This window comes from Antrihabitans stalagmiti (assembly GCF_016482825.1).
GTDB lineage: Bacteria > Actinomycetota > Actinomycetes > Mycobacteriales > Mycobacteriaceae > Antrihabitans > Antrihabitans stalagmiti.
In genome coordinates this window covers 688,657-919,342 of record NZ_JAEMNV010000002.1, presented here as the reverse complement: position 1 = coordinate 919,342, position 230,686 = coordinate 688,657, and the positions used below count along the sequence as shown (strand labels likewise).

Genomic DNA, 230,686 nt, shown 5'->3' with positions numbered 1-230,686 from the left:
AGGACGGTCTGGCCCAGAACAGTCAGTGGCGGTCGGCGGTCTGCCGGGTGCTCGCAGCAGCGCGCGGAACTCGGTCGGGCAACGCCGGACCCGTGCACTTCGACATCCCGCTGCGCGAACCGCTGGTCCCCGGTCGCCACCCGGACGAGTTGACGCCCGCAGGTCGGCCGAACGGTGCGGCGTGGACGACCACACAGAACGCGACCCTCGACGTACCGATCGACATCGACCTCTCGATCGACACCGTCGTCATCTCCGGCCACGGGTCGGGGCATCGGCCCGAACTTGCGGGCGTGCCGACCGTCGCCGAACCGACGGCACCTCTGCACGGTCCGCCGCTGCATCCGCTTGCGTTGCCGCTCCTGGAGCCACGCCAAGCCATCATCACCGGCCGCCCGACGCTGCATCGACCGGTGGCGAAGCTGCTCGCCAACCCGGCTGTCGCGGTCTTCGCGCTGACCACCGGTCCACGCTGGCCGGACGTCTCCGGCAACGTCGTCGGTACCGGAACGCGCGCGGTTGTCACCGGATCGCCACGTGCCGCCTGGCTGGCGCGCTGTCAGAAGCTGGCGTCGCACGCCGATGTTGCAGTCCGAGAACAACTTTCGCTGCACCCGAAACCGACGGGCCTGCACGTGGCCGCCGTCGTCACCGATGCGATGGAACCGGGCGACCAACTTCTCCTCGGTGCGTCGAATCCGGTTCGAGATGCAGCGCTCGTCAGCTACCCGAAGCCCGGCGTACGGGTGCTGTCGAATCGCGGCGTCGCAGGCATCGACGGCACGGTGTCGACCGCGGTCGGCGCGGCCCTCAAACACCCGGGGCGGACCGTCGCACTGATCGGCGACCTGACCTTCCTGCACGACGCAGCGGGGCTGCTGATGGGCATCGGCGAACCACGCCCGGACGACCTCACGATCGTCGTTGCCAACGACGACGGCGGCGGCATCTTCGAACTGCTCGAGCAGGGTGATCCGCAGTACGCGGGAGTGTTCGAGCGGGTCTTCGGCACGCCGCACGGAATGGACCTCGCCGCACTGTGCAGCGCGTACCGGGTCCCGCATCGGCTGGTCGACCCCGACCAATTGACCGAAGCGCTCGGCGTCGCCAACCACGGGGTACGGGTGCTCGAAGTGACCACCGAACGGTCGGGTCTGCGCGAACTGCACGCGGCGGTCAGGGCTCGGCTGTAGGTCGGCGAGCTAGGTCTGCTCTGCCAGCCACTTCTCGACGTACTTGCGCTGACCGTCGAACATGTTGCCCATCATCTGCTCGACGAGTCGCTCGATCGCGCCTCCGACGATACGAACCTTGACCTCGGCAGCACCTTTGGCGTGGATGACGGTGCCGTCGCCGTCGGCGTGCAGGACGAACGTTCCGTCGATTCCGCCCATGCCCTTGCTCGAGCGGCCCGAGAACGTGCCGTTCGCGCGCTGGCCGTCGAACGTGGTCCAGGTGTCGGTGTTGACCAACACCAAATCGCCTTTGACGACCTTCCTGACCAGGCCGGGCAACGCGTCGCCGCCCACTTTGTTCGTCATCGTCGCGCTGATCGTCCCGGGAGCATCGGAGCGTGTTTCGACGGAGCCGTGCTCGGAATCCTTGAAAACCCAGTGCCAGAATTCTGTGTTGGTGAGGACACCGTGAACGACGGCAGGCGGCGCGGCGTAGTTGATCTTCGCCTCGAACGTGCGTGACATGGACGACGACGCTACCCCCAGCGGTGCGCTGCAGTGGCGTTGCCAACGGTAATCTGCGTCGGTGACCACCTCGAGCCTCAACCTCCTGCGACGGGTCCGGCTCGGTGTGTACGTTGTCGCGATCGCCCTTTCCGTGCTTGCTGTCGTGCTCGTTCTCGCAGCGTGGCGCGACGATCACACGATCGAGTCCGATCGGGGAGTTGCGACCGCCGAAGTGTTGTCCGCAGGCAGGCTGCGCTCCGCGGTAGCCTTCGTGACACCGGACGGTGTGACGCACAACCCACGTCTTGGTGTCCTCTATCCCACCAACCTGACCGTCGGCCAGCGGATCGACGTCGAATACTCGAAGGCCGACCCCGACCTGGTTCGCGTCGCCGGTCGCAACGCGAGTGTGGCGATCATTCCGGCAGCGTCGGTCATTGTCGTCGTGTGGGTGATTGCGCTGCCGACGCTGTACTACCTGCGTCGCCGCGCCCGCCGATTCGAAGCGTTCTCCTGAACTTCGTCTCGCGGCAACGTCACGGTGGCTACCCTGCGCAATCGCTGCGACAGGATCGAACCATGCGGATAGCCATAGTCGCAGAATCGTTCCTGCCGAATATGAACGGTGTAACCAACTCGGTGCTCCGAGTGCTCGAGCACCTCAAAAGGCAAGGTCACCAGGGGTTCGTCGTCGCGCCGGACACCGTCCGGTCGCTGCCTCCCGCGCCGACTGACCACGATGGATTCCCCATCTACCGAGTGCCCGCGGTTATGGTCCCGAAGGTCAGTTCGCTTCCGGTCGGACTGCCGCAACCGGGTATGACGGCGGCCTTGCGGGCTTTCGACCCGGACGTAGTTCACCTCGCGTCGCCGTTCCTGCTCGGTGCGGGTGGGCTCGGCGCTGCTCTGCGCCTCGACGTCCCCGCGGTCGCTATCTATCAGACCGACGTCGCGGGCTTCGCCGAAAGCTACGGACTAGGACTGACCAGCCGCGCAGCATGGGGGTGGACCGCACGCATCCACCGGCGTGCTGCCCGCACACTCGCTCCCTCGACGGCCGCGGTCGATGCCCTCGAACAGCACCGCATCCCGCGTGTGCACCGCTGGGGTCGGGGGGTCGACATCGATCGCTTCAGCCCGACCGCACGCCGCGAGAGTCTGCGGGCGCAGTGGCTCGGCGCAGATCGGGACAAGTTGGTCGTCGGGTTCGTCGGCAGACTCGCGCCGGAGAAACACGTCGAACGACTGGCACCCCTTGCCCGTGATCCGCGCATCCAGCTTGTCGTCGTCGGCGACGGACCCGACCGTCCGTCGTTGGAACGGCTCTTGCCGGGAGCGGTGTTCATGGGACAGCTCGGTGGTGCCGAGCTGGCACAGGCCTATGCGAGTCTCGACGTCTTCGTCCATCCGGGCGAGCACGAAACGTTCTGCCAGGCCGTTCAGGAAGCGCTGTCCAGCGGCGTTCCTGTCATCGGACCCGACGCGGGTGGTCCGCGAGATCTCGTGTCGCACTGCCGAAACGGCTACTTGCTCCCCGTCGATCGGTTCACCGAACTGCTACCGAGCGCTGTGTCGGCACTCGCAGATCCCGATGGCCGCTCCAAATTCGGTGACGCTGCACGACGTTCGGTCCTGCACCGGACGTGGCCCGCGGTCTGCGGCGAACTGATCGAGCACTACCGCGACGTGATCGGCGGAACCGCGGCGCAGTGGTCCCACACCGCGTAGTCGCCAAGCTTTCGGCGAAAGGTAGCTTTGAGGCGTGGCAAAGACTCAGGGCTCCCGGGCATCGCTCGAGAAGGATCCGACCGACGTAGCGGCAATGTTCGACGGCGTCGCGAAGCGCTACGACCTCACCAATACGGTGATCTCGCTCGGGCAGGACAAGTTGTGGCGACGTGCGACGCGCAAGGCGATCGCGCCGAAGACCGGTGAGCGGGTCCTCGATCTGGCCGCAGGTACAGGCGTGTCGACGGTCGAGATCGGGAAGTCCGGAGCCTGGTGCGTCGCAACGGATTTCTCGAAAGGAATGTTGAAAGCCGGACTGTCGCGCAACGTTCCGATGGTCGCGGGTGACGCCATGCACCTGCCGTTCGCCGACTCCGTATTCGACGTCGCCACAATCTCTTTCGGGCTACGCAACGTGTCCGATTTCGACGCCGGACTACGCGAGCTCGCTCGGGTGACCAAGCCGGGTGGGCGTTTGGTGATCTGCGAGTTCTCCACACCGGTGTTCGCGCCGTTTCGGATCGCCTACCTCGAATATCTGATGAAAGCTCTGCCGCAGGTTGCCCGGCGTGTCAGCAGCAACCCCGATGCCTACGTCTACCTCGCCGAATCGATCCGAGCCTGGCCGGATCAGGCGAAGCTGGCAGAGCACATCCAGGATGCGGGCTGGGGCGAGGTGCGGTGGCGCAATCTCTCCGGCGGCATCGTCGCGCTGCATGCCGCGACGCTGCCGACGACGTAGGGCTAAGAGCTTTCGCCGTCGACGTACATCTGCCTGACCTCGACGTCGCCCTCCCACTCGGGCCAGTACTCCTTGTGCAGGTCGAGTAGCCAGCGGGCGTTGTCGAGAGCCTCCTCGTGCGAACTCAGGTTCTGGATCGCATAACCGCCGACGAGTTCTTTGGTCTCCGCATACGGTCCGTCCGTGATTTTGCCGTTCGTCAGCGTCAGCTTCGCGCCTCCGTCGCGAATGGTGCCCAACCCGCCGGCCTCGAGGATGACACCAGCCTTCATCTGCTCCTCGATAGCTGCGTTCATCGCGTCCTGCAGCGCCTGCGGCGGTTCGCCTTGCTCGCGTGCACTACGTATCCAGGTGAGGTATCGCATCGCATTTCTCCTCGAGGTGAAGTGTCGGCGAAAGCCCGATCTGCGGAAGGCAGATCGGGCCTTCTGGGGTGTAGGGGGTACTCAGCGTCCGATGATCGAGGCAACGATGGCGCGCACCCGGCCGTCACGCAGCCACAGTCCCAGCCAGACGAACACTCCCACGTAGGCGGCGGAGAGCACGGTGCTGAACAGCGGCTTCTCGTTCATCATGTTGTTCAGCATCACCGCGCCACCGAAGTAGCTCGTCAGAAAGACCGCACCGAGGATCGAGGTGCGCGGCACGACGTAGAGCGCGATGCAGGCGAGCAGGATGGCACCGATCACCGGAACCTGACCGGTCGGGATGCCGAGCGCGACACTGGCGTCCACGACTTCCTGGACCTGGGCGAGCTTGGACAGCGAGTCCAGCAGCAGAAGCGCGACCACGACGCCGCTGACGATGCGGCCTGCGAGGCGAGCCTTCGGCGACACCGTGTGTGCGGCGGCGGAAGCGGGGATGGCGGTTGCGATGGTGGCGGTCATGTCGATCTCCTTCGAGTGAACGTATCGGTGGTTTGGCTCCGGCTTTCGCCTGGCCTCACCAACACGTCGATCGACTCGACGCGATATCGACAGGGATCGCGAAAAACTTTCGGAACTGATTTTGCCGCGCCTTCGCCCGTACGGTCAGGCGAATTCGGCCGCGGTGTAGGTGTGGTCGCCAGGGACGTACTTGCGCTCGACGAGCACAAGCCAGTTGCCCGAGTTGTCGCGGATGATCGCCTCGACGCCGTAGGGCCGCTCCGCAGGCTCGGCGACCAACTCGACGCCCTTGGCCGCGAGTTCCTCACAGGTTTTACGGCAGTCCTTCGTGCTGAGCCCGAGGCCACCCGCCGAGCCGTTCGCGAGCGCGCGGCGGATCGTATCTGCCATCCCGTCGTCGAGCGGCGGCCCCGGAATCATCAGTGTCACTTCGAGTTCCGGATGGTCCGGATGGGCGACCGTCACCCACCGGAACCCTTCACCCATCGATACATCGGCGGTTTCGACGAAGCCGAGCTTGTCTGTATAGAACTTCTTGGACTCGTCCTGGTCGGTGACATAGACGGTGACGAGAGAGACGTTGGTAATCATGGGAACAACTTATTCCGAAGACTCCTCCGCAGGCTTCTCCGGAATTGCTGTCTTGGTCCGCGCGGTCGGTGGACCGCCTGCCCTGTCGCTGAGGCCGTGCATGAACACGAAACAGCCCGGGATGTGGGGGACACCTGCTCCTGCAAACTTCGCTTGATAGGCAGACGGCGACACCCCGACGAGCGCACGGAACTTGCTGCTGAACGATCCGAGACTGCTGTACCCGACGAGGTCGCACACCTCGGTGACCGTCAAGTTCGTCGCGCGCAGCAAGTCCTGGGCCCGCTCGATTCTGCGTTCGGCCAGATACAGCGCCGGAGTCTTGCCGTAGGTCGCCGCGAAGCACCGCAGAAAGTGGTATTTCGACACGCCCGCGGCACGGGCGAGTTCGTCGAGATCGAGTTGCTCGCTGTAGCGCCTGTCGGCGAGATCGCGTGCGCGTCGCAAGTGCACCAGCAGGTCGTGTGCGACGGGTTGTGCCGTCATCAGCTGAACGGTGGGCGGCGATCGATTCGAAGTGATGCGCGACCCGAAGCTCGCCACGCGCGCGCGGTCGCGTCGACGTCCTCGTCCGTCACCAGATTGCCCATCACGCGAATTGCGATGCGCATCAGCGCTTTCGAACGCAAGACTGGGGGTCCGCCAGCGCGGACCGCGCCGGGAACCGTCGCCAGACCGGCGAGTCGCCGCGCGATCGAAAAGGCCTTGCCGTAGCGCTGCCGCAGCAGCTCCGGCCAGATGTCGGTGAGGTCGGGTTCGTCGAGTAGGTCGACGATCAGCCTGCCACCTTCGAGCCCGTAGTCGATGCCCTCGCCGTTGAGTGGATTGACACATCCCGCCGCATCACCGATGAGCGCCCAGTTCTTGCCTGCGACGCCGGATACGGACCCACCCATCGGCAGCAGTGCAGAGGACACCGCGCGAATCGGTCCCTCGAATTGCCACTCCTCGCGACGCTTCTCGACATACAACTCGAGGAGCGGTTTGAGTGCGACGTTCGCGGGCCGCTTGACGGTCGCCAGCGATCCGACCCCGATGTTCACCTCGCCGGTCGCGAGCGGGAAAACCCAGCCGTAACCGGGTTGCAGGGCCCCGTCGCCGTCGCGTAACTCGAGGTGTGACGTGATCCACTGATCGTCACTGCGCCCTGAGGTGACGTAGGCGCGAGCCGCGACGCCGTACGCGGTCTCGCGGTGCCAGGTGCGGCCGAGTTTCTTACCTAGCGGCGAGCGAACACCGTCGGCGACGATCAGCGAACGGCACGTAATGGTCCGGGTACCCGATGCCGTGGTGAATGTCACTGCACGCACCGAATCGCCGTCGCGTTCGACGTCGACCGCTTTGGCGCCCTCCACCATTCTCGCACCGGATTCCACGGCCGTTCGGCGGAGCTTGTCGTCGAGTTCGGTTCTGGGAACGGCACTTCCGATGGTGGGCAGTGATCCGCCAGGCCATTCGAGTTCGACCTCACGGCCGAACCCCGCCAAACGCAGCCCACGGTTGGTCGCACGCTCGCGAACCCACTCACCGAGGCCGAGATGATCGAGCTCCGCAATCGCACGCGGCGTCAGTCCGTCACCGCACGTCTTGTCGCGCGGAAAGGTGGCCGCATCAGCAAGAACGACGTCACGGCCTGCAACCGCAGCCCACGCAGCAGCGGCCGAACCGGCAGGTCCTGCGCCGACGACGAGAACGTCGGTACCGATCGGAAACTCCTGCTGCTCCGAATCCACTACAGGCTCCACTTGGCTACATACGACGTCATGGTTCCATCTTGACAGCCCGAGCGGGTGGACGCGTTTTCAGCCGCCGTGAGGGGTGCTCAGCAGGCATCGAGCGGACCGACGTCAGCGCCAACCGCTAGGTTCAATACCGTGAACCTCGATGCGTCACCGACAGAAGGAACGAGCACCGGGATAGTGAGCGAAGAGAGCACGGTCGTCGCAGGGGTCGATCTGATCGACCCCACGCTGGCCGCGAAGGTCCGCGATGGCCTCGAGAGGGTCGAGAAGCTGCTCGTCAGCGAACTGTCCGACGGTGAGGATTTCCTGACCGAGGCAGCGCTGCACCTCGCCAAGGCAGGCGGCAAGAGGTTCCGGCCACTCTTCACGATCCTGACCGCCCAACTCGGACCCAAGCCGTACGACCCAGGGATCATTACGGCCGCGACGGTCGTCGAGTTGGTCCACCTCGCAACCCTGTATCACGACGACGTCATGGACGAAGCGACGATGCGACGGGGAGCGCCGAGCGCGAACGCTCGCTGGGGCAACAATGTCGCGATCCTCGCGGGCGACTACCTGTTCGCCCACGCTTCGCGACTGGTGTCCACACTCGGACCCGAAGCGGTCCGCATCATCGCCGAAACCTTCGCGGAACTGGTCACCGGCCAGATGCGCGAAACCATCGGCGTCAAAGAGATGCAGGATCCGGTCGAGCACTATCTGCGGGTCGTGTGGGAGAAGACCGGTTCGCTGATCGCGGCGTCCGGCAGATTCGGTGGCACCTTCTCCGGTGCGACGGCAGATCACGTCGCCCGTCTCGAACGACTCGGCGATGCCGTCGGAACCGCATTCCAGATTTCCGACGACATCATCGACATCGCATCCGTCTCCGAGCAGTCTGGCAAGACGCCCGGCACCGATCTGCGCGAAGGCGTCCACACATTGCCGGTGCTGTTCGCGCTGCGCGAAGAGGGCCCCGCGGGCGACCGGCTTCGGCAGCTGCTGTCCGGACCTGTCGATTCCGACGACGACGTCGCCGAAGCACTCACCCTGCTCCGCGGCTCTCAGGGCATGCAACTGGCCAAGGAGAAGCTGGCCGGCTATGCCGACCTCGCACGCGCCGAGCTTGCGCAACTGCCGCAGGGAATCGGGAACGAGGCGCTCAAGCGACTCGTGGATTACACGATCGAGCGCGTCGGCTGAGCCGCCGCGAGTAACGTCTCCTACGCGCCGGGAACTGTGTCACCCGGCGGCTTCGTTGGCTGTATGACGGTGACGAAGAAATGGGGCACGTGTGCACGGCTACGCAAACGGCTTGAAGACGTTCGGGCTGCTGGTCGGCATGTCCGCGTTGATCGTGTTTGCGGGCGCGATGTTCCGAAACAGCACAATTCTGATCATCGCGATCGTTCTCGCTGTCGCGATGAACGGATACGCGTACTTTGCCAGCGACAAACTTGCGCTGCGGGCGATGCATGCCCAACCCATCACCGAGGTCGAGGCGCCGGTGATCTACCGGATCGTGCGCGAACTGGCGACGACGGCTCACCAGCCGATGCCGCGGCTCTACATCAGCCCAACGAATGCGCCCAACGCCTTCGCAACCGGCCGCAGTCCACGGCACGCGGCCGTGTGCTGCACCAGCGGAATTCTGCAGATCCTCGACGAACGCGAACTACGCGCGGTGCTCGGCCACGAACTGTCCCATGTCTACAACCGCGACATTCTCATCTCGTCCGTAGCGGGGGCGATGGCGGCGGTGATCTCCGGCCTCGCCAACCTCGCAATCTTCGCCTCGATGTTCGGCGGCCGCGGCAACGGCGGCGGACCGAACATGCTCGGTGTGTTACTCGTCTCGCTGCTGGGCCCGATCGCCGCAACGGTCGTCAAACTCGCGGTCTCCAGGTCACGTGAGTACCAGGCAGACCAATCCGGCGCCGAGCTGACAGGTGATCCCCTCGCGCTCGCATCTGCGCTGCGGAAACTGGAACTGGGCGTCAGCGCGGCACCACTGCCGCCGGAGCCGCGACTGGCGGCACAGTCGCACATGATGATCGCCAACCCATTCCGCGGCGGCGAACGGATAGGGAAGATGTTCGCCACCCACCCCCCGATGGCAGACCGCATAGCCAGGCTGGAAGCGATGGCGCGGGGGGAGTAGGGGTGGCTGTGACCCTGGACCTCGCTGTGACACTGGACCTCGCCTGCGCTCGGTCGGGTTCGGCGCGCCCCTAGACGTCGTCTTCCCTCGTCGGCTCGCGCTTCGCGCATCGCTCCTCGGTCCAGACGACGCCGGCGCACCGAACGGCGTGTGGCCGCGCGATCGGATGGAGCGAATGTGGCACTGGTCCCGCGTGGCGGTGCGAATGTCGCATTGGCTCCGGGTTTGTGTGGAGTGGGGGTGGCGCTGACGCTGCTGGGTGGAGTGAGGGGCGCCCTGGGGCCGTGTGGTTGCGGGTTTGGTGGAGCGAATGTGGCACTGGTCCCGCTGGGCGGCACGGATGTCGCATTGGCTCCGGGTTTGTGTGGAGTGGGGGTGGCACCGACGCCGTACAGCAGCGTGAGGGGCGCCCCGACCCCACGTGAATGGTTGCGGGGCCGGCGCAGCCTGGACCGAGGAGCGATGCGCGAAGCGCGAGCCGACGAGGGAAGGCTGCGGCTATAGGCCCGGCAACCCCCGCCCGAGCGCAGGCGAGGGCCATCAACACTGCTACCGATAGTTCACAAACTGCAGGGCGATGCCGAAGTCTTCGTTGCGTAGCAGTGCTTGCACGGCTTGCAGGTCGTCGCGCTTCTTGCTGCTGACGCGGAGCTCTTCGCCTTGGATCTGGGCTTTCACGCCCTTGGGGCCTTCGTCGCGGATCTTCTTGGTGATCTTCTTCGCGTTCTCGGTGGTGATGCCCTGGACGAGGGTGCCGGTGATCTTGTAGATCTTGCCGGACTGGACCGGCTCGCCCGCGTCGAACGCTTTGAGCGAGATGTCGCGGCGGATCAGCTTCTCCTTGAAGACGTCGAGTGCGGCCTTGACGCGCTCTTCGGCTTCGGCGGTGAGGACGATTGCCTCTTCGCCGGACCAGTCGATGCCTGCGCCGGTGCCTCGGAAGTCGTAGCGCGTCGTCAGCTCTTTGGCTGCCTGGTGCAATGCGTTGTCGACCTCTTGACGATCGACTTTGCTGACGACGTCGAAGGATGAATCGGCCACTAAGTGCTCCTCGATGAGTTGTTTGGTACCGACGTTATCGTTGCGCGCACGGCGCTGGCCACCCGGTTTGGTGTTCGGGTGCGGGTTCGTTGTATTCTGCTCTGCGCGAGGAAGCAATACTTCGAACCTGGGTTCGAGAACGCTGAACGCGAATGGCAGATTGCCCGAGCGGCCAATGGGAGCGGACTGTAAATCCGTCGGCTTATGCCTACGTAGGTTCGAATCCTACATCTGCCACACCGAAGAAAATGCCCCGTGATCTGCCGCTGCGCAGGTTCGCGGGGCATTTTCGTTGGAGCGAATCCAGGCTGCAGTTGTGTGCGTCGCACCACCCCTGACCTAACGGTTTGGCGTGGGGCCGCCACACTGTGTAACCTCTTGAAGGCTTCAAGCGCACCGTGAATTGCTGGATAATTCTTGGTGTGGGCGTTGCCATGCCCCCTTAGCTCAGTCGGTAGAGCGTTTCCATGGTAAGGAAAAGGTCAACGGTTCGATTCCGTTAGGGGGCTCGCTGGATTGCGGTGCTGCATCGGTTAGGTGCAGTGTCAGATACCTGGCGGTGTAGCTCAGTCGGTAGAGCAAACGACTCATAATCGTTGTGTCGCCGGTTCAAGTCCGGCCATCGCTACAACATGAACGAAACCTGATCGAACCAGATCAGCCCTGATCGAACCAGATCAGAGACTTACTCGAAAGAAGGCGTCCCGTGGCCTCGACCGACGTTCGGCCCAAGATCACCTTGGCGTGCGTGGAATGCAAGCACCGTAACTACATCACCAAGAAGAACCGGCGTAACGATCCGGATCGTCTGGAACTGAAGAAGTTCTGCCCGAACTGCGGCACCCACAGGGCGCACCGCGAGTCTCGCTAACTCCCTTCGTTCCGGTAGACGGTTGCACGTGGGGATGCCGACACGCCGGACCCGCGCGACGCGGCGTCCAACGTAGATAGGTAGATTTCCCACGTGACAAACAATGTTGTTTCGGACACAGTCGAAGACGTTTACGCCCAGACCGAAGCAATGGTCGGGCACCACTACCGCGTCGACGACTACTACGAAGTAGGGCGCGAGAAGGTTCGTGAGTACGCCCGCGCCGTCCAGGATTACCACCCTGTGCACTGGGACGAGAACACCGCTCAGGAGTTCGGTTACGACGGCCTTCTTGCGCCGTTGACGTTCATCTCTCTGGTCGGAATTCTGGCGCAGAAGCGACTCTTCGACACGGTCGTGACCGGCTACGACGCAAGCCAGATCATGCAGACCGACCAGGTTCTCGAGTTCCACAAGCCCATCAAGGTCGGCGATCAGCTGACCTGTGAGGTGTACCTCGATTCGTTCCGTCGCGCGCCGCAGGGTGCAGGGATCATCGTGACCAAGAACATCGTCACCGATCAGAACGACGAACTCGTGCAGACCACCTACACGACGCTTGTCGGCCGCGCCGGTGAGGCGATCGACGAGAACCTCGAGCACGCGGTCAAGGACGTCATGATGCACGGCGTCGGCTCCGACGCTCCATCCCATCTCCCGAAGCCGAAGTTGGCGAAGGGCGAGCCCGCTTCCGCTGCTGCAGCGCCTGCAGATGCGCCGGCCAGCAAGCACGCACGCGATTTCGACACGGTGTCGGTCGCTGACGAGCTCCCGCCGCGCACTGTTCGGTTGACCCGCGGCGACCTCGTCAACTACGCCGGTGTTTCCGGTGACGCCAATCCCATTCACTGGAGCGACACGGTCACCAAGCTCGTCGACCTGGACAACGTCGTCGCACACGGAATGCTGACGATGGGCCTCGGCGCGGGATTCGTGACGTCGTGGCTCGGTGATCCCGGTGCGGTTCGTGAGTACAACGTGCGTTTCACAAGTCCGGTGTACGTGGATCCGCAGAAGGCGGCGGAGATCGAGTACACGGGCAAGGTGAAGTCCGTCGACGCGGAGTCGAAGACCGCCGTCGTCGCTATCACTGCCAAGTTCGAGGGCAGGCGAATTTTCGGCCGGGCGACGGCCACAGTCAAGCTGGCTTAGCCGCGATTTCGGTCGGGCGCGGGCAGTAACGTACACTAAGTTTTCTGGGTTTTCTCAGCGCTGCGCGCTGCCCTGTAGTGCTGGTTCAGGCTACCGAGGGTGGCGCGCATCGTATGTGAACCTAGAGCGGACAGGTCGAAAGTTCGGGTTCATCGCAGCGCGGTGAGGGCGAGCACATCGATCAGTCCGAAGGGGCGTAGCTCAACTGGCAGAGCAGCGGTCTCCAAAACCGCAGGTTGCAGGTTCAAGTCCTGTCGCCCCTGCCCTGGATGTCAGCGACTGAGAGGATCGACGGTGAGCGACGAGCGCGACACGCGCGACGGCGGCGACGCGGAGGACAAGGTCTCCGGTAATGCCGACCCGACTGCAGATGACGCGACCGAGCAGGCCGAAGCCTCGGTGAGTCGGCCGAGCGGCAAGCGGTCGAGTCGCAGGACACGAACAGCGGAATCTTCGGATTCGGCATCGTCGGCGGTGGCAACGGTCCGCAGGCCTCGGCCCGCTGGTGCGAGATCGTCCGCGACCGCGAGCAGGACCAAACAGGAGAACGTCTTCAAGCGGTTGCGCCGGTTCTTGCGCGAAGTGATTGCCGAACTGCGCAAGGTGATCTGGCCGAACCGCAAGCAGATGGTCACCTACACAAGTGTTGTTCTGGTGTTCGTGGTCTTCATGGTTGCCTACATCAGCGGATTGGACCTGGCGTTCATCAAGGGCGTCAGCTGGCTGTTCGGATAGACAGGAGCGGAGCCTGCGGGAGCGACCACCACAACTGCCGGCGCCCCACAGACCTACGTGACGACTAAGGAAGCGATTGCCAAGTGAGCACCCCGGAGAACGGCTCGACCCCGCAGGTTACCGACGAGGCCTCGGCCGATGAGCAGATCGTCCTCGACGAGGTGGCCTCCGATGACGCTGTCGCGGATGCGCCCGACGACGATGTGACGGCTGACGAGGTCGTTGTCGACGAGGTGACGGGTGAAGAGGTCGAAGCCGAACCCGAAGAGCCTGTCGATCCCGTTGCGGAGATGAAGGCGGCGCTCAAGCGAGCCCACGGTGATTGGTACGTCATTCACTCCTACGCCGGTTACGAGAACAAGGTGAAAGCAAACCTCGAGACCCGCGTTCAGAACCTCGACGTCGGCGACTACATCTTCCAGGTCGAAGTTCCGACCGAAGAGGTAACCGAGATCAAGAACGGCCAGCGTAAGCAGGTCAACCGCAAGGTGCTGCCCGGTTACATCCTGGTTCGTATGGAACTCAACGACGAATCGTGGGGCGCGGTGCGTAACACTCCCGGCGTAACCGGGTTCGTCGGAGCAACGTCACGACCGTCACCGCTGTCGATCGACGACGTCGTGAAGTTCCTGCTTCCGCAGGGAACTCAGAAGAAGGCCGCTGCCGGCACCGCCGGCGGGACGGAATCCACGTCCGCCGCGTCGACGAAGTCGGTCATCGAGGTCGATTTCGAGGTCGGCGAGTCCGTCACAGTCATGGACGGTCCGTTCGCGACCTTGCCTGCCAGCATCAGCGAGGTCAACGCCGAGCAGCAGAAGCTCAAGGTCCTCGTGTCGATCTTCGGCCGCGAGACGCCCGTCGAGCTCGGCTTCACCCAGGTCGCGAAGATCTGACCCGCGGAATAGTCGGCCACTCAAAAGACTTGCACTGCTAGCGCAAGAAACCCGAGCAATACACAAACAAGGAAACACGAGAGATGCCCCCCAAGAAGAAGAAGAAGCTCGCCGGGATCATCAAGCTTCAGATCCAGGCCGGTATGGCGAACCCAGCTCCTCCAGTGGGTCCCGCGCTCGGCCAGCACGGCGTCAACATCATGGAATTCTGCAAGGCGTACAACGCGGCGACCGAGTCGCAGCGTGGCAACGTCGTGCCTGTCGAGATCTCGGTGTACGAGGATCGGACCTTCGACTTCAAGTTGAAGACTCCGCCTGCTGCCCGCCTGCTGCTCAAGGCTGCCGGTGTGCAGAAGGGTTCCGGCGAACCGCACAAGACCAAGGTCGCCAAGGTGACCATGGATCAGGTTCGTGAGATCGCGAAGACGAAGCAGGAAGACCTGAACTCGAACGACATCGAAGCGGCCGCGAAGATCATTGCGGGCACAGCGCGTTCGATGGGTATCACGGTCGAGGGTTAAGAACTACAACGAACGTGTGGGAGAGCCGGCCAGGCTCGTAAACCACAACTGCCGAATACAAGAGCGTAAGGACAGAGAACATGGCAAAACGAAGTAAGGCGTATCTCGAAGCCGCCGCGAAGGTGGATCAGAGCGTTCTGTACAGCCCGCTGCAGGCAGCGAAGCTTGCGAAGGACACCGCGACGAAGAACACGGACGCAACCGTCGAGGTTGCCGTTCGACTCGGCGTGGATCCACGCAAGGCGGATCAGATGGTTCGCGGCACGGTCAACCTTCCCCACGGCACGGGCAAGACCGCTCGTGTGATCGTCTTCGCCGCAGGCGAGAAGGCTGTCGAGGCTGAGGCCGCTGGTGCGGACGCAGTCGGCGCCGAGGATCTGATCGAGCGGATCCAGGGTGGCTGGCTCGATTTCGACGCCGCTATCGCGACGCCGGATCAGATGGCCAAGGTCGGCCGTATCGCGCGTGTCCTCGGACCGCGTGGTTTGATGCCGAACCCGAAGACCGGCACGGTCACGATGGACGTCACGAAGGCTGTCAACGACATCAAGGGCGGCAAGATCAACTTCCGCGTCGACAAGCAGGCCAACCTGCACTTCGTCATCGGCAAGGCGTCGTTCGACGACGCTCAGCTGGTTGCGAACTACGGTGCGGCACTGGAGGAGATCCTCCGTGCGAAGCCGTCGTCGGCCAAGGGTCGCTACGTGAAGAAGGTTACTGTTTCGACCACCACCGGTCCGGGCATCCCGGTGGATCCGAACCGTACCCGCAACCTCCTCGAGGATGCCGAGTAGCAAGTCCTTCCACAGAATCGACGGCCGGTGCGCAGTGCGCACCGGCCGTTTCTGGTTTCGTGTGACTGCATTCGGCTTCGGGGCCTGAAGTAGGGTTTGCGTTCATGGGTCTGTTCGACGTGATTACGTTCCCCGTCCGTGTTGCTATCGCGTTCGGCGAGGCGAGCATCGGTGTTGCCAAATTGGTCGACCCCGATGGTCCACTTCGGATGGCGAATCAGGTGTCGACGATGACGGCCGCCGACCAACCGCTCGGCAAGGCGATGGCGCCGGGTGGGGTGCTCGATCGCTTGCTCGCCGAGGACGGCATCGTTGCGAGACTGTCGACGCCCGGCGGCCCGCTGGATCGGTTGATGGAACCCGGTGGCGCGGTGGATCGCGTCACGGCACCGGGTGGTCCATTGGAGCGTCTGCTGTCCGACGATGGTGCCCTGGAACGAGTTCTTGCCAAGGGTGGTGTGCTTGATCAGCTACTTGCGGAGCAGGGTTTGATCCAGCAACTCGTCGAAGACGGCGGCATCATCGAGCGCGTCACCGACTCTTTGGAACGTATCGCGAGGATCGGACCCGTGATCGAATCACTGGACCGTCCGATCAAGGCCGTCGACGAGTCGGCGCAGTTGCTGTCGGTCGCTGTCGAGCCGTTGCGCGATTTCGCGATGCGGATGCCGGGGATGAAGCGCAGACCTGCGCCGCGGACCGTCAGGAGCGAGCGCGACATCGCGGAGGCGGCCGACGTTGCCGAGATCATCGACGCAGACACCGTCGACTAGGCACGTTCGAAGTTTTCCACCAGCAGTCCGGTGATCCGCGGCAGCAGTTCTACGGGTAGGTCGTGGCCCATGCCGTCGATGATGTGCAGCGTCGCACCTTTGATCGCGCGAGCGACGGCCTTGCCTGCTGCAGGACGGATGAGTGGGTCCTTGGCACCGTGGATCACGACGGTCGGCTTGTCGATCTTCTTCGTAAAGCGAAGCAGGCTGCCGCTACCTGTAACCGCGCCGAACTGCCGGACGACGCCTGCCGGGTGGTAGCTGCGGTCGTAACTCTCACCTGCACGTTGGGCGGCGACCTCGGCGGACACCCGATACGCCGGGCTGCCGATTGCTTGTTGACCTCGCATGATCAGCTTGACGACGTCGTCTCGCGTCGGGTTCTTGCCGGGGCTCGACAGCAGTGCCTTGAGCGCAAGGGGCGCGGGAGGCGGTAGGAACGGTTGGTTCGTGCTGGAGAAGATGATGCCGAGGGTGCGAACGCGGTCCGGACTCTGTGCGGCGAGTACCTGTGCGATCATCCCGCCCATCGATGCGCCGACGACGTGGGCCGAGTCGATGCCGAGGTGGTCGAGCAGGCCTCGGGTGTCGGCGGCCATGTCGGTGAGGGTGTACGGCACCGCGCTTGGCCTGCCGATTTCGAAGAGCGCCATGCGAAGCAGCATCGAGCCGGATACCCGGGTTCCGTCCATCTTGGTCGAGAGGCCGATGTCGCGATTGTCGAAACGGATCACCCGGTAGCCTGCATCGACAAGAAGGTCGCAGAATTCGGTCGGCCACAGTGTGAGCTGTGCGCTGAAGCCCATGATGAGCAGCACCGGCGGTGCGTCGATATCGCCCATGTCCTCGTATGCGAGCGTCAGCCCGTTGGCCTCCGCTGTGCCGCGTCGAATGTCCTGCGTCATCGGTGACCCTCACAATCGTCGTCGGTCGTTCTCCGCCCGACTGTAGGCGTTTTGGCCGTTCACGCCTGGGTCGGGTACTCTAACGGACGGCCGTCGAGCATTTCGGCAGCCACCCAATCACGTTCTACCCAAGACCGTTGGTCACTGTGGCTTGTACAGCACAGTTGAAGGTCCGGAAAGCATTGTCCGGCGACCCACGCAGGAGATCGAGGTAGGGATTGCGACGCTTTTGCGTTGCGTCCTGATACGCCCCGTGTGCCCTGCACCGGGGCGTTTTGCATTCTCTCCTCCCTTCCTACTTTGCCTGACCGCCAACGGCTTTCGGTCGAACAGGGTCCAAGAAGTACTGACCGTCACGAGAGGAGGCGAAGTATGGCAAAGCCTGAGAAGGTCACCGCGGTAGCGGAGATCACGGAGCAGTTCAAAGGTTCCACCGCAGCGGTTGTCACGGAATACCGTGGTCTGTCCGTAGGAAAGATCACTGATCTGCGGCGTGCGCTCGGCGCGAACGCTACCTACTCCGTCGCCAAGAACACCCTGGTCAAGCGTGCCGCTGCTGAAGCGGGCGTGGAAGGCCTCGACGACTTGTTCGTCGGTCCGACCGCCATTGCATTCGTCAACGGCGAACCGGTCGACGCAGCGAAGGCGATCAAAGCCTTCGCAAAGGACAACAAGGCGCTGATCATCAAGGGCGGCTACATGGACGGCCGTGCGCTGTCCGTGGACGAGATCAACCGGATCGCGGACCTCGAGTCTCGCGAGATCCTGTTGGCGAAGCTTGCCGGCGCGATGAAGGGCAACTTGGTCAAGGCCGCAGTTCTGTTCAACGCTCCCGCATCGCAGGTGGCCCGCTTGGCCGTTGCGTTGCAGGAGAAGAGGCAAGCAGCAGAGGGTGCTCCGGCGGTTTCCGAAACCGCCGAAGCGACCGACGCTGCCGAAGTTGCTACCGAAAGCTGATCCGCACCCGCGCATCACGCATAACCACCACGCACGCTGCGCGTGCAATCCAGGTCGCGGGATCAGCGACTGGAACCAAAAGGAAGGACCGCCATCATGGCGAAGCTCACCACCGATGAGTTGCTCGACGCTTTCAAGGAACTGACCCTGCTCGAGCTCTCGGAGTTCGTCAAGGCATTCGAGGAGACCTTCGAGGTCACCGCCGCTGCTCCGGTTGCTGTTGCAGCCGCAGGCGGACCCCCGGCAGCCGCTGAGGCAGCCGAGGAGCAGGACGAGTTCGACGTCATCCTCGAGGGTGCCGGCGACAAGAAGATCCAGGTCATCAAGGTCGTTCGCGAGATCGTCTCCGGCCTGGGCCTCAAGGAAGCCAAGGACCTCGTCGAGAGCGCTCCGAAGGCCATCCTGGAGAAGGTTGCCAAGGACGCAGCCGAGGCTGCAAAGGCGAAGCTCGAAGGCGCCGGCGCCAAGGTGTCCGTCAAGTAGTTCGGCGAAACGCTCGTCGAGCGCCTACGCCAGGCGGGCGATCCCTTCGGGGGTCGCCCGCTTTCGTTTGTGTTGCGGGTTTGCAAGCACTGTCACCTGAGGCACACCCCTTGGGATACAGTGTCCGAACGCACAATGGCTCGGGTCAGGCTCGTGTCGATGGGTTGTGTCTGTTCGAATGTGGAGGTTGGCGTGGGCGTAGCAGTCAGGACCGAAGGCATCAGTAAGTCTTTCGGACGGCAAAATATCTGGCAGAACGTCACGCTGAACATCCCTCCGGGTGAGATCAGCCTGATGGTCGGCCCGTCGGGCACGGGTAAGTCCGTGTTCCTGAAGTCGCTGATCGGTCTGCTCAAGCCCGAAGAGGGCGAGATCTTCATCGGTGACACCAACATCACGACGTGCTCCAACAAGGAGCTGTACGAGATCCGCAAACTGTTCGGCGTCCTCTTCCAGGACGGTGCACTCTTCGGCTCGATGGACCTGTTCGACAACGTGGCGTTCCCGTTGCGCGAGCACACCAAGAAGTCCGAATCCGACATCCGCAAGGTCGTCATGGAGAAGTTGGACCTGGTCGGTCTGACCGGCGCCGAGGGCAAGCTGCCCGGCGAGATCTCCGGCGGTATGCGCAAGCGCGCCGGCCTGGCGCGTGCTCTGGTACTCGATCCGGAGATCATCCTGGTCGACGAGCCCGACTCGGGTCTCGATCCGGTGCGTACGACCTACATCAGCCAGTTGTTCCTCGACATCAACGCGCAGATCGACGCGACGTTCCTGATCGTGTCGCACAACATCAACCTCGCTCGTACGGTGCCGGACAACATCGGCATGCTGTTCCGTCGCAACCTGGTGATGTTCGGACCCCGCGAAGTGCTGTTGACCTCCGACGAGCCCGTCGTCAAGCAGTTCCTCAACGGTCGGATGATCGGTCCGATCGGTATGTCCGAGGAAAAGGACGAGGCGCAGATGGCGCAGGAGCAGGCTCTCGCCGATGCCGGTCACCATGCCGGTGGCGTGGAAGACGTCGAGGGCATCGTGCCGCAGATGGTCGCAACGCCGGGTATGCCGCACCGCAAGGCGATCGATCGCCGCCAGGCCCGAGTTCGCGAGATCATGCACACGCTGCCGCACGCCGCTCAGGTCGCGATCCAGAACGACCTCGACGCAACGCAGGACACGCAGCAGTACTCGACCTACGACAACGGCGATCAGTACGACAACGGCGATCAGCACGACAACAGCAACCAGGACACCCAGGTGCTGCCGACTTACAACGAGGGCGGCTACGAATCTTCGCCTTCCCTGCGCAAGCAATAGCGTTCGACTCGAGATCCGCCGAGGCCAGGTTTTCCTGAGCCTCGGCGGATTTTGCGTTCCAAAACGATGGAGCGGCGATGCATGGCGCATTTCCCCTGATCGGATTGCGTAAAACGCCGTAAGAAGCCTTGACGCGGGCGGGATGAGGCGTCACTCTAGTGGCGAGACATGCGAGAGATCGCGGGCCGAGCGGTGCTTCGCCAGAGCAGTGATTTGTATTACTGCTCGCTGGCAACCAGCGTCGTTACCGCACGGACGCCCAGCTCGGATGTTACTTTTGGTGCGCCGCTCGACATATGTCGAGATTCGGTGTAGTTTTGGACGTTGCGCTGGCTGCCTCCTGTCCACCCCTCAACTGCTTGGCTGAAAGTGTCACTCTCGGGTGCCGCTTACTTCATGTTGCGGGCGTATTTCCGTTCGGGCGTCATCCAGCTCCGTGCCCGATCAGTTTAGAAAACGCCCCGCAGAACAAGCAGATACGAGCGAAGGTCACGCGATTTGCGTGGCCCGCGTGAGGTGCTGGAAGGACGCATCTTGGCAGTCTCTAGCCAGACCAAGGCCAATGCCGGTATTCCCGGAGCCCCGCCTAGGGTTTCTTTTGCAAAGATTCGTGAGCCCCTGGAAGTTCCTGGGTTGCTCGACCTACAAACAGATTCGTTCGAATGGTTGGTCGGTTCGCCGGCTTGGCGTGAACGTGCAACCGCACGCGGCGACAACGCACTCGCAGGTGGTTTGGAGGAGATCCTCACCGAGCTGTCCCCGATCGAGGACTTCTCGGGATCCATGTCGTTGTCCTTCTCGGACCCACGCTTCGACGAGGTCAAGGCCTCGACCGATGAGTGCAAAGACAAGGACATGACCTACGCGGCGCCGTTGTTCGTCACCGCCGAATTCATCAACAACAACACTGGCGAGATCAAGAGCCAGACGGTCTTCATGGGAGATTTCCCGATGATGACCGACAAGGGCACGTTCATCATCAACGGCACCGAGCGCGTGGTAGTCAGCCAGCTCGTTCGTTCGCCGGGTGTGTACTTCGAGCACAACATCGACAAGACGACGGAAAAAGACCTCCACAGCGTGAAGGTCATTCCGGGTCGTGGCGCATGGCTCGAGTTCGACGTGGACAAGCGCGACACCGTTGGTGTCCGTATCGATCGCAAGCGTCGTCAGCCGGTCACCGTGCTGCTGAAGGCCCTTGGTTGGTCCACCGAGCAGATCACGGAGCGCTTCGGCTTCTCCGAGATCATGATGGCGACCCTCGAGAAGGACAACACGGCAGGTACCGACGAGGCCCTGCTCGACATCTACCGCAAGCTGCGTCCGGGCGAGCCGCCAACGAAGGAAAGCGCGCAGACTCTGCTGGAGAACCTGTTCTTCAAGGAGAAGCGCTACGACCTGGCTCGTGTCGGTCGCTACAAGATCAACAAGAAGCTCGGCATCCACACGGGCGAGCCGATCACGTCGTCGGTTCTCACCGAAGAAGACATCGTCGCCACCATCGAGTACCTGGTTCACCTGCATGCGGGCGATCAGTCGATGACGGCTCCCGGTGGCATCGAGGTTCCCGTCGAGGTCGACGACATCGATCACTTCGGTAATCGTCGTCTTCGTACGGTCGGCGAGCTGATCCAGAATCAGATCCGCGTCGGTCTGTCTCGTATGGAGCGTGTCGTTCGCGAGCGGATGACGACTCAGGACGTCGAGGCGATCACGCCGCAGACCCTGATCAACATCCGTCCCGTCGTCGCCGCGATCAAGGAGTTCTTCGGAACTTCGCAGCTGTCGCAGTTCATGGACCAGAACAACCCGTTGTCGGGTCTCACCCACAAGCGTCGCCTGTCGGCTCTTGGCCCCGGTGGTCTGTCTCGTGAGCGTGCCGGCCTCGAGGTTCGCGACGTGCACCACAGCCACTACGGCCGTATGTGCCCGATCGAGACCCCTGAAGGCCCGAACATCGGCCTGATCGGTTCGCTGTCGGTGTACGCACGGGTCAACCCGTTCGGCTTCATCGAGACGCCGTACCGCAAGGTCGTCGAGGGTCAGGTCACCGATCACGTCGACTACCTCACCGCCGACGAAGAGGACCGCCACGTCGTTGCTCAGGCGAACTCGCCGATCGACGCCGACGGTCACTTCACCGACGAGCGCATTCTCGTTCGTCGTAAGGGTGGCGAAGTCGAGTTCGTCCTGTCGACCAACGTCGACTACATGGACGTCTCGCCGCGACAGATGGTGTCCGTCGCAACCGCGATGATTCCGTTCCTCGAGCACGACGATGCAAACCGCGCCCTGATGGGTGCGAACATGCAGCGTCAGGCGGTTCCGCTCGTTCGTTCCGAGGCGCCGCTCGTCGGTACCGGCATGGAACTGCGCGCGGCGATCGACGCAGGCGACGTCATCATCACCGAGAAGAGCGGTGTGGTCGAAGAGGTTTCGGCCGACTACGTCACGGTGATGGCCGACGACGGCACTCGCAAGAGCTACCGGATGCGCAAGTTCGCCCGCTCCAACCAGGGCACCTGCGCGAACCAGCGGCCGATCGTGGACGAAGGTGCACGGGTCGAGAAGGGCCAGGTACTCGCCGACGGACCATGCACCGAAAACGGTGAAATGGCACTCGGTAAGAACCTGCTCGTGGCGATCATGCCGTGGGAAGGCCACAACTACGAGGACGCGATCATCCTGTCGCAGCGCCTCGTGGAAGAGGACGTTCTCACCTCGATCCACATCGAAGAGCACGAGATCGATGCTCGCGACACGAAGCTGGGCGCAGAGGAGATCACTCGGGACATCCCGAACGTCTCCGACGAGGTCCTCGCGGATCTCGACGATCGCGGCATCGTCCGCATCGGTGCCGAGGTTCGTGACGGCGACGTGCTGGTCGGCAAGGTCACGCCGAAGGGCGAGACGGAGCTGACACCGGAAGAGCGCCTGTTGCGCGCGATCTTCGGTGAGAAGGCCCGCGAGGTTCGTGACACGTCGCTCAAGGTTCCGCACGGCGAGTCCGGCAAGGTCATCGGCATCCGGGTGTTCTCCCGCGATGACGACGACGATCTGCCTCCCGGCGTCAACGAACTGGTCCGCGTCTACGTGGCACAGAAGCGCAAGATTCAGGACGGCGACAAGCTCGCCGGCCGACACGGCAACAAGGGCGTCATCGGCAAGATCCTCCCCGCTGAGGACATGCCGTTCCTGCCCGACGGAACCCCTGTCGACATCATCCTGAACACGCACGGTGTGCCGCGTCGTATGAACATCGGTCAGATCTTGGAGACCCACCTCGGGTGGATCGGCAAGACCGGCTGGAACATCCAGATCGCAAGTGACGGAACGCGTCCCGACTGGGCAGCAACTCTTCCCGAAGAGATGCTGGCTGCGGGTCCGGATTCCAACATCGCGACTCCGGTGTTCGACGGTGCGCAGGAGAAGGAACTCACAGGTCTGCTGGAGTCGACGCTGCCCAACCGTGACGGTGTGCAGATGGTCGGCGCCGACGGCAAGGCGACGTTGTTCGACGGACGTTCCGGCGAGCCGTTCCCGTACCCGGTTTCGGTCGGCTACATGTACATCATCAAGCTGCACCACTTGGTCGACGACAAGATCCACGCTCGTTCGACCGGGCCGTACTCGATGATCACGCAGCAGCCCCTCGGTGGTAAGGCCCAGTTCGGTGGCCAGCGCTTCGGTGAGATGGAGTGCTGGGCGATGCAGGCCTACGGCGCGGCTTACACGCTGCAGGAACTGCTGACCATCAAGTCGGACGACGTGGTCGGTCGAGTGAAGGTGTACGAGGCGATCGTCAAGGGCGAGAACATCCCTGAGCCTGGTATTCCGGAGTCGTTCAAGGTGCTCCTCAAGGAGCTGCAGTCGTTGTGCCTCAACGTGGAGGTGCTGTCCTCGGACGGTGCAGCCATCACGATGGCCGACGGCGACGACGAAGATCTCGAGCGTGCCGCAGCGAACCTGGGAATCAACCTTTCCAGGAACGAAGCTGCGACGGTCGACGACCTCGCGAACTAGGACGTGTGCCGATGTGGCATTCGCACCGCTTACCGGGACGAATGCCACATCGGTTCACCGCAACTTTGAGAATTTGCAGCAACTGAACCCGTACAGGGGAAAGGAAGTTACGTGCTAGACGTCAACTTCTTCGATGAACTCCGGATCGGCCTTGCTACCGCTGACGATATTCGTCAGTGGTCGTTCGGTGAGGTCAAGAAGCCGGAGACCATCAACTACCGCACGCTCAAGCCAGAGAAGGACGGCTTGTTCTGCGAGAAGATCTTCGGTCCCACAAGGGACTGGGAATGCTACTGCGGCAAGTACAAGCGCGTGCGCTTCAAGGGCATCATCTGTGAGCGCTGCGGCGTCGAGGTGACCCGTGCGAAGGTTCGCCGCGAACGGATGGGCCATATCGAGCTCGCCGCTCCGGTCACGCACATCTGGTACTTCAAGGGTGTGCCGTCGCGGTTGGGCTACCTGCTCGACCTCGCGCCGAAGGATCTGGAAAAGATCATCTACTTCGCCGCGTACGTCATCACGGCCGTCGACGACGAGCTGCGCCACAACGAGCTCTCCACTCTCGAAGCCGAGATGGAGGTCGAGAAGAAGGCTGTCGGCGATCAGCGCGATGCCGATCTGGAGGCTCGTGCGCAGAAGCTCGAAGCCGATCTCGCCGAACTCGAAGCAGAGGGCGCGAAGTCCGATGTTCGTCGCAAGGTGAAGGACGGCGGCGAGCGCGAAATGCGTCAGCTGCGCGACCGTTCACAGCGCGAGCTGGATCGTCTCGACGAGATCTGGAGCACCTTCGTCAAGCTGTCTCCGAAGCAGCTCATCGTCGACGAAGTTCTCTACCGTGAGCTGATCGACCGCTACGGCGAGTACTTCACCGGCGCGATGGGCGCGGAGTCCATCCAGAAGCTGATGCAGAACTTCGACATCCACGCCGAAGCGGAGATCCTCAGGGAGACCATCCGTAGCGGCAAGGGCCAGAAGAAGCTGCGTGCGCTCAAGCGTCTGAAGGTCGTTGCGGCCTTCCAGATGTCGGGCAACTCGCCGATGGGCATGGTTCTCGACGCTGTCCCGGTGATCCCGCCGGAGCTACGTCCGATGGTTCAGCTCGACGGTGGCCGTTTCGCGACGTCCGACCTCAACGATCTGTACCGCCGCGTGATCAACCGCAACAACCGCCTCAAGCGACTGATCGATCTCGGTGCTCCCGAGATCATCGTCAACAACGAGAAGCGGATGTTGCAGGAGTCCGTCGACGCACTGTTCGACAACGGTCGTCGTGGACGTCCGGTCACCGGTCCGGGTAACCGCCCGCTGAAGTCCCTGAGCGATCTGCTCAAGGGCAAGCAGGGTCGATTCCGTCAGAACCTGCTCGGTAAGCGCGTCGACTACTCGGGTCGTTCCGTGATCGTCGTCGGTCCTCAGCTGAAGCTGCACCAGTGTGGTCTGCCGAAGCTGATGGCACTCGAGCTGTTCAAGCCGTTCGTGATGAAGCGACTGGTCGATCTCAACCACGCGCAGAACATCAAGTCGGCAAAGCGCATGGTCGAGCGTCAGCGTTCGCAGGTGTGGGATGTCCTCGAAGAGGTCATCGCCGAGCACCCTGTGCTGCTGAACCGCGCACCTACGCTGCACCGCTTGGGTATTCAGGCATTCGAGCCACAGTTGGTCGAAGGCAAGGCAATTCAGCTGCACCCGCTCGTCTGTGAGGCGTTCAACGCCGACTTCGACGGTGACCAGATGGCCGTGCACCTTCCGCTGTCCGCCGAGGCTCAGGCCGAGGCGCGCATCCTGATGCTGTCGTCGAACAACATCCTCTCGCCGGCATCGGGTCGTCCGTTGGCCATGCCGCGTCTGGACATGGTGACGGGTCTGTACCACCTGACCCGTCTGCAGGACGACGCGGTCGGTTCGTACACCGCGGCAGGCACCGACCTGCCGGAGACGGGTGCGTACTCCTCGCCCGCCGAGGCACAGATGGCCGTCGATCGTGGCGCGCTGTCGGTTCGAGCGGCCATCAAGGTCCGCCTGACCCAGCAGCGTCCGTCCCGCGAAATCGAGGACAAGCTGTTCCCCGAGGGCTGGCGACGCGGCGACGCGTGGACGGCGGAAACGACGCTCGGACGTGTGCTCTTCAACGAGCTGCTTCCGGCCGACTACCCGTTCGTCAACGAGCAGATGCCGAAGAAGCGTCAGGCGACGATCATCAACGATCTCGCCGAGCGCTACCCGATGATCGTGGTTGCGCAGACCGTCGACAAGCTCAAGGACGCCGGTTTCTACTGGGCCACACGTTCGGGTGTCACGATCTCGATGTCCGACGTTCTGGTTCCGCCGGAGAAGCCGGCCATCATGGAGGCGTTCGAGGCGCAGGCCGATCAGATCGAGCGCAAGTACCAGCGTGGTGCTCTCAACCACACGGAGCGCAACAGCGCGTTGGTCAAGATCTGGACCGAGGCGACCGACGAGGTCGGTAAGGCCATGGAGGCGCACTACCCCGACGACAACCCGATCCCGATCATCGTGAAGTCCGGCGCTGCCGGCAACATGACTCAGGTTCGGTCGCTGGCGGGCATGAAGGGTCTGGTGACGAACCCGAAGGGTGAGTTCATCCCGCGTCCGATCAAGTCTTCCTTCAAGGAAGGCCTGACCGTTCTCGAGTACTTCATCAATACCCACGGTGCTCGTAAGGGTCTGGCCGACACCGCGCTTCGTACCGCGGACTCGGGTTACCTGACCCGTCGTCTGGTCGACGTGTCGCAGGACGTCATCGTGCGCGAGCACGACTGTGGCACCGAGCGTGGCATCACGACGCACATCGCCGAGAAGCAGGCCGACGGTTCACTGGTTCGCGACGCACATGTCGAGACCAGCACCTACGCCCGTACGTTGGCCGCGAATGCGGTCGACGCGGCAGGCAACGTTGTCGTCGAGCGTGGCGCCGATCTCGGCGATCCCGCGATCGACGCGCTCCTGGCAGCCGGTATCACCCAGGTGAAGGTGCGCTCCGTGCTCACCTGCACCACGGGCACGGGCGTCTGCGCAACGTGTTACGGCCGCTCGATGGCAACAGGCAAGCTCGTCGACATCGGCGAAGCGGTCGGCATCGTCGCCGCTCAGTCGATCGGTGAGCCCGGTACCCAGCTGACCATGCGTACCTTCCACCAGGGTGGTGTGGCCGGCGAGGACATCACGGGCGGTCTGCCTCGTGTGCAGGAGCTCTTCGAAGCTCGTGTGCCGAAGGGCAAGGCTCCGATTGCCGATGTGTCCGGACGGGTCCGCCTCGAGGACGACGATCGCTTCTACAAGATCACCATCATCCCGGATGACGGTGGCGAGGAAGTTGTCTACGACAAGCTCTCGAAGCGGCAACGTCTGCGTGTCTTCAAGCACGACGACGGCTCCGAGCGTCTGCTCTCGGACGGCGACCATGTCGAGGTCGGCCAGCAGTTGCTGGAAGGCTCGGCGGATCCGCACGAGGTCCTGCGTGTCATGGGACCCCGCCAGGTGCAGATCCACCTCGTCAACGAGGTCCAGGAGGTGTACCGGAGCCAGGGTGTGTCGATCCACGACAAGCACATCGAGGTGATCGTTCGCCAGATGCTGCGTCGCGTGACGATCATCGATTCGGGTGCCACCGAGTTCCTGCCTGGTTCGCTCACCGAGCGTGCCGAGTTCGAGGCGAGCAACCGTCGCGTCGTTGCCGAGGGTGCTGAGCCCGCGGCAGGTCGTCCGGTGCTGATGGGTATCACGAAGGCGTCGCTCGCGACGGATTCGTGGCTCTCGGCAGCGTCGTTCCAGGAGACCACTCGTGTGCTCACCGATGCGGCGATCAACTGCCGCAGCGACAAGCTGATCGGTCTGAAGGAAAACGTGATCATCGGCAAGCTGATTCCTGCCGGTACCGGTATCAACCGTTACCGCAACATCCAGGTTCAGCCGACCGAAGAGGCACGTGCGGCCGCGTACGCGGTGCCGTCCTACGACGACCAGTACTACTCGCCCGAGGGCTTCGGCTCCGGAACGGGTGCTGCGGTTCCGTTGGACGACTACGGCTTCAGCAACGATTTCCGCTAGGCGGCTTCGCCGCTTGTGAGTCTTTTTGGAGGTTAGGGCCTCCGAAAAGACTCACGAGCGAAGCCAAGCAAAAGCCCCCCAATCCCGAAGGGACTGGGGGGCTTTCGCCTTGGCTTGCCTACCTTTCGCTATCCAGCGACGCGAATTGTGCTGCTGCGTAACGTTCGCCCGCCACTGCGTCGGCAGGGACGGCCTTGTCGATCTCGGCGAGTTCGGTTGTCGAAAGTTCCACAGTGAGTGCGGCTTTCGACTCCTCCCAGCGAGCGCGCGAGCGTGCACCGAGGACAGGGACGATGTCCTCACCCTGAGCGAGGACCCACGCGATGGCTAGTTGCGCGACGCTGACGCCGTGGCGTTCGGCCAGTGCGGCCAAGGTCTCGACCAGTTTCAGGTTTCGGTCGAGATTGTCGCCCTGGAACCGGGGGCTATGTGCACGAAAGTCGTGTGCGCCGAACGTCTTTCCTGAACGCACTGCATCGCTCAGCAGTCCGCGCGACAGAACGCCGTATGCGGTGATGCCGATGCCGAGCTCGCGGGTTGTCACCAGGATTCGATTCTCGATGCTACGAGAAACGATCGAGTATTCGATCTGCAGATCCGCGATCGGTGCGGTCGCTGCGGCCCGGCGAATCGTCTCGGGCCCGACCTCCGAGAGTCCGATGTGCCTCACGTAGCCTGCGTCGACAAGTTCGGCGATCGCACCGACGGTGTCTTCGATCGGCACGGTCGGATCCAGGCGGGCTGGGCGGTAGATGTCGATGTGATCGACGCCCAACCGCTGCAGCGAGTAGGTGACGAAGTTCTTCGTCGCTTCGGGACGAGCGTCGAAACCGTTCCATGATCCATCCGGCCCACGCAGCGCGCCGAATTTGACGCTCAGCAGGTAGTCCTCGCGAGGTCGATCGGCGAGCGCTTTCCCGATCAGCGCTTCGTTGTGGCCGGATCCGTAGAAGTCGCCGGTGTCGACGAGGTTGGCGCCCGAGTCGAGGGCGGCGTGAATGGTTGCTGTCGATTCGGCGTCGTCGGCAGGTCCGTACGATCCGGACATTCCCATGGCGCCGAGTCCGATACGGCCGACGGTCGGACCGGTGTTCCCGAGTGGAACAGTGGCGATGGCTGCTTCGTTCGATGTCTGTGTGGTCGTCATGGTTCCACCATCGTCCGGTTCCGTCGCCGTCGGCAGAGACGGTCTATCGGGGGATCGGCGATCCCTGGCAGGGCTCGGGGGTCTGTAGGACAGTGGAATGATGGACAGACCCGAGCTAGCCGACTTCCTGCGTCGACGCCGCGAACAGTTGGTACCGTCCGACGTCGGTCTGCCGCCGGGTGTTCGACGCCGGACCCCTGGGTTGCGTCGCGACGAGGTTGCCTCGCTTGCCGGTATGTCGACCGACTACTACACCCGCCTCGAGCAGGCACGTGGACCGCACCCGTCGTTGCAGGTGCTCGGCGCGCTGGCCCGGGCGCTGCGTCTGACCGACGACGAGCGTGATCATCTGTACTTTCTGGTTGGATATTCGGCGCCGGTGCGGGGAGCTGGCGACAAGCACATCGGGCCGGGGATGTTGAACATTCTGGCGAAGCTGGACGACGTACCTGCCGCTGTGGTCTCGGATCTCAGCGAAATCCTCGTGCAGAACCCGATGCACGTTGTGCTTTTCGGCGACGCCAGGGCGTACGGAGGCCTCGAGCGCTACCACTTCTGGCGCTACTTCATGAACCCAGGGGGTCGCGGTATGCTTCCGCAAGAGGACTGGGATTACCTGAGCCGCAGGAACGTTGCGGATCTCCGTGCCACATCGGCGCGTCGTTCGGGCGACGAAGACGTCGTCGAATTGGTCGGCAGCTTGCGTTCGGCAAGTGCGGAATTCGAGAGTCTGTGGACCGAACACGAAGTCTCCGTACGTGTTTCCGACGTCAAGCGGATCCAGCACCGCGAGGTGGGACTCGTGGAAGTGATCTGCGAGAAGCTGCTGACACCCAACGCCGCGCAGCAGTTGCTGGTCTATTCACCTCGACCCGGCACCGATGCACGCGACAAGCTCGACCTTCTTCGTGTCGTCGGTACGCAGTCGATGAGCGTTACTCTGGAATGACTACCGACGGAGGAGCTCACCATGCCAGGTAAAGGTATCGACCGGAACCAGACGCGCTCCGCTCTGGAGACGATCAAGGACAGCCCGACCATCACCCTGATCGCTCTGTCCCCGGCGATCGTCTTGTTCGCACTCGTCTGGTGGATCGGTGGTCTGGGCTGGGCCGTCCTCGCGTTGATCGCGCTCGGCGTGCTCGGTGTCGTCGGAGTGAAATACCTCCGCTAGGCGGCGTGGGCTAGTTCCCGATGCGCTCACCCGTCACCGGGTGGAACAGGTGCACGACGCCGCCTTCGTTGACGCGCATGGTGACCGATTCGGCTAGCTTCGCCGGTGCGCGCCCGCCTGAGCGTGCGACGAAGGTGACGGGTTGACCGTCCAGTCCGGTGATCGGTGAACCCGAGTTGCGTGCGTAGACGTAGGACTCGCTACCCAGTTCCTCGACCAGTTCGACCGTCACGTCGAAACCTTCTCCGTCGCGGCGCAATTCGAGCTGCTCAGGTCGCAACCCGACGGTGACGGCGTCGAGTCCGCTGGAGGCAAGAAGATTCAGCGATTCGCGGGGGAGTTCCATTGTGCTGCCTGCGATGTCGACGCCACCGCTGACGATGCGAGCGTTGAACAGGTTCATCGCAGGCGAACCGATGAATCCTGCGACGAACGCGTTCGCAGGCCGATCGTAGAGTTCGGTCGGCGAGCTGAACTGCTGCAGCTTGCCGAACTTGAGCACTGCGACTCGGTCGCCCATCGTCATGGCTTCGACCTGGTCGTGGGTCACGTAGACGGTCGTCGTTCCGAGTCGCCGTTGCAGTGCGGCGATCTGAGTACGGGTCTGCACGCGCAGTTTGGCGTCGAGGTTGCTGAGCGGCTCGTCCATGCAGAAGACCTGTGGTTCGCGAACGATGGCGCGCCCCATGGCAACTCGCTGTCGCTGGCCGCCGGACAACTTGCCTGGCTTGCGGTCGAGGTATTCGGTGAGGTCGAGAACCTTTGCTGCTTCGGCGACGCGCCGCTTGCGTTCGTCGGCGTCGACGCCGCGCATCTTCAGCGCGAAGCCCATGTTCTCCCCGACGGTCTTGTTGGGGTAGAGCGCGTAGTTCTGGAACACCATCGCGATGTCGCGGTCTTTGGACGGAACGCCGACCATGTCCTTGCCGTTGATCGTGATGTTGCCGTCGTCGATCTCTTCGAGGCCTGCCAGCATCCGTAGTGCGGTGCTTTTGCCCGAGCCGGAAGGTCCGACCAGGACGACGAATTCGCCGTCTTCGATTTCGAGGTCGAGGGAGTCGACGGCGAGCTTGTCGGCGCCGGAGTAGATGCAGGACGCTTTCTGGTACGAGATCTCAGCCATGATGGTTGCTCCTAGTGTGCATACGAAAGATTTTGGGGGAGTGCGTTACTACCTGAATTGCCCTACTTGATGGCACCGAACGACAGGCCGCGAACCAGCTTGTTCTGGGCGAACCAGCCTGCGAGCACGACCGGCAGCGCGGTCAGTACGGCGGCCGCCGACAGTTGCGCCCAGTAGAGGCCCTGCCCGGTGATGAAGCCGACGAGGAACACCGGAATCGTCTGAGCCTGAACAGCTGTCAGGTTCACCGCGAAGAAGAATTCGTTCCAGGAGAAGATGACGCAGATCAGGGCCGTGGCGGCGATACCGGGGGACACCAGCGGCAGAATCACTTCGCGGACCGCGCGCCAGAGGCTGGCGCCGTCCATACTTGCTGCCTCGAGCAGTTCGCTGGGAACTTCGAGGAAGAACGATCGCATCATCCAGACGGCGATGGGCAGATTCATTGCCGTGTAGAGGATTACGAGTGTCCAGATGTTGTCGAGCATGCCGATGTCGCCGACGATCACGTACAGCGGGATGATGGCTGCGACAACGGGAAGCATCTTCGTGCTGATGAAGAAGAACAGTGCGTCCTTCGTGCCTTTGACCGGTCGCAGCGAGAGTGCGAATGCGGCCGGGACACCGAGCAGCAGCACCAGCAACGTCGAGATGCCTGTTGCGAAAGCCGAGTTCATCAGGGTCGTGCCGATGCCGCTGGACAGCACCGCGCGGAATTGCTCGAGCGTCGGGGTGAAGATGATCGACGGCGGATCGGTGTACGCGTCGCTCTCCTTCTTGAACGCGGTGAGCACCATCCAGAGGACCGGGAAGAAGAACCCGATTCCGACGATCCACGCGACGACAGACCAAATCGAGTCGCGACTCCACCGCCGCTTCTGCTTTGCCTTCTTGGCGATCGCCGCGGTGTTCGCGGCGGTGTCGGCAGCCGATTTGTTCAGGACGGTACTCATCAGGCTGCCTCCTCGGCTCCGGTGAAGCTCTTGAAGATCAGGCGCAGCGCCAACGTCGAGATGATGATGGTGGCAACGACTGTCACGACACCCATCGCTGCGGCCTGGCCGATGTCGAAGCCGAGGAAAGCGCGTTGGTAGATGTAGTACGGCAGGTTGGAGCTCGCGACGCCCGGTCCGCCCGACGTCATCATGTAGACGGCGTCGAAGGTGTTGACGAGGTACACAGCTCCGAGAACGGCGCCGAGTTCGATGAAGCGTCGCAGGTGCGGCAGCGTCAGTTCGCGGAAGAGGGCGAACGAACTGGCACCGTCGACGCGGGCCGCCTCCATGATGTCGCGTGGCATCGATTGCAGCCCTGCGAGAATCAGCAGCATCATAAACGGCGTCCACTGCCAGACGAGGTCGGCCATGACCGAGGCCAGCGGATACTTGCTGATCCAGTCGACCTGTCCGACGCCGAACGGCTTCAGGACGAAGTTGATCAGTCCGTAGACCGGATCGAGCATCGTCGTCTTCCAGATCAGCGCTGCCGCAACGGGTGTGACGAGGAAAGGCGTGATCAACAGCGTCCGCACGATGCCCCGACCGAAGAACTGGCGGTCGAGCAACAGGGCAAGCAGCAGACCCAGGATCACCGAGATGATGACCGTACCGACGATCATGATCACCGTGTTGAGGGCGACCTCACGAAATTGGCTATCCTTGAATACATCGACGTAGTTGTTGAGCCAGTTGAACTTTCGTGAACCTGGTCGGACGAGGTTCCAGGACTGGGTCGAATAGTAGAGCGTGACGAGAAACGGGATCTGCGTGATGACGACCATAAATATCAGCGCGGGCAGCAGTGGTCCACGCAGGCGCCACTTCTCGGCACGGGTGATGTGATCGCGCTTCGACCTCAGTTTCGGCGCGGGTTCGGCTTCGGGCGCGGTAGCGGCCGCCACTTCTGTTGTTGCCCTTGACATGGCTACTGCGCCTCCTGATAGGTCTTGCCGACGACCTCGGCATACTGCTGTGCTTGTTCGAGTGCGTCCTCGACGCTGATGCGTCCGGCTACGGCTGCACTGATCTGCTGACTGACCCGTGTTCCCAGATCTTGGAATTCAGGGATCGTGAGGAACTGGACTCCGGTGTAGGGCACGGGCTGCACGGTCGGACGTTCTGGATCCGCCTTTTCCATCGCCGAGAGAGTCGGCGGTCCGTATGCCGCAGCGGCTTCCTTGTACTCGGGAATCTCGTAGGTCGACAGCCGACTGCCTGGCGGTACTCGCTCCCAGCCGAGCTGTTCGCCGACGTTGCGCAGATACTCTTTGCTGGTCATCCACGCCACGAACTTCCAAGCCTCGTCGGGCCTTTCGCTCGTCTTGGGAATGCCGAGCGACCAGGAGTACAGCCAACCGTTGTCGCTCTTTGCCGCCGATGGTGCCGGCGCGTAGCCGATCTTCCCGACAACCTTGCTCGACGACGGGTCCTCGAGCACCGAGACCGCGGCGGTGGAGTCGTACCACATCGCGGTATTGCCCTGCGAGAGCTGAGTCGCGCATTCGCTGAAGCCGCTCGTCGCGGCGCCGGGCTGACCGTAGTCGCGCACCGTGTCCACGTAGAAGTTCACTGCGCGAACAACTTCCGGACTGGTCAGCTGTGCGTTCCAGTTCTCGTCGAACCAGCGTCCGCCGAAGGCGTTGATGACGGTGTCGAGCGGTGCGAGTACCTCGCCCCAGCCGGGCTTGCCGCGGAGGCAGATGCCGGAGAGGTTGCCTGGATCGTTCAACTTCGCGGCGTAACCGGCCACTTCCTCCCAGGTCGGCTCGGCGGGCATCGTCAGTCCGGCCTGTTCGAAAAGGTCCTTGCGGTACATCAGGAACGACGATTCACCGTAGAACGGGACCGAGTACATGCTGCCCTCGTACGACAGTGACTTCTTCAGGGATGGAATGAAGTCGTCTTCGTCGTAGCCGGGTGTCTGCTTCGCGTAGTCGGAAAGATTGGTGAGCCAACCGTTCTCGGCCCACTGCGGAGTTTCGTAGTTGCTGATCATCACGACGTCGAACTCACCGCCGCCGGTCGCGACGGACGCGGTGATCTTGGCGCGCGCTTCGTTCTCCGACAGGGACACGAACTTGAGCTTGATGCCTGGGTTGTCGCGCTCGAACTCGTCGGACAGCTTGATGGCGTCCTGCATCTGCGAGTTCGAGATGATCGCAACCGTGACCGTGTCACCGCCGCCGCCTGTGAAGGAACCGGCGCCTGCGCAGCCTGCAACGGTGATCGCGGTGATCATCGCGAGCGCTGTTGCGACCAACTTCGATCGGGGTTTCATGTTGCCGATTCCTCCTTTTGTTCCAAAAGCCACTGTGCGCAATTGATGTCGGTGACGAGGATCTTCGCCATGCCGCCGGCAAGCGCTCCGAAAATTGCCTCGTGCTTCAGTTCGCCTCCGGAAACGAGTAACGATGCGCGGCAGTCGCGGATCGCTTCGAGCGGTACCGAGACGGTGCGCGCGGGAAGTGGACCGTCGACGATGCTGCCGTCGAGGCGATAGAAGCGGCCGCCGATTTCCCCGACCGCGCCATGCGTGCGGAGTTCGTCGAGGATCGCGGTATCGATGTAGCTACCTTCGAAAAGTGTGGTCGAGGTCGACACCGGACCGACGCCGAACATCATCACCTCGGCTTTGCGGCCGAGACTCAGAGCGCGCCCCATGATCGAATCCTGTTCCAGCGCAGTCACTGTGGCTGGATCGGCGTAGAGGGGCGCATGGAGTCGGACGGGGGTCGCCTGCAACTGTGTCGCGCATCGTCCGAGCGTGTAGTCGACTCCGGTCTGATAGTCGATCGACGTCATCGAGCCGTCGAGTTGAACGACGTTGGCGCACTTCGTCGTTTTGGTGCGTAGCGCTTGAGCGACCGCGACTGTCTCCGGGCCCCAGGTGAATCCGAGGGTGTCGTCGGCTTGCAGGCGGCGGCCGAGGACTGCGGCCGCGGACCGGCCGAGCGGTTGGTAGCCGGTCACGGAACCGTCGGGCACATCGCCGATCACAACGGCCTCGGTGAGACCGAACAGGCGTTCCAGGTCTCGTTCGATGTCGGTGTGTACGGCTGACCGGAGATCGTCGGGGACGCTGATCTCGATCCGTACCAAACCTTGGGCTCGTGCCCGTGCGATGAGGCGACCGGCGGTCGGCCTCGAAACGCCGAGCTTCGCGGCGATGTCCGCCTGCGTCGCACCTTCGAGGTGATAGAGCGTCGCCGCTCGCAGGGCCAGTCGGACGTCGTCGGATGCGCCCGGGCGCACTGGATCCGTTGTCACACGCACTCCTCGTCGAGTTTCGCGTTCGCGGTGAGCAAATGCTCAGGTCGTGAACGCTTGCTCTCGTACGCTAACATCAGAATGTGACGTACACAACACTCTCTCCGCCGGAGTCGCCGCCGAGAACGATGCGTGCAAGCGTGCTGATGGCGCCCGGCGTCATCGAGCTTCAGGAGCGCCCGACGCCACGGCCCGCGCGTGACGAGGTACTGGTCAGAGTCAGTTCTGTGGGTGTCTGCGGATCCGACGCGCACTACTTCCGGCACGGCCGAATCGGCGAGTACGTCGTCGAATCGCCCCTGATACTCGGTCACGAGGCAGCAGGCAGGATCGTCGCGGTTGGTTCCGAGGTCGATGGCGAGCGGATCGGTCAGCGTGTCTCGATCGAGCCACAGCACCCCGATCCGACCTCCGAGGAGTCGCGGTCAGGCCGGTACAACCTGTGTCCACACATGAAGTTCTACGCAACCCCGCCGGTCGACGGTGCGCTGTGCGAGTTCGTCACGATTCAGTCGTCGTTTGCACATCGAATTCCGGACTCGATCAGCGACGACGCGGCGGCTCTGTTCGAACCCCTTTCGGTGGGAATCGCCGCTGTCCGTAAGGCGGGTGTCGTCGCAGGCGCGCACGTTTTGATTGCAGGGGCCGGGCCGGTCGGGTTGGTGACGCTGCAGGTAGTCAGAGCTTTCGGAGCGACGCGAGTTGTCGTTTCCGACCCCGATCCGAGTCGGCGAACGGCCGCGACACGGTTCGGCGCACACGAGGTCCTCGATCCGCTCACCGCTGATGTTCGCGCGCTGCGGGTCGACGCCTTCATCGACGCATCGGGTGCCCCGCGAGCCGTCGTCGACGGCATGCATGCCGTGCGTCCGGCTGGGACCGTCGTGCTCGTCGGAATGGGCGCCGACGAGCTGTCGATGCCGGTGTCGTTGCTGCAAACCCGAGAGTTGGTCCTCACCGGTGTGTTTCGATATGCCAACACCTGGCCGACGGCCCGTGAACTCGTGGAGGCGGGGTCCGTCGATCTGGACTCGATGGTCACGCACAGATTCACCCTCGATCAGGTCGCCGACGCGCTCGCCGCTGACCGGATCGAAGGCAGTATCAAAGCAGTCGTCGATGTAGCAGGGAGGTAGCAATGGCCGCGGTGGTCGATCGAAAGTCGGGTTCGGTGCGACTCGACGCAAAGTCGGTCGCGCAGTTCGCCGATTCGGTGTCGGTGCCGACCTACGACCGGTCCGAGATCACGGTCGGCATAGTGCATTTCGGCGTCGGTGGTTTCCATCGTGCACACCAGGCGATGTACGTCGATGCGCTGCTCGAACGCGGCGGCGCTCGGGACTGGGGCATCTGCGGGGTCGGTGTACTCCCGTCGGATCGAACTATGCGCGACGTGCTGGCCGCGCAGGACTGCCTCTACACGCTGGCGGTGACTGCTCCCGACGGTTCGTGGACGGCGCGCGTGATCGGGTCGATCGTCGAATACCTCTATGCTCCGGACGATCCGGAGAAGGTGATCGCGACGATGGCGAACGAGGCGACCCGCATCGTCTCCTTGACCATCACTGAAGGCGGCTACAACTTCTCGGCGACGACGGGCGAGTTCGACGCGGACAATCCGGCGATCGTTGCCGACCTGGTGCCGAATGCCGTCCCTGCAACAACTTTCGGCTACGTCATCGAGGCGCTCGCTCGCCGTCGGGCGCGCGGTCTCCCTCCGTTCACGATCATGTCCTGCGACAACATCGAGGGCAACGGCCACATCGCGCGGTCGACGTTCACGGCGTTCGCACGGCTGCGAGACCCCGATCTCGCAGACTGGATCGAGACCGAGGGCGCGTTTCCGAACTCGATGGTCGACCGCATCACGCCGGCGACGACGGCTGCGACGACCGCGGAAGTCGCAGAGCGGTATGGCATCGACGATGCCTGGCCGGTGGCTACCGAACCGTTCACCCAATGGGTGCTCGAAGACTCCTTCACACTGGGTCGCCCCGACTTCGACAGTGTCGGTGTGCAACTCGTCGACGATGTCGCGCCGTACGAGTTGATGAAACTCAGGTTGCTCAACGCCAGCCATCAGTCCATGTGCTACTTCGGCTATCTGAGTGGCTACCGACTTGTGCACGAGGTCGCCCAGGATCCGCTCTTCGCGCGATTCCTGTTGCGGTACATGGACAACGAGGCGACGCCGACATTGCGGCCCGTACCCGGCGTCGATCTCGACGAATACAAGCACACCCTGATCGAGCGCTTCTCCAATGCGTCCGTGCGCGACACCGTCGCCCGGCTGTGTGCCGAATCGTCCGACCGGATTCCGAAGTGGCTGCTGCCGGTCATCAGGCACCAGCTCGAGACCGGTGGCGAGATCACCTGCGCGGCAGCGGTTGTGGCAAGTTGGGCACGATATGCGGAGGGCGTGGACGAGCAAGGTGAACCGATCACCATCGTCGACCAATTGCGCGATCGACTGATGCCGCTCGCCGCATCGCAACACGAGGACCCCACGGCATTCCTCACCGATCGGGCGGTGTTCGGCGACCTGATCGATGAGCCAAGGTTCGTCGAGGCATATCTGGCCGGCCTCGACTCGCTGCACACAATCGGTGCGCGAGCGACGGTGGCACAGCTAGCCGAGTAGCGGCGAACCGTCGGTCAGCTCGCGGACCGACGAGTACCGATCCCTGATCTCGGGCGTCGCGACACCCTCGTACACGGTCGCCGTCGCGTGCGTCCAGCTCGGCGGTTCCGCGTCGCCGGACAGTGCCCACGCAGCTTGTCGCGCAGCGCCATCGGCGACGTATTCGCCCGGTTCTGGAACGGCGACGGGAACACCGAAAATCGTTGGCGCGAGTTCACAAATCGCTCGAGAGCGCGCGCCGCCGCCGACCAGCAGCACGCGGTCGGTCCGCACCCCCAGGTGCCGCAGTCGATCGATGCCGTCTGCCAGCCCGCACAACAGTCCTTCCACCGCGGCCCTGGCGAGATGGCCTGGAGTCGAATTATGTTGTCGTAGTCCGTGTATCGCGCCGGTTGCGGCAGGACGATTGGGGGTTCGCTCACCTTCGAGAAAAGGAACCAGCACCAAGCCTTCGCTCGCCGAGGACAACGCCAGCTCTGCCAAACGAGCATGGTCTACGCCGAGCAGCTTTGCCATCGCGTCGAGCACCGGCGCACCGTTGAGCGTGCACAGCAGTGGCAGTTGTCGTCCAGTTGCGTCGGCGAACGCGGCGACCTCACCCGAGGCATCGTTCGGTGTCACCGTCGAGACGGCGGACACCACACCGGACGTTCCGATCGATACGACGACGTCGCCGTCGCGGGCATCGAGGGCGAGAGCTGCCGCGGCGTTGTCGCCGGTCCCCGGCCCGAGTGCCGCGCCCTTCGACGACGCCCGGCCGACCACCTCCGACGGACCCGCGACCCGAGGTAGCAGTGGTTCGCGTCCGCGCAGAGCGAGACTCAGCAGATCGGTTCGGTAGGCGTTCGTCGCGGCCGAGAAGTAGCCGGTGCCGCTCGCGTCGCCGCGGTCGGTCGTCAACGTGTCCAGACCCGTAGCGCCCGAGAGCTGCCAGGTCAGCCAGTCGTGCGGCAGGCAGACCGCTGCGGTCCGGTCGGCGGCGTCGGGTTCGTTGTCGGCGAGCCAGCGCAGTTTGGCGGCCGTGATCGCGGCGACTGGAACCACCCCGACCGCGTCGGTCCAGGCCTGCGCGCCACCGAGGTCATCGATGAGGTCTGTTGCCGAGGAGGCCGAGCGGGTGTCGTTCCACAGCAGTGCGGGCCGGACGACGGAGCCCTCGGCGTCGAGGCAGATCATGCCGTGTTGTTGCGCTCCGACAGAGATGGCGTCGACGTCGTCGAGGCCGCCCGCGTCGGCGACAGCCTCGGCCATTGCGTCCGCCCAGTGCTGTGGGTCGACCTCGGTGCCGGGCGGGTGTTTGGCCCGTCCAGAGCGCACGAGGGCGCCGGTCTCGGCGTCGCGGACGACGACCTTGCACGACTGTGTGGACGAATCGATACCGGCGACGAGAGTCACCCCACGAGCGTAGGCGGCTCCGCCGCTCGTGAGTCTTTTCGGAGGTCAGAACCTGAAGAAAAGACTCACGAGGCGCGGAGCGCCCTATCTTGGAATATGAAACGCAACCAGCTCGGCGAGGCCGGTATCGAGCTGGTCCCACGGCAGATCGAATTCCAGGATCGCCAGCGCAGAGGTGGGGAACTTCTTGCTGACCTGCTCGGCGGGCGGCGAACTGCGATTCGAGGCCAGTTCCCATGTGGTGTACGGCATGCCGGGCGCATGGCCGAGGATCAGCAGCGTCGAAACAGCGTCGTCGACACCGTGCACAAGATCGATCAGTTGATGCGGCGATGCGCCGTAGATCGTCTCGTCGAAGCGGGTCGGGGCGTCTAGCTTGGTCGCGATCAACGTCTCCCGAGTGCGCAGCGATGTCGAGCACAGGATCCCGTCGACGGGCGGTTGATGCTCTCGCAACCAGTCGCCGGCAAGTGCGGCTTCGCGTTGCCCACGAGGTGCGAGGGGACGCTCGTGATCTCCGATCCCGGTCGGATATGCGGACTTGCCGTGCCGCATGAGGATCAGTACTCGCCGTGTCATACGAACACGGTATGCGCCCGATACTCGTGCGGCACACTTGAGGAGACAATGTTCAAACTATGGTCACCCTGACCTACTCGACGATTGATTGCACGACGAGGATCGACACATGGCCTACGTGATCACCCAGCGGTGCTGCAACGATGCGAGCTGCATCTCCGAATGCCCTGTCGACTGCATTCGGCCGACACCGGAGCAACGAGAATTCGACGGCACCGAGATGCTCTACATCGACCCCGACACGTGCATCGACTGCGGCGCCTGCGTCGACGCCTGCCCGGTCGACGCGATCTTCTCCGAAGACGAGTTGTCGGCGTCGCTAGCGCGATTCAAGGATGTCAACGCCGCCTGGTTCGAGCGGCATCCGCTGGAGCCGGACGTCTCGCCTCTCGTCATCCCGGTTCGTCCGCCGAAATCTCTCGGCACGCTGCGGGTCGCGGTTGTGGGTGCGGGTCCGGCTGCGTGTTACGCCGCCGAGAATCTACTGATGCGCGCCGACGTCGAGATCGAAATGCTCGAAAAGCTGCCGACCCCATGGGGTCTGGTTCGTGCTGGTGTCGCGCCGGACCATCCTGGCACCAAGGGTGTCAGCGCGATGTTCGAGTCGGCGTTCAAGCGCGAGACGTTTCAGTATCACCTCAACGTCGAGGTCGGCAAGCACATCAGCCACGACGAGTTGCTCGAGCATCATCACGCCGTGGTCTACGGCGTCGGCGCGTCCAGCGACCGGCGGCTCGACATCCCAGGTGAGGACCTGCAAGGTTGCCACGCCGCAACGGAATTCGTCGCCTGGTACAACGGCCATCCCGATTATGCCGACCACACCTTCGACCTGTCTGGCGAGCGTGCCGTCATCGTCGGCAATGGCAACGTCGCCCTCGATGTCGCTCGTGTCCTGACGCTCAGCGTCGACGACCTCGCCAAGACCGATATCGCCGACCATGCACTGGAAGCGTTACGGCACAGCAATATTCGTGAAGTTGTGTTGCTCGGCCGCCGTGGACCCGCGCAGGCCGCCTACACCTCGTCGGAGTTTCTCGCGCTCGCGTACCTGAAGGACATCGACATCGTGATCGACGAAAGCGATGTGGTGCTGGACGCGGCGAGCCAGGCGATCGTGGACGATCCCGAAACCGAACCGCCGATCAAGCTGAAGGTGCAACTTGCCGGCGAATATGCGAGCAAGCCCGTCGATCCAGGTCGCAAGCGAATTGTGTTCCGCTACCTGGTATCTCCCGTCGAAGTTCTCGGCACCGACCGAGTCGAGGGCATCCGCGTCGTCGAGAACGAACTCGACGCCGACCTCGCCGCTGTAGCGACGGACCGGACGGAGACGATCGATACTTCGCTCGTCATCCGATCGATCGGCTACAAAGGGCTGCCGATCGATTCGTTGCCGTTCGACGACCGCCGTGGTGTCGTGCCCAACGACAAAGGCAGGGTGCTCGGTGACGACGGAGCTCCGGTGCCCGGTGTCTACGTCACGGGCTGGATCAAGCGTGGCGCACGCGGGATCATCGGCTCCAACAAGACCGACGCCGAACAGACGGTCGCCCAGATCTTGGCCGACTTCGAGGCCGGCGCACTGGCGAAGCCGGCGAAAGATCGTGCGGCACTGCAGAAGCTGCTTTCGAGTCGGCAGTCGGACGTGGTCGACCGCGCCGGTTGGCGTGCCATCGATCAGGCAGAGCGGCAGCGAGGCAAGTCAGCCGGACGGCCGCGGGTCAAGTTCACCTCGGTTGCCGACATGATCGACGTCGCCAAAAAGGGCTGACGTCAGTCCGTGCTGTCCGTAAGGGGCGCGACCCGCGCGACAGCACGGACGTCGTTGTCGACGACGTACCAAAGTTTGAGTGTCGGCGTCCCGGTGCGCCCGTCGCCGCCTTCGAGGCGAGCCCGGATCGATACCGATTCACGCGGGAAGATCGGCGCGATGTACTCCAGCACGGCGCGATGCGGAACGGCGACCAGTTTCGGCAGGTCGAGCAGACGCTCTTCGATGGCGTGCCAGTACGCCGCGTTGTTGAGGTGATTGAACTGGTCGATGTCGGTCGCGCGTAGCCAGAACGCGGTGTCGCGCTCCGACTCCGGAGGAGGCGGTTCGGCGAGCCACGGCCGCCAGCGCAACCTGTGCTGGTCGGTTGTCTGAGCCAGATAGCCGAGGCCTTCGTCGCTGATGCGTGTGGGCAGACCGGTCTTCTCGCTGATGTTGATCCAGAAACCCTCGGACTCGATAAGGCCGCCGCCGGAACTGTTGATGCTGACCCGCATGTTCGTCCATCGGGTCGACATACCCGAGCACCATCGCCGCAGCTCGACGACGTCCGGCCAGACAACGGGTCGAAGCACGTCGACGACGGTGCGACGAACGACCCAGAACGGGTCCGTCGATGCGAAAAAGGTGGACTGCAGGTTCTCCCAGGCGATGTCTTGCAGGTATCGCGCCGCGCCATCGAGTCGGAGCCGGTTGTCGGGATCGACGTCGGCTGCGCGCACTGGCCATGACGAGGTGAATCCCAACCCGTCAGGCGGTGGCGGGGCTAGCGGCTGGTCGAGTGACACTGGTCGGCTCCTCGTGATCCGCGGTGTCGGTGCGTTGTCCCCATGAACTTTACGGGGCAATCGCGACATAGCATCGATCAGGACAACCTAGACACCGGTAACAGTCCGACCCCTGAATGGAGATCGAGTGCGCGCAATCCAGGTGACCAGCCTCACTGGGCCCGCAGGAATCGAGTTCGGTGAGGTGCCCGAGCCCGAGACGACCGGCATGGTGTCCATTCAGGTTCGCGCTGTCGGAGTGTGCTTTCCGGATCTGCTCATCAGTTACGGCAAGTATCAGATGCGGCCGGATCCGCCTTTCGTCCCCGGTTCGGAGATTGCGGGTGTGGTCACCGCGGCGCCCGAAGGCAGCGAGTTCGCCGTCGGCCAGCGTGTGCTTGCGACGCTGCCTTTCCTCGGCGGCTATGCGGAACGCGCGGCAGCGCCCGAGCAGTTGGTGCTCCCGCTGCCCGACGAGCTGTCGTTCGCCGAAGGCGCGTCGATGATCATCAACTATCAGACGATGGAATTCGCATATCTGCGACGGGCGAAGCTGGTCGCGGGGGAGACGGTTGTGGTGCTCGGCGCTGCGGGCGGAGTCGGCACCGCTGCAATCCAACTCGCGAAGGCGCACGGTGCGCGGGTGATCGCGGTCGTTCGTCGCGACAGTGCGGACGACTTCCTGCGCTCGCTCGGCGCGGACGAGGTGGTTCGATTGGCACCCGGCTGGGATGGGGTCGTTCGGGACCTCGCGGGCAAGGAAGGTGTGTCGGTCGTCGTCGATCCTGTCGGGGGCGATGCGTTCGACGACGCCGTGCGCGTGCTGAAGCCCGAAGGGCGGCTGGTGGTCATCGGTTTCGCGGGTGGCTCGATTCCGACCGTCAAGATCAATCGTGTGCTCTTCCGCAACATCAGCATCGTCGGAGCTGCCTGGGGCGAATTCTTGCGCCACGACCTCGGTGCGGTCAGAGAGGTGCACGATTCGCTGACTCGATTGGTGGCCGCCGGTTTGCGTCCCGTTGTTCAGGCGACGTACCCGCTCGCCGACGCTGCGCAGGCGCTGCTCGATCTCGAAGAGGGTCGAGTGCTCGGTAAGGCTGTGCTCGAGATCGACTGATCACGCCGCCTTCTCGAGCAGCTTGGTCGTGCCCTGCGCCGCCGCAACCAGGATCGGTTCCCTGCCGTCGTCGTCGGAGTAGATCTCGCAGTGACACAACGCCTGTCGGCGGGTTGCGCTGATCACCTCGGCTTCGGCGCGCAACGTCTTTCCGGCGGCCGGGCGAAGATAGGTGATAGTGAAACCGGCGGTCAGCACGTTCGGGCCGAGCACCGAACCGGCAGCGAACGTCAGTACGTTGTCCGCCGCGTAGGCGAGGACGCCGCCGTGCACGAGGCCGAATTGTTGGCGCAGTTCGTCTCGGATCGGGATCTGCAGGGTTGCTTTGCCCTCTCGAAAGACTGTGATCCTGCCGCCGACAAGCGAATTGAACGGCTGTCCGGCGAGTATCCGCCGCGCGTCGTCGATGGTGAGGGTCATCGGGTCTCCTTGGTGTCCTGTGCCTTGACGGCCTGCCATGCGGCCTCGGCGAGTACCTCGGCAACGTCGGTCGGATCTTGTTCGAGTTCACCGCCGAGCCACAGCCGCGAAAATTCCTGCGCAGGCCCGAGCCACAGTGCGTAGACGACGTTGAAGTCGAGCGCCTTGACGGCGCCGTAGCCGGCGTGGGTCCGCCACCAGCGCATCGTGTTTCGGAAGAACTCGAGGTTGGCAGCGTTGGACGCGATGCCGGGAGGCTTGGATCCCGCGAGCACAGTGGCACGCGACGGGTGCGTCGCGACCCAGGAAAGATGCAGCCTAACTGCGTCTTTGACGCCTTGCTCGGCGGTGTCGCTGTCACGAACAACGTTCCAGAAGTGCTCTTGGTAGTCACCGAGTGCGTGCTCCCAGACCTGGCGGTACAGCTGCGACTTGTCGGGAAAGTGGTGATACAGCGCGCCGACGCTGACTCCGACGTCGGCTCGGATGTCGGACAGCGTCGTGTCCAGGGCGCCGAACTCGGCAAAGCGACGCTCTGCGGCAAGAATCAACCGATCACGAACCTGCATAGACCGAATATAGTTCTGGTCTGGATTTCCGGCAACAGGAATCCGGTGGCGTGCACCTGCAGTCGGGATCGATACCCTTCGCACCAAAAAGTTCGAGAAGCGGTCCGAGAACTGCAGGAAGTGCAAGGCTGAGCCAAAGACCTGCAGACCGAAGGAGTATCGAGTGAACACCGCTGCGCCGACCCTGCCCGCACCGTTGATGAAGTGGAACGCATGGGGCGATCCGGCGCTGGCAAAGCCGTTGTCGGACAAGATCCTCAATCTGTTGACAAGTGTTTTCGGCGAGTTGCAGCACGTGGACACACCGGATGCGGCAGACGTTGTGCTGCGGCCGTCCGCGCTGACACCCGACGATGCGGCTGCTCTCAGCGCGGTGGTCGGAGCCGAGAACTTCAGTACCGCCGACGCGGATCGACTGCCTCGCGCAGGCGGTAAATCGACGTTCGATCTGCTTCGCCGCAAAAGTCGCGATGTGCAAGACGCGCCGGACGCGGTGGTTCTGCCCGCGACCGACGAGGAGGTCGCCGCTGTGCTCGCTGTCTGTGTCGAGCGGCGTATAGCGGTCGTACCGTTCGGCGGCGGAACCTCGGTGACGGGTGGTCTCGAACCGATCCGCGGCGACTTTGCCGCCGTGATTTCGCTCGATCTGCACCACTTCGATCAGTTGAGCAAACTCGATGAGGTGTCACGCGAGGCAACGCTCGGCGCGGGGCTGACCGGTCCTGCCGCTGAAGCACTGCTAGCAGCGCAGGGCTACGAACTCGGTCACTACCCGCAGAGCTTTCGTTTCGCCACGATCGGCGGGTTCGCGGCAACCCGCTCGTCGGGTCAGGATTCCGCCGGTTTCGGCCGCTTCGACGACATGATCCGCGGCCTTCGGGTCATCACCCCGGAAGGCGTGCTCGACCTCGGCCGCGCGCCGAAATCGGCCGCAGGCCCCGACCTGCGTGAGTTGTTCTCCGGCTCCGAAGGCACCTTCGGCATCATCACCTCGGTGCGGTTGCGAGTGCATCCGGTCCCCGCCGAAAAGCGGCACGAGTCGTGGCGCTTTCCCGACTTCGCGACCGGTGCTGCTGCGCTGCGCGCAGTGACACAGGACGGAACAGGGCCCACCGTGATCAGGCTGTCCGACGAGGTCGAGACCGGGCTGAACTTGGCGATGACCGACAAGATCGGCGGCGATCAGGTGTCCGGTGGCTGTATCGGCATGACCGTCTTCGAGGGCACCGCCGAGCAGGTGAACGGCAGACACGAGACAACCCGAGCGGCACTTCTGGCTGCGGGGGGCGAGTCGTTGGGCGACGAACCTGCGCTCGCGTGGGAGCACGGCAGGTTCGACGCCCCCTACCTCAGAGACGGGTTGCTTGCGAACGGCGCGCTGTGTGAAACGCTCGAGACCGCGACCGACTGGGGCAACCTGGATCGGCTCAAAGGTGCTGTGACACAGGCATTGCAAGCCACGTTGCAGGAAACAGGAACCGGATCGATTGTGATGTGCCACATTTCGCACATCTACCCGACGGGTGCCTCGTTGTACTTCACCGTGATCGGCGCGCAACGCGGTGATCCGATAGCGCAGTGGCAGCGGGCCAAAAACGCCGCGTGCGATGCAATCATGGCGAACGGCGGCACCATCACCCATCATCACGCTGTCGGCGCAGATCATCGACCGTGGATGGATCAGGAGGTCGGCGAACTCGGCGTGCGTGTACTGCGCGCGGTCAAGGCCGCCGTCGACCCGACCGGAATCCTCAACCCGGGGAAGCTGATTCCGTGACCAAGCGCGTTGCTCTGTTCTCCAATCCCAAGTCGGGTGCGGGCAAGAGTGGGGAGATAACGGCTCGCGCGGTCCGGCGGCTGCGTGAGCGCGGACTGCAGGTCGACGAGTACGTCGGCAGTGACCCCGACGACGCACGTCGCCTGGCAAGGGAAGTCCTCGAACGCGGTTCGGACATAGTCGCCGCTGTCGGCGGCGACGGGATGATTTCCCATACGCTGCAGCAGCTTTGCGGAACCGATGTGCCACTCGGCATCATCCCGGCCGGAACCGGCAACGACCATGCTCGTGCCTACGACATCCCGCGCGACGACCCGGAGGCCGCGGCGGACATCATCGCGGACGGCAACTCGACACGAGTCGACGTCGGGCTCGCCGTTCGTGCGGACGGGGCTACCCGCTATTTCGGTTCCATCGCCGCCGCCGGTTTCGATTCGCTGGTGACCGACCGCACCAACCGGATGTCGTGGCCACGAGGCCGAATGCGGTACAACGTTGCGCTTGTCGCCGAGTTGGCCAACTTGCGTCCGCTGCCGTTTCGGCTGACGCTCGACGACGGAACAGTGATCGAGCGGGACATCACATTGGTGGCGATCGGGAACACTCGCAGCTACGGCGGCGGAATGCTCGTCTGCCCGAACGCCGACCCGACCGACGGGTTGTTCGACGTCACCGTGATCGCGGCCGGCTCGCGACTGAGTCTGTTGAGATCGTTCCCGAAGGTGTTCAGCGGCAAGCACATCGAGTTGCCAGAGGTGGATACGTTCCGCACAACGTCGATCCGCGTCGAGTCTGCAGGGATCACGGCGTACGCCGATGGCGAACCCATCGGCCCGCTCCCCGTCGACATCAGCGTGCTTCCGCGCCATCTCAGCATCCTCACGCCGAGCAGAAAGAAAGCAGCGACATGACATCCGACCAGTCGGCGAAACTGGACGCCCGGCTACGGCGCAGGCACCTCGAAAAGCTCGCGGACCGCAGCACAGGTCACCAAGATGTCGACGTCTTGGTGATAGGTGGTGGCGTCACCGGTGTCGGTATCGCTCTCGACGCCGCAACGCGCGGGTTACGGACGGTTCTCGTCGACGCACACGATCTCGCCTTCGGCACCAGCAGATGGAGTTCGAAGCTCGTGCACGGCGGATTGCGCTATCTCGCGTCCGGTCGGCTCGGCGTAGCGCACGAAAGTGCTGTCGAGCGAGGCATTCTCATGACCCGCACCGCGCCGCACCTGATTCACGCGATGACGCAGGTAGTTCCGCTGATGCCGTCGATCACGCCGTCCCACCGATTGCTCGTCCGCACGGGTTTTCTTGCGGGGGACACACTTCGGGTGGTGGCCCGCACTCCCGGTTCGGTGCTGCCACGGTCGCGAAAGGTGAACGCGGCCAAGACGATCGAACTTGTCCCCGGCGTCCGCACCGATGGGCTGAAAGGTGGCCTGCTCGCCTTCGACGGGCAACTCGTCGACGACGCTCGGCTGGTCGTGACAATCGCACGAACCGCTGCCGAACACGGCGCGTCGATCCTCAATCATGTGCGCGCCGACGAGGTGACCGGGTCGTCGGCTCGACTCACCGACACCACAACGGGTGAAACCTTCACGCTCGCAGCAAAAGCGGTCATCAACGCGACCGGCGTGTGGGCCGCGGAGGTGGATTCCTCGATCAAGCTGCGCCCGAGCCGCGGCACCCACTTGGTCTTCGACGCGGAACTGTTCGGCAATCCGACCGGAGCGCTGACCGTTCCGGTGCCGGGTTCGATCAGTCGCTTCATCTTCGCGCTACCGCAGCAGCAGGGTCGGATCTACCTCGGCCTCACCGACGAGGATGCGCCCGGCCCGATACCCGACGAACCGGAGGCCGCTGACTCGGAAATCGATTTCCTCCTCGACACCGTGAACACCGCTCTGCAGGTCCCAGTGACCCGCAACGACATTCGCGGCACCTACTCCGGACTGCGACCGCTACTCGACAGCGGTGGCGGCGAAACCTCGGACGTATCGCGCAAACATGCCGTACTGGAATCACCGAACGGACTGATCACGATCGTCGGCGGCAAGCTGACCACGTACCGCCGGATGGCGCAGGATGCCGTCGACAAAGCGGTCGACGTACGTGGCCTGCAGGCATCGGATTGCAAGACGCACAACCTGCCCTTGATCGGCGCGCCCGGCCACGCGGCCAGCACAGCGACCGCCGGTCTGCCGGAATCTCTCGTCGCTCGTTTCGGCGGCGCGGCTCGGACCGTCCTCGATGCTGCGACCGTGGCCATGCCCCTCGAACCGATCGCCGACGGAGTCGACGTCACCAGGGCGGAGATCGAGTTCGCGATCACCAACGAGGGTGCGGTGGACGCCTCCGACGTGCTCGACCGCAGGACCAGAATCGGCTTGGTAGCGAGCGATGCGGATCGAGCGCGGCCTGCGGTGCAAGAGATTCTCGATGCCGTGTCCAACTAGCGACGAAGGAGGCTCGCGTGTAGTCGGTCAGGCAGCGACAGTGACGTCGAGTTCCTCGAGGAGTGCTCTGACTCGCCTCTCGATGTCGTCGCGAATCGGCCGGATGGCATCGACGTCGAGACCTGCTGGATCGGCGAGGACCCATTCCTCGTAGCGTCGCCCGGGAAATACCGGGCACGCATCCCCGCAGCCCATAGTGATGACCACGTCGGCGGCGCGGACGACCTCGTCGGTCCACGGCTTCGGGTACTCGTGGGAGATGTCGATTCCCCGCTCCGCCATGGCCGCAACGGCTTCCGGGTTCACGCTGATGCCCGGCTCGGAACCGCCCGACCATGCCACTGCATTGTCGCCGGCAAGATGTTCGAAGAAGCCCATGGCCATCTGCGACCGGCCCGCATTGTGGGTGCACAGGAACAGTACCGTCGGCAGGCCGTTGTCCGACTTTCCTTCGACCTTGGCCAACGCGCGGAGACGTTGCCGGGCGAAACGCTCGGCTAGCAATGGAAGAAAGTTGACTACTGTTGCGCGGCCAGCGAATTGATCGTACGACGAGTGCAGAAACCGCTCGATCGTCTCGACACCGAACATGTCGCCGAACTCGCCGAGCAGTTGAGTTGCCGCAGTTCTGAGTGCGAGTCGTTGATCGATGGATAGTTCGCGGACGGTGGAGACGTTCTGTGTCATGCGATTGCTCCGTTGCTTGTCGGGTCGAGTACTGGCACCAGGCGGCGTATTCGTTGGTCGAGGTCGTCGACGGTTCGGTCGAATGCTGCATGGAGGTTGGCGGGAACGGGGTCGGGGATGGACCAATGCATCCGCAGGGTGTCCGGGGGCAGATCTTCGTGTGCGTTGTCGCACACTGCGATGACGAGGTCGCCAGGGGAAAGAACGTCGTCGACTCGTCGCGGTTTGTGGGGCCGCATTCGGAGTCCACGGCGTTTCGCTGCGGCAACCGCATCGGGGTGAACTTGCGGAGCGGGGTCGATCCCGCCGGAAGCGGCGGGGATCTCGCTGTGTCGATTCCAGACGGCAACCGCCAGTTGCGATCTGGCGGAGTTCTGGGTGCACACGAAGACGACTCGGGCAGCGTGCCGGCTACCGGACGGGACCATCGCGTCGAGGGTGGCGGGAACCAGCTGTAGGTAGGTGCGACGTCGGTCGCCTTCGGATCGCCTGCGGCTCACGATGCCCGCTCGCTCGAGTACCCGGAGATGATGCGCAAGGAGGTTCGACGGCATCGACACCCGGGCCTGTAGCTCCGAGGGTGCGGCATCGGCGAGCAGCAATGCGTCGACGATGGCCAATCGTCCGACATCTGCCAGTGCGGCGTGAATCGACGCTCGCCTGGCCAAATCCGGGGTTGAGTCAGTAATCATTGACTCAATAATGACTGAGTTAATTCGGGTGGTCAAGCGCTGGGCCCAGTGCTGCGTTCGGTCGTGTTGTCAGTCCATATTGGTGGCGGTGAGCTGGCGTGCCAGCTGGTCCACGCGGGCAGCGATGTCGTCGCGGACGATGCGCATGCGTTCGATTCCGTCGATCCCACGCAGTGACGGTTCGTCGGTATCCCAGTTTTCTACTGCAGTGCCGGGAGGCGTGTCGACGGTTGCTTCGCGGCCTAGCGTGACGACGAGGTCGACCTCGTGAAGCAAGATCGGGTCGATGGGCTTCGGTCGCTCGTTTCCGATGTCGATCCCGACCTCGAGCAGAGATTGTGCCGAGAGTGCGTTGACGGCATCGCCTGGTTTCGTTCCGGCGGAGTGCACCTGCACCGATTCTCCGGCTGCCTTGCGCATCAAGCCGGCAGCCATCTGCGATTTTCCACCATTCTTGACACAGACGAACAACACAGACGGCTTGCTGGGGTCGGCGGGGTGCGGGTTCACGAGGCTGCGACGATGTCTAGTTGCGCGAGCAGTGCACGGACTCGACGTTCGATTTCGTCGCGGATCGGTCGAACCGCTTCGACGCCTTTGCCTGCGGGATCTGCCAGAGCCCAGTCCTGGTAGTCGACGCCTGGGAAGGCGGGGCAGACGTCGCCGCAGCCCATGGTGATGACGACGTCGGAGGTTTCGACGGTATCGAAGGTAAGGATCTTCGGTGACTGGTCGGAGATGTCGATCCCGACTTCGGCCATCGCTGCCACTGCCGCCGGGTTGACGGAGTCGGCAGGGGCACTGCCCGCGGAGCGGACTTCCACTGCGTCGCCGCCGAGCGCGGTGAGGAATCCGGCCGCCATTTGGGAGCGACCGGCGTTGTGGACACACACGAACAGCACGCTGTGGGTAGTTGATGTCATGGCTGAGGAGTCTCTTTCAGTTCTGAATCGGTGCGGTCGGGATGGTGGGGAACGACAACGTCGTCGGCGGTCGCGGCAGCGTCGGGGTAGAGGACGACGACCAAGCCGAGACCGATCAGTCCGCCGATCAGTTGGGCGCCGATGAATCCGGGCACCGATCCAGGTCCGATGCCGGCGAAGGTGTCGGAGAAGACGCGGCCGACGGTGACGGCGGGGTTGGCAAAGGAGGTGGAGCTGGTGAACCAGTAGGCGGCACCGATGTAGGCACCGACCGATGCGGCCGAGAGGCCGGCGCGGCCGGTTCGGGCGAGGGTGAAGATCAACGCGACAAGCCCTGCGGTGGCGACGATTTCGCCGACGATGTGCCCGGTGGTGATGCGGTCCTTAGTGGCAATTTGGAACGCCGAGAGGTCGAACATGACGTTCGCAAGGATGGCACCGACGATCGCACCCGAAATCTGCGCGGCGGCGTAGGCGCCGAGGTCGGTCACGCTCATCCCGGTGCCGTTCCGGCGGCCCAGCAACCAGTCTGCCGCGGAGACGACAGGATTGAAATGCGCTCCGGAGACGGGTCCGAACATCAGAATCAAGACGGCGAGGCCAAGCACGGTCGCGGTCGAGTTCTGTAAGAGCTGCAGCCCGATGTCGTTGGGGGACAGCTGTGCTGCGGCTATGCCGGATCCGACGACCACGGTCACGAGCAGCGCGGTGCCGACGAATTCGGCGAGCAGGCGTCGATGGAGCGGGATGGCGCTCACGTCGGGCTCACGGTCAACGTGTCGGTGCCGAACAGGAGTGAGAGCTGGCGCAGCCCATCCGGAACCACTCGGTAGTAGACCCAGGTGCCGCGGCGTTCGCTGTCGACCAATCCGGCTCGACGGAGCACCTTGAGGTGGTGGGAGATGGTGGGTTGGGTCAAGTCGATGCCGACCGAGAGGTCGCAGACACAAGCCTCCTGGGTGGCGGTGCTTGCGATCGCGCTGAGCAGCCGGAGTCGTGCGGGATCGGACAGCGCTTTGAGTTTCACCGCCAACTCCGCAGCAGCGGCGGGGCTCAACGGTTCGCGGACCGTGGCCGCGACCACGCATTCGGATGCATCGCTGGACGGCAAGTTCTGTTTCGACACGCGTCGATATTGACCGATGTCGAAGCAGGATGCAAACGAACAGAAAGCAAACGACATCGGCGTCGGGGGTGTTGGTGAACGCCGACCAGCTCTTGACACTTAGAGGTCGATCGGTTTCTATCTTTGTATGACCTACGACGTCGTCATCGAGCACGGCCGCGTTTTCGACGGCACACCGCAACCGTCAGCTGTCCGGAACATCGGCGTCCGCGGCGGCAGAGTCGTTGCTGTATCCGCGGACCAGTTGGATGTGACCGGCTGCCCACGCGTGATCGAAGCGCACGGCAAGTGGGTGCTGCCGGGGTTGATCGACATCCACACGCACTACGACATCGAGATCTTGCAGGAACCGAGCCTGTCGGAGTCGCTGCGCCACGGTGTCACGACGGTACTGCTCGGATCGTGTTCGCTCTCGACCGTGCACGTCGACGCCGAGGATGCAGGCGACATCTTCGGACGGGTCGAGGCCATCCCACGTCGACACGTGATCGAGGCGATCGAAGACAAGAAGACGTGGCGCAACGCAGCCGAATACGCTGCCGCGCTGGATGATTTGCCGCTCGGCCCGAATGTCGCGGCGTTCATCGGGCACTCGGACATGCGCGCTGCCGAGATGGGCTTGGATCGGGCGACGCGGAAGGAGACCACACCGAGCGCCGACGAACTCTCGCGGATGGAGTCGATGCTGACCGAGGCGCTCGATGCCGGCTTCGTCGGTATGTCAGCGCAGCAGTTGGTTTTCGACAAACTCGACGGGGAGACCTGCCGGTCCCGCACGCTGCCCTCGACCTATGCGAGGGCGCGGGAGCGTCGGCGGCTCAACGCCATTCTGCGATCCCGCGGCCGAGTGCTGCAGGCCGGACCGGACATCAAGTCGCCCAAGAGCATTGTCGCGATGGTCGCAAGCACGCTCGGCATCGTTCGCAAGCCTCTGAAGACGAGCCTGCTCTCGGCGGCAGACCTCAAAGCCAATCGCCTGCTGGCAAGAATTCTCGGTCCGATCGCGTGGCTGATGAACCGCCTCGGCGGAGACTTCCGCTGGCAACACCTCCCGGTGCCGTTCGAGGTGTACGCCGACGGTATCGATCTCGTCATCTTCGAGGAATTCGGTTCCGGCGCAGCGGCTTTGCATCTCGCCGATCAAGTAGAACGCAACGCCCTACTGCAGGACGAGACCTACCGGCGCACCTTCCGCAAGGACTACGACGCCAAGTTCGGTATGCGGGTCTGGCATCGCGATTTCTTCGACGCCGACATCGTGGACTGTCCCGAAGCCACGGTGATCGGAAAGACCTTCGGTCAGGTCGGCGCTGAGCGCGGGTTGCATCCCGTCGATGCATTTCTCGACCTGGTCGTCGAGCACGGCACGAAACTTCGTTGGCGCACAACGATTTCCAATGATCGGCCGGAGGTGCTGGACAGGCTCGCTCGCGATCCCGGGGTTCAACTCGGGTTCTCGGACGCGGGCGCGCATCTTCGCAACATGGCGTTCTACAACTTCGGGCTCCGGCTCCTGCGGCGCGTCCACGATGCGGAGCAGGCGGGCAGGCCGTTCCTCAGCGTGGAGCAGGCAGTGCACCGGCTCACCGGCGAACTCGCCGACTGGTATCGACTCGACGCAGGTCACCTGCGTGAGGGCGACCGCGCCGACATCGTCGTCGTCGACCCGGCACACCTCGACGACTCGCTCGACACCTACGCAGAGAGCCCGGTGGCATCGTTCGATAATCTGCCACGCATGGTCAATCGCAACGACGACACCGTCACGGCCGTACTCGTCAACGGCCAGTACGTGTTCGGAGCCGGGACACCGGCCGACGGACTCGGTCGCGAGCGCACGGGACGATTCCTGCGCGCCCGTGAGACGGCCAGGTGACGGCTTCGCCTCGACGCACCCAAGCGCAGCGCCGTAGCGAGACGATCGAGGCGCTGATCGACGCGACCATCGAGGCGATTGCCGAGGTCGGCTACCACCGGACCTCGCTCGGCGAAGTGTGTCAGCGCTCGGGCATTTCGAAGGGCGGCTTGTTCCGGCACTTCGCATCGCGGCTCGAACTTGTCGTCGCGGCGGCCGAAGAAGTCGGTCGCCGCCACTTCGCAGCGTTCGACGAGTTCCGTGCCGAGGGTGGGTCCGTCGACATCGTGGACCTACTTCTGTTCGCGCGCAAAGAATCTCGGGACCCGTCGAATTCGGTCTGGTTCGAACTGCTCGTCGCGGCACGTACGGATCCAGAACTTCGTGAACGACTCAATCCAGTCGCGGTCACGTTGTACGACAACATCGAGGCGCGCGCTGCCGCCGCATTCGCCGGCCGAGGTATTCCCTCGGATGTGATCCGGCTCTTCGCTACCTCCGCCTTGCACATGTTCGACGGTGAAGCGATTTTTCGGCACACCTATCCGCGACCGGAACTCGAAGCGGAACGGATAGCGGCGACAGCGTCGCTGTACGAGAGCCTTACGACTGCAGAAACGCGAGCAGATCCGCGTTGATCGTCTCTGCCTGTGTTGTCGGCATGCCGTGCGGAAAGTCCTTGTAGGTCTTGAGGGTTCCGTTCTGCAGCAACTTCGCCGACAACGGTCCCGACGCGGCGTAGGGCACGATCTGATCGTCTTCGCTGTGCATGACGAGGACCGGCACCGTGATCTTCTTCAAGTCTTCGGTGAAGTCGGTCTGGGAGAACGCGACGATGCCGTCGTAGTGGGCCTTTGCGCCGCCCATCATCCCTTGGCGCCACCAGTTCTGGATCACGGCCTCGGAGGACTCGACGCCGGGACGATTGAACCCGTAGAACGGTCCCGCGGGCAGATCGCGATAGAACTCCGAACGGTTCGCCGCAAGCTGTGCCTGCAAGCCGTCGAACACGTCCTTCGGCAGGCCACCGGGATTGGCATCGGTCTGCACCATCAACGGCGGCACCGCACACAGGATTGCGGCCTTGGCGACCCGACTTTCGCCGTGCCGTGCGAGATAGTGCACCACTTCACCACCGCCGGTGGAGTGACCGACGTGAATGGCGTTGTCCAGATCGAGGTGCGCTGTCAACGCGGCGAGGTCGTCGGCGTAGTGATCCATGTCGTGGCCGTCGGCGGTCTGCGTCGAGCGGCCGTGGCCGCGCCGGTCGTGGGCGATGACGCGGTAGCCGTGCTGCAGGAAGAACAGCATCTGTGCGTCCCAGTCGTCGGCCGACAGTGGCCAGCCGTGGCTGAACACGATGGGCTGACCGCTACCCCAGTCCTTGTAGAAGATCTCGGTGCCGTCGGTGGTGGTGATTGTTCCCATGTGTTCGCCTCTCTTCTAGGTGGTGGTGCCGGACGTGCGTATGTGATCGATGACGGTGCGCGCGGACAACGTTCGGGTGATCAGTGAACGCGCGACATCGGCAAGGGCGATGCGGTTGTCGCGGGCGTAGCGACGCAACAGCTCGAAGGCCTGATCGAGCTCGATGTCGCCTCGCGCGGCAAGAACACCCTTGGCCTGCTCGAGTAGGACGCGGTTGGCAAGGGTTTGCTGCAGGCCCGCACTGATGGATCCGGAGTCAGGGGCGACCTGGCCCGCGACGATGGCAATACTCGCGACGTCGGCCAAACCCTGCGCGAGCGAGAGGTCTTCGGCCGCCAACGATCCGACGTCGGTGCCGAACAGGCCGAGTGTGCCGAGCACGGTGTCGTGCATTCGCATGGGGACCGCGTGCACCGAAACGAAACCCGCACCGAGGGCGCCGTCGACGAACTGTGGCCATACCTCACGTCTGTCGGCGAGATCGGGTGCACTGACGGGCGATCCCAGTCGGTAGCAGTCGAGGCAGGGCCCCTGCTCGCGCTGTAACTGGAACAGTTCGAGGTTGCGAGTGGCTTCCGAGGACGCAGCGACGACATGCAGCACTCGACTGCCGTCGGCGAGGAGGAGTCCGGCCGATGCAACGTCGAGCAATCTGGCGCAGTCCGTGGTCAGGCTGCTGAGCACTTCGATCACATCGAAGCCGTCGACCATCGTGTTGGCCAACGAGACGAAAGCCGCGATCACGTCGCGTTCACGATCGGAGGTCATGATCCTTGCTCTCCGCTCGTAGGCCTACGCCATCGCGCGTCGTCGTCGAGAACGAGCCGACGCTCCACGATGTCCCACGCTACTTCGCTGGCTGTGCGACCGACAGCGAATGCGTAAGCACGTAGTCGTGCAAGAGCCTCGGTCGCATCGATGTCGAGTTGACCGATGAGCATCCCGGTGGCCTGGTAGACCTCGACCCGTTGCAGCGACGCCAACTCCGACCAACCGTCACTACCCTGGGCGACGCTCTCGGCTTCCCAGTCGACATCCGCATTCATCAAGTCCAGCAATGGAAGTGCGGCAAGGTCGGCAGCGAGTAGGCCACCGGCCAGGCTGTCCGGCGACAGCGGTCCGCGTTCGGTGCAGAACAGGTCGAGGACGCCGATGTTGGCCGCCGCGATCGTTGTCGGGAGAGCGAACACCGCGCGGACACCGTCCGCAACTGCCGCCGCGGTGAAGGCAGGCCAGCGCGGATCGTGCGGGTGTCCGAGCTCGGCGACGAGCACCGGACGACCGGTCGCGATCGCGTCGATGCACGGACCCTCACCGAAGGTGAATTGAAAGTCGTCCACGCGACGACTGGATTCGCCGCTGGACCCGAACGTTCCCCGACTTTCGCCGTCCAGAATGAGTGAGATGGCCGCGCCGTCGACGTGCAGAAGATCGACACACGCGATGCACAATCTGTCGGCCGCCAGTAATCCTGTTGCCCCGGACATTGCTGCCGCAAGCTCGCCCCTCATGCGGCTGTGAGCATCCATCAAAAGTCGATCCGGAAAAACCTGACGCCCATACTGTCGACTCTACGCACGTAGCAGCGGATTTCTATTTGGTTAGGCTTACCTTGCTAGGGTCGCGCGATGGGGTCCAACACCACACGCTCACGGGCAGGCTCGGCAATCCTGCTCCGAACCATCACTCGCAATGCTCGACGGTTGAGCATCGGCACGGCGCTCATCAGTTTGCATCAGGTGAGTGAGGCGTTGGTCCCAGTGGTCATCGGGATCATCGTCGACCGAGCCGTGGAGACGGGCGACGTGTCCATGCTTGCGATATGGCTTGGTGCACTTGCTCTTCTGTTCGCAGTCCTGTCGACCGTCTACCGTCTCGGTGCACGGCAATTGATGCTCTCCATCGCGACCGAGGCACATCGACTGCGAGTCGAGGTGGCGGCGAAGATTCTCGATCCCCTTGGTATTCGTACGGAGCTGAGGTCGGGAGACCTGCTGACCGTGTCGACCACCGATGCCGACAACGCGGCGTATCTGCTCGACTACGTGCCGCGGATCGTCGGTGCGATCACGGCTGCACTCGTCTGCGCAGTAACGCTGGTGGTCATCGACGCCCCGCTCGGGTTCGCCGTGCTCGTAGGCACGCCGGTCGTGTTGCTCGCACTGCAGTTGAGCGCTCCCGCGATCACTCGTCGGGTTGCCGACCAGCAGGCGATGGCGGGCCGGGCGACATCGGTTGCGACAGACCTGGTCTCGGGTTTGCGACCGTTGCGGGGTATCGGCGCCGAAGCTGCCGCGACGCAGCGCTATCGAGCCGTCAGCCAGCAATCGCTGCGGGCGACCTTGCGCGCCGCACGGACCCTGGGCAGTTACGCAGGCGTGTCGGCGGCACTGAGTTCGTTGCTAGCGGTGGCGATCGCAATCGCGGCCGGGTGGCTCGCCCTCGACGGTCGGATCAGCATCGGTGAACTGATCACCGTGATCGGTCTCGCGCAGTTCTTGATCGAGCCGTTCGGTCTGCTTGCCATCGTGCCGAGTTGGGTTGCCGAAGCGCGGGCATCGGCCGAGCGCATCGCCGACGTGACGACCGCCGAACCAATATTGGCGGACGGCGTTGCGTCGGTCGGTGCAGCGCCCTGCTCGCTCGAGTTGGTCGGGTTGACCTACGGTGCGCTCGACGGTGTGGATCTCACGGTCGCGGCCAGTGAGTTGGTCGGCGTCGTCACACCGGCACCGACTGCGGGCGACTCCCTCGTCGCGGTCCTGTCGGGCAGAGTTGCGCGTTCGGACTACGGCGGTGAAATCCTGCTCGGCGGAACGCCGTTGCACACGATCGAGCACGTGCAGGCGCGCAAGAACCTGTTGGTAGAACCACACGACACCGACTTGTTCGCGGGCACGGTCGGTTCGAACGTCACGGTCGGCGCAGGACCGAACGTCGACGAGCGCTTCGTCGACCGAGTCCTACACGCCTCTGCCGCAATACATGTCGTGACGGTGCATTCCGATGGAATGTCCACGGTGGTGGCCGAACGGGGCGCGAGCCTGTCGGGAGGCCAGCGGCAACGGGTCGCGTTGGCGAGGGCGCTGCTGACGCAGGCCCCGGTACTGGTGCTGCACGAGCCGACAACTGCGGTGGATGCCGTCACCGAACACGCCGTTGCAGAGGGTATTTCGTCGCTTCGGCACCGGGTGGGTGACGGGAAGGGTGGCGGCTTCACCACGATCCTGGTGACAAGCAGCCCAGCGTTGCTCGCCGTGACGGACCGCGTCGTTGTACTCGACTCGGACGGGGTCGTCGCCGAAGGAAAGCACGCCGACCTTGCAAGGTCCGACGAGCGTTACCGAAGGGCAGTGCTGCGATGACCGAGCTGTTACCGATCGCTGATTCGGCACGAACGTGGAACTGGTTGCGACGAGCCCTGATTCATCGCCCCCGGGATGTATCGTTCACGCTCGCTGTCGGACTCGTCGGTGCCGCGATGTCCGTAGTGCCGATCTACGTTCTCGGTGCACTCGTCGACCGTGTTGCCGACGGCGAACCGACATCGTCGATCGTCCCGATCGCGGTCGTCATCACGATCGCTGCCTTGCTCGGCGGCCTTGCCTCGGGATTCTCGTCCTACCTTGTTGCCAAGCTCGGCGAAGGTATCCTCGCCGAGTTGCGTGAGCTGACCGTGTTGCGGGCGTTGCGGCTTCCGACACCAGTGCTCGAACGAGTCGGCAAGGGCGACTTGCTTTCTCGTGTCGGAGCCGACGTTGCTGCGATCGGCAAGGCGGTCACCGATGTCGTACCGACGATGATCTCGTCGTTGCTTCTCGGCGTGCTCAGCATCGTCGCGATGCTCGGTCTGGATTGGCGCCTCGGTCTTGCTGGTTTGGTGTCGGTCCCGATGTACGCGGTGGCGCTGCGGTGGTACCTCCCGAAGTCCGCTCCTCGTTATGCCGAAGAGCGGCAAGCGATCGCGGCACGATCGCAGGTCCTTGTGGAGAGCATGGTCGGTATCCGAACAGTGCACGCTTACGGTTTGGAACGCCGTCATCTGCGGGCGGTCGACGAGGCGTCGGCACGTGCGCTCGATATCTCGGTCGACGTGTTCACCCTGTTCACTCGGTTCTCCGGCAGGGTCAACCGGGCCGAGTTCTTCGGCCTCACCGTGATTTTGGTTGTCGGCTTCGTGCTTGTCAGGAGCGGCGACGTGTCGGTCGGGCAGTCGGCTGCCGCCGCGCTGTTGTTCCACCGATTGTTCAATCCGATCGGCATGCTGCTGTTCACATTCGACGAGGTGCAAGATGCTGGAGCCAGCCTCGCCCGGCTGGTCGGTGTCGTGGAGATCGCGGACACGAAAGGCCCTGATTCGATAGGCGCAGTGCCGACCGAATCGCGACCTGCCGGTGCCGACCTCGACCTCCGCGAGATCGAGTACAGCTACGACGGCGGCGAGCCCGTTCTCCATGGTGTCAGCATTCATATTGCGGCAGGCTCGCGTGTTGCACTCGTTGGTTCTACGGGTGCGGGTAAGTCGACGCTGGCGGCCATCGCTGCGGGTGTTCTTGTCCCTGATCATGGTTCGGCGCTCGTCGGTGGCGTTGCACTGGCGGATATGACCGCCGAGCAGTTGCCCACACAGGTCGCGATCGTCAGTCAGGAAGTGCACGTATTTGCAGGGCCGCTGATCGAAGACATCCGGCTGGCTCGGCCGTCGGCAACCGCCGACGAGGTATCGGCCGCACTCGACTCTGTGGGTGCACTCGATTGGGTGCGGTCGTTGCCGAACGGACTGCAGACCGAAGTCGGTGAGGGAGCCGACGACCTGAGCGCCGCCAAGGCGCAGCAACTCGCACTCGCCCGGCTGGTACTTCTCGATCCGGCAGTTGCGGTACTCGACGAAGCGACCGCAGAGGCGGGCAGCCTGGGAGCGCGTTTCCTCGAGCAATCAGCTGCTGCCGCTACCAAGGGCAGGACGACACTCGTCGTCGCGCATCGTTTGACGCAGGCGGTCGCAGCGGACCGGGTGATCGTCCTCGAACATGGCCGAATCGTCGAGGAGGGTGCCCACGCCGACCTCGTCCAGGCCGACGGACGGTACGCCCAGCTCTGGAGTGCATGGCAGACAGGTGGAATCGAGCGGTAGCTTCCTGTCCGCGCCCCGATCAGGGCTTGCGCGGCACAGGGACGTCTTTGCGCGCTTTGATAGGACCGGTCGATGCCGGCGGGAGAAAGAGGTTGCCGCGCAGGCTACCGTTCGCGGTACGGACCGCAACCAAGCCCCAGGTGCCGAGTAGTCCCGCATAGGCGATGACGGCAGCCACGCGAAACGCGGGCAACTGGGTGTGAATAGCCAATTGTGTTGTGCCGGTGACGAAGGTACCGACCGGGAAGGTGAGGCTCCACCAGGTGAGGGCGAACGGCATACCCCGGCGGGCTGTGCGGATCGTCAGCGCGGTTGCAAGTCCGATCCATAGAACTGCGAAGCCCCACACCGGAACTCCGTACAGGATAGCAAAGACGTTCATCCCGTTCGCGAGTCGCGGTTCGACGGCAAGTGCCGCGTTGGTGCCGAGTAAACCTGCGGCCGTTATCGATTGACCGAGCGGACCGAGAACGATCCACAGCGTCGGCACCCGCGCCGTTCCGGAGGTGCCGAAGTGCGCGAGCCGACTCCAGACCATCGTGATGATGATGATCGATGCGAACAGTGACAGCCCGAACATCGCGTAGCAGCCGTAGAGCAGCGTCTGCCGACCGGTGCCCGGCGGTAGGTGCTGGATCAGCAGCGCGCCGGTTGCAGCAGAGACCATCGGCGGAACGATCGGCATCAGCCAACCGCCGAACGCCGCGTCCGGCTCGACGTTGTGCTGGGTGAACATCAAGTAGGGGATCGTCATTGCGGTGAACAGTCCGCCGACGGTGCCGCCGGTCCACAGGATCCAGTCGAGAGTGATCGCGGCGGTCTCGCCGATGACGTGCTTGCCGACCAGCAGTGCACCCGCACCGACGGTCAGCAGCGCCATCGGGGCCGCACCATAGAAATGTGCCATCTGGGGGTTGTAGGCGTGACTGCGTGCGACCGTCGGATGTCGCACCCAGTGTGCGGTGACAGCAACGATCAGCACGGCCAGCAGGACCGCGGCAAGCACCCACACGACCCGCGCGAAAACCTGCAGACCCGGAACATGTACTGGGAGTGTGGCGCCCGCCGTCGCAACGATGCCTGTACCCATCACGGATGCGAACCAGTTCGGACCGAGATGGCCGAGAACCTGCCCCGGTGCCGTCAGCGACGACAACAGCCAGGGCAGGTTCTTGGGGGCGGTTCCGGAAGGGACGTCGGTGCCTTTGTCAGCCATGACGATCTCGGAGACCTCTCGCTCGGTGCACACGAAATGCTTTCCGGCGAAACGGTACTCCTCGAAATCGTTTACACGGCCGCTTCGAGTTCGGCGAATTCCTCGTCGGTCAGTGTCAGCGCCGCGGCGTCGATGTTGTCGTCGAGGTGCGCGACCGAGGATGTGCCCGGTATCGGCAGCATGACGGGGGAGCGGCGCAGCAGCCACGCCAATGCCAGTTGCGACGGCGAGGCATTGTGCTTCTTCGCCAACGTGTCGAGCGGACCACCCGGCGCCGCAAGCTTTCCGGTCGCCAATGGGAACCACGGGATGAACGCGATCGAGTTCTGCTCGGCGTAGTTCAGCAGGTCTTCGGCATCGCGATGTGCCAGGTTGTACAGATTCTGGACGGAGGCGATGGTCGCGAATTCCGCTGCGGCCTTGACGTCTTCAACGCTGACCTCACTGAGGCCGATGTGCTTGATCTTGCCTTCCTGCTGCAACAATGCCAATTCTCCGACCTGGTCGGCCAACGGCACCTGCGCATCGATGCGGTGTAGCTGGAAGAGTGGAATCTGTTCGAGCCCAAGGTTTCTCAAGCTCAGTTCGGCCTGCTGACGCAGGTATTCAGGGCGACCGACCGGCTTCCAGATGCCGGGACCCGACCTGGTGAGTCCGGCTTTGGTCGCGATGACGACATCGTCCTGGTACGGGTGTAGCGCCTTGCGCAGCAATTGTTCGGCGACGACGGGTCCGTAGGAATCCGCTGTGTCGAAGAAGGTCACGCCGCGCTCGACCGCGCGCTGCAGAACTCTGACGGCTTCGTCCGGATCCTTGGGATCGCCCCAAACTCCTTCGCCCGTCAACTGCATGGTGCCGTATCCGAGTCGAACGACGGGGGTGTCTCCTCCGATTGAGAACGTTCCGGACTGTGTGGCGGTCAGTGTGCTCGCTGTCATGAGAGGCTCCTGGCTTTGGCAAACGTTAGCTTTGGCAACGTTGCTATAACCCAAACCGCGCTTCCCGTTATTCCGAGAAGCGTGGAATCGTTTCGGTCGACCGCCGGTTCTCCAGTCCGTCGAGGATAAGCTCCAGTCCGAACGCGAACTCGTCGCCGTACGCGTAACCGGGTTTCAGTACGTGCTCGACGGTGAGTTCGGCGAGGTGCGGGTAGTCGCCTGCAGTGAATCGACCCATGATCTGTTGCGCCAGTTCGACAGTCTCCTCTTCGGTGTCGAACGGCAAGGCGTGCTCCTGGAGCGCGAAGCCGCAGGTGTAGCTGTCCAGCACGGACAGGGCGTGGGCGGAGAGTGGTATCGAAAAGCCCTCGCCCCGTAGCTTTCCGAGCGTGGCGTCGTGATATCGCAGCGTTGCGGGACCCGGCGTGGATCTCGAATCCAGCAATGCGGTTGCCCACGGGTGCCGACCGAGGACCTCACGGGTGCTGACCGCGCGTCTGCGCATGGCCGAGCGCCAATCGTCCTCGGCGGTCGGTAGTTCGATCTCGCTGTAAACGCGGTCGATCATGCCGTCGAGGAGGTCGTCCTTGTTGGCGACGTGGTGGTACAGCGACATCGCCTCCACGCCGAGTTCGGTGCCGAGCTTGCGCATCGTGAGCGAGTCGAGCCCGGCAGCGTCGGCAAGGGCGGTGGCGGTTCGCAGTACGTCATCCCTCGTCAGGCGAGTTCGTGTCATCTGCACCCTTCCTATCGACAGGCTTTTCGATTGACAGACTTACGGCGTAAGTGTAGAACGGACGGCACACACTTACAACGTAAGGGACAAAGAACGTGGTTATGAAAGCGATAGTTCAAGACGAATACGGCGAGGCCGCAGCGGTCATGCGCAGCGACAAAATCGACGAGCCCGACGTGGGTGCCGCAGAGGTCCTCGTCGAGGTCGTCGTTGCAGGCGTCGATCGTGGGGCGTGGCACCTCACCGCGGGTCTGCCCTATCCGGTCCGCCTTGCGGGCTACGGCGTGCGTGCGCCGAAAGACCCCGTTCGCGGCCGCGAGTTCGCCGGCCGTGTTGCGGCGGTCGGTTCTGACGTGACCACCTTCGGAGTCGGTGACGAGGTCTACGGGGTTGGTGAAGGCTGCTTCGCCGAATACGCGCGGGCGGAGGTATCGAAGGTTGTGCCCAAGCCCAAACATCTCACCTTCGAGCAGGCGGCGGCGACGCCGATTTCGGCGCTGACGGCGTTGCAGGCGGTACGCGATCAGGCCAAGGTGCAAGCCGGTCAGAAGGTGCTGATCATCGGTGCATCAGGGGGCGTAGGAACGTTCGCGGTGCAGATCGCGAAGGCCTTCGGGGCTGTCGTCACCGCGGTGTGCAGCACGACGAAAGTTGATCTGGTTCGTTCGATCGGCGCCGATCACGTCATCGACTATTCGACCGAGGATATCGGCGCGAACAGGGTCCGCTACGACGCCGTCCTCGATATCGGCGGCGGTAGGTCGCTGACAGAGTTGCGTCGCCTGCTCGAACCGAAAGGCACGCTGGTGATCGTAGGAAGCGAAACCGGTGGGCGCTGGCTCGGTGGCATCGATCGCCAACTCCGCGCCGTGCTGCTGTCGCCGTTCGTCAGCCAGAAATTGACGATGTTCGTGTCGTCGGAAAATGCGGCAGATCTCGCGGCTGTCTCGGCGTTGATCGAGGCCGGCCAGGTTACGCCCGTTGTCGATCGCGTATTCCCGCTGAACGAAACGGCCGCGGCCATCACCTACATGAGGGATGGCCACGCCCGTGGAAAGGTCGTCGTCACCATCTGAAACAGGACGGTGTGCAACGACGACCGCGACTGTCGAGAACTACGAAGCCAGGGTGACCGGCGCTGCGATGACCGGCGCTGAGGCGGCCGGTACTGCCGAGATCATCGCGCTGTCCGGGATACCGAGCATGGCGAGCAGCAACCTGCATTCGCCGGCGTCTACGGACTGGCCTGCAACCAATCGCTGTGCCTGACGGAAGGTAACTGTCTCCGTCTCCGTGAAGGTCGGTTCGAGTTCTGACATGTCGAAAGCGGGCACGCGCTACCTCTTCGTCTAGTGGTGAACCTCTCGCACATACGCGAGCGAAACTGGTCCCAAGTGTCCAAGTGTACGCCGTGCGCGGAATTTCTGCTGGTAGCGGCGGTTTTGTGAGCACTGATGCGAAAATGGGTGACATGGCGTTCGTGGAACTAGCGCTGGCTGCGGGTGTGATCGTGCTCGCTTTTTCGGGCTGGGCACCGCGGGCTGTACGCACGCGGTGGACGGTCGGCGTGGGTGTCGTCGTCGTCGGTGCGGTGGTCGTCGTTGCGCGCGAGGGGGTGCGCTGGCAATTGATCCCGGTCCTCGTCGCCAGCGTCATCGGCCTTGCGGTCGGCGTCCTACGACTGCGGTCGGAGTCGCGAGTCGGGGCCGCGCTTGCCGCAGCGATAGCCATGTTGTTCGTCGGTATCGGTGGAGCCGCAATCTGGGCCTTTCCGACGTTCGAGCTACCGACGCCGACGGGACGCTCGGCAGTCGGGACCACCGTGTTTCAGCTGGAGGATCAGGCTCGCCGAGAAGTGCACGGATCCAATGCCTTTCGTACTGTCGTAGCGCAGCTTTGGTATCCGGCCGAACGCGACTCGGGCAACGGCCGTTCGTTGTACCTGGGACGAGACGAGCGCGAAGCAGACGTCGTTGCCGACGGCATCAGTGACATGTTCGGGGTGCCCGGGTTTGTGTTGAGCGGAATCGCGGACGGACGTACCCACGCAAGGTCCGACGCGGAACCAGAGGCTGGGAACGCGCGTTACCCCGTTGTGCTCTTCTCGCCGGGATCAGGTGGCGTGCGATCACAGAACACGGCTTGGGCAGAAGAACTCGCGAGCCACGGCTATGTCGTCGTCGGTCTCGACCATCCGTACGACTCGGCAGTTGTTGTCCTCGAAGACGGTGCTGTAATCCGCAGCGCTATACAAAGTTCGGGAGACGACGCCGAGGACGACCGTCTCGCTGCAGCGTGGACCGCAACGCGCGCAGCGGATTTCGCCTTTGCCCTGACGCAGTTGGAGCGAATCGACCGCGGTGAAATACCGTCCAGGCTGACTGGCCGACTCGCGACCGACAGAGCGGCAGCTACGGGTCACTCGCTCGGTGGCGCTGCAGCCATCCTTGCAGCGGAACAGGATCCGCGTTTCGACACGATCATCGACATCGACGGATTCCCCCGAGCAGTCGGTTCGCGGCCGTATCCGCAACCGCTTTTGGCGTTCGTGGCAGGACGGGGCTCCGACAACCCCCGCAACGACGAGGAGTACGACGCCGAGCTGACTCGCGTCCTGCGGTTGAGCGACTCCCTGAGCTACCGGCTGGTGGTCCCGGGCGCCGCGCATCTCAGCTTCACCGACGGACCGCTCTTCCTGCCGCCGATACCGTCGATCTTCGGTTCGCTGGACCGCGAGGGAGGTCCGAACCTCACCGCGGCTGCATCGCTTGCCTTCCTGGACGAGACGCTGCGCAACGGTCGTGCCGATCTCGAGGCAGCCCTGGAACCGCACGGTGAATTGACGACCTACCGCCGATAGGTGAGACGCTGTCGATCATGAACCGCATGGTCCGTGACTACGCCGCGGACGTCCTCCTGATGGTGCTTGCCGGCTTCACGGCTGCCATCGCGATGAGCGCACCGTCGCCGACGGAGGCGATATTTGCCGACTTTCCCCAGCCGACGAGCGTGACGTTGTTTGCGGTGACGACCACCGTCGTGGCGGTCTTCGTTCGCAAGCCTGCCCTCTCCAGTGGCCTGCTCGGGCTTGGTCTTGCGTTGATCGGTGTTGTGGCCCTTGCGGATCCGTGGGACTTCGATCCTTTTGTCACCGCACTCGGAGCAGGCTTGCTGTTGGGTGCGGCCGCCGGTCTGACGAACGGATCCGAGCGTCGTCTGCGGCAGCAGGGCCTTGCCGCCGGTGTTGTCGCGGGACTTTTGCTGACCGCGCCGATCGAGCACTTCCGCAGTTCAGCACCCCAGCGGTATGTGGAGTATTCGCCTGACGCAGTCGACCCGGCTGACATCTTCCTACTGTGCCTCGTTGCTCTGACTTCTGCGGCGCTGCTGGCGAGCCTGCAACGCCACAGGGCCGAGCCGAGCTCACCGGTCGGCGATCGCGCCCGTGAACTGACGATCGGAATCGCGATCGCAGTGGCAGGCTTGCTTCTCTACGAGTCGTTCTCCTCGGCTGTGATGGGTTTGAACGACGAGTCTTTCGGGTCGCACCGCTGGGTGTGGGGTCTGGCGGTGGTCCCGCTGCTTGTGCTGTTCGGACTGTGGCTGCCGGGTCACCGCGGGATGGTGTTGATCGCGATTCTCGCGTTCATCGCAGCGAATTCGAGTGGTGCACTGAGAGAAGCAGATTCGATCCTGAAGCTATCGCTGGTCGCCGCTCTCGTCGTAGCGGGCGTTGTCGTCGGGCGGCGCTGGCCGCGACCGCTTGCCGGGGTGTGCGCGTTAGCCGTAGTAGCGGCGACATCGGTCCTGAACCAGCCGCCATGGGACAACGTCAATGTCGTTGCTGTGCTGGTGATCCTGCCGTTCGCTGCCGCGTTCACGGTTGCGTCGTGCCTGCCATCGAGCGCGGCGGTTACGGGAACAGCGTTGGCCGCGCCGATCACGCTGTCAGTATCACTCGGCGCGGTGGGAATCGCGCCGTTGGTTGCCGAATTCGGTTGGACCGCTTACGCGCCGCTCACCAGCGGCAAGCCAGTCTGGTTCACCGATACGTGGCAGTGGATTTCCATGGGTGTGTCGGTCGGAACGATCGCACTGTGTGGACTCGCGCTCGCGGCGCTTATGCGTCGACCTTCCGAACAGCCTGCAGAACCGTGTCGCTGATGGTGATCGTGTTCCCCTCCGGATCGACTGCCTGACGTTTCGGCGCGCTCGTTTCGATGGACCACTGCCCGGGGTCGAGTACGTGCGCCATTTCTTCGGCGGTCGTGAACATGTCCGCGATGTTCGGCCGCTGCATCGTCGTCTCGAGATCGGCCGGGTGGTGGTTGACGATCAGCAGCGTCCCGCCGGGTTCTACTGCTGCGGCCAGCCGACGATGCAGTGTGGCCAGCATCGGCCGGGGCAGGTGCATGAACTGCGCGGAGATCAGGTCGTATCGATGCGGCGCCGGGTCCCAGTTCGCCACGTCGGCCTGCTGCCAGGTGATGCGACTCGCGATCGCAGCACCGCGTGCAGCGGCGTGTTCGGCAGCGCGCGCGAGCGCGACGGTGGACACATCGATAGCAGTGACGTTCCAGCCGCGGGTCGCGAGCCAGATCGCGTCGGCACCTTCACCACTGCCGACCTCCAATGCGGTTCCCGGCGTGAGTGATTCGACCTTCTCGACCAGTACGGGATTGGGGTTGCCGCTCCAGATCGACCCCGTCGCGTACCGGGCGTCCCAGAATTCCGCGGTGAAGTGCTGCGAGAAGTCTTCGGTGTGTGCGTGATCGTGCGTCATATTCCGACTGTGCAGCAGCTCGAGCCGACCTGGCAAGTATGTTTGCCATAACGGCAAAGCACGGTATTCGCTGTGGCGATCGGCGGTTGTGTGCGACGCTGAAAGCATGGCTGATTCGGATGGCACCCGCTGGTGGTTCTGCGTCGAGCATCAGGCACCGGAGCATGGCAACGTGTGCGGTTCGCGTAATCGGCTCGGCCCGTTTCCCGACGAAGCGACGGCAGCGCGGGCGCCGGAGATTGCGCGGGCGCGCACAGAGGCTGCCGATGCCTACGATGCGGATAGCTGACGCTCGTTCTTGGGCAGATTTCCATGGGAATCTCTGAAAGTCTGTGTTTTTGCCGGTAGCGCCCGTCCCTTTTGTGCGATGTGCTGATCGGCGTGTATCCGAAAAAACTGATCCGGACCTCGAGTGTTGCCGCACAACAGATCCGGGTGCTGCAGCGCGCCGGCATGATCGATCTGCGACGGCCGGTACGGACCGCCCGCTCGGCGCGTGCTGTGCGCACGGTCGGTCCGATCGCAGGCGGTGTGCGTACCTCGGCGCGACTGTGCCCCGACCGCGTCGCTTTGGTCACCTCTGACGGTTCGCTGACCTATCGAGAACTCGACAGGCACACCGATGCTGTTGCAGGGATGTGGCTGGAGCAGGGGATCGGTCCGGACGACACGCTCGCCGTTCTGTGTCGGGACAACCCGCGATTGGTGCAGACGATGGTCGCGGCAGCGAAAGTCGGTGCGCGCCTTGTGTTGATGAATACGGGCTTCAGTGCAACGCAGTTGCTGGACGTGGCGGAGCGGGAAGGCGCGACGGCCGTGATCGCGGACCCGGAGTTCGCGGAGACGATCGCGATCATGCCTGCCAAGATTGTGCGCCTCGACACGGCTGCAGACGCGGCCGATGCGCTCGTCACCGAACACAAAGCGCTTCCCGTACCGAAGTCGCAGGGTGGGTTCGTTCTCCTCACCGGCGGGACGACAGGTACTCCGAAGGGTGCTCCGCGTCGCGTGCAGTCGCCGTTGGCCGGCGCGCAGTTCCTCGATCGCGTCCCGCTGCGACGCGGTCAGACGCTAGTGCTGTGTGCTCCGCTGTTTCATGGGACGGCTCTGTCGCAGTTCATCCTTGCCCTCAATCTGGGCTCGACGATCGTCCTGCACGGCCGCTTCGACGCGGCACGTGCGCTACAGCAGATCGGTCACCATCGCGCGGACGCAGTTGTGCTCGTCCCGACGATGTTGCGCCGCATCCTCGACCTCGGGCCGGAGGCGCTTGCTGCCGTCGATACCTCCAGTCTCCGAATCGTTTTCACCGCGGGGGCGGCACTACCCTCCGCGCTGGGCGACCGCGCCATCGAGGTGTTCGGCCCGGTGATCTACAACTTCTACGGCTGCACCGAGACAGGAACGGCGACCATCGCAACACCGGAGGATTGGCAGGCCGCGCCGGGCACGGTAGGCAAGCCGCCGGTCGGAATCTCGGTGGCGCTCTACGATTCCGACGGAAACGCAGTCACCGCACCCGGTGCGGTCGGCACCGTCTACGTCGGCAATTCGATTGCATTCGCGGGCTACTCCGGCGGTGGAAACAAGAACATTCTCGACGGCTTGATGAGCACGGGCGACCTCGGCCACTTCGATTGCGAGGGGCGCTTGTTCATCGACGGCCGCGACGACGACATGATCGTCTCCGGCGGCGAGAACGTATTTCCGGGCGAGGTCGAGGATCTGCTCTACACCCACCCAGCGGTCACGGAGGCCGCTGTCACCGGTGTGCCGGACGACGAATTCGGGCAACGACTTGCGGCGTTCGTCGTCGCAGGCGGTGACATCGACGACACCGAGGTCCGCGCCTTCGTGAAGACGAACCTCGCCCGTTTCAAGGTGCCTCGCGACGTCATCTTCGTCGACGAACTACCACGTACTCCGACGGGCAAGATCGACCGTCGCGGGCTGGCGCGGCTGCAGAACGCACACGAGCCGCCACGCACCTAGTGCGTGACGGCTCGTGAGAGCTAGCTGACGGCTTGGATCAGACGTCGTGGATCAGACGGTCTTGGCAGGTGCCTTCTTGGCGATGGTTGCCTTGGCCTCGTCGACCTTGTCGGCGGCGAGTGCCGCGTACTTTGCGGCCTGCTCGCCAACGGTGCGGGTGCCCTCGGAAACCTTGCCGAGTGCCTCGGAGGTCAGCGAGAACGCGTCGCCGTACAGGTCTTCGGCGCGCTCGAGGCCACGCTCGACGACCGAACCGTTGCGGAGACGATCGACGGTGGCCTCGCCACGCTCTGCGAGATCGGTGTAGAGGTCGATCGTCGACTGACGGTAGTCGTCGGCGAACTTGCGCAGGTCTTCGATGGTGAGCTTCTCGCGGAGTTCTGCGAGGTCTGCCGGCAGCTTCTCGCGCAGCTCGGTCAGGTCGGCCGGGAGCTCGGAGCGGAGGCTGGCGATACGGTCACGGGCGTCGTCGATCACGCCGGACAGGTCCGGGTTCTCGGTGCGCTGACGGAGCTTCGACACGACGTCGGAGACGGTCTGCGCGGCAACATCGGTGACACCGACGGTCGCGTAGAGCGGCTTCGTGACTGCCGGGGTGATCTTCTCTTCGGTAGGCGCAGTCATCTGCGTTCTCCTCTTCTGTGGTGTTACGTGCATCTCGACGCCGTTGTCGGGGAGGTCCTTTCTTCGAGGTTAAGCGAGCGTGCTTGCAAATGCAAGCGCAGGTGCTAGCAACTTTCGAGCATGTGATCGGTTCCACGGTCGAGCCGTGTCCGCCGCCACATTCGAAGCGGTTCGTCGACGGTGTTTTGGTTTTCCGAACGAAATACTCAGTGGCAGAGCAGATATGGCTGACCAGCAAAGATGATCGCACCGTTGCCAGGCTCCCGACCGACCCGCGCGATGGCGAAAGTCGCACGAAACCTCGTGTTCACCCAGGGCAACATCCGGCAAGCAAAAGACTCTCGTCGAGGCGAAGTCGGCGCAATCAGCGCGAGCGCCGCAACGCTCGCAGTCCGGCCGACATAAACTCCGGCGTCGCGTCCGCGGCCCGTGCTGCGCCACTTCCGGAGTCGGAACCGAGCAGAGCGCGATGGGTGATGCCCTCGCCGATGATGCCGAGCTTGAAGTTCGCCAGCGCGAGGTAGAAGTTCCACGAGGCAAGGTCACGACCAGAGGTAGCGGCGTAGTGCTGGGCGAGGTCGTCGGCGCTCGGCAGGCGCGTGCTCGTCCATGCCGCAGACATCCCGAGCACCAGATCGAAGATGGGTTCGCGGTAGACGCACATCAGTGCAACATCGGACAGCGGATCGCCGAGAGTCGACATCTCCCAGTCGACAACCGCGCGGACGACGGCTGGGTTCTTCGTGTCGAGAATCGTGTTGTCGATGCGGAAATCGCCGTGGACGATCGAGGCCGCCGACGAGGTCGGCAGGGCTGCAGACAGGGCGGCGTGCAGCGTTTCGACGTCGGCGAGGTCTCTCGTCTTGACCCGCTCCCACTGGCCGGCCCACAGTGTCACCTGGCGCGCGAGGAAGCCTTCGGGTCGCCCGAAATCGCCGAGTCCAACGGCCTGATAGTCGACACCGTGCAGGTCGGCGAGAACGTCGACAAGCCCGTGCGCGCTCGCTGTGACCTCCTCGTCGGACAACCTCGCAAGCTCGTCCTGATCTCTGATCACCGACCCGTCAACGAACTCGACGACAGTGAAGGGTGCTCCGAGCGCGTCGCCGTCGGCGTCGAACGCAACGGTTTTGGCAACGGGGACTGCGGTGTTCTGCAGTCCGACGGTCACCTTGAACTCGCGTGCCATGTCGTGCGCCGACGGGGTGAGCCCGCTGGTGGGCGGGCGCCGAACGATCCACGTCGATGCGTCGTCGTACGCCTTGAACGTCAGGTTGGAACGTCCGCCGCTGATCAGTTCGACCCTGAGCTCACCGTCGACGTCGACGCCGGCATTCAGCAGGAACTTTCGTAGCGCAGCAATATCCATGCCCGGCAGCGTCATTCGGATTCCTTCGCCGCTCGTTTCGCCGCACCGACAACGCGCTTCGCGATCGCCCAGCGATGAACTTCCGAGGGTCCGTCGTAGACCCGGAACGGGCGCACCTCGCGAGACAACCGGGCGAGTGGCAGATCGTCGGAGACGCCGAGTCCACCGCACATCTGGATGCTGCGATCGACGATTCGGAAGATCGCCTCTGCCGCATACGTTTTCGCAATCGATGTCGAGTTGGACGCAGGGTCGCCCCGATCGAGTTCCCAGCACGCGCGCACCAGCAGTGCCCGCGATGCGGCAATGTCGATCTCGTTGTCGGCCACCATCTTCTGAATCATGCCGAGATCGCCGAGCTTCGATCCGAAACCTTCGCGTCGCGCAACGTGAGCGACCGCGATGTCGTGTCCGCGGCGTGCCGCGCCGAGCCAGCGCATCACGTGAGTCATCCGAGCCGGCCCGAGCCGAACCTGGGCGTATTCGAAGCCGCGATCGGGTTCACCGAGAACTGCGGAATCGGGGACGAAGAGCTTGTCGAACCGCACCTCGCAGTGACCGCCGATCATGGCTTTGTCGAGGGTCCCGATGTGCCGTCCGACGTGCAGGCCGTCGGAGTCGGCGGGCGCCAGGAACATCGTTGCCCCGCCGCGCTGGCCAGGTTCGCCGGACGTGCGAGCCATGATGATGAAGAAGCCCGCGCCGTCCGCTCCCGTGATGAAGTGCTTCTGTCCGTCGATCAGCCAGCCGCCATCGGACTTCGTTGCGCGCGTGGTCAATGCGGTTGGATCGGAGCCTGCGCCAGGTGCCGGTTCGGTCATTGCGAATGCCGATCGGACGTCGCCGTGGGCAAGGGGCGCGAGATACTGCTGCTTCTGTTCGGCGCTGGCTATGTGGGCGAGCATGTGTACGTTGCCTTCGTCGGGCGCCGCGATATTGAGCGCGACAGGTCCGAACAGCGAGTAGCCGGCCTCTTCGAACACCGGCGCACGATCGGACATGTTGAGGCCGAGCCCGCCGTATTCGATCGGAGCATGCGGTGCGAAGACGCCCGCGTCCTTCGCCGCGCTCTGCAGTTCGGTTCGCAACGTGTCGCCGCCCGCGGCTGAGATATCGCCGCCGTGCGCGTCCTCGATGGGAAGGACTACGTCGCGGACGAACGTCCGCGTCCGTTCGATCAGGTCCGTCACGTCCGAGGAATAGGTCAAGTCGATCGGCACGGAAGCTCCTGTTTCGAGTGGCTGAGCAGAACGATCGTTCGGTCCTCCCACTGTTGCATATGTCGTTGAGAATGGTCAACAGGCTTGCAATTGCACCGTGCGTGGTGTTCGCTGTGTTCAGATAAGCTGAACAAGGGAACGGAATGGGCGGTGTCGAATGTCGGTCAACGAGAGGGTGCGGGCCGCGCGAACCGAGGCCGGTTTGTCGATGCGTGAGGTCGCGCGTCGGGTCGGTGTCAGCGCGGCAACCATCAGCGCGATCGAGAACGGGCGGACAGGTGTTTCGGTCGACCGGTTGCGGGCGTTGGCCGATGCACTGGGGACGGATGCGACGCTCTTACTGGATCCACCTGTGCAACGCGCGCGAGTGCCGCAGCCAGGTGCTCTCGAAACACCGCCTGCGCAGGGCGATTGGCGCAGCTTTCCCGAGTTGACCATCGACCCGGTCCTTGCGGCTGCCGTCGCGTGTTTTGTCGAAACGGGATATCACGGCGCAACAATGCGCGGCCTTGCCGAGCGGGCAGGCATGAGTGTGCCTGGGGTGTATCACCATTACCGCGACAAGCAGGATCTTCTTGTTCGGCTTTTCGACATCACGATGGACGAATTGCATTGGCGGGTAACGGCTGCGCGGGACGAAGGGGAGACGAGCGTCGAGCGGATAGCGTCGATCGTCGAGGCGCTCGCGCTCTATCACACCCATCGTCGCGAGCTGGCATTCATCGGGGCAAGCGAGATGCGGTCGCTCGTCGGCGCCGATCGAATTCGAATTACCGAGTCGCGCAACGCCATACAGTACGTTCTCGACGAGCAGATCGACGCTGCGGTAGCCGAGGGGCACCTGCGGACAGCCCATGCGCGCAATGCCGGGCGAGCGATCGCAACGATGTGTACATCGCTGTGCCAATGGTTCCGAATGGACGGTCCATCGTCGCCCGAGGAAATTGCGACCGAGTACGCGAACTTCGCGCTCGACCTCTTGCAGCAAGCTGCTCGTGAGTCTTTTCGGAGGTCAGAACCTCCGAAAAGACTCACGAGGCGCGCAGTGCCCTAGTGTCCCCGAGCGGGCTCGCTGCGGAATCTGGAGCGACTGCCGTCGATGCGAAATGCCTTCCAGAACAGGCGAGAAACCGGATTCATCGCTCCCGCGTTGTGCGCGAGCATCCGCACGTCGCTGAACATGTCGCGCAGAATTTTCGACGACTCCGGGCTCTTCCAGAAGATGTCGTCCATAACCGAATCCGGTATGTCGAACTCCTGCTGGAAGCGGCGTGGCGGGACCATGATCTCGCCGACCAACCAGCGCATCGCTATCGGGAAGGCGAGGGACATGACGAAGCGACCGGCCGGGTTCATGCCGACGATGCGCCGCTGCAGGAACTGGTGCGCGAAAGATATGTGTCTGGCTTCTTCGGCTACGTGAATCTCCATCACCCGCAACGCGATTGGATGGATTCCGCTGGTGTCGCCACGCAGCATCGCCTTCTGGGTGTGATCGATGGGTTCTTCACCCGCGAGGATGCCGATGAAGAAGATTGCAGGCGATATCCCGGCTGCGAGCGGAATGATCGGCGAGATCGCACGCATCCACCATGAGACGCCAGGAACGTCGAGGCCGATGCGGTTGATCATCTCCTGGAACATCATCGTGTGGTTGCATTCTTCGGCGGTCTCGTGCACGCAGTACCGGAACTCCGGCGATCCGTTCGGCACCTTGAAGGAGTACTGCGTCATCCCGCGAATCAGGATGCTCTCGAACTGCAGACCCACCTTGTAGATGTTCGCGATTCGCCACCTGCCGATCTCGATCTGCCGCTCCTGCGGAAGCGAGCGATACCAGGAATGGCCGCCGACGATGTCGCTCGCCGGCAGTATCCAGCGGCGATCACCTGGAACGATGGCGTGTTCCGGTGCGTTCCAATCGATGTCGACGAACGGGTCGAAACGCCTGTGGACCGAGGCTTCGGACAGTCTCAGCAGTTGGTCGAAGTAGTCGTCATCGGAAGCCTTCTCAGCAATTTTCGACGTTGTGACAGACACGCGAACTCCTTCGGCGGTGCGGCTCTGCACCTCATAGTGACTGAGACAAGATGTACCAGACACTTGCGTGGGAGGAAAGGTCCCGTGCAACTCAGACCAGTGCGGCGATGGGCGTCGACGGTTCGATGACGATGTCTACAGCGCGCATGTTCACGTCGAGAAGGTGCCAGACCGAACGTTTCAGGAATTGGGCCAACTGCTCGGATGTGACGCCTGAGCTGGGGTTGTTCAACCAGCGGTTCACACTTGCATCGACAAGTCCGACCAATCCGAAGGCAAGCGGCTCGGCTATTTGGTAGGCCGACGGCTGTTTGCGCGCGACCGCAAGCAGCAGGCCGGTCAATTGCACCGCGATCGCTGTTTTGGCGCCGGTGACCACGCGGGAGCCGCTCGTCCGATGTTTGGGCGAGCCTTTTCCTAGAAATGCGTGCAGGCGGGGATAGGCCACGATCCAGTTGACGTAGGTGTCGACGGCCCGCGAGATGGATGCGTCGACGGCTCCCTCCGGCGCGAGGGTCGGAGCGAGGTCCCGCATCAGCATCTGGACGATGCGTGCGCGCAACTGCTCGTCGAGATCGTTGCGGTCCTTGAAGATTCGGTACACGACCGATCGGGGAAGGTCAGCGCGTCCCGCGATCTCGCTGACGCCGATGTCGGCCCCGAGTTCGTTGATCGCCCCGATCGCGGCGTCGAGGATCAGGTCGCGGCGTTCAGCTTTGTGGCTGTCCCAACGCGTCGAGCGCCCGTCGGTCGGCTCCGTTCCGACATCCGCTCCTGTGTTCGACATTCATCAGATGTTACTGGGGTATTGACTGTGACAAGCTGTCCCATATAGTTGAGCGCGACAGCGTGTCGCAGGTAAGTGTTCGAACGTCACATGGGAGTGAAGCGAATGTCCACAGCGGGCAACAGGGTTTTTGTCGTCGGCGTCGGTATGACGAAGTTCGAGAAGCCAGGGTCTCGCGAATGGGACTACCCCGACATGGCCCGCGAGGCCGGCACCAATGCGCTGCAGGATGCGGGCATCGACTACCGCCAGGTCGAGCAGGCCTACGTCGGCTACGTCTACGGGGAATCGACGTCGGGTCAGCGCGCGGTCTACGAACTTGGCATGACGGGCATCCCGATCATCAACGTCAACAACAACTGTTCGACGGGCTCGACCGCACTGTTCCTCGCAACCCAGGCCGTCAAGAGTGGCCAGGTCGACTGTGCGCTGGCCCTCGGCTTCGAGAAGATGCAAAAAGGCTCGCTCGGATCGACCTACGACGACCGTGAGCAGCCGATGATGCGCCACCTCCTCGCGCTTGCCGAACTGCAAGAGTTCGCAATGCCGCCCGCTCCCTACATGTTCGGCGCCGCAGGCAAGGAGCACATGGAGAAGTACGGCACCACGGCGGAGCAGTTCGCCAAGATCGGTGTGAAGAACCATCGCCATTCGATCAACAACCCGTACGCGCAGTTCCAGGACGAGTACACGCTCGACGAGATCCTCGGCGCCAAGCAGATCTACGGACCGCTGACCAAGCTGCAATGCTCGCCTACCTCCGACGGTTCAGGCGCCGCGATCATCGCTAGCGAGGCCTTCGTAGAGAAGCACGGGCTTGCACGGCAAGCGGTCGAAATCGTCGGCCAGGCAATGGTTACCGACCTGCAGACCACGTTCGACGACAAGAGCGCCATCACCCTCGTCGGTGCGGATATGACGCGGACCGCGGCGGCGAAGGTGTACGAGCAGGCGGGTATCACTGCGGCCGATGTGGACGTCATCGAACTGCACGACTGCTTCTCCGCCAACGAACTGTTGACCTACGAAGCCCTCGGCCTGTGCCCGGAGGGTGACGGCGGCAAGCTCGTCGACAGCGACGACACCACCTACGGTGGCCGCTGGGTCGTCAACCCGTCCGGCGGTCTCATCTCGAAGGGGCACCCCCTCGGCGCGACCGGTCTTGCGCAATGCAGCGAGCTGACCTGGCAGTTGCGTGGCACCGCTGACAAGCGTCAGGTCGACGGCGCAAAGGTTGCGCTGCAACACAATATCGGGCTCGGCGGAGCGGTCGTCGTGACCGCGTACCGCCCGGCCGAACGCTGACCCCAACAATCCGATTCCCCCGCGCAAACAAGGAGTTCTACCAATGGCATCCGTTTCCGTCTCCGCAAACCTTCCCGGCGCACCCGAAAAGACTTGGGACGCACTGTCCGACCTTGCTCGCTGGGAGGAGTGGCTCACCATTCACCAGGGCTGGCGCAGTGACCTCCCGACCGAAATCACGCTCGGCTCCAAGTTCACCGAGGTCGTTGCGGTGATGGGTATGGCGAACAAGATCGAGTGGACCGTAGCCGAGGTCGAGGTGCCGAAGCTCGTCAAGATCACCGGTACCGGAATGGCTGGTGTGACAATCGAATTCGTACTGTCCGTACAGTCCGATGGCGCCGGGTCGATCGCCACGGTCGACGCGAGCTTCACCGGCGCGATGATCGTCGGACCGATCGGCAAGGCGGTCGCGAAGAACGCGAAGGCAGATCTCGAGAAGTCGCTGGAGAAGTTCGCCGAATTGGTGGGCTGATCCAGTGAGCACTGCATCGACCGCAGCGACCGTAGAGTTCGACGACTCCGGCCTCGGCGAGTGGACCGAGGAAGAACGTTTCGAGGTCACTGCTGAGCGGATCGCCGAATATGCCGCCGCAACAAACGATCCCATCGAAGCTCACCGCAACGGTGAGGTCGCTCCGCCGGTGTTCGCGATCGTTCCCGTCTTCTTCTCTATGGCGCCGGCCGCATTGTCGGTCGCGCCTGTCGAGTTGCTGATGAAGCTCGTGCACGGCGAGCAGGACTTCCATTTCCATCGGCCGATCTATCCGGGCGACAACCTCGTCGTGCGGTCGAAGCCGATCGGTTTCGAGGGACGCGACAACGGCTCGACCGTCGTGGTCTACGTGGAAACCCGCACGGACAAAGGTGAACTGGTAAACGAGCAGTGGATGACGGCGTTCTTCCGCAAGGTCGATGCGGGCCGCAGTGTCGGTGAACCGGCTCCTGCTCATCGTTTCGACGATGCGCTACGGTCACAGGCTTCCGTCGCCCGAGTAGAGCAACACATCGACAAGGACCAGACGTTCCGGTACTCGCCTGCATCGGGCGATCCCATGCCGATTCATCTCGACGACGAGATCGCTCGGATGTCGGGGCTACCCGGCATCATCAATCACGGCTTGTGCACGATGGCCTTCGCCTCGTGGGCTGCGCTGACCGAACTTGCCGACGGCGACGTCACGCGGTTGCGGCGACTGGCGGTCCGCTTCGCGAAACCTGTTCTCCCCGAACAGGACATCGCAACGACGTTCTGGCAGGCGCGAGAATCCTCTGGACCTGACGCGACGTACGCATTCGAAACAACAGTCGGCGACGAAGTCGTCATCAAGGACGGCCTCGCCGTCATCGCAGACAAGTAGGAGTTGGACTCGATAATGGGAATTCTTGACGGCCGCGTGGCCATCGTCACCGGCGCCGGACGCGGCATCGGCCGTGAGCACGCACTGCTCTTTGCCCGTGAAGGGGCGGGCGTCGTTGTCAACGACCTCGGTGGCGCCAACGACGGCTCCGGATCCGATGTCGGCCCCGCGCAGCAGGTTGTCGACGAGATCATCGCGGCGGGCGGCAAAGCTGTCGCCAACACCGACAACGTCGCGACCTGGGATGGTGCGGAAGCGCTTGTCGCGCAGTCGATCAGCGAGTTCGGTCGCCTCGATGTGCTGGTCAACAACGCAGGCATTCTCCGCGACGCGTTCATTGCGGGAATCACCGAGAGCCAGTGGGACGCTGTGATCGCCGTCCACCTCAAAGGTCACGCCGCCACGCTGCATCATGCTGCCGCGTACTGGAAGGCGCAGAGTAAGGCGGGTGTCGCTATCGACGCTGCGGTCATCAATACCGCGTCGGCGTCAGGGACATTTATGCCCAATGCAGGGCAGGGCAACTACGGTGCCGCCAAGGCAGGCATCGCCGCGTTGACGCTTGTTCGCAGCCGACGAATTGGAGCGATACGGCGTGCGAGTCAACGCCATCGCCCCGATCGCACGGACCCGCCTCACCCTGGCAACGCCCGGGATGAGTGCACTCTTTGCCGCCGAGATTCCCGAAGGCGAGTTCGATCCCTTCGACCCGTCCAACATCTCGCCGCTCGTTGCCTACCTGGCCAGCACGGACTGCAAGCTGACCGGCAAGGTCTTCGCCGTCCAGGGTGGCGGCATCTCCGAGCTTGCCGGGTGGCACGACGTCAAGACCATCGAAACCGACGGTCCGTGGACCGTTTCCGAGATTGCCGACAAATTGGGCGCAGGAGCGTAACGATGGCCAAGAACACCTACGAGCTCGGGCTCGGGCTCACCGAAGAGCATCGGGCACTTGCTGATTCGGTCCGATCCTTCGCTGAACGGACGATCACAGCCGAGCACGTGCGTGCCGCTGTCGACGCACCTGTCGAGGATAAGTTCCCGCACTACTGGCACGGACTCCAAGCCCAGGATCTCCTCGGGCTGCACGTACCCGAAGGCAACGGCGGCCAGGGTGCCGGACTGATCACCCTCGCGGTAGCGCTCGAGGCTCTCGGTCGCACCATAGCTCCTGGACCTGTCGTTCCGACCGTGCTGGCCAGTGCGGTGCTGGCAGGAACCGACTCGAAGATCGGCATCGAGGTCCTTCCCGGCCTTGTCGACGGATCGGCCACTGGTGCAGTCGCTCTCGGACCTCCACTCGATGCGGTGCCCGACAATGCGGGCGGCTACCGGATCACCGGCGTCGCCGATGCCGTTCTCGGCGGCGAACATGCGGACGTCGTGCTTGTGCCTGCCACGATCGGCGACGACATCAGGTGGGTCGTCCTCGATCACGCCGACCTTCAGGTTCGTTCGCAGGACAGCATCGACGTCCTGCGGGGTTCGGCTCGAATCGAAGCGGCCGATGTTCACATCGGTGCCGACCGCGTTCTCGAGGCACTCGACGAGCGGCGGATCCGGTCGATCGCGGCTGTCGTCCTCGGGGCCGAGGCAATCGGACTGATGTCGTGGTGTGTGTCGACCGCCGCCGAATACGCCAAGACGCGTGTGCAATTCGGCCGTCCGATCGGTCAGTTCCAAGGTGTCAAACACAAGTGCGCGCAGATGGGCATCGCTCTCGAGCAAGCCCGTGCCGTGCTGTGGGATGCGGCGTCGGCTCTCGACAAGGACGAGAGCACAGCCGATTTCGCGGCGGAGATCGCCGCCGTGATCGTCGCCGACGCTGCCGTCGTATGTGCGCAGGATTGCATTCAGGTGCACGGCGGCATCGGATTCACGTGGGAACACGATGCCCATCTCTACTACCGGCGTGCGCTCGCCATCCGTGGTGCGCTCGGGTCGCGCGAGGTCAGGGCCAACCGCGTGGCCGAGCAGGCGCTTGCCGGCGTGCTCCGCGCATCCGAACTCGAACTCCCCGCGGAGGCCGAGACGATCAGAGCGCAGGTTCGTGAGGAGCTGGCACCCCTGATCGGATTGGATGAGGACGACCAGCTCATCGCACTCGGCGATGGCGGCTGGGTGCAGCCGCATCTGCCGAAGCCCTACGGACGCAGCGCAACTCCGCTCGAGCAGATCGTGATCGCACAGGAGATCAAGACCGCCGGCATCGCGATGCCGCAGTTGCTGATGGGCGGCTGGGCGGTTCAGGCTGTGGTTGCGCACGGCACCGAGAAGCAGAAGCAGGAGCTCGCAGTACCGACCCTGCGTGGTGATGTCGTGTGGTGCCAGCTGTTCAGCGAGCCGGGTGCGGGATCTGATCTCGCGTCCTTGACGACCAAAGCCGAGAAGGTCGACGGTGGCTGGAAGATCAACGGCCAGAAGATCTGGACGTCGGTTGCGCAGTTCTCCGAATGGGCGATGTTGATCGCGCGTACCGATCCGGCTCGCCCGAAACACGAAGGCATCACCTACTTCGTCCTCGACATGTCGACACCGGGCGTCACGGTCCGACCGCTTCGCGAGTTGACAGGTTCGGCACTCTTCAACGAAGTGTTCCTCGACGACGTCTTCATCCCGGACGAGCATGTTGTCGGTGAGGTGAACGCGGGCTGGCACGTGGCGCGGACAACGCTTGCGGGCGAGCGAGTTGCGTTGAGCCAGAAGATGGAAGCCTATGCGACCGACGCGGACCTGTTGCGGTTCGCGAAGGGGCGCACGCTGTCGCCGGTGAGTCACTACCGGATCGGCGAACTGATCGCGCAGAGTCACGCACTCGACGTCATCGGCGCTCGCGTTGTCCTGAAACAACTTTCAGGTAGCGACGTCAGTACAACGTCGAGTGTCGGGAAGTTGCTCGGTATGGCGCTCGGGCAGGCTATTTCGGAGTTCGTCGTCGACGAACTCGGACCTGCCGGCGTGGTCGCGGTCCCCGGTGAGCCGAGCGACAAGGCAATGGAGCAACTCCTCGCCGGTCGGGCGACCACCATCTACGGCGGAACGACCGAGGTGCAGCTCAACGTGATCGGCGAGCGCATGCTCGGCCTGCCGCGTGATGCGGCATGAGTGGCACCGGTCCGCTGCAGGGTCTGCGGGTGATCGAGATTGCCAGTCTCGCGCCTGCGCCCTTTGCCTGCATGATCTTGGCCGACCTCGGCGCTGAGGTGATCCGCGTCGAGCGAGCGGGTGACGGCGGTCAGGGTCTGCTGGCACCGTCCGGGGTACTCGACCGGGGCCGCCGCTCGATTGCCGTCGACATGAAGACCGATGCAGGACGCGAGATCGTCAGGAAACTGGCCGACACTGCGGACATCTTCGTCGAAGGCTTCCGGCCAGGTGTTGCCGAGCGAATCGGTATCGGTCCCGACGACCTGCAAGCCCGAAATCCGCGCCTGATCTACGGCCGGATGACCGGCTGGGGTCAGGACGGTCCGCTGGCAAGTACTGCCGGTCACGACATCAACTACATCGCCATCGCGGGTGCGCTCGAACCTATCGGGCACAAGGGCCAACGCCCCGTCCCGCCGTTGAATCTGTTGGGAGACTTCGGTGGTGGTGGCCTGATGCTCGCGATGGGTGTGCTCGCCGCATTGCACGAGCGGACGACGTCGGGTCTCGGGCAGGTCATCGACGCCTCGATGGTCGACGGGGCAGCGTTGCTGACGGCATTTGTGCACGGCATGCACGCGTCCGGTCTGTGGGACGAGGGACGTGGCGGCAACCTGCTGGATACCGGCGGCGCGTTCTACGACACCTACGAATGCTCGGATGGGCAGTATGTCGCCGTGGGGTGCGTCGAGCCACACTTCTACGCGGAGTTCCTCGGTCTGCTCGGCCTGAGCAACGACGACCTGCCGATGCAGTTCGACCTCGATCAGGCCGACGTTGCGAAGAAGCGGATCGGCGAGGTCTTCGCCACGAAAACACGCGACGAGTGGACCGACGTCTTCGCAGCATCGGATGCCTGTGTCTCGCCGGTTCTTTCGCCATGGGAGGCCCACGAGCATCCGCACAACCAGGCCCGCGGCACGTTCGTCGAGGTCGGTGGCATCCGGCAACCTGCGCCGGCACCGCGCTTCAGTAGAACGCCCGCGCCGGTACCGCAACCCGGCAGCGATGCTGGCTCCGATACCGAAACGGTGCTCGCCGAACTCGGCTATGAGGCAGCATCGATTGCACAGTTCCGATCGGAAGGATCGATCTGATGACGACAACCAAACGCTCCGCTTGGCTGGACGACGATCTCGAGGACCTGCGCGCGCTGGCGCGCTCGTTCTGTGAGAAGCAGATCAAGCCGAACATCGAGAAGTACATCGACCAGCATCATGTCGACCGCGACCTGTGGAACAAAGCCGGCGAGCTCGGTCTGCTCTGCATGTCGATTCCGGAGGAATTCGGTGGCGGGGGAGGCACTTTTGCGCACGAGGCGGTGCTCATCGAAGAGCAGGCGCGGATCGGTGACACGGCATGGGGACAGGCGGTGCACAGTGGCATCATCGCCCACTACCTCAACGCGTACGGCACCGACGAGCAGAAGCGGGAATGGTTGCCCAAGATGGCGAGCGGGGAGGTGGTCGGTGCGATCGCGATGACCGAGCCAGGCACCGGATCCGACCTGCAGGCCGTCAAGGCGAAGGCCGTACGCGAAGGCGACGAGTACGTCATCAACGGCTCGAAGACCTTCATCACCAACGGCGCCCAAGCGGATCTGATCATCGTCGTGGTCAAGACCGATACGTCCGAAGGGGCGAACGGTATCTCGCTGGTGTTGGTCGAAGCCGATCGTGACGGCTTCCGCCGTGGACGTGTGCTCGACAAGGTCGGGCAGAAGGGGCAGGACACGTCCGAACTCTTCTTCGAAGACGTCCGGGTGCCGACCTCGAACCTGCTGGGAACCCAAGAGGGCCAAGGCTTTTTCCAGCTGATGATGCAGCTGCCGCAGGAACGGCTGATCATCGCGGTCGGGTCGACCGCGGCGATGGAGAACGCACTCGAGTTCACGATCAAGTACACGAAGGAACGCCACGCGTTCGGCAAGCCGATCTTCAATTTCCAGAACACGAAGTTCAAGCTCGCCGAGGTCGCAACCGAAACCCGCATCGCCAGAGTGTTTCTCGACGATTGCATCGTCAAACACCTGCAGGGCCAGCTCGATATCCCGACCGTTGCAATGGCCAAGTGGTGGACGTCCGACCGGGCGATGGTCGCGCTCGACGAATGCCTGCAGTTGCACGGTGGGTACGGCTACATGACCGAGTACCCGATCGCCCGGATGTGGGCGGACAACCGTGTGCAGAAGATCTACGCAGGGACCAACGAGATCATGAAGGAAATCATCTCGCGGTCACTCTGAAAGCAGCGTGTCCAACGCCGCGATGGTCTCGGCGTTGGACACGTGCTTGATCGTGATCATCCCGACGGCCTCGGCGCCTGCGATCGCGATGTCGGCGTCGTCGACGAACACGACCTCAGCGGCTGTGACGCCCAGGCGGGTGCACGCGAGTTCGTAGACCTGCTTCTGTCACCTCGCCGACGTTGGCTTCGAAGATACCTACATCGCTGCCGCACTGGATGCGCAAAATGGGTGGTGTGAGTCAGTCGCCCGCCACCGATGCCGCGGTGACTCGAGCTCCCCGTGACGGCAGTGAACCTCTGCCGGCATTCACCGGGAGATGAGCCCGACGTAGTACCGGGTACCTTCGTCTTCCATGACCATCGACGCCGAGCTCGCCCCGCTGCCCGACACAGGCTACGTCTACAAGACGTCGTGGCGGCTCGGCACTCCGGATATGGACGAGGAGTACCGCCTGCGGGTCGACGGCGTCGCACGCTACATTCAGGAGGTCGGCGCCGAGCATCTCGACGATGCCGATGCGACCGACGATCAGCCGCACTGGATCGTGCAACGCACCGTGATCGACGTTCACGAACCGATCGTCTGGCCCGACGTCATCACGTTCCGGCGCTGGTGCGCGGGCTTGTCGACGCGGTGGTGCGCGATGCGCGTTCAGTTGGAGGGTGCGAACGGCGGGCGGATCGAAACCGAGGCGTTCTGGATCAACATGAACAAGGAAACAGGCGGCCCGGCCAGGCTCACTGACAGGTTCATGGCCATGATGGCGACAACCACCGACGAACACAGACTGCGCTGGAAGCCGTGGCTCACCGAGCCTGCAACCGACGAGGCAACACTCGATTTTCCGTTGCGCCGCACCGACGTCGACCATTTTCGACACGTGAACAACACCGTCTACTGGCACGGTGTCCACGAAGTGCTTGCAGACTCGGCGGCAATCATCGACGGTCCGTACCGCGCGATCGTTGAGTACAAGAAACCGATCACCCTCGGCGAAGACGTTCGCATTCACACCCGAACGTCCGACGATGCTGTCGACCTCTGGTTCGTCGTCGCGGGAGAGGTCCGCGCTGCGGCTCGCCTCACCCCGCGCTGAGTTATACCAAGGTGGTCGAACCTCTCATCCGCCGAACTACAGCGAGCGGAAGTCGCTTGCGCGGCTGTGCTTTCGCGACCACATCGGCCATGTCGTCGCGGTCGGTGATCTTGGCTCGGACGCGGTTCTGTTCTGCGCCGCGCTGCAGCTCGACACGATCGATAGCGTGCCAGCCTGCCCGGTCGACCAACTCGGGTCGACGCGCGCGCACCAACCGCTTCAATGCGGATGCGGGCAACGTCGGTTGCGCCAATAGGCCCGAATTGAAGTCGTCGACCAGCGCGTTGACCGTCTCTTGCGCGCACGACTTGTTGGTGCCGATGAACCCGCTCGGCCCGCGTTTGATCCAGCCTGCGACGTAGGCCCCCGTCGAGATCGGACCGTCGCTACCGTCGCGAACACGTCCGTCGGTGTTGGGGATGACGCCCTTCACGTCGTCGAACGGAACTCCCGCGATCGGAACGCCGCGGTAGCCGATCGACGTCAAAACCAGACCGGCCTCGACGGTGTCCGTCGCGTCGGTCGCGTGCGTCCGCACTGTGCCGTCCTTGCTCACGACCAGTGCGTTGCGGACGAACTCGACACCGACCACACGTTCGTCGCCGACGATCCGCGTCGGGGTGGACAAGTACCGCAACGTGATTCGCTTACGACCGGCACCCTGACTCGGAACCTCGCGCAACATCGCGAGCTTCTGGGTGACCGAATGTTCCAAGGTCCCATCGGACTCGCGGGCAACGGTGACCTCGTCGAGCGAAAGGTCGGAGTCCTCGAGGAGGACATCCACATCGGGAGCGGCGAGCAGACCGGAGAACTCGGGAACGGTGAACGCCGACTGGGCGGGTCCGCGGCGTCCGACGATCACAACTTCCTCGATACGACTGTGCCGCAACGCCTCCAGTGCGTGCTGTGCAATGTCTGTCGTTGCGAGGTGGTCTGGATCGGACGTCAGAATTCGAGCGACATCGAGCGCGACATTGCCGTTGCCGATGATGACGGCACGACGGTGCGACAGGTCGTAGGTCCTGTGCGCATGATCAGGGTGACCGTTGTACCAGGCGACGAAATCGGTCGCGGATCCGCAGCCGGCAAGATCGTCGCCCGGGATGTCGAGCCGCCGATCCGACGATGCACCGACGGCATAGAGGACTGCGTGATGATGCTCCAGCAGATCCTCGTGCGTCAGGTGCTTGCCGATCTCGACGTTGAGGTAGTACTCGAACCCGTCCTGGTCGGCGATGGTGTCGAACAAGCGGGTCACCTGCTTGGTCTTCTGATGATCAGGTGCGACACCCGCGCGAACGAGACCGTGCGGAGTCGGCAACCGATCGAAGACGTTGACCTGCACGTCGGGCTGCGTCAACAACTCGTCGGCCGCGTACATCGCTGCCGGACCCGAGCCGATGATCGCGACTCGCAGTGGTTCGCGGCTCTGGTCGACCGAGGCTGCTGCGATTACCGGAGCAAGCAGTGGCCGAGGCCGTGGCTCCTTGTAGAACTCAGCGTTGATCTGCAGGTAGTCCTGTTGGGCGTCAGCCAGTTTCGAGTGCGGCACGATGGCATCGACCGGGCAGGCGGACACGCAGGCGCCGCAGTCGACACATGCCGCCGGGTCGATGTGCAGCATCTCCGCTGTCAGAAAGTCGGGCTCGTCCGGCGTCGGATGGATGCAGTTGACGGGGCATGCGTATACGCACGACGCATCGCTACAACAGGATTGAGTGACGACGTGAGGCATATCGTCGGCCTTTCTACGCCGACGCGCGAACCGGCACGCGGCTCGGCTCGCTCCGGTAGCGCGACGGACGACCATCGATCTTGCAGATCTTCCAGATGGCACGCGAGACGGGGTTCATCAAGCCGATGTCCTCGGCGAGCATACGAACGTCGGCGAAATAGTCCTGCAGAGTCTGCCGCGAGGAAGGTGTGTCCCAGAACAGGTCCTTCTTGACCGACGCCGGAATGTCGAACGTCTTCCAGAACGACGGCGGCGGTACGGCGATGGAGTCGCACAGCACGCGCATGATGACCGGGAAGGCAAGAGATAGCCCGAAGCGGCCGACTGTGCTCATCTGCGGCACGTGATGACTCAGGAACTGGTGCGCGAACGAGATGTGTCGAGCTTCTTCGGCAACGTGAATCCGCATGACGCCGGCCATGATCGGATGAATTTCTTCGCCCGAACGCAGGATCGCCTTCTGAATGTGGTCGATCGGCTCTTCTCCGGCGAGGATGCCGACGAAAAAGATCTCGGGAAGAATCGTGCCCGCAATCGGAACGATCGGAGCGAGCCATTTGATGCCGGGACGAGCGCCCGGAACGTCGACGCCGATTCGGTTGACCATCTCCTGGAACATCAGGGTGTGGTTGCACTCTTCGATGACTTCGTGTGTGCAGTAGCGGAATTCGGCAGATCCGTTCGGCTGCTTGAAGACGTGCTGCATGAGCCCGCCGATGAGCACCGTCTCGAACTGCAGACCGACCTTCGCGACATTGGCTTGACGCCACATGCCGATTTCGATCTTCTTCTCGATCGGCAGGGCCTGGTACCAGGGGTGCGCGCCGAGTGGGTCGCCGTGCTCGGGAAGGATCCACCGTCGGTCGTTGGGGGTCACTGCGAATTCGGGAGAATCCCAATCGATGTCGACGTAAGGATCGAAGTGCTTGTGGACCGATCCTTCGGACAGTGCCTTCAAGGATTCCGCGTAGTTGTCGCCGCTCTGCTCTTCTGTCGGCGCTGCAATCGAGAGTGACATCAAAGCTCCTCATCGCCAATGCACGGCGCCTCGTTGCGCCGTGCGTAGGAAGTGCTGTCAAGGTGCTAGCTGACAGCATCGCTAAAGTTACTGTAACGGCTCGTCGCGGTTAAAGCTACGTCCCTGCGTCTGTTGCATGTTTCGTCCCGTCACATCCAGGGCATTCGGAGGTCTGCGCCACATTTTGGGTTCGATTGGGGATTCGCCGAAAGGATGCCACGGTTCGCCATGCTGACCGAGTTCACCGACCACTGGATCGCCTACTCGTCCATCGTTGTACTGGCCGCGCTTATCGGTTGGGTCACGAAGATCGTCGCCATCGAGATGATGTTCAAGCCGATCGATTTCAAAGGATTCAAGATAGGGCCGTTGCCCATCGGGTGGCAGGGCATCATTCCACTGCGTGCCGCGCACATGGCGAGCGTCGCGACCAACAAGATCGTCGGCGAACTCCTTACCCCTGCCGACGTGTGGGCCCGACTCGATCAGACGAAACTGCTCGCTGAGATACGCGAACCGCTGCTCACCTCGATGGACGCGATAACCCAAGAGGTCGCCTCGACGATGCAGCCGGAGATCTGGGCGAACACGCCTGGTTTCGTCAAGGACAAGTTGATCCAGCGCATGCGTGACCGCGGACCCGACGCCATGAAGCAGATCATGGACGACGTCGAGGCCAACGTCGAAGAGGTATTGGACCTCAAGTCGCTCGCGACCCGAACCCTCGTGTACGACAAGGAGATCCTGCAGCGTGTGTTCCGCCAGGCGGGCAAACGCGAATGGGCCTTCATCAGACGTTTCGGTCTCGTCGCAGGCTTCTTCATCGGACTACTGCAGCTGACCTTCTACCTGTGGCTGCGTTCGCCACTGATCAATCCGATCATGGGTGCAATCAACGGGTGGGCGACCGACGCATTCTGCATCAAGGTGTTGCTGTTCAGCCCGAAACGCCCGAAGAAGTATCTCGGCATCTTCACGTGGCAGGGACTCTTTCTGAAGTACCAGGACGAGGTCGCCGACGAGCTGTCGGCGTTGATCGCCGAGAAGGTCCTGACCCCGCACGCAATCCTGGAGTCCATGCTGAAAGGTCCGCTCTCGGATCGGTTCTACTTGATCATCCGGCGCCATGTCGGCCGCATGGTCGAGGAGGAACTCGGCGTCGCCGCGCCGGCCGTGCGCGCGGTCATAGGTGCCGACAACCTCGACAAGACAAAGACTTTGATGGCCGAGCGGGTGATGAACAGCCTGCCGAGGACGATGGAGAACGCGGAAGGCTACATCGAGGACACCTTGGATGTGGCGAACCTACTCGCGGAGCGGCTCAAGGAGCTGCCGCCGGAAGAATTCGAAGGTGTCCTGCGCCCCGCATTCCAGCAGGACGAATGGATTCTGATCGCGACGGGTGCGGTGCTCGGTGCCTTCGCCGGTGTCGCACAGGACGTCGTCATTCACCAGTTCGCGAAGTGAGGGAGGTAGCAGATGCCCGAGTCAACGTCCGGTCCCCACGAGCTGCAGCCGATTCCGATCGTCGCCGCCGCGCGGGGGTTGTTCGGCCGATTCGATCATGTGTCGCGACGCTTACGGACCGTGCCCATCGAAAGTCTCGGAGTTGTCGGCCGGATGGTTCCCGGTGGTGTGCTCCGCCGTCCGATCGTGTTGACCGAGGCGGTTCTTCGTCAGCTTCTGGGCATCGACGCCGAATCCGAGCCCGTCGAGTCCACGTTGTATCCGGGTGCGGCGGGACGTATCGACGAAGATTTCACCGCACCGCCCGACCCACGGACCTCCGTCCGGTCGATGGTGCACGAGATGCTCGATCGTTCCGTTCGACAAAGTCCTCGCCAGGCAGAGGAAGCCAACTTCAAACGATTGCTGATGCAACTCGTTCCCGACGAGGTCCGTATCGTCAACGCACTGTCCGACGGGCGAATCAGCCCGATCATCCACGTCGGTGTCGGGTCGCCCGGTTCGGTGGATCGCACCGTGTACAGGAATGCTTCGACGATCGGAACCGATGCCGGGGTCAGGCTGCCCGATGCGGTCAGTCAATACATCGAGCACCTCGAGTCACTGAACCTCGTCGAAATCGGTCCCGCGGAGGATGAGCTGCGTGAGCAGTACGAAATATTGGAGACCTACGACGAGATCGAGTCGGCCGACGAATTCGCCGCTGCCGAAGCCAAGGGAACGTTCGCCAAGAAGTTGAAGTTCAAGTCCGAAAAACATGTGCGACATACACTTCGGATCAGCGAACTCGGGGCGAAGCTGTGGGCTGCTGCCAACCCCGATACTTACGACTTCCAGGTCCCCGACCGACGAGGAAACCCGAAGAACAACGGAAATTAGACTTCGATGTCGAAACTAGTGTCCTGGCTCCGAGGTATCTCCTAGACGGGGCTCGACACGTGCCCCGCGACCGAAGGAGCGCACGACATGAAGTACCTGATGCTGGCCTACACCGACAAGGACGCGTGGAACGACGTCGACGTGACGAGCCCCGAGTTCATCGCGACCTGCAAATTCTACGAAGACCTCGGCAAGGAACTGACGGAGACCGGCGAGATGGTCTCGACGGAAGGACTCGCCGATCCGTCGCTCACCAGAACGGTCCGCAAGGGGGATGGTGGGCCGGTCGTCAGTGACGGTCCGTATGCCGAAGTCAAAGAGGTGCTGGCAAGTTTCGGCATCGTCGACTGCGCCAGCTACGACCGTGTACTGGAGATTGCAGGCCGCATCGCGGACGCGGTCGGGGACTCGATCGAAATTCGACCGATCATGTCTGGGCCGCCGGCCACCGAAATGTAGATCGGTCGTGACAAGAGCTTTCGAGGACCTGCTGCGCGAACTGGCGCCGCAGGTCCTCGGTGCACTCGTGCGGAGATACGGGCACTTCGACGTTGCCGAGGACGCTGTGCAGGAGGCGCTCATCGTAGCGGCACAGCAGTGGCCGCGGGACGGGACGCCGATCGACCCGCGGCCGTGGCTGATTCGGGTGGCGTCGCGCAAGATGATCGATCTGCTTCGCGCCGACCAGGCGCGACGCGACCGCGAGGATGCCGAGGCGCTGGCGGTGCCGGCAGGCCCGGCAACTGTGGAACAGATTGTCGATCAAGATGATTCGCTGATCCTGCTGTTCATGTGTTGCCACCCGGCGCTGACGCAGGCATCGCAGGTTGCGCTGACGCTTCGCGCTGTCGGCGGCTTGACGACGGTGGAGATCGCTCGCGCACTGCTGGTCCCCGACGCGACGATGGGCCAACGGATCAGTCGAGCGAAACAGACTGTGCGACGGTCGGGTGTGCCGTTCCGGATGCCTCCAGCTCAGGAGCGCGCCGAGCGTCTCGACGCGGTTCTGCAGGTCCTCTATCTGATTTTCAACGAGGGCTACTCGACGACGTCGGGCGCCGAACTGCTTCGGATCGAACTCTCCGGCGAAGCCATCAGACTCACGAGGATGCTGCACGCGACTTTGCCCGAGGACGGTGAGGTCGCAGGCCTGCTGGCGTTGATGTTGCTGACCGACGCTCGCAGACGGGCTCGTACGGATGTCAACGGTGCGCTTGTGCCTATGGGCGAGCAGAACCGTGACCTTTGGGACCGCGCGGCGATCGACGAGGGTGTCGCACTGGTGACAGCTGCGATGTCGCGTAAACCACTTGGCCCGTATCAACTTCAGGCCGCTATCGCTGCGGTACACGACGAGGCGCCGACTTCGGAGAGCACCGACTGGGTACAGATCCTGGGTCTGTACCTGTTGCTGGAACGTACGACGGACAACCCGATGGTCCGACTCAACCGTGCGGTTGCGGTCGCGATGGTCAGAGGGCCGCAGGAAGCGCTCGATCTGGTCGAGGAGATCGCGACCGACGAGCGCGTTGCCGATTCCCATCGCGTCGATGCGGTCCGCGCACACCTGTACGAGCTGGCAGGAGACCTCGAGGTGGCGGTCGAGCACTATCGTCGAGCGGCGCGAGGTACGACGAGCACACCCGAGCAGCGATACCTCAGGGCGCGCGCGACGCGACTCGGCGCGACTTAGGAGACGTGTGAACGAGTGGATTCTGCACGTCGACCTAGACCAGTTCCTGGCGGCAGTCGAGAAACGGCGACGACCCGAACTGCGCGACGTCCCCGTGATCGTCGGCGGCTCGGGCGATCCGACACAGTCACGTCAGGTCGTTACCTGCGCGTCGTACGAAGCTCGCGCTTTCGGGGTGCATGCGGGTATGCCGTTGCGTGCGGCGGTGCGCAAATGCCCGACCGCTGTCTTCCTCGCGCAGGATTCGCCCGCGTACGAAGCCGCGTCCGCGGAGATCGTCGACGTGCTGCGTACATTTCCGGTGCAGGTCGAGGTGTGGGGTTGGGACGAGTCGTTCCTAGGCGCGACGACGGCCGAACCCGAAGAGCTTGCACATGCGATTCGAAGCGCTCTGACGGACCGTGTCGGCCTGTCTTGTTCCGTCGGAATCGGCGACAACAAACTCACCGCCAAAATGGCGACCGGTTTCGCCAAACCGGCTGGGGTGTACAAACTTACCGCGGCAAACTGGATGACGACGATGGCCGACCGGCCGACCGACGCACTGTGGGGGATAGGCCGCCGAACTGCAGGCCGGCTGAGCGAACTCGGCATCGGAACGGTCGCCGAGTTGGCACACACGAACCCCGATGTCCTTGCTGAAGCGTTCGGTCCGACTACCGGTCCCTGGCTGTGGCTGATGGGCCGCGGTATCGGCGATACCCAGATCACCACAGTTCCGCGTGATCCCCGCTCGCTCAGCCGGTCCCACACCTTTGCCGAAGATCTCACCGATCCCGACCGCGTTCGAGCCGAGGTCGCCGCATTGGCCGAGTACGTCACCGCTCAGGTCGTCGAGTTGCAACGCAGTGTGGCGCGCGTCGCCGTAACCGTCCGGACGGCGTCGTTCTACACGCGGACGAAGATCATGAAGTTGCCTGCGCCGACCGTCGACGCGGCCGTCGTCGCGGCCGCAGCCCTCCAGGTTCTCGAGCGATTCGAGCTGACCCGTCCGGTCCGTCTGCTCGGTGTGCGCTGCGAACTGGTCGTCGAAGGCGTCGCCTGAGATATTCTCGCGCAATGGCGCTCGAAATCGGATCGGTCTTTGCTGGGTACCGAATACTGCGATTGCTCGGTGCCGGCGGTATGGGCACGGTGTACCTCGCGCGCCACCCTCGTCTGCCACGTAACGATGCTCTCAAGTTCTTGAGCGGCGAACTCGCGCAGACTGCGGAGTTCCGTGCGCGGTTCGAACGTGAGGCCGACATCGCCGGCGGGTTGAGCCACGCGAACATCGTCTCCGTCTACGACCGTGGCGTCACCGACAACCAACTGTGGATCGCGATGCAGTACATCGAGGGAACCGACGTCGCGGAACTTATCAAAGCCGGTCCGCAGGTACTGACGCCACAGCGGACGATCGCGATCATCTCCGATGCCGCACGTGGTCTCGATTACGCGCATCGTCATGGTCTGCTGCATCGCGATGTGAAGCCGGCCAACATTCTGGTTCGGTCGGCGCCGGAAGAACCGAGTGGCGAGCAGGCCCTGATCACCGATTTCGGCATCGCGCGAACGGTGAACGAAACCCAGCACTTCACGGTCAGCGGCGACATCGTTGCGACCTTGGCATACGCCCCGCCGGAGCAGCTCGAAGGCGGCGACATCGACCACCGCGCCGACGTCTATGCCCTCGGCTGCACCCTCTTTGAAATGCTGACCGGTTCCAAGCCGTTCCAGCGACCCAACATGCTGGCAATGATCAACGCGCACATGACCGCACCGCCGCCACGCGCGACCGAACGGATGCCTGCGCTGCCACCGGCAATCGATGCGGTCATCGCGCGAGCGCTCTCGAAAAACCCTGCCGGACGGTACAACTCGTGCCGCGAACTGGCCAACGACGCTGCACGCGCAATCGATCCCAGCTTCGTCACCGCGACCTCGCCGATGGTGCGTGCGCAACCGGTCCCGCCGCCGCCGGTGAATCCGACGAAACCGCCGCAGCGTTCGCGCCGCCCGTTGATCATCGGCGCCGCCGTAGCCGCGGCGCTCGCTGTTGTGACGACCGGTGTCGTTCTCGTAGCGATGAATTCGAAGTCGGACAACGGCGGAGGAGGCGGCAAGACCACGTCGGTCGTCGCGCAGCCGACGACCACCGCACCAACGAAGGCGAAGGATGCTCGATGCGACGAACTGTCGTCCGCACAGTGCACGTTGGTCAAGCGTCTGCCGACTGCGCTGGCGAGTTATAGCTGCATCTCGGTCGACGACATCGGTCTCGACGACGTGGATGCCGCGATTCAGTGTGAAGGGACCGGTACGGATCCGCTGGTGTTGATGGCCCAGATGAAAGACAGTGCAGCCGTCGACGCTGCGCTGGCGAAGGTGTACGGCATCTCCGAAACGACCTTCCCCGCAGCGACTTTCCCGACACCGACCTCACGGGTCGACTGGACGACGAGTTCCGGGCGCAAGGGCGGCGAGATCGTGTCGGGTCAGAACGGCAACACCAACAATCGATTCTTGAATTGGGGCTACATCGGTCAGGAGATCATCATGGAAGCGCAATCCCCGACGATGTCGAGCGAGGACCTGGTCACCTGGTGGGAAGACCACTCGACGTTGGCTGGTTGACCAGGTCCTCGTTCGCGCTACTCCTTGGTTCGAAGGACTCCGAAGATGCCGTCCTTCTCCTCGTCCGGTCCCGCCGTGAAGTACAGGGCGTTGGCGTCGCCGAGACTCTCGCCGTTGCCGAAGAGCAGCCCCCAGATACCTTCGATGGCAAGGATATTGCCGTCGGTGTCACGAACGTAGTCGACAAATTTGCCGGTGCTGTCGTCGAACGCGAGGATGCGGCCCGCGCCCGCGAAGTTGGCGACCAAGAGCTTGCCGCTCAACGGTCCAAAACCTTCCGGTGCAATCGCGACGCCCCACGGTGCATTGAGGCGGTCCTCGTCTTCGATGACGCGGACGAGCTTTCCGGATGCGTCGAATTCGGCGACCTTGCCTTTCGCAGGTAGGTCCTTCGCTTCGGCTTCCTGATCCTTGTCGAACGAATCCTCTTCGCCCGCATCGAATTTGCCTGATCCGGGAGCGTCCTCGGGCTCCATCGTCTTGGCGTAGGTCACGAATACGCGGTCGCCGATCGTGGTCACGTTGAACGGTGCGGGGTCGCCCGGCTTAGCCTTGCCGCCTTCGCCGGTGGCAAACGGGTTGGCATAACCCTGGGTCGGGACCAACTGCCAGTTCTTGTCGAACTGACGGATCTGCGGATCGTCACCGAAGTCAGCGGCCAGAAGCGTCTCGCCGTTGCCCGGTGCGATGGCGATTCCGAAGAATGCCATGCCCTGATCCTTGCCGTTGAACACCTCCTTGGCTGGACCGTTGCGTCGCACGATCTGGCCGTCCGGGGTCTGTTCGGTCCATGCGGAGATCGAGCCCGAGTCGGTCGCGAAGATGAAGCGCGCCGACCCGGTGAGTTGTTGCTGTACGCCGTCGACGTCGACGGGTTGATCGCGTACCGCGAACACGTCGGATGTGATGGGCGCCGGGTTGAAGATGACGCCGGTCGTCTTGCCGATGGTGGCGTCGGAGGAGTCGGAGTCGGCGTTCGGAACCGAGACCGTCGTCAGACCGTCCTGGTGGATGGGCCGCAGCGCTTCGTCCGGGCTCTTGCTGACATCGCCGACGAACTCGAACGAATACCCGCCTGCGCCGACCCAGAAGTGGCCGCCGGCACCCTTGGGCCGTATGGCGATGCCCCAGCCGTTGACGAGGTCGGGGAATACGTACTTGGCTTCGTACTTGTCGTTGTTCGCAGCAAAGTTGGTCTGGTTGTACAGATTTCCGGGCAGTGGCGACACCGTGGCCGGGGTGGACTCGTCGCTCGAGTTCGAGGTGTCGCTCGAACATCCTGTTGCCACCGCGAGGGTGACACCGACCGACATCGCCAGCGCCAATCCTGATCGCATCGTGATCGACACGTGTACCTCTTTCTCCAATAATCGCATAAGGTTAGGAGAGGCTAACGAAACTCGAACGATTGCGCCAGGCTTCGCTAAAATTCGGATCGACGCATCGAGGGAGGTAGGGGATGCCCGAAGACTCGCCGGTACCGACGGAGTATCCGCAGCGACTCGGCAAGACCGCTCGTCGCGAGCTCGCGCTCAGCGGCTACACCCGCTACGACCAGTTGACGACCATCACCCCAGCCGAGCTACTGAAGATCCACGGCGTGGGCCCGAAAGCGATCCGAATACTGACCGAGGAATTGGAGACGCGGTCGCTCTCGTTCGGCAGCTGACTGCTCAGTCGACGGCGGTGAGCGTTGGGCTGGAAAGGTATTCGCGGGGGAACAGCTCTTGGAGGGCGTCGACCTTCGGCTGGTCGTTGACGATGATGTAGCCGCTGTCGGGATTTTCGGCCAGGTAGTTCTGGTGGTAGGCCTCGGCCGGATAGAACGTGCCGAGCGCGCTGACCTTCGTCACGATCGGTGCGGGGAAGGTGCCTGCGTCGGTGAGTTGTTCGATGTAGGCGTCGGCAATGTCGGTCTGTTGCGGTGTGGTGCCGAATATCTCTGTGCGGTATTGCGTTCCGCGGTCGGGACCCTGGCGGTTCAGTGTGGTCGGATCAGCGACGACGGTGAAGAAGATCTGGAGCAGGGTTCCGTAACTCACGACGGTGGGGTCGAACGTGATCTCGACGGCTTCCGCATGTCCCGTCGTGCCGCCGGTGACGAGGTCGTAGTTCGCCGTGTCCTCTGCACCGCCCGTGTAACCGGACACGGCGTCGATAACACCCTTGACGTGTTGGTACACGCCCTGCACACCCCAGAAGCAGCCACCCGCGAAGACCGCAGTTTCGGTCCGTGCAGTTGTGGGCGCGACGTCGGTCGCCGGTGCGGGGACCGCCGTCGTCGGCGCAGCGATCGGAGCGGGCGAGGACTGTGCCGAGCAGGCCGTCGCCGCGGCACCCATCAGCAGCGCCGCGACCACTCGAAGAACGAGTGACCTCATGCCGCTTCGAATTTCATGGCGACACCGTTCATGCAATAGCGAAGGCCAGTCGGGGCGGGGCCGTCGTCGAAGACGTGGCCGAGGTGGCCGCCGCAGTTCGCGCAGTGGACTTCGGTCCGGACGCCGTAGGAGTTGTCGATCCGTTCACCGACCGCGTTCGCCAGCGGTTGGTAGAAACTCGGCCAGCCGGTACCGCTGTCGAATTTGGTTGCTGCGTCGAACAATTTCTGGCCGCAGCCGGCGCACGCGAACGTCCCAACGCGATGTTCGTCGTCCAGCGGGCTCGAGTACGGTCGCTCGGTCCCTTCCTGTCGCAAGACGACGTACTGCTCGGAGGTCAGGCGGTCACGCCACTGCGCGTCCGTCAAGGTCAGAGGGAAGGTCTCGGTGCTGTTCCTCGGCGCCGCGCCGGCCCGTGGCCCGGTGTCGTCGGACACGATGGCGGCAATCGCTATCCCGCCGACGGCCGCGGTGGCCAAGCCGATACCTGCGGTCGTAAGAAACTGGCGTCTGGTCGTTGCGTTCATCTCCACACAGTGTATTCGTCGCCGAGAAGCAGGCGGTTCTGTTCAACATCCACCCACCAGCGCGCACACCAAATCTCTCTTGATCTTCCAGACGCCGTCGTCGGCAACGAAATTTATCGAACCTTCGAGCTCGAATCCGTTGTCGCTGCGATTGACGCCCGTCGCGCTGATCAACCCGTTTCCAAGGTCGATGACAGAGGTGAACTCGACGGTCTGGGCGGACGACCCTGTCGCGAACTTCTGGGCCGCCTGGTAGTTGTCGTCGTCGTTGCCCTCGATCATCTTTACGCGGTCGGCAACGTCGACTCCGTAGTTCCTTGCAGCATTGACGAGAGCTGACAGCTGTTGCGGCGTAGGTAGCGACTGGGCCGACAGCTGTGGCGGAGCGGGCACGAACGATGTCGCCTCGACGAAGGCGCCACTATCGGGGGCCGGTGACCCGGTCTCGGTGCAGCCTGCAAGAGTCAGGCCAATGGCGCTGCACAGCAACAGCTTTCGTGCGGTGGTCATATTCTTCCGAACTCGCGCAGCCCTGCCACTGTGTCGGCCAGCGTCTCCTTCGAATCGCGGTACTCGACGCCGAGTTCTCGTTTGCTCGGCTCGTCGTCGGACGCAGGCATCTGGGTGTAGTACTGCATACCGGCTTCGGTGATCGGTGTGTCGAAGGGAAGGAACCGGTCGACGCTGTCGATCAGTTGCCCGAGGCCACGCAAGAGACTGTCGGGGACCGGCACAGCGCGAATCGTGCTACCAGTGACGTCGGTCAGCACGTCGGCGATTTCGCTGACGGTCAACCGAGGTCCGCCCGCCATGTAGCGTCGCGGACCTTTACCCGGCTCCAGCAATGCCGCATGCACGGCAGCGAGATCGCGTACGTCGACCACCGTCCAGGCCGCGCTTCGCCCCGGGATTACTCCCATCTTGCATGCTGCCACGACGCCGTCCGCGGCTTCGCCGAACTGGTCGCCTGCGGGCGGGCCGAGCACCATCCCCGGGTAGGTGATGTTGACAGGTGCGCCGTTCTCTTGCAGGTCGCGTGCGTACAACTCGACTGCGGCCTTCGACTTTCCGTACCCGTCTGCTCCGCCCGTCACCGGTAGGTCGGCGCTGAATGTCTCGAGGTCGGGGCTGAACAATGCCGCGATGCTCGAGACGTGCACGATCGGATCGAGGCCGAGTTCGACGGCCGTCCCCAACACGTTCCGCGCACCCTCCAGGTTGGCGGTCAGCATCGCCTCGGCTTGCGAGGGGTCCATCGCCACCAAGGCCGCGCAATGGACGACGGCGTCGCAGTCGGCCATCGCTGCTCGTACGGAGTCGCCGTCGGTGATATCTCCGATTGCGTAAGCACCGGGATCGAGGCCGAGCTTCGCGACGCTCGTACCGAGGCGCACCGGATTGCGAACCAGGAATCTTACTTCGTGGCCGGCATCGGCAATCGCCTTTGCACTCCAGCCGCCGACGAACCCAGTTGCCCCAGTTACGAGTACGCGCATGTGCAAAACGTACGCGTTCTAGGCCCGTGTCGGGTCCGGTTCTCGTTCCCACGGAGCTTTGCCGTCGCCGACTCGTTTGTAGACGATGGCGAGGTGTTCGCGGTAGCGGTCTCGGAGGTAGGGGTCGTGGTCGGCGAAGGTTGCGGTGGCGTCGGTACCGGCGAAGGTCTCCCACCAGGTGGGTTCGTAGAGCAGTTCGTTGGCTTCGTACGCGGTGAGTGGGTCGGCGTAGCTGGGTGTCGGGATCGTTTTCGTGGTTTCCGGTTCGGGTTGTGGTGCGCCGACGATGGCGTGGTTGGCCGGCAGCGTGATGTGCGGGGTGTGGGTGGGGCTGGTCCAGAGGATGGCGCCGCCGGCGAGGGCGGTGCAGGTCCAGAGTTGCCACGTTTTGATGTCGTGATGCCGCTTACACAGCGGTTGGAGGTTTTCGAAGATCGTCCACCCGCCCGCTGCGGGGTTCGGGTGATCGAACGGGACGCGGTGGTCGAGTTCGCATTTGCGCGCCGGCACGGTGCAATTCGGGAACACACACGTCGGGTAGGCGGCGCGGACCAACTCGGCGACTTCGGCGCGGGGTCGGTAGATCAACGCCCCGGGTGGAGGTTCGAGGTGTCCGCCGTGTCCGTCTGGATGGACTCCGCGGCGTAGGGATGCGTCGTCGGCGATGGCGGTGAGGATGTCCTCGATGACTGTTCCGGCACTGCGGACCCGTTGCAGGCAGGGCGGTGCCGTCGTTGTGGGGTGGGCGATGGCGCCGGGTCGGTGTTTTCGGCCGCGGCGGAGGTAGTGCAGGTACTCGACCTCTGTGGGTGGTGAATCCGGTTCGGGGTCAACAGGTTCGGGGTCAATGTTTGCGGAGTCGGGAGCGGTCTCGTCGTGGAAGTCTGATTCGTGGTCGACCGAATTTTCGTCGGTGGTCGGATCGGTTGTCTGCGGAGGTGCGGATTCTTCGGCTCGGCTCTCGCTGACTGCATCGTCGGTGCAGGTGCTCGAATCGTGTTCGGCTGCAGTGGTTCCCTGTCCGGCCGCTGCCACCGCGGCGGACCGTAGTTCGACGAGGATGGCTTGCCAGGTCGCGTCGGCGGCGAGAATGCGGGCCAGTTCCGGGTCGATCGGAGTCCCATCACCCAGGTGTGCGGGATCCGCGCTCAACCCCAGCAAGGTTTTCACGTCGATGACGATCTGCGCCAAATGCCCTCGCCGCGGCGCCAATTCGATGTCGCGGGTAGGGCAGTCGGTTGCCTTGCAGTCACACCGCAGCGACCGCTCACCATGCAGTAGCGCCATCAATCCGTCTGCTCGGCGAGCGTCGCTGTTTCGGGAGTCTTCGGGGCAGACGGTGTCGGCGATCTCGTCGAGCAATTGATCGGCTTCGACACCTTCCAGATCAGTGATGCAGGCGCTGAGCCACGACAACCCCGCAGTGCCTTTCCGCACATAGGCGGTGCGATCTGTCTTCGTCGACTGCTCTCGAGCGGCGGCGGCTTCTTTCGCGTCTGCTTCGATCCACAATCGCCAGATTTCGAGTCGTAGCGGTCCTGGGGTCAGGTGCTTGGCGGCGTAGCGGGCTTCGGATTCGATTTTCTCGATCGTTTTGCCGCTTGCTTCTTTGAGGACGGTGCAGACCACTTTGACTCGGGCGTAGTCGAGTTGGCCGTCGCAGAAGGAGTCGTAGAACAACGGGAAGCGTGAGTTCAGTTCGATTCCGACGTCGACCATGGTGTGCGCCGTAGTTGCCGAGCAGCCGAGGACTGCACCGATTTCGGCGTATACCGAGTTGCCGACCGCAATTTTCCCGCCCGCGGCGACCAGGTCCGACTCGGCCCGGATCCGAGACCACCAGATGTCGGTCGCGGCAAGTACTTTCGAACACGCCATTATGTTCTCGTTGTCGCGGTAGCGCTCCAAGAGCGCGAACTCTTGAGCGACGCTGATCTGTAGCGGGTAAGTCCGGACTTCCTCCGGACCTTCGGTGTCTGCACTTCCCCCTGAGTAGAACATACATTCGACACTATCGGACCCCACTGACAAGAAAGGCGGCTCCGCCGCTCGTGCGTCCTTCCGGAGCGCCCGACCTCCGAAAAGACTCACGAGCCGCTTGCGGCCTACTTCGATTCCGGCCGGTCGATCAAGCGGAGCCACGTCCCGTTGGACTGGCGTCGCACCACCTGGACTCGTCCACCGGTGTTGTCGGACGACGCTGTCGAGGTGAGCGCCAGATCGCCTGCACGTACGGTCGGTAGCGGCTCTTCGAAGGGGAAGGTCGGTCTTGCGGCGATCAATTTTTCGCAGACGGACTCAATAGCCGACCGCCCGACCGTTTCGCTTCCCGGCGGGAATGCCAGCACGGCTTCGGGCTCGTACAGCAGCGCCATTCCGGCTGCATCGCCAGCATTCGCGCGCTCGACGAACAGGCGGGTGAGATCTTCTGGTGTCGAGGCTGTTTCGCGGTCTTCGGACATTGTCGTGACCCGCTTTCTGTGTTTTCGATTGCTGTCATCCACCATCGTGCCGACCCCGGTAACTAGAAGTCCAACAGCTAGTTCTTCTCATAGCTAGAATCGCCAGTTATGGAACTGCGTCAACTCGAATACTTAGTGGCTGTCGCCGAGGAAGCGAACTTCACGAGAGCTGCCGACCGCGTGCACGTCGCGCAGCCCGGGATCAGCGCCCAGATTCGCAAGCTCGAGCGTGAACTCGGACAGAAACTGTTCGACCGATCCGGTCGCAGTGTTCGACTGACCGATGCGGGCAAAGCGGTGATGCCATACGCACGAGCGGCACTCGGCGCCGTTGCGGGCGCACACAGTGCGATCGAAGACCTGAGCGGTCTGGTCCGCGGACGCATCGCCGTCGGGGTCGTCGGTGCGGGACCTACGATCACGTTCGCCAACCACCTGACTGCCTTTCACGCCGAACACCCCGGAGTAGATATCGTTCTGGCGGAGGCAGATTCGGCCACGCTGCTGGACCGCCTCCGGTCGGGCGAACTCGACTTCGTCGTCGTCGGACTTACGAACGAGCCGACGCCCGACCTCACTATCCAGATCCTGAGCGAGGACCCGATTGTCGCGGCGGTCGGTCGCGACCACCCGCTTGCCGGTCGATCGTCGATACCGCAGAGCGCGATGCGCGACCTATCGCTCATCACGCTGCCGCGCGGCAACGGTGTTCGGTCGAGGATCGAAGACGTCTGTGCCAGAGCGGGTTTCGCACCACGAGTCGCGTTCGAGACGAGCAACATCGCGGTCCTCACGCGGCTCACCGAGGCGGGGGTCGGCGTCGCGATCGTGCCTGAACAGCTGGTTGCGATCATGTCGAGAGATTTGTTGGCGTTGCGCATTCGCCCAGAGATTCGTGCGCAGATCGCACTGGCCTGGCGTACGGAAGGTGCGATCAGTCCCGCAGCGGCTGCGTTCCTGCGTCGGATTCGATAGCGCTTGATACCTGTCCCGCGTCGGCTGCGGTCGGAGTGTGCCGACACGGGCAGCGTAGGGCCGCGCTAGGTTGGTCCGATGCGCGCAATTCAGGTGACCCGACTCGATGGCCCCGAAGCGATCGAGATCGGTGAGATCGATGAACCGAACGGTGACGGCAAGGTTGTCATCGACGTGCACGCGGCTGGTGTCGCCTTTCCCGACGCGCTCCAAACGCGCGGTCTGTACCAGTACAAGCCGCCGACCCCGTTCGTCCCTGGCAGTGAAATTGCCGGTGTCGTGCGATCGGCACCCGAAGGGTCGGGGTTCGCAGCGGGGGATCGTGTCGTCGGACTGACAGCGCTCGGTGGTGGCATGGCGGAAGTTGCCGCGCTGCAACCCGATCTGGTGTTCCCACTTCCCGACAACGTGTCGCTCACCGCAGGTGCCGGCCTGCTGTTCAACGACCTGACCGTGCACTTCGCCCTTCGCAAGCGAGGCCGGTTGGCCGACGGCGAGACCGTGCTCGTCCACGGCGCCGCCGGTGGCATCGGCACGTCCACGTTGCGAATGGCGTCGGTGTTGGGCGCCGGGAGAACGATTGCCGTCGTGAGTACCGAGGAGAAGGCTCAGATCGCGCGCGACGCAGGCGCGACCGACGTCGTCCTCACCGACGGCTGGCTCGCAGCCGTTCGCGAACTCACGCAGGGCCGTGGCGTCGATATCGTCCTCGACCCAGTCGGTGGCGACCGCTTCACCGACAGTCTGCGATCCCTGGCTCCGGCAGGACGCTTGCTCGTGGTCGGCTTCACCGCGGGCGACATCCCGACCGTCAAGGTGAATCGGCTGTTGCTCAACAACGTCGACGTAGTCGGGGTCGGCTGGGGTGCTTGGTTCATGAGCCATCCGAAGTATCTCGCCGAGCAGTGGGAGCAGGTGCAGCCTCTGCTCGCGTCGGGGAAATTGGTTGCACCCGAACCCGTCACCTACCCACTCGACCAAGCCGGCGCGGCCATCGCCTCGCTCGAAAACCGAACCGCGACGGGCAAGGTCGTCGTCACCGTTCGCTGACAGCGCCGCCGCACGGACATAGGCTTCGGCCATGTCCGACGTGCTGTCCAACCGCGTCCTCAATCGCACTCTGCTCGAGCGGCAACATCTGCTCGAACGCTCGCGGCTCGGTGTGGCCGAGATGCTGGAACACCTGATCGGTCTGCAGGCCCAGGACGTCCCGCCACCGTTCGTCGCCCTGTTCAGCAGGCTGGCCGACTTCGACCCGAACGTCGTTTCTGCGGGTCTCGATGATCGTTCGTTCGTGCGGATCACGTTGATGCGCGGAACTATTCACCTCGTCACGGCGGGGGACGCGCTGCGCATCGCCCCACACATTCAGCCACAGCTCGAGAAGTTGCCGTTTCGAAAGGGCTTTCACTTCGGAGCTACCGTCGGCATGGACCCCGACGACGTCCGTGCCCGTGGTGAACGACTACTCGGCGACCAACCGATCCCCGCTGCAGAACTACGCAAGCTCGCCGCTGCCGAGTGGCCAGACCGAGACGGTCAGGCGATGCTGCAGGTGCTGCTGTACCTGCTGCCTGTGCTGCAAACTCCGCCGCGCGGAAAGTGGAAACACAACAACCGTCCTGTCTGGTCGCGTACCGAATCCTGGCTCGGACGACCCTTGGACGGTTCCTACCCCGTCGACGACCTGATCGAGCGCTACCTCCGCGCATTCGGGCCTGCCACAACGATGGACATGCAGGCGTGGTCGAAGTTGGTCGGGCTCAAGGAGGTCGTAGACCGGCTCGGAAGCCGACTACGGACCTACACCGACGAGGCTGGCAGGACGCTCTACGACGTCGCAGACGGTCAGCTCGCGGATCCGGATCTGCCTGCACCCGTTCGCTATCTCGGCTGGTACGACAATGCGTTGCTCTCGCACAAGGATCGGACCCGGATCGTGCCGGAGGGTTCGTCGATCACCCTTGCCTCGATGTCATCGAACCGGTCGTCCGTGCTGCTCGACGGCTACCTCGCCGGTCTGTACGCCATCCGTACCGACGGCGACCGCGCAACGCTCGAACTTGCTACCGCGAACGGTGCGCTGTCGCGACGTGACGCCGACGCGGTCGAAGCCGAGGGGCTCGCGCTCCTCGAATTTCTAGAGCCGGACAAAACGCCCGCAGTCGAGTTCGTCGAGCGCCACTGAACTCGAATGAAACCCACCTGCGCGCGCGTCGGTACAGTTCGGGTGTGCGAACCAAGCTGGGTGCGGCCGCGGCAGTTGCGTGTGTGGTCATGTTGTCGGGATGCGGCGGCGACAACGGTGGCGACGACGCGCCCGCAGGCAGCCCGCCGACCCGTGTGGTTTCGGAACAGGGGCCGTTCTTCGGCGAATGTGGTTCCGTTACCGACGACGAGGTCAAGGACGCTTTCAAGATGCCGGGCTTCGGCACCGTCACCCGTAATTCGGTCGGCTGCGTCTGGGAGGTCAGCGGTCCAACGGGACCGAGCGTGAGCTTCTCCTGGTACCGCGGTAGCCCGATCGGTCGCGAAGCGGCAGGCTCCGATCGATTGGCGCGCCCGCCTATGCCGGTCGAGATTCGTGGCCACAAAGGCTTCATCGGCCAGGTTCCAGGACTGCTGTGCGAACTGGGTCTGCAGTACGGCGACGACTTCTTCCACTGGTCGGTGACATTCGGACTGTTCCCGCCGACGACGGACGAATGCGGAGTCGCTCGCCAGCTGGCCGAACTCACGGCATCGAGGGTGCAGGAATGAAATCTATGGGAACAGCGCGTGTCGTTCGAGTGGTCGGCGCGCTGGCCGTCGCGGCCGGTCTGCTGACGGGTTGCAGCCAGACGATCGACGGCACACCGCGCGGTGAACGGCAAGCCGATGTGGGGGAGGACGGCGACTTCCGCAACCTGCTGGAGGAATGCCAGAACGTCACAGATCAGCAGATTGCCGAAACCGTCGGCGGCAATTCGATCGATCAAGCCTTCTATGGTGCGATCTGCCGGTGGGATGTCGGCGGTCCGAGCGGGCCGGCGAAGGTGACGTTCAATTGGTACGAGACGGGTTCCCTCGAGGTCGAACGTAAGACGCTGGAACAGCTGAAGTACGTCCTCACCGAGGTCAAGGTGCAGGGCCGCAGGGCAATTCAGCAGCAGCGGCCCAACGATCCCGATTCGTGTGGTGTCACCGCGGGTGCGCCCGATACCGGCATCATCGGATGGTGGGTCAACTATCAGCCAGGTAACCATCCCGATCCGTGCACAGCTGCGATCAAGTTGGCGGAGCTGACTTTGAACCTGAGTCGCTGAGTCCGGTCCTGCACAACCCCCGAAACACGTACTCTGGACACAGGTTCATCCAGCACACGTTTGGCCGCTTTGACCTTCGGGCGCGCCGACGGGTATCGTGGATCGCTGTGCCCGGAGCATGCGGGCAGGTTTGTGTGCAAAGTTTAGGCCAGCGAGAGCGGCTGACTATCTAGTCGTGCCCCGGAACTGGCCTTGCAACTGCGCGCGACACACCCGACCTCGGGACAAGAGGCAGGGTCACCAGCTCGAAGACATGAAGTTCCACCACAGCGTTAACTAATTAGCGTTAACCAGAAACAGGAAAGCCGGTCTATGCCAACCATCAACCAGCTGGTCCGCAAGGGTCGCCACGACAAGGTCGCGAAGCTCAAGACCGCGGCCCTGAAGGGCAGCCCCCAGCGGCGCGGCGTGTGCACTCGCGTGTACACAACCACTCCGAAGAAGCCGAACTCCGCGCTTCGTAAGGTCGCGCGTGTTCGCCTCACGAGCTCGGTTGAGGTCACGGCCTACATCCCCGGCGAAGGCCACAACCTGCAGGAGCACTCGATGGTGCTCGTTCGCGGCGGTCGTGTGAAGGACCTTCCGGGTGTGCGTTACAAGATCATTCGTGGCTCGCTCGACACGCAGGGCGTGAAGAGCCGCAAGCAGGCTCGCAGCAAGTACGGCGCCAAGAAGGAGAAGAGCTGATATGCCACGCAAGGGCCCCGCACCCAAGCGTCCGCTGATCAACGACCCGGTTTACGGGTCCCCGTTGGTCACGCAGCTGGTCAACAAGATCCTGCTCGACGGTAAGAAGTCGACTGCAGAGCGCATCGTGTACGGCGCGCTCGAGCAGGCCCGCGAAAAGAGTGGCACCGATCCGGTCGTCACCCTCAAGCGCGCACTCGACAACGTCAAGCCGGCCCTCGAGGTGAAGAGCCGCCGTGTCGGTGGCGCCACCTACCAGGTGCCGATCGAGGTCCGTCCGGGCCGCGCCAACACGTTGGCGCTGCGCTGGCTGGTCACGTTCTCTCGCGCTCGTCGTGAGAAGACGATGGTCGAGCGTCTTGCCAACGAGCTGCTCGACGCAAGCAACGGTTTGGGCGCTTCGGTGAAGCGTCGTGAAGACACGCACAAGATGGCCGACGCGAACAAGGCGTTCGCCCACTACCGCTGGTGACGACTGCGCTGGACGCTCTGCTCGGCAGTGCGTCCGGCGTACACGGTCCGATCCGGAACAAGAACTACTAGTTAAGCGGGGAAGAAGCCTGTGGCACAGGACGTGCTCACCGACCTGAACAAGGTCCGCAACATCGGCATCATGGCCCACATCGATGCGGGTAAGACCACCACAACCGAACGCATCCTCTTCTACACCGGTATCAGCTACAAGATCGGTGAAGTTCACGATGGCGCAGCCACGATGGACTGGATGGAGCAGGAGCAGGAACGCGGCATCACGATCACGTCGGCTGCCACGACTTGCTTCTGGAACGACAACCAGATCAACATCATCGACACCCCGGGTCACGTCGACTTCACGGTCGAGGTCGAGCGCTCACTGCGCGTCCTCGACGGTGCCGTTGCCGTGTTCGACGGCAAAGAAGGTGTCGAGCCGCAGTCGGAGCAGGTCTGGCGTCAGGCAGACAAGTACGACGTTCCCCGCATCTGTTTCGTCAACAAGATGGACAAGCTGGGCGCCGACTTCTACTTCACGGTGCAGACCATCAAGGAGCGCCTCGGCGCAAAGCCGTTGGTCATCCAGCTGCCGATCGGCGCAGAGGACAGCTTCGAAGGCATCGTCGACCTGGTCGAGATGAACGCGAAGGTCTGGCGCGGCGAGACCAAGCTCGGTGAAAAGTACGAGGTCGTCCCGATTCCCGACGATCTCGCCGAGCTGGCCGAGCAGTACCGCACGGAGCTGCTCGAAACCGTCGCCGAGTCCGACGAGGCGCTGCTCGAGAAGCACTTCGGTGGCGAAGAGCTGACGATCGACGAGGTCAAGGCTGCGATTCGCAAGCTGACCGTCAACTCCGAGCTCTACCCGGTGCTGTGTGGTTCGGCGTTCAAGAACAAGGGCGTTCAGCCCATGCTCGACGCCGTCATCGACTACCTGCCGTCGCCGTTGGACGTCGAGGCCACCACCGGCCACGCCCCCAACAACGAAGAAGAGGTCCTCACTCGCAAGCCCGACGCCACCGAGCCTTTCGCAGGCTTGGCGTTCAAGGTTGCGACGCACCCCTTCTTCGGCAAGCTGACCTACGTCCGCGTGTACTCCGGCAAGGTCGACTCCGGTGCCCAGGTCATCAACTCGACCAAGGGCAAGAAGGAGCGTCTGGGCAAGCTGTTCCAGATGCACTCCAACAAGGAGAACCCGGTGTCGACGGCCAGCGCCGGACACATCTACGCGGTCATCGGCCTCAAGGACACGACGACCGGCGACACGCTCAGCGATCCGCAGAACCAGATCGTTCTCGAGTCGATGACGTTCCCGGACCCGGTCATCAACGTCTCCATCGAGCCGAAGACCAAGTCCGACCAGGAGAAGTTGGGTACGGCCATCCAGAAGCTGGCCGAAGAAGACCCGACCTTCTCGGTCAAGCTCGACGAGGAGACCGGCCAGACCGTCATCGGCGGCATGGGCGAGCTCCACCTCGACATCCTCGTCGACCGCATGCGTCGCGAGTTCAAGGTCGAGGCCAACGTCGGCAAGCCGCAGGTGGCCTACCGCGAGACGATCACCAAGTTGGTCGAGAAGCACTCGTACACCCACAAGAAGCAAACGGGTGGTTCGGGTCAGTTCGCCAAGGTGATCATCAACGTCGAGCCGTTCCACGGCGAAGACGGTTCGCACTACGAGTTCGAGAACAAGGTCACCGGTGGCCGCGTTCCGAAGGAGTACATCGGATCCGTCGATGCCGGCGCACAGGACGCCATGCAGTACGGCGTACTTGCGGGCTACCCGCTGGTGGACGTCAAGGTCACCTTGACCGACGGTGCGTACCACGACGTCGACTCTTCCGAAATGGCCTTCAAGATCGCCGGCTCCGCCGCGTTCAAGGAAGCTGCTCGTAAGGCCGGTCCGGTGATCCTCGAACCGATGATGTCGGTGGAGGTCACCACGCCCGAGGCATACATGGGCGACGTGATCGGCGACCTCAACTCCCGCCGTGGCCAGATTCAGGCCATGGAGGAACGCAGCGGTGCACGTGTCGTGAAGGCACTGGTTCCGCTGTCTGAAATGTTCGGCTACATCGGAGACCTTCGGTCGAAGACTCAGGGCCGGGCGAACTACTCGATGGTGTTCGATTCCTACGCAGAGGTTCCGTCGAACGTCTCGAAGGAAATCATCGCGAAGGCGACAGGCGAGTAAAAGCCTGGAGCCGAAGGCGACGGGTGAGTGAGCGCAAGCGAACGAACCAATCGGGCACAACAGAGTAGTCCGATGCCTTGCACGACCGATTTATCAACCGCAATGCTGCAAACTGCAAGCACTGACAAGTCCAGGAGGACACCAAGTGGCGAAGGCGAAGTTCGAGCGGACAAAGCCGCACGTCAACATCGGGACCATCGGTCACGTTGACCACGGCAAGACGACGCTGACAGCGGCAATCACCAAGGTTCTGCACGACAAGTACCCCACTCTCAACGAGAGCTTCGCCTTCGATCAGATCGACAAGGCTCCCGAAGAGAAGGCTCGTGGTATCACGATCAACATCTCGCACGTCGAGTACCAGACGGAGAAGCGTCACTACGCTCACGTCGATGCTCCCGGTCACGCCGACTACATCAAGAACATGATCACCGGCGCGGCTCAGATGGACGGCGCGATCCTGGTTGTGGCCGCCACCGACGGCCCGATGCCCCAGACGCGTGAGCACGTGCTGCTCGCCCGTCAGGTCGGCGTTCCGTACATCCTCGTCGCGCTGAACAAGGCCGACATGGTTGACGACGACGAGATCATCGAGCTTGTCGAGATGGAGGTTCGCGAACTTCTTGCTGCGCAGGAATTCGACGAGGACGCTCCGGTCATCAAGGTCTCTGCACTCAAGGCGCTCGAGGGCGACGAGAAGTGGGCCGAGAGCATTGTCGAGCTCATGCAGGCCGTCGACGACTCGGTTCCGGACCCCGTCCGTGAGACCGAGAAGGCGTTCCTCATGCCCGTCGAGGACGTTTTCACGATCACAGGTCGCGGCACCGTCGTCACCGGCCGTATCGAGCGTGGCTCGGTCAACGTGAACGAGGAAGTCGAGATCGTCGGTATCAAGGAGAAGTCGACCAAGACGACTGTCACCGGTATCGAGATGTTCCGCAAGCTGCTCGACTCGGGCCAGGCAGGCGACAACGTCGGTCTGCTCGTTCGTGGCATCAAGCGCGAAGATGTCGAGCGTGGACAGGTTGTCGTCAAGCCCGGCACCACGACTCCGCACAAGGAGTTCGAAGGCCAGGCGTACATCCTGAACAAGGAAGAAGGCGGCCGTCACACGCCGTTCTTCAACAACTACCGTCCGCAGTTCTACTTCCGTACGACTGACGTCACGGGCGTTGTGACCCTGCCCGAGGGCACCGAGATGGTTATGCCCGGTGACAACACCGAGATGACCGTCAAGCTGATCCAGCCGGTCGCCATGGACGAGGGCCTGCGCTTCGCAATTCGTGAGGGTGGCCGCACCGTCGGTGCCGGTCGCGTCACGAAGATCATCGCGTAGTTTCACTCTCCACCAGTTCTGCCAGGCAGCGCCGGTTCCCTTCGGGGAACTGGCGCTGTTTGCTGTTCGCGACACCCGATAACGTGGTCGGTCAGACCTCGTCGTTGCGAAGGAGCGGATTGTGGGTAGAACGGCATTGGTGACCGGCGGAACCGGCGGCTTGGGCAGCGCTGTGACCGCGAAGTTGCTCGACGACGGCTGGCGGGTTGTCGTTCCATGGATCGCCGAACGCGAGATCGAACGCCTCGACAAACACCCGTCGCTGGAGCTCATCCAGGCCGATCTGTTCGATGAGGCAAGCGTCGCCGAGGTCGTCGAGCTGGCGGGTGGCCGCGAGGAAGCGCCGCTGCGCGCGGTCGCAAATCTCGTCGGTGGTTTTGCGATGGGCGGCAAAGTGCACCAGACGCCGATCGACGAGTTCGAGAAGTTGTTGCGCCTCAACCTGCGGCCGACGTACCTGACCACTCACGCAGCGGTGCCCTATCTGATCGAAGCGGGCGGCGGCTCGATCGTGGCGATCTCGACGAAAGCGGCGTTCTCGCCCTTTTCGGGAGCAGCCGGATACATCACGTCGAAGGCCGCCGTGTGGGCCTTCGTCAGCGCGCTCGCCGTCGAGTATCAAGACGATGGGATCCGGGTCAACGCGGTACTGCCATCGGTCATCGATACACCGGGAAACCGTGCCAGCCAACCTGATTCGTCCCGTAAGGGATGGGTGACTCCGCAGGCCATCGCCGATGTCATCGCGTTCTTGTTCAGCGACGCCGGTGCTGCAATAACCGGTGCCCAGGTGCCGGTTCCCGGTGTGGGAACATGACGGGCGTGAGTGAGAGCGAACAGCGCGTCGTCGGGCGTGTGGTCATTGTCGGTGCCGGACTTGCAGGCTTACGCACAGCCGAGGAATTGCGTCGTGCGGGTTTCGAGGGCGACGTTGTGCTCGTCGGAAACGAGGAGCATCTGCCTTACGATCGGCCGCCGTTGTCGAAGGAAGTGATGCGCGGTGAGAAGGACGACACGACGCTCAAGCCGAGAGAGTTCTTCGACGACAAGGGGATCGAGCTTCGTCTCGGTGCTCAGGCGTCCGGCGTCGACGTAGACACGAAGTCGGTTCTGTTTGCCGATGGCACCGAACTTTCCTACGACCAGCTGATCATTGCGACGGGCCTCGAGCCGCGGCGCATCGCAAGCTTCGGCGATCTCGGTGGCCTCCATGTGCTGCGCTCACTCGACGATTCGCTCGCGCTGCGCTCGGAGCTGGCAACCGGTAAGCGCGCGCTGATCGTCGGAGCAGGATTCATCGGATGCGAACTTGCCGCGAGCTTCCGTGCAGCAGGTGTGGAAGTGGTGCTCGTCGAACCACAGCCGACGCCGTTGGCGTCCGTGCTCGGCGAGGAGATCGGCGGCCTGGTTGCGCGCCTGCACCGTGACGAGGGTGTGGACCTTCGCTGTGGGGTCGGAGTCGAGGCGCTCGAAGCCGGCGACACCGGTCGGGTCGGCAGCGTTGTGCTCAGCGACGGCACCGTCGTGGACGTCGATCTGGTGGTGGTCGGTGTCGGGTCGGTGCCGGTAACTGGGTGGCTCGCGGAGTCGAAGATCGCTTTGGCCGAACCTGCGGACGGTGGCGGCGTGCTCGCCGACGAGGTGGGTCGCACCGAGTCCGACGGCGTTTGGGCGGTCGGCGATGTCGCGGCCTGGCGCCACAGCACCGGCGACCACAAGCGGGTCGAGCACTGGTCCAACGCAGGCGATCAAGCGAAAGCGCTCGCGAAGGCTTTGGTCGGCGCGCAGTCGGGTCCTGCTGCGGTGCCCTACTTCTGGAGCGATCAGTACGACATCAAGATTCAGGCGCTTGGTACGCCTTCAGCTCAGGACACCGTGCATGTTGTGGAAGACGACGGGCGCAAGTTTCTTGCGTACTACTCCCGTGACGGCAAGCTGACCGGCGTCGTCGGTGGTGGCATGGCTGCGAAGGTGATGAAGGCACGTGCCAAGATCACCGCCGCCGCACCGATCGAGGAGATGCTCGGTTCGTGATCGTCGCGTTGATCGATTCCGGTCTCGGCCTGCTGCCGACAGCTGCCCGGCTGCGTAAGTTGCGGCCCGAACTCGATCTGCTGCTGTCCATGGATCCCGCGGGCGCGCCATGGGGTCCGAAACCCGAGTCGTGGGTTGCCGATCGTGTTGTCGCCGCGGCCGAGGTTGCCGTTGCGAATGGTGCGGAAGTCGTTGTGCTCCCGTGTAATACGGCGACGGTGACGTCCGTCGATGCGGTCCGCGCACAGCTTGGTGCCGCGATACCGGTGATCGGAACGGTCCCCGCGATCAAACCAGCGGCGGCGGTGTGCACGTCCTTTGCGGTGTGGGCGACGGCGGCGACAACTGCGAGTCGGTATCAAGCCGATCTGATCGATCGATTCGGGAACGGCGCAGAGGTTTTCGCCGTTGCGTGCCACGGATTGGCCGACGCGATCGATCGTGGCGATGTCGACAGCGCACGGTCCGCCGTCGCCGCCGCCGCAGCGCTGACACCTCGTCACGTGCAGGGTGTCGTACTCGGTTGTACGCACTACCCCCTTGTCATCGACGAGATCGCGGCCAGTCTCGCGCCGACAGTTCGGCTGTTCGACAGTGCGGATGCGGTTGCTGCACAAACTCTTCGACGGATCGATGCGCTCGGTCGGCCGTCGTCCGGGGGCGGTACGGTTCGTGTGCTCGTCAACGGCGAGCCAGGTGAATTGCCCGCTGCCGCAGCGGCGTTCGACTACGGTCGCGAGCTGTCGCAGTCATGATCGCTGCCGACGTCGTCGCGGCGTTGGCCGCAGTGTCGGATCCGCTCGATGCGGTCCATTTGCAGCGGTTCTTCAAGACTGGCCCTGGCGAATACGGCGAGGGTGATGTCTTCGTCGGAGTCCGTGTTCCCGCAACTCGGAAAGTGGTCAAGTCGTTCGCGGATCTGCCCCTCGACGAAGTCGACGTTCTGCTCGACAGCGACGTTCACGAGCATCGACTAGCTGGTCTGCTGATCTTGAACGCGCAGTTCGCGGCCGCATCGAAACCGCGGACCTTCGACGTCGAGAAGCAGGAGCGCGTCGTGGATCGCTATCTCGGCGCAATCGCCCGCCGACGCGTCAACAACTGGGATCTGGTCGACTCCTCGGCTGAGAACATATTGGGCCCATGGCTTTTCGATCGTCGCCGCGATCTGTTGTTCTCGTTCGCTCGCAGCGCTGATCTGTGGGAGCGCAGGATTGCACTCCTGACGACGTTCGAGTTCATCAAGAGGGGTGACCCGTCGACGACGTTCGAACTTGCCGAACTACTACTGCCAGATCGCGCGGACCTGATCCAGAAGGCGCTCGGCTGGATGCTGCGCGAGGTCGGTAAGAAGGTCGACGGAGCGCTGTTGATGTCGTTTCTCGAGCAGCATGCGTCAGCGATGGGCAGGACGGCATTGAGTTATGCCACAGAACATTTGGAACCGGAAACCCGTAGGGCGCTCCGCGCCTCGTGAGTCCTTTAGGAGGGTGGGACCTCCGGAAGGACTCACGAGCCGCGGTGGGGCGAGCGAAGCGACGGGGGTATGTCGTAGCCGCCTAAAACTCGATTTTGACGTAATCGGAGACCGGGTGCGACTGGCAGCCGAGGACGTAGCCGTTTTCGATGTCTTCCGGATCGAGGATCTCGGCATTGTCCATCTCGACCTTGCCTTCCAGCACCGTGCAGGCGCACGAACCGCACTCGCCCTCTTGGCACGAGTACGGAACGTCGATGCCTTTGGCCAACATGATGTCGACGAGGGTCTGCTTGCGCGGCCAGCTCAGCTTGTGGACCTCGCCGTCGAGTTCGACGTCGACCGTGGCTGCGTCGGCTGCGTCCTCGTCGGAAAGCTCGACGGGTGTCGAATCTGTAAATGGGTCGCCGGCAAGGGAATTGAACACCTCGGAGCGCACGTGACTGCGCGGAACGCCCAGATCGTCGAGGGCACGATGCACCGCGTCCATGAACAATCCGGGACCGCACATAAACGCCTGGTAGGACAGGTAGGGCGCCGCGGCAAGTGCGAGCTGCGGGACCGACGGCAGCCCGTTGAGGCTGACGAGCCAGTGGGTGACCAGCAGCCGATCCGGGTACTGAGCTGCCAGCTCGCGTAGCTCTGCTGCGAAGATGACCGAAGCCTCGTCCTGGTTTGCATACAGCAGCACGACCTTGCCCGTGCCTTGTGACAGTGCGGATTTCAGGATCGAGATGACCGGTGTGATGCCACTGCCCGCAGCGAGCAGCAGCAGGTCGTCGTCGAGATTCTTCGGCGTGAAGTGACCGGACGGTGGCAGGACCTCGACGGTGTCTCCGACCGCGAGGTTGTCGCAGACCCAGTTGGAGCCGTAACCCTCGAGCGTGCGTTTGACGGTGACCTTCGGTCGGTCGTCGGTGAAGGGGGAGCTGGCAAGGGAATAGCAGCGTGCAACGGATCCGGTGCGATCGCTCGGGATCCGTAGGGTCAAGAACTGTCCGGGCTTGTAGACGAAGCGATCGCGGAGTTCGTCGGGGACAGCGAATTCGATCGAACGGGCATCGGGCGTCTCGTCGATCACTCCGGAGACGGTCAGTAATACCGATCGAGAGCCGTGTGGCACGTCGTCAACGCTGGTCATCTCTGACGAACTCCTCTCCGCTTGGTTCTTCGAGCAAGGATCAAAAAGTAGAACGTGTTCTAGTATCGATGCTACTGGGACGGCTACTGGCGAACAAGTTGCGCTTCCAGGCCGCTGATCACAGTCTCTATCCCGAACTGGTAGACGTACTTGCCGTTCAGATCTGCCATGTGCTTGGTCGCCCTCGCCAGTGACTCCGGCAGCTGGTCCGGCATGTCCGCCGGGTTCGCCTTGCCGACGCGACGACGGCCGAACAGGTAGGTATGGATCGTTGCGTAGGCGGCAAGCACATTTCGTGCCGAGAAGCCGGCGTCGAACAGGATCGCCATCACCGCATCGATGAGATCGAGTTGTTTGCGCAGCATCTGCTCGAGCAGTACATCGCCGAGCCCTGGGTGCTTGCGCAGTTTCTCGTCGATCTGGTCGATGAGTTCGCGCAACCGCTCCTGCCAGGTTCCGGAGCCGATGTCGGGAACGTGAATGCCGGCAAGTGCGGCCGACGCAACCAAGTCGAGCAGGCCGCTCTTGTCGGCAACGTAGTAGTACGGGGCCATCGGAGACACGCCGAGTTCGCGGGACAGACGTCGCATCGAGAGCTTCTCGACGCCATCGACCCGGACGACCCGCAGCGCAGCCTCGACGATTTCGGCCTCCGACAGCGAACCCGTTCCCGAGCCCGCCGGGCGGGCGGACCGGTCGGCGCCGTAACCCTCCGGGGACTCGGCTGCTGCTCGGGGTTGATTCATCGCTGGGTCGGCTCCGCTTGTCGATCTGGGCTGGTCGGACAATCCTGGCAAGTCTAGTGCCCCGCTAGTCGGCGTCCGTTCGTGTCTGCGCCACCAGGCCCGCGAGGCCGGAATCGAGGAGCCTGCAGCCGCGGGCCAGTAGGTCGGGCAATGCGAGGGAGTCGTCGCCCAGCCACTGTTCGTAGGCGGCGAGGGCGATGCCGAGCATCATCCATCCCGCCGTTCGCGGACCGTGGTCGTCGGGTTTGCTGTCGGTGCTCACGGCAACGTACTCGGCGACGACGTTGCGCCAGCCCTCGTACATTACGAGCGAATACGCCTGCAGCGCAGGCGCTGTGAGGATGAGTTCCATCCGCTTGCGATGCTTCTCGGCCTGATCCGGCGGGAAGGTGTTGAACTCGAGCAGTGCCATCGTGAGTCGTTCGGCGAGGGGTAGGTCGGGGGAGAGTCCGGACAGGTGGGCACGCATGTCGTCGAGGTGGACGTCGAAGTCGCCCCATGGAACCGCGTTCTTCGATGCGAAGTAGCGGAAGAACGTGCGTCGCGCTATTCCTGCTGCTGCGGCGATGTCGTCGATGCTCGTTTCGTCGAAGCCGTGTGTGACGAACAGTTCGATCGCGGTCGCGCTGATCGAATCCTTGGTCGTCGATGGTCGCCGACCGACTTTTGTGGACTGATCGACGTGTGGTCGCACTGTGCTCCTTCGGTCTTCCAACTTGGGTCTTCCATTTATGCACTCGATGCCATTACAGTGTGATCGACATCTCAAAACCGCTTCGAGGAGGCCGTCATGTCCGATCATCCCGCAGATGCCGTCGAGTCCGACGTTGTAGAGGAAACCCTTGTCGAAGAAGTGTCGATCGACGGCATGTGCGGCGTCTACTGAGCTCCGGCGAAAAGTAGTCGGGTAGTAGTCCCGTGACGAGCCTCGACCTCGATGCCCGGTGGCAGCTGCATCCACAGGTATCGCTGCGGCCGGAACCGTTCGGCGCGTTGCTGTATCACTTCGGCACGCGCAAACTGTCGTTCCTCAAGAACAAGACGATCGTCGAGATCGTGACCAGCCTGCCGGCGCATCCGGATGTGCGCTCTGCGCTCGCCGCTGCCGGCATCGACGCCGATACGGCACCGGCCTACGCGAAAGCGCTCGGCACACTTGCCGATTCGCACATGATCGTGCCGACGACCGCCGCAGCAGACGAGAGAGTTGACCCCCGATGACCGCAGCCACAGCACCCGGCCGATTGGTCGACCAGTTCGAACGCGGACTGGACGCTCCGATCTGTCTGACGTGGGAACTGACCTACGCCTGCAACCTCTCGTGTGTGCACTGCCTGTCCTCGTCGGGCCGGCGTGATCCGCGCGAACTCAGCACCGAGCAAGCCAAGGCCGTGATCGACGAACTCGAGCGGATGCAGGTGTTCTACGTGAACATCGGCGGCGGCGAACCTACGGTCCGAGCGGACTTCTGGGAGCTGGTCGACTACGCGACCGCTCACAGTGTCGGCGTGAAGTTCTCGACCAACGGCGTCAAGATCGACAAGTCCGTCGCGGCTCGCCTCGCTGCCAGCGACTACGTGGACGTCCAGATCTCCATCGACGGCGCCACCGCCGAGGTCAACGACGCGGTCCGGGGTCCGGGCTCGTTCGCGATGGCCGTACGCGCTTTGGAGAACCTTGCCGAGGCGGGCTTTTCCGACGCGAAGATCTCGGTGGTCGTGACGCGGCACAACGTTTCCCAGCTCGACGAGTTCAAAGCACTCGCCGCCAAGTACGGTGCAACACTGCGCATTACCCGCCTGCGGCCGTCGGGCCGAGGGGCCGACGTATGGGACGACCTGCATCCGACCCACGCGCAGCAGCGCGAACTCTACGACTGGCTCGTCCGTAACGGCGAAGGCGTGCTGACCGGAGATTCTTTCTTCCACCTGTCGGCGTTCGGTGATGCGCTGCCGGGGCTGAACCTCTGTGGCGCAGGCAGAGTGGTGTGTCTCATCGATCCAGTCGGTGACGTCTATGCCTGCCCGTTCGCGATCCACGAACAGTTCCTTGCAGGAAACGTGCTGTCCGACGGTGGTTTTCGTGAGGTATGGCAGCACTCGAAACTCTTCGCGGAGTTGCGCGAACCCACCACAGGTGGTGCGTGCAGCAAGTGCAATCACTACGACTCCTGCCGCGGCGGGTGTATGGCCGCCAAGTTCTTCACCGGACTTCCGATGGACGGACCAGACCCGGAATGTGTCGAGGGCTACGGCGAGTCGGCACTGACGGCAGCTCGTACCGTGCCGAAGTCGCACGTGGACCACTCCCGCACCGGCAACCGCCGCGCCCCGCGCGCACCGGTGCCCCTGACCCTGATGGTGACGCCACCTGCCCGTGCCTGCGACGAAAATCCCCTCTCCGGAATGCGATCGAAAGAGTCTGTCTGATGGCGCGCAATCCATGGTTCGAAACCGTCGCCGAGGCGCAGCGGCGCGCCAAGAAGCGACTTCCGAAGTCGGTCTACGGCGCCCTGATCGCTGGGTCGGAGCAGGGACTTACGCTCGACGACAACAGTGCTGCCTTCCGCGAACTCGGTTTCGCGCCGCACGTCGCAGGACTGTCGGCCAAGCGTGAGATGTCGACCACGGTTATGGGACAACCCATTTCGATGCCGGTGATCATCTCGCCGACCGGCGTGCAGGCTGTGCACCCCGACGGTGAGGTAGCTGTGGCTCGTGCGGCCGCCGCGCGTGGAACGGCGATGGGGCTCAGTTCCTTCGCGAGCAAGCCGATCGAAGATGTGATCGCGGCAAACCCGCAGACCTTCTTCCAGATGTACTGGGCGGGCAGTCGCGACGACATACTCGCTCGTATGGAACGTGGCCGTGCCGCCGGCGCCACGGGTTTGATCGTCACCCTCGATTGGTCGTTCTCGCACGGCCGTGATTGGGGTTCCCCGGTGATCCCCGAGAAGATGGATCTTCGTGCAATGCTGCGGTTCGCGCCGGAGGCGTTGTCGCGGCCGAGGTGGTTGACCGAATTCGCCAAGACCGGTCGCATCCCGGATCTCACGACACCGAACTTCGTCCTCCCCGGTCAGGTTCCGCCGACGTTTTTCGGCGCCTACGGGGAATGGATGCAGACCCCGCCGCCCTCGTGGGAGGACGTCGCATGGATGCGTGAGGCGTGGGGCGGTCCTTTTATGCTCAAGGGGATCATGCGCCTCGATGACGCGAAACGTGCTGTCGATGCCGGTGTTACGGCGATCTCGGTGTCCAACCACGGTGGGAACAATCTCGATGGCACACCTGCGCCGATCCGGGCATTGCCTGCGGTGGCCGAAGCGGTGGGCGAGCAGATCGAGGTCGTGCTCGACGGTGGCATCCGGCGCGGCAGTGACGTCGTCAAAGCTGTTGCCCTCGGTGCGCGCGCTGTGATGATCGGCCGGGCATACCTGTGGGGTCTGTCGGCCAACGGCCAAGCGGGTGTCGAGAACGTGCTCGACATTCTGCGCAGCGGCATCGACTCCGCGCTCCTCGGTCTCGGCCACTCCTCGATCGCGGACCTGAGTCCCGCAGATCTCGTCATCAAGCCTGGTTTCGAACGCGTGCTCGGCGCGTAACCCCCCCAACCGACATTCGACGAAGGATCTTTCGATATGGGTCAGCTCGAAGGCAGAGTCGCTTTCATCACCGGTGCTGCTCGTGGGCAAGGTCGCAATCATGCGATCCGACTGGCGCGCGAAGGGGCCGACATCATCGCGGTCGACGTGTGCGCAGCCGTGTCCAGCGACAATGGCTACATTCCAGCTACCGCCGAGGATCTGGCCGAAACACGCAATCTGATCGAAGCGGAGGGTCGCAAAGCTCTGGTCGCCGAGGCGGACGTCCGGGACAGCTCGGCGTTGCAGGCGGTCGTCGATCGTGGGGTCGAGCAGTTCGGCAGGCTCGACATCGTGATCGCGAACGCGGGCATCTGTAACTGGTCACGCTTCTGGGAGATGCCGGACGAGCAATGGTCGACGCTGCTCGACATCAACCTCACCGGCGTGTGGAAGACGTTGAAGGCAACGGTGCCGGCGATGATCGCGGCGGGCAACGGTGGCTCGATCATCACCGTCAGCTCGGTGGCCGGACTCAAGGCGCTACCCGCCCAGGCGCACTATTCTGCTGCCAAGCACGGCGTCGTCGGCCTGACCAAAAGTGCCGCAATCGAATTGGGCGAATTCAAGATTCGTGTGAACTCGATCCACCCCTACGGCGTCGACACGCCGATGGGCAACGACGCCAACGCGCTTGCGGTGTTCCGAAACTATCCGCGCTACCTCGCGAGCTTCGGTTCGATACTCACCGACAGTCCGCTCGCGGCGCCCGACGACGTGTCGGATGCGGTGCTCTGGCTCGCGAGCGACGCATCGAGGACTGTGACTGGTAGCCAGCTCGCGCTCGATATGGGCGCAACGAAGGTCTGACTCGTATCAGCGGTATTTGTCCGCAAGATAGGCCTCGAACGTGCTGCGCCCGTAGGTCGGTCCTTCCACGAGATTGACACCGGCGTCGTAGGCCGCAAAAAGCTTGCCGGGCAACCGAAGACCGACGGCCGGTCGCTTGCCTCCGGTCGCCGCCCGCCATGCACCGTGCAGATCTTTCATCGTCCGTTGGGTGGGTCCGCCGATGTCGGGTACACGGCCGAGCGGCGGGCCGACGGCCAACTCGGCCAACTTTGCCCCGACCTCCTCGACGGCGATCGGCTGGAGCCGGATAGCCGGGGCAACGACCACCGGCAGGAACCGCTGGGACGAGAACATCGAATCGACGAGCGAATGGAACTGCGTCGCACGCTGCAGTGTCAGTGGGATACCCGATGCGTGCATGATCTCTTCGATTCGAACGCGCTGTTTGTAGAACGACAGGGGTATTTCGTCGATCCCGACGATCGAAACAACCACCAGGTGAGTAACTTTCGCTCGGACAGCAGCGGCAGCCAGGTGCTCTGCAATCAGAAGATCCTTCTTGCCGTTGGTCGTCGCGAGGTGCACGACCGTATCGATACCCACCAGTGCCTCGTCGACGCCGTGGCCTGTTAGCAGGTCTGCGGCAACTGCGTCGGCGCCGCCGCGTCGGGTGAGGCCGCGCGCGTCATGGCCCGCGGCGGTCAGAGCCGCCAGCGTCGGCTTACCAAGTTGGCCGGTCGAGCCTGTCACGAGAAAACGCTTGGTTGTCGCATTCGTCGGCACGGGTGTTCTCGTTTCTCGTAGGGGGCGTGCAGGGTCGAGGCTAGCGTCGTTCACGATCTGTCGAAACCTCACGATCCTGGCCAGCATCAGCCGATGAATCGCCGAACCCATACTGCAACTTTTGCTTTCGGTCTGGCCATCGTGCTCGCGGTCGCCCGCCGATTCGGTGGGCTTGCGTGAACTTAGTAACCAGTTATGGTGGTTACTATGGATCGCCGGCCGAGCGTTTCGATGCGCTCATCGGAGGGAATGCCCTTCTCGGTGGTGACCGGAGCGCTGTGGCTCGACCTCGTCTACACCGGCGGAGAGGGTGACCGGTCGTGTTGGGAGGCGTTGCATACGCCTACCGACGTGGCTGCCTGGGCGCACTCGAGTGGCGTCGTGTCCGACCCGAGTGCGGTGCGGATCGACGAAGCCGACCTGCGTGCTGCGCATCGGTTACGAGAGACGTTGTGGGACATGGCCAATAGACTGGCCGATGGAAAGCTCCCGACCTCTGACGCAGTAGCGCACCTGAACGCTGTTGCGCAACGAGCGGACCCGGTACCGCAGCTGGTGCTGCGGTCGGGTGTGCTCGAGTTGGACCGAGGTCGCAACGCCGATGGAGCTCAGGTGCTCTCCGCTATCGCGAGAGATGCGATCGCACTGTTGAGCGGACCCCATGCGGATCGGGTCAAGCGTTGTGCCGCAACAGATTGTGCGCTGCTGTTCGTCGACACCTCCCGTCCGGGTGCGCGACGCTGGTGCGCCATGTCCCGTTGCGGCAACCGCGACAAGGCCCGGACAAGAAGACGATTCGAGAAGGGGTAGGCCATGGCAGAAGTATCGGTACCTGTCGGCAAGACCGAGGGTGCGGGCTGGGAGATCGGAGTCTCCAAGACGCTCGGATTCGGCGTCGACGAGGTGTGGTCGGTGCTGCGCAAACAGCAGCGCAAGCATTGGCAGGCCGCCATGGAACGTCTGGAACTCGCCATAGCAAATAGCCTGCAAACCTGTGTTCGATGACGTCGCTGTGAGCAATCTCGGCAGCAGTGTGTGGTCCGACCGCCGCAATGGAACCGACACCTTGGCCGTTCCTGTCGGGTCCGTCGAACAGCACGGACCACACCTGCCACTGGATACGGACACGACCATCGCGGTCGCCGTCGCCGCACAACTGACCGGAACCGTGCTCGCACCGGCTATCGCCTACGGGGCAAGCGGCGAGCACGAAGACTTTCCCGGCACCGTATCGATCGGCGCGGCTGCGCTCGAATCGGTGCTCATCGAGTACGGCAGATCGAGTTGCCGATGGGCCGCTCGTGTCCTCTTCGTCAACGGACACGGCGGCAATGCGCAGTCGATCGCTAATGCGGTGCGGCAGTTACGTTTCGAAGCCCGTGATGTAGTTTGGCTGCCCTGCGCGGTCCCCGGCGGAGACGCCCACGCCGGCAGGACCGAGACGTCGTTGCTGCTGCACATCGCGCCGGACCGAGTTCGGCTCCACCGTGCGGAACCTGGCAATACGGATCCGATGGCGCAGCTGCTGCCGACGCTGCGTGCCGAAGGCGTTCGTGCCTGCTCGCCCAACGGCGTGCTCGGTGACCCAACCGGAGCAAATGCGCACGAGGGTGAGCAGTTGCTCGCAGCAATGGTGGTGCGGTCGAATTCCGCCGTAGCACGATGGAAACCCGATTCGGACGGCATGTTGACCTGAAAACAGGCCACCTTGACCGTTTCGTTATCTGCTGAGCAATGTTAATTTCCCGCACAGTGACACGGCATGGGCAAATCCGCATACCATCGCCTGATGCGCCAAGGTCGACTACCCGACGGTTTTGGGGTGCGTATCGATCCAAAAGTGCGTACCTACCGTGATGGTCGGGTACTCATCGGTGGCTCACCGACCAGGATGTTGAAACTTGCGCCGTCCGCCGCCGCGATGATCGGTGACGGGTTCCTCGAAGTGACGGATCCTCAGACTGCTGTCGTCGCTCGCAGGCTGCTCGATTCCGGGGTTGCCAATCCGCGTCCGAGGTTGCTTCCGTCGACCGACGACGTCACCGTCATAGTTCCGCTCCGCAACAACGTCGGCGGACTCGACCGACTGTTGGCGGCACTGCGGGGCCACCACGTGATCGTCGTCGACGACGGTTCCGATGTGCCGGTGCAGGTGCCGCAGGCAGGGGAGTGCCGCTGCAGTGTATCGGTCATTCGCCACGAGGTCGCGCGTGGACCCGCGGCAGCGAGAAACGCCGGAATGCGTGCAGCTACAACTGAATTCGTAGCATTTCTCGACTCCGATGTCGTCCCTCGCAAGGGCTGGCTCGAAGTGATGCTCGGTCATTTCAGCGACCCCGAGGTTGCGTTGGTAGCGCCGAGAATTGTCGCGCTCGACCCCGAATCCAACGAGCTGGCGCGCTACGAGCACAGTCGATCGTCGCTCGATCTCGGGCGTCAGGAATCCGCCGTCCGCGCGCGCAGCCAGGTTTCCTATGTTCCGTCGGCCGCGATGCTCGCCAGGCGCAGCGTTCTGCTGGACGAGGGTGGCTTCGACGAAACGATGCATGTAGCCGAGGACGTAGACCTGTGCTGGCGGCTCGAGCAAGCTGGATGGCGACTCCGGTACGAACCTGCCGCACAGGTCGCGCACGACCACCGAGTGTCGTTCGGTCAGTGGTTCGGTCGCAAGATGTTCTACGGGACCGGCGCAGCACCGCTCGCGGCCCGGCACACCGGCAAGGTGTCGCCCCTGTCGATATCCAAGTGGACAGTCGCGGCGATCGCGTTGCTCGCAACACTGACCCGTCTCGGCTTGTTCGGCGCCCTCGTGTCGCTCTCGGTGGCGATGTTCCGATTGCGAAAGGTCTTCGACGATCTCGATCAGCCGACGCGGGTCGCGGCCATCTTCGTCGCGCGCGGCTTCGTTGCGGGGCTGTGGCAAATTGCGTCGGCCATGTTCCGGCACTACTGGCCGATCACTCTGCTGGCGATCATCTTCTCGAGGCGAATACGACAAGTCGCGTTGGCACTCGCTGTGTCGGAGGGTGTCGCAGATTGGTTGAAGCACAGGGAGACCGGCGGCCTCGACCCGGTCCGCTACATCGCGTTCAAGCGGCTCGACGACATCGCATACGGCACGGGGCTCTGGCAGGGTGCGATTCAGGCGCGGAGCATCGAGGCGTTGAAGCCGACTCTGGGTGACTGATCTGCTTCCCCATGAGGTCGATGTTGCGATCGTTGGCGCAGGCAGCGCCGGATGTGTGCTTGCCGCCAAATTGAGTGCGGCCGAGGGGCGTTCCGTCGCGCTACTCGAGTCGGGCCCTGGCTACAGCAGCGTGGCCGGCTGCCCCCCCGAGCTTCTCGATCCAGGCAGGCTGCCGGTAGGTCCGGGTGCGCCTTTCGTTCGCAGATATCGAGGTGAACTGCGGCCCAGTCAGGTGACGGAGATCGTACGTGGGCGTGCGCTCGGCGGCTCCGGCGCCGTCAACGGTTGTTACTTCATCCGTGGGACGTCGGCTGATTTCGAGGGTTGGCCGCAGGAGCTCTGGTCGTTCTCTCAGGTGCTGCCGTACTTCCGTGCGCTGGAAAACGATCAGGATTTCGGCGGCGAGTTTCACGGATCCTCGGGTCCGATTCCGGTACGACGTGACAGCGGCTACCGACTCACTCCGCTGAGCTCGGAGTTCTACACGGCGTGCCTCGACGCGGGGTTCGTCGACGAACCGGACAAGAACGCTCCGGCAGCGACAGCAGGTGTCGGCCCTGTGCCGTCGAATATCGGGGACGGTCGCCGAATCAGTACCGCCATCGGCTATCTGTTGCCGGTGCTGCACCGACCGAATCTCGCAGTCAACTCGAATACGACGGTGACACGGGTGCTGTTCGACGCCGACCGAGCAATCGGGATCGACGCCGTCGCCAACGGAATCGCGAGGCGGATCTTGGCTGGTCGAATTGTGTTGTGCGCAGGCGCAATCGAGACTGCCGCACTGCTGATGCGTTCGGGTATAGGCGATCCGGAGCAGCTGAGATCGGTTGGAGTGCCTGTCGTGACCGCGCTGCCCGGTGTCGGTGCCGGGTTCTTCGATCATCCGGAAGTGGGGATTCCGTATCGGCCGACTCGCGTAGGCGCCGTCGACGTGCCTGCGCTGCAGGTTGTGCTGAACACCGATGACGTCGAATTCAGGCCGTACACAGCACCTTTCGCAGAATTGGTGCCCGGAAGCGGTGATGTAGTGCAGCGCTTGGGTGTTGTGCTGATGCGACCGAGGTCGAGAGGGTCGGTTCGGCTGCAGGACTCCGATCCGCGGACCGATGTCAGTGTCGACTACCGGTACCTCGAGGGCGAGTCGGACAGGGCAGCAATGCACGACGCTGTTCTGACGGGACGTCGACTGCTCGACGACCTGATTCGACGGGGAGTTGTGGACGCGGTGTCACCCGATTATTCCGACGCTCGATTTCTCGAGCACCTCGGCACCTCGCAGCATCTCGGTGGTACCTGTCGCATGGGCCGCTCTGCCGCCGACGGTGCTGTCGTAGACGCGCGCTGCCAGGTGTTCGGAGTGACCGGATTGTCGGTGGTCGACGCGTCGATCATCCCGTCGCCGCTGCGCCGTGGACCGCATGCAACGATCGTGATGATGGCCGAGCGGGCTGCGGAACTTATTGTCCAAGAGCAATTTTGATACACAAGAAATTCGAAAGTGCTGCGAGAAAATCTATTTGGCGTATTTCTTCCTAAGAAACCCGCCAGACAACGTGATTCGCAATACCGTGTCAGTCCTCCGACGACCTCAGGCTGATTTCAGTGTGATGACGGTGATCTCGCTCGGCGCGAAGATTCGGAACGGCGGACCCCAGAAACCGGACCCACGGCTGGTGTAGAGCTGCGTACGGTCACCGTGCTTGCTCAAACCCGCAACCACTGGCTGATCGAGCCGGACCAGATAGCGGAACGGCCAGATCTGACCACCGTGCGTATGACCCGAAAGCTGAAGGTCCACACCGGCACTCACGGCTTGGGAAATCTGCTTGGGCTGATGGGCGAGCAGCAGAACGGGGTGTTGCGGATCGCTACCTGCAAGTGCCGCAGCGAGATTGGCGCCGTGCCCAGCGAGGCCGGAGGCGCGGGCAGTGGCGTCGTCGACGCCGGCGATCGTCAGTGTGGCATCCCCTCGGGTGACGACGAGGTGGCGATTGTGCAGGCTGTCCCAGCCGATGTCCTGCATGTAGTCGAGCCAGCCCTGCGCTTCGCTGAAGTATTCGTGATTTCCGGTGACGTAGACGCGAGCAAGTTTCGCGCGCATGGACGCGAGCGGTGCCGTCTGGTTGTCACGTTGCGACACGGTGCCGTCGGCGATATCTCCGACGTGGCAGAGGATGTCGGCGTCGAGACCGTTGACTGCGTCGGCCAAGCCGGCGGACCACTTGGCGCGGTTGATCGGTCCGTAGTGCGTGTCGGTGACAACTACGACGCGTGTGTTGTCGAGGTCGGCGCCGAGTCGCGGAACAGTGACGTCGACGTTTTTGATGCGCGGCACCCGCATTGCTTCGTAGTGGCCCCACGCCAGCAGGACTGCCACGACGACAACGACCGCGACCGCAACGATGCGTGACCGCGTCGGGTTGTCGACACCGGCCAGCACCAGGGCAAGCCGCGCGATATCGCCGATCACGCTCCACACGAACAGCACCCAGGCGACGCCGAGAAGCACGTCACCGGCAACGGCGGCGCGGTCCAGATGTCGACGCCCGTGCCCGAGCATCATCAAGATCGGTAGCGCGACAAGCGCTCCCGCGAACAACACGGTTCCAGCGACGGTGACCGGCGTCGGCCATTCCACAGACGAGTAGACCAGGGTCCACCACGGCACACCGAACAGCAGCGCCAATATTGCGAAGACGGGGATCAGGCGCAGCCACGCACGACGAGAGCGTCGCGGCGTCACAGCCTCGTCGACGATCGCAGCGGGGTCGGTATCGATGGTGTTGGAATCGGCAGGGGTCGAATCGGGCACGGCAGGGTCCTCCGCAGTCGGGTCGCTCCGCGACTCGTGAGTCTTTTCGGTGGTGGGGCCGTCCGAAAAGACGCACGAGGCCGCAGGCCCTTCACGTTACTTGTCGACGCGATACCAGACATGCAACGCACCTTCGCCCGCAATCGTGCGGACGGGCGTCAGACCGACGTGGGTGTCGAGGGTATCGAAGAGCGATAGACCCGCTCCGAGTAGTACGGGTGCGACGTGCAGTTGTACCTCGTCGATCAGGCTCGCGCGCAACATTTGTCTGACGATGTCGGCACCGCCGCCGACCGTTACGTAGCGATCACCGGCCTCTGCTGCGGCCGAAGTGAGGGCGGTCGCGGGGTCTGTGACGAATCGCATACGAGGATCGGCGACGGGTGATGCGGGCGGATTGTGTGTGATCACGAAATGCGGCACCTGGTAGGGCTCGTCGGCGACGTCGCCCGTGTTGTCGTCGGTGACGGCGTAAGCGTTGCGGCCGAGGACGATCGCGCCGGTGATCGCCTGAATCTCGTCGACGATCTCTTTGTCTTTCGGACCGTCCGAGAAGTACCAGTTGTACAGACCGGCGTCGCCGCCCTCCGGTGTGGAGATGTAGCCGTCGAGCGACACCGCCATATCGAGCAGAACTCCGCGCATGTCCGTCACCCTCTCCGTCGCCGTCCCGAACGTGATGTGGTTTCTCTCAGCACAGTGTCCGTTGCGGGTGCGGGCGTTACATCGTCTCGGTTGCTGTCGTGCAGAACCGAAGGAAGCGTTCGAGGTCGGCGGCGCTTTCTTGTGTCACCGGTAGGTAGTGCGCCGGCCGGATGCGGCGGTCGTGCCAGAACTGACCCGTGGGTGGTTCGGGTTGCGTCGCCGCCAACCAAACCGCGGTGTCGGCACCTTCGGCCGCGGTCCGCAGGATCGGACCCATGATGCGTTCGAAGGCGGGCAGCGAGTCGGCCACGCCTGGGGTGTCGGCCCAGCCGGGATGCATGCTGTGGACCGAGATATGTTGTTGTGCAAAGCGATCCGCGAGGTACGGGGTGATCGCGACCTGCATTCGTTTCGTGCGCGAGTAGGCGACCGCGCCCTTGTACGCACCGTGCCGAAACTCCGGGTCGTAGGCACGCAACTTTTGGGTGTACATCCCGCCGGACGATACGAAGATGACGCGAGCGCCACCTGCCGCGCACAGAACCGGTGCGAGCCGCTCGGTCAGAAGTACTGGACCGAGGACATGGGTTGCCAGGGCGACCTCGTGGCCCTCGCTCGTCTCCGTTCTGGTCGGCGGCATAAGGCCAGCGTTGTGCACGAGTACGTCGACACTGTCGAAGCGTGCCATCAGGTTGGCAGCGAAATTCGCGACGTCGGCAAGGTTGGAGATGTCGCATACTTCGACTCGAACATCGGCGCCCGGAACATTCGCAACGATGTCCTTGCGGGCCTGTTCGCCTCGTTGCGCGTTGCGAACCGCAAGCAGGACCGTCGCGCCCAGCCGAGCAAGTCCCTCGGCGGTCGACTTTCCGATGCCGGAATTCGCGCCGGTCACCATCGCGACTTTGCCGGCCAAGGCGGCGGGTGCCGGATCGTCGGTTGCCCAACTTTTGCGACGAACAACAAACCCGATTCGGGAGTAGCCGGGGACCACAGCGCGGTCCAACGCGGTGTCGAGCAAGCGGGACAGCCCGCGGGTTCGGCTCATGCATCTATTGTGCATCGATATCCTGTCGGTGTGGGGGTACCCGCGCAGTGGTGACACTGTCGAACGATGGGAGACAACTGATGGGCGAGCTTCGCGTACTTGTGACGGGGGCGACAGGGTACATCGGTGGCAGGCTGGCCCCGCTGTTGTTGGCCGAAGGTCATCGTGTGCGGGTCCTGGCCCGCTCACCCGAGAAATTGAACGACGTGCCGTGGGCGGACGACGTCGACATCGCGCGCGGCGATCTCAGCGACGCGGATTCACTGGTCGCCGCATTCGAGTCGATAGACGTCGTCTACTACCTCGTGCACTCGATGTCCTCCGGTGGCGAGTTCGTCGACGCCGAACGCATCGGCGCGGAGAACGTAGCCAAAGCGGCCGTCGCCGCCGGTGTCGGACGCATCGTCTACCTCGGTGGTCTGCACCCCGACGAGTCGGACCTGTCCCCACATCTGCGGTCCCGCACGCAGGTCGGTGAAATCTTGATCGGGTCGGGTGTCCCGACGATCGTGCTGCAGGCCGGAATCGTCATCGGATCCGGGTCGGCGTCGTTCGAAATGATGCGCCACCTGACGAACCGGCTTCCGGTGATGACAACCCCGAAGTGGGTGAACAACCTGATCCAGCCGATCGCGGTCAGGGATGTGCTGCACTACCTCGTCGAATCCGCACACGCGCCGATCGAAACCAGCAGGACCTACGACATCGGCGGCCCCGACGTGTTGCGCTACGCGGACATGATGAAGGGCTACGCGGAGGTCGCCGGTCTGCGGCGTCGGCGGATCATCGTTCTCCCTGTGCTCACACCTCGACTTGCGGGACTCTGGATCAGCTTCGTCACGCCGATTCCGAAAGCGATCGGCAGCGCGTTGATCGAGTCGATCGACAACGACGCTGTGATGAAAGAACACGACATCGATCAACTGATCTCCCGACCCGACGAAGGCCTGATTCCCTATCGCGAAGCTGTTCGTCTCGCCTTGCACAAGGTGGAAACCGGTGAGGTAGAGACGAATTGGGCGAGCGCCTCGTCGGCGGGTGCCCCGTCGGATCCGCTACCGTCCGATCCGGACTGGGCGGGCGAGATCGTCTTCACCGACGAGCGAGGCAAGGAATGCGAGGCGGACGCCGAGACGGTCTGGGCGGTGATCGAGAGTATCGGCGGCGAGAACGGCTGGTATTCGTTCCCGCTTGCGTGGTCGGTGCGTGGATGGCTCGATCGCGCGGCAGGCGGCGTCGGCCTCAAACGTGGGCGCCGAGATCCGAAGCGTCTGCACACCGGTGACGCGCTGGACTTCTGGCGGGTCGAGCACATCGAGCGTGGGACGCTGCTGCGACTGCGTGCGGAGATGCGTGCTCCCGGTGGAGCGTGGCTCGAATGGCGGGTCGAGTCGACCGGGCCCGGTCGTTCGCGGCTCGATCAGCGCGCAATCTTCCTTCCGCGTGGCATCGCGGGCAGGAGTTACTGGTATGCGCTCGTCCCGTTCCACGGGATCATCTTCAAAGGCATGGTCAACAACATCACAGGCGCAGCGATGCGGGCGAAAGAAGTGTAGGCAACGGAAGGTGCCCCCGTTCGGGGGTAGTCGAGTGTGAGTGGTGTCACTACCGTCGGACGGTATGAGCGCATTTTCGAATCATTCGACCCAGCCGAGCTACGCGTCGGGTCCGTCGACCAAGCCGCTGCTCGGCGACACCATCGGCGACAACTTCGATCGAACCGTCGAATCGTTCGGCGACCGTGACGCACTCGTCGATCGCGCGGCGGGTCGTCGCTGGACCTACCGAGAACTTGCTGCCGACGTCGACGCGCTTGCGCTCGGTCTGCTCGACGCTGGAATCGGCAAGGGCGACAGGGTCGGAATCTGGTCCCCCAACTGCGCCGAGTGGACGATCGTGCAGTACGCGACCGCAAAGATCGGCGCGATCCTCGTCAACATCAACCCGGCCTACCGCTCGCACGAATTGCAGTACGTGCTGAAGCAGGCGGGCATCGTGATGATCGTCGCCGCAGCGGAGTTCAAGACGTCGAACTACGTCGAGATGATCGACGAGGTACGTCCGAGCTGTCCCGACTTGTCGCGCGTGATTGTGATCGGTCGCGACGAGTGGGCAGCACTGTTGGCAGTCGGGAGTGCAGCGGAGCGCGACGCGCTGGCGAGGGCGCAGGCGCAGCTCTCGTCCGACGATCCGATCAACATTCAATATACCTCGGGGACAACGGGTTTCCCGAAGGGTGCGACGTTGAGTCACCACAACATCCTCAACAACGGCTACTTCGTCGGCGAGCTGTGCAACTACACCGAGGTCGATCGCATCTGCATTCCGGTGCCGTTCTATCACTGCTTCGGGATGGTCATGGGAAACCTCGCTGCGACGACTCACGGTGCGGCGATGGTGATCCCGGCCCCGGCGTTCGATCCGAAAGCGACCTTGGCTGCTGTCGAGGCAGAACGATGCACCTCGCTTTACGGTGTGCCGACGATGTTCATCGCAGAGCTGTCCGAACCCTCCTTCGACACCTTCGATCTGTCCAGTCTGCGAACCGGGATCATGGCAGGTTCACCGTGTCCGGTCGAGGTGATGAAGCAGGTCATCGAACGGATGGGAATGAGCGAGGTGTCCATCTGTTACGGCATGACCGAGACGTCGCCGGTGTCGACGCAGACCAGGGCCGACGACACGATCGACCAGCGGACCGCGACGGTCGGGCAGGTCGGCCCGCACCTGGAAATCAAGATCGTCGATCCAGCGACCGGATCGACGGTTCGACGTGGCGAAGCCGGCGAGCTGTGCACTCGCGGATACTCGGTGATGCTCGGCTACTGGAACGACGCCGACAAGACGGCCGATGCCATCGATGCGGCGCGGTGGATGCACACCGGCGACATCGGCACGATGGACGCCGACGGCTACGTGGCGATCACGGGCCGCATCAAGGACATGGTGATCCGTGGCGGCGAGAACGTCTACCCGCGGGAGATCGAGGAATTTTTGTACTCACATCCCGACATTCTCGATGCTCAGGTGATCGGCGTTCCCGACGAGAAGTACGGCGAAGAGCTGATGGCGTGGATTCGGATGAAGGACGGCGCGACACCACTTGACGTCGACGCGGTCAAAGCGTTTTGCACCGGCAAACTCGCGCATTACAAGATTCCGCGGTACGTCCACATCGTCGACGAATTTCCGATGACCGTCACAGGTAAGGTCCGCAAGATCGAAATGCGCGAACTGGCCGCGGAGTTGATCACCAGCGGTGGCTGACACGCCTCTCACGGAACATTGCCGGTGTGAGCCGCGTTACAGTAGAGAGCAACGACGGGAGACGCTCGCCTGATGACGACGCAGCCGACTGCGCACGCCAACCCTTGGATTGCACTGCACCCAGGGGATGATGTCGTGTCGCTCGCACGTCGAGTGTCGTCGGCGCATCAGTCGTTCGTCGACAGCGCCGGCGCAGACGGCGTGCGGACCGTTGTCCTCGATTCGTGGCAGCGCAGTCGCAGCAACGGTGTCGATCCGGATCGGTCGTCGGGCGTCTCGTCCTTGAGCGGTTCCGAGTTGGAGCAGTACCGGTCGACTCACCCGATGGCGTTGATCAGACCCGTGATTCGCAAGTTGCTCGTCGAGGACGCCGCCGACACCGGATTGCTCGTCGCGATCACCGATGCACACGGTCGGCTGCTGTGGGTCGAGGGCGACACCGCGGCGAAGGACAGAGCGGTCGGAATCAACTTCACCGAAGGTGCGGACTGGAGCGAGGACAGCGTCGGCACCAACGCTCCCGGTACCTCGATCGCGTTGGACCATTGCGTTCAGATCTTCGGTGCCGAGCATTTCAGTCGCACCGTGCACGACTGGAGTTGCTCCGCGGCACCCGTCCACGATCCGGTGAGTGGTCGGATACTCGGGGCGATCGACATCACGGGCGGTCCCCGTGTCGCGGTACCCGAAGTGCTGTCGCTGATCCGGGCGACCGTTGCCGCTGCCGAATCCGAACTGCGGTTCCATGTGCTCAACGCCTCTCCGCTCGACCGTCGCCCCCCGCGCCTCGAGGTGCTCGGTTCGCGTCCGGCACTTGTGCGTGCGGGTGAGCGAATTGCGTTGTCGCGCAGGCATGCCGAGATTCTGCTTCTACTGCTCGACCATCCGGAGGGGTTGGGCGCCGAGCACATCGCAATGCTGCTCGACGAAGGTGTGCTCGATCCCGTCACCATCCGTGCCGAAGTGTCTCGGCTGCGCAAGATCCTCGGATCCGACGTCCTCGGATCGCGACCGTACCGACTTCTTGCCGCGATGGACTCCGACATCGGCGACGTGCGAGCCGGCCTCGATCGAGGCGACGTCCGGTCTGCTGTTGCGCACTACGCCGGACCGGTGCTGCCGTCCTCGGATGCACCCGGGGTCTATCGGGTGCGCGAAGAACTCCGTGCGCGGGTGCAAGCCGCGCTGCTGCGTAGTGCCGACACAGACCTGCTCCGGCGGTGGACGTCGTCGGTCGACGGTCGCGAAGACCTGTCCGCCTGGACGGCGTACCTCGGTTCGCTCGATCCGCGATCGTCCCTGTATGCCCAGGTCAGAGCCCGAATTGCGCTGCTGGATCGCGAGTTGCGCGGGTAGGTCGGATTTACCCAACGTTGTTGCAACGTCGCGCTCGTAGTGTTCTGGATCACAGGAAGTTTATGTGATCTAACAAGGAGCCTCGATGACTGTTTTCGCCCGCCCAGGGACCGAAGATGCCCTCATGTCTTTCCAATCCCGCTACGACAACTGGATCGGTGGACAGTGGGTCGCGCCGGTCAAGGGTCAGTACTTCGAAAACCCGACTCCCGTCACCGGTGAGAACTTCTGTGAGGTCGCACGCTCGACAGCAGAAGACATCGAACTCGCACTCGATGCAGCGCATGCCGCGGCACCCGCATGGGGCAAGACGTCGGCAGCAGAACGCGCCGTCATCCTCAACAAGATCGCCGATCGGATCGAAGAAAACCTCGAGTCCATCGCGCTCGCCGAATCGTGGGACAACGGAAAGCCCATCCGCGAGACGCTCGCAGCCGACATCCCTCTCGCCATCGATCACTTCCGCTACTTCGCGGGAGCCATTCGGGCACAGGAAGGTTCGCTGTCCGAGATCGACGTGGACACAGTCGCCTACCACTTCCACGAGCCGCTCGGCGTTGTCGGGCAGATCATTCCGTGGAACTTCCCGATCCTCATGGCTGTATGGAAGCTCGCACCCGCTTTGGCTGCAGGCAACGCGATCGTGCTGAAGCCGGCCGAGCAGACTCCGGCCTCGATCCTGTACTTGATTTCCGTCATCGGCGATCTGCTGCCCGCCGGCGTGCTCAACATCGTCAACGGCTTCGGCACCGAGGCAGGTAAGCCGCTCGCTTCGAGCAACCGAATCGCGAAGATCGCGTTCACCGGCGAGACCACAACGGGTCGCCTGATCATGCAGTACGCCTCGCAGAACCTGATTCCGGTCACGCTGGAACTCGGTGGCAAGAGCCCCAACATCTTCTTCTCCGATGTGCTCTCCGCCAACGACGACTACCAGGACAAGGCGCTCGAAGGCTTCACGATGTTCGCCCTCAACCAGGGTGAGGTCTGCACCTGCCCGTCGCGTTCGCTGATCCAGTCCGACATCTACGACGAGTTCCTCGCACTGGCCGCCATCAGGACAAAGGCTGTGCGCCAAGGCAATCCGCTCGACTCCGAGACGATGATCGGTGCGCAGGCATCCAACGATCAGCTCGAGAAGATCCTCTCCTACATCGAGATCGGCAAGGGCGAAGGTGCCCAACTCGTCACCGGCGGCGAGCGCGCCCAGCTCGGCGGCGACCTCAACGGCGGGTACTACGTGCAGCCGACGATCTTCACCGGCCACAACAAGATGCGGATCTTCCAGGAAGAGATCTTCGGACCGGTTGTCTCCGTCGCCTCGTTCACCGATTACGACGACGCCATCTCCCAGGCCAACGACACCCTCTACGGCCTCGGTGCAGGCGTGTGGTCGCGTGACGGCGGCACCGCGTACCGCGCAGGCCGCGACATCAAGGCAGGCCGGGTGTGGACGAACACCTACCACCAGTACCCCGCGCACGCAGCCTTCGGTGGGTACAAGCAGTCCGGCATCGGACGTGAGAACCACAAGATGATGCTGGATCACTACCAGCAGACGAAGAACCTGCTCGTCAGCTACGCCCCGAAGGCAATGGGCTTCTTCTGATGAACAACTGCTTCGTTGTCACCGGGCCTCCGGGCAACCTCTGATGGTTGCCAGGCTCGTAGCTACCGCGGAGGCGACGGACCTATTGCGTCGCCTCCGCGGGATCCACGGTGGACTGATGATGCATCAGTCCGGCGGGTGCTGTGACGGGTCGTCGCCGATGTGCTACCCCGATGGGGAGTTCATCGTCGGCGACCGTGACGTGTTGCTCGGCGTCGTCGATCTGCGGCTCGAGGTCGGCGAAATTCCCAAGGATCTGCCCGACGGCGCAGATGCGATGGCGGTCTGGATCTCGGGTTCGCAGTTCGAGGCATGGAAACACACCCAGCTGATCCTGGATGCGGTGCCCGGTCGTGGCTCGGGCTTCAGCCTCGAAACGCCGGAGGGTATGCGATTTCTCAGCAGAGCACGCGCGTTCACGGCCGAGGAGAACGACATCCTCGCCGCAGAGCCGTTGTTCGTCGGCGTCGATTGGGAAGAAGGTAGGCGGCCACTCCCGCCCGACCAACCCCAGGTCGTCGCCGAAGCTTCCGAGGCCTGCCCGGTTCCCATTCGCCGCTGAATGCGGTGAAATAAATGCACGTAACTTCGTCGTCACGCACGGCTCATCATCGCAACGATCGGCCCGCCTATGGTGTCTCACAAGATATCCAGGCGCCCATCGTCGCGTGCCGGTCGAATGCCGGTACCCCGCACACCATCGATCGGGGCTCCGATCGGAGTAGATGAAGAGGAACAACCATGTCGATCGCTGAGCCCCCGCCCAAAGACGCCGCCACCAAAGCAGGCGCAGGACGTCACGGCGGTACCGAATCCCATGACGAGGCAGGCGATTATCTCGCCAAACGAACACTGAAAAAGGGCACTGCCGGTTGGTTGCTGCTGGCCGGCCTCGGTGTCAGCTACGTCATCTCGGGTGACTACGCAGGTTGGAACAACGGTCTCGCGGAGGGTGGGTTCGGTGGCCTGATGATCGCGGCGATCGTCATCGCCGCGATGTACCTCGCGATGGTGCTCGGCATGGCCGAACTGTCGTCCGCGTTGCCCGCAGCGGGTGGCGGCTACACCTTCGCGCGTCGCGCGCTTGGCCCATGGGGCGGATTCGCAACGGGCACAGCTATTCTCATCGAGTACGCGATTGCGCCGGCAGCAATTGCCACCTTCATCGGGTCGTATGTCGAGTCGCTCGATCTGTTCGGCATCACCGACGGTTGGTGGATCTACCTCGCCGTGTACGCGATCTTCATCGGCATTCACCTGACGGGTGCGGGCGAAGCGCTGAAGGCGATGTTCGTCATCACCGCAATCGCGCTGGTCGGTCTGCTGGTGTTCGCCGTCGCGTCGATCGGCCTTTTCGAATCAGGCAATCTGACCGACATCCCCGCGACCGATGCCGTCGGAGCGTCGTCGTTCCTCCCGTTCGGATTGTTCGGAATCTGGGCCGCTGTGCCGTTCGCCATCTGGTTCTTCCTCGCCGTGGAAGGTGTTCCGCTCGCCGCCGAGGAAGCTCGCGATCCCGAGAAGAACGTGCCGAAAGGCATCATCATCGCCATGTTGGTGCTGCTGATCACCGCAGCGGCCGTCTTGCTTCTCGCCACCGGAGCACTGGGCGCGGGCGCACTGTCGGTGTCGGGCAATCCTCTGGTCGAGGCACTCGGTGACGGAACCGTCGCGAAGGTCGTCAACTACATCGGCCTGGCAGGCCTCGTCGCCAGCTTCTTCTCGATCATGTACGCCTACTCACGCCAGACGTTCGCTCTCTCTCGAGCCGGGTACCTACCCAAGAATCTGTCGGTCACGAATTCGCGAAAGGCACCGACACTCGCCCTCGTCGTACCGGGCGTGATCGGCTTCGTCCTTTCGCTGACCGGCGAAGGCGCGATGCTGCTCAACATGGCTGTTTTCGGTGCAGCTGTCAGCTACGTGCTGATGATGGTCAGCCACATAGTGCTTCGTGTTCGGGAGCCGGAAATGCCGCGGCCCTACCGCACGCCCGGCGGCATCGTGACAACAGGGTTTGCACTCGTGATCGCCGCGGCTGCGGTCGTCGCGACCTTCCTCGTCGATCCTGTTGCCGCACTGTGGACGTTCGTGGCATTCGGTGCGTTTATGGCGTACTTCGGGCTCTACAGCCGTCACCACCTGGTGGCCAACTCGCCCGACGAGGAGTTCGCGATTCTGGCCAAGGCCGAAGAAGATCTGGAATGACGGGATCGCTGCAGAAGGCGTACTCGCATCGGATCGGAGGAGTCACCTACTCCTTCAACGGCATCGTCGATCTGCTCGCGAAAGCCACCCCGCGACGATCGGGTGACGAACTTGCCGGCTGTGCGGCAGCGTCGGATGCCGAACGCGCAGCAGCGCAATGGGCCCTTGCGGACGTGCCGCTCGGCGTGTTCCTCGAGGAACTCGTCGTGCCGTACGAGGACGACGAAGTGACGCGGCTGATCATCGATTCCCACGATCGCGTTGCGTTTCGAATGTTGTCGCATCTGACCGTCGGCGGTCTGCGGGATTGGCTGTTGGACGTAGCGGCAGGCACCGACCCGGCGACGCAATTGACAACGGTAGCCGGTGCTTTGACACCGGAAATGGTTGCCGCGGTCAGCAAGATCATGCGAAACCAGGATCTGATCGCGGTCGCCCGTGCAGCGTCGGTGACAGCTGCATTCCGAACGACGGTCGGGCTGCCGGGCCGTCTGAGCACTCGGTTGCAGCCCAATCATCCGACCGACGATCCGCGCGGTATCGCGGCGTCGACGTTGGACGGCCTGTTGCTCGGCTGCGGTGACGCGGTGATCGGCATCAACCCGGCCACCGACTCGCCCAAGGCGACAGCAGACCTGCTGTACCTGTTGGACGACATCCGGCTGCGGTACGAGATTCCAGCGCAGTCCTGTGTGCTGAGCCACGTCACCACGACGATGGAACTGATCGGCAAGGGTGTGCCCGTCGACCTGGTCTTCCAATCGATCGCAGGTACACAGGGCGCGAATTCTAGCTTCGGCGTTGATATTTCGTTGCTGCGGGAAGCCAATGCGGCAGGGCGATCACTCGGCCGCGGCACGGTCGGCAACAACGTGATGTACCTCGAGACCGGGCAGGGGTCGGCGCTGAGTTCCGGCTGTCATCTCGGTACCGGGGGCGCGCCCGTCGACCAGCAGACATTGGAGACGCGGGCATACGCCGTGGCGCGCGATTTGGAACCGTTGCTCGTCAACACCGTCGTCGGGTTCATCGGCCCCGAGTATCTCTACGACGGCAAGCAGATCATTCGCGCAGGCTTGGAAGATCATTTCTGCGGCAAGTTGCTCGGTCTGCCGATGGGTGTCGATGTCTGCTACACCAACCATGCCGAGGCCGACCAAGACGACATGGACAACCTGCTGACGCTCCTGGGCGCAGCCGGCGCGGCATTCGTCATCGCGGTGCCCGGTGCCGACGATGTGATGCTCGGCTACCAGAGTCTGTCGTTCCACGACGCGCTCTACGTTCGGCAGGTGCTCGGTCTGCGGCCCGCACCTGAATTCGAGGCCTGGCTGCATCGACTCGGAATGACCGATCGCGCCGGTCGAATCCTCTCGATCGACATCGGGGAGTCGCCGCTGAATGCCCTGACCGCACCTCCTGCGAGGGTGTCGTGACAGAGCTCAGTACCGCGGCATTCTGGGACGAGCTGCGCCAGAGCACCCAGTCGCGGATCGGGCTCGGTCGCGCGGGGGATTCGTTGCCAACTCAGCGGGTCCTCGAGTTCAAGGCCGCCCATGCGGCAGCGCGCGATGCAGTGCATGTCCCGCTCGATGTGGACACGTTGGTTGCTGCCGTAGCGGCGGTCGGCATCGGCGATCCGGTCGTCGTAACCAGCCTCGCTACCTCACGAGGTGAGTACCTGAGGCGTCCCGATCTCGGTCGCCAGCCCGACGATCTCACCGCTGTGCCGCGCACCGATGCGGACGTGGGATTCGTGCTGAGCGATGGACTTTCACCGCTGGCGCTGATGGAACACGGCGCCGGTCTGCTTGCCGCGCTCGCCACCGAACTCGGCGACGGATACTCCCTCGCTCCGCCCGTCATCGCAACGCAGGCACGCGTCGCGCTCGGCGACCACATCGCCGTCGCGATGGGTGTGCGGACGGTCATCGTGCTCATCGGTGAGCGGCCGGGTCTGTCGGTCGCGGACAGCCTCGGCATCTACCTCACCCATCTGCCCGACACGAGTCGTACCGACGCGGACCGCAACTGCATCTCGAACATCCACCCACCGGAGGGACTCGGCTACACCGTGGCCGCTCGGATTGCGGCAGGACTTGTCTCAGGTGCCCGTGCCCTCGGCCGATCCGGCGTTGCCCTCAAGGACAATTCGCGTGACGAATTAGGCGCTGCGGCGGAGCCGCACTAGGCGATTTCGAATTCCCGGCTTGCGCCTCTGATCGGGAACACCCGGCCTGAGATGTCGCGCGCATCGCCCTGATAGACGATGCGATGTGTTCCGGGTTGCTGACCGGACGGAATGTCCCACGTGACCGTGACGGTGGTGACGAGCAGGTTCTGCTCGACGAGCAGTTTGGTGGACCAGTCGCCGTCGTCGGCGATGCGCTTCCACGCGGCACCGTCTTTGCGCTCGACGGTGAGGTAGGTGTCGCCACGTCGCAGGTTGTTGTTCGGATTCGCCCCCGCGAAAACAGCTTTCGCCTGTTGGCCCATTGCGTACGCCGCTGCGGGCTCGGCAAGAACGTCGCCGAAGGCTCGCCCTGCGGGAGGCATGTCGACGATCGGCTGCCCGCTCGGACTCACCGGAATCCGAGCGGTGGCGTCGTCGCTCGCGGGCCCGCCGGGGTCGACAGGCGTTCCGTCGCGTAGAGCGGTCGCAAGTTGGGCGACGATCTGCGTGACGGCAGGCAGTTGCCATCGGCCGAACAGGGTCGAGCCGCCTTCGTAGTTCTGAGTGTCGTACTCCTCCGGCGTCGTGAGGTAGTGGCCGTAGGCGTTGGTGTAACCCTGGACGATGATCGAATCGGTCGGTGTACCGAGAATCTCGGAGACGGTGCGACGCAGTCGAAGCCCGGAGACGATCGTCACTTCGAAGGGCAGCGAGACGAGGTGGAGTGTGCCGATGCGGACGACGTAGAACGGGAAGACCTGTTGCACGACACCTGGGACGAGGCCGACGGGAAGGAGAATTTCTTTCGGCGCCTGCGCGGCCAAAATGTCTGGCGTAATCGCGAAGATCTGGTCGGTGACGGCCTTCACCATGGGGTTGCCGCCGCGTTCACCTTCGTTGAACGGAAAGTCTTCGCCTGCACCACCGTCTTCTTGGCTACCCGCCGCGAAGGATGCGCCGAGCATGGCAGGTGCGGTCTTGTGTTCGCGGCCGTCGCCGGTGAATTCCGGTGCCACGGTCACGTTGCTCATGTCCACGTAACGCCAGCGAATGTCGATGCCACCACCGATGCCGGTGCCGCCGGATTGTGAACGCGCGGCCTGATATTGGCGATCCCCGATGATCCGAGTGTTCTGGAACTCGTCGTCGGTCGGTCCCTCGCCTGGCTGCAGGTCGAGGTTGGGTGAGATGTCGCCGGGGTTGCTCTGGGCGAACGCCGCAACGATGCTGTTGTTGTTCGCGAGGTAGTCGATACCCACTTCTTCGCGTTCCCAGCGGTAGGCGGCGTAGCCCTTGTTGTCGCTGCTGACGATCGTGTTCGTCGCTTTCATCGACGTGCCGTGAGTTGCGAACCAGTTGATGGCGCCGTCGACGGTGCCGCCGCGGCTGATGTGCAGCGTCGTCGACTGCGGGTCGATGCGGTCGGGGAATGCTGCCCTGTCGATCGCGGGGTCGTTGTCGAATGCGGGTGCGGACCGGTTGACTCCTGCGTCGCTCAGGCTGGAACGGGTGAGTCCCAAGATCGCTGGGGCAATGTCGTTGTGCGCCATGATGATCGATTCGACGATGCCTGCGACATTCGCTTCGAAGGTCGCCGGACGGAAGCCTGTGACCGTGATGTCGTAGAGCAGATGACCGGAGTTGCCGCCCGGCCCGGCATGCGTGTGTGTGGCCGAGAGTAGAACGTTTCCACGGTGATAGAGATCCCCGAATTCGGCGCTGAGCCTGCGTAAGACCTCTTCGAAGGTGCTCTGAAACATCAGCCCGGTCTCGGTGGTGACGTGCACGAGCCGGGTGTTGCTCGCGGTGTCCTGAAAAATGAATGCGCGAGAGCGTTGCCGCAGGTGCAGTCCTGTCGTGACTTGCTCGAACGCCCCGTAGCCGTTCATGCCTGCACCGAGGAGCTCGCCCGTCATGTCGGCGATGCCACGCCCGACGAGTAGCGAACCGGAGTTCGACGGCACAGCTCTCGCGCGCGCAGGATTGCCGAGGGCGCCCGCAGCTGCTGCTGCGAACGCGGCAACAGCCGCAGAGGTGAGCACGGTACGGCGAGGAATGCCGGACCGATGCTGGTGTGCGTTTTCCGGCTGTCCTGGCGTCTGCAACGTCCTACCTACATTCGTTCGGGAAAGTTTCTCTCGAAGATTCTGCACGCTAACTGGTCAAGTGTCCAGGAAACAGGTAAATCAGTTCGGTGCGAGGCCGGCGAGTGTCATCTGCTTGAGGACCCGCCGCGCCTGTGCAGGCGACGACGGATTCGCGCTGTGGGGCGTCGAGTTGATGAGACCGAACGTTGCGTGCGCTTTGACGCGAGCGTCGGACTCGGAAAGTCGTGAGTCGACCTGCTGCAAAACTTTCACCCACACCTCGACGTATTGGCGCTGCGCTCGGCGAACCTGTCGACGGGCCGGAGCGGGCAGGCTCTGCAGGTCGCGATCCTGGATGCGGATGAGGTCGGGCTCGGAGAGTGCGAAGTCGAGGTGGAATTCGACGAGATTGTCCAGCGCTTCGGTCGGTGTCGCGGCGTTGTCGGCCACCGACGTACCGCCGGCGAGTAGACGCTGACTGATGCCGCCGAGCAGTTCGACAAGCACTGCTTCCTTGTTGGGGAAGTGGCGGTAGACCGCGGGCCCGCTGATTCCCGCCGCGGCGCCGAGGTCTTCGAGTCGGAGGCCGGGAAAGCCGCGCTCTGCAATCAATCGTGCTGCGGCGGTGAGTAGTTGGCTGCGCCGATCGGCTTTCATCTGCTCGCGGCGGGTGAGTGGAGGCGGGGCATCGTCTGCGACTTGGGTATCGCGATCCGGCATGGCGCTCATTGCTCACCTCCCTGCTGTCTGGACAACTCAGTTAATGAAGGTTATCTTAGATTTCAGTTATTGGCGATTAACCCGATTGAGCATTTTCCTGGATCGACTACGAACTCTCGAGGATGGCGGATGACAGTCACTGCAGACGTCGGCACCGGTTACCGGGCCGAGCACATCGCGTTGGTCGACGACCTGAAAGGCAGGCTTGCGCAGGCTGCACTCGGCGGACCCGAACGGTCGCGAGAACGCCATGTGAGCCGCGGCAAACTGCTGCCAAGGGATCGAGTGAACACCCTTCTCGATGCGGGCAGTCCGTTTCTCGAGATCGCCCCACTCGCTGCCAACGGGCTCTACGACGACGAGTGCCCAGGCGCGGGCGTCATCGCAGGCATCGGCCGAGTATCGGGTCGCGAATGCCTGATCATCGCCAACGACGCCACCGTCAAGGGCGGAACGTACTACCCGATGTCGGTCAAGAAGCATCTGCGAGCGCAGGAGATCGCGCTGCAGAATCATCTGCCGTGCATTTACCTCGTCGACTCCGGTGGTGCCTTCCTCCCGCGCCAGGACGAAGTGTTTCCCGACCGCGAACACTTCGGGCGCATTTTCTACAACCAGGCCAATATGAGTGCCAAGGGCATCCCGCAGATCGCATCGGTGATGGGGTCGTGCACCGCTGGTGGCGCGTACGTCCCCGCGATGAGCGACGAGGCTGTGATCGTCCGCAATCAGGGCACGATCTTCCTCGGTGGACCACCGTTGGTGAAAGCCGCAACGGGTGAAGTTGTCACGGCCGAAGACCTCGGCGGCGGCGATCTGCACTCGAAGGTCTCCGGCGTCACCGACCACCTCGCCGAAGACGATCAGGACGCACTGCGAATCGTGCGTCGCATCGTCGCGACGTTCGGTCCGCGCAATGCGCTGCCGTGGGACAGGCTGCTGCCGCGAGATGCGATCGCGCCGCAGACCGACCTCTACGACGTCGTGCCGACCGATCCGCGCACACCGTACGACGTCCACGAAGTGATCACCCGCGTTGTCGACGCCGGCGAATTTCAGGAGTTCAAAGCCGAGTACGGCAAGACCCTTGTGACCGGGTTCGCCCACATCCACGGCCACCCCGTCGGGATCATCGCCAACAACGGCGTCCTCTTCGGCGAATCCGCCATGAAGGGTGCACATTTCATCGAGTTGTGCGATAAGCGCTCGATACCGTTGCTGTTCCTGCAGAACATCTCCGGGTTTATGGTCGGTCGCGACTACGAGGCCGCGGGCATCGCCAAGCACGGCGCGAAGATGGTCACCGCCGTCGCGTGCGCTCGGGTCCCCAAGCTCACGGTCGTTATCGGCGGATCGTACGGCGCGGGAAACTATTCGATGTGCGGCCGCGCGTACTCACCTCGGTTCCTCTGGATGTGGCCGAACGCGCGCATCTCGGTTATGGGCGGGGAGCAGGCGGCATCGGTGTTGGCGACAGTGCGAAGCGATCAACTCGACTCGTCGGGCAAGCCGTGGTCGGCCGACGACGAGGAGACGTTCAAGGCCCCGATTCGCGACCAGTACGAGCGTCAGGGCAATCCCTACTATTCGACGGCGCGGCTGTGGGACGATGGGGTCATCGATCCGGCCGACACCAGAACCATTCTCGGACTGGCACTTTCGGTATGCGCGCAGGCACCGATCGAGCCGGTCTCCTACGGCGTATTCAGGATGTGAGACGGGTGAAACGGATCGACACCATCCTTGTAGCGAACCGCGGCGAGATCGCAGTCCGCGTGATTCGGACACTGCGTGCCATGGGTATTCGCTCGGTCGCGGTCTACAGCGAGGCCGACGCCGATGCCCGCCACGTGCACGAAGCCGACATCGCAGTACTGCTCGGACCTGCCGCGGCTCGCGAGAGCTACCTCGACATCGGCAAGGTCGTTGCAGCTGCTCAGCGGACCGGCGCGCAAGCCGTGCACCCCGGCTACGGGTTCCTTTCCGAGAACGCGAAGTTCGCCGCCGCGCTCGACGAAGCGGGTATCGAATTCGTCGGTCCGTCGACTCACGCCATCGAGGTGATGGGCGACAAGATCACGGCGAAGAACGCTGTAGCGAAGTTCGACGTCCCAGTCGTCCCTGGCATCGCGCGGCCGGGTCTGACCGACGCCGAGTTGATCGACGCCGCGGTCGACATCGGATATCCGGTGCTCGTCAAACCGTCAGCGGGTGGCGGCGGCAAGGGTATGCGGATGGTCGAGGACCCCGCTGATCTGCCTGCCGCTCTGGCGAGTGCGCGCCGCGAGGCTGCGTCGGCTTTCGGCGACGACACACTGTTCCTCGAACGGTTCGTGTTGCGGCCAAGGCACATCGAGGTGCAAGTGCTTGCCGACAAACACGGCAACATCATTCACCTCGGCGAACGTGAATGCAGTCTGCAACGTCGCCACCAGAAGGTGATCGAAGAAGCACCTTCTCCGCTGCTCGACGAAGCGACCCGTGCCCGCATCGGCGCCGCAGCGTGCAACACGGCGCGCAGTGTCGACTACATAGGCGCGGGCACAGTCGAATTCATCGTCTCCGCCGACAGTCCGGACGAGTTCTTCTTCATGGAGATGAACACCCGACTTCAAGTCGAACACCCCGTGACCGAGCTGGTCACCGGACAGGACTTGGTCGAGTGGCAGGTGCGGATCGCGGCGGGCGAAGAACTCTCGATCGGCCAGGACGACATCACGATGACTGGCCACGCCATCGAAACCCGTGTTTACGCCGAGGACCCGTCGCGGGGTTTCCTACCGACCGGTGGCACCGTCGTCGACCTCGTCGAGCCGAGCGGCGTTGGCGTGCGAGTGGATTCGGGACTGCGGCGCGGGACGGTCGTCGGCTCCGACTACGATCCGATGCTGTCGAAGGTGATCGTGCACGCCGCCGACCGTGCGGCCGCGCTGCGCAAACTCGACCGCGCACTCGCGCAGACCGCGGTGCTCGGCGTTGTCACCAACATCGAGTTCGCGCGCTTCCTGCTCGCCGACCCCGACGTCGTCGCGGGTCGGCTGGATACCGGACTGCTCGACCGTCGTGTCGAGGACTTCGTCGCGGCGGAACCGACGGACGACGTCTTCATCGCGGCTGGTGTGTATCGCTGGATCCAGGGCTGGCAGAGCGCCGGATCGGATCCGTGGTCGACGCCATCCGGCTGGCGCATCGGGACGACAGCGCCGACCAGCTTCCGGCTGTCGACGCCCGCTCGCACCGATCATGTGCGCATCACCGGCACGCCGACCGATGCCCGAGTTGCGATCGAGGACAACGATTCTCGGGCCATGAGTGCCGAACTGCACGATGGCGTACTCGCTGTGACGATCGACGGACTGCGTGCGGACTACCTCGTTGCGACCCACGACGGCCTCATCTGGCTCGCGGGCATCGACGGAACGACAGTCGTGCGTGAGGTGCGCGAGGTCAGCATCCGTGCGGGTGACGCCCACACCGGCGACGCCGAGATCACCAGTCCGATGCCGGGTGCCGTGATCGCCGTCAACGTCGAGAACGGTGCGACCGTCACGGCCGGTACCGCGGTCGTCGTGGTCGAGGCCATGAAGATGGAACACGCGCTCACCTCACCGATCGACGGCGTGGTCGAACTACTTGTGGCACAGGGCGATCAGGTGAAGGTCGACCAGCTGCTCGTCCGAGTAACGCCCTCCAAAGACACCGAATCCGAAACAAACGAAACCAGGGATGCATCATGACCGACACTCTGTCCACGGGCGAACTGCCCGACGAATACTTGCAGCTCGCGAAGACGGTCCGCGATTTTGCGCAGTCGGTCGTGGCCCCTGTTGCGGCCGAACACGATGCGAACCACACGTTCCCGTACGAAGTGATCGCCGGAATGGCCGACATGGGTCTGTTCGGGCTGCCGTTTCCCGAGGAGGTCGGCGGCATGGGTGGCGACTACTTCGCACTGTGCCTCGCCCTCGAGGAACTCGGCAAGGTCGACCAGAGTGTTGCGGTGACCTTGGAAGCAGGTGTCTCACTCGGTGCGATGCCGATCTTCCGGTTCGGCACCGACGCGCAGCGTGAAGAGTGGCTGCCCATGCTGACGAGTGGAAAAGCGTTGGGGGCCTTCGGTCTGACGGAGCCCGGTGCAGGTAGCGACGCGGGCGGAACACGGACTACCGCAAAGGCCGACAGCGGCGAGTGGATCATCAACGGCAACAAGCAGTTCATCACCAACTCCGGCACCGACATCACCCGACTGGTGACGGTCACGGCGGTGACTGGTCAGCGTGACAACGGCGCGAAGGAGATCTCGACGATCATCGTGCCGACCGATACGCCAGGGTTCACGGCCGAGCCTGCCTACAACAAGGTTGGTTGGAATGCCTCGGACACGCATCCGCTGACGTTCCAGGATGTGCGCGTGCCCGAGGAGAACCTCCTTGGCGAGCGTGGTCGCGGCTATGCGAACTTCCTCCGGATCCTCGACGAGGGCCGAATCGCGCTCGCCGCGCTGAGTGTTGGCGCTGCGCAGGGGTGCGTGGACGAAAGCGTGAAGTACGCCAAGGAGCGTGAGGCGTTCGGTCAGGCGATCGGGCGCAATCAGGCGATCGCCTTCAAGATCGCGCGTATGGAGGTTCGGGCGCATGTCGCGCGGACCGCGTATTACGACGCGGCGGCTCGGATGTTGGCGGGTAAGCCGTTCAAGAAGCAGGCGTCGATTGCGAAGCTGGTCGGCAGCGAGGCGGCGATGGACAATGCCCGTGATGCGACGCAGATCTTCGGTGGCTACGGATTTATGAACGAGTACTCGGTGGCGCGTCACTACCGTGACAGCAAGATCCTCGAAATCGGCGAGGGCACAACAGAGGTGCAGTTGATGCTGATAGCAAGAGAAGCCGGCCTGTGAGCGGCCCGGCACGCATAGTTCAGCGCGGACTCTGGTTCGAGGAGTTCGACACCGATGTCGTGTACGAACATCGTCCCGGTCGGACAATCACAGAGGCGGACAATGTTCTGTTCACGACGTTGACGATGAACACTCAGGCTCTGCATTTGGACGCGGCGTTCAGTGAGCAGTTGCCGCCGTTCAATCAGCGGTTGGTGAATTCGATGTTCACGTTGTCGACGCTTGTCGGTTTGTCGGTGGCGCAGTTGACGCAGGGGACGATCGTCGCGAATTTGGGATTTTCGGATATTGCGTTTCCGAAGCCGCTGTTTCACGGTGACACGATGTATGCGGAGACTGTGATCACGGACAAGCGTGAGTCGAAGAGCCGCCCTGGGGAGGGCATCATCACGTTCGCGCATACTGCTCGTAACCAGCACGGCGATGTTGTTGCAACGGCGACCCGCAAGACCCTGGTCCGGAAGCGACCCGAGGAGGACGTGACATGACCGATGTTGCCACCTGGGTGTCACCGGGTCCGGCGTGGCTGTTCTGCCCGGCCGATCGTCCGGAGCGTTTTGCGAAGGCGGCTGCGATCGCCGACGTGGTGATCTTGGATTTGGAGGATGGCGTCGCACCTGCCGACAAGGCGGCCGCACGGGCTGCTCTCGTCGATACGCCGCTCGATCCGAATTCGACGATCGTCAGAATCAATGCTGTCGGTACCGACGACCACGCTCTCGATATCGCGGCGCTGTCGAAGACCGACTATCCGCGGGTGATGCTTGCGAAATGTGAATCGGCGGAACATGTCCGGTCGCTTGCACCGCGGCAGGTGATCGTGCTGATCGAGTCGCCGCTCGGTGCGCTCGCGGTCGTCGAGGCAAGCCATATCGACAACACCATCGGCATCATGTGGGGCGCGGAGGATCTGGTTGCGGGTCTCGGCGGTAACGCGAGCCGGGGTGAGGATGGCCGCTACCGCGCTGTGGCGCAGCACGTCCGATCGACGTCGTTGCTCGCCGGAAAAGCGCATGGTCGGCTGGCGCTGGATTCGGTGTACCTCGACATCAAGGATCTCGATGGGCTGCGCACCGAGACGCTCGATGCTGTCGCGGTCGGGTTCGATGTGAAAGTTGCAATTCACCCGACCCAGGTCGCGGTGATCAGGCAGGCTTATGCACCTGAGGCGGCTGAGCTCGATTGGGCGCAGCGGGTTTTGGCCGCAGCCGCCTCCGAGCGCGGTGTGTTTGCGTTCGAAGGAAAAATGGTCGATTCACCAGTGCTGCGGCACGCGGAACAGATTGTTCGGCGCGCGCCGAGCGCGCGATAGAAAGGCAGTCGATGACGACAGTAGAGCCACAGTGGGTGCCGAGCCCTGCGGATATCGACTCTGCTGTTGTCACAGATTTTGCGCGGTTTGTCGAAACGCGAACGGGCACTGCCTATCCCGATTACCACTCGCTGTGGCGCTGGTCCGTCGACAATCTCGACGAATTCTGGCGTGCGGTCTGGGACTACTTCGAGATCATCTCGCCCGAACCGGGTGTTGCTCTCGCCTCGTCGGCGATGCCAGGCGCAACGTGGTTTGCCGGTGCCGAGCTGAACTACGTCGACCAGGTTCGCAGGCAGGCACGCGATGATCGTCCGGCGATCGTGTACGTCGGCGAGGGTGGTGAAAGGACCGAGACGTCGTGGCCCGAGTTGCTCCGGCAGGTCGACGCGCTCGCCGCGACATTGCGGGGTCTGGGCGTTGGGACTGGTGATCGCGTCGTCGGATATCTGCCGAACATTCCCGAGACAGTTGTCGCCTTCCTCGCGACAGCAAGCCTCGGCGCTGTGTGGAGCGCATGCGGCCAGGACTATTCGGCTCCCGCAGCTTTGACGCGGCTCGGCCAGCTCGATCCGACGGTATTGATCGCTGCTGACGGGTATCACTTCGGTGGTAAGACCCATGATCGGCGAGGTGAGGTCGAGCAGTTGCGCGCTGGCCTGCCGACCTTGCAGGCGACCGTACTTGTTTCCCGCATCGAAGCGCCGGTCGACGGCACGATCGACTGGGCCGACGCTACCGCCGGTGAGAGCGAACCAACCTCTGTTGCAGTACCTTTCGGTCATCCGCTGTGGGTTGTGTTCTCCTCGGGTACGACGGGGTTGCCGAAGGGGATCGTGCACGGGCACGGGGGAGTGCTCTTGGAGCACCTGAAAGCCGTTGCGCTGCAGACCGATATCGGTCATGACGACAACTTCTTCTGGTACACGAGTCCGAGTTGGATGATGTGGAACTTCCAGGTCGCGGGTCTGCTGGTCGGTTCGACCATCGTGTGTTACGACGGCAGCCCGTCGCATCCGACGACGGACGCGCTGTGGAATGTTGCCGCGCGGGAACAGGTGACCGTGCTCGGGACCAGCCCCGGTTACGTACTTGCCTGCGCCAAAGCGGGTGGGGTGCCGCGCACCGATCACGACCTGAGCGCTCTGCGTACCGTCGGCATCACCGGCTCCGCGCTGCCGCCGTCGTCGTCACTGTGGTTGCGTGACAACGTCGGAGTGCAGGTTGGCTCCATCAGCGGCGGTACCGATGTGGTTTCGGCGTTCATCGGCGGTGTGCGGACGGTCCCGGTCTGGCCGGGGGAGTTGTCGGTACCGTTCCTTGGCGTCGCGTTGGATGCGTTCGACGTGAACGGGCAGTCGGTGCGTGGCGAGGTCGGTGAGCTGGTGATCACGGCGCCGATGCCGTCGATGCCGATCGAGTTCTGGAACGACCCTGACGGAAAGCGTTATCGCGACGCCTATTTCGACACCTACCCCGGTGTGTGGCGGCACGGCGACTGGATCACCATTACCGAGCGCGGCAGCATCGAGGTGCACGGTCGTTCGGATTCGACGTTGAACCGCAACGGCATTCGAATGGGTAGCGCCGACATCTACCAAGCGGTCGAGAATTTGCCGGAGATTTCCGAAGCCCTTGTGATCGGGGCCGAGCAGCCCGACGGCGACTACTGGATGCCGTTGTTCGTCGTCCTTGCGGGCGATGCCGAACTCGACGACGCATTACGCACGCGGATCAAGACGGCGATCAGGGACCAAGCGTCGCCACGGCATGTGCCCGACGACATCGTGCTTGCGCCGGGAATCCCGCACACACGCACAGGCAAGAAGTTGGAAGTGCCGATCAAGCGCATCTTCCAGGGCGGCGATGCCGCGCGCGCGGTCGACCGAAGTGCTGTCGATGCACCAGAGTTGATCGAGTGGTATGCCGCGTACGGCACCGACCGGATGGCGAAGAAGGACTAGCGACCGGCGAACGGACCTACTGAGGAGCTGATGCTTTCGGCCGCCATAGTCGAACTTCTCCGCTCGCCGCGTTCGCTCTGTCCATGTCGATATCTACCGAGTCATCGGCAGCCGCGTACGGCACGAGAACGTCGAGTGCGATCCGATCTCGGTGCTCCAAAAGAACTTTGATCGCATCGCCGGTGAAGGGAGCTTGGACTGTGACATCGAAGACTGTCGCGCGGGCGAGCAAGTTCTGCTCGTCTTCGGGCAGTTCGAGACTGCGCTGTATGGCCAGTTCGTCGTCGGTTCCGAGCGTCGTGCCGAGCTGTCTCACCCCGCGTTGAGCGTTCTTAGCGATAACGAGCATAAAAGTGGAGAAGCCGCCGCTAGCGCTGAGCGAAACGGCAGCAGCATTTACACTGTCCTCCAGCAGGGAGTCGAGGTCATCCTGCGCCTGGGGGGACGCTTCGTTTCTCCAATGCAACGGGGGCACCTCTCTGGCCGTGGTCGGATCGAGTTCGGGGGATCGGAAGCGTTATGACGGACAAAGTACTACGTGTCGATACCGGCACCTTGCGACAAGGGTCCGGCCAATTCACCGATCACCACACTGATCTGCGTGAGGTTCTCGACCGTATCCATCGCGATCACGACGGGCTACAGGAGACCTGGACCGGCGGAGCTGCAGATTCTGTCGCGGAGGTATGGAGTGATTTGCGCGAGCGGATCGATGCCCACATCGGAAAGATCTCCTACGACGCCGACGGCCTAGGCGCAGCATCGACTGCGTACGACGACCAAGAACGTGCCAGCGCCGCCGATTTCGACGCAACAGCGCGGGAGGCGTAGCACCATGGCACACGGCTACGACCTGCCGACGATGGAACGCTTCGTCGCAGAACTGGATGGTCGAATCAGCTCGTTGATCGAAATCAACAACGCGGTGCGGCATTCGGCAACAACGACGAAAAGCGACTTCGACGGTGACGGCGGCGATTCCTTCTGGACAGGAAACACCGACTGGCACCGTCAGACCGATGAGTTACTCGACGAACTCAGGGCACTTCGGGCACGGGTGCAAGGGTGCTACGACAACTACACCGAAGCGCATCGGGTCAACTGCGCAATGTTCGCATGACGGCGCGCGACAGGGTTTTTGCAGCGATCTTTCTGGTGTGCTTTGCGGTTTTCTCTTCAGGGTGCGCAACGTCCGGCGAACCAGTAGCCGTCGATGCGGGGACCTCGGGGTCTGATTGTGATGCCCGTAGTGCGTCCGGAGAGGCCTTTGTCGGCGACATAGAGGATTCGCCGCAGTACTCGTTTGCGATTCCGAAGCTCTATGGGTGGACAGAGCAGAAAGCGACCCCCGACTTGACGATCATCCGTCGAGATCGTGCAGACTTCGCTCTCGTCGCCGTCACAGTAGGCGCAGCGCCGCGCAGTGACGACGAGTCAAACCTCGTCTTCTTCGAAAGTCTCGCAGGAAGTCCGGACAGGACGCGATGGCGGGAGCAGACCAAGGTTCGCCGCGAGATCTGCGGCCTGCCCGGCTTCGAGATCACCGGCGTCTATGACGGTCCAGGCATGTACAGCACCGAGTCGTATGTGGGAGCTGTCTGCGAATGTGGTCGGGGGCGCAACGACATGGCTGTGATCACGGTGAGCGCCGTGGTCCGGGGGTCAATTGCGCCGTTTGCCGACGATATCGCGGCAATTGTCAAACATCTGCAAATTACGTCTCCGGCCGGATTGTGAGGAACGCTGGATGACATATGCCGATGCGGAGTGGTACTTCCGCTACGCAACTCAACTTGCCGCGCTGAGCGTGACGGTGGAGAACAGTCTTACTCAGTTGGACGGCACGCTCGATGTGTCGCGCTCGGCTGGTGCGCACTCCACGGCCGGAACGAGTTGGGGCCAAAACTACGACCAAGCTGCGTGGGATGTGTTCGAGATCGGCTCGTTTGTCGCGATAGCGGCGGGGAATCTCGCTGAGCTGGTTCATGCGGCGGGCGTCAATCATGCCGACGCACAGAGCAACAACGCTCCGCAGGAGGAGATTCCGGTCTCGCCTGCACCTGTGGTGGCGGCAATGGAATACGCGCTGCGCCCGGGTGGTCTGAGCGTGGGAGGTGTCGGCGACTTTCCGGATAGGTGGGACCTCGTTGCCGATCGTGTCAGCAAGCAGTGGGCTGATTGCGTTCCCAATAAGATCAGTAGCGCCGGTGATGCATTTTCCAAGTTCTCCAGCGAGTTTGCTGCCTATACCTTGGCGCGCGAGGATGTCGCTGATCCGCCTCCAGAGGTACCGATGATCAATGCGGCTGTCGACCGAGTGTTGACCAGCCTCTTCGACGCGTCACAGTTCGCCTCGTTCGTCAGCACCGCTTGCACCGAGGTCGCCGACAAATCGGATACCGAGCGTGAGCAGATCAAAGCAGTCCTGCTCAATTGCGACATGTTTACGGCCTTGTTGGAGGTCACCGCGAATGCTCCGGTCCTTGGGCCGTTCGCCAAAGCTGGGATCGAGAAGGCGATCGAAGCGGCGAAGGCCACCGCCGCGGAAAATGTCGACACGCTGCTCGTGGAGCTGGATGGTTTCGTCGCCGGCGCCATCTCAAAGACCGCAGGAATTTCGAGTGGAGTCACCGGGTCGGTTCAGTTGAACTTGGCGCCGATGCTCGGCAAGTACGCCCGCCAGAGCCAGCCTGTTCGAGGCCGACCGATTCGGGAGAACTGGCGTGCCGGTGCGCTGGGCGAAGTTCGTGCTGGCGTTATTCCGAGCCCGAAAACTTCGGTGAACATCAACGGTCGCAGGCGAATTCCAGATCGTATCGACGTCACGAACGGGCAGGTTACAGAGGTCAAGAACACGAACTCGGTGAAGCAGTCCGAGACACAGATCAAGGATGAACTGGCCTGGGCGCAGAGCCAGAATTACACAATGACGTTGATTGTCGATCACCGCACAGAGGTGACGCCGGATATTCAGAAGTTGGTCGACGACGGAAAGATCTCGCTGATCCGCGCGGAGTTGGACGACAACCTTCCAACGGGCCAGAAGCCCACACCTTTCATTCCAGATGTGCAATGGACTCCGCCGATCACCTATGACCCGAAAGACACGCCTAGCGGCATCCCCTCTCCTCAGGCGCCGGCACGATGACCTTCGAGTATCCAAGCATGCCGAAAGGCGAGAACTGGCTGGACAATTTGCCGGTTCGATACAAAGAAGGGCAGAACGGGTTCGAGTTGCGCCTCGCCAGAGAATTGGCTGCAGTGGGGGTGCGCTGCTACACCCTCGAGAGTCTGGCGAACGGACCGACGACGATCCCGCCCGCTATTCCGATTTTTGTAGATTGGCTCGAGCACCTCGACCAGAAGATTCCAGGCCCGGAAACGCGACATCGAGAAGTAATTCGGGTTGGGTTGATACGCAATCTCATTGACCCGGCGGCAAAGCGCAACCGTGGTGCAATCGAGGCACTGTTTGCGCAACTCGCCCGTACCAATCCGCCGCTGCCCCATATTCATGAGTACTTCACTCTGCGGGCGTTGGATACGATCGCCGAGCGTAAGGACTACGACCGCATGGTGCGGATTTTTCGGACCTTGACACACGACGACTCGAAAATCTGTGTCTTGCATTATCTCGGCCAATTCAAGACGCCCGAGGCTCGTGAGCTTATCCTCCCGCACGTCGCGGATCCTCTGGTGCGGTACCAGGCGATCCAGTCGCTCGGCAGGATCAAGAATCCAGCCGACCGAGCACTGATCGAAAGCTATGCCGACGATCCGAACTACCAGGTCCGTAACGCCGTTAAATCGGCGCTGAAGAAGATTCCGCAATCGTGAGCGACTTCGACTACGAGTCGCGCGCCGCGGCGCTGATTGCTGAGGTGAAACGTCAAACGACGCTGATCCAACAATCGTCAGCCGACATGCGAGGCACCGTCGGAGAGGCGACGTCGCCGAACAGGGCCGTCACTGTCCGTGCGACTGCAGCCGGGCGCGTCGAGAACGTTGTCTTGCGGCCGATGGCGCAGCGGACGCCTCCAGCGACGCTCGGCGCCATGATCGCGGAGACAACCAATCAAGCGTTCGTCAACGCACGGGACTTGGCCGAGGCTCGAATGAGCAACCTCTACGCAGCGCGTGACGCGCTCGCCGACCATTTACGACTCAGGGATCCCGCTGCGGCCGCTGCGTATGCCGATCTGACGAAAGCTGTTGCTGCGCAGGCGCACCCGACAGACACCGTGGCCATCCAGCGGCCTTTGTCCGACGACGAATACGCCCGCAACCACAAAAGCGGCTGGACCGTGTCCGGCTGATTCGGAGCCGATCCGCCTGCCCGGACGGCGACGTCGAGGGCTCAACCCAGCGCAGCACGCCAATGGGCGAGGTTGATTCGGGTCATGCTGGTGTGCGGGTGTTCTGGGCCGAGGTCGTCGCGCAGTTCGTCCAGTAGCTCTTCGTACTCGGCTACGGCACCGGCGATGTCGCCGCTCTCTGCTCGGGACTCGGCGAGATTGCCACGCGTTCTGCGAGTGTGCGGATGGGATGCGCCGAGTACTCGGATCTGATCGCGTCGCAACTGCTCGTAGGCGGCGATTGCAGAACCGACGTCACCCATGTTGCCGCGCCAGAATGCGAGAGCGCTTCGTGTGGCGAGTGTTTCGGGATGGTCGGAGCCGAGGGAGCGGACCTGATCGACATGCAGTTGTTCGTACTGCTTGACCGCGGCACCGATACGGCCACTGTTGGCGAGCCGCAGTGCGACGGCCTTTCGTGTCGCCAGGGTGTCGGGGTGCTGGCTGCCGAGTTCGCTTGCTTGGGAGGCGAGTTGCTCTTCGAGCCGACGATCCGCACTCGAGGAGTCGAGATCCGATGGCGCAGTGAGGACGGCAGGCGTTGGTGGTGCAGCGGGAGCCGTGGCTGCGCGGTTTGGGCGCCGTGCCTCGAGGCTCGCACGCAACGCAGTTGTGGCCCGGCGGATGCGGTGTTTGCGATCGCTGGTTCGGAGGCTCATCGGGTGGTAGCAATCTGGCGAGGTGTGGTCGCCGCAGTGTGATGTGAGCGACCTGGAGTCGAATATAGGAGATAGCTCACGTCTACGGGTATGCGGCGGGCCGATTAGCAAACTGAAAGTTTGTTTTGGGGTCGCGTCAGGTGGATCTGGACATCACCGTCTGCCGTAAACTTCGACCGCGTAGCGTCGCCCGTATGGCTGATCTCTCCGATCCTGCGGTCCTGGAATTTCTCATGAGCGGAACACGTACCGCCAAAGTGGGTTTCACCGCACGCGATGGTCGTCCGCTGGTCGCGCCGGTGTGGTTCGTCGTCGATGGTGACGACATCGTCTTCAACACGGGCGTCAAGTCGGCGAAGGGTAACGCCATTGCACGCGACAATCGCATCGTGGTGTGCGTGGACCTAGAGGTTGCGCCGTTCGGATTCGTCCAGGTGCAGGGTGTCGCGGAAGTCAGCGAGGAGCCGACCGAACTGCTTCGTCTCGCGACGGCAATAGCGGCCCGGTACGTCGGCGCCGATCGTGCGGACGAATTCGGTAGACGCAACTCCACGCCGGGTGAAGCGGTTGTGCGCCTGCGCCCGACGAAGGTGATCGCCAACCTCGACGTCACCGCGTGACATGACCGTTCACTTCATCGGAGCCGGACCAGGCGCGGCCGACCTGCTCACATTGCGAGCCGTACGGCTACTTGCAAGCAGCCGCGTATGCCTTTACGCCGGAACCTATCTCGACCAGACGATGCTCGGGCACTGCCCCGACGGCGTCGAGTTGATCGATACGGCGAATCTCGACTTGGACCAGATCACCGAGTTGCTGGTCCGCGCTCACGAATCCGGCCACGATGTCGCCCGCCTGTGTTCCGGTGACCCGTCGATCTATTCGGCTCTCGCGGAGCAAACGAAGCGACTCGACGCCGCCGGAGTTCCATGGGACGTGACCCCCGGGGTCGCGGCGTACTCCGCGGCCGCGGCTGCGTTGGGAACCGAACTCACGGTTCCCGAACTGGCTCAGTCGGTCGTATTGACCAGGGCGCAGGCGAGGTCGACCGCGATGCCCGCTACCGAGGCGTTGGCCAACTTCGCTCGCACCCACGCGACTCTCGTTCTGCATCTAGCCATCACCCAGATCCGGGCACTCGCCGACGAACTGACTCTCGAATACGGCTGCGACTGTCCGGTCGCTGTTGTCTATCGGGCAAGTCAGCCGACCGAACTCGTCTTGCGAGGAACCCTTGCCGACATCGCAGACCAAGTCGAGGCAGCTGATCTGCGACTGGCCGCCGTCGTCATCGTCGGGCGAGCATTGGCTCCTGAGCGGGTTACGCAATCGCACCTGTACGACCCGAAGCGATCGCGTCCGAAAGGACCGTGATCATTTCCGCCGCACACAGAATTTTGGGTGAGCCTCAGTCGAAATCGAAGTCGACGGTGTGCACACCCTCGGCGTCGCGGTTGTAGCGGACCCGGCCCGTGCACCCGGCGAGGTCGGCTGTGCCGGAACCGGGCACTATCGCGCCGAAGCTTTCACTCGCCGTCCCCGCGACGACGCCGCCGTGTGCGATGACGATGCTGCCGGTTCGGCCGCCGATGGTTCCGGTGAACACTTCGTTGGCGACGTAACTCGCCCCCACTTCGTTCGCGGCTGTCAGCAACTCGGCTGTGCTCTCTCCGGACACCGCGCCGGTGAACGTTTTGGTGACTACGACGCGATCGAAAGTTGTTGCTCCGAGTGGTTCCCGCAGCATGGTCGGAACCCATCCGGTGACGTCGAAGTGGGCAGTGATCGTATCGTTCGGCATAGCTCGAGATTAGCTACCGAAGCGCGGCCGACGATTGAACATTTCGGACAGTCACTCTTGTCGGCCCCACGAGACACGGGTGAATCCGCAGTATTGGTTCGCACGTCCAACGGGGCGGTAGATTGGTTGGGTGATCATCCATCCGACCGCGCAGTCATCAATCTTGCAGCCGGACCCCGGCGCTGGGCAAGCACTCCCGGGCGTCGGATGACGGTCATCGGCTGCAGACCGAGCGCCAAGCAGCGGACTCGGTAGAAGGTTTGTCCGAAGGTTCGCGCAGAGCGAACGATTTCGTGTAACAGGTCGCATCCGACCAGCAGATATACACAATGGACTTTTAACGATATCGATATTTGAACTTTGGCCCGGAAGAGCTTGTCGTAGCGGTTGGATATGTTGCGGTCGAGCGTCGACGGTGCGGTTGGGGAGCGCTTCGAGTGTTTCCGGAAACGAGGTAACGGTTGGACCAGCAGGATTTCGACGGAATCGACAAATCTGCTCGAGAAGCTGATCGGAACGCGCTGGATGTGTTTCCACTTTCGCCTGCTCAGCTGGGGATGTGGTACGCACAGCACCTCGATCCCGAGGTGCCGATCAACATCGCGCAGTACGTCGACCTTGTGGGGGACCTCGATACCGCTGCGCTAGACCGCGCCAGCGCTGCTGCCGCACGCGAGTTCGGTTCCGGCTACCTGCGAATCATCGAACAGGGCGCCGAACCGGTTCAGACCATCGACTACTCCCTCGATACGCGGCTCAAGCAGGTCGACGTACGTGGCGAAGCAGATCCCGTCGCCGCAGCCGTCGAGTGGATGCGTGCGGAGTACAGCGCACCCATCGATCTCGTCGAGGGTCGACTGATCGTGCAGGCGGCAATTCACGTCGAAGATCATCGGTGGTTCTGGTACTCACGTGTCCACCACGTCGCGCTCGATGGCTACGGCGCGACCACGTTCATGAATCGCATCGCCGAGCACTATTCGGCAGAAGCGGCGGGCGTCGAGGCCGAACCTTCCAAGGCAGGCGACCTACGCGCTCTGTACGAGCAGGAGCTCGCATACCGCGACAGCACCCGATTCCAGAACGACAAGGTGTACTGGGCCGAACGAGTTGCCGGCCTCGAAGAAGGAACGAGCCTTACCGGGCGTACCGCGGCGCCTGCCCCCGTCAACGGCATCGTCAGCGCAGCCATGTCCGCCGAAGAAGGCTCGCTGCTGGCAAGATCGGTCGCAAAGCACGACTCCTCGCAGGCAACGTTGCTGATTGCTGCGGTCGGTGCGTACTTGGCGCAGATCAACGGAACGACCGACGTCATCCTCAGCCTTCCGGTCACCGCGCGCACCACCGCCGTGATGCGTCGCTCCGGCGGCATGGTGTCGAATGTCGTTCCGCTGCGACTGCGCGTCGACTATTCGACGACGGTCACCGATCTGCTCAAGTCGATCGCCGTCGAAGTGTCCGGCGCACTCCGCCATCAGCGTTACCGCCACGAAGACATCCGACGGGATTCACCGACTCAGAACAGCACCAAGGAATTCTTCGGACCTTGGGTCAACATCATGCTGTTCCACAGTGAGTTGGCCTTCGGGCCGATGACAGGGCAGTTGCACGTGCTCTCGACGGGTGCAATCGAAGACCTCGGTGTGAACCTCTATCAGTCGGTTGCCGGCGCGCGCGCCCACATCGACTTCGAGACCAACCCGAATCTGTACACCGAAGACGAAGCGAAGCTCCACCACGCCAGGTTCCTCGACTTCTTCGAACGATTCCTCGCTGCCGAGCCGTCCGACACGGTCTGGTCGCTCGATGTCACGAGCGAGCACGAACGCACGCTGTCGGTCGAAGGCTGGAACGACACCTTCCGCGACGTCCCGGACACGACGCTCACCGAACTGCTGGCCGAGCAGCGCACGCTCACCCCCGACAACGAGGCCGTCGAGTTCGAAGGCGCCGCGCTGACCTACGCAGAGTTCGACGCGAAGGTCAACCGGCTGGCCCGCCACCTCATCGCCGCCGGGGTAGGCCCGGAATCGCTCGTGGCACTCGGCATGCGGCGGTCACTCGATCTCGTGGTCGGTATGCATGCTGTGCTCGCTGCAGGCGGTGCCTACGTTCCGATCGATCCAGACCACCCCGCCGAGCGAACGTCCTACATCCTGGACAGTTCGAAGCCGGTATGTGTCCTGACAACGTCCTACGACGACGTCGACCTGCCCGCAGGTGTCGCGATCCTGCACATCGACACACTCGTGCTCGACGACGTCGATCCTGCGCCGATCACCGCGGCCGACAGACGGTCGCCGGTGACTCCCGGCAATACGGCATACGTCATCTACACATCGGGATCGACCGGTCGCCCCAAGGGTGTCGCAGTCACCCATCACGCGATCGTCAATCAGATGGCGTGGATGCTCGCCGAATACGACATCACCGCGGCAGACGTCTACTTCCAGAAGACAGCGACCACCTTCGACGTCTCGTTGTGGGGTTACTTCCTGCCGCTGCTCGTCGGCGCGAAGCTGATCGTCGCGACACCCGACGGTCATCGTGATGCTGCCTATGTCGCTGCCGAGATCGAGAAGCACGGCGCGACCCTTACCGACTTCGTCCCGTCGATGCTCACGGTCTTCGCACTCGAGGCGACGGTCGAGCAGTGCGCGACGCTGCGACACGTGTTCGTCATCGGCGAGGCATTGCCGCCGGAGACCGCGGCAGCGTTCCGCGCAATCTCACCTGCCGGACTCCAGAACCTGTACGGCCCCACCGAGGCGGCGGTCAGCGTCACCTACTGGCAGTGCACCGAGGCAGACACCGTCACCGTTCCGATCGGTATGCAGGAGTGGAACGTTCGGGCCTACGTGCTCGATTCGCGCCTTCGCCCGGCGGCGGTCGGAGCAGCGGGCGAGCTCTATCTCGCGGGCAGGCAGTTGGCGCGTGGCTACCTCGGCCGACCCGATCTGACGTCCGATCGATTCGTCGCCGATCCGCTCGGTGAGCCGGGAACCCGGATGTACCGCACCGGCGACCTCGTCAGGTGGCGTGCCGACGGCATGCTCGAGTACATCGGGCGCACCGACTTCCAGGTGAAGTTCCGCGGTCAGCGCATCGAACTCGGCGAAATCGAGACGGCGTTGCTCGCGCATCCGACGGTCAGCCAGGCGGTCGTCCTCGTCGCCGATACCGCAACCGGTCAGCAGTTGGTCAGCTATGTCGTTGCGCGCCAAGGTCAGAGCATCGATCCGACCGAACTGTCGCGCTCCGTTGCTGTGCGACTGCCGAGCTACATGGTGCCTGCATCGGTTATGGTGCTCGACGCGCTTCCGCTGAACACCAGCGGCAAGCTGGATCGTAAGGCGTTGCCGGAACCTGTCTTCGGTGGCGACGCCGACCGTTTCCGGGCACCGCGGACCCAGGCCGAGCAAATCGTCGCCGGCGTGTTCGCCGACGTTCTCGGTGTGCCGCGGATCGGTATCGACGACAGCTTCTTCGATCTCGGTGGCAACTCCCTGGTCGCCACGCAGGTGGTCTCACGTATCGGCGCAGCCTTCGGTATCTCGCTCGGCGTGCGTGCCCTCTTCGAAACGCCAACCGTCGCGGGGCTTGCCATCCGGGCGCAGGCGGCAGACAAGCTGGACGCCGACCGTCCGGCCCTGATCGCCCGCCCCCGGCCCGATCGGATTCCGCTTTCCCCTGCGCAGCAGCGGATGTGGTTCCTCAACCAGTTCGACCCGACGGTCCCCACCTACAACCTGCCGTTCGTGGTTCGCCTTCGTGGCGCGGTGAACGTCGATGCGCTGCAGACCGCGCTCGTCGACGTGATCGAGCGGCAGGAGTCGTTGCGGACCCTGTTCCCCGAGTCGAGCGATGGCGGGTACCAGCAGGTGCTGCCGATGTCGGAGATCGACCTCGGTATTGCCGTCGTATCGATCCCAGAGCAGCAGTTGCAGCAGCGTCTCGCCGAGTTCGGTGCTGTCGGGTTCGACGTGTCGCAAGAACTCCCGATCCGAATCCGTATCTACGAGTTGGCATCCGACGACTACGCGATTGCCATCGTGTTGCATCACATTGCGGCGGACGGCTTTTCGTTCGGACCGTTTGCACGTGACGTAGCCACCGCCTACACCGCGCATGCGCTCGGCGTAGCACCGACGTGGCAGCGCTTGCCGGTGCAGTACGCGGATTACACACTGTGGCAACGAGATCTGCTCGGATCCGAAGACGATCCCGATTCGATCGCGTCGCGCCAGATCGCATACTGGAAGCAGCAGTTGGCCGGGCTTCCCGATCAGCTCGATCTGCCGTCGGACCGTCCGCGCCCGAGCGTGCAGACCTTCGAAGGCGGCCGCACCGCATTTATGATCAGTGCCGACCTGCATCGTCGGCTCACCGATCTCGCTCGCGCACACGGCGTCAGCCTGTTCATGGTCATGCACAGCGCGCTTGCCGTGCTGATGTCGCGGCTGTCGGGAACGACGGACATCGCGCTCGGCACACCGATCGCAGGCCGTGGCGAGCAAGCACTGGACGACCTCATCGGCATGTTCGTCAACACACTCGTGTTGCGCACCGAGATCGACAGCGACGAGGCCTTCGCCGACCTCCTCGTCCGCGTCCGTGACATCGACCTCAACGGTTTCGCGCATTCCGCAGTGCCGTTCGAGCGTCTCGTCGAAGCCCTCAACCCGGTCCGCTCTCGCAGCCGCCACCCGCTGTTCCAGGTTGTCCTCTCCTTCCAGGAGGAGGCGCCGAACTCCCTCGAGCTGCCCGATCTCTCCGTCGTTGCCAGCGAGGTCGAAGTCGACCTCGCCAAGTTCGACATGCAGTGGAGCTTGTCCGAAATCCACAGCGCTGCAGGAGAACCCGACGGTATCGAAGGTGGCGTCAGCTTCGCGACCGACCTGTTCGACGCCGCGACCGTTGCCGTTTTCGGTCAGCGTTTCCTCCGAATTCTCGCCGTCGTTGCTGCGGACCCGACCCTGTCCGTTCGCGACATCGACATTCTCGGAGCCGACGAACGCGCGAGTCTCGTCGCTCGTACCGGGGCACCGGCCGAGCCCGCCCGACCGCTTCCCGAGTTGCTCGCCGACGCCGTTGCACTGTCGCCCGACGGTGTCGCTGTTGCCTTCGACGACCGGATTATCACCTACCGCGAACTCGACGAACGCAGCTCGCAGCTCGCTCGAGTGCTGATCGAGCGTGGCGCGGGTCCGGAATCGCTTGTCGCCGCTGGTATCACCCGTTCCATCGAGTCCGTCCTTGCTGCGTGGGCCATCACCAAGTCGGGTGCGGCCTTCGTGCCGGTCGACCCGAACTATCCGATGGACCGGATCACGCACATGCTCGTCGACTCCGGCGCGACGATCGGCCTGACCGTCAGCGAGCTACGCCCCGACCTGCCCGATGCAGTCGAGTGGTTGGTCATCGACGCACCGGACTTCGGGCGGATCGTCGAAGCGCAATCGGCAGAACCGGTGTCGGATGCAGATCGGTTGCGGCCGCTGCATGTCGAGCAACCGGCGTACATGATCTACACCTCGGGGTCGACGGGTGTGCCCAAGGGCGTCGTCGTCACCCACAGGGGTTTGGCGAACTTCAGCGCAGAGCAGCGTGAGCGTTATGCGACGACCGCGCAGTCGCGGACGCTGCATTTCGCGTCGCCGAGTTTCGATGCGTCGGTGCTCGAACTGCTGCTCGCGATCGGTGCGGGCGCAACGATGGTGATTGTGCCGCCATCGGTCTACGGCGGCGCGGAGTTGGCCACGCTGCTGCGTCGCGAACGTGTCACACACGGGTTCGTGACGCCTGCGGCGCTGGCGTCGGTCGATCCGAGTGGGCTCGACGACTTCCGTGCCGTGGTCGCAGGTGGCGAGGCTGTGCCTGCGGACCTGGTGTCGCGCTGGGCACCCGGCCGCGAATTCTTCAACGGTTACGGACCGACCGAAACCACGATCATGACCAACATCAGCGAGCCGCTGGAACGCGGTGCGCTGGTCACCATCGGTGGACCGATCCGCGGTATGTCGGCGTTTGTGCTCGATACGCGCCTCAAGCCGGTGCCGGTCGGCGTCGCGGGCGAGTTGTACCTGTCCGGTCTGCAGTTGGCTCGCGGTTATCACCGTCGGCCGGGGCTGACTGCTGAGCGTTTCGTCGCCGACCCTTTCACCGGAACGGGTGGACGGCTCTACCGCACGGGTGACGTCGTTCGCTGGACGGCGGACGGTTCGGTCGAGTACGTGGGCCGCAGTGACTTCCAGGTGAAGGTGCGCGGTTTCCGCATCGAACTCGGCGAGATCGACGCGGCGTTGTCGGCGTATCCCGACGTCGATTTCGCGACGACCGTCGCACGTGATTCGGCTGCGGGTTCGACCGTGCTGGTTTCCTATGTCACTCAGGCGTCCGGCGCCGAACTCGATGTCAACGAGCTGTCCGACTTCGTCGGTCGCACGTTGCCGAGCCACATGGTGCCGTCCTCGATCATGGTGATCGACGAAATTCCGTTGACGCCGGTCGGCAAGCTCGATCGAAAAGCGTTGCCCGCACCGGTGTTCGAGGTTCGTGAGTTCCGTGCGCCGACGACCCCGATCGAGGAGATCGTCGCCGAGATCATCGGTGACGTGCTGGGTGTGGCGCGGGTCGGCGTCGACGACGACTTCTTCGAGCTCGGTGGCAACTCTCTGATCGCGACACAGGTCGTGTCCCGACTCGGCACGGCGCTCGACGCCCGCGTGCCGGTTCGAATGCTCTTCGAAGCTCCGACCGTCGGCGCGCTTGCAGCGCGGGTCGAATCCCACGCCGGTGACGGCGGGCGTGCGGCCCTTGTGCCGCGTGATCGTCCCGAACGCATCCCGTTGTCGCTTGCGCAGCAACGGATGTGGTTCCTCAACCGCTTCGATACCGAGTCGGCGGTCAACAACATTCCGATCGCGATCCGGCTCACCGGTGAGCTGGATGTTGCCGCCCTGCAGGTCGCCGTGATCGATGTGATCGACCGGCACGAGTCGCTGCGAACGGTGTTCCCCGACTCGACGGACGGCCCGCAGCAGGTTGTCCTCGATGCGGCGCAGATCGTTCCCGACCTCACTCCGATCGCGACGACCAACGAGAATCTCGTTCAGCATCTGATCGCGCTGGCCTCGGTCGCCTTCGACGTGACGGACGAAGTGCCCTTGCACGCAAGTCTTTTCGAGATCGACGAGACCGAGTACGTGCTCGGCATGGTCGTGCACCACATCTCCGCCGACGGTTGGTCGATGGGGCCGCTTGCTCGCGATGTGATGGTCGCCTACGCGGCGCGCACCACGTGGGAGGCGCCGGCCTGGTCGGTGCTGCCGGTGCAGTACGCAGACTATGCGCTGTGGCAACGTGAGGTTCTCGGATCCGAAGACGATCCGACGTCCCTCATCTCACAGCAGGTTCAGTTCTGGTCCGACAAGCTCGCGGGTGTTCCCGATCAGCTCGACCTGCCGTCGGACCGCCCGCGCCCGGTGATCGCCACCTATCAGGGTGGGGTGTTCGAGTTCTCGATCTCGGACACGATGCAGCGCGACCTCATGGAACTCGCGCACGCGCACAACGCGTCGCTGTTCATGGTTATGCATGCCGCGCTCGGGGTGCTGCTGTCACGCCTGTCCGGAACGTCGGACATCGCCATCGGTACACCTGTCGCAGGACGTGGCGAGCAAGCGCTCGACGAATTGATCGGCATGTTCGTCAACACCCTCGTGTTGCGGACCCAGGTCGAACCGGATGCCTCGTTTGTGGATCTGCTCGCGCAGGCACGGGAAACCGACCTCGCGGCGTTCGGTCACGCCGACGTGCCGTTCGAGCGGCTCGTAGATGTGCTCAACCCGGCGCGGTCCCGCGCGCGACATCCGCTGTTCCAGGTCATGCTCACGTTCCAGAACACGGGACAGGTGTCGCTCGAACTCCCCGGTCTGAGCGTTGCCGGAGTCGAGTTCGATGCGCATCTCGCCAAGTTCGACCTGCAGCTGACCCTGTCCGAGATCGCAGGACAGAACGGTCAGCCAGCAGGTTTGGCCGCCGAATTCTCCTACGCCACAGATCTTTTCGACGAATCGACCGTCGCGTCGTTTGCCGATCGGTTCGTTCGTGTGCTCGACGAGGTACTCCTCGACGCCACGGTGGCGGCGGGCGACATCGAGCTTCTGGACGCGACCGAGCGACACCTCGTGCTGTCGGAGTGGAATTCGACAGCGCACGAGGTGGACCCGGCAGCGACGCTCGCGAGCATGTTCGACGCGGCAGTGGGAGAGCACGCAACGGCGAGCGCAGTGTCGTTCGAAGGCGCGACCCTGACCTACGCCGAGTTCGCAGGCCGAGTCAACAAGCTTGCGCGACACCTGATCTCGATCGGTGTCGGACCGGAATCCCTCGTCGCACTCGGCATGCGGCGATCACTCGATCTGGTCGTCGGCATGTACGCGGTGACGGTGGCGGGCGGCGGCTACGTGCCGTTGGATCCCGATCATCCCATCGAACGCACCACCTACATTCTCGAGACCGCACAGCCGGTCTGCGTACTGACAACGGCAAGTGACGATTTCGCCGTCGCAGGCGCGATCCGCATCGACGAACTCGACCTGTCCAACTACGCTGCCGAGCCGATTGCTGCCTCGGAGCGCACTGCGGCGCTGGCACCGACCAACACCGCGTACGTGATCTTCACGTCCGGTTCGACCGGTCGCCCCAAGGGTGTCGCCGTGTCGCACGCGGCGATCGTCAACCGCCTCGTGTGGATGCAGGCCGCCTACCAACTCACCGCCGCCGACGTCGTACTGCAGAAGACGCCGGCAACGTTCGACGTGAGCGTCTGGGAGTTCTTCTGGCCGTTGCAGATCGGCGCCAAGCTCGTCGTCGCGCGCCCCGACGGACATCGCGATCCCGCCTACCTCGTCGACGTCATCGCCGAAGAATCCGTCACAACCGCGCACTTCGTGCCGTCGATGATGGCTGTGTTCGTCGCTCACGAAGGCCACGGCGAGAGCTCGCTGCGATTGGTGTTCGCCTCGGGTGAAGCCCTGCCCGCCAGCACAGCGCAGAGCCTTCGTGAGTTGACCGGCGCCGCGTTGCACAACCTGTACGGTCCGACCGAGGCCGCGGTCGACGTCACCTATCACGAGGTCGTCGATACCGACGACATCAGTGTTCCCATCGGTGCACCCGTCTTCAACACCGCTGTCTACGTGCTCGATTCGCGCCTGCGGCCGGTTCCGGTCGGTGTCGCGGGCGAGCTGTATCTCGCCGGTGTGCAGTTGGCCCGCGGTTACGTCGCGCGTCCGGACCTGACGGCCGATCGGTTCGTCGCGAATCCGTACGCAGCGACGCCGGGCGCGCGGATGTACCGCACGGGCGACCTTGTCGCCTGGACGGATGCCGGCGAACTCGAATACATCGGTCGCACCGACTTCCAGGTCAAGTTGCGTGGTCTGCGTATCGAACTCGGCGAGATCGAAGCCGCACTGACGGCTCTCGATTCGATCGGCCAAGCCGTTGCGATGGTCCGTGGTGACGCGCGGATGGGCGACCAGTTGGTCGCCTACCTGGTCGCGACCAACGGCGGTATCGACCTCGATGCGGTCCGGAGTGCGCTCGCGCATGCTCTGCCGTCGTACATGGTGCCGTCCGCGTTCGTCGTACTCGATGCGCTACCACTCAACGCCTCGGGCAAGTTGGACCGAAAGGTGTTGCCTGCGCCGGTGTTCGAGGCAAAGGTGTTCCGAGCGCCGACGACCCCGATCGAGGAGATCGTCGCCAATACGTTCGCCGAGGTGCTCGGTTCCGAGCGGGTCGGTCTCGACGACGACTTCTTCGAACTGGGTGGCAACTCGCTCGTCGCGACCCAGGTCGTCGCACGCTTGAGCGCAGCACTCGACGCCCAGATCGGCGTCCGTGAACTGTTCGAAGCGCCGACGGTCGCAAGTTTGGCCGCCCGTGCCGAGTCCCATGCCGGACACGGTGCGCGCGCTGCGCTGGTGCCGCAGGAGCGTCCGGCGAAGATTCCGCTGTCCCTTGCGCAGCAACGGATGTGGTTCCTCAACAGGTTCGACACCGCATCTGCCGTCAACAACATCCCTGTAGCGTTGAAGTTGTCGGGCAGCTTGGATATCGATGCGCTGCAAGCTGCGGTCGGCGACGTCATCGCGCGTCACGAGACCCTGCACACCGTCTACCCGGATTCCGCCGACGGTCCGCACCAGGTCTTGGTGCCCGTGGCTCTCGCCGTGCCGGACCTCACGCCGGTTTCCACCGACATCACCGAACTGCACAGCGCTGTACTGGCTTTCGTGATGCGAGGCTTCGACGTCACCGTAGACGTGCCGGTTCGTGCGCAGCTCTTGCAGACCGCCGCAGACGAGTACGTGCTCGCCATCGTCGTACACCACATCAGTGCGGACGGATTCTCCGTCGGTCCGTTCACGCGGGATCTCATGGTGGCCTACGCCTCGCGTTCGCACGGCGAGCCTCCGGTGTGGGAACCACATCCGGTGCAGTACGCGGACTTTGCGCTCTGGCAACGCAAGGTGCTCGGATCCGAGGACAATCCGACGTCGCTGATCTCGAGTCAGCTCGGCTATTGGCGCGATGCGCTGGCAGGTATTCCGGATCAGCTGGATCTGCCCACCGATCGCCCTCGTCCGGCGACCGCATCCGACCGCGGCGCTGTGTACGAGTTCACGATCTCGCCGAGACTGCACCAGGCACTGTCGACGATTGCACGCGAACAGCATTCGACGGTGTTCATGGCTGTGCACTCGGTGTTCACGGTGCTGCTTGCCCGCCTGTCGGGCACGGACGACATCGCGATCGGTACTCCGGTCGCAGGTCGCGGTGACGCTGCTCTCGACGATCTGATCGGCATGTTCGTCAACACACTGGTGTTGCGTGCCGAATACGATCCGGCTGCATCGTTCACGGATCTGCTCGCAGCGGTTCGCGAAGTCGATCTCGCGGCGTTCGGTCACGCAGACGTGCCGTTCGAGCGTCTTGTCGAGGTACTCAACCCTGCTCGATCGCAGGCGCGGCATCCGTTGTTCCAGGTGATGCTCGCCTTCCAGAACCAGCATCGCCCGCATCTCGAACTCGACGGATTGACCGTCAGCGGACTGCCTGCGGGCGACGAACTTGCGAAGTTCGACTTGCAGCTCACCCTGCTCGACCAGTACGACGAGGACGGCAAACCAGGCGAGATCACGGCGCTGTTCGGTTATGCGACGGACCTTTTCGACGAGTCGACGGTCGCAAGTTTCGCCGACCGATTCGTTGGTCTGCTCGAAGCGATCACGTCGGCGCCCGACGTCGCCGTCGGCAGTATCGATCTCCTCGATCCGGCAGAACGCGATCTGGTGCTCGTCGAATGGAACGACACCGCGCAGGATCTGGATCCCTCCACGACCGTCGTCGAATTGTTCGCTGCGCAGGTCGCGGCAACACCGGACGCTGTCGCTGTGTCGTTCGATGGCGGCGAACTGACGTACGCGGAGTTCGCGGCGCGCGTGCATCGGGTTGCGCGCCTGCTGATCTCGCAGGGTGTCGGACCGGAGACGCTGGTCGGGCTCGGAATGCGGCGCTCCGTCGAGCTCGTCGTCGCGATGTACGCGGTGCTCGAAGCGGGTGGCGCGTACGTTCCACTCGATCCGGATCATCCGGCCGAGCGCGTCGCGCACATCCTCGACACCGCCGACCCGATCTGCGTGTTGACTACTGGCGCAGACGATTTCGTTGCACCGCTACCCGCCTATGTCATCGATCTGACCACGGTCGACCTCACGACTTTCGCGGATACGCCGATCGCCGCGGGGGAACGGCTCGCGCAACCGCGGCCCGACAACGCTGCCTACGTCCTCTTCACCTCGGGATCGACCGGTCGACCGAAGGGTGTGACGGTCTCGCGAGCAGCGGTGGCCAATCAGGTCCAGTGGATCGTGGACAGGTTCGCCATCGGCGCCGCCGACGTTGTGTTGTTCAAGACTCCGCCGACGTTCGACGTTTCGGTATGGGAACTGTACGGACCGTTGGTGACCGGCGCGACGATGGTGATCGCAACGGCCAACGGTCATCGCGATCCCGAATACCTCGCCGAGACCATCGCTGCTCATGGCGTGACCCTGACGTCGTTCGTGCCGTCGATGCTGTCGGTGTTCGCCGGAACGGTCGAGGCAGGTAGCTTGCCGTCGCTGCGTGCGCTGCTCGTCGCCGGCGAGGCATTGCCGCGTGAGACTGTCGCCGCGACACGGCAGCTCACCGACGCCGCACTGCACAACCTCTACGGGCCGACCGAGTTCACCGTGCACGCGACCGAATGTGTGCTCGAAGGCGAACTTCCGACGAACGTCCCGATCGGCTCGCCGGTCTGGAACGCTCAGGCGCTGATCCTGGATGCGCGACTGCAGTTGTCGCCGGCAGGTGTGCCGGGTGAGCTGTACCTGGCAGGCACGCAGTTGGCGCGTGGCTATGCCCAACGCGCGGATCTGACGTCGGATCGTTTCGTTGCCAACCCCTTCGGCGATCCCGGCGCGCGGATGTATCGCACCGGCGACCTGGTGCGCTGGAATGCCGACGGCGTCATCGAATACCTCGGACGCACCGACTTCCAGGTCAAGCTGCGTGGTCTGCGTATCGAACTCGGTGAGATCGAGTCGGCGTTGCTGTCGCATTCGTCGGTGACCCAGGCTGTCGCACTGCTGCACAGCGATCCGCACACCGGCGAGCAGCTCGTCGCCTACGTGGTTCCTGCGCCGGGGTCCGCGCCGGATGCCGCCGACCTCAGGAACGTTGTCGCACAGCAGCTTCCGTCCTACATGGTGCCCGCGGCGTTCGTCACGCTCGATGCGCTCCCACTGAACGCATCCGGCAAGCTGGACCGGCGCGCGCTACCCGCACCACTGTTCGTCGCGAAGGCGTTTCGCGCACCGGCGAACCCGGTCGAGGAAATCGTCGCCGAGGTGTTCGCCGAGGTGCTCGGGCTCGTTCGGGTCGGCCGCGACGACGATTTCTTCGAACTCGGTGGTAACTCGCTCATCGCGACCCAGGTCGCTTCGCGTATCGGTGCCGCGCTCGATACGCAGCTGCCCGTTCGCGTCCTTTTCGAAGCATCCACCGTCGCCGCTCTCGCTGCACGCACGGAATCGCATGCGGGAGAAGGCCGTCGAGCGCCACTGGTCGCTCGCGAGCGACCAGCGCTGATCCCGTTGTCGCTCGCGCAGCAGCGGATGTGGTTCCTCAACCGCTTCGACACCCAGTCCGGTGCCAACAACATTCCGTTCGCGGTCCGGCTGTCCGGCGAACTCGACGTCGTCGCGTTCAGCGCGGCTATCAACGACGTGATCGGACGCCACGAGTCGCTGCGCACCGTCTACCCGGAGATCGACGGTGTCGGCTACCAGGTGGTCCGACCGCATCGTGAGATCGAGTTCGATCTGGTGATCGAGGACGTGCACGCGGACGAACTGGTCGACCGCGTCGCAGCTTTGGCGAACGAAAGTTTCGACGTCACAACAGAACTGCCGTTCCGTGCGCGACTGCTGCAACTCGACGACACCGAGTATGTGGTGACTCTGGTGTTGCACCACATCAGTTCCGACGGGTTCTCGGTCGGGCCGATGATGCGCGACGTCATGGGCGCGTACGCCGCACGGACCCAGGGTGAGGCGCCCGGCTGGAAGGCGCTCGACGTTCAGTACGTCGACTACACGCTGTGGCAGCGCGAGGTTCTCGGTACCGAGGACGATCCGAAGTCGTTGATCAGCAAGCAGATCGACTACTGGTCAACAACATTGGCCGATCTGCCCGAGCTACTGGAACTGCCCGCAGATCGAGTTCGTCCGGAAGTGGCAACCAACCGTGGTCGCACGCTCGGCTTCACGATCGATGCGGAACTAGCCGACGCATTGTCGGAACTCGCACGCACACACGGCGCCTCGCTGTTCATGGTTCTGCACTCGGCGTTGGCGCTGTGGGCTGCCCGGATGTCCGGCACCACCGACATCGCGATCGGCACACCTGTCGCAGGTCGTGGCGAGCAAGCGCTCGACGACATCATCGGCATGTTCGTCAACACCCTCGTGCTGCGCACCGAAGTCGACGGCAGTGCTGGTTTCGTCGACCTGCTGGCTACGAGCCGAGACACGGATCTCGCTGCCTTCGGCCACGCGGATGTGCCGTTCGAACGTCTCGTCGAGGTGCTCGACCCGGCCCGATCACAAGCGCATCACCCGCTGTTCCAGCTGATGTTCACCTACCAGAATGCCTTCGAAGGCACCTTCGCGCTGGCGGGCATCGACGCGGAGATCGTCGAATTCGACACCGGTACAGCGAAGTTCGATCTGCAGCTGACCATCGGCGAGGCCACCACGGTCGCGGGCCGCACGGAACTGTCCGGTCACTTCACCTACGCGACGGATCTGTTCGACGACTCGACGGTCGCAGGGTTCGCCGAGCGTTTCGTCCGTCTCCTGCGCGGCGTCGTCGCCGAACCGACCCGTGCCGTCGGTGACATCGACACCCTCGATGCCATCGAGCGCGATCAGGTGCTGCACCTGTGGAACTCGTCCGGACCTGACACCGGTGCCGACACCACTCTCGTGGCTCTGTTCGACAATGCCGCAGCTGCACATCCCGATTCGGTCGCAGTGCGGTACGAGAACTCAGCGTTGACCTACCGTGAACTCGACGCCCGCGCGAATCAGCTCGCGCGCGTCCTGATCGACGCCGGTGTCGGCCCGGAATCGCTTGTCGCGGTGTCGTTGCCACGTTCACTGGATCTCGTCGTCGCGCTGCTGGCCGTGGTGAAAGCCGGTGGCGGCTACCTACCGGTCGATCCGACGTACCCGGCAGATCGCATCGAGTACATGCTCCTCGACGCGGCACCGGTCTGTGTCGTTGCCACCTCCGATCGCGAGATCGCCTTGCCCGCAGCACTTCCGGTGCTCGAGATCGACACACTCGATGTCTCCGGGTTTGCCGCAACGCCGATCACCGATGCCGAGCGCACGGCACCGCTGTTGTCGTCGCACATCGCCTACGTCATCTACACGTCCGGTTCGACCGGGCGACCGAAGGGTGTGCTCGTACCGCACCGCAACGTGGTGAAGTTGTTCGCGAACACCCAGTCGGCCTTCGGTTTCGACCACAACGACGTGTGGACGATGTTCCACTCGTACGCGTTCGACTTCTCGGTGTGGGAACTATGGGGCCCGTTGCTGTACGGCGGCACGCTCGTCGTTGTCGACTACTACACCTCGCGGTCGCCCGAGCAGTTCCACGAACTGCTGGAGCGCGAACGCGTCACCGTCCTCAACCAGACACCCTCGGCGTTCTATCAGCTCGCCGAGGTAGATCGACGGTCTACAGCCGAGTTGTCCTTGCGCTACGTGGTTTTCGGTGGCGAGGCACTCGAACTGCGACGCCTGACCGACTGGTACGGCAGGCACGCCGACAATGCTCCGCGCTTGGTGAACATGTACGGCATCACCGAGACGACGGTCCACGTCAGCCATCGCGAACTGGATGCCGCGACAGCGTCGGCGGCAACGAGCAGCATCGTCGGTCGGGCGATCGCCGGTCTCGAAGTGTTCGTTCTCGACACGCGGCTGCGTCCGGTTCCCGTCGGTGTTCCCGGCGAAATGTACGTGGCGGGCGTTCAACTCGCTCGCGGTTACCTCGGCCAGCCGGCGCTGACTGCGGGACGTTTCGTCGCCAGCCCGTTCGGGGAGGCAGGCACCGCGCTCTACCGAACCGGTGACCTTGCTCGCTGGAACCGGTCGGGTGAACTCGAATACCTAGGTCGCGCCGACGATCAGGTTAAGGTCCGCGGCTTCCGCATCGAGCTCGGCGAGATCGAAGCAGCTCTCCTTGCCCAGGATTCGGTCGCGCAGGTCGCGGTGATCGTGCGTGAGGATGCGCCGGGTGATCAGCGTCTGGTTGCCTACGCCGTCGCAGCGCCGAGCGTTGCGATCGACGTCGAGACCGTGCGCGACGACGTCGCCGATCTGCTACCCGCCTACATGGTGCCGTCGGCGATCGTCGTACTCGACTCGATTCCGCTGACCGCCAACGGAAAGCTGGATCGCAAGTCGCTGCCGGCTCCGGCAGCGGAAGGCCGGGCGTTCCGGGCCCCGACTACGCCAGTCGAAGAAGTCGTCGCCGGTGTGTTCGCCGACGTCATCGGAATCGACAGGGTCGGTCGCGACGACGACTTCTTCGATCTCGGCGGCAACTCGCTGATCGCAACTCGGGTCGTCTCCAGGATCGGTGCCGCACTGGGCACCGTCGTACCGGTACGGACGCTGTTCGAAGCGTCGACGGTCGCGGCGATGGCCGCCCGCGTCGAGTCGCACTCGGGCGAAGCACGCCGTGCCTTGACTGCCGGACCTCGTCCGGACCTGATCCCGCTGTCGTTCGCTCAGCAGCGGATGTGGTTCCTGAACAAGTACGACACGACGTCGGCGGCCTACAACGTCCCGATCGCAATACGGCTGGAAGGCGAACTCGATGTCGATGCATTGCGCATCGCCATCGCCGATGTCATCCGTCGCCACGAGTCGCTTCGCACTCGCTACCCGGAGCACGGTGGTACGCCGTACCAGGTGATTGTTGCTGCGGAGCAAGCTATTCCGGAGCTGGCGCCGATCGACGTCACCGCAGACGGATTGCTCGGCGCAGTCATGGACTTCATGTCCGACGGCTTCGATGTCAGCGAGCATGCCCCGATCCGCGCACGTATCTTCCGCACGAGCCCGGTCGAACACGTACTCGCCGTCGTCGTGCACCACATCAGCGCGGACGGCTTCTCGATGGGCCCGCTGACGCGCGACGTGATGACTGCGTATGTGGCACGCACCGAAGGCGAAGCTCCGTCCTGGGCGCCGCTCGAGGTGCAGTACGCGGACTACGCCATCTGGCAGCGCGAGGTGCTCGGCTCCGAGGACGACGCGCAGTCCCTGATCTCCAAGCAGATCGCGTACTGGGACTCGGCGCTCGCCGGCATCCCCGATCAGCTCGATCTGCCCGCCGACCGCCCACGCCCGTCGATCGCGACGAATGCAGGTAGGACGTCGACGTTCACGATCGACGCAGACCTGCTCGCCGGTCTCAACAGGGTTGCCCGCGAACAGAACTCGTCGCTGTTTATGGTTGTGCACGGCGCGCTCGCCGTGTTGCTGGCCAGGTTGAGCGGTACCGACGACATCGTCATCGGCACACCGGTCGCAGGCCGAGGCGATGCCGCGCTCGACGATCTCGTCGGCATGTTCGTCAACACTCTCGTGCTGCGGACACCGATCGACGCAACGGAGTCGTTCGCCGACTTGATCGCCAGGGTCCGGCAGGTCGACCTCGACGCCTTCGGTCATGCCGACGTGCCGTTCGAGCGGCTCGTCGACGTGCTCGACCCGGAGCGCTCCCAGGCACGCCATCCGCTGTTCCAGGTCGCGCTCGCGTTCCAGAACCTCGATCGCGCGGCGCTCGAATTGCCGGGCTTGCGGGTCGACGCACTCGATATCGAAGATCAGGTTGCACGCTTCGACCTGCAGCTCACGCTGTCCGAAATCGGCGGCGGCGCAGACGGTATGGCCGGCGCGATCACCTATGCGACCGACCTGTTCGACGAGTCGACCATCGCCCTGTTCGCGCAGCGGTGGCTTCGGGTGCTCGGTGCGGTCGCGGCCGATCCGGCCGTATCGGTCGCGCAGATCGATGTGCTCGACGAAGCCGAACGTGCCGATCTGGTCACCCGCGCCGGTGGCGCCACGGTCGAACCGCGCACGCTTGCCGATCTGCTGGCCGCTGCCGCGGCCTTGGATCCTGCTCGGACCGCAGTGGTCTTCGAAGGCGAAGAGACGACATATCGCGAGCTCGATGAGCGCTCGAATCGATTGGCGCGCTTGCTGATCGATCGAGGTGTCGGTCCCGAGGATCTTGTTGCGCTCGGCATCAAGCGGTCCACCGAGTCGGTGCTCGCGAGCTGGGCCGTTGCCAAGACCGGGGCGGCGTTCGTCCCGATCGACCCGAATTACCCTGCCGATCGCATCGAGCACATGGTTACCGATTCGGGGGCAACGGTCGGTCTGACTGTCGCGTCCGCACGCGGTGACCTCTCGGACTCGGTCGAGTGGTTGCTGCTCGACGATCCAGCCTTGCTCGAACAGGCAAGTGCCACATCGGCAGAGCCCGTCACCGCAGCAGACCGGGTTCGTACGTTGCGTACCGATCATCCGGCCTTCGTCATCTACACCTCGGGCTCGACCGGGAAGCCGAAGGGCGTCGTCGTCACGCATTCCGGCCTGGCGAACTTCAGCGCCGAGCAGGTCGAGCGTTACTCGATCACGCCCGAATCACGAGCCTTGCACTTCGCATCGCCGAGTTTCGACGCGTCGATGCTCGAGTTGCTGCTGGCAGTCGGCGCAGGCGCGACCCTGGTTGTCGCACCGCCGACCATCTACGGTGGCGACGAACTCGCGGACCTGTTGCGGCGCACGCACGTAACCCACGCGTTCATCACACCCGCCGCCCTCGCATCGGTCGATCCGACCGGTATCGACGACCTCCGTGTTGTGGTCGCCGGCGGCGAGGCCTGCCCTCCCGAACTCGTATCACGCTGGGCAGCAACGGATGCCGCAGGAAAACGCGAGTTCTTCAACGGCTACGGTCCTACCGAGACCACCATCATGACCAACATCAGCGCACCGTTGCTGGTCGGCGAGACGGTCACCATCGGCGGACCGATCCGTGGCATGCGGTCACTCGTTCTCGACTCGCGGTTGCGTCCCGTTCCGGTGGGCGTCGCAGGTGAGCTCTATCTGTCGGGCGTCCAACTCGCTCGCGGCTATCACGCGCGCCCGGGCCTGAGTGCCGAGCGGTTCGTCGCGAATCCGTACGGCGATGCGACCGACGAAGCCGGTGCCAGGATGTACCGCACCGGCGACGTCGTGCGCTGGACCTCGGACCGGACCGTCGAATACGTCGGCCGCAGCGACTTCCAGGTCAAGGTCCGTGGTTTCCGCATCGAACTCGGCGAGATCGACGCGGCCCTCGCCGCCGACGAGACAGTCGACTTCGCGACGACGGTCGGTCACAAGAGTTCGACCGGCGCAGTGTCGCTGGTGTCCTATGTCGTTGCAACGCCTGGCAATTCGATCGACGTCGCAGCGTTGTCCGCCGCGGTGGGGGAGCGGCTGCCTTCCTACATGGTCCCCGCCTCGATCATGGTGCTGGACCGAATTCCGCTGACCCCCGTCGGCAAACTCGACCGTGCCGCACTGCCCGAACCGGTGTTCGCGGCCGACGTCGCATTCCGTGCACCACGCACACCGGTCGAGCAGACGATCGCCGACATCTTCGCGGAGGTGCTCGGCCTCGATCGCGTCGGCGTCGACGATTCGTTCTTCGCGCTCGGCGGCGACAGCATCGTGTCGATCCAACTGGTCTCGCGAGCAAAGGCCCGGGGTGTCATCTTCAGCCCGCGGCACGTCTTCGAGCAGCGCACCGTCGCAGGCCTCGCGTCGGTCGCCGAGGTCGCCGATCCGTCGAGTGCCGCACCCGTCACGCTGGCCGAACTTCCGGGTGGCGGCGTCGGCACGATGCCGCTCCCACCTGTCGTCCGGTTTATGGCCGAGCGCGGTGGCAGCTTCGACCGCTTCAACCAGACGCTGGTGCTGGAACTGCCGATCGGCATCGACCGCGCCAACGTCGTGGCAACTGTCGCGGCCGTGATCGACCGTCATGACATGTTGCGGTCGAAGCTGCACCGTGACGATGCGGGCGAATGGCAGCTCGAGGTATTGCCTGCCGGTGCCGTCGACGCCGATTCTTTGGTGACCCGGACCGAATTCGATCCGTCCATCGATGCTGGTGCGTTCACCGAACTTGCAACGGACGCTTTGGATTCCGCACTCGGCGGCCTCGACCCTGCCAATGGCGTTGTCGTGCAGTTCGGCTGGCTGGATCCGGCGACCACCGACGGTGGCGCACCGCGATCGGGCCGACTGATCGTCGCCGCGCACCACCTCGCCGTCGACGGCGTCTCCTGGCGAATCCTGGTGCCGGACTTCGTGACCGCGTGGGCACAACTGTCCTCCGGCCAGACTCCCGTCCTTGCCGAACCGGGAACGTCCATGCGCCGGTGGGCACACGCGCTCGGCGAGCGTGCCGTCGACGACGCACGGGTCGCCGAATTGCCGATGTGGCGACACATCGTCGACGGACCCGATCCGCTGGTCGGTCCGCGTGCGCTCGATCCCGACGTCGACCTTGCCTCGGTCGTTCGCAAGGTTCGGGTCGAGGTGTCCGCGCATGTCACCAAGTCCTTGCTCACAACGGTTCCCGCGCTCTATCACGGTGGTGTCAACGACGCGCTACTCGCAGCATTGGCGCTGGCGGTCACGAAGTGGCGCGCCCGTCGTGGGGTGCACGAAAACTCCGCACTGATTCGTCTCGAAGGACACGGTCGCGAGGAAGAGGTCGTTCCCGGCGCAGATCTGTCGCGCACGGTCGGCTGGTTCACCGCGATCTTCCCCGTCAGATTCGATATCGCCGGCGTGGACGTCGACGACGCGTTCGCGGGTGGTCCTGCCATGGGGTCGGCCATCAAGGCGGCCAAGGAAGCGTTGCTCTCGGTGCCGGACAAGGGCATCGGCTACGGCCTGCTGCGCTACCTCAACGACGATGCGGCCGCCGAGCTACCGGTGCGCCTGCCCGGCCAGGTGAGCTTCAACTACCTCGGACAGATCTCGGCGTCCGACATTCCGGAGCAGTTGGCCGGATTCGGCTGGATCCCGGCAGCAGACCTCGGTGACCTCGTCGCGCAGCCCGATGCGGACATGCCTGCGATGGCACCGCTCGACATCAACGCGATCGTCGTCGGCGGCACGTTGTCGGCCAACTTCGGCTACCCGGAGACCTTGCTCGATCGTGCCGATGTCGACGAACTCGCACACCTGTGGGTCGAGGCGCTGGAAGCCGTTGCGCGCCATGCCGGTAGCGCCGAGGCGGGTGGCCGGACGCCGTCCGACCTCACCCTTGTCGACGTAACCCAGGGCGACATCGAGAAATGGGAGCATCGTTATCCCGCACTGACCGACGCGTGGCCGTTGTCGCCGCTGCAGGCGGGCCTGATGTTCCACGCGCTCCTCGCGGTGACCTCGGTCGACGTCTACACGTCGCAAATCGTCCTGTCGCTGAGTGGTTCGGTCGACGGTCGTCGCCTGCGCTCGGCTGCCGAAGCGATGCTCGATCGCTACGCCAACCTGCGGACCGCATTTGTCACCGACGTCGCAGGCAACGCGGTGCAGGTCGTCCTCGAAGCGGTCGAGACACCGTGGACGGACTTCGATCTCGTTCGTCTCGACGACGCCGACAGGGCCGTCGAATTCGAACGGATACTTGCCGACGATCGGGCTGCACGTTTCGATCTCACACAACCGCCACTGATCAGGTTCACCCTTGTTCGCGTCGAGACCGACAAGTGGCAGCTGATCGTCACCAACCACCACATCCTGCTCGACGGCTGGTCGATGCCGCTGCTGATGAAGGACCTGCTCGTGCTGTACGCCGTCCGCGGCGACAGTTCGATGCTGCCGCCCGTCCGGGCCTACCGCACGTTCCTCGAATGGGTGTCGGTCCAGGACAAGGCAGCATCGGAGCAGGCGTGGCGGCACGCGCTCGTCGGCGTGTCCGAACCAACCCTGTTGGCGCCCATGGATTCCAGCAGGCAGATCACCGCGCTTGCCGGTGAGTACCTGTTCGAACTCGACGAGCAGCAGACTGCCAAGCTGTCCGCACTCGCCGCTGAGCTCGGCGTCACCGCCAATACCGTCCTGCAGACGGCATGGGGAATTCTGTTGGCGCGCATCACCGGTCGCGACGACGTCGTGTTCGGTACGACGGTGTCGGGTCGACCCGCCGACCTCTCCGGCGTCGAGTCGATGGTCGGACTCTTCATCAACACGGTCCCGGTTCGAGTCCGGTTCGACGCAGCCGAGACGGCAAGCGCCGTGCTCACCAGAATTCAGGGTGAGCAGGCGGATCTGCTGGATCACCACTACGTCGGCCTCGCCGACATCCAGGCTGCCGCCGGCGTCGGTGGGTTGTTCGACACCCTCGTCGTCTTCGAGTCCTACCCCGTCGACGCGGCAGGCATCAGTGCGCAGGCTGCAGCGATCGACGGCATGTCGGTCGACGGCATCGACGCGAACGACGCGACGCACTACCCGCTTACCCTGATTGCGCAACTCGATACAAAGCTGCGTATTCGGGCAGGCTACCTGCGAGATCTGTTCGACGACAATGCCGTCCGTGCAATCGCGGATCGTCTGGTCCGCGTCATCGATTCGATCACCGCGAACCCGGCTGCCGCAGTCGGCGACATCGAGCTACTCGACGCCGCCGAGCGCAAGCAGGTTGTCGAGGAGTGGAATTCGACTGCGTACGAGGTTGATTCGTCGGCGACGTTGGTGTCGATGTTCGCCGCTGCTGTTGTCGAGCATCCGTCGGCGGTGGCGTTGTCGTTCGAGGGTGTGGACCTGTCCTATGCGGAGTTCGCTGCGCGGGTCAATAGGCTTGCCCGGTATTTGATGTCGGTGGGTGTTGGTCCGGAGTCGTTCGTTGCGTTGGGGATGCGGCGGTCGGTGGATCTGGTTGTCGGTATGTATGCGGTGACGGTTGCCGGTGGTGCGTATGTGCCGTTGGATCCGGATCATCCTGCGGAGCGGACGCAATACATTCTCGAGACTGCGCGACCGGTCTGTGTGTTGACGACCTCGGGTGACGCGGTCGACGTTGCCGGCGCGGTGCGGATCGACGAGCTTGATTTGTCCGGTTTCGATGCTGCGCCGGTTGCTGCGGAGGAGCGGTCGGCTTCGTTGTCGCCGTCGAATACGGCGTATGTGATCTTCACGTCGGGTTCGACGGGTCGGCCGAAGGGTGTTGCGGTTTCGCATGACGCGATCGTGAACCGTTTGGTGTGGATGCAGTCTGCGTACGGTTTGGGTTCCTCGGATGTGGTGTTGCAGAAGACGCCTGCGACGTTCGATGTGTCGGTGTGGGAGTTCTTCTGGCCGTTGCAGGTTGGTGCGCGGTTGGTGGTTGCTCGTCCCGACGGTCACCGCGATCCCGCCTACCTGGACGACATCGTTCGGGCGGAGGGCGTCACGACGGCGCACTTCGTGCCCTCGATGATGTCGGTGTTCGTGTCCTACCTCGTCGACAACGAGATCGAGCAGGGCAGTCCGTTGCGGCAGGTGTTCGCCTCGGGTGAGGCGTTGCCTGCGAAGACTGCTCATCGGTTGCGTGCGTTGACCGGTGCGCGGTTGCACAATCTGTACGGTCCGACCGAGGCTGCGGTGGATGTGACGTTCCACGAGGTTGTGGACGCGGACACGGTGGCGGTGCCTATTGGTGCGCCGGTGTTCAACACGGCTGTGTTGGTGTTGGATTCGCGGTTGCGTCCGGTGCCGGTGGGCGTTGCGGGTGAGTTGTATCTGGCGGGTGTGCAGTTGGCTCGTGGGTATGTGGGTCGTCCGGATCTGTCGGCGGATCGGTTTGTTGCCAATCCGTTCGGTGGTCCGGGTGAGCGGATGTATCGGACGGGTGACCTTGTCACGTGGCGTGCCGATGGTGAGTTGGAGTACATCGGTCGTACCGATTTCCAGGTGAAGTTGCGTGGTCTGCGCATCGAGCTCGGCGAAATCGAGGCCGCACTCACTGCACAGGACGCCGTGCGGGACGCAGTCGTCGTCGTCCGTTCCGATCCTCGGACCGGCGATCAACTCGTCGGCTACATCGTTGCCGAATCTGGCACCGCACCCGACGTCGATGCTGTTCGCGACGAACTCGGCAACGGTCTGCCCGCGTACATGGTGCCGTCGGCGTTCGTCGTGCTCGACGAACTGCCGCTCAATGCCAGCGGCAAGCTCGATCGAAAAGCGTTGCCTGCACCGGTATTCGAAGCGAAGGTATTCCGCGCGCCGACGACACCGGTCGAAGAGATCGTCGCCAACACGTTCGCCGAGGTGCTCGGCACCCCGCGCGTCGGACTCGACGACGACTTCTTCGCCCTCGGCGGCAACTCGCTTGTGGCAACCCGAGTGGTCGCTCGCCTGTCTGCCGCGCTCGACGCGCAGATCGGCGTTCGTGAACTGTTCGAAGCACCGACCGTCGTGGCGCTCGCCGCCCGCGCCGAGTCGCATGCAGGTGCGGGTGCACGTGCCGCCCTGGTACCGCAGGAACGACCCGAGCGCATCCCGCTATCGCTTGCGCAGCAACGGATGTGGTTCCTCAACCGCTTCGACAGCGCGTCGGCAGTCAACAACATCCCGGTCGCGGTTCGATTGTCGGGACTGCTCGATCGGCAAGCGCTACAGATCGCGGTCGCCGATGTGCTTGCCCGCCACGAGTCGTTGCGGACGCTGTATCCGGAGGTCGACGGAACGCCCTATCAGGTCACCGTTCCGACGGCACGGGTCATCCCGGATCTGTCCCCGATCGAGGCGTCGGAAGCCGAGCTGCCAAGCCGTATCGCAGAGTTGGTCCTCACCGGATTCGACGTATCGGCAGAGGTGCCGTTCCGCGCCAGGCTGTTCGAGATCAGTCCGACCGAACATGTGCTCGCCCTTGTCGTGCATCACATCTCGGCAGACGGCTTCTCCATGGGACCGCTCACCCGCGATGTCATGACTGCCTACTCCGCTCGTGTCGACGGTGGCGAGCCTGCCTGGACACCGCTGGCAGTGCAATACGCGGACTACACACTGTGGCAGCGCGACGTCCTCGGCTTCGAAGACGATCCGGAGTCGTTGATCGCGCGTCAGGTCGAGTACTGGACGCAGGCATTGCGCGGCGTCCCGGATCAACTCGATCTACCTGCCGATCGTGCCCGGCCTGCGGTGGCAACCGGTCGCGGTGAGACCTACACCTTCGACATTCCCGCCGAGACACACAGGCACCTGGCCGAACTTGCGCGGGAACGCAACGCGACGTTGTTCATGGTCACGCACGCCGCGCTCGCGGTGCTGTTGGCGCGGCTGTCGGGTACCGGTGACATCGCCATCGGAACGCCTGTCGCGGGTCGTGGCGAACGTGCACTCGACGATCTGATCGGCATGTTCGTCAACACACTGGTCTTGCGGTCGCAGATCGACTCCGCGGCACCGTTCACCGACGTGCTGACGTCCGTACGCGAAACCGATCTCGCGGCGTTCGGCCACGCGGACGTGCCGTTCGAACGACTTGTCGAGGTACTCAATCCTGCTCGATCGCAGGCGCGGCATCCGTTGTTCCAGGTGCTGCTGTCGTTCCAGAACGCGGGTCAGCGTGCGCTCGAGCTGCCGGGACTCAGTGTCAGCGGTATCGAACTGACCAGCAAGGTGTCGAACTTCGATCTGCAGGTGATTCTCACCGAGACGGTCGACGCCAACGGCGAGCCTGCCGGGATGATCACCGAAATCATCTATGCCCTGGACCTGTTCGACGAGTCGTCGGTTGCGGGCATCGCCGAGCGGTTCGTGCGGGTGCTCGACGGTGTGGTTTCGGATCCTGCTGTTCGAGTCGGCGACATCGCCGTGCTCGACCAGGTGGAGCACGGAGTCCTGTTGCGCGAGCGCAACGCGACAGCGCACGCAGTCGAGAACGTGCTTCTGCTCGACGGTTTCGACGCGCAGGTACGCGCGACACCGGATGCTCCTGCGGTTGTCTTCGAGGGCGAATCGGTGACCTACGCCGAATTCGACGCCCGTGTTTCCCAGCTCGCCCGTATCTTGATCGCGCAGGGTGTCGGCCCGGAGTCGTTGGTAGGACTGGCGATTCGGCGCTCGATCGACCTGGTCGCAGGTATGTATGCCATCGTGCGTGCAGGCGGAGCGTGGGTGCCGTTGGATCCGGATCATCCGGCGGAGCGCATCGCTCACATCCTCGATACCGCACAGCCGGTGTGTGTCCTGACGACCTCACGTGACGCGTTCGACGGCGCCGGATCGGTGCCGCTCATCGCAATCGATACCGTTGCCACCGAGGGTGTTTCGACCGAGCCCGTCACCGACGACGAGCGTGTCGGCACCGTGCGGGCGGACCATCCCGCATACGCCATCTTCACGTCGGGTTCGACCGGTCGGCCGAAGGGCGTCGCGGTCAGCCATGCCGCAATCGTGAACCAGCTCGAATGGATGCAGTCCGAGTACCAACTCGATGCAACGGACGCGTACCTGCAAAAGACCGCGACGACGTTCGACGTCTCGCTGTGGGGCTACTTCATGCCGCTGCGTGTCGGCGCGACGCTGGTTGTCGCGACGAACGACGGTCACCGCGATCCCGCCTATGTCGCAGATACGATTGCTGCGCAGCGTATTACGATCACCGACTTCGTTCCGTCGATGCTGTCCGTCTTCGCCGCACATGTGTCCGCGGAGTCGCTGACCACCCTTCGGCACGTGTTCGTCATCGGCGAGGCACTGCCGCCGGAGACGGTTGCGTCGTTTGCCCGCGTGAGCTCTGCCGGGCTGCACAACCTGTACGGCCCGACCGAGGCCGCCGTGTCGATCACCTACTGGCCCGCCGCGGGGGAGACCGGGCAATCGGTGCCCATCGGTGTTCCCGAGTGGAACTCGCAGGTCTTCGTACTCGACTCCCGACTGCATCCGGTGCCGGACGGAGTTCCCGGCGAGCTCTACCTCAGTGGTGCGCAGCTCGCCCGCGGCTACGTGTCGCGGCCGGATCTGACTGCCGACCGGTTCGTTGCCAACCCGTTCGCGGGCGTGAGTGGAACCGCTCGTATGTACCGCACCGGTGACCTCGTCACGTGGCGTGCGGACGGCGTGCTCGAATACATCGGTCGCACCGACTTCCAGGTGAAGTTCCGTGGCCAGCGCATCGAACTCGGCGAGATCGAGACGGCTCTGCTGACGTCGTCGCAGGTGAATCAGTCTGCAGCTGTTGTCATGTCGACCGCGACGGGTGATCAGCTCGTCGGCTACATCGTGCCGACACCAGGCTCCGCGCCAGAGCCTGGCCAGTTGACGGCCGAGCTGACCCAACTCCTGCCGTCGTACATGGTGCCGTCGGCGATCGTCGTCCTCGACGAGTTCCCGCTGAACACCTCCGGCAAGCTCGATCGAAAGGCGTTGCCGGAACCGGTCTTCGAAGCACGCTCGTTCCGCGCTCCGACCACGCCCGTCGAAGAAATCGTGGCAGCGGTGTTCGCCGACGTGCTCGGCATCGCACAGGTCGGTCGCGACGACGACTTCTTCGCTCTCGGCGGCAACTCGCTGATTGCGACGCAGGTTGTCGCACGACTCGGCGCCGCACTCGACACCCGTGTCGCAGTGCGCACGCTGTTCGAGGCAACGACCGTCGCAGGGCTCGCCGCGCGGGTCGAATCACACGCGGGTGTCGGTGCCAGAGCCGAACTCGCGCCGCGGGTCCGGCCCGACCGAATCCCGCTGTCGCTTGCACAGCAACGGATGTGGTTCCTCAACCGGTTCGAGCCCGAGTCCGCAGTCAACAACATCCCGGTGGCGATCCGCCTGACCGGTGCTCTGGATGTGGTCGCGCTACAGGCAGCTGTCGCCGACGTCATCGATCGGCACGAGTCGCTGCGCACCGTCTACCCCGACTACGACGGCATGCCTGCCCAGGTTGTGCTGCCGGCCGTCCAGGTAGTACCCGACCTGACTCCGATCACAGTGGCGCAGGCCGACCTGCTCGGCGCAGTCACGTCGATCATCGGCACCGGATTCGACGTTGCCGCAGAGGTGCCGGTTCGCGCGCGGGTATTCCGCGTCGAGCCAACGGGGTCCAACGGTTCGACGGTGCCCACCGCCGAGCATGTCCTTGTCGTTGTCGTGCACCACATCTCGGGCGACGCCTGGTCGATGGGACCACTGGCTCGCGACGTCATGGTTGCGTACGCCTCGCGTGTGTCCGGTGAAATGCCCACGTGGACACCGCTTCCGGTGCAGTACGCGGACTTCGCGCTGTGGCAGCGCGACGTGCTAGGTTCCGAGTCGGACCCGAGTTCCCTGATCTCGCAGCAGGCGCAGTACTGGACCGACGGTCTGGCAGGCCTGCCCGATCAACTCGAACTGCCGTCCGATCGACCGCGACCTGTCGCCGCGAGCTACGTCGGTGCGACGCATACGTTCGAGATCGGCGAAGAGTTGCACACCCGGCTACGTCGAGTTGCGCGCGAACGCGGTGTGACGCCGTTTATGGTCGTCCACGGTGCGCTCGCAGTTGTTCTCGCCCGACTGTCGGGACAGGACGACATCGCGATCGGTACACCCGTCGCGGGCCGTGGCGAGCAAGCGCTCGACGATGTGATCGGCATGTTCGTCAACACACTCGTGCTGCGGACCGCCGTCGACGGTGGTCGCACCTTCGCGGAACTGCTTGCCGCCGTTCGCGAAACGGACATCGGCGCGTTCGGTCACGCCGACCTGCCGTTCGAGCGTCTCGTCGAGATACTCAATCCCGCCCGCTCCCAGGCGCGGCATCCGCTGTTCCAGGTCATGCTCACCTTCCAGAACACCGGCCAGACAGAACTCGAGTTGCCTGGCCTGCGGGTCAGTGGCGTCGAATTCGACGCACAGGTCGCAAAGTTCGACCTAGCGGTCGAGGTCGTCGAGAAGTTCGACGCCAACGGCGAACCGGTCGGAGCCACAACGAACTTCGTGTACGCAACGGACCTGTTCGATGCTTCGACGGTCGCAGGATTCGCCGACCGATTCGTGCGACTCCTCGACGGAGCGCTCGCCGACCAGAACACTCCGGTCGGCGAACTGGACATCCTCTCCGCCGCCGAGCGCAAGAAGGTTGTCGAGGAGTGGAATTCGACTGCGTACGAGGTTGATTCGTCGGCAACGTTGGTGTCGATGTTCACCGCTGCTGTTGTCGAACACTCGTCGGCGATTGCGTTGTCGTTCGAGGGTGTCGACCTGACGTATGCGGAGTTCGCTGCGCGGGTCAATAGGCTTGCCCGGTATCTGATGTCGGTAGGTGTGGGTCCGGAGTCGTTCGTTGCGTTGGGGATGCGACGGTCGGTGGATCTGGTTGTCGGTATGTATGCGGTGACGGTTGCCGGTGGTGCATATGTGCCGTTGGATCCGGACCATCCCGCGGAGCGGACGCAATACATTCTCGAGACTGCGCGACCGGTCTGTGTGTTGACGACTTCGGGTGACGAGGTCGATGTTGCGGGCGCGGTGCGGATCGATGAGCTTGATTTGTCCGGTTTCGATGCTGGTCCGGTTGCTGCGGAGGAGCGGTCGGCGGCGTTGTCGCCGTCGAATACGGCGTATGTGATCTTTACGTCGGGTTCGACGGGTCGGCCGAAGGGTGTTGCGGTTTCGCATGGCGCGATCGTGAACCGTTTGGTGTGGATGCAGTCGGCGTACGGGTTGGGTTCCTCGGATGTGGTGTTGCAGAAGACGCCTGTGACGTTCGATGTGTCGGTGTGGGAGTTCTTCTGGCCGTTGCAGGTTGGTGCGCGGTTGGTGGTTGCTCGTCCCGACGGTCACCGCGATCCCGCCTACCTGCGCGATGTGATCGTCGAACATTCGGTGACGACGGCGCACTTCGTGCCCTCGATGCTTGCGGTGTTCGTCGCAGCGCCAGGTGTCGACAATTGCACCTCGCTGCAGCAGGTGTTCGCGTCGGGTGAGGCGTTGCCTGCGAAGACTGCTCATCGGTTGCGTGCGTTGACCGGTGCTCGGTTGCACAATCTGTACGGTCCGACCGAGGCTGCGGTGGATGTGACGTTCCACGAGGTTGTGGATGCGGACACGGTGGCGGTGCCTATTGGTGCGCCGGTGTTCAACACGGCTGTGTTGGTGTTGGATTCGCGGTTGCGGCCGGTGCCGGTGGGTGTTGCGGGTGAGTTGTATCTGGCGGGTGTGCAGTTGGCTCGTGGGTATGTGGGTCGTCCGGATTTGTCGGCGGATCGGTTTGTTGCCAATCCGTTCGGTGGTGTGGGTGAGCGGATGTATCGGACGGGTGACCTTGTCACGTGGCGGGCCGATGGTGAGTTGTCCTACATCGGTCGTACCGATTTCCAGGTGAAGTTGCGTGGTCTGCGCATCGAACTCGGCGAAATCGAAGCTGCTTTGACGGCACAGGAATCCGTCGCGCAGGCCGTCGTCGTGGTGCGCGGCGACGCGCACCTTGGCGACCAGTTGGTGGCCTACGTCGTCGGATCTGCCTTGAACACCTCTGCTGTGAATACGGAAGTCCTGCGGACCGAACTGACCACGGTCCTGCCCGCGTACATGGTGCCGTCGGCGTTCGTCGTACTCGACGACCTTCCGCTCAACGCCAGTGGCAAGCTCGATCGAAAGCTGTTGCCCGCGCCGACCTTCGCGGCGAAGGTGTTCCGTGCTCCGACAACCCCGATCGAGGAAATCGTCGCGAACACGTTCGCGGAGGTACTCGGAGCTGACCGAGTCGGTCTGGACGACGACTTCTTCGAACTCGGTGGCAACTCGCTCATCGCGACGCAGGTTGTGTCCCGCCTCAGCGCAGCGCTCGATACACCTGTCGGTGTTCGTGAAATGTTCGAAGCCTCCACCGTCGCAGGTCTCGTTGCTCGCATAGCGCAGCACACCGGCAACGGTCGTCGCCGCCCTGCGCTGATTGCAGGCGCACGTCCCGAGCGCCTGCCGTTGTCGCCTGCGCAGCAACGGTATTGGTTCCTGAACCAGTTCGACACCGAGTCTGCCGTCGACAACATTCCTGTTGCCGTTCGAATGACCGGCGACCTCGACATCGCTGCACTCGAAGCTGCCGTGCGCGACCTGATCGAACGCCACGAATCGCTGCGGACGGTCTATCCCGACTCTCTCGAGGGTCCGTACCAGCGCGTCCTCCCCGCGGCCGAGGTAGTTCGTCCGCTTGTACCGGAAGCTGTCACCGAAGCACAGCTACCCACGCGGGTATTCGAGATCGCGTCCACGACGTTCGACGTGACCGCCGAGGTTCCGCTGCACGTTGCGCTGCTGGAGATCGAAGGCTCGCCGACGCGCGACTACGTGCTGACGATGGTTGTTCACCACGTCTGCGCCGACGGCGCGTCGATGGGACCGCTGACCCGCGACATCATGGTTGCCTACGCCGCTCGTACCAACGGTGACGCACCGAACTGGGCGCCGCTGCCGGTGCAGTACGCGGACTACGCGCTGTGGCAGCGCGACGTGCTCGGTGTCGAAGGTGACCCGGATTCGCTTGCTGCCGAGCAGGTTGCGTACTGGGTCGACGCGTTGTCCGGTATGCCGGATCAGCTGGAGCTGCCGACAGACCGGCCGCGGCCTGCTGTGCAGTCGTTCCGCGGTGGAGCTCTTCGGTTCACCATCGACGCCGACGTCCACCAGCAGTTGCTCGCGCTTGCTCGCGGGAACAACGCATCGCTGTTTATGGTGATGCACTCGGCACTGTCCGTGCTGCTGGCTCGTCTGTCGGGCACCGACGACATCGCGGTCGGTACGCCGATCGCGGGACGCGGCGAACAGGCGCTCGACGACCTGATCGGCATGTTCGTCAACACCTTGGTGTTCCGCACACGTGTGGAGGGCTCCGACACGTTCGCGGACCTGCTGGCCCGCGTTCGCGAACACGACCTCGAAGCATTCGCCAACGCCGACGTGCCGTTCGAGCGGCTCGTGGAGGTGCTCAACCCGGTCCGATCGACGGCCCGCAATCCGCTCTTCCAGGTCGGACTGTCGTTCCAGAACCTCGCAGACTCGGCGCTGCGCCTGCCCGGCCTCGATGTCAGCGTCGTCGACTTCGACACCCAACTCGCCAAGACCGACGTGCAGTTCACCCTCGCCGACCAGCGAGCGGCAGACGGCACGCCCGGCGAGATCGCAGCCGAAATCACCTACGCTGTAGATCTTTTCGACGAGTCGACGGTCCAAAGTTTTGCCGATCGGTTCGTGCGCATCCTGACCGCGATCACGACCGACCCGACCGCGGTGATCGGTGACATCGATCTGCTCGACAGCACCGAGCGCGCTGCACTGCTCGATGCTCGCAACGCAACCGAGCACGACGTCGATCCGGCGACGTTGGTGTCGTTGTTCGACGCCCAGGTCGCGGCGACGCCCGACGCGACAGCGGTCGTCTTCGAGGGCGAGCGTCTTACCTACGCGCAGTTCGACTCTCGAGTCAACCGGCTCGCGCGATACCTGATCGACTCCGGTGTCACGCCCGAGGACCGTGTAGCACTTGCGATGCGCCGATCGGTCGATCTGGTCGTCGGCATGTATGCCGTCGCGAAGGCGGGCGGCGCCTACGTACCGGTCGATCCCGACCAGCCTGCCGACCGCACCGACTACATCCTCGAGACTGCCGCACCGATCTGTGTACTCACCACAGCGCGTGACGAATTCACCACCGACCGAGTCGCAGCTATCGTCCGGGTCGACGTCGTCGACCTGTCCGATCTCGATGACGCTCCTATTCGCGACAGTGAACGCCTCGGTGCTCTGCTGCCCGCCAATACCGCCTACGTGATCTTCACGTCGGGCTCCACCGGTCGCCCCAAGGGCGTCGCGGTGAGCCATGGCGCGATCGTCAACCAGTTGGTCTGGAAACGTGCGGAATTCGAGCTCGGCGCCGACGACGCGGTGCTGCTCAAGACGGCCGCGACGTTCGACCTATCGGTGTGGGAGTTCTGGTCCGCGTTGGTTTCCGGTTCGCGACTCGTTATCGCGAGCGCGGACGGTCATCGCGATCCGGCGTACCTCAACCAGCTGATGCGCGACGAAGCTGTGACGACACTGCATTCGGTGCCGTCGATGCTCGAAGCGTTGCTGGTGGAGTCCGACGGACACCTGACGACGTCGTTGCGACGTGTGCTCGCCATCGGTGAAGCGTTGCCAGCCGCAACTGCCAAGCGCTACAAGGCAACAAATGCCGGCGATCTGTACAACCTGTACGGCCCGACCGAAGCCGCTGTGTCCGTCACATCGCACTTGGTGACCGAGGTAGTCGGCGCTGCCGTGCCGATCGGTGTTCCCGAATGGAACGTCCAGGTGTACGTGCTCGACGCCAGGTTGCATCCGGTTCCGGCGGGCGTTGCGGGTGAGCTCTATCTCGCGGGCGATCAGTTGGCGACCGGCTACCACGGCCGGGCCGATCTGACCGCCGACCGTTTCGTGTCGAATCCGTTCGGCCACAGCGGATCGCGGATGTACCGCACCGGCGACCTCGTGTCGTGGCGAGCCGACGGCACCCTCGAATACGTCGGCCGTACCGACTTCCAGGTGAAGGTCCGCGGCTTCCGCATCGAGCTCGGTGAGATCGAATCCGTTCTCGCCGCGCAGGTCTCGGTTGCGCAGGCTGTCGTCGTCGCACACGAGGATGCACGCACGGGAACCCAGCTCGTCGGCTACGTCGTACCGGCTGGAAACACGGACGTCGACGCGGCAGCACTGCGCACGACCGTCGCCTCCGAGTTGCCCTCGTACATGGTGCCCGCTGCGATCATGGTGCTCGACTCACTGCCGCTCAACGCGAACGGCAAGTTGGATCGAAAGGCGTTGCCTGCTCCGGTCTTCGAGGCGAAGGCGTTCCGCGCACCGGCAACGCCGATCGAGGAAATCGTCGCCGGCATCTTCGCCGAACTGCTGGGTGCGGCTCGGGTCGGTTTGGACGACAACTTCTTCGAACTCGGTGGCAACTCGCTGCTGGCGACTCAGGTCGCCGCGCGGCTGGGCAACGCACTTGACACCCGGGTTTCGGTTCGGTCGCTTTTCGAGGCGCCGACCGTCGAAGCGCTGGCTGCACGGGTCGAGCAACATGCAGGTGTCGGCGGCCGCAAGGCGCTCACCGCACAGCCGCGGCCCGAGCGGGTCCCGCTGTCCCTTGCGCAGCAACGGATGTGGTTCCTCAACCGCTTCGATACGGAGTCGGGTGTCAACAACATCCCTGCCGTGATTCGTTTGACCGGTGCGCTGAATCTCGAAGCGTTGCAGGCAGCTGTCGGCGACGTTGTGGGTCGTCACGAGGTGCTGCACACGATCTACCCCGAGGTCGACGGCACCGGCTATCAGGTGAGTGTGCCTGTGGCCGGGGCTGTTCCGCAGCTCATTCCGGAACCCGTGACCGAGACGGCCATCGCCGAACGAGTCGCGGCAATCATCGCGACCGGTTTCGACACCACGGTCGAGGTTCCACTGCGCGCGGCGCTGCTGCAGATCTCGGAGCGCGACCACGTGCTCGTCGTCGTCGTCCATCACATTGCGTCCGACGGATTCTCGATGGGTCCGCTGACACGGGACGTCATGATTGCCTACTCGGCGCGCACAGCGGGAGATGCGCCGGGCTGGGCACCGCTAGAGGTGCAGTACGCGGACTTCGCACTGTGGCAGCGAGACGTGCTCGGCTCCGAGGACGATCCGGAATCGGTGATTGCCCAGCAGTTCGCCTACTGGCGTACGGCATTGGATGCGCTGCCGGCTCAGCTCGACCTGCCGAGCGACCGGCCACGTCCGGCGATCGCGTCGTACGACGGTGCTGCGCACACGTTCGAGGTCGACGCCACGCTCACCGCCTCGCTCAACGAGCTTGCGCGCACACAGAATTCGACCCTGTTCATGGTCGTCCATACCGGTCTCGCCGTGCTGCTTGCGCGACTGTCCGGCACCTCCGACATCGCTATCGGCACGCCTGTGGCCGGTCGCGGTGAAGCGGCACTCGACGATCTGATCGGCATGTTCGTCAATTCGCTTGTGCTGCGGACCGAGATCGAGGCGGGCGAATCGTTCGACACGCTGCTGCAGCGCGTTCGGGAGATCGACCTGTCGGCCTTCGGCCACGCGGACGTTCCGTTCGAGCGGTTGGTCGAGGTACTCAACCCCGAGCGGTCGCAGGCACGGCATCCGCTGTTCCAGGTCATGCTCACCTTCCAGAACCTGGGGCCGACGACCTTCGAACTGCCCGACCTCGAGGTCGCCGCGGTCGACTTCGATGTTCAGACAGCGAAGTTCGACATTCAGGTGACCCTCGCCGAGAAACTCGACGCCGACGGCGCACCTGCAGGCATGGCAGTCGAATTGGCCTACGCGACGGACTTGTTCGACGCGAACACCATCGCAGTGTTCGGTCGGCGGTTCGTCCGAATCCTCGAGACGATGGCTCGCGAACCCGGCCTCGCGGTCGGCGATGCGCCGATCATCGACGAGGTCGAGCGGGCACGCGTCGTCGAGCGGTGGAATGCAACCGATCACTTCGTCGACCCGACAGCGAACCTGGTCTCGCTGTTCGAAGCGCAGGTCGCCGCGACCCCGAAGGCGACTGCGCTCGTGTTCGAGGACGAGAAACTCACCTACGCAGAGTTCGCTGCACGCGTGAATCAGGTTGCCCGACTGCTGATCGCCGAGGGTGTCGGACCGGAAGCACTTGTTGCCGTTGCGATGCGCCGATCGATCGACATGATGGTCGGCATCTACGCGGTGCTGACCGCAGGCGGTGCGTACGTGCCCGTCGACCCGGATCATCCTGCGGATCGAATCGCGCACATCCTCGAGACCGCATCGGCTGTAAGGGTGCTCACAACCGCACGCGACGATATTGCGATTCCCGATGTCGCTTTTGCGGATGCTGTGCTGGAACTCGACACCGTCGATCTGAGCTCGCACTCGACCGATGCGGTCACCGACGCCGATCGTCGCGCACCGGTGCAGCCGAACAACACGGCCTACGTCATCTTCACCTCCGGCTCGACCGGTAGGCCGAAGGGTGTCGCCGTTTCGCACGGTTCGATCGTGAACCGACTGCTGTGGATGCAGGACACCTACGAGCTGAGCAAGGCCGACGTCGTCCTGCAGAAGACACCGGTCACGTTCGACGTGTCCGTGTGGGAGCTGTTCTGGCCGTTGCAGATCGGCGCCACCCTGGTTGTGGCCCGACCGGACGGACATCGTGATCCCGAATACCTGGTCGAGGTAATCGCGGCCAACGCTGTCACCACCGCGCACTTCGTGCCGTCGATGCTTGCCGTGTTCGTCGCGTACCCGGGTGCGTCGCACTCGATCACGCTGCGGCAGGTGTTCGCTTCGGGTGAAGCCCTGCCCGTGCAGACCGCCGCGCGAATGCGCGCGGCACTTCCGTCGACTCGACTGCACAACCTGTACGGCCCGACCGAAGCCGCCGTCGACGTCACCTATCACGAAGTGACGGACGCCGATTCGAGCACCGTCCCGATCGGTGTGCCGGTGTGGAACACCAAGGTGCTCGTGCTGGATTCGCGGCTACGTCCGGTGCCGGTCGGCGTTGCAGGCGAGTTGTACCTCGCCGGAACGCAGTTGGCGCGCGGCTACGTCGCTCGTCCTGACCTGACCGCGGACCGCTTCGTCGCGAACCCACTGAGCGCTGCCGGTGAGCGGATGTACCGCACCGGAGACCTCGTGTGGTGGAACCGAAGTGGCGAGCTCGAGTACGTCGGGCGCACCGACTTCCAGGTGAAGTTGCGCGGTCTCCGTATCGAACTCGGCGAAATCGAGGCAGCGTTGCTTGCCGACGACCGCATCGCGCAGTCGGTCGTGTTGGTGCGCAACGATTCTGCCGCGGGTGAAGTGCTCGTCGGCTACGTCGTCCCTGCTCCGGGAGCGGCTGTCGACATCGACGCGCTGACAACGTCGCTCGGTGCGCGGTTGCCGGAGTACATGGTGCCGTCGGCGATCCTGGTGCTCGACGAATTCCCGTTGAACATCAGCGGCAAGCTCGACCGGAAGGCGTTGCCTGCGCCGGTGTTCGAAAGCGATCAGCAGTTCCGTGCCGCCGAGAACGCGACCGAAGAGGTCATTGCTGCCGTGTTCGCCGAGGTACTCGGTGTCGCACAGGTCGGCGTCGACGACTCGTTCTTCGCACTCGGTGGCGACTCGATTCTGTCGATTCAGCTGGTGTCTCGTGCCCGTGCTCGTGGGGTTGTGTTCTCTCCGCGAGACGTGTTCGAGCACAAGACCGTTGCAGGGCTTGCCGAGGTTGCTGTCGCGGGCGGTGCCGAGACGGCTGCCGTTCTCGCGGAACTGCCAGGTGGCGGTATCGGTCGTTCGCCGTTGCTGCCGTTCGGTCACCTGATGGTCGAACGTGGCGGTGGCTACTCACGTTTCGCGCAGACGATGCTGCTCGACCTGCCCGAGGACATCGATCGCGCGGGCATCGAAGCGACGATCAGGGCGGTTGTGGATCGTCACGACGTGCTGCGTTCGCGTTTGATCGACGACGAGCAGGGGAGAGGTCTCGAGATCTTCCCGGCGGGCAGCGTCGACGTCGGGAGCTTGCTTACCCGCGTCGAATTGTCCGGCGCAACAGACGATCCTGCGGTCGTCGCCGAAGCGTCTGCTGCCCTGGATGCCGCACTCGGACGACTCGATCCCGACAACGGCGTGATGTTGCAGTTCGTTTGGCTCGTCACGCCCGACGCAGGTTCGCGTTTGCTGATCGTCGCGCACCACGTCGTCGTCGACGGTGTGTCGTGGCGGATCCTGGTACCGGACTTCGTCACCGCGTGGAGTCAGCTCGCCGCGGGTACGACCGCGGAACTGACCGCACCGGTGACCTCGGTGCGGCGCTGGGCACATGCCCTTGCCGACGAAGCGCGTTCGGCTGCACGGATCGACGAACTGCCCGTATGGCATTCGATCCTCGACGGACCCGATCCCACGCTGGGAGAGCGCCCGTTCGACCCCGCGGTCGACGTGCTCGCGACCGTCGAGCGGCTCGAGATCTCGGTGCCCGCAGACGTGACCGCCAAGCTGCTGACCTCGGTCCCCGAGCGGTTCCACGGCGGCGTGAACGACGGCCTGCTCACAGCTCTCGCACTCGCAGTCGCGAAGTGGCGCCGCGAGCGCGGTGTGTTCGAATCGTCGACGCTGCTGCAGTTGGAAGGCCACGGCCGCGAAGAAGAACTTGTGCCCGGGGCTGATCTGTCGCGCACGGTCGGCTGGTTCACCAGTGTCTTCCCCGTCCGCCTCGACGTCGCCGGGATCGATCTCGACAGCGCGCTCGCAGGCGGGTCGGCGGCCGGTGCTGCCATCAAGGCAGTAAAGGAGCAGTTGCTCGCAGTGCCTGACAAGGGCATGGGCTACGGCCTGCTGCGGTACCTGAATGCCGATACAGCACAGCAGCTTTCGGCCGAAACCGGGCAGTTCAGCTTCAACTACCTCGGCCGGATGTCCACCGGCGAGGTGCCGGAAGGTCTCGGCGCCCTCGGCTGGCTGCCTGCCGCAGACCTTGCCGACATCGAAGCACCCGGCGATGCCGACCAGCCCGCGAACAAGACGGTCGACATCAACGCGATCGTCGCCGATGGTGCTTCGGGTGCCACGCTCAACGCGTCCTTCGCCTTCCCGGCAGGTGCGGTGTCTCGTGAAGCCGTGCAGGAACTGGCGGACCTGTGGATCACGGCGCTGACCGCGCTCGCGACCCATGTCGACGATCCGGCCGCGGGCGGACTCACTCCGTCCGACGTGCCGCTCGTGCACGTCGGTCAGCACGACATCGATGCCTGGGAATCGCGTTACCACGCGGTCTCGGACATCTGGTCGCTATCGCCGCTGCAGAACGGTCTGCTGTTCCACGCCATGCTTGCCGACGCATCGCTCGACATCTACACGATGCAGGTTGTGTTGAGCCTCGAAGGCGACGTCGACTCCGCACGACTGCGCGCTGCTGCGCAGGGCGTGCTGGATCGCTACGACAACCTGCGCACCGTCTTCGTGCAGGGTGACGATGGCAATTCGGTCCAGATCGTTCTCGATCACGTCGACGTGGCGTGGCGTGAAACCGACGTCCGCGGTGGTCGCCATGCCGAGGTGCAGGAACGCCTCGCGCGGATGCTGGCCGACGACCAGGCCAAGCACTTCGACCTCTCGACCGCACCGCTGGTGCGGTTCACGCTGGTTCGTACCGGCGGCACGTCGTACAAGTTGGTGCTGACCAACCACCACGTACTGCTCGACGGTTGGTCCCTGCCGCTGCTGATGAAGGACCTGCTGGTGCTCTACGCGACTCGGGGCGACGCCTCGGTGTTGCCGCGGGTCCGGCCGTACCGCAGCTTCCTCGCCTGGCTCGGCGATCAGGATGCCGATGCGTCGCGCGAACAGTGGCGAAAGGCGTTGGCAGGCTTCGAGGAGCCGACACTGCTTGCCGCTGCCGACCCAGGCCAGGAGATCTCCACGCGCTCCGCCGAGGTCGTCGCCGATCTCAGCGAAGAGACGACCGCGACATTGACCGCACTCGGCGCTCGGTTGGGCGTCACGATGAACACGCTGATTCAGGCGGCGTGGGGAATTCTGCTCGGCCGCATGACCGCTCGCGACGACGTCGTGTTCGGTGCGACCGTGTCCGGCAGGCCGGCCGACCTTGCTGGCGTGGAGTCGATGGTCGGGCTGTTCATCAACACACTGCCGATCCGCGTGCAGTTGATCGAGGAAGAGACGACCGAGCAGTTCCTGTCGAGGCTGCAGGGTGAGCAGGCAGATCTGCTCGCGCATCATTACCTCGGCCTCAACGACATACAGCGCATCGCCGGTGTCGGAGCACTGTTCGACACGTTGACCGTCTTCGAGTCCTACCCGGTCGACGAGGCAGGCCTGGCGCAACAGGCACAGTCGATCGACGACATGTCGGTGACCGGCGTCAGTTCCAACGACAACACCCACTACCCGCTCACGCTCGGCATCACCTCCGGCGCGACGGTCCACATGTGGCTCGAGTATTTCGAGGATCTGTTCACCTCCGACGCTGCTGACACACTGATGCAGCGACTGGTTCGGATTCTCGAATCGTTCGCCACCGCACCCGCTTTGCCGGTCGGTGACATCACAATTCTCGACCCGGACGAGTTCGACCGACTCACCGATGTGCACGCCGACGACGTGATGGTGCGCGACCTCGTGCCGGACGCGCTTGCGCGAGGCGCACAGGTGAATCCGAACGGTGTCGCCATCCGGTACGAGGGTCGCTCGATCACCTATCGCGAACTCGACGAGTACTCGTCGAGGTTGGCTCGAGTGCTGATCGATCGTGGCGTCGGTCCGGAAGAGCTTGTTGCTCTTGCCTTCCCACGGTCCTACGAGATGGTCGCTGCGGTGTGGGCGGTCACCAAGGCCGGCGGCGCACACGTACCTGTCGACCCGAGTTATCCGCAGGATCGTGTGCTGCACATGATCACCGACTCGGGCGCGGTGACCGGCCTGACCGGAAGCGGTTTCGTCGACAGACTGCCGAGTGCTCTCGACTGGCTGGTTCTCGACGATCCTGCGACGACGGCACTGTGCGACGCGCAGTCCGCCGAACCAGTCTCGGATCTGGATCGGTTGCGCCCCTTGCGGAGCAACCATCCCGCCTATGTCATCTACACCTCGGGATCGACGGGTCTGCCCAAGGGCGTCACCGTCACCCACGCCGGTCTCGGTGGAGTGGTGGAGTTCGCGACCGAGTTGTACGGCCTCACCTCCGAGTCGAGGTTCCTGCACATCTGCTCGCCGAGCTTCGACCCGTCGGTGCTCGAATGGCTTGCGACGTTCTACATCGGCGCGACACTGGTGATCGTGCCCGCGTCCATCATCGGTGGGCCGGATCTCGCCGAACTGCTGCGGACCGAACGTGTCACCAACGCGATCATCACCCCAGCTGTCCTCGGCACGGTCGACCCGGCTGGGTTGTCCGACTTCGAGGTCGTCTCCGTCGGTGGCGACGTCACCACACCGGAACTGCTCGCGAAGTGGCAGCCGGGGCGTAAGTACTTCAACGGCTACGGACCCACCGAGACGACGATCATCTCCTCGTTCGCGCAGCTCGAAGTCGGCCGTCCGGTCACCATCGGGACGCCGGTGCACGGCATGTCCGCACTCGTTCTCGATGGCAGACTCAATCCGGTGCCGCCGGGTGTCGCGGGTGAGCTGTACCTCGCGGGTGGGGCGTTGGCTCGTGGCTACCACAACCGTCCCGACCTGACCGCCGACCGGTTCATCCCGAACCCGTACGGCGAGCCAGGTGCTCGTATGTACCGCACCGGCGATGTCGTGCGGTGGGCGCCGAACGTGGCTGTCGATGCCACTGCGGAGCGTCCGTTCGAGCTCGAATACGTCGGCCGCAGCGACTTCCAGGTGAAGGTCCGCGGTTACCGCATCGAACTCGGTGAGATCGACGCCGTGCTCGCCGCGGACCCGAACGTGGACTTCGCGATCACCATCGGTCGCGAAACCGCAGCCGGTGCAACGATTCTCGTTGCCTACGTACTGCCGGTGCCAGGACATTCGATCGACACCGACGCACTCACCGAGTTCGCCGCACAGGCGCTGCCGTCGCATATGGTCCCATCGGCGATCGTCGTCCTCGACGAGATTCCGCTGACCCCGGTCGGCAAGCTGGATCGCAAGGCGCTGCCGGAACCTGTACTGGCACCGCGTGATTTCCGGGCGCCCGTATCGGACGTCGAGGCGATCATCGCCGAGGTGTTCGCCAATGTGCTCGGCGTCGATCAGATCGGTGTCGACGACTCGTTCTTCGCACTCGGTGGCGACTCGATTCTGTCGATCCAGCTTGTATCGCGTGCGAAGGCCCGTGGCGTGGTGTTCTCGCCGCGCGACGTTTTCGAGCAGCGCACGGTTGCCGGGCTTGCGGAGGTTGCCAAGCGCCACGACGCGAACGACGCACCCGCGCAGTTGGTCGAACTCGAAGGCGGCGGTGTCGGCGACATTCCGCTGACGCCGATCATGGCGTCGATCCTTGGTGGCTCCGGCTCGTTCGACAGGTTCTCGCAGTCGATGGCGCTCGGATTACCGCGTGACATCGACCGCGCAACCCTGGTGAAAACCATTGCGGCCGTGTTCGATCACCACGACGTGCTCCGGTCCCAGCTGACGCTCGAAAACGACGGCTGGACGTTCGAAGCTCTCGAACGTGGGTCGGTCGACGTCGACGGACTGATCCATCGGGTCAGCTTCCCGGCAGATATCGACGAGGCCGTGCTGACCGAACTTGCAACGACGGAACTGGACGGCGCGATGCGTCGTCTCGATCCGGTCGCCGGCTCGATGATGCGGTTCGTGTGGTTGGACTTCGGGTCCGAACGCAGCGGCATTCTGGTCATCGCCGCGCATCACTTCGTCGTCGACGGTGTTTCGTGGCGCATCCTGATCCCGGATTTCGCCGTCGCATGGTCGCAGCTGAATGCCGGCCAGAATGTTGTGCTGCCAGTCAACGGCACGTCGATGCGTCGCTGGGCGCACGCACTGCACGACGAGGCACAAACGCCGAAACGTGTTGCCGAGCTCGCCTTCTGGCGCTCGGTCGGTGGCGTCGACGATCCGTTGTTCGGCGATCGTGCCTTCGATCCGACGGTCGACACGTTCTCGACCGTCGATCGGGTGCAGGTGCAGCTGTCGACGGCGGCGACCCAGTCGCTGCTCACCGAACTGCCGACGCTGTACCGGGGTGGCGTCAACGATGGACTCCTCACCGCACTGGCGATGGCCGTCGAGAAGTGGCGTGCAACTCGCGGCGTCGCAACGGGTTCGGCGTTGATCAAGCTCGAAGCGCACGGTCGTGAAGAAGGTGTCGTGCCCGGTGCCGATCTGTCGCGGACAGTCGGCTGGTTCACCAGCGCCTACCCGGTTCGTCTCGATCTCGCGGGCATCGACATCACCGATGCCTTCGCGGGCGGAGTTGCCGCTGGAACCGCCGTCAAGGCCGTCAAGGAGCAGCTGCTTTCGGTGCCGGACAAGGGCATCGGCTACGGCCTGCTGCGGTACCTGAACGAGTCGACCTCGCATCAGCTGAAAGAGCTTGCGGGCGGACAGATCAGCTTCAACTACCTCGGTCGCGTGTCCGCAGGCGAAGTGCCTGCCGAGCTGCGCGATATCGGTTGGGCGCCCTCGGGTGATCTCGGTGAGCTGTCGGTCGACATGGATGCCGACATGCCTGCCAACGGCGTCATCGATATCAACGCCATCGTCAGCGACGGGCCGGACGGTCCGCGGTTGGGTGCAGGCTTCGCCTTCCCGGCTGGACTGATTTCGCGTGCGGACGTGCAAGAGTTCGCAGAACTGTGGACCGCTGCGCTGGAAGCACTTTCGACGCACGCCGGCCAGACTGAAGTCGGTGGACTCACGCCGTCGGATCTGCCCTTGGTCGACGTCGAGCAGACCGATATCGAGCTCTGGGAGCAGCAGTACCCGTCCCTCGGCGACGTGTGGCCGCTCTCGCCGTTGCAGTCCGGTCTGCTGTTCCACGCGATGATGACGGCGTCGACCGTCGACGTCTACACGATGCAGGCGGTGCTGGACCTCAACGGGACGGTCGACAGCGTTCGATTGCGCACTGCCGCACAGGCAATCGTCGATCGCTACCCGAACCTGCGCAGCGCGTTCGTCACCGACGCAAGTGGCGAATCGATGCAGGTTGTCCTCGACAAGGTCGAATTGCCCTGGCGCGAGCTCGATCTGACGAAGCTGTCGGACGAGGATCGGATGCCGGAACTGCGCCGTTTGCTTGCGCAGGATCAGGCGACGCACTTCGACATGGCCGCTGCACCGCTGATGCGGTTCACGTTGGTGCAGACCGAGGCGCAGACGTACCACCTCGCGATCACAAGCCACCACATCGTGCTCGACGGTTGGTCGATGCCGCTACTGATGCGGGATCTGCTGATGTTGTACGCGCTCCACGGTGACGCGTCGGCGTTGCCGCGAGTCGCGCCGTACCGCAACTTCCTCGCCTGGCTCGAGGCGCGCAACAAGGACGATTCGCTGCAGGCGTGGGCACAGGCGCTCGCCGGTGTATCGGAGCCGACGCTGCTCGCCGCACCGGCTCGTGGCGCGGAAACCTATGCCGAGATCGGCAAGGTCATCACCGAACTGCCGGAAGAGAAGACAGCCGAACTTGCTGCGCTCGGCGCATCGGTCGGCGTCACCGTCAACACCTTGGTGCAGACGGCATGGGCGATTCTGCTCAGCCGGATGACCGGTCGTGAAGACATCGTTTTCGGTGCGACGGTGTCGGGTCGACCGGCTGAACTGACGGGCGTCGAATCGATGGTCGGGTTGTTCATCAACACGATCCCGATCCGCGTCCAACTCGACGAGAACGTCTCGATCAGCGATCTGCTGCAGCGGGTTCAGGGTGAGCAGGCGGATCTACTCGATCACCACTACATCGGCCTCCCGGATATTCAGCGGGCAGCCGGAGTCGGCGTCCTGTTCGACACGTTGATGGTGTTCGAGTCGTACCCGATCGACAAAGATGCTCTGACACAGGCAAGTTCGATCGACGGCATGACGGTGACCGGAGTCGGCGTCAGCGATGCGACGCACTATCCGTTGACGTTGCTGGTCACCGCGGACACCACGATCGAGCTGACGCTGAAGTACCAGGGGAGTAGGTTCACGCGGGCTGATGTCGATGCGCTTTCCGCTCGCCTCGTGCTGGTTCTGGACGAACTCGTTGCGGATCCGAGCGGGTTGGTCGGCGACGTCGAGATCATCGGCGAAGCAGAACGCAACGCGATTCTCGGCGACACCGGTTCGGCCACCGCGCCTGCACCCGATGTCAGCGCGCAGTTGTCGTCGCAGACGCTGCCGCATCTGCTTGCCGAGATCGTGGAAGAAGATCCGGAAGCACCTGCACTCGCGGTCGACGGTCGCGAAATCTCGTACCAGGAACTGGACGAGGATTCGTCGAAGTTGGCTCGTGTCTTGATCGAGCGGGGCTTCGGACCGGAAACGGTTGCAGCGGTTGCATTGCCACGGTCGGTTGATTCGGTGACTGCACTGTGGGCTATCGCGAAGACGGGTGCGGCCTTCCTGCAGATCGATCCCCAACGTCCGGCGGACGCACTCGCAACCGTTCTCGGAGCGTCCGGCGCTCTCGTCGGACTGACGGACAGTTCGCTTCGGTCGGGTCTGCCGGATTCGGTCGAGTGGTTCGTCATCGACGATGCGACGGTGGCTGAGCAGGTTGCCGCTGCCGCTGGGCATCCGGTCTCCTACGCGGACCGCTTGCGGCCATTGCTCGCGGTTCACCCCGCGGCGGTGGTCGACGGAACCGACGCTGCCGGAACGGTTGTCAGCCACGGTGAATTGGCATCGCTCGCGTCACGGGCACGCGAAAAGTACGCGGTGACCTACGAGTCGCGAACGTTGCTGGTCGGTCCGCCTGCCGGACCCGGCGCATTGGTCGAGTTCCTGCTCGCGTCCACATCCGGAGCAGTTGCCGTGATCGGCGACCCGAACGATGCCGACGGTCTCGCCGACCTGCTTGCCGACGAATGGGTGACCCACGCATTCCTGCCGCCGGTCGCGCTCGCGTCCGCCGATCCGGATGGATTGGAGGACTTGACCGTCGTCGTCCTGACCGAGGGCGATGCCGATCAGGAACACGTCGACCGCTGGTCGGAAGGTCGGACCGTGTGGACCGACGTAACGGAAGGTTTCGGCGAGTCTCTGCAGTAGGTTTGGATTTCTACGCACAGATAGGTGGCTGGGATGAAGCGTTCGGCTCAGAGCTTTGCGGTGGCGGCTGTTGCTGCCGTCTGCCTTTCCGGATGTTCCGACGTCGAAGTAGCGCTCAACGACGGCGGTGACACCACCTGCAACGAATGGGCGACGCAGGACCAGAACAAACAGCGCCAGACGATCACCAAGTTCCTGAAGGAATACACCGGCAGCGACAACGAGCCGGCCGGTACGCAGGTCGACGCCTCGATGGTTGCCGTCACTCTGCTCTGTCAGGTGCAGTCCGACAAGGAAACGCAGATCAAAAACGTGAACCTCACGGGGATTTTGCCGAAGTAGTTTGTCGGGTAGTCGGGGGTGACGCGGTTCGATCGTGCGGTCGCGATCGTTGCGGCTGTTCTCGGTGGGTTTGTTGCTGGTTATGCGGTCGTGGATTCGGAGCCGTACGACATCACGATGGCGGAGAGCGGCTTTTCGCCGTTTCCGTGGTGGTTGACGCCGCAGTGGGTCGGGATCCTGGCGCTGGTTTCGGCGGTGGGTGCACTGGCGTTGTTGCAACGTCTGCCCGTTGCATGGACGTGGTGTGCGGCTCTGCTTGGTCCAGGTCTTCTTGCTGCGCCGGCGGTCGTCGACATTGCGACGGCGCAATCGGGGTCTGTGAACGGCCTGGGCGCAGGGTTGATTGTGGCCGCTGCAGGTCGTTTGGCGGACGGTCGGAGTGTTGTGCTGCTCGGCTTGCTAGGCGGGCTGTTGTGCTCAGCGGTGTTTTCGGCTCACGTGCAATTGGCGTTGTGGGGCAGAGTCGAACGCTGGTCGGTGAGTATCGGCCCTTTCTATCCGGAGCCGGCTGTGCCGGTATCGGTATTGGTGGTTGTCGGTGTTGTGCTGCTTATTGCTATGTGGCGCAATGGTTTCGAAGGTTTCGCCTTGATTGCTCGGGGATCGGTGGGCGTTGTATCGCTGCTCGCCGCGGTCTTGCTGCTTACCTACGTTTGGCTCGGCTCGACTGCGGCATCGGTGGGCTCCTGGACCGTTGCGGTTGCGGTCGCTAGCGGCAGCGTGATCCTGGCTGCGCGTGTGCTGCCCGAGGGGCGAGTGGTGCTGGTCGGGTTGGCGGTGGCGGCTTCTTGCGTCAGTCAGGTCGCGTGGATCGGGCAGTTGGAGGGCGTTGCTCTCGGCGTGCGACTCGGGTTGGTCGTCGTCGGGTTGGCTGTCGGGTTGCGGGTGCGCAAACCGACTCCCGGAGTGGTGGTCATCGCAGTGGTGACGGCCTCGGGGCTGTTGGTCGACTGGGTCGATGGCGTTCCCGAGGTTGCCTATGTCGCTGTGCTACCCCTTGCGGTCGGCTACGCCGTTGGTGCCTGCGTGCCTCGTCGTGCCGACGCGCTGATCGGGGCGATGGTGCCCTTTGCGATGACGTACTTCACGATCTCGCCGCCGGTTCCGCCTGCGGAGTACGAGTGGAGGACCAACTTCGCGTACGTGGTCGAACCTCCGAAGATAGTGATCGAGGTTTACGGACCCCTTGCGGTCGGGGTGCTGGTCGCCACCGCGGTCGCCTGCGTTGCTGCGGTCGCGATGTGGCGGCTTTCGTTCGCGAAGGTGGCAGCCGCGGGCTGAATAACGCCTTTCGAAACCTGTCGGTGGTCGAATGTATGTTCTAATCATGGAATCGGGGGCGACCACCACAGTAGTTGTGGCAGAGGTATCAGCGCAGGTCATGCGCCTGACACCGCTGAACGTCGCCGACTTCACCGATCAAGAACTGGTCGACTCCGTCGCAGAGATGGTCACTGCCCGCGCCGTCATCGACGGGTTCATCACACGCGCTGCCGGGGAGATCGATCGTCGCGAACTGAACCGGCAATTAGGCGCCTCCTCCACCGCTGCCTGGCTCAGCAACTCCGGCCACCTCGACCGCGGCCACGCTAACCGCACCGTCGCCTTGGCCCACGCTTTGACCAGCCTCCCGCTACTCGCAGCAGCCCTACAGGTCGGCGACATCACCGCCGAACACGCCCACGCCGCCGTCACTGCGATCACCGCAATCGACGACGCCTGCCCCGACCTCGACCCCTCCGCACGCACCGCGGCCGAACAGATCCTGCTCGACGTCGCCCTCGCTGGGCCACCGTCGAAAGTGGCGGCCCGCGGGCAGGAATTGTTGCTTGCGTTGAGTACCCCCGACATCGACGGCTGCATGGCCGAAGATGTCACCCGCAACCAGCTGACCGTGACCCGCAACCGTTCTGGACGGCACATCGTGCGCGGCGACTTCGACATCGAAACCGCCGAAAAACTGCACACCGCCCTTTCCGGTCTGTCGGCCCCGCGGCCTGCCGTGGACGGCACCCCCGACGACCGCAGTCCGGCGCGGCGGCGTGCGGACGGGTTCGGCGAGCTGCTCGACGCCTACCTCGGCTCCGGAGCCGGCCCGGCCGAAGGCGGCGTCAAACCCCACCTGGCCCTCACAGCCTCCGTCCGCGAACTCGCCGACGGCGGGCATTGTGACGGCTGCCGCTGCGCCCCCGCCACCGCGGAGCAGGTCGCGGCCGGGGCAACGCTGGACCGGGCGGGTCGGGTGAGTTTGGCGTGGCTGGGTCCGTTTTCCACCGTCTCCGCCCGGTTGCTCGCCTGCGACTGCGACATCACCGCCATCACTCTCGACGATTCCGATGTGCCGGTGAATCTCGGTCGTACCGAACGGGTGGTTCCGGGCAAACAACGCCGAGCGGTCGTGGCGCGGGACGAGGGGTGCGCGATGCCGGGGTGCGGCCGTCCCGCGGCGTGGTGTGTGGTCCACCACATCGAGCATTGGATCGATGGCGGCGCAACCGATCTCGTGAATCTGGTCATGCTGTGCGGGCATCATCACCGGGTCATCCATCACGGGGAGTGGGTTGTCTATATCGGTGGTGATGGTCATCCGTGGTTCATTCCACCCGCCACTGTCGACCCGTTCCGACAACCCGTCCCCGCCCACAACCGAGCAGGACCAGGCAGGGCGGCAGCATGACCACAGCACCAGCGCGTGAGCGGCCCGGCGCGGCGTGGACTGACGCGTGAGCGGCCCGGCACGGCGTGGACTGACGAGCGAGCGCGTGAGCGGCCCGGCACGGCGTGGACTGACGAGCGAGCGCGTGAGCGGCCCGGCACGGCGTGGACTGACGAGCGAGCGCAGCGAGTCGAGGAGGGAAGGCCGTGTCTTAAGGGCAGCGAACACCCGGAGCGAAGCGACGGCAATGTCACAGCGAGTTGAGGAGGGAAGGCCGTGTCTTTAGGGCTGCGAACACCCGGAGCGAAGCGGAGGCAATGTCACCGAGCGAAGCGACGGCAATGTCACTGTGGACCTATCTCACACCCTTGTCTTGCAACACCGCGGTGACCGGCAGCGATACAACTCGAGGACCAAGCGAGCCCCCGCGTTGGAGCCGGTCTGTAGCCTTTAAGAGGCTTATGGGGGCCCGGTTGGCGTCCATACCTGTGCGTTCCAGAAAGGTGACTCAACTCGATGCAGTCTTTCCACTCCCGCAACATCTTCCGGTGTGGTCGATGAGCACGTCTGAGTCAGGCGAACGGAAGGCACGAGGCGAAGCGCGGAGGGAAAGGCCCGCTGCGCGCGGAACCAGGCGGCGTAAGTCCAGTGCGCTTCTCCTGCCGCAGCTTCTGACGGCGGCTGTCGAATCCTCCGGTGATGCACCTGCGATCACGTACGAAGGCCGGACCCTGACCTACCGGGAACTCGACGCCTTGTCGTCGAGATTGGCGCGCGTGCTCATCGCCGACGGAGTGGGTCCAGGCACTGTTGTCGCGATCGGAGTTACTCGGTCGATCGAGTCTGTGTTGTCCGTATGGGCAATTGCGAAAGCGGGCGGTGCATTTGTGCCCGTCGACCCGACCTATCCAGCGGACCGCATTGCGCACATGGTCGGCGATTCCGGTGCCGCGCTCGGTATCACCGTCGGTTCGCACCGGGACGGCCTCCCCGACTCGATCCCGTGGTTCGTACTCGACGACGCTGAGTCGTCAGCGCGCATCGACGCGGCGCTCGACGCTCCGGTGACGTACCGAGACAGACTGCGGACGCTGCATCCCGAGGACGCGGCTTACATCATCTACACGTCGGGCTCGACAGGTCTGCCGAAGGGCGTCGTCGTGACGCACACGGGACTCGGTCCGGTGGCTGCGGCAGAACGGGAGCACTACGGCGTCACCGCGGATTCGCGGATGCTGCATGTCTGTTCACCGAGCTTCGACGTGTCGGTGCTCGAGTTGTTGCTGGCATTCACGTCGGGAGCATGTCTGGTCGTTGCACCTTCGACTGCGTTCGGTGGCGACGAGCTGGCCGCGCTGTTGAGGAGCGAGCGGGTCAGTCATGTGTTGATCACCCCGGGCGCCCTTGCGACCGTAGATCCGGCCGGATTGGAGGATCTGCGCGTTGTCGTCGTCGCAGGCGATTCGTTCGGTCCCGAACTTGTGGCCAGATGGTCCTCGGGACGCGATTTCCACAACGGCTACGGACCGACCGAAGCAACGATCCTCGCCACAAGCAGCGCACCGTTGCGACCGGGCGAGCCGATCACGATCGGGTCGGCCATTCCAGGCGTGGCGACGCTCGTGCTCGATCACCGACTGCGTCCCGTACCGCTCGGCGTGGCGGGCGAGCTGTATCTTGCCGGTGCTCAGCTGGCTCAGGGGTACCACGGGCGCTGGGGTCTCACCGCAGAACGATTTGTTGCCAACCCTTTCGGGGAGCCAGGGGCCCGGATGTACCGGACCGGCGACTTGGTTCGGGTGACCGAAACGTCGACGGACGGGACGACCTCCCGGGTCATCGAGTACATGGGACGCAACGACTTCCAGGTGAAGATCCGTGGTTTCCGAATCGAACTCGGCGAAGTCGACGCAGCTTTGTCTACGCACGACCAGGTCGAGTTCGCTGTCACGGTCGGGCATACCAGCGACGCCGGCGCGGTATCGCTGGTCTCGTATGTACTTGCACCACATGGGAATACACTCGATACCGACGAGTTGATCACCTTCGTATCCGAGATCCTGCCGCGGCACATGGTGCCATCGGCGATCATGGTGCTCGACGAAGTGCCGCTCACGCCGGTTGGCAAACTCGACCGAAAGGCTTTGCCTGCGCCGGTTTTTGCCAGTGAAGCCGAGTTCAGGGCGCCGCGCACGCCCGTCGAACAGACCATTGCGGACGTGTTCGCCGAAGTGCTCGGGGTGAGCCAGGTCGGCGTGGACGACTCGTTCTTCTCACTCGGCGGCGACAGCATCGTGTCGATCCAGGTCGTGTCACGTGCGAAGGCACGTGGAGTTGTCTTCACACCGCGCGACGTCTTCGAGCATCGCACCGTCGCTGGTCTCGCGGCAGTCGCCGAATCCGCCGACTCGGCAACTGCTGCAAAGGAATTGGTCGAGCTGAGCGGTGGCGGCGTCGGCTGGATGCCGTTGCTCCCGTTCGGGCGATTGCTGGTCGAACGCGGCGGCAGCTACTCGCGCTACAACCAGACGATTCCGTTGGAACTGCCCGCCGGAATCGACCGGATCGGCGTCGTGTCGACCATCGCAGCGGTTGTCGACAAGCACGATGTGCTGCGTTCGCGCCTGATCTCCGACGAACGTGGCTGGGGAATGGACGTCGCGGAACCCAACGCCGTCGACGTCGGTCCGTGGGTGCACCGGGTCGAATTGTCGGAGAGCACCTCCGACGACGAGTTCGCCGAAAGAGCCTCCGCGGAGTTCGACTCGGCGCTCGGCAGGCTGGATCCCGAAGCCGGCGTGATGGTGCAGTTCGTGTGGCTGGACTTCGGCGCGACCAGGTCGGGGCGGTTGCTGGTCGTCGCGCACCACCTCGTCGTAGACGGAGTTTCCTGGCGAATCCTGGTGCCGGACTTCGTATCAGCATGGGCACAGGTGTCCGCAGGCGCACGACCGGAATTGGCGCCGGTTGGAACGTCACTACGCCGTTGGGCACACGGCCTGGCCGAAGAAGCAGCGAGTCAGACACGGACAGCCGAACTTGCGCTGTGGCAGTCGATCCTCGACGGCCCCGACCCCACACTGGGTAGTCGACCGTTCGACAACGCGATCGATACGGTGTCGACTGTCGAGCGGCTCGAGGTCGCCGTGCCGGTCGAGGTGACCAAAGCAGTTCTGACGGTGGTACCCGACCGCTTCTACGGCGGCGTCAACGACGGCCTCGTCACAGCGCTTGCGCTGGCGGTTGCACAGTGGCGGCGCAAGCGCGGCGTAACGGAAACGTCGACGTTGCTGCAACTGGAAGGTCATGGCCGCGAAGAAGACGTCGTTCCCGGCGCGGACCTTTCGCGCACGGTCGGTTGGTTCACCAGTGTGTACCCGGTCCGGCTCGACGTCGGCGGCATCGACCTCGACGCCGCGTTCGCGGGCGCTGATGCGGTCGGTACTGCGGTCAAGGCGGTCAAGGAGCAGCTGCTCTCGGTGCCGGACTCGGGCATGGGATTCGGCATGCTGCGGTTCCTCAACGAGGCAACCGGGGCCGAGTTGTCGGGCAAGGGTTCGGGGCAGATCAGCTTCAACTACCTTGGTCGAATCTCGGCGGGCGATATCCCTTCGGGTATGGGCGATCTCGGCTGGCTGCCAGCGGGCGACCTCGGCAGTTTGAATGCTCCGGGCGACGCCGACATGCCGGCGAACAAGACCATCGACATCAACGCGATCGTCACCGAAACCGAAGCCGGTGCGGCGTTGCGTGCCACCTTCGCGTACCCCGTTGGCGCAATCGCCGAATCGGAGGTTCAGAGTCTCGCGGAGCTGTGGGTCGAAGCGCTCTCGGCGCTCGCCACGCATGTCGCCGACCCGGTCGCGGGTGGTCGCACGCCGTCGGATCTGCTGCTGAAAGGCGCTCAGCAACGCGAGATCGATCAATGGGAAGAGCAGTTCCCCGCTCTTGTCGACGCTTGGCCACTCGCGCCACTGCAGTCCGGACTGCTGTTCCACGCGCTGCTTGCCGCCACCTCCGTCGACGTCTACACCGCGCAGGTTGTACTGGCGCTCAAGGGAATCGTCGACTCGAACAGGCTGCGGAACGCAGGGCAGGCGGTCCTTGATCGATACCCGAACCTGCGGACGGCCTTCATCGCGGACGAATCCGGTTCGGCTGTGCAGATCGTCCTCAGTGAGATCGAGATCCCTTGGACCGAAGTCGATCTGACCGACCATCCGGATCGTGACGCCGAGTTCGAACGCCTGCTGATCGTCGACCGCACGACGCGATTCGACCTTGCCGACCCGCCCGCGATCCGATTTATGCTGGTGACGCTCGGTGGCGGCGACTTCCGCCTGGTTGTGACGAACCATCACATTCTGCTCGACGGCTGGTCGATGCCTCTGCTGATGAAGGACCTGCTGTTCCTGTATGCGGCGTCAGGTGACTCGTCGGTTCTGCCGCCGGTTCGCCCGTACCGCAACTATCTCGCATGGCTCGCCGATCAAGATCTCGACGCGTCGGTGAACACGTGGCGCTCCGCATTGGCGGGTGTCACCGACCCGACCATGGTCGCTCCGATCGAGCGTGGCCGCGAAATCACCAGTCTCTCAGGTGAATACCGCTTCGAGCTGAACGAGCAGACGACCGCGCGGCTGGTGACGCTCGCTGCCGAGCTCGGTGTCACGGTCAATACCGTCGTGCAGGTGGTGTGGGGAATTCTGCTGAGCCGCCTGACCGGCCGCGACGACGTCGTTTTCGGTGCAACGGTTTCCGGTCGACCGCCGGAGCTGTCGGGTGTCGAGTCGATGGTCGGACTGTTCATCAACACGATTCCGGTTCGCGTGCAATATCAGCCGACCGAGTCCGCGGCGGACCTGCTGTCGCGGGTGCAGGCCGAACAGGCCGATCTGCTCGGCCACCACTATCTCGGGCTCGCGCAGATACATGCGGCAGCAGGCGTCGGCGCGGAGTTCGATTCGTTGCTCGTGTTCGAGTCCTATCCGGTGGACACCGCAGGAATTGCGGCGGCGAACACCATCGACGGTATGGCGATCACCGGTGTCGACATGACGACGATCACCCACTACCCGCTGACCTTGCTGGCCGTGCTGAGCGGCGAACTCGAATTCACTTTCCAGTATCTGAGCGACCTGTACGACGAGTCCGACGTCGTCGCACTCGCGTTGAAGGTAACTCGGATTCTGGAAGCAATCGTCGCGGATCCCGCTGTGGCAGTTGCCGATATCGATCTCCTGGATGCAGCGGAGCGCGCTCTCGTAGTGGACGAGTTCAACGCGACCGCGAACCCTGTCGATCCGGCCGCGACCATCGTCTCGTTGTTCGATGCGCAGGTGAGCTCTACCCCTGACGTCGTTGCAGTGACGTTCGGTCAGGAATCACTGACCTATGCCGAGTTCGACAAGCGCGTGAATCAGCTTGCGCGTCATCTGATTTCGATCGGTGTCGGACCCGAATCTCTCGTCGCACTCGGTATGCGACGCTCGACCGAACTGCTCGTCGCAATGTATGCCGTTGCGAAGGCCGGCGGTGGGTACGTGCCGCTCGATCCTGATCACCCTGCCGAACGAACCGGATACGTGGTGGAGACAGCGGCACCGGTCTGCGTGCTGACTGTCAGCGCGGACGGTTTCGCCGCTGAGACCGATGTGCCGGTTCTGCACATCGACGAACTGGACGTATCGACCTTCTCGCCTGGGCCGGTAACCGACGCGGACCGTATCGCGCCGCTGCGGCCTGCCAACTCGGCGTATGTGCTGTTCACCTCGGGTTCGACCGGTCGGCCCAAAGGTGTTGCGGTCAGCCATGCTTCGGTTGTCAATCAACTGCTCTGGATTACGGCGGAGTACGGCATCGGGCCTGCGGATGTCGTGCTGCAGAAGACACCGGTCACCTTCGATGTGTCCGTGTGGGAGTTGTTCGGCACGTTGATCACCGGCGGTCGGCTGGTTATTGCTGCCCCCGACGGCCACCGCGATCCCGACTATCTTGCAGCAGTGATTGCGGCAGAGGGCGTCACGATGACGTCGTTCGTGCCGTCGATGTTGTCGGTATTCGCCGAGAATGTGTCGGCCGAATCGGTGATATCGCTTCGAGCAGTGCTGATCGCGGGCGAAGCCTTGGTAGAATCGACCGTTGCCGAGTTGCGGGCCGTGTCCTCTGCTGGCGCCTACAACCTGTACGGCCCGACCGAATTCACCGTGCATGCAACGCATTACGCGATCGACGGTTCCGAACACGGCGCGGTTCCGATCGGCCGTGCCGTGTGGAACGCGCAAGCCCTTGTGCTCGACGAACGACTTCGGCCGGCTCCGGTCGGTGTTGCCGGTGAGCTGTACATGGCTGGAACGCAATTGGCGCGCGGTTACTACGGCCGACCCGACCTGACGTCGGACCGTTTCATCGCCAACCCCTTCGGACCCGCAGGCTCGCGGCTTTACCGAACCGGCGACCTGGTGCGCTGGAACAAGGCCGGTGCGCTGCAGTACTTGGGCCGCACCGACTTCCAGGTGAAGGTCCGTGGACTGCGGATCGAGCTCGGTGAGATCGAGACGACACTCTCGCGGCACGATTCCGTCCGTCAGGCCGCGGTGATCGTGTACTCCGACGAGCACATCGGCGACCAACTGGTCGGCTACGTCGTCGCGGCGGCGGGCGTCGACCTCGACCCGACCGCACTGATCAACGACGTTGCGCGCGAGCTACCCGGCTACATGGTGCCTGCGAAGGTGCTTGTGCTCGACACGATGCCCCTGAACCCCAGCGGCAAGCTCGACCGTAAAGCGTTGCCGGCACCTGTATTCGAAGGTGCGACCGACTTCCGGGCCCCGCGCAATCCGACCGAACAGACGATCGCCGAGGTGTTCGCCGAGGTACTCGGTTTGCCACGGGTCGGTGTCGACGATTCGTTCTTCGCGTTGGGCGGCGACAGTATCGTGTCGATCCAGGTTGTCTCACGCGCCAAGGCTCGTGGCATTGTCTTCAGTCCGCGGGATGTGTTCGAGCACCGCACTGTTGCGGGCCTTGCTGCCGTGGCGTCCGCGGCCGACGCTGGTCCTGCGACTGTGCTCGCCGAACTCGACGGCGGGGGCGTTGGAGAGCTGCCGCTGCTCCCAGTGGTGCGGTACATGGTCGACCGTGGCAGATTCGATCGGTTCAATCAGACTTTGACACTGGAACTTCCGGCCGGTATCGACAGCGACGGCGTTGTGTCGACGATCGGCGCAGTCGTCGACCATCACGACATGTTGCGCTCGCGCTTGTTCGCGGACGCGGACGGGCAGTGGCACCTCGAGGTGTTGCCGGTCGGGTCGGTCGAGGCTGCGAGTTTGGTGCAGCGCGTCGAATTCGGTGCCGACAACCTCGAGTCGCTCGCGGCCGAAGCGACGGAGGCTGCTCTCACGCGGCTCGATCCGGCGGCAGGGGTTGTCCTGCAGTTCGTGTGGCTCGATCCTTCCGACGCGCTCGGTGGCAAGGGCCGACTCATCGTCGTTGCTCATCACCTCATCGTCGATGGTGTGTCGTGGCGCATCCTGATCCCGGATTTTGTGGCGGCATGGGCGCAGATCAGTGCCGGAGCGACACCGACGTTGCCAGCGGTAGGCACGTCGGTGCGCCGCTGGGCCCATGCACTCGCCGACGCCGCGCAAGAACCTGCTCGCAGGGCAGAACTGCCGGTGTGGCAGCAGATTTCCGCGACTGCCGACCCGGCTCTCGGTGACAGAGCCTTCGATCCGCTGATCGATACTGCGGCGACGGTGCAATCCGTTCGGGTGCAGCTGGCGGCCGACGTCACCGAGGCCTTGCTCACCGTGGTGCCGGAAGCGTTCCGCGGGGGAGTCAACGATGCACTGCTTGCCGCATTGGGTCTCGCGTTGGCGAAGTGGCGGGCAAATCGAGGGGTCGATTCGACGGCAGCACTGATCAGGCTCGAAGGGCACGGTCGTGAGGAGGGCGTCGCGCCCGGCGCCGACATCTCCCGCACGGTCGGCTGGTTCACGTCCGTGTATCCGGTCAGCGTCGACGTCGACGGGATCGACCTCGACGATGCACTCGCGGGTGGACTCTCGGCTGCGACTGCGCTGAAGGCGGTCAAGGAGCAACTGCGTGTGGTTCCGGACAACGGCATCGGCTACGGCTTGCTGCGGTACCTCGATGCGGACTCCGCACCGTCGCTTCCCGACAGGGTTCCCGGCCAGATCGGGTTCAACTATCTCGGCCGAATCTCCGCAGCGGATCTGCCGGAGGGCGTCGGAGAGTTGGGCTGGATTCCGGCATCGGACCTCGGAGATGTACCGGCGCTGCCGGATTCGGACATGCCCGCGATGGCCGCTGTGGACATCAACGCGATCGTGGTCGGCGGCTCGCTTTCGGCGACGTTCGCCTATCCCTCGACACTGCTCGACGAAGCGGCGGTCGACGAACTCGCCACACTCTGGCGGACTGCACTCGAGTCGATCGTCACGGCCGCGCAACTGCCGGGTGCGGCAGGACTGACACCGTCGGACGTTCCGCTCGCGCGGACCGTTCAGACCGATATCGAACTGTGGGAGAAGCAGTTCCCCGCAGTAAGCGACATCTGGCCGCTCTCACCGTTGCAGGCGGGCTTCCTCTTCCACGCCTCTCTCGCCGCGGCCTCTGTGGACGTCTACACGTCGCAGGTAGTGCTGAAGCTCGAAGGCGCCGTCGATCGAAAGCGCCTCAGGACGGCAGGCCAGGCTCTGCTCGATCTGCACGCGAATCTTCGGACAGCGTTCGTCACGGGTTCCGGTGGGTCGCCCGTTCAGATCGTGCTCGAAACCGTAGCCATAGCCATCCCGTGGGCTGAAGTGGATCTGAGCAGTGCAGCAGACCAGGACGCGGAGTTCGAAGACATCCTGGAGCAGGATCGAAAGGATCGCTTCGATCTGGCGAGTCCGCCGCTCATCCGGTTCACGATGGTGTCGTTGGGCGAGGGCAACTTCCGCCTGATAGTGACGAACCATCACATCCTCCTCGACGGCTGGTCGATGCCGTTGCTGATGAAGGATCTCTTGGTCCTCTACGCAACGTCGGGCGACGCGACTGTGTTGCCTGCCGTGCGGTCCTACCGCAACTACCTGGCCTGGCTCGCCGCGCAGGACGAGGCCGAATCCCTCGAGGCCTGGCGTACCGCCCTCGCGGGGGTCGTCGAGCCGACATCGTTGGCGCCGGTAGAGCCGGGACGTGAAATCGCAACGCTCTCAGGCGAGTACACCTTCGCGCTCGATTCGGCGACAACGTCGCGGCTCACCGCGTTCGCAGCGGATCGTGGGGTCACGGTCAACACGGTCGTGCAGTTCGTCTGGGGGCTACTGCTCGGCCGCTACACCGGTCGCGACGACGTCGTCTTCGGCACCACCGTCTCGGGACGTTCGCCCGAACTCGCCGGTGTCGAGTCGATGGTCGGTCTGTTCATCAATACGGTTCCGGTTCGGGTGCAACTGAATTCGGGCCGCTCGGCGGCTGACACACTCGACGGTCTGCAACGTGATCAGTCCGACCTGCTGGCGCACCAGTATGTCGGCCTTGCCCAGATCCATGACGCGGTCGGCGCAGCAGCGGAGTTCGACACTCTGCTCGTGTACGAGTCCTACCCCGTCGACACCGCAGGCATTGCGGCCGCCAACTCCATCGAGGGTATGCGCGTCACGGGCGTCGACATGACGACGGTGACGCACTACCCGCTGACCCTGCTCGCAGTGCTCGGTGCAGAGCTCGAATTCACGTTCCAGTACTTGAACGATTTGTTCGACGAGTCCGCCGTTGCTGCGCTCGGTGCGAAGCTGCTGCGGATCGTCGAGACCGTTGTCGAGAATCCTGCCGTCGCGGTCGGTGACATCGAGTTGCTCGACGCCGACGAGCGGGCGCTGGTGCTCGAGGGCTTCAACGCGACCGAGCACGCTGTCGACGAGGCTGCGACTGTGGTGTCGTTGTTCGACAAGCAGGTCGCGGCCACACCCGATGCGGTTGCGGTGACGTTCGGTACGGAGTCGCTCACCTACGCCGAGTTCGCCGCTCGTGTGAACCGGCTGGCGCGGTACCTGATATCGCAGGGTGTCGGACCGGAATCTCTTGTGGCACTTGGTATGCGGCGCTCGGTCGACATGGTTGTCGCGATGTATGCGGTGTTGCAAGCCGGTGGCGCCTATGTTCCGCTCGACCCCGACCATCCCGCCGAGCGCACGGGTTACGTCCTCGATACGGCGGCACCGATCTGTGTGTTGACGACCGCCGCAGACGGTGTGGCAGTCGCGGTCGACGTTCCTGTCATCAGCGTCGACACCGTCGATCTCGCTGCGTTCTCCGATGCTGTGCTCACCGACGGTGATCGGCTCGCGCCCCTGCGGCCGTCGAACGCCGCATACGTGATCTTCACGTCGGGTTCCACTGGCCGGCCGAAGGGCGTGGCTGTCAGCCACGGCTCGGTGGTCAACCAGTTGCTCTGGATCACAACCGAATACGGACTCGGATCGTCCGACGTGGTCTTGCAGAAGACTCCGTCGACGTTCGACGTCTCGGTCTGGGAACTGTTCGGAACGCTCGTCACAGGTGGTCGACTTGTTGTTGCGACCCCCGACGGCCACCGTGATCCCGTCTATCTCGCCGACGTCATCGCCGCCGAAGGTGTCACGATGACATCGTTCGTGCCGTCGATGCTGTCGGTGTTCGTAGCGAGTGTCGCTGCCGGACAGATCGATTCGCTTCGAACGGTGTTGATTGCCGGTGAGGCACTTCCCGGTGCGACGGTTGCGGCGCTACGCCGAGTCAGTTCTGCCGCGGCATTCAACCTCTACGGCCCCACGGAGTTCACCGTCCATGCGACCCATCGAGCTGTCGACGACGACACCGTGTCGTCGGTGCCGATGGGCGGACCGGTCTGGAACGCACAGGCGTTGGTTCTCGACGAGCGCCTGCATCCGGTTCCGGTCGGTGTCGCGGGAGAGTTGTATCTCGCTGGTCGCCAGGTTGCGCGCGGCTACTTCGGTCGGGCTGACCTGACGTCCGATCGGTTCGTGGCGAACCCGTACGGAGAGAGTGGTTCTCGCCTGTACCGGACCGGTGACCTGGTGCGCTGGAGTGCAGCCGGTGACCTGCAGTACCTCGGGCGCACCGACTTCCAGGTGAAGGTTCGTGGTCTGCGAATCGAGCTGGGTGAGATCGAAACGGCTCTGCTCAGGCAATCGGGTGTGCGGCAATCCGCCGTCATCGTGCATGCGGATTCGGCGCTGGGTGATCAGCTGGTCGGCTATGTCGTCGCTGATGCCGGTGCCGATCTCGATCCGGCAGCGCTGACCGACGCCATCGCAGGCGATCTGCCGGTCTACATGGTGCCGTCGACCCTGCTTGTGCTCGATGCGATGCCGCTGAATCCGAGCGGCAAGTTGGATCGAAAAGCGCTGCCTGCGCCGGTTTTCGTCAGCGAGGCCGCCTTCAGGGCGCCGAGTTCGCCTGTGGAGCAAGCGATCGCGGACGTGTTCGCCGAGGTGCTCGGGCTGCAGCGGGTCGGAGTCGACGATTCGTTCTTCGCGCTTGGCGGCAACTCCCTGCTCGCGACGCACGTGGCAGCTCGGGTCGGCGCTGCGCTCGACACGCAGGTGCCGGTGCGAGTGCTGTTCGAAGGTCCGACTGTCGGCAGGCTTGCCGCGCTGGTCGAGAAGCATTCCGGATCCGGTGGCAGAACTCCGCTGACGGCGCAGCCGCGCCCCGACCGGGTGCCGTTGTCTCTTGCGCAGCAACGGATGTGGTTCCTCAATCGCTTCGAGCCGGAGTCCGCTGCGTACAACATTCCGGTGGCGGTCCGGCTGTCCGGTGATTTGGACGTCGACGCACTGCGGCTCGCGATCGGTGATCTCGTCGATCGACACGAAGTGCTGCGGACCAGCTATCCGGAGTTCGACGGTGAAGGCTGGCAACGGATTTCACCGCGCTCCGATGTGCATCCGCAGCTCGATGTGGTGGCCGTTGCCGAAGCGGACGTACCTGCTCGTATCGCCTCGCTCATCTCTGCGGGCTTCGATGTGACTGTGGCGCCGCCGTTCCGAGTAGAGCTGCTGCAGTGCTCGGAGCGCGAGTTCGTGCTCGTGTTCGTTGTGCATCACATCTCGGCCGACGGCTTCTCCATGGCGCCGTTGACGCGCGACGTGATGGTCGCGTATGTCGAGCGGTCGCATGGTCGTGACGTCGAATGGCCGCCGCTCGCAGTGCAGTACGCGGACTACTCGCTGTGGCAGCGCGCTCTGCTCGGCAACGAAACCGACGAAGGATCGCTACTAGCCGAGCAACTGTCCTACTGGACCTCCGAGTTGGCCGAGCTGCCCGAGCAACTCGATCTGCCGACCGATCACGTGCGCCCTGCAACCTCGAGCTACCGCGGTGCGAACGTTGCCTTCGAGATCTCTGCGGAGGTGCATCAGCGGCTCAACGAGATTGCGCGCAAACAGAACTCGACGCTGTTCATGGTCGTGCACGCGGCGCTGGCTGTACTCCTTGCGCGGCTGTCCGGAACACGAGACATCACGATCGGTACCCCGATCGCGGGCCGTGGCGAGGCGGAACTCGACCGACTTGTCGGCATGTTCGTGAACACCCTGGTGTTGCGCACCGACATCGATCCCGCCGCTCCGTTCGAGGCGTTGCTTGCCGACGTTCGTGAGACCGACGTTCGGGCCTTCGGGCACGCCGATGTGCCGTTCGAGCGGCTGGTCGAACAACTCGATCCGGATCGTTCCGCCGCGCGGCATCCGCTGTTCCAGGTCGCGCTGGCGTTCCAGAACATGTCGTCACCTTCGTTGGACCTGCCGGGTCTGGCCGTGTCGGGCGTCGAATTCGACGTGCCTGTAGCCAAATTCGATCTGCAGTTCACACTCGCCGAAGTCGGTGACGACATCGCAGGCTCCGGACTGTCCGGTGTGATCAGTTATGCGACAGACCTGTTCGAAGAGCAGACGGTCAGTACCTTCGCGCAGCGATTCGCCACCATTCTGGGTGCTGTCGCAGCCGAATCGCGTCGGGCCGTCGGCGATATCGAGCTGCTGAGTGCGGCCGAACTGGCTTTGCTACCTGGACCTAGCGCGGCACACGGCGCGATGGGAGCGACTCTGGTCGAACTGATCGACGAGCAGGTTCGACTTCGTCCCGACGCTGTTGCAGTTCGATTCGACGGAACGTCGACGACCTACGGAGAGCTGTCCGCGCAAGCCAACCGGTTGGCGCGGAGGCTGATTGCCGAGGGCGTCGGTCCTGAGACGCTGGTCGCCGTCGCAATCGAACGGTCTGCCGAGCTGATCGTCGCGCTGCTTGCCGTCATCGAAACGGGCGCAGGCTATCTGCCGATCGACGTGACGTACCCGAAGCAGCGGTTGGAATTCGTCCTGTCCGATGCCGCACCGGCATGCATCCTGACGACGTCGTCGGAGCAGGAGAAGGTGCCGTCGACGGATGTCCCAACTCTTGCCATCGATTCGCTCGAGTTGTCGGAATTCTCGTCGGCCGTGATCAGTGACGACGAGCGGTTGCGTCCGCTCCGACCGGACAACACGGCATATGTCATTTACACGTCGGGATCGACGGGTGTGCCGAAGGGTGTTGCGGTAGCGCACCGCAACGTTGTCGAGTTGTTCTCGAATGCACAGCCCGCCTTCGGTTTCGACGAAAACGATGTATGGACGCTGTTCCACTCCTTCGCGTTCGACTTCTCGGTGTGGGAGATCTGGGCGGCGCTCGCGACCGGCGGATCGGTCGTTGTCGTCGACTACCTCACCTCACGCTCGCCCGATCAGTTCCTGAACCTGCTACGTCGGGAACAGGTGACGGTGCTCAACCAGACGCCGTCGGCGTTCTATCAGCTTGCCGAAGCGGATCGTGCGAATCCGTCCGACGATCTTGCGCTGCGTTACATCGTGTTCGGAGGCGAAGCGCTCGACCTACGCCAGCTGCGGCGCTGGTACGAACGGCACGCGGACGATGCTCCGCGTCTGGTGAACATGTACGGCATCACCGAGACAACGGTCCACGTGTCCTATCTCGAGTTGGATCGCAAACTGGCGCAGGAGACGTCGTCGAGTGTCATCGGAACCGGCCTGCCCGGACTCGGTGTCTACGTTCTCGATTCACGATTGCGGCAGGTCCCCGTCGGCGTGCCCGGCGAGATGTACGTGACGGGGCAGCAGTTGTCCCGTGGTTATCTCGGACGAACAGGACTGACCGCCGGCCGCTTCGTCGCGAACCCGTTCGGACCTGCCGGAACCAGGATGTACCGCACCGGCGACGTCGCCCGCTGGAATGCCAACGGGCAGTTGGAGTATGCGGGCCGCAGTGACCAGCAGGTGCAGCTGCGCGGATTCCGGATCGAGCTCGGCGAAATCGAATCCGCCTTGCTGCGCTACGACGGGATCGCGCAAGCTGTCGCGTTGATCAGAACGGACGAGCATGCAGGCCAACGTCTCATCGGGTACGTCGTGCCCGAGGCGGGACGTCACGCGGCGATCGATACCGCCGAACTTCGTACTTTCGTCGGCGGCTTCCTGACCGGATACATGGTTCCCGATGTGTTGGTCGCACTGGAGGCTTTGCCGCTGACACCGAACGGCAAGCTCGACCGCAACGCGCTGCCTGCACCGGAGTTCGTGAGCGACACGGTGTTCCGCGAGCCGGGAACGCCGATCGAGCAGACTGTCGCCGAGGTGTTCGCGACACTGCTCGGCGCGGAGAGGGTCGGGGTCGACGACGACTTCTTCTCCCTCGGCGGTAACTCGCTCGTCGCGACGCGGGCGGTCGCCAGACTGAACGAAGCACTCGACGCGCAACTCGGCGTACGTGAGTTGTTCGAATCGCCGTCGGTGGGGGCGCTCGCGGCGCGGGTCGTCCGAGGATCGGGTGGTGGCGTCCGGCGCGGCCCGGCGCGGGTCGATCGGCCCGACCACGTGCCGTTGTCGCTTGCGCAGCAACGGATGTGGGTGTTGAACCGAATCGATCCGGATTCGGCGGCGTACAACATCCCGCTGGCGATCAAGCTGTCCGGTGACCTGAACGTCGAGGCGCTGATACTCGCGATCGGTGACGTGATCGAACGACACGAGTCGTTGCGCACGAGGTATCCCGTCGAAGATGTTGTGCCGTATCAGGACATCCTCGGGGCAGCGGAGGTGATTGCCGGACTGGAACTGTCCGTCATCGACGACTCCGATGTGTATCCGAGCATCGTCGAGTTGGTCTCGCGCGGCTTCGACGTTGCCGAACGTGCACCGCTGCGGGCGAAGCTCTACCGGGTAGCGCCAGGCGAGTATGTCTTCGCGATGGTTGTCCATCACATCTCGGCGGACGGTGCTTCGATGGCACCGCTTGCACGGGACATGATGGTTGCCTACGCCGCGCGTGTGGCTGGAGGAGCGCCGGAAGGCAGTCCGCTCGAAGTGCAGTACGCGGATTACACACTCTGGCAACGAGAGCTGGTCGGCACGGTCGACCAGGAGGGCTCGATTGCGGCCGCGCAGCTGGCGTACTGGAAGCAGGCCCTCGCGGGAGCGCCCGATCAGTTGGCGTTGCCGAGCGATCGGCCGCGTCCGGTACAGCCGACGATGGCTGGTGGGTCGGTCGCGTTCACCGTGCCTGCCGAGGTGCATGCACAGTTGGTCGCAATTGCCCACGCGCACAACGCATCGCTGTTCATGGTCGTGCACGCCGGTCTTGCCGTGATGTTGGCGCGGATGTCGGGTACGACGGACATCTCGATCGGCACCCCGATCGCGGGTCGAGGCGAGCAAGCGCTCGACGATCTGGTCGGCATGTTCGTCAATACGTTGACGCTGCGGACCCGGATCGACCTTGCCGCGGGCTTCAGCGCGGTCGTCGATCAGGCTCGCGACGCCGACCTGTCCGCGTTTGCCAACGCCGACTTGCCCTTCGAGGAGCTCGTCGACGAACTCGGTGCGGCCCGCGCGCAGTCGTATCACCCGCTGTTCCAGGTCGCGATGGCTTTCCAGAACCTCGAACCGGTCCATCTCGAATTGCCGGGCCTGAGCGTCAGCGCGCTGGACACCGGCGACCTCGCAGCCAAGTTCGACCTGCAGCTGACGATCGAGGGCAGGCACAACGAGGACGGCAGCCCCGGCGAACTCGACGCGATCTTCACCTACGCGAAGGATCTCTTCGACGAGTCGACAGCGGCCGGCTTCGGCCGCAGACTGGTCCGCATTTTCGAAACCGTCGGAAACAACCCGGATGCAACCGTCGGTGACATCGACATCTTCGACGCTGCCGAACGGGAACAGCTGGCGGCAGCCGATCGCGCCGTCACGGCAACTGCGGCGCCGACCGAATCGTCGTCGGGAACCACGCTGACTCAGCAGTTGGTGTCGGCTGTCGAAGACGGTCCCGACGCACCGGCATTGGCCATCGGCGAAGACGAGGTGTCGTATCAGGAACTGGATCAGCGGTCGTCGCAGTTGGCGCGCGTGCTGATCGAACACGGCAGCGGTCCGGGGTCGGGTGTGCTGGTCGCACTGGATCGGAGCGTCGACTCGGTGATCGCAGGCTGGGCGGTGTTGAAAGCCGGCGCGGCAATCGTCGCTGTGGATCCTGCGCACGCGGAGGTCGCGTCGAGTGGAGTCGGCACGCCCATCGGAGTAACAAGGGCCGCGTACCGGGCGTCGCTCGACGGTGTAGCCGGCCCGGCCGGTGTGACAACGTGGGTGGTTCTCGACGACGACGAGACGGCAACGCAGATTGCCGAGCAGTCCGCACGACCGATCACCTACGCGAACCGCCTCAGGCCACTGCGCGGAGACGATCCGGCAATTGTCGTCGGGGCGGGAACCGACACAGGTCTGGTCGTGTCGTTCGACTCGCTGGCTACGGTGGTCGATCGTGCCCGTGCCACCTTGGCCGTCGACTACGACTCACGTCTGCTTTATGTCGGCGGGGTGAATTCGCCAGCGGCTGTCGTCGAGTTCGTGCTCGCGGGGACCACCGGCGCTGCCTTGGTCGTCGCGGAGGTCGAATCCGACGGCTCCGATCTCGGCGATGTACTCGAACAGGATTGGGTGACACACCTTTTCGCGAGCGTCGAGCTGTTGAGCGGGGTCACCGCACCTGAGCTACCGGATTTGGTTGCCGTAGTGGCAATTGGTGACAATGCACACGCTGCCGACGTGAGTTTGGGTGGAAATTACGACGTCGTGGAGTTTGCGGGAAGTCTTCCCGATTGGCTGGCCACCTAGATTTAACACTCGGCCGCTACGCTCCGTCCGATCCTCGCAGGCCGCGGAGGTCCAGCGAGGAACGTGGGTGAGCGATCGTGCGCAAAGAGAGGGTTGCCCGCCAGGGTCGGCGTCGCGAGAAAGTCGCGATGGCGCCGCAATTGATCTCCGCCGCAGTCGAAGTCGATCCGGCGGCAACTGCTGTGGTGTGCGACACGGAGTCGTTGACCTACGCCGATCTCGACGTGACGTCGTCACGGCTTGCCCGCGTCCTCATCGCACGCGGAGCAGGTCCTGGCGACTCCGTCGCTGTCGCGTTGCCACGATCCGTCGCCTCGATCAGCGCACTGTGGGCGGTTGCCAAGTCGGGAGCGGCCTACGTTCCGGTCGATCCGTCCTATCCAACCCAGCGGATCGGTTTCCTTGTCGCCGATTCCGCCGCGAGCGTCGGCATCACGATCGCTGCCGTTCGACCGTCGCTGCCCGACACCGTGGAGTGGTTCGTGCTGGACGACGAACACTCGCGACGTGAACTCGCCGAGCAGCCGTCACATCCTGTCAGCTACTCGGATCGAATCAGAACCTTGCAGGTGGCGCATCCTGCCTACGTCATCTACACGTCGGGTTCGACGGGCACGCCGAAAGGTGTGGTCGTTACGCACTCGGGTCTGCAGAACCTGACCGACGAGTTGCGGACGAGGACGGGCGTGACCGCTGCTTCGCGCGTACTGCATTTCGCGTCGCCGAGTTTCGATGCTTCGATTCTGGAATGGCTGCTTGTGCTCGGTGCGGGAGCCACGATGGTCGTTGCGGGGCCAAACGTGCTCGGGGGTCCGGACCTGGCGGAACTGCTGCGCGAGGAGCGCGTGACCCACGCGTTCCTCACTCCCGCGGCGCTGGCTTCGCTGAACCCGGCCGGGTTGGATGATTTGGCAGTGGTCGTTGTCGGCGGTGACGTATGTCCGCCTGCGTTGGTTCGATCCTGGGCACGCCCGGTCGGCTCCGGCGTAGTTCGGCAGTTCTTCAATGCCTACGGACCGACGGAGGGAACTGTGGCGTGCAACATCAGCGCGCCGCTCGTCGCGGGTGCCGAGGTCTCCGTCGGTGGGCCGATTCATGGTGTGCGGCAGTACGTGTTGGACGCCAAGCTGCGGCCTGTGCCGTTCGGCGCGGTCGGCGAGTTGTACCTCGCCGGTAGTGGTGTGGCACGTGGGTACCACATGAGGTCGGCGTTGACGGCTTCCCGGTTCGTAGCCGATCCGTACGGTGATCCTGGCGCCCGCCTGTATCGAACCGGTGATCTCGTGCGGCGCGACGACGACGGCGTTCTGTCTTTCGTCGCGCGCAACGACGCGCAGGTGAAGTTGCGTGGCTTCCGAATCGAAACAGGCGAGATCGATGCCGCGATCTCGACTTTCCCGGCTGTGGCAATGTCGGCAACTATTGTGCGACAAGATGATTCGACTGCGGCGCACTTGGCGTCGTACCTGATCGCTGCGTCGAACGCGACGCCGAACCTCGACGAGTTGCGTCGCTACCTAACCGAGCGGCTACCGAGTCAGCTGATTCCAACCACGTTTGTTCTGCTCGCCGAATTTCCGCTCACCGCAGCCGGCAAGATCGATCGAGCCGCTCTGCCCGACCCCGTCAGGCCGGTCTGCGAATACCGATTGCCGAGTACGCCGACCGAGCAGGTCGTCGCGGAGGTGTTCGCCGACGTGCTTGGTGTCGCGCGGGTAGGAGCCGACGACAACTTCTTCGCACTCGGTGGCGATTCACTTACCGCGGTGAAGGTGGTTGCCCGTCTCGGAGCGAGGATGGGCATTCGAATTCTGGTCCCGACGTTGTTCGATGCGCCGACGGTCGCCGGATTTGCAGCCGCGGCACTGGCGCAATCCGCTGGTGCAGATCTGTTGTCGGACAACGAAACACGGAGTCCTTCGGCATTGTCGATCGCGCAGCAGCGGTCTTGGTTCTCCAACCAGTTCGACACCGCGTCGGCGATCGACGACATTCCGCTTGCCGTAAGCCTGAGCGGTCGACTCGATGTGTCCGCGTTGGCAGAGGCAGCGCAGGCTGTCGTCGAACGACACGAATCGCTGCGGACGTACTACCCGACCGGCTATGACGGGCCCTATCCGGTGGTGCTTGCCGCGGCCCGAGCGTTTCCCGAACTCGAGGTCGAAAGCGTTGCTGCACCGGACCTCCTCCGGCGCTTTCTCGATCTCGCCCTCACGGGTTTCGACATCGCGTCTCAAGTTCCGTTGCGTGCGAGGCTGTTTCGAATCGAACCGGCCTCCGATGCGGGTGCCGGTGTGGCAGCCGAACCGTCGGAGTACGTGCTCGGTTTCGTCGCACACCACATCGTCGCCGACGAACTTTCGATGCGCGGCCTCACAGCAGAGCTGGCGGTTGCCTATGCCGAGCGTGCCGCAGGACCGCAGCCGACCTGGCGACCACTGGACCTCAGCGACACCGCATATGCGCAGTGGAACCAGGATCCCGCAGCAAACCTGATCGGCAACGACGATCTGGCACAGCACATTCCGTTGGCGCCCGCGCAGGAAAGGATGTGGCACGACGTCCTCGGCAGTCGGAACGGCGACTGGAACATGAAGGCGGCATTCGAGATCGTCGAAGAGATCGACATCGAGCACCTCGAAGCTGCCGTACTCGACGTGCTGGAGCGCCACGAGCCGTTGCGTACGCGGTACCCGTCGACGGACTACGGACCTGCGCAGGTTGTCGACCCGATGTCCGACGTCGTTGTGGATCTGGAGACAGTGCGGACGTCGGCGGTCGCGCTCGACAGTGCGATCGAGTCGTTCGTCCATCGGGGGTTCGATGTGTCGATCGAGCTTCCACTGCGGCTTCGGCTGTTCGAGATCGGGCCGCATCGCACCGTCCTCGTCATCGTGCTGCATCACATCTCGGGAGACGCACTTTCGTTCGGACCGCTGCTTCGAGACATGCTCGTGGCCTACGACTCTCGCCGCAACGGTGTTGCGCCGACATGGCCAGCGCTGCCGCTTCGCTACCGCGATTACGTCATGGACAAACGCGCCGAACTCGGGGACGAGCGGGACGCGAACAGTCCTGCCGGCGCTGCACTGCGGTACTGGCTCGCGACACTCGCGGACCGCCCAGCTCGGCTGGATCTTCCCACGGATCGACCGGTCGGGACGGTGCGGTGCACGGCAGGCGCGACGATCCCGTTCGCACTGGACGGCCTGCTGCACGCGCAGCTTCTCGACCTTGCCGAACAGCGCGGAATGAGCCTGTTCATGATTCTGCAGGCCGCGTTCGCGCTGGTCGTCGGTGCCTTCGGGGAAAGCGCCGATGTCACTGTCGCCACCTCGCTCGCCGGCCGCAGCGACGAGCGGCTCGACGGTCTCGTCGGCAATTTCTCCGACGACGTCCTGATGCGAATCCGGTTCGAGGACGCGGACTCCCTTGCGGAGTACCTGCGCGAGGTCCGCGAGGTAGTGTTCGGCGCTTTCGCCCATCCGGACACGTCCAACCCACGTTTGCTTCGCGCGTTGCGGGAGCACGGCGCATCAGCGTCCGAACCGCTGTTCCGCGCCACGCTGATTCTGCACACCATCGTTGCCGACGTGCACGTGGTCGACGGTGTGGTCGGCTTGGCGTCCTATCCCATCGCAGCGGTACGGGCCAAACACGATCTGGAGTTCGCCATCCGCGACCACTACACCGCGGATCGCCGTCCCGCCGGCGTGGAGGGTGCGCTCATCTATCCGACTGCCGTGTTCGATGCGGAGACCGTCGCGCGCGTCGTATCTCGATTCACTGTTCTGCTGGAGCGGATTGCCGCGGGCTTCCACGGGACCGTCGGTGATCTGCTGCGATCCTTTTCGGCGAGCGGCAGGGACGACAGGCTGAGCACGGTGCGCGATCGTCTTCGGACGGCATGAGCCGAAGGAGGATTCCGTCCAGCTACGATGCCTGGGTTCGAACAAGTACCAACGTGAGGTGGATTTCCTGATGCGACGTTCAGCGTCCCGTCGATCGTCGATGGCTGCGAAGCTCGCCCTGGTCGGCGCAGCGTTCGTGGTGCTTCCGTTCGTCGGGGTCCCCAGTGCCGCAGCCGATCCCATCATCGCGAACGGTGCACTCCTTGCGAACGTCACGTCCGCGAACGGCTCGTACGTGGAGAAGGTCGTCTTGCACGACAACCGCAACCTGTCGATCTATGTGCACTCCGCTTCGATGGACGAGACGTTCGAGGTCGAGGTGCAGCGCCCCGCGGACACAAGCGTTCCGCGCCCGACGCTGTACCTGCTGAACGGTGCAGGCGGCGGCGTCGACGCGGCATCCTGGAAGCTGCGCACGACGGTCGGTGAGTTTCTCGACGACAAAAACGTCAACACGGTGTCGCCTCGTGGCGGCGCGTGGAGTTACTACACCGACTGGAAGAGCCCCGACCCCGTCCTCGGCACCAACAAGTGGAAGACGTTCCTCACCCAGGAGTTGCCGCCCATTGTCGACGCGGGCTTGGGTACCGACGGCAACAACGCGATCGCGGGACTGTCCTCGTCTGGCACGTCGGTCCTCAACGTCGCGCAATCCTCACCGGGCCTGTACAAGAGTGTCGCGTCCTATAGCGGCTGCGCGCAGACCGCCGACCCGATCGGTCAGGAGTTCGTGAAGTTGACGGTCGAAACCTGGGGCGGCGGCAAGGTGAAGAACATGTACGGCGCCGACGACGATCCGATGTGGGCGGAGAACGATCCGTACATCCATGCGGAGAAGCTGCGTGGGACCGCGCTGTACATCTCGAACGGCAACGGGCTGCCTGGCATCCACGACCAACTCGGCGATTCGCACTCGCTGCCTGGCGTCGAGGGCCTTGCGAACCAGATCGTCATTGGTGGGATCATCGAAGCGGCGACGAACTACTGCTCGCACAACATGCAGAACAAGCTGAACCAGCTCGGCATCCCCGCGACGTTCAACTTCCGTAACTCGGGAACGCATTCCTGGGGTTACTGGGAGGACGACTTCAAGTCCTCCTGGCCTGTGATCGCAGGCCCGTTAGGTATCTGAACCGGCACCGAAAGCAAAACCGGCCCTCCGCTCACGTGAGCGGAGGGCCGGTTTGTTGCTGTCTTGCTACGGGCAGGGTGCGGCGTGTTTGTCCGCGTATCCCGGGTCGAGCGCTGTCTGAATCAGGTAGATCGGGCGGGGCAGCAACATCAGACCGCTGTGGCCGACCGGGCCTGGGCAACCGTCCTGTGCCCAGATGTTGCGGACATTGCCTCCGTCGGAAGCGAGGAACGAGCTTTCCGGCGGGGTGACGACGTCGTCGTCCTTCGCGGCAATGATCGTGTAGTTGATGCCGGGCATCGTTTCGCTCGTCGCGTTGAGGTCGTTGATGAGACGCGATCCGACGAGCTGCTGCCTGCCCGCGAGACCGAAGATGACCCAATTGATGACATCGGCGCTGAGGCCGGTCTGCGCGAGCACGTTGTAGAGCTGCTGCTGACCGTTGAACGTGGTGCCGTGGTTGGTCGGGCCGAGCGCTACCAGTGAGCCAACCTTGTTGCGGGCGGGATCGCTGGTATCGGCACCACCGCCGAACTTGAGATACTGGCGCGCCACTACGCCACCCTGCGAGTGTCCGACCAGGTCGACCTGGCCTGCGCCCGTGCGCGCGAGCACCGCGTCGACGAAGGTGGACAGTTCGTAGGCCGAGCGCTTGATGTCTGCGACACCCCAGATGATCTGCTTCGAGTTGTACCAGGTCGGTATGCCGCCGTAGTTGAGGGCGAAGACGCAGTACCCCTCCTCCTTCAAAGCAGGGGAGAGGACCGGGAACACCTGTTGCATGCTCGAACCGGTGCCGTGCACAAGCACGATCGGCCGGGGGTGTGCAGCAGTCGGTTTGCAATCCCAGTCGTTGCTACCTTCGGGCGGCGTGCCCATCAGGTCGTACCCGGGTACCGGTTCGCTGGTGCTGGATCCGGGAGTGGTGGGTTCCGCCGCGGCTGTCGGGGTTATAACTGCAGTTGCCGAGAGCGACACTGCCGCCGCTGCGGCCACGCAGAATAGTCGGGACAGCGTGGTCATTGTTTGGGCCTCCTGGAGCCGTGGGGCAGCGAGCCATCGCCCCCGAGCTCTGGATTTCTACCACTAGCGGTGCTGTTACTAGTGGTGCTCATGGTATCAAAGGTACGAAATGTAAAGAATTCGTTATGATAACGGTTCTTTTATTACAAAACGTTATGGACCTTCGTTCGCGGCCCGACTGTAGCCGCGAATAGCGGGGAGGGCAAAAATCGCCATAATCCCGACCGACCAGATAATGGTCTTCAGAAGTGGTTCCGCGACGGGTCCGCCGAAGGACAAACCCTTCATCGCGTCGATCGCGCAGGACATCGGCTGGTTCGCCACAGTGTCCTGCAACCACACCGGATAGGCGAAAACCGGTACGAAACCGGTGTTGAAGAACATCAGCAACGTCACGACGATCGAGACGATGTCCACCAACGGTGCCTTGGTCTTGACGGTGCCGAGAGTGGTGACGAACATCGCAAAGGCCATGCCGAAGATGACGGGGATGGTGAGCAGCGCAAGGGCAGCGACCGGACCCTGATGGAAACGAAAGCCGAGCACGACGCCGACGGTGATAATGACAACCGTCGTGATGGTCATGCGGATGGCTTCGGCGAGCATTCGGCCGATCAACCCGGACGCGCGGTGAATCGGCAGGGTCGCGAATCGCGCCAGCAGGCCCGACGACGCCTCGGCATGCAACCCGATCGCGCTGACCAGCGACCCCGTCATGGCCGCGATGAGCGTGATCATCGCCGTCGTACCGAACACGCTCGGCGCACCGTTGCGTGTTGCGTTGGTGATCTGCTCGCCGAGCACCACCCAGAACATCAGCAAGGTGAGGGCGGGGTACAGGATCGCCTGGACCGTCGTCGTGCTGTCACGCAGCCACATGAACAGCAACCGCTTGCAGTGGATGAGGCTGTGCCGCAGCAATGCGGCGAACGAGTTCTCGGCAAGCCGCTGGTGAACAGCGGGGAAGCGCACCTTCCGCGTTGCGGAGGTAGCTGTTGA

General features: G+C 63.7%; 164 protein-coding genes, 4 tRNA genes and 2 pseudogenes (2 of these 170 running past the window's edge). 108 read left to right on the top strand and 62 right to left on the bottom strand.

Annotated elements, in window-relative coordinates; genetic code table 11:
• On the top strand, window positions 1-1,193 hold the 3' portion of the coding sequence (gene menD / locus JGU71_RS08360; RefSeq protein ID WP_199703527.1) for a 2-succinyl-5-enolpyruvyl-6-hydroxy-3-cyclohexene-1-carboxylic-acid synthase. It extends 418 nt beyond the left edge of the window; 1,193 of the gene's 1,611 nt are visible here — the last part of the coding sequence; its start codon lies off the left edge, out of view; it ends in the stop codon at window positions 1,191-1,193.
• A gap of 9 nt (window positions 1,194-1,202) precedes the next feature.
• Here menD and JGU71_RS08355 read toward each other — a convergent pair whose 3' ends face one another.
• Window positions 1,203-1,700, bottom strand: a complete 498-nt coding sequence (locus tag JGU71_RS08355) for a DUF2505 domain-containing protein (protein ID WP_199703526.1) — start codon at window positions 1,698-1,700, stop codon at window positions 1,203-1,205.
• Window positions 1,701-1,761: 61 nt separating this feature from the next.
• On the opposite strand from JGU71_RS08355, the gene JGU71_RS08350 reads away from it, so the two are divergent.
• From JGU71_RS08350 to JGU71_RS08340, 3 genes are all read left to right on the top strand, one after another.
• Window positions 1,762-2,199, top strand: coding sequence for a DUF3592 domain-containing protein (locus JGU71_RS08350; protein ID WP_307829556.1), 438 nt, complete (start codon window positions 1,762-1,764; stop codon window positions 2,197-2,199).
• Between the two features lie 62 nt (window positions 2,200-2,261).
• Window positions 2,262-3,410 carry a glycosyltransferase family 4 protein gene (locus tag JGU71_RS08345; protein WP_199703525.1) on the top strand — a complete coding sequence of 383 codons (1,149 nt, stop codon included), beginning with the start codon at window positions 2,262-2,264 and terminating at the stop codon, window positions 3,408-3,410.
• 34 nt (window positions 3,411-3,444) lie between these two features.
• Complete coding sequence (locus JGU71_RS08340) at window positions 3,445-4,152, top strand: demethylmenaquinone methyltransferase (protein WP_199703524.1); 708 nt, start codon at window positions 3,445-3,447, stop codon at window positions 4,150-4,152.
• Between the two features lie 2 nt (window positions 4,153-4,154).
• Here the strand turns inward: JGU71_RS08340 and JGU71_RS08335 are convergent, their stop codons facing one another.
• The 5 genes from JGU71_RS08335 to JGU71_RS08315 form a co-directional block, all read right to left on the bottom strand.
• The gene (locus JGU71_RS08335; RefSeq protein ID WP_199703523.1) at window positions 4,155-4,517 is read right to left on the bottom strand and encodes a YciI family protein; all 363 of its coding nucleotides are present in this window, start codon (window positions 4,515-4,517) and stop codon (window positions 4,155-4,157) included.
• 81 nt (window positions 4,518-4,598) lie between these two features.
• Window positions 4,599-5,039 carry a DoxX family protein gene (locus JGU71_RS08330; RefSeq protein ID WP_199703522.1) on the bottom strand — a complete coding sequence of 147 codons (441 nt, stop codon included), beginning with the start codon at window positions 5,037-5,039 and terminating at the stop codon, window positions 4,599-4,601.
• 144 nt (window positions 5,040-5,183) lie between these two features.
• Window positions 5,184-5,630, bottom strand: coding sequence for a VOC family protein (locus JGU71_RS08325; RefSeq protein ID WP_199703521.1), 447 nt, complete (start codon window positions 5,628-5,630; stop codon window positions 5,184-5,186).
• Window positions 5,631-5,639: 9 nt separating this feature from the next.
• The gene (locus JGU71_RS08320; RefSeq protein ID WP_199703520.1) at window positions 5,640-6,116 is read right to left on the bottom strand and encodes a helix-turn-helix transcriptional regulator; all 477 of its coding nucleotides are present in this window, start codon (window positions 6,114-6,116) and stop codon (window positions 5,640-5,642) included.
• The gene (locus JGU71_RS08315; RefSeq protein ID WP_307829555.1) at window positions 6,116-7,363 is read right to left on the bottom strand and encodes a geranylgeranyl reductase family protein; all 1,248 of its coding nucleotides are present in this window, start codon (window positions 7,361-7,363) and stop codon (window positions 6,116-6,118) included. The genes JGU71_RS08320 and JGU71_RS08315 overlap by 1 nt, the downstream gene beginning before the upstream one ends.
• A gap of 183 nt (window positions 7,364-7,546) precedes the next feature.
• Here JGU71_RS08315 and JGU71_RS08310 point away from each other — a divergent pair, with 183 nt between their 5' ends.
• Both JGU71_RS08310 and htpX read left to right on the top strand, forming a co-directional pair.
• On the top strand, window positions 7,547-8,557 hold the full coding sequence (locus JGU71_RS08310) for a polyprenyl synthetase family protein (RefSeq protein WP_443623742.1): 1,011 nt from the start codon (window positions 7,547-7,549) through the stop codon (window positions 8,555-8,557).
• Between the two features lie 91 nt (window positions 8,558-8,648).
• Window positions 8,649-9,515, top strand: a complete 867-nt coding sequence (htpX, locus tag JGU71_RS08305) for a zinc metalloprotease HtpX (protein ID WP_199703517.1) — start codon at window positions 8,649-8,651, stop codon at window positions 9,513-9,515.
• 549 nt (window positions 9,516-10,064) lie between these two features.
• Here htpX and JGU71_RS08300 read toward each other — a convergent pair.
• Window positions 10,065-10,556 carry a YajQ family cyclic di-GMP-binding protein gene (locus JGU71_RS08300; RefSeq protein WP_199703516.1) on the bottom strand — a complete coding sequence of 164 codons (492 nt, stop codon included), beginning with the start codon at window positions 10,554-10,556 and terminating at the stop codon, window positions 10,065-10,067.
• Between the two features lie 154 nt (window positions 10,557-10,710).
• Between JGU71_RS08300 and JGU71_RS08295 the strand changes: the two genes are divergently transcribed.
• From JGU71_RS08295 to JGU71_RS08245, 11 genes are all read left to right on the top strand, one after another.
• Window positions 10,711-10,793 (top strand) — tRNA-Tyr (locus JGU71_RS08295).
• Between the two features lie 199 nt (window positions 10,794-10,992).
• Window positions 10,993-11,065, top strand: a tRNA-Thr gene (locus tag JGU71_RS08290).
• Between the two features lie 46 nt (window positions 11,066-11,111).
• Window positions 11,112-11,184, top strand: a tRNA-Met gene (locus tag JGU71_RS08285).
• A 78-nt stretch (window positions 11,185-11,262) separates the two neighbouring features.
• Window positions 11,263-11,427 (top strand): 50S ribosomal protein L33, encoded by a 165-nt coding sequence (gene rpmG / locus JGU71_RS08280; RefSeq protein WP_199703515.1) that lies wholly within the window; start codon window positions 11,263-11,265, stop codon window positions 11,425-11,427.
• Window positions 11,428-11,577: 150 nt separating this feature from the next.
• Complete coding sequence (locus tag JGU71_RS08275) at window positions 11,578-12,579, top strand: fused (3R)-hydroxyacyl-ACP dehydratase subunits HadA/HadB (RefSeq protein ID WP_199703652.1); 1,002 nt, start codon at window positions 11,578-11,580, stop codon at window positions 12,577-12,579.
• 190 nt (window positions 12,580-12,769) lie between these two features.
• Window positions 12,770-12,842: transfer RNA gene (locus JGU71_RS08270), tRNA-Trp, on the top strand.
• A gap of 31 nt (window positions 12,843-12,873) precedes the next feature.
• The gene (gene secE, locus JGU71_RS30360) at window positions 12,874-13,314 is read left to right on the top strand and encodes a preprotein translocase subunit SecE (RefSeq protein ID WP_199703514.1); all 441 of its coding nucleotides are present in this window, start codon (window positions 12,874-12,876) and stop codon (window positions 13,312-13,314) included.
• A gap of 83 nt (window positions 13,315-13,397) precedes the next feature.
• The gene (gene nusG, locus JGU71_RS08260; protein ID WP_199703513.1) at window positions 13,398-14,207 is read left to right on the top strand and encodes a transcription termination/antitermination protein NusG; all 810 of its coding nucleotides are present in this window, start codon (window positions 13,398-13,400) and stop codon (window positions 14,205-14,207) included.
• 83 nt (window positions 14,208-14,290) lie between these two features.
• Window positions 14,291-14,728 (top strand): 50S ribosomal protein L11, encoded by a 438-nt coding sequence (rplK, locus tag JGU71_RS08255; RefSeq protein ID WP_199703512.1) that lies wholly within the window; start codon window positions 14,291-14,293, stop codon window positions 14,726-14,728.
• 80 nt (window positions 14,729-14,808) lie between these two features.
• Window positions 14,809-15,522, top strand: coding sequence for a 50S ribosomal protein L1 (gene rplA, locus JGU71_RS08250; protein ID WP_199703511.1), 714 nt, complete (start codon window positions 14,809-14,811; stop codon window positions 15,520-15,522).
• Between the two features lie 104 nt (window positions 15,523-15,626).
• Window positions 15,627-16,295, top strand: a complete 669-nt coding sequence (locus JGU71_RS08245; RefSeq protein WP_199703510.1) for a hypothetical protein — start codon at window positions 15,627-15,629, stop codon at window positions 16,293-16,295.
• Here JGU71_RS08245 and JGU71_RS08240 read toward each other — a convergent pair.
• Window positions 16,292-17,200: an alpha/beta fold hydrolase gene (locus JGU71_RS08240; RefSeq protein WP_199703509.1), complete on the bottom strand. Its 909-nt coding sequence runs from the start codon at window positions 17,198-17,200 to the stop codon at window positions 16,292-16,294. The two genes, JGU71_RS08245 and JGU71_RS08240, sit on opposite strands and share 4 nt — an antisense overlap.
• 372 nt (window positions 17,201-17,572) lie before the next feature.
• Here JGU71_RS08240 and rplJ point away from each other — a divergent pair, with 372 nt between their 5' ends.
• From rplJ to JGU71_RS08215, 5 genes are all read left to right on the top strand, one after another.
• Window positions 17,573-18,157 carry a 50S ribosomal protein L10 gene (gene rplJ / locus JGU71_RS08235; RefSeq protein WP_199703508.1) on the top strand — a complete coding sequence of 195 codons (585 nt, stop codon included), beginning with the start codon at window positions 17,573-17,575 and terminating at the stop codon, window positions 18,155-18,157.
• A gap of 96 nt (window positions 18,158-18,253) precedes the next feature.
• Window positions 18,254-18,640 (top strand): 50S ribosomal protein L7/L12, encoded by a 387-nt coding sequence (gene rplL, locus JGU71_RS08230; protein WP_199703507.1) that lies wholly within the window; start codon window positions 18,254-18,256, stop codon window positions 18,638-18,640.
• A 159-nt stretch (window positions 18,641-18,799) separates the two neighbouring features.
• Window positions 18,800-19,957: an ABC transporter ATP-binding protein gene (locus tag JGU71_RS08225; RefSeq protein ID WP_233528976.1), complete on the top strand. Its 1,158-nt coding sequence runs from the start codon at window positions 18,800-18,802 to the stop codon at window positions 19,955-19,957.
• Between the two features lie 516 nt (window positions 19,958-20,473).
• The gene (gene rpoB / locus JGU71_RS08220; RefSeq protein ID WP_199703651.1) at window positions 20,474-23,980 is read left to right on the top strand and encodes a DNA-directed RNA polymerase subunit beta; all 3,507 of its coding nucleotides are present in this window, start codon (window positions 20,474-20,476) and stop codon (window positions 23,978-23,980) included.
• A gap of 111 nt (window positions 23,981-24,091) precedes the next feature.
• Window positions 24,092-28,048: a DNA-directed RNA polymerase subunit beta' gene (locus JGU71_RS08215; RefSeq protein WP_199703505.1), complete on the top strand. Its 3,957-nt coding sequence runs from the start codon at window positions 24,092-24,094 to the stop codon at window positions 28,046-28,048.
• Window positions 28,049-28,166: 118 nt separating this feature from the next.
• Here JGU71_RS08215 and JGU71_RS08210 read toward each other — a convergent pair whose 3' ends face one another.
• The gene (locus tag JGU71_RS08210; protein WP_199703504.1) at window positions 28,167-29,195 is read right to left on the bottom strand and encodes an aldo/keto reductase; all 1,029 of its coding nucleotides are present in this window, start codon (window positions 29,193-29,195) and stop codon (window positions 28,167-28,169) included.
• A gap of 100 nt (window positions 29,196-29,295) precedes the next feature.
• Here JGU71_RS08210 and JGU71_RS08205 point away from each other — a divergent pair, with 100 nt between their 5' ends.
• Together JGU71_RS08205 and JGU71_RS08200 are read left to right on the top strand one after the other, a co-directional pair.
• Window positions 29,296-30,144 (top strand): helix-turn-helix transcriptional regulator, encoded by an 849-nt coding sequence (locus JGU71_RS08205; protein ID WP_199703650.1) that lies wholly within the window; start codon window positions 29,296-29,298, stop codon window positions 30,142-30,144.
• A 21-nt stretch (window positions 30,145-30,165) separates the two neighbouring features.
• Window positions 30,166-30,369, top strand: coding sequence for a hypothetical protein (locus JGU71_RS08200; protein ID WP_199703503.1), 204 nt, complete (start codon window positions 30,166-30,168; stop codon window positions 30,367-30,369).
• Window positions 30,370-30,379: 10 nt separating this feature from the next.
• On the opposite strand, the gene JGU71_RS08195 is transcribed toward JGU71_RS08200, so the two are convergent.
• From JGU71_RS08195 to JGU71_RS08175, 5 genes are all read right to left on the bottom strand, one after another.
• Window positions 30,380-31,492: an ABC transporter ATP-binding protein gene (locus tag JGU71_RS08195; protein ID WP_199703502.1), complete on the bottom strand. Its 1,113-nt coding sequence runs from the start codon at window positions 31,490-31,492 to the stop codon at window positions 30,380-30,382.
• Between the two features lie 62 nt (window positions 31,493-31,554).
• Entirely contained in the window at window positions 31,555-32,445 is an 891-nt protein-coding gene (locus tag JGU71_RS08190) for a carbohydrate ABC transporter permease (RefSeq protein WP_199703501.1), read from the bottom strand.
• Entirely contained in the window at window positions 32,445-33,413 is a 969-nt protein-coding gene (locus tag JGU71_RS08185; protein ID WP_199703500.1) for a carbohydrate ABC transporter permease, read from the bottom strand. The genes JGU71_RS08190 and JGU71_RS08185 overlap by 1 nt, the downstream gene beginning before the upstream one ends.
• A gap of 2 nt (window positions 33,414-33,415) precedes the next feature.
• The gene (locus JGU71_RS08180; protein WP_199703499.1) at window positions 33,416-34,768 is read right to left on the bottom strand and encodes an ABC transporter substrate-binding protein; all 1,353 of its coding nucleotides are present in this window, start codon (window positions 34,766-34,768) and stop codon (window positions 33,416-33,418) included.
• Window positions 34,765-35,757: a sugar-binding transcriptional regulator gene (locus tag JGU71_RS08175; protein WP_199703498.1), complete on the bottom strand. Its 993-nt coding sequence runs from the start codon at window positions 35,755-35,757 to the stop codon at window positions 34,765-34,767. The genes JGU71_RS08180 and JGU71_RS08175 overlap by 4 nt, the downstream gene beginning before the upstream one ends.
• A gap of 128 nt (window positions 35,758-35,885) precedes the next feature.
• Between JGU71_RS08175 and JGU71_RS08170 the strand changes: the two genes are divergently transcribed.
• Both JGU71_RS08170 and JGU71_RS08165 read left to right on the top strand, forming a co-directional pair.
• Window positions 35,886-36,893, top strand: coding sequence for an NAD(P)-dependent alcohol dehydrogenase (locus JGU71_RS08170; RefSeq protein WP_199703649.1), 1,008 nt, complete (start codon window positions 35,886-35,888; stop codon window positions 36,891-36,893).
• A 2-nt stretch (window positions 36,894-36,895) separates the two neighbouring features.
• Entirely contained in the window at window positions 36,896-38,398 is a 1,503-nt protein-coding gene (locus JGU71_RS08165; RefSeq protein WP_233528829.1) for a mannitol dehydrogenase family protein, read from the top strand.
• Here JGU71_RS08165 and xylB read toward each other — a convergent pair.
• Window positions 38,387-39,793 (bottom strand): xylulokinase, encoded by a 1,407-nt coding sequence (gene xylB, locus JGU71_RS08160; protein ID WP_199703497.1) that lies wholly within the window; start codon window positions 39,791-39,793, stop codon window positions 38,387-38,389. The genes JGU71_RS08165 and xylB overlap by 12 nt on opposite strands.
• An 84-nt stretch (window positions 39,794-39,877) precedes the next feature.
• The gene (locus JGU71_RS08155; protein ID WP_199703496.1) at window positions 39,878-40,372 is read right to left on the bottom strand and encodes a SixA phosphatase family protein; all 495 of its coding nucleotides are present in this window, start codon (window positions 40,370-40,372) and stop codon (window positions 39,878-39,880) included.
• Window positions 40,373-40,481: 109 nt separating this feature from the next.
• On the opposite strand from JGU71_RS08155, the gene JGU71_RS08150 reads away from it, so the two are divergent.
• Window positions 40,482-42,146 (top strand): FAD-dependent oxidoreductase, encoded by a 1,665-nt coding sequence (locus JGU71_RS08150; RefSeq protein ID WP_199703495.1) that lies wholly within the window; start codon window positions 40,482-40,484, stop codon window positions 42,144-42,146.
• Window positions 42,147-42,148: 2 nt separating this feature from the next.
• Here JGU71_RS08150 and JGU71_RS08145 read toward each other — a convergent pair whose 3' ends face one another.
• Window positions 42,149-42,934, bottom strand: coding sequence for an acyl-[acyl-carrier-protein] thioesterase (locus tag JGU71_RS08145; RefSeq protein ID WP_199703494.1), 786 nt, complete (start codon window positions 42,932-42,934; stop codon window positions 42,149-42,151).
• 127 nt (window positions 42,935-43,061) lie between these two features.
• On the opposite strand from JGU71_RS08145, the gene JGU71_RS08140 reads away from it, so the two are divergent.
• The gene (locus JGU71_RS08140) at window positions 43,062-44,030 is read left to right on the top strand and encodes an NADPH:quinone oxidoreductase family protein (protein WP_199703493.1); all 969 of its coding nucleotides are present in this window, start codon (window positions 43,062-43,064) and stop codon (window positions 44,028-44,030) included.
• On the opposite strand, the gene JGU71_RS08135 is transcribed toward JGU71_RS08140, so the two are convergent.
• Window positions 44,031-44,450: a PaaI family thioesterase gene (locus JGU71_RS08135; protein WP_199703492.1), complete on the bottom strand. Its 420-nt coding sequence runs from the start codon at window positions 44,448-44,450 to the stop codon at window positions 44,031-44,033.
• Window positions 44,447-45,019 carry a TetR/AcrR family transcriptional regulator gene (locus JGU71_RS08130; RefSeq protein WP_199703491.1) on the bottom strand — a complete coding sequence of 191 codons (573 nt, stop codon included), beginning with the start codon at window positions 45,017-45,019 and terminating at the stop codon, window positions 44,447-44,449. The genes JGU71_RS08135 and JGU71_RS08130 overlap by 4 nt, the downstream gene beginning before the upstream one ends.
• A 199-nt stretch (window positions 45,020-45,218) precedes the next feature.
• Here JGU71_RS08130 and JGU71_RS08125 point away from each other — a divergent pair, with 199 nt between their 5' ends.
• Genes JGU71_RS08125 through JGU71_RS08115 form a run of 3 tightly spaced genes read left to right on the top strand, consistent with a single transcriptional unit; the run spans window position 45,219 to window position 49,257 of the window.
• Window positions 45,219-46,796, top strand: coding sequence for an FAD-binding oxidoreductase (locus JGU71_RS08125; RefSeq protein WP_199703647.1), 1,578 nt, complete (start codon window positions 45,219-45,221; stop codon window positions 46,794-46,796).
• The gene (locus tag JGU71_RS08120; RefSeq protein WP_199703490.1) at window positions 46,793-47,707 is read left to right on the top strand and encodes a diacylglycerol kinase; all 915 of its coding nucleotides are present in this window, start codon (window positions 46,793-46,795) and stop codon (window positions 47,705-47,707) included. Before JGU71_RS08125 ends, JGU71_RS08120 begins: the two co-directional genes overlap by 4 nt.
• Window positions 47,704-49,257: a glycerol-3-phosphate dehydrogenase/oxidase gene (locus JGU71_RS08115; protein ID WP_199703489.1), complete on the top strand. Its 1,554-nt coding sequence runs from the start codon at window positions 47,704-47,706 to the stop codon at window positions 49,255-49,257. The genes JGU71_RS08120 and JGU71_RS08115 overlap by 4 nt, the downstream gene beginning before the upstream one ends.
• 27 nt (window positions 49,258-49,284) lie before the next feature.
• On the opposite strand, the gene JGU71_RS08110 is transcribed toward JGU71_RS08115, so the two are convergent.
• The 6 genes from JGU71_RS08110 to JGU71_RS08085 all read right to left on the bottom strand — a co-directional run bounded on the left by JGU71_RS08110 (window position 49,285) and on the right by JGU71_RS08085 (window position 52,685).
• The gene (locus JGU71_RS08110; protein ID WP_199703488.1) at window positions 49,285-49,944 is read right to left on the bottom strand and encodes an arsenate reductase ArsC; all 660 of its coding nucleotides are present in this window, start codon (window positions 49,942-49,944) and stop codon (window positions 49,285-49,287) included.
• Entirely contained in the window at window positions 49,941-50,636 is a 696-nt protein-coding gene (locus JGU71_RS08105) for an arsenate reductase/protein-tyrosine-phosphatase family protein (protein WP_199703487.1), read from the bottom strand. The genes JGU71_RS08110 and JGU71_RS08105 overlap by 4 nt, the downstream gene beginning before the upstream one ends.
• Before the next feature lie 69 nt (window positions 50,637-50,705).
• Window positions 50,706-51,146, bottom strand: coding sequence for an arsenate-mycothiol transferase ArsC (locus JGU71_RS08100; protein WP_307829551.1), 441 nt, complete (start codon window positions 51,144-51,146; stop codon window positions 50,706-50,708).
• Window positions 51,143-51,559, bottom strand: coding sequence for an arsenate reductase ArsC (locus JGU71_RS08095; protein WP_199703485.1), 417 nt, complete (start codon window positions 51,557-51,559; stop codon window positions 51,143-51,145). The genes JGU71_RS08100 and JGU71_RS08095 overlap by 4 nt, the downstream gene beginning before the upstream one ends.
• A complete protein-coding gene (locus tag JGU71_RS08090; RefSeq protein ID WP_199703484.1) occupies window positions 51,556-52,317 on the bottom strand; it encodes an aquaporin in 762 nt (253 codons plus the stop codon). Before JGU71_RS08090 ends, JGU71_RS08095 begins: the two co-directional genes overlap by 4 nt.
• Window positions 52,314-52,685, bottom strand: a complete 372-nt coding sequence (locus JGU71_RS08085; protein WP_307829550.1) for an ArsR/SmtB family transcription factor — start codon at window positions 52,683-52,685, stop codon at window positions 52,314-52,316. Before JGU71_RS08085 ends, JGU71_RS08090 begins: the two co-directional genes overlap by 4 nt.
• Window positions 52,686-52,812: 127 nt before the next feature.
• On the opposite strand from JGU71_RS08085, the gene JGU71_RS08080 reads away from it, so the two are divergent.
• Both JGU71_RS08080 and JGU71_RS08075 read left to right on the top strand, forming a co-directional pair.
• Window positions 52,813-54,561: an N-acyl-D-amino-acid deacylase family protein gene (locus tag JGU71_RS08080; RefSeq protein WP_199703482.1), complete on the top strand. Its 1,749-nt coding sequence runs from the start codon at window positions 52,813-52,815 to the stop codon at window positions 54,559-54,561.
• Window positions 54,558-55,178: a TetR/AcrR family transcriptional regulator gene (locus JGU71_RS08075; RefSeq protein WP_199703481.1), complete on the top strand. Its 621-nt coding sequence runs from the start codon at window positions 54,558-54,560 to the stop codon at window positions 55,176-55,178. Before JGU71_RS08080 ends, JGU71_RS08075 begins: the two co-directional genes overlap by 4 nt.
• Here JGU71_RS08075 and JGU71_RS08070 read toward each other — a convergent pair.
• The 3 genes from JGU71_RS08070 to JGU71_RS08060 are packed head-to-tail and all read right to left on the bottom strand — an operon-like array spanning window position 55,144 to window position 57,479.
• Complete coding sequence (locus JGU71_RS08070) at window positions 55,144-55,968, bottom strand: alpha/beta fold hydrolase (protein WP_199703480.1); 825 nt, start codon at window positions 55,966-55,968, stop codon at window positions 55,144-55,146. The genes JGU71_RS08075 and JGU71_RS08070 overlap by 35 nt on opposite strands.
• A gap of 15 nt (window positions 55,969-55,983) precedes the next feature.
• On the bottom strand, window positions 55,984-56,736 hold the full coding sequence (locus JGU71_RS08065) for a GAF and ANTAR domain-containing protein (RefSeq protein ID WP_233528827.1): 753 nt from the start codon (window positions 56,734-56,736) through the stop codon (window positions 55,984-55,986).
• Window positions 56,733-57,479: a GAF and ANTAR domain-containing protein gene (locus JGU71_RS08060; RefSeq protein WP_233528826.1), complete on the bottom strand. Its 747-nt coding sequence runs from the start codon at window positions 57,477-57,479 to the stop codon at window positions 56,733-56,735. The genes JGU71_RS08065 and JGU71_RS08060 overlap by 4 nt, the downstream gene beginning before the upstream one ends.
• 117 nt (window positions 57,480-57,596) lie before the next feature.
• On the opposite strand from JGU71_RS08060, the gene JGU71_RS08055 reads away from it, so the two are divergent.
• A complete protein-coding gene (locus JGU71_RS08055) occupies window positions 57,597-59,333 on the top strand; it encodes an ABC transporter ATP-binding protein (protein WP_199703479.1) in 1,737 nt (578 codons plus the stop codon).
• Entirely contained in the window at window positions 59,330-61,102 is a 1,773-nt protein-coding gene (locus tag JGU71_RS08050; RefSeq protein ID WP_199703478.1) for an ABC transporter ATP-binding protein, read from the top strand. Before JGU71_RS08055 ends, JGU71_RS08050 begins: the two co-directional genes overlap by 4 nt.
• A gap of 19 nt (window positions 61,103-61,121) precedes the next feature.
• Here the strand turns inward: JGU71_RS08050 and JGU71_RS08045 are convergent, their stop codons facing one another.
• From JGU71_RS08045 to JGU71_RS08035, 3 genes are all read right to left on the bottom strand, one after another.
• Window positions 61,122-62,192: a TDT family transporter gene (locus JGU71_RS08045; protein ID WP_233528970.1), complete on the bottom strand. Its 1,071-nt coding sequence runs from the start codon at window positions 62,190-62,192 to the stop codon at window positions 61,122-61,124.
• A gap of 197 nt (window positions 62,193-62,389) precedes the next feature.
• Complete coding sequence (locus tag JGU71_RS08040; RefSeq protein WP_199703477.1) at window positions 62,390-63,256, bottom strand: aldo/keto reductase; 867 nt, start codon at window positions 63,254-63,256, stop codon at window positions 62,390-62,392.
• Window positions 63,257-63,323: 67 nt separating this feature from the next.
• Window positions 63,324-63,992, bottom strand: a complete 669-nt coding sequence (locus JGU71_RS08035; protein WP_199703476.1) for a TetR/AcrR family transcriptional regulator — start codon at window positions 63,990-63,992, stop codon at window positions 63,324-63,326.
• Between the two features lie 101 nt (window positions 63,993-64,093).
• Here JGU71_RS08035 and JGU71_RS08030 point away from each other — a divergent pair, with 101 nt between their 5' ends.
• A complete protein-coding gene (locus JGU71_RS08030; protein WP_199703475.1) occupies window positions 64,094-65,068 on the top strand; it encodes an NAD(P)-dependent alcohol dehydrogenase in 975 nt (324 codons plus the stop codon).
• Between the two features lie 39 nt (window positions 65,069-65,107).
• On the opposite strand, the gene JGU71_RS08025 is transcribed toward JGU71_RS08030, so the two are convergent.
• Entirely contained in the window at window positions 65,108-65,311 is a 204-nt protein-coding gene (locus JGU71_RS08025; RefSeq protein ID WP_199703474.1) for a hypothetical protein, read from the bottom strand.
• Window positions 65,312-65,436: 125 nt separating this feature from the next.
• Between JGU71_RS08025 and JGU71_RS08020 the strand changes: the two genes are divergently transcribed.
• Window positions 65,437-66,852, top strand: a complete 1,416-nt coding sequence (locus JGU71_RS08020) for an alpha/beta hydrolase family protein (RefSeq protein ID WP_199703473.1) — start codon at window positions 65,437-65,439, stop codon at window positions 66,850-66,852.
• A 17-nt stretch (window positions 66,853-66,869) separates the two neighbouring features.
• Window positions 66,870-68,156 (top strand): hypothetical protein, encoded by a 1,287-nt coding sequence (locus JGU71_RS08015; RefSeq protein WP_199703472.1) that lies wholly within the window; start codon window positions 66,870-66,872, stop codon window positions 68,154-68,156.
• On the opposite strand, the gene JGU71_RS08010 is transcribed toward JGU71_RS08015, so the two are convergent.
• Complete coding sequence (locus JGU71_RS08010) at window positions 68,113-68,775, bottom strand: class I SAM-dependent methyltransferase (RefSeq protein WP_199703471.1); 663 nt, start codon at window positions 68,773-68,775, stop codon at window positions 68,113-68,115. The genes JGU71_RS08015 and JGU71_RS08010 overlap by 44 nt on opposite strands.
• A 106-nt stretch (window positions 68,776-68,881) precedes the next feature.
• On the opposite strand from JGU71_RS08010, the gene JGU71_RS08005 reads away from it, so the two are divergent.
• On the top strand, window positions 68,882-69,064 hold the full coding sequence (locus JGU71_RS08005) for a hypothetical protein (protein WP_199703470.1): 183 nt from the start codon (window positions 68,882-68,884) through the stop codon (window positions 69,062-69,064).
• Window positions 69,065-69,228: 164 nt separating this feature from the next.
• Window positions 69,229-70,767 carry an AMP-binding protein gene (locus tag JGU71_RS08000; RefSeq protein ID WP_233528968.1) on the top strand — a complete coding sequence of 513 codons (1,539 nt, stop codon included), beginning with the start codon at window positions 69,229-69,231 and terminating at the stop codon, window positions 70,765-70,767.
• A gap of 51 nt (window positions 70,768-70,818) precedes the next feature.
• Here JGU71_RS08000 and JGU71_RS07995 read toward each other — a convergent pair whose 3' ends face one another.
• From JGU71_RS07995 to JGU71_RS07985, 3 genes are all read right to left on the bottom strand, one after another.
• On the bottom strand, window positions 70,819-71,391 hold the full coding sequence (locus JGU71_RS07995; RefSeq protein ID WP_199703469.1) for a heparin-binding hemagglutinin: 573 nt from the start codon (window positions 71,389-71,391) through the stop codon (window positions 70,819-70,821).
• 364 nt (window positions 71,392-71,755) lie between these two features.
• On the bottom strand, window positions 71,756-72,775 hold the full coding sequence (locus JGU71_RS07990; RefSeq protein ID WP_233528825.1) for a phosphotransferase family protein: 1,020 nt from the start codon (window positions 72,773-72,775) through the stop codon (window positions 71,756-71,758).
• Entirely contained in the window at window positions 72,772-73,980 is a 1,209-nt protein-coding gene (locus JGU71_RS07985; protein ID WP_199703468.1) for an acyl-CoA dehydrogenase family protein, read from the bottom strand. The genes JGU71_RS07990 and JGU71_RS07985 overlap by 4 nt, the downstream gene beginning before the upstream one ends.
• A 157-nt stretch (window positions 73,981-74,137) precedes the next feature.
• Here JGU71_RS07985 and JGU71_RS07980 point away from each other — a divergent pair, with 157 nt between their 5' ends.
• On the top strand, window positions 74,138-75,034 hold the full coding sequence (locus JGU71_RS07980; protein WP_199703467.1) for a TetR-type transcription factor C-terminal domain-containing protein: 897 nt from the start codon (window positions 74,138-74,140) through the stop codon (window positions 75,032-75,034).
• On the opposite strand, the gene JGU71_RS07975 is transcribed toward JGU71_RS07980, so the two are convergent.
• The gene (locus JGU71_RS07975) at window positions 75,031-76,020 is read right to left on the bottom strand and encodes an AurF N-oxygenase family protein (protein WP_199703466.1); all 990 of its coding nucleotides are present in this window, start codon (window positions 76,018-76,020) and stop codon (window positions 75,031-75,033) included. The genes JGU71_RS07980 and JGU71_RS07975 overlap by 4 nt on opposite strands.
• Before the next feature lie 91 nt (window positions 76,021-76,111).
• Complete coding sequence (locus tag JGU71_RS07970) at window positions 76,112-76,807, bottom strand: TetR/AcrR family transcriptional regulator (protein ID WP_199703465.1); 696 nt, start codon at window positions 76,805-76,807, stop codon at window positions 76,112-76,114.
• 105 nt (window positions 76,808-76,912) lie between these two features.
• Between JGU71_RS07970 and JGU71_RS07965 the strand changes: the two genes are divergently transcribed.
• From JGU71_RS07965 to JGU71_RS07935, 7 genes and pseudogenes are all read left to right on the top strand, one after another.
• Complete coding sequence (locus JGU71_RS07965; RefSeq protein WP_199703464.1) at window positions 76,913-78,112, top strand: lipid-transfer protein; 1,200 nt, start codon at window positions 76,913-76,915, stop codon at window positions 78,110-78,112.
• A 43-nt stretch (window positions 78,113-78,155) separates the two neighbouring features.
• Complete coding sequence (locus tag JGU71_RS07960; protein WP_199703463.1) at window positions 78,156-78,587, top strand: type II toxin-antitoxin system Rv0910 family toxin; 432 nt, start codon at window positions 78,156-78,158, stop codon at window positions 78,585-78,587.
• Between the two features lie 4 nt (window positions 78,588-78,591).
• Window positions 78,592-79,473 (top strand): MaoC/PaaZ C-terminal domain-containing protein, encoded by an 882-nt coding sequence (locus JGU71_RS07955; RefSeq protein WP_199703462.1) that lies wholly within the window; start codon window positions 78,592-78,594, stop codon window positions 79,471-79,473.
• Between the two features lie 15 nt (window positions 79,474-79,488).
• Window positions 79,489-80,368: pseudogene (locus JGU71_RS07950) on the top strand (SDR family oxidoreductase).
• Window positions 80,369-80,370: 2 nt separating this feature from the next.
• Window positions 80,371-82,578, top strand: coding sequence for an acyl-CoA dehydrogenase family protein (locus JGU71_RS07945; RefSeq protein WP_199703461.1), 2,208 nt, complete (start codon window positions 80,371-80,373; stop codon window positions 82,576-82,578).
• Window positions 82,575-83,717 (top strand): CaiB/BaiF CoA transferase family protein, encoded by a 1,143-nt coding sequence (locus JGU71_RS07940; RefSeq protein WP_199703460.1) that lies wholly within the window; start codon window positions 82,575-82,577, stop codon window positions 83,715-83,717. The genes JGU71_RS07945 and JGU71_RS07940 overlap by 4 nt, the downstream gene beginning before the upstream one ends.
• A complete protein-coding gene (locus JGU71_RS07935) occupies window positions 83,717-84,865 on the top strand; it encodes an acyl-CoA dehydrogenase family protein (RefSeq protein ID WP_199703459.1) in 1,149 nt (382 codons plus the stop codon). Before JGU71_RS07940 ends, JGU71_RS07935 begins: the two co-directional genes overlap by 1 nt.
• On the opposite strand, the pseudogene JGU71_RS30355 reads toward JGU71_RS07935, so the two are convergent.
• Window positions 84,857-85,015: pseudogene (locus JGU71_RS30355) on the bottom strand (HAD family hydrolase); the annotation flags it as partial. The gene JGU71_RS07935 and the pseudogene JGU71_RS30355 sit on opposite strands and share 9 nt — an antisense overlap.
• A 205-nt stretch (window positions 85,016-85,220) precedes the next feature.
• On the opposite strand from JGU71_RS30355, the gene JGU71_RS07930 reads away from it, so the two are divergent.
• Entirely contained in the window at window positions 85,221-85,964 is a 744-nt protein-coding gene (locus tag JGU71_RS07930; protein WP_199703458.1) for an acyl-[acyl-carrier-protein] thioesterase, read from the top strand.
• A gap of 1 nt (window position 85,965) precedes the next feature.
• Here the strand turns inward: JGU71_RS07930 and JGU71_RS07925 are convergent, their stop codons facing one another.
• Window positions 85,966-87,702 carry an FAD-dependent oxidoreductase gene (locus JGU71_RS07925; protein WP_199703457.1) on the bottom strand — a complete coding sequence of 579 codons (1,737 nt, stop codon included), beginning with the start codon at window positions 87,700-87,702 and terminating at the stop codon, window positions 85,966-85,968.
• Between the two features lie 13 nt (window positions 87,703-87,715).
• Window positions 87,716-88,720 (bottom strand): AurF N-oxygenase family protein, encoded by a 1,005-nt coding sequence (locus JGU71_RS07920; protein WP_199703456.1) that lies wholly within the window; start codon window positions 88,718-88,720, stop codon window positions 87,716-87,718.
• 213 nt (window positions 88,721-88,933) lie between these two features.
• Here JGU71_RS07920 and JGU71_RS07915 point away from each other — a divergent pair, with 213 nt between their 5' ends.
• From JGU71_RS07915 to JGU71_RS07890, 6 genes are all read left to right on the top strand, one after another.
• On the top strand, window positions 88,934-90,187 hold the full coding sequence (locus tag JGU71_RS07915) for a DUF445 domain-containing protein (RefSeq protein WP_199703455.1): 1,254 nt from the start codon (window positions 88,934-88,936) through the stop codon (window positions 90,185-90,187).
• A gap of 12 nt (window positions 90,188-90,199) precedes the next feature.
• Window positions 90,200-91,066 (top strand): Abi-alpha family protein, encoded by an 867-nt coding sequence (locus JGU71_RS07910; protein WP_199703454.1) that lies wholly within the window; start codon window positions 90,200-90,202, stop codon window positions 91,064-91,066.
• 87 nt (window positions 91,067-91,153) lie between these two features.
• On the top strand, window positions 91,154-91,525 hold the full coding sequence (locus JGU71_RS07905) for a YciI family protein (RefSeq protein WP_199703453.1): 372 nt from the start codon (window positions 91,154-91,156) through the stop codon (window positions 91,523-91,525).
• A gap of 7 nt (window positions 91,526-91,532) precedes the next feature.
• On the top strand, window positions 91,533-92,759 hold the full coding sequence (locus tag JGU71_RS07900) for an RNA polymerase sigma factor (RefSeq protein WP_199703452.1): 1,227 nt from the start codon (window positions 91,533-91,535) through the stop codon (window positions 92,757-92,759).
• A gap of 7 nt (window positions 92,760-92,766) precedes the next feature.
• Window positions 92,767-93,804: a DNA polymerase IV gene (locus JGU71_RS07895; protein ID WP_199703451.1), complete on the top strand. Its 1,038-nt coding sequence runs from the start codon at window positions 92,767-92,769 to the stop codon at window positions 93,802-93,804.
• A 14-nt stretch (window positions 93,805-93,818) separates the two neighbouring features.
• On the top strand, window positions 93,819-95,375 hold the full coding sequence (locus JGU71_RS07890; protein ID WP_199703450.1) for a serine/threonine-protein kinase: 1,557 nt from the start codon (window positions 93,819-93,821) through the stop codon (window positions 95,373-95,375).
• Between the two features lie 17 nt (window positions 95,376-95,392).
• Here JGU71_RS07890 and JGU71_RS07885 read toward each other — a convergent pair whose 3' ends face one another.
• Window positions 95,393-96,712, bottom strand: a complete 1,320-nt coding sequence (locus tag JGU71_RS07885; protein WP_233528963.1) for a TIGR03118 family protein — start codon at window positions 96,710-96,712, stop codon at window positions 95,393-95,395.
• A gap of 122 nt (window positions 96,713-96,834) precedes the next feature.
• On the opposite strand from JGU71_RS07885, the gene JGU71_RS07880 reads away from it, so the two are divergent.
• Window positions 96,835-97,044 carry a helix-hairpin-helix domain-containing protein gene (locus JGU71_RS07880; protein WP_199703449.1) on the top strand — a complete coding sequence of 70 codons (210 nt, stop codon included), beginning with the start codon at window positions 96,835-96,837 and terminating at the stop codon, window positions 97,042-97,044.
• 4 nt (window positions 97,045-97,048) lie between these two features.
• Here the strand turns inward: JGU71_RS07880 and msrA are convergent, their stop codons facing one another.
• From msrA to JGU71_RS07850, 6 genes are all read right to left on the bottom strand, one after another.
• The gene (gene msrA / locus JGU71_RS07875) at window positions 97,049-97,756 is read right to left on the bottom strand and encodes a peptide-methionine (S)-S-oxide reductase MsrA (RefSeq protein ID WP_199703448.1); all 708 of its coding nucleotides are present in this window, start codon (window positions 97,754-97,756) and stop codon (window positions 97,049-97,051) included.
• On the bottom strand, window positions 97,753-98,283 hold the full coding sequence (gene msrB, locus JGU71_RS07870) for a peptide-methionine (R)-S-oxide reductase MsrB (RefSeq protein ID WP_199703447.1): 531 nt from the start codon (window positions 98,281-98,283) through the stop codon (window positions 97,753-97,755). The genes msrA and msrB overlap by 4 nt, the downstream gene beginning before the upstream one ends.
• Window positions 98,284-98,325: 42 nt before the next feature.
• Window positions 98,326-98,793, bottom strand: a complete 468-nt coding sequence (locus tag JGU71_RS07865) for an MTB12 C-terminal domain-containing protein (protein ID WP_199703446.1) — start codon at window positions 98,791-98,793, stop codon at window positions 98,326-98,328.
• Window positions 98,790-99,779 carry an SDR family NAD(P)-dependent oxidoreductase gene (locus JGU71_RS07860; RefSeq protein ID WP_199703445.1) on the bottom strand — a complete coding sequence of 330 codons (990 nt, stop codon included), beginning with the start codon at window positions 99,777-99,779 and terminating at the stop codon, window positions 98,790-98,792. Before JGU71_RS07860 ends, JGU71_RS07865 begins: the two co-directional genes overlap by 4 nt.
• A gap of 18 nt (window positions 99,780-99,797) precedes the next feature.
• Entirely contained in the window at window positions 99,798-101,780 is a 1,983-nt protein-coding gene (locus tag JGU71_RS07855) for an HNH endonuclease signature motif containing protein (RefSeq protein ID WP_199703444.1), read from the bottom strand.
• A gap of 104 nt (window positions 101,781-101,884) precedes the next feature.
• Window positions 101,885-102,241 (bottom strand): YybH family protein, encoded by a 357-nt coding sequence (locus tag JGU71_RS07850; protein WP_199703443.1) that lies wholly within the window; start codon window positions 102,239-102,241, stop codon window positions 101,885-101,887.
• A gap of 108 nt (window positions 102,242-102,349) precedes the next feature.
• Here JGU71_RS07850 and JGU71_RS07845 point away from each other — a divergent pair, with 108 nt between their 5' ends.
• The 13 genes from JGU71_RS07845 (at window position 102,350) to JGU71_RS07785 (ending at window position 114,720) form a co-directional block, all read left to right on the top strand.
• Window positions 102,350-103,216 carry a LysR family transcriptional regulator gene (locus JGU71_RS07845; RefSeq protein WP_199703442.1) on the top strand — a complete coding sequence of 289 codons (867 nt, stop codon included), beginning with the start codon at window positions 102,350-102,352 and terminating at the stop codon, window positions 103,214-103,216.
• 78 nt (window positions 103,217-103,294) lie between these two features.
• The gene (locus JGU71_RS07840) at window positions 103,295-104,266 is read left to right on the top strand and encodes an NADPH:quinone oxidoreductase family protein (RefSeq protein WP_199703441.1); all 972 of its coding nucleotides are present in this window, start codon (window positions 103,295-103,297) and stop codon (window positions 104,264-104,266) included.
• A 31-nt stretch (window positions 104,267-104,297) separates the two neighbouring features.
• Window positions 104,298-105,404 carry a winged helix DNA-binding domain-containing protein gene (locus JGU71_RS07835; RefSeq protein ID WP_199703440.1) on the top strand — a complete coding sequence of 369 codons (1,107 nt, stop codon included), beginning with the start codon at window positions 104,298-104,300 and terminating at the stop codon, window positions 105,402-105,404.
• 44 nt (window positions 105,405-105,448) lie between these two features.
• Complete coding sequence (locus tag JGU71_RS07830) at window positions 105,449-105,976, top strand: DUF3558 domain-containing protein (RefSeq protein WP_372433125.1); 528 nt, start codon at window positions 105,449-105,451, stop codon at window positions 105,974-105,976.
• A 5-nt stretch (window positions 105,977-105,981) separates the two neighbouring features.
• On the top strand, window positions 105,982-106,521 hold the full coding sequence (locus JGU71_RS07825) for a DUF3558 domain-containing protein (protein ID WP_233528824.1): 540 nt from the start codon (window positions 105,982-105,984) through the stop codon (window positions 106,519-106,521).
• Window positions 106,522-106,833: 312 nt separating this feature from the next.
• Complete coding sequence (gene rpsL, locus JGU71_RS07820; protein WP_199703438.1) at window positions 106,834-107,208, top strand: 30S ribosomal protein S12; 375 nt, start codon at window positions 106,834-106,836, stop codon at window positions 107,206-107,208.
• A 1-nt stretch (window position 107,209) separates the two neighbouring features.
• Window positions 107,210-107,680 carry a 30S ribosomal protein S7 gene (gene rpsG, locus JGU71_RS07815; RefSeq protein WP_199703437.1) on the top strand — a complete coding sequence of 157 codons (471 nt, stop codon included), beginning with the start codon at window positions 107,210-107,212 and terminating at the stop codon, window positions 107,678-107,680.
• 90 nt (window positions 107,681-107,770) lie between these two features.
• Complete coding sequence (gene fusA / locus JGU71_RS07810) at window positions 107,771-109,873, top strand: elongation factor G (RefSeq protein ID WP_199703436.1); 2,103 nt, start codon at window positions 107,771-107,773, stop codon at window positions 109,871-109,873.
• A gap of 145 nt (window positions 109,874-110,018) precedes the next feature.
• Entirely contained in the window at window positions 110,019-111,209 is a 1,191-nt protein-coding gene (gene tuf, locus JGU71_RS07805) for an elongation factor Tu (protein WP_199703435.1), read from the top strand.
• Between the two features lie 121 nt (window positions 111,210-111,330).
• Entirely contained in the window at window positions 111,331-112,026 is a 696-nt protein-coding gene (locus JGU71_RS07800) for an SDR family NAD(P)-dependent oxidoreductase (protein ID WP_199703434.1), read from the top strand.
• Window positions 112,027-112,031: 5 nt separating this feature from the next.
• Window positions 112,032-113,243, top strand: a complete 1,212-nt coding sequence (locus tag JGU71_RS07795; RefSeq protein WP_307829548.1) for an NAD(P)/FAD-dependent oxidoreductase — start codon at window positions 112,032-112,034, stop codon at window positions 113,241-113,243.
• Window positions 113,240-113,998, top strand: a complete 759-nt coding sequence (locus tag JGU71_RS07790; protein WP_199703432.1) for a glutamate racemase — start codon at window positions 113,240-113,242, stop codon at window positions 113,996-113,998. The genes JGU71_RS07795 and JGU71_RS07790 overlap by 4 nt, the downstream gene beginning before the upstream one ends.
• On the top strand, window positions 113,995-114,720 hold the full coding sequence (locus JGU71_RS07785; RefSeq protein ID WP_199703431.1) for a DNA alkylation repair protein: 726 nt from the start codon (window positions 113,995-113,997) through the stop codon (window positions 114,718-114,720). Before JGU71_RS07790 ends, JGU71_RS07785 begins: the two co-directional genes overlap by 4 nt.
• 82 nt (window positions 114,721-114,802) lie before the next feature.
• On the opposite strand, the gene JGU71_RS07780 is transcribed toward JGU71_RS07785, so the two are convergent.
• From JGU71_RS07780 to mftR, 3 genes are all read right to left on the bottom strand, one after another.
• Window positions 114,803-115,861: a ferredoxin--NADP reductase gene (locus JGU71_RS07780; RefSeq protein WP_199703430.1), complete on the bottom strand. Its 1,059-nt coding sequence runs from the start codon at window positions 115,859-115,861 to the stop codon at window positions 114,803-114,805.
• Between the two features lie 83 nt (window positions 115,862-115,944).
• A complete protein-coding gene (gene mftR2 / locus JGU71_RS07775; protein WP_199703429.1) occupies window positions 115,945-116,607 on the bottom strand; it encodes a mycofactocin system transcriptional regulator MftR2 in 663 nt (220 codons plus the stop codon).
• A gap of 64 nt (window positions 116,608-116,671) precedes the next feature.
• Window positions 116,672-117,301, bottom strand: a complete 630-nt coding sequence (mftR, locus tag JGU71_RS07770) for a mycofactocin system transcriptional regulator MftR (RefSeq protein ID WP_307829547.1) — start codon at window positions 117,299-117,301, stop codon at window positions 116,672-116,674.
• A gap of 96 nt (window positions 117,302-117,397) precedes the next feature.
• Between mftR and mftA the strand changes: the two genes are divergently transcribed.
• From mftA to JGU71_RS07745, 5 genes are read left to right on the top strand one after another with little or no spacing between them, the layout of a single operon-like run.
• Window positions 117,398-117,493 carry a mycofactocin precursor MftA gene (gene mftA, locus JGU71_RS07765; protein WP_199703427.1) on the top strand — a complete coding sequence of 32 codons (96 nt, stop codon included), beginning with the start codon at window positions 117,398-117,400 and terminating at the stop codon, window positions 117,491-117,493.
• A gap of 32 nt (window positions 117,494-117,525) precedes the next feature.
• Window positions 117,526-117,828 carry a mycofactocin biosynthesis chaperone MftB gene (mftB, locus tag JGU71_RS07760; RefSeq protein WP_199703426.1) on the top strand — a complete coding sequence of 101 codons (303 nt, stop codon included), beginning with the start codon at window positions 117,526-117,528 and terminating at the stop codon, window positions 117,826-117,828.
• Complete coding sequence (gene mftC / locus JGU71_RS07755) at window positions 117,825-119,036, top strand: mycofactocin radical SAM maturase (RefSeq protein WP_199703425.1); 1,212 nt, start codon at window positions 117,825-117,827, stop codon at window positions 119,034-119,036. The genes mftB and mftC overlap by 4 nt, the downstream gene beginning before the upstream one ends.
• Window positions 119,036-120,211, top strand: coding sequence for a pre-mycofactocin synthase MftD (gene mftD / locus JGU71_RS07750; RefSeq protein WP_199703424.1), 1,176 nt, complete (start codon window positions 119,036-119,038; stop codon window positions 120,209-120,211). The genes mftC and mftD overlap by 1 nt, the downstream gene beginning before the upstream one ends.
• 36 nt (window positions 120,212-120,247) lie before the next feature.
• Window positions 120,248-121,060 carry a mycofactocin-coupled SDR family oxidoreductase gene (locus JGU71_RS07745; RefSeq protein WP_199703423.1) on the top strand — a complete coding sequence of 271 codons (813 nt, stop codon included), beginning with the start codon at window positions 120,248-120,250 and terminating at the stop codon, window positions 121,058-121,060.
• A gap of 6 nt (window positions 121,061-121,066) precedes the next feature.
• Here JGU71_RS07745 and JGU71_RS07740 read toward each other — a convergent pair whose 3' ends face one another.
• The gene (locus tag JGU71_RS07740) at window positions 121,067-121,825 is read right to left on the bottom strand and encodes an SDR family oxidoreductase (protein WP_443623699.1); all 759 of its coding nucleotides are present in this window, start codon (window positions 121,823-121,825) and stop codon (window positions 121,067-121,069) included.
• 231 nt (window positions 121,826-122,056) lie between these two features.
• Between JGU71_RS07740 and JGU71_RS07735 the strand changes: the two genes are divergently transcribed.
• From JGU71_RS07735 to mftG, 5 genes are all read left to right on the top strand, one after another.
• Window positions 122,057-122,635, top strand: a complete 579-nt coding sequence (locus JGU71_RS07735; RefSeq protein WP_199703422.1) for a CGNR zinc finger domain-containing protein — start codon at window positions 122,057-122,059, stop codon at window positions 122,633-122,635.
• Window positions 122,636-122,638: 3 nt separating this feature from the next.
• Window positions 122,639-122,830 (top strand): hypothetical protein, encoded by a 192-nt coding sequence (locus tag JGU71_RS07730; RefSeq protein ID WP_199703421.1) that lies wholly within the window; start codon window positions 122,639-122,641, stop codon window positions 122,828-122,830.
• Window positions 122,820-123,521 (top strand): mycofactocin biosynthesis peptidyl-dipeptidase MftE, encoded by a 702-nt coding sequence (mftE, locus tag JGU71_RS07725; protein WP_372433124.1) that lies wholly within the window; start codon window positions 122,820-122,822, stop codon window positions 123,519-123,521. Before JGU71_RS07730 ends, mftE begins: the two co-directional genes overlap by 11 nt.
• Window positions 123,522-123,614: 93 nt before the next feature.
• The gene (gene mftF, locus JGU71_RS07720; protein ID WP_199703420.1) at window positions 123,615-125,012 is read left to right on the top strand and encodes a mycofactocin biosynthesis glycosyltransferase MftF; all 1,398 of its coding nucleotides are present in this window, start codon (window positions 123,615-123,617) and stop codon (window positions 125,010-125,012) included.
• Window positions 125,005-126,495: a mycofactocin dehydrogenase MftG gene (gene mftG, locus JGU71_RS07715; protein ID WP_307829545.1), complete on the top strand. Its 1,491-nt coding sequence runs from the start codon at window positions 125,005-125,007 to the stop codon at window positions 126,493-126,495. The genes mftF and mftG overlap by 8 nt, the downstream gene beginning before the upstream one ends.
• Window positions 126,496-126,603: 108 nt before the next feature.
• On the opposite strand, the gene JGU71_RS07710 is transcribed toward mftG, so the two are convergent.
• From JGU71_RS07710 to JGU71_RS07700, 3 genes are all read right to left on the bottom strand, one after another.
• A complete protein-coding gene (locus JGU71_RS07710) occupies window positions 126,604-127,794 on the bottom strand; it encodes a metallophosphoesterase (protein WP_199703636.1) in 1,191 nt (396 codons plus the stop codon).
• Window positions 127,795-127,923: 129 nt separating this feature from the next.
• A complete protein-coding gene (locus JGU71_RS07705; RefSeq protein WP_199703419.1) occupies window positions 127,924-128,472 on the bottom strand; it encodes a dihydrofolate reductase family protein in 549 nt (182 codons plus the stop codon).
• Window positions 128,473-128,548: 76 nt separating this feature from the next.
• Window positions 128,549-129,520 (bottom strand): SDR family NAD(P)-dependent oxidoreductase, encoded by a 972-nt coding sequence (locus JGU71_RS07700; RefSeq protein ID WP_199703418.1) that lies wholly within the window; start codon window positions 129,518-129,520, stop codon window positions 128,549-128,551.
• Window positions 129,521-129,600: 80 nt separating this feature from the next.
• Here JGU71_RS07700 and JGU71_RS07695 point away from each other — a divergent pair, with 80 nt between their 5' ends.
• The 8 genes from JGU71_RS07695 to eutC all read left to right on the top strand — a co-directional run bounded on the left by JGU71_RS07695 (window position 129,601) and on the right by eutC (window position 140,151).
• A complete protein-coding gene (locus JGU71_RS07695) occupies window positions 129,601-131,076 on the top strand; it encodes an SDR family oxidoreductase (protein ID WP_199703417.1) in 1,476 nt (491 codons plus the stop codon).
• A 64-nt stretch (window positions 131,077-131,140) separates the two neighbouring features.
• A complete protein-coding gene (locus JGU71_RS07690) occupies window positions 131,141-132,787 on the top strand; it encodes an AMP-binding protein (protein ID WP_199703416.1) in 1,647 nt (548 codons plus the stop codon).
• Window positions 132,788-132,859: 72 nt separating this feature from the next.
• Window positions 132,860-134,143, top strand: a complete 1,284-nt coding sequence (locus JGU71_RS07685; protein WP_199703415.1) for a sigma-54-dependent transcriptional regulator family protein — start codon at window positions 132,860-132,862, stop codon at window positions 134,141-134,143.
• A gap of 85 nt (window positions 134,144-134,228) precedes the next feature.
• A complete protein-coding gene (adh, locus tag JGU71_RS07680) occupies window positions 134,229-135,752 on the top strand; it encodes an aldehyde dehydrogenase (protein ID WP_199703414.1) in 1,524 nt (507 codons plus the stop codon).
• A 43-nt stretch (window positions 135,753-135,795) separates the two neighbouring features.
• Entirely contained in the window at window positions 135,796-136,314 is a 519-nt protein-coding gene (locus JGU71_RS07675) for a DUF779 domain-containing protein (RefSeq protein WP_199703413.1), read from the top strand.
• A 179-nt stretch (window positions 136,315-136,493) separates the two neighbouring features.
• The gene (eat, locus tag JGU71_RS07670) at window positions 136,494-137,960 is read left to right on the top strand and encodes an ethanolamine permease (RefSeq protein WP_199703412.1); all 1,467 of its coding nucleotides are present in this window, start codon (window positions 136,494-136,496) and stop codon (window positions 137,958-137,960) included.
• Window positions 137,957-139,396: an ethanolamine ammonia-lyase subunit EutB gene (locus tag JGU71_RS07665; RefSeq protein WP_199703411.1), complete on the top strand. Its 1,440-nt coding sequence runs from the start codon at window positions 137,957-137,959 to the stop codon at window positions 139,394-139,396. Before eat ends, JGU71_RS07665 begins: the two co-directional genes overlap by 4 nt.
• Window positions 139,393-140,151 (top strand): ethanolamine ammonia-lyase subunit EutC, encoded by a 759-nt coding sequence (gene eutC, locus JGU71_RS07660; protein ID WP_199703410.1) that lies wholly within the window; start codon window positions 139,393-139,395, stop codon window positions 140,149-140,151. The genes JGU71_RS07665 and eutC overlap by 4 nt, the downstream gene beginning before the upstream one ends.
• On the opposite strand, the gene JGU71_RS07655 is transcribed toward eutC, so the two are convergent.
• Window positions 140,148-142,238, bottom strand: coding sequence for a neutral/alkaline ceramidase (locus JGU71_RS07655; protein WP_199703409.1), 2,091 nt, complete (start codon window positions 142,236-142,238; stop codon window positions 140,148-140,150). The two genes, eutC and JGU71_RS07655, sit on opposite strands and share 4 nt — an antisense overlap.
• Window positions 142,239-142,319: 81 nt before the next feature.
• Window positions 142,320-142,949 (bottom strand): SACE_7040 family transcriptional regulator, encoded by a 630-nt coding sequence (locus JGU71_RS07650; protein ID WP_307829544.1) that lies wholly within the window; start codon window positions 142,947-142,949, stop codon window positions 142,320-142,322.
• A gap of 120 nt (window positions 142,950-143,069) precedes the next feature.
• Here JGU71_RS07650 and JGU71_RS07645 point away from each other — a divergent pair, with 120 nt between their 5' ends.
• Genes JGU71_RS07645 through JGU71_RS07620 form a run of 6 tightly spaced genes read left to right on the top strand, consistent with a single transcriptional unit; the run spans window position 143,070 to window position 151,113 of the window.
• A complete protein-coding gene (locus JGU71_RS07645; protein WP_199703408.1) occupies window positions 143,070-144,656 on the top strand; it encodes a carboxyl transferase domain-containing protein in 1,587 nt (528 codons plus the stop codon).
• A gap of 5 nt (window positions 144,657-144,661) precedes the next feature.
• Complete coding sequence (locus JGU71_RS07640) at window positions 144,662-146,677, top strand: acetyl/propionyl/methylcrotonyl-CoA carboxylase subunit alpha (RefSeq protein WP_307829543.1); 2,016 nt, start codon at window positions 144,662-144,664, stop codon at window positions 146,675-146,677.
• Window positions 146,674-147,837 (top strand): acyl-CoA dehydrogenase family protein, encoded by a 1,164-nt coding sequence (locus tag JGU71_RS07635; protein WP_199703406.1) that lies wholly within the window; start codon window positions 146,674-146,676, stop codon window positions 147,835-147,837. Before JGU71_RS07640 ends, JGU71_RS07635 begins: the two co-directional genes overlap by 4 nt.
• A complete protein-coding gene (locus JGU71_RS07630) occupies window positions 147,834-148,325 on the top strand; it encodes a MaoC family dehydratase (RefSeq protein ID WP_199703405.1) in 492 nt (163 codons plus the stop codon). Before JGU71_RS07635 ends, JGU71_RS07630 begins: the two co-directional genes overlap by 4 nt.
• On the top strand, window positions 148,322-149,149 hold the full coding sequence (locus tag JGU71_RS07625; RefSeq protein ID WP_199703404.1) for an HpcH/HpaI aldolase/citrate lyase family protein: 828 nt from the start codon (window positions 148,322-148,324) through the stop codon (window positions 149,147-149,149). The genes JGU71_RS07630 and JGU71_RS07625 overlap by 4 nt, the downstream gene beginning before the upstream one ends.
• Before the next feature lie 11 nt (window positions 149,150-149,160).
• The gene (locus JGU71_RS07620) at window positions 149,161-151,113 is read left to right on the top strand and encodes an acetoacetate--CoA ligase (protein ID WP_199703403.1); all 1,953 of its coding nucleotides are present in this window, start codon (window positions 149,161-149,163) and stop codon (window positions 151,111-151,113) included.
• Window positions 151,114-151,129: 16 nt separating this feature from the next.
• Here the strand turns inward: JGU71_RS07620 and JGU71_RS07615 are convergent, their stop codons facing one another.
• The gene (locus JGU71_RS07615) at window positions 151,130-151,429 is read right to left on the bottom strand and encodes a hypothetical protein (RefSeq protein WP_199703402.1); all 300 of its coding nucleotides are present in this window, start codon (window positions 151,427-151,429) and stop codon (window positions 151,130-151,132) included.
• A 203-nt stretch (window positions 151,430-151,632) separates the two neighbouring features.
• Here JGU71_RS07615 and JGU71_RS07610 point away from each other — a divergent pair, with 203 nt between their 5' ends.
• The 6 genes from JGU71_RS07610 (at window position 151,633) to JGU71_RS07585 (ending at window position 155,429) form a co-directional block, all read left to right on the top strand.
• Window positions 151,633-151,944, top strand: coding sequence for a WXG100 family type VII secretion target (locus JGU71_RS07610; RefSeq protein ID WP_199703401.1), 312 nt, complete (start codon window positions 151,633-151,635; stop codon window positions 151,942-151,944).
• Window positions 151,945-151,948: 4 nt separating this feature from the next.
• Window positions 151,949-152,233, top strand: coding sequence for a WXG100 family type VII secretion target (locus JGU71_RS07605; RefSeq protein ID WP_199703400.1), 285 nt, complete (start codon window positions 151,949-151,951; stop codon window positions 152,231-152,233).
• Between the two features lie 233 nt (window positions 152,234-152,466).
• On the top strand, window positions 152,467-152,850 hold the full coding sequence (locus JGU71_RS07600; RefSeq protein ID WP_199703399.1) for a hypothetical protein: 384 nt from the start codon (window positions 152,467-152,469) through the stop codon (window positions 152,848-152,850).
• A gap of 10 nt (window positions 152,851-152,860) precedes the next feature.
• Window positions 152,861-154,261: a putative toxin gene (locus JGU71_RS07595; protein ID WP_199703398.1), complete on the top strand. Its 1,401-nt coding sequence runs from the start codon at window positions 152,861-152,863 to the stop codon at window positions 154,259-154,261.
• A 17-nt stretch (window positions 154,262-154,278) separates the two neighbouring features.
• The gene (locus JGU71_RS07590) at window positions 154,279-154,950 is read left to right on the top strand and encodes a HEAT repeat domain-containing protein (protein ID WP_199703397.1); all 672 of its coding nucleotides are present in this window, start codon (window positions 154,279-154,281) and stop codon (window positions 154,948-154,950) included.
• Window positions 154,947-155,429, top strand: a complete 483-nt coding sequence (locus JGU71_RS07585) for a YbaB/EbfC family nucleoid-associated protein (protein WP_199703396.1) — start codon at window positions 154,947-154,949, stop codon at window positions 155,427-155,429. Before JGU71_RS07590 ends, JGU71_RS07585 begins: the two co-directional genes overlap by 4 nt.
• 41 nt (window positions 155,430-155,470) lie before the next feature.
• Here JGU71_RS07585 and JGU71_RS07580 read toward each other — a convergent pair whose 3' ends face one another.
• A complete protein-coding gene (locus JGU71_RS07580) occupies window positions 155,471-156,127 on the bottom strand; it encodes a tetratricopeptide repeat protein (protein WP_199703395.1) in 657 nt (218 codons plus the stop codon).
• Between the two features lie 194 nt (window positions 156,128-156,321).
• Between JGU71_RS07580 and JGU71_RS07575 the strand changes: the two genes are divergently transcribed.
• Window positions 156,322-156,747: a PPOX class F420-dependent oxidoreductase gene (locus JGU71_RS07575; protein ID WP_199703394.1), complete on the top strand. Its 426-nt coding sequence runs from the start codon at window positions 156,322-156,324 to the stop codon at window positions 156,745-156,747.
• 1 nt (window position 156,748) lies between these two features.
• On the top strand, window positions 156,749-157,501 hold the full coding sequence (gene cobM / locus JGU71_RS07570) for a precorrin-4 C(11)-methyltransferase (protein ID WP_199703393.1): 753 nt from the start codon (window positions 156,749-156,751) through the stop codon (window positions 157,499-157,501).
• A 34-nt stretch (window positions 157,502-157,535) separates the two neighbouring features.
• Here the strand turns inward: cobM and JGU71_RS07565 are convergent, their stop codons facing one another.
• The gene (locus JGU71_RS07565; protein ID WP_199703392.1) at window positions 157,536-157,928 is read right to left on the bottom strand and encodes a DUF3224 domain-containing protein; all 393 of its coding nucleotides are present in this window, start codon (window positions 157,926-157,928) and stop codon (window positions 157,536-157,538) included.
• A 461-nt stretch (window positions 157,929-158,389) separates the two neighbouring features.
• On the opposite strand from JGU71_RS07565, the gene JGU71_RS07560 reads away from it, so the two are divergent.
• From JGU71_RS07560 to JGU71_RS07530, 7 genes are all read left to right on the top strand, one after another.
• Entirely contained in the window at window positions 158,390-203,380 is a 44,991-nt protein-coding gene (locus tag JGU71_RS07560; protein ID WP_233528823.1) for a non-ribosomal peptide synthase/polyketide synthase, read from the top strand.
• Window positions 203,381-203,413: 33 nt separating this feature from the next.
• Window positions 203,414-203,722, top strand: coding sequence for a hypothetical protein (locus JGU71_RS07555; RefSeq protein WP_199703391.1), 309 nt, complete (start codon window positions 203,414-203,416; stop codon window positions 203,720-203,722).
• An 18-nt stretch (window positions 203,723-203,740) separates the two neighbouring features.
• Entirely contained in the window at window positions 203,741-205,003 is a 1,263-nt protein-coding gene (locus JGU71_RS07550) for a hypothetical protein (protein WP_199703390.1), read from the top strand.
• A gap of 46 nt (window positions 205,004-205,049) precedes the next feature.
• Complete coding sequence (locus tag JGU71_RS07545; RefSeq protein WP_199703389.1) at window positions 205,050-206,399, top strand: HNH endonuclease signature motif containing protein; 1,350 nt, start codon at window positions 205,050-205,052, stop codon at window positions 206,397-206,399.
• A 536-nt stretch (window positions 206,400-206,935) separates the two neighbouring features.
• Window positions 206,936-223,621, top strand: coding sequence for a non-ribosomal peptide synthetase (locus JGU71_RS07540; protein WP_199703388.1), 16,686 nt, complete (start codon window positions 206,936-206,938; stop codon window positions 223,619-223,621).
• 77 nt (window positions 223,622-223,698) lie between these two features.
• The gene (locus JGU71_RS07535) at window positions 223,699-227,532 is read left to right on the top strand and encodes a non-ribosomal peptide synthetase (RefSeq protein WP_199703387.1); all 3,834 of its coding nucleotides are present in this window, start codon (window positions 223,699-223,701) and stop codon (window positions 227,530-227,532) included.
• Between the two features lie 70 nt (window positions 227,533-227,602).
• Complete coding sequence (locus tag JGU71_RS07530; protein ID WP_372433123.1) at window positions 227,603-228,664, top strand: alpha/beta hydrolase; 1,062 nt, start codon at window positions 227,603-227,605, stop codon at window positions 228,662-228,664.
• Between the two features lie 66 nt (window positions 228,665-228,730).
• Here JGU71_RS07530 and JGU71_RS07525 read toward each other — a convergent pair whose 3' ends face one another.
• The gene (locus tag JGU71_RS07525; RefSeq protein WP_199703386.1) at window positions 228,731-229,687 is read right to left on the bottom strand and encodes an esterase/lipase family protein; all 957 of its coding nucleotides are present in this window, start codon (window positions 229,685-229,687) and stop codon (window positions 228,731-228,733) included.
• A 153-nt stretch (window positions 229,688-229,840) separates the two neighbouring features.
• Window positions 229,841-230,686 carry the 3' portion of an ABC transporter permease gene (locus JGU71_RS07520; RefSeq protein WP_199703385.1) on the bottom strand. The gene runs 3 nt beyond the window's last position, so the window shows 846 of its 849 coding nt (coding positions 4-849); its start codon lies off the right edge, out of view; its stop codon occupies window positions 229,841-229,843.

Coding starts and splice junctions, on each gene's coding strand:
- JGU71_RS08355 (WP_199703526.1), bottom strand. CDS start 1,700: ATGTCACGCACGTTCGAGGCGAAGATCAACTACGCCGCGCCGCCTGCC.
- JGU71_RS08345 (WP_199703525.1), top strand. CDS start 2,262: ATGCGGATAGCCATAGTCGCAGAATCGTTCCTGCCGAATATGAACGGT.
- JGU71_RS08335 (WP_199703523.1), bottom strand. CDS start 4,517: ATGCGATACCTCACCTGGATACGTAGTGCACGCGAGCAAGGCGAACCG.
- JGU71_RS08330 (WP_199703522.1), bottom strand. CDS start 5,039: ATGACCGCCACCATCGCAACCGCCATCCCCGCTTCCGCCGCCGCACAC.
- JGU71_RS08325 (WP_199703521.1), bottom strand. CDS start 5,630: ATGATTACCAACGTCTCTCTCGTCACCGTCTATGTCACCGACCAGGAC.
- JGU71_RS08320 (WP_199703520.1), bottom strand. CDS start 6,116: ATGACGGCACAACCCGTCGCACACGACCTGCTGGTGCACTTGCGACGC.
- JGU71_RS08275 (WP_199703652.1), top strand. CDS start 11,578: ATGGTCGGGCACCACTACCGCGTCGACGACTACTACGAAGTAGGGCGC.
- rplK (WP_199703512.1), top strand. CDS start 14,291: ATGCCCCCCAAGAAGAAGAAGAAGCTCGCCGGGATCATCAAGCTTCAG.
- rplA (WP_199703511.1), top strand. CDS start 14,809: ATGGCAAAACGAAGTAAGGCGTATCTCGAAGCCGCCGCGAAGGTGGAT.
- JGU71_RS08245 (WP_199703510.1), top strand. CDS start 15,627: ATGGGTCTGTTCGACGTGATTACGTTCCCCGTCCGTGTTGCTATCGCG.
- JGU71_RS08240 (WP_199703509.1), bottom strand. CDS start 17,200: ATGACGCAGGACATTCGACGCGGCACAGCGGAGGCCAACGGGCTGACG.
- rplJ (WP_199703508.1), top strand. CDS start 17,573: ATGGCAAAGCCTGAGAAGGTCACCGCGGTAGCGGAGATCACGGAGCAG.
- rplL (WP_199703507.1), top strand. CDS start 18,254: ATGGCGAAGCTCACCACCGATGAGTTGCTCGACGCTTTCAAGGAACTG.
- JGU71_RS08225 (WP_233528976.1), top strand. CDS start 18,800: ATGGGTTGTGTCTGTTCGAATGTGGAGGTTGGCGTGGGCGTAGCAGTC.
- JGU71_RS08210 (WP_199703504.1), bottom strand. CDS start 29,195: ATGACGACCACACAGACATCGAACGAAGCAGCCATCGCCACTGTTCCA.
- JGU71_RS08205 (WP_199703650.1), top strand. CDS start 29,296: ATGGACAGACCCGAGCTAGCCGACTTCCTGCGTCGACGCCGCGAACAG.
- JGU71_RS08200 (WP_199703503.1), top strand. CDS start 30,166: ATGCCAGGTAAAGGTATCGACCGGAACCAGACGCGCTCCGCTCTGGAG.
- JGU71_RS08195 (WP_199703502.1), bottom strand. CDS start 31,492: ATGGCTGAGATCTCGTACCAGAAAGCGTCCTGCATCTACTCCGGCGCC.
- JGU71_RS08190 (WP_199703501.1), bottom strand. CDS start 32,445: ATGAGTACCGTCCTGAACAAATCGGCTGCCGACACCGCCGCGAACACC.
- JGU71_RS08185 (WP_199703500.1), bottom strand. CDS start 33,413: ATGTCAAGGGCAACAACAGAAGTGGCGGCCGCTACCGCGCCCGAAGCC.
- JGU71_RS08180 (WP_199703499.1), bottom strand. CDS start 34,768: ATGAAACCCCGATCGAAGTTGGTCGCAACAGCGCTCGCGATGATCACC.
- JGU71_RS08170 (WP_199703649.1), top strand. CDS start 35,886: ATGCGTGCAAGCGTGCTGATGGCGCCCGGCGTCATCGAGCTTCAGGAG.
- JGU71_RS08165 (WP_233528829.1), top strand. CDS start 36,896: ATGGCCGCGGTGGTCGATCGAAAGTCGGGTTCGGTGCGACTCGACGCA.
- JGU71_RS08155 (WP_199703496.1), bottom strand. CDS start 40,372: ATGACACGGCGAGTACTGATCCTCATGCGGCACGGCAAGTCCGCATAT.
- JGU71_RS08150 (WP_199703495.1), top strand. CDS start 40,482: ATGGCCTACGTGATCACCCAGCGGTGCTGCAACGATGCGAGCTGCATC.
- JGU71_RS08135 (WP_199703492.1), bottom strand. CDS start 44,450: ATGACCCTCACCATCGACGACGCGCGGCGGATACTCGCCGGACAGCCG.
- JGU71_RS08130 (WP_199703491.1), bottom strand. CDS start 45,019: ATGCAGGTTCGTGATCGGTTGATTCTTGCCGCAGAGCGTCGCTTTGCC.
- JGU71_RS08125 (WP_199703647.1), top strand. CDS start 45,219: ATGAAGTGGAACGCATGGGGCGATCCGGCGCTGGCAAAGCCGTTGTCG.
- JGU71_RS08115 (WP_199703489.1), top strand. CDS start 47,704: ATGACATCCGACCAGTCGGCGAAACTGGACGCCCGGCTACGGCGCAGG.
- JGU71_RS08110 (WP_199703488.1), bottom strand. CDS start 49,944: ATGACACAGAACGTCTCCACCGTCCGCGAACTATCCATCGATCAACGA.
- JGU71_RS08105 (WP_199703487.1), bottom strand. CDS start 50,636: ATGATTACTGACTCAACCCCGGATTTGGCCAGGCGAGCGTCGATTCAC.
- JGU71_RS08095 (WP_199703485.1), bottom strand. CDS start 51,559: ATGACATCAACTACCCACAGCGTGCTGTTCGTGTGTGTCCACAACGCC.
- JGU71_RS08080 (WP_199703482.1), top strand. CDS start 52,813: ATGACCTACGACGTCGTCATCGAGCACGGCCGCGTTTTCGACGGCACA.
- JGU71_RS08070 (WP_199703480.1), bottom strand. CDS start 55,968: ATGGGAACAATCACCACCACCGACGGCACCGAGATCTTCTACAAGGAC.
- JGU71_RS08065 (WP_233528827.1), bottom strand. CDS start 56,736: ATGACCTCCGATCGTGAACGCGACGTGATCGCGGCTTTCGTCTCGTTG.
- JGU71_RS08060 (WP_233528826.1), bottom strand. CDS start 57,479: ATGAGGGGCGAGCTTGCGGCAGCAATGTCCGGGGCAACAGGATTACTG.
- JGU71_RS08055 (WP_199703479.1), top strand. CDS start 57,597: ATGGGGTCCAACACCACACGCTCACGGGCAGGCTCGGCAATCCTGCTC.
- JGU71_RS08050 (WP_199703478.1), top strand. CDS start 59,330: ATGACCGAGCTGTTACCGATCGCTGATTCGGCACGAACGTGGAACTGG.
- JGU71_RS08045 (WP_233528970.1), bottom strand. CDS start 62,192: ATGGGTACAGGCATCGTTGCGACGGCGGGCGCCACACTCCCAGTACAT.
- JGU71_RS08040 (WP_199703477.1), bottom strand. CDS start 63,256: ATGACAGCGAGCACACTGACCGCCACACAGTCCGGAACGTTCTCAATC.
- JGU71_RS08035 (WP_199703476.1), bottom strand. CDS start 63,992: ATGACACGAACTCGCCTGACGAGGGATGACGTACTGCGAACCGCCACC.
- JGU71_RS08030 (WP_199703475.1), top strand. CDS start 64,094: ATGAAAGCGATAGTTCAAGACGAATACGGCGAGGCCGCAGCGGTCATG.
- JGU71_RS08025 (WP_199703474.1), bottom strand. CDS start 65,311: ATGTCAGAACTCGAACCGACCTTCACGGAGACGGAGACAGTTACCTTC.
- JGU71_RS08015 (WP_199703472.1), top strand. CDS start 66,870: ATGAACCGCATGGTCCGTGACTACGCCGCGGACGTCCTCCTGATGGTG.
- JGU71_RS08010 (WP_199703471.1), bottom strand. CDS start 68,775: ATGACGCACGATCACGCACACACCGAAGACTTCTCGCAGCACTTCACC.
- JGU71_RS08005 (WP_199703470.1), top strand. CDS start 68,882: ATGGCTGATTCGGATGGCACCCGCTGGTGGTTCTGCGTCGAGCATCAG.
- JGU71_RS08000 (WP_233528968.1), top strand. CDS start 69,229: ATGATCGATCTGCGACGGCCGGTACGGACCGCCCGCTCGGCGCGTGCT.
- JGU71_RS07995 (WP_199703469.1), bottom strand. CDS start 71,391: ATGACTGCGCCTACCGAAGAGAAGATCACCCCGGCAGTCACGAAGCCG.
- JGU71_RS07990 (WP_233528825.1), bottom strand. CDS start 72,775: ATGACGCTGCCGGGCATGGATATTGCTGCGCTACGAAAGTTCCTGCTG.
- JGU71_RS07980 (WP_199703467.1), top strand. CDS start 74,138: ATGTCGGTCAACGAGAGGGTGCGGGCCGCGCGAACCGAGGCCGGTTTG.
- JGU71_RS07970 (WP_199703465.1), bottom strand. CDS start 76,807: ATGTCGAACACAGGAGCGGATGTCGGAACGGAGCCGACCGACGGGCGC.
- JGU71_RS07965 (WP_199703464.1), top strand. CDS start 76,913: ATGTCCACAGCGGGCAACAGGGTTTTTGTCGTCGGCGTCGGTATGACG.
- JGU71_RS07960 (WP_199703463.1), top strand. CDS start 78,156: ATGGCATCCGTTTCCGTCTCCGCAAACCTTCCCGGCGCACCCGAAAAG.
- JGU71_RS07945 (WP_199703461.1), top strand. CDS start 80,371: ATGGCCAAGAACACCTACGAGCTCGGGCTCGGGCTCACCGAAGAGCAT.
- JGU71_RS07940 (WP_199703460.1), top strand. CDS start 82,575: ATGAGTGGCACCGGTCCGCTGCAGGGTCTGCGGGTGATCGAGATTGCC.
- JGU71_RS07935 (WP_199703459.1), top strand. CDS start 83,717: ATGACGACAACCAAACGCTCCGCTTGGCTGGACGACGATCTCGAGGAC.
- JGU71_RS07930 (WP_199703458.1), top strand. CDS start 85,221: ATGACCATCGACGCCGAGCTCGCCCCGCTGCCCGACACAGGCTACGTC.
- JGU71_RS07925 (WP_199703457.1), bottom strand. CDS start 87,702: ATGCCTCACGTCGTCACTCAATCCTGTTGTAGCGATGCGTCGTGCGTA.
- JGU71_RS07920 (WP_199703456.1), bottom strand. CDS start 88,720: ATGTCACTCTCGATTGCAGCGCCGACAGAAGAGCAGAGCGGCGACAAC.
- JGU71_RS07915 (WP_199703455.1), top strand. CDS start 88,934: ATGCCACGGTTCGCCATGCTGACCGAGTTCACCGACCACTGGATCGCC.
- JGU71_RS07910 (WP_199703454.1), top strand. CDS start 90,200: ATGCCCGAGTCAACGTCCGGTCCCCACGAGCTGCAGCCGATTCCGATC.
- JGU71_RS07905 (WP_199703453.1), top strand. CDS start 91,154: ATGAAGTACCTGATGCTGGCCTACACCGACAAGGACGCGTGGAACGAC.
- JGU71_RS07890 (WP_199703450.1), top strand. CDS start 93,819: ATGGCGCTCGAAATCGGATCGGTCTTTGCTGGGTACCGAATACTGCGA.
- JGU71_RS07885 (WP_233528963.1), bottom strand. CDS start 96,712: ATGCGATCAGGATTGGCGCTGGCGATGTCGGTCGGTGTCACCCTCGCG.
- JGU71_RS07880 (WP_199703449.1), top strand. CDS start 96,835: ATGCCCGAAGACTCGCCGGTACCGACGGAGTATCCGCAGCGACTCGGC.
- msrA (WP_199703448.1), bottom strand. CDS start 97,756: ATGAGGTCACTCGTTCTTCGAGTGGTCGCGGCGCTGCTGATGGGTGCC.
- msrB (WP_199703447.1), bottom strand. CDS start 98,283: ATGAACGCAACGACCAGACGCCAGTTTCTTACGACCGCAGGTATCGGC.
- JGU71_RS07865 (WP_199703446.1), bottom strand. CDS start 98,793: ATGACCACCGCACGAAAGCTGTTGCTGTGCAGCGCCATTGGCCTGACT.
- JGU71_RS07860 (WP_199703445.1), bottom strand. CDS start 99,779: ATGCGCGTACTCGTAACTGGGGCAACTGGGTTCGTCGGCGGCTGGAGT.
- JGU71_RS07855 (WP_199703444.1), bottom strand. CDS start 101,780: ATGTTCTACTCAGGGGGAAGTGCAGACACCGAAGGTCCGGAGGAAGTC.
- JGU71_RS07850 (WP_199703443.1), bottom strand. CDS start 102,241: ATGTCCGAAGACCGCGAAACAGCCTCGACACCAGAAGATCTCACCCGC.
- JGU71_RS07845 (WP_199703442.1), top strand. CDS start 102,350: ATGGAACTGCGTCAACTCGAATACTTAGTGGCTGTCGCCGAGGAAGCG.
- JGU71_RS07840 (WP_199703441.1), top strand. CDS start 103,295: ATGCGCGCAATTCAGGTGACCCGACTCGATGGCCCCGAAGCGATCGAG.
- JGU71_RS07835 (WP_199703440.1), top strand. CDS start 104,298: ATGTCCGACGTGCTGTCCAACCGCGTCCTCAATCGCACTCTGCTCGAG.
- JGU71_RS07825 (WP_233528824.1), top strand. CDS start 105,982: ATGGGAACAGCGCGTGTCGTTCGAGTGGTCGGCGCGCTGGCCGTCGCG.
- rpsL (WP_199703438.1), top strand. CDS start 106,834: ATGCCAACCATCAACCAGCTGGTCCGCAAGGGTCGCCACGACAAGGTC.
- rpsG (WP_199703437.1), top strand. CDS start 107,210: ATGCCACGCAAGGGCCCCGCACCCAAGCGTCCGCTGATCAACGACCCG.
- JGU71_RS07785 (WP_199703431.1), top strand. CDS start 113,995: ATGATCGCTGCCGACGTCGTCGCGGCGTTGGCCGCAGTGTCGGATCCG.
- JGU71_RS07780 (WP_199703430.1), bottom strand. CDS start 115,861: ATGACCAGCGTTGACGACGTGCCACACGGCTCTCGATCGGTATTACTG.
- mftR2 (WP_199703429.1), bottom strand. CDS start 116,607: ATGAATCAACCCCGAGCAGCAGCCGAGTCCCCGGAGGGTTACGGCGCC.
- mftA (WP_199703427.1), top strand. CDS start 117,398: ATGTCCGATCATCCCGCAGATGCCGTCGAGTCCGACGTTGTAGAGGAA.
- mftC (WP_199703425.1), top strand. CDS start 117,825: ATGACCGCAGCCACAGCACCCGGCCGATTGGTCGACCAGTTCGAACGC.
- mftD (WP_199703424.1), top strand. CDS start 119,036: ATGGCGCGCAATCCATGGTTCGAAACCGTCGCCGAGGCGCAGCGGCGC.
- JGU71_RS07745 (WP_199703423.1), top strand. CDS start 120,248: ATGGGTCAGCTCGAAGGCAGAGTCGCTTTCATCACCGGTGCTGCTCGT.
- JGU71_RS07735 (WP_199703422.1), top strand. CDS start 122,057: ATGCGCTCATCGGAGGGAATGCCCTTCTCGGTGGTGACCGGAGCGCTG.
- JGU71_RS07730 (WP_199703421.1), top strand. CDS start 122,639: ATGGCAGAAGTATCGGTACCTGTCGGCAAGACCGAGGGTGCGGGCTGG.
- mftF (WP_199703420.1), top strand. CDS start 123,615: ATGCGCCAAGGTCGACTACCCGACGGTTTTGGGGTGCGTATCGATCCA.
- JGU71_RS07705 (WP_199703419.1), bottom strand. CDS start 128,472: ATGCGCGGAGTTCTGCTCGATATGGCGGTGTCGCTCGACGGCTACATC.
- JGU71_RS07700 (WP_199703418.1), bottom strand. CDS start 129,520: ATGAGCCGAACCCGCGGGCTGTCCCGCTTGCTCGACACCGCGTTGGAC.
- JGU71_RS07695 (WP_199703417.1), top strand. CDS start 129,601: ATGGGCGAGCTTCGCGTACTTGTGACGGGGGCGACAGGGTACATCGGT.
- JGU71_RS07690 (WP_199703416.1), top strand. CDS start 131,141: ATGAGCGCATTTTCGAATCATTCGACCCAGCCGAGCTACGCGTCGGGT.
- JGU71_RS07685 (WP_199703415.1), top strand. CDS start 132,860: ATGACGACGCAGCCGACTGCGCACGCCAACCCTTGGATTGCACTGCAC.
- adh (WP_199703414.1), top strand. CDS start 134,229: ATGACTGTTTTCGCCCGCCCAGGGACCGAAGATGCCCTCATGTCTTTC.
- JGU71_RS07675 (WP_199703413.1), top strand. CDS start 135,796: ATGGTTGCCAGGCTCGTAGCTACCGCGGAGGCGACGGACCTATTGCGT.
- eat (WP_199703412.1), top strand. CDS start 136,494: ATGTCGATCGCTGAGCCCCCGCCCAAAGACGCCGCCACCAAAGCAGGC.
- JGU71_RS07665 (WP_199703411.1), top strand. CDS start 137,957: ATGACGGGATCGCTGCAGAAGGCGTACTCGCATCGGATCGGAGGAGTC.
- JGU71_RS07650 (WP_307829544.1), bottom strand. CDS start 142,949: ATGAGCGCCATGCCGGATCGCGATACCCAAGTCGCAGACGATGCCCCG.
- JGU71_RS07645 (WP_199703408.1), top strand. CDS start 143,070: ATGACAGTCACTGCAGACGTCGGCACCGGTTACCGGGCCGAGCACATC.
- JGU71_RS07635 (WP_199703406.1), top strand. CDS start 146,674: ATGACCGACACTCTGTCCACGGGCGAACTGCCCGACGAATACTTGCAG.
- JGU71_RS07625 (WP_199703404.1), top strand. CDS start 148,322: ATGACCGATGTTGCCACCTGGGTGTCACCGGGTCCGGCGTGGCTGTTC.
- JGU71_RS07620 (WP_199703403.1), top strand. CDS start 149,161: ATGACGACAGTAGAGCCACAGTGGGTGCCGAGCCCTGCGGATATCGAC.
- JGU71_RS07610 (WP_199703401.1), top strand. CDS start 151,633: ATGACGGACAAAGTACTACGTGTCGATACCGGCACCTTGCGACAAGGG.
- JGU71_RS07605 (WP_199703400.1), top strand. CDS start 151,949: ATGGCACACGGCTACGACCTGCCGACGATGGAACGCTTCGTCGCAGAA.
- JGU71_RS07595 (WP_199703398.1), top strand. CDS start 152,861: ATGACATATGCCGATGCGGAGTGGTACTTCCGCTACGCAACTCAACTT.
- JGU71_RS07590 (WP_199703397.1), top strand. CDS start 154,279: ATGCCGAAAGGCGAGAACTGGCTGGACAATTTGCCGGTTCGATACAAA.
- JGU71_RS07580 (WP_199703395.1), bottom strand. CDS start 156,127: ATGAGCCTCCGAACCAGCGATCGCAAACACCGCATCCGCCGGGCCACA.
- JGU71_RS07575 (WP_199703394.1), top strand. CDS start 156,322: ATGGCTGATCTCTCCGATCCTGCGGTCCTGGAATTTCTCATGAGCGGA.
- cobM (WP_199703393.1), top strand. CDS start 156,749: ATGACCGTTCACTTCATCGGAGCCGGACCAGGCGCGGCCGACCTGCTC.
- JGU71_RS07565 (WP_199703392.1), bottom strand. CDS start 157,928: ATGCCGAACGATACGATCACTGCCCACTTCGACGTCACCGGATGGGTT.
- JGU71_RS07555 (WP_199703391.1), top strand. CDS start 203,414: ATGAAGCGTTCGGCTCAGAGCTTTGCGGTGGCGGCTGTTGCTGCCGTC.
- JGU71_RS07545 (WP_199703389.1), top strand. CDS start 205,050: ATGGAATCGGGGGCGACCACCACAGTAGTTGTGGCAGAGGTATCAGCG.
- JGU71_RS07540 (WP_199703388.1), top strand. CDS start 206,936: ATGAGCACGTCTGAGTCAGGCGAACGGAAGGCACGAGGCGAAGCGCGG.
- JGU71_RS07530 (WP_372433123.1), top strand. CDS start 227,603: ATGCGACGTTCAGCGTCCCGTCGATCGTCGATGGCTGCGAAGCTCGCC.
- JGU71_RS07525 (WP_199703386.1), bottom strand. CDS start 229,687: ATGACCACGCTGTCCCGACTATTCTGCGTGGCCGCAGCGGCGGCAGTG.